Source organism: Chromatium okenii, assembly GCF_002958735.1.
Classification (GTDB): domain Bacteria; phylum Pseudomonadota; class Gammaproteobacteria; order Chromatiales; family Chromatiaceae; genus Chromatium; species Chromatium okenii_A.
The window spans coordinates 492041-697721 of sequence record NZ_PPGH01000035.1; the positions used below are offsets into that span (position 1 = coordinate 492041).

The 205681-nt window shown below is 51.1% G+C and carries 202 protein-coding genes, 4 tRNA genes and 20 pseudogenes (1 of these 226 only partly in view); 139 read left to right on the forward strand and 87 right to left on the reverse strand.

The window, feature by feature from the left end:
- Window positions 1-248, forward strand: partial view of a posphoenolpyruvate synthetase regulatory kinase/phosphorylase PpsR gene (gene ppsR, locus CXB77_RS10635; protein WP_105073862.1) — the end only. 598 nt of this gene lie to the left of the window's left edge; 248 of the gene's 846 nt are visible here — the last part of the coding sequence; its start codon lies beyond the left edge, outside the window; its stop codon occupies window positions 246-248.
- Here ppsR and CXB77_RS10640 read toward each other — a convergent pair.
- Window positions 159-1364: an AI-2E family transporter gene (locus tag CXB77_RS10640; RefSeq protein ID WP_105073863.1), complete on the reverse strand. Its 1206-nt coding sequence runs from the start codon at window positions 1362-1364 to the stop codon at window positions 159-161. The genes ppsR and CXB77_RS10640 overlap by 90 nt on opposite strands.
- A gap of 334 nt (window positions 1365-1698) precedes the next feature.
- Here CXB77_RS10640 and CXB77_RS10645 point away from each other — a divergent pair, with 334 nt between their 5' ends.
- The gene (locus CXB77_RS10645; protein WP_172452634.1) at window positions 1699-2325 is read left to right on the forward strand and encodes a ProQ/FinO family protein; all 627 of its coding nucleotides are present in this window, start codon (window positions 1699-1701) and stop codon (window positions 2323-2325) included.
- A gap of 464 nt (window positions 2326-2789) precedes the next feature.
- Here CXB77_RS10645 and CXB77_RS10650 read toward each other — a convergent pair.
- The 10 genes from CXB77_RS10650 to CXB77_RS10695 all read right to left on the reverse strand — a co-directional run bounded on the left by CXB77_RS10650 (window position 2790) and on the right by CXB77_RS10695 (window position 10535).
- Window positions 2790-2866, reverse strand: a tRNA-Pro gene (locus CXB77_RS10650).
- Between the two features lie 37 nt (window positions 2867-2903).
- Window positions 2904-3278, reverse strand: a complete 375-nt coding sequence (locus CXB77_RS10655) for a MerR family transcriptional regulator (RefSeq protein WP_105073865.1) — start codon at window positions 3276-3278, stop codon at window positions 2904-2906.
- Window positions 3256-3558: an integration host factor subunit alpha gene (gene ihfA / locus CXB77_RS10660; protein WP_105073866.1), complete on the reverse strand. Its 303-nt coding sequence runs from the start codon at window positions 3556-3558 to the stop codon at window positions 3256-3258. The genes CXB77_RS10655 and ihfA overlap by 23 nt, the downstream gene beginning before the upstream one ends.
- 4 nt (window positions 3559-3562) lie before the next feature.
- The gene (gene pheT, locus CXB77_RS10665; protein WP_105073867.1) at window positions 3563-5944 is read right to left on the reverse strand and encodes a phenylalanine--tRNA ligase subunit beta; all 2382 of its coding nucleotides are present in this window, start codon (window positions 5942-5944) and stop codon (window positions 3563-3565) included.
- A 76-nt stretch (window positions 5945-6020) separates the two neighbouring features.
- On the reverse strand, window positions 6021-7070 hold the full coding sequence (gene pheS / locus CXB77_RS10670; RefSeq protein ID WP_105073868.1) for a phenylalanine--tRNA ligase subunit alpha: 1050 nt from the start codon (window positions 7068-7070) through the stop codon (window positions 6021-6023).
- A gap of 96 nt (window positions 7071-7166) precedes the next feature.
- Window positions 7167-7523 (reverse strand): 50S ribosomal protein L20, encoded by a 357-nt coding sequence (rplT, locus tag CXB77_RS10675; RefSeq protein WP_105073869.1) that lies wholly within the window; start codon window positions 7521-7523, stop codon window positions 7167-7169.
- Between the two features lie 28 nt (window positions 7524-7551).
- Window positions 7552-7749: a 50S ribosomal protein L35 gene (rpmI, locus tag CXB77_RS10680; RefSeq protein ID WP_105073870.1), complete on the reverse strand. Its 198-nt coding sequence runs from the start codon at window positions 7747-7749 to the stop codon at window positions 7552-7554.
- Between the two features lie 29 nt (window positions 7750-7778).
- Window positions 7779-8312, reverse strand: a complete 534-nt coding sequence (gene infC / locus CXB77_RS10685) for a translation initiation factor IF-3 (protein ID WP_105074045.1) — start codon at window positions 8310-8312, stop codon at window positions 7779-7781.
- Between the two features lie 60 nt (window positions 8313-8372).
- Window positions 8373-10292 carry a threonine--tRNA ligase gene (gene thrS, locus CXB77_RS10690; protein ID WP_105073871.1) on the reverse strand — a complete coding sequence of 640 codons (1920 nt, stop codon included), beginning with the start codon at window positions 10290-10292 and terminating at the stop codon, window positions 8373-8375.
- Window positions 10293-10458: 166 nt separating this feature from the next.
- A tRNA-Val gene (locus CXB77_RS10695) sits at window positions 10459-10535 on the reverse strand.
- Window positions 10536-10780: 245 nt separating this feature from the next.
- Between CXB77_RS10695 and crp the strand changes: the two genes are divergently transcribed.
- Entirely contained in the window at window positions 10781-11446 is a 666-nt protein-coding gene (crp, locus tag CXB77_RS10700; RefSeq protein ID WP_105073872.1) for a cAMP-activated global transcriptional regulator CRP, read from the forward strand.
- Between the two features lie 8 nt (window positions 11447-11454).
- On the opposite strand, the gene CXB77_RS10705 is transcribed toward crp, so the two are convergent.
- Window positions 11455-12387, reverse strand: coding sequence for a histone deacetylase family protein (locus CXB77_RS10705; RefSeq protein ID WP_105073873.1), 933 nt, complete (start codon window positions 12385-12387; stop codon window positions 11455-11457).
- A gap of 177 nt (window positions 12388-12564) precedes the next feature.
- Between CXB77_RS10705 and coaBC the strand changes: the two genes are divergently transcribed.
- Both coaBC and dut read left to right on the forward strand, forming a co-directional pair.
- Window positions 12565-13776 carry a bifunctional phosphopantothenoylcysteine decarboxylase/phosphopantothenate--cysteine ligase CoaBC gene (coaBC, locus tag CXB77_RS10710; RefSeq protein ID WP_105073874.1) on the forward strand — a complete coding sequence of 404 codons (1212 nt, stop codon included), beginning with the start codon at window positions 12565-12567 and terminating at the stop codon, window positions 13774-13776.
- A complete protein-coding gene (gene dut, locus CXB77_RS10715) occupies window positions 13760-14218 on the forward strand; it encodes a dUTP diphosphatase (RefSeq protein WP_105073875.1) in 459 nt (152 codons plus the stop codon). Before coaBC ends, dut begins: the two co-directional genes overlap by 17 nt.
- Window positions 14219-14288: 70 nt before the next feature.
- Here the strand turns inward: dut and CXB77_RS10720 are convergent.
- Window positions 14289-14375 (reverse strand) — tRNA-Leu (locus CXB77_RS10720).
- A gap of 120 nt (window positions 14376-14495) precedes the next feature.
- On the opposite strand from CXB77_RS10720, the gene rnr reads away from it, so the two are divergent.
- The 6 genes and pseudogenes from rnr (at window position 14496) to CXB77_RS10750 (ending at window position 22192) form a co-directional block, all read left to right on the forward strand.
- Window positions 14496-16895, forward strand: a complete 2400-nt coding sequence (gene rnr, locus CXB77_RS10725) for a ribonuclease R (RefSeq protein ID WP_105073876.1) — start codon at window positions 14496-14498, stop codon at window positions 16893-16895.
- Window positions 16892-17638 (forward strand): 23S rRNA (guanosine(2251)-2'-O)-methyltransferase RlmB, encoded by a 747-nt coding sequence (gene rlmB / locus CXB77_RS10730; RefSeq protein WP_105073877.1) that lies wholly within the window; start codon window positions 16892-16894, stop codon window positions 17636-17638. Before rnr ends, rlmB begins: the two co-directional genes overlap by 4 nt.
- Window positions 17639-17655: 17 nt before the next feature.
- The gene (gene bchO / locus CXB77_RS10735; protein ID WP_105073878.1) at window positions 17656-18561 is read left to right on the forward strand and encodes an alpha/beta fold hydrolase BchO; all 906 of its coding nucleotides are present in this window, start codon (window positions 17656-17658) and stop codon (window positions 18559-18561) included.
- 102 nt (window positions 18562-18663) lie between these two features.
- The gene (locus tag CXB77_RS10740; protein WP_105074046.1) at window positions 18664-20163 is read left to right on the forward strand and encodes a phytoene desaturase; all 1500 of its coding nucleotides are present in this window, start codon (window positions 18664-18666) and stop codon (window positions 20161-20163) included.
- Complete coding sequence (locus tag CXB77_RS10745; protein ID WP_105073879.1) at window positions 20144-21226, forward strand: phytoene/squalene synthase family protein; 1083 nt, start codon at window positions 20144-20146, stop codon at window positions 21224-21226. Before CXB77_RS10740 ends, CXB77_RS10745 begins: the two co-directional genes overlap by 20 nt.
- A gap of 102 nt (window positions 21227-21328) precedes the next feature.
- Window positions 21329-22192: pseudogene (locus CXB77_RS10750) on the forward strand (polyprenyl synthetase family protein).
- A gap of 77 nt (window positions 22193-22269) precedes the next feature.
- On the opposite strand, the gene pufA (CXB77_RS10755) reads toward CXB77_RS10750, so the two are convergent.
- The 10 genes and pseudogenes from pufA (CXB77_RS10755) to CXB77_RS21860 all read right to left on the reverse strand — a co-directional run bounded on the left by pufA (CXB77_RS10755) (window position 22270) and on the right by CXB77_RS21860 (window position 28352).
- Complete coding sequence (gene pufA / locus CXB77_RS10755; RefSeq protein WP_105073880.1) at window positions 22270-22404, reverse strand: light-harvesting antenna LH1, alpha subunit; 135 nt, start codon at window positions 22402-22404, stop codon at window positions 22270-22272.
- A gap of 85 nt (window positions 22405-22489) precedes the next feature.
- A complete protein-coding gene (gene pufB, locus CXB77_RS10760) occupies window positions 22490-22633 on the reverse strand; it encodes a light-harvesting antenna LH1, beta subunit (protein ID WP_105073881.1) in 144 nt (47 codons plus the stop codon).
- Between the two features lie 93 nt (window positions 22634-22726).
- Window positions 22727-22870 (reverse strand): light-harvesting antenna LH1, beta subunit, encoded by a 144-nt coding sequence (gene pufB, locus CXB77_RS10765; protein ID WP_105073882.1) that lies wholly within the window; start codon window positions 22868-22870, stop codon window positions 22727-22729.
- Between the two features lie 289 nt (window positions 22871-23159).
- A pseudogene (locus tag CXB77_RS24635) lies at window positions 23160-24291 on the reverse strand (methyltransferase).
- A gap of 213 nt (window positions 24292-24504) precedes the next feature.
- Complete coding sequence (pufA, locus tag CXB77_RS10775) at window positions 24505-24759, reverse strand: light-harvesting antenna LH1, alpha subunit (RefSeq protein ID WP_105073883.1); 255 nt, start codon at window positions 24757-24759, stop codon at window positions 24505-24507.
- A 58-nt stretch (window positions 24760-24817) separates the two neighbouring features.
- Complete coding sequence (gene pufB, locus CXB77_RS10780) at window positions 24818-24967, reverse strand: light-harvesting antenna LH1, beta subunit (RefSeq protein ID WP_105074047.1); 150 nt, start codon at window positions 24965-24967, stop codon at window positions 24818-24820.
- A gap of 137 nt (window positions 24968-25104) precedes the next feature.
- Window positions 25105-26914 (reverse strand): annotated as a pseudogene (locus CXB77_RS10785) (SulP family inorganic anion transporter).
- 155 nt (window positions 26915-27069) lie between these two features.
- Window positions 27070-27216, reverse strand: a complete 147-nt coding sequence (locus CXB77_RS10790) for a helix-turn-helix domain-containing protein (protein ID WP_105073884.1) — start codon at window positions 27214-27216, stop codon at window positions 27070-27072.
- Window positions 27194-27835 (reverse strand): IS607 family transposase, encoded by a 642-nt coding sequence (locus CXB77_RS10795; protein ID WP_105073885.1) that lies wholly within the window; start codon window positions 27833-27835, stop codon window positions 27194-27196. The genes CXB77_RS10790 and CXB77_RS10795 overlap by 23 nt, the downstream gene beginning before the upstream one ends.
- Window positions 27807-28352: a sirohydrochlorin chelatase gene (locus CXB77_RS21860; protein ID WP_242445630.1), complete on the reverse strand. Its 546-nt coding sequence runs from the start codon at window positions 28350-28352 to the stop codon at window positions 27807-27809. Before CXB77_RS21860 ends, CXB77_RS10795 begins: the two co-directional genes overlap by 29 nt.
- A 114-nt stretch (window positions 28353-28466) precedes the next feature.
- Between CXB77_RS21860 and CXB77_RS21865 the strand changes: the two genes are divergently transcribed.
- On the forward strand, window positions 28467-28769 hold the full coding sequence (locus CXB77_RS21865) for a hypothetical protein (RefSeq protein WP_242445631.1): 303 nt from the start codon (window positions 28467-28469) through the stop codon (window positions 28767-28769).
- Here CXB77_RS21865 and CXB77_RS10805 read toward each other — a convergent pair.
- Window positions 28750-29646 (reverse strand): diguanylate cyclase domain-containing protein, encoded by an 897-nt coding sequence (locus tag CXB77_RS10805; protein WP_277949389.1) that lies wholly within the window; start codon window positions 29644-29646, stop codon window positions 28750-28752. The two genes, CXB77_RS21865 and CXB77_RS10805, sit on opposite strands and share 20 nt — an antisense overlap.
- Before the next feature lie 122 nt (window positions 29647-29768).
- On the opposite strand from CXB77_RS10805, the gene CXB77_RS10810 reads away from it, so the two are divergent.
- The 6 genes and pseudogenes from CXB77_RS10810 (at window position 29769) to CXB77_RS10835 (ending at window position 41296) form a co-directional block, all read left to right on the forward strand.
- Window positions 29769-30854: an ABC transporter substrate-binding protein gene (locus CXB77_RS10810; RefSeq protein ID WP_242445632.1), complete on the forward strand. Its 1086-nt coding sequence runs from the start codon at window positions 29769-29771 to the stop codon at window positions 30852-30854.
- Complete coding sequence (locus tag CXB77_RS10815) at window positions 30851-33718, forward strand: hybrid sensor histidine kinase/response regulator (RefSeq protein ID WP_105073886.1); 2868 nt, start codon at window positions 30851-30853, stop codon at window positions 33716-33718. The genes CXB77_RS10810 and CXB77_RS10815 overlap by 4 nt, the downstream gene beginning before the upstream one ends.
- A gap of 111 nt (window positions 33719-33829) precedes the next feature.
- Window positions 33830-36333: pseudogene (locus tag CXB77_RS10820) on the forward strand (glycogen/starch/alpha-glucan phosphorylase).
- A 6-nt stretch (window positions 36334-36339) separates the two neighbouring features.
- Window positions 36340-37716, forward strand: coding sequence for a diguanylate cyclase (locus CXB77_RS10825; protein ID WP_242445633.1), 1377 nt, complete (start codon window positions 36340-36342; stop codon window positions 37714-37716).
- 230 nt (window positions 37717-37946) lie between these two features.
- Complete coding sequence (locus tag CXB77_RS10830) at window positions 37947-38558, forward strand: hypothetical protein (RefSeq protein WP_105073887.1); 612 nt, start codon at window positions 37947-37949, stop codon at window positions 38556-38558.
- 341 nt (window positions 38559-38899) lie between these two features.
- Window positions 38900-41296 (forward strand): S8 family serine peptidase, encoded by a 2397-nt coding sequence (locus CXB77_RS10835; protein WP_172452635.1) that lies wholly within the window; start codon window positions 38900-38902, stop codon window positions 41294-41296.
- A 160-nt stretch (window positions 41297-41456) separates the two neighbouring features.
- Here CXB77_RS10835 and CXB77_RS10840 read toward each other — a convergent pair whose 3' ends face one another.
- The 4 genes from CXB77_RS10840 to CXB77_RS10855 form a co-directional block, all read right to left on the reverse strand.
- On the reverse strand, window positions 41457-43043 hold the full coding sequence (locus CXB77_RS10840) for a GAF domain-containing protein (RefSeq protein ID WP_105073889.1): 1587 nt from the start codon (window positions 43041-43043) through the stop codon (window positions 41457-41459).
- A 98-nt stretch (window positions 43044-43141) separates the two neighbouring features.
- Window positions 43142-44194 carry an efflux RND transporter periplasmic adaptor subunit gene (locus CXB77_RS10845; RefSeq protein ID WP_105073890.1) on the reverse strand — a complete coding sequence of 351 codons (1053 nt, stop codon included), beginning with the start codon at window positions 44192-44194 and terminating at the stop codon, window positions 43142-43144.
- The gene (locus tag CXB77_RS10850) at window positions 44191-44763 is read right to left on the reverse strand and encodes a DinB family protein (RefSeq protein ID WP_105074051.1); all 573 of its coding nucleotides are present in this window, start codon (window positions 44761-44763) and stop codon (window positions 44191-44193) included. Before CXB77_RS10850 ends, CXB77_RS10845 begins: the two co-directional genes overlap by 4 nt.
- Entirely contained in the window at window positions 44760-46583 is a 1824-nt protein-coding gene (locus CXB77_RS10855; RefSeq protein ID WP_105073891.1) for a glutamine--tRNA ligase/YqeY domain fusion protein, read from the reverse strand. The genes CXB77_RS10850 and CXB77_RS10855 overlap by 4 nt, the downstream gene beginning before the upstream one ends.
- Before the next feature lie 142 nt (window positions 46584-46725).
- Between CXB77_RS10855 and CXB77_RS10860 the strand changes: the two genes are divergently transcribed.
- The 3 genes from CXB77_RS10860 to gspE are packed head-to-tail and all read left to right on the forward strand — an operon-like array spanning window position 46726 to window position 49320.
- Window positions 46726-47046: a DUF1840 domain-containing protein gene (locus CXB77_RS10860; protein WP_105074052.1), complete on the forward strand. Its 321-nt coding sequence runs from the start codon at window positions 46726-46728 to the stop codon at window positions 47044-47046.
- Window positions 47043-47570, forward strand: a complete 528-nt coding sequence (gene mobB, locus CXB77_RS10865) for a molybdopterin-guanine dinucleotide biosynthesis protein B (protein WP_105073892.1) — start codon at window positions 47043-47045, stop codon at window positions 47568-47570. The genes CXB77_RS10860 and mobB overlap by 4 nt, the downstream gene beginning before the upstream one ends.
- A gap of 22 nt (window positions 47571-47592) precedes the next feature.
- The gene (gene gspE, locus CXB77_RS10870) at window positions 47593-49320 is read left to right on the forward strand and encodes a type II secretion system ATPase GspE (RefSeq protein WP_105073893.1); all 1728 of its coding nucleotides are present in this window, start codon (window positions 47593-47595) and stop codon (window positions 49318-49320) included.
- Window positions 49321-49407: 87 nt separating this feature from the next.
- Here the strand turns inward: gspE and pufA (CXB77_RS10875) are convergent, their stop codons facing one another.
- Complete coding sequence (gene pufA, locus CXB77_RS10875) at window positions 49408-49650, reverse strand: light-harvesting antenna LH1, alpha subunit (RefSeq protein WP_105073894.1); 243 nt, start codon at window positions 49648-49650, stop codon at window positions 49408-49410.
- Window positions 49651-49683: 33 nt separating this feature from the next.
- Window positions 49684-49818 (reverse strand): light-harvesting antenna LH1, beta subunit, encoded by a 135-nt coding sequence (gene pufB, locus CXB77_RS10880; protein ID WP_105073895.1) that lies wholly within the window; start codon window positions 49816-49818, stop codon window positions 49684-49686.
- Between the two features lie 203 nt (window positions 49819-50021).
- On the opposite strand from pufB (CXB77_RS10880), the gene thiD reads away from it, so the two are divergent.
- Genes thiD through hemL form a run of 3 tightly spaced genes read left to right on the forward strand, consistent with a single transcriptional unit; the run spans window position 50022 to window position 52740 of the window.
- Window positions 50022-50786: a bifunctional hydroxymethylpyrimidine kinase/phosphomethylpyrimidine kinase gene (gene thiD / locus CXB77_RS10885; protein ID WP_347338105.1), complete on the forward strand. Its 765-nt coding sequence runs from the start codon at window positions 50022-50024 to the stop codon at window positions 50784-50786.
- Window positions 50787-50817: 31 nt separating this feature from the next.
- A complete protein-coding gene (thiE, locus tag CXB77_RS10890) occupies window positions 50818-51453 on the forward strand; it encodes a thiamine phosphate synthase (RefSeq protein WP_105073896.1) in 636 nt (211 codons plus the stop codon).
- Window positions 51454-52740 carry a glutamate-1-semialdehyde 2,1-aminomutase gene (gene hemL, locus CXB77_RS10895; protein ID WP_105073897.1) on the forward strand — a complete coding sequence of 429 codons (1287 nt, stop codon included), beginning with the start codon at window positions 51454-51456 and terminating at the stop codon, window positions 52738-52740.
- Window positions 52741-52803: 63 nt separating this feature from the next.
- Here the strand turns inward: hemL and CXB77_RS10900 are convergent, their stop codons facing one another.
- The 6 genes from CXB77_RS10900 to CXB77_RS21885 are packed head-to-tail and all read right to left on the reverse strand — an operon-like array spanning window position 52804 to window position 56847.
- Window positions 52804-53451 (reverse strand): thiol:disulfide interchange protein DsbA/DsbL, encoded by a 648-nt coding sequence (locus tag CXB77_RS10900; RefSeq protein ID WP_105073898.1) that lies wholly within the window; start codon window positions 53449-53451, stop codon window positions 52804-52806.
- Between the two features lie 39 nt (window positions 53452-53490).
- The gene (locus CXB77_RS10905; RefSeq protein WP_105073899.1) at window positions 53491-55575 is read right to left on the reverse strand and encodes a class I SAM-dependent methyltransferase; all 2085 of its coding nucleotides are present in this window, start codon (window positions 55573-55575) and stop codon (window positions 53491-53493) included.
- 9 nt (window positions 55576-55584) lie between these two features.
- Window positions 55585-56142, reverse strand: a complete 558-nt coding sequence (locus CXB77_RS10910; RefSeq protein WP_197711038.1) for a hypothetical protein — start codon at window positions 56140-56142, stop codon at window positions 55585-55587.
- 36 nt (window positions 56143-56178) lie between these two features.
- A complete protein-coding gene (locus tag CXB77_RS21870) occupies window positions 56179-56415 on the reverse strand; it encodes a PhoU domain-containing protein (RefSeq protein ID WP_242445634.1) in 237 nt (78 codons plus the stop codon).
- On the reverse strand, window positions 56412-56594 hold the full coding sequence (locus CXB77_RS21875) for a hypothetical protein (protein ID WP_242445669.1): 183 nt from the start codon (window positions 56592-56594) through the stop codon (window positions 56412-56414). The genes CXB77_RS21870 and CXB77_RS21875 overlap by 4 nt, the downstream gene beginning before the upstream one ends.
- Before the next feature lie 52 nt (window positions 56595-56646).
- Complete coding sequence (locus tag CXB77_RS21885) at window positions 56647-56847, reverse strand: hypothetical protein (protein WP_242445635.1); 201 nt, start codon at window positions 56845-56847, stop codon at window positions 56647-56649.
- 310 nt (window positions 56848-57157) lie between these two features.
- On the opposite strand from CXB77_RS21885, the gene CXB77_RS23835 reads away from it, so the two are divergent.
- From CXB77_RS23835 to CXB77_RS10980, 15 genes are all read left to right on the forward strand, one after another.
- Window positions 57158-57472 carry a hypothetical protein gene (locus tag CXB77_RS23835; RefSeq protein ID WP_347338106.1) on the forward strand — a complete coding sequence of 105 codons (315 nt, stop codon included), beginning with the start codon at window positions 57158-57160 and terminating at the stop codon, window positions 57470-57472.
- A 64-nt stretch (window positions 57473-57536) separates the two neighbouring features.
- Window positions 57537-57704 (forward strand): hypothetical protein, encoded by a 168-nt coding sequence (locus CXB77_RS23840; RefSeq protein ID WP_347338107.1) that lies wholly within the window; start codon window positions 57537-57539, stop codon window positions 57702-57704.
- Window positions 57701-57886: a hypothetical protein gene (locus CXB77_RS23845; protein WP_347338108.1), complete on the forward strand. Its 186-nt coding sequence runs from the start codon at window positions 57701-57703 to the stop codon at window positions 57884-57886. The genes CXB77_RS23840 and CXB77_RS23845 overlap by 4 nt, the downstream gene beginning before the upstream one ends.
- Window positions 57887-57934: 48 nt before the next feature.
- Complete coding sequence (locus CXB77_RS19730) at window positions 57935-58699, forward strand: hypothetical protein (RefSeq protein ID WP_172452636.1); 765 nt, start codon at window positions 57935-57937, stop codon at window positions 58697-58699.
- 417 nt (window positions 58700-59116) lie between these two features.
- Window positions 59117-59614 carry a ribosome maturation factor RimP gene (rimP, locus tag CXB77_RS10930; RefSeq protein WP_105074053.1) on the forward strand — a complete coding sequence of 166 codons (498 nt, stop codon included), beginning with the start codon at window positions 59117-59119 and terminating at the stop codon, window positions 59612-59614.
- 33 nt (window positions 59615-59647) lie between these two features.
- Complete coding sequence (gene nusA / locus CXB77_RS10935; RefSeq protein ID WP_105074054.1) at window positions 59648-61150, forward strand: transcription termination factor NusA; 1503 nt, start codon at window positions 59648-59650, stop codon at window positions 61148-61150.
- A gap of 18 nt (window positions 61151-61168) precedes the next feature.
- Window positions 61169-64060 (forward strand): translation initiation factor IF-2, encoded by a 2892-nt coding sequence (gene infB, locus CXB77_RS10940; protein ID WP_105073901.1) that lies wholly within the window; start codon window positions 61169-61171, stop codon window positions 64058-64060.
- A 2-nt stretch (window positions 64061-64062) separates the two neighbouring features.
- Window positions 64063-64518, forward strand: coding sequence for a ribosome-binding factor A (locus CXB77_RS10945; RefSeq protein ID WP_105073902.1), 456 nt, complete (start codon window positions 64063-64065; stop codon window positions 64516-64518).
- 7 nt (window positions 64519-64525) lie between these two features.
- Complete coding sequence (truB, locus tag CXB77_RS10950) at window positions 64526-65443, forward strand: tRNA pseudouridine(55) synthase TruB (protein ID WP_105073903.1); 918 nt, start codon at window positions 64526-64528, stop codon at window positions 65441-65443.
- Between the two features lie 26 nt (window positions 65444-65469).
- Window positions 65470-65667: a hypothetical protein gene (locus CXB77_RS10955; protein WP_105073904.1), complete on the forward strand. Its 198-nt coding sequence runs from the start codon at window positions 65470-65472 to the stop codon at window positions 65665-65667.
- On the forward strand, window positions 65664-65927 hold the full coding sequence (locus tag CXB77_RS10960; RefSeq protein WP_105073905.1) for a hypothetical protein: 264 nt from the start codon (window positions 65664-65666) through the stop codon (window positions 65925-65927). Before CXB77_RS10955 ends, CXB77_RS10960 begins: the two co-directional genes overlap by 4 nt.
- Window positions 65928-66037: 110 nt before the next feature.
- Entirely contained in the window at window positions 66038-66307 is a 270-nt protein-coding gene (gene rpsO, locus CXB77_RS10965) for a 30S ribosomal protein S15 (RefSeq protein WP_105073906.1), read from the forward strand.
- Window positions 66308-66418: 111 nt separating this feature from the next.
- Complete coding sequence (gene pnp / locus CXB77_RS10970) at window positions 66419-68515, forward strand: polyribonucleotide nucleotidyltransferase (protein ID WP_105073907.1); 2097 nt, start codon at window positions 66419-66421, stop codon at window positions 68513-68515.
- A gap of 63 nt (window positions 68516-68578) precedes the next feature.
- Window positions 68579-69346, forward strand: coding sequence for an SDR family NAD(P)-dependent oxidoreductase (locus CXB77_RS10975; RefSeq protein ID WP_105074055.1), 768 nt, complete (start codon window positions 68579-68581; stop codon window positions 69344-69346).
- Window positions 69347-69528: 182 nt separating this feature from the next.
- Window positions 69529-69948 carry an SCP2 sterol-binding domain-containing protein gene (locus CXB77_RS10980; protein WP_105073908.1) on the forward strand — a complete coding sequence of 140 codons (420 nt, stop codon included), beginning with the start codon at window positions 69529-69531 and terminating at the stop codon, window positions 69946-69948.
- A 69-nt stretch (window positions 69949-70017) separates the two neighbouring features.
- On the opposite strand, the gene pdxH is transcribed toward CXB77_RS10980, so the two are convergent.
- Genes pdxH through pncC form a run of 3 tightly spaced genes read right to left on the reverse strand, consistent with a single transcriptional unit; the run spans window position 70018 to window position 71213 of the window.
- Window positions 70018-70461 carry a pyridoxamine 5'-phosphate oxidase gene (gene pdxH, locus CXB77_RS10985; protein ID WP_347338109.1) on the reverse strand — a complete coding sequence of 148 codons (444 nt, stop codon included), beginning with the start codon at window positions 70459-70461 and terminating at the stop codon, window positions 70018-70020.
- A 45-nt stretch (window positions 70462-70506) separates the two neighbouring features.
- Window positions 70507-70665: a hypothetical protein gene (locus CXB77_RS23095; protein ID WP_277949390.1), complete on the reverse strand. Its 159-nt coding sequence runs from the start codon at window positions 70663-70665 to the stop codon at window positions 70507-70509.
- A gap of 44 nt (window positions 70666-70709) precedes the next feature.
- Entirely contained in the window at window positions 70710-71213 is a 504-nt protein-coding gene (gene pncC, locus CXB77_RS10990; RefSeq protein WP_105073909.1) for a nicotinamide-nucleotide amidase, read from the reverse strand.
- Between the two features lie 104 nt (window positions 71214-71317).
- Between pncC and CXB77_RS10995 the strand changes: the two genes are divergently transcribed.
- From CXB77_RS10995 to CXB77_RS11030, 9 genes and pseudogenes are all read left to right on the forward strand, one after another.
- Window positions 71318-71911, forward strand: a complete 594-nt coding sequence (locus tag CXB77_RS10995; RefSeq protein WP_105073910.1) for an anthranilate synthase component II — start codon at window positions 71318-71320, stop codon at window positions 71909-71911.
- A pseudogene (gene trpD / locus CXB77_RS11000) lies at window positions 71901-72925 on the forward strand (anthranilate phosphoribosyltransferase). The gene CXB77_RS10995 and the pseudogene trpD overlap by 11 nt, the downstream one beginning before the upstream one ends.
- Window positions 72926-73025: 100 nt before the next feature.
- Window positions 73026-73741 (forward strand): annotated as a pseudogene (trpC, locus tag CXB77_RS11005) (indole-3-glycerol phosphate synthase TrpC).
- 7 nt (window positions 73742-73748) lie between these two features.
- Entirely contained in the window at window positions 73749-74021 is a 273-nt protein-coding gene (locus CXB77_RS11010) for a BrnT family toxin (RefSeq protein WP_105074056.1), read from the forward strand.
- Between the two features lie 27 nt (window positions 74022-74048).
- Entirely contained in the window at window positions 74049-74270 is a 222-nt protein-coding gene (locus tag CXB77_RS11015) for a BrnA antitoxin family protein (RefSeq protein WP_105073911.1), read from the forward strand.
- Window positions 74243-74413: a hypothetical protein gene (locus CXB77_RS19735; protein ID WP_172452637.1), complete on the forward strand. Its 171-nt coding sequence runs from the start codon at window positions 74243-74245 to the stop codon at window positions 74411-74413. Before CXB77_RS11015 ends, CXB77_RS19735 begins: the two co-directional genes overlap by 28 nt.
- Before the next feature lie 85 nt (window positions 74414-74498).
- Window positions 74499-75020: pseudogene (locus tag CXB77_RS11020) on the forward strand (RnfABCDGE type electron transport complex subunit B).
- 14 nt (window positions 75021-75034) lie between these two features.
- Window positions 75035-76508, forward strand: a pseudogene (gene rsxC / locus CXB77_RS11025) (electron transport complex subunit RsxC).
- A gap of 18 nt (window positions 76509-76526) precedes the next feature.
- A pseudogene (locus CXB77_RS11030) lies at window positions 76527-76804 on the forward strand (RnfH family protein).
- Window positions 76805-76813: 9 nt separating this feature from the next.
- Here CXB77_RS11030 and CXB77_RS11035 read toward each other — a convergent pair.
- A complete protein-coding gene (locus CXB77_RS11035) occupies window positions 76814-77764 on the reverse strand; it encodes a protochlorophyllide oxidoreductase (protein WP_105073912.1) in 951 nt (316 codons plus the stop codon).
- A gap of 166 nt (window positions 77765-77930) precedes the next feature.
- On the opposite strand from CXB77_RS11035, the gene CXB77_RS11040 reads away from it, so the two are divergent.
- From CXB77_RS11040 to CXB77_RS11060, 7 genes are all read left to right on the forward strand, one after another.
- Window positions 77931-78779: a PA4780 family RIO1-like protein kinase gene (locus CXB77_RS11040; protein ID WP_105073913.1), complete on the forward strand. Its 849-nt coding sequence runs from the start codon at window positions 77931-77933 to the stop codon at window positions 78777-78779.
- Between the two features lie 89 nt (window positions 78780-78868).
- Window positions 78869-79969: an HD domain-containing phosphohydrolase gene (locus CXB77_RS11045; RefSeq protein ID WP_242445636.1), complete on the forward strand. Its 1101-nt coding sequence runs from the start codon at window positions 78869-78871 to the stop codon at window positions 79967-79969.
- A 69-nt stretch (window positions 79970-80038) separates the two neighbouring features.
- A complete protein-coding gene (locus CXB77_RS21890) occupies window positions 80039-81910 on the forward strand; it encodes a PAS domain S-box protein (protein ID WP_242445637.1) in 1872 nt (623 codons plus the stop codon).
- The gene (locus tag CXB77_RS21895) at window positions 81844-84114 is read left to right on the forward strand and encodes a hybrid sensor histidine kinase/response regulator (RefSeq protein WP_242445638.1); all 2271 of its coding nucleotides are present in this window, start codon (window positions 81844-81846) and stop codon (window positions 84112-84114) included. Before CXB77_RS21890 ends, CXB77_RS21895 begins: the two co-directional genes overlap by 67 nt.
- 12 nt (window positions 84115-84126) lie before the next feature.
- A complete protein-coding gene (locus CXB77_RS21900) occupies window positions 84127-85281 on the forward strand; it encodes a PP2C family protein-serine/threonine phosphatase (protein WP_242445639.1) in 1155 nt (384 codons plus the stop codon).
- Complete coding sequence (locus tag CXB77_RS21905; RefSeq protein ID WP_242445640.1) at window positions 85272-85883, forward strand: ATP-binding protein; 612 nt, start codon at window positions 85272-85274, stop codon at window positions 85881-85883. The genes CXB77_RS21900 and CXB77_RS21905 overlap by 10 nt, the downstream gene beginning before the upstream one ends.
- A complete protein-coding gene (locus tag CXB77_RS11060; protein ID WP_105073915.1) occupies window positions 85877-87598 on the forward strand; it encodes an ATP-binding SpoIIE family protein phosphatase in 1722 nt (573 codons plus the stop codon). The genes CXB77_RS21905 and CXB77_RS11060 overlap by 7 nt, the downstream gene beginning before the upstream one ends.
- Window positions 87599-87607: 9 nt before the next feature.
- Here CXB77_RS11060 and CXB77_RS11065 read toward each other — a convergent pair whose 3' ends face one another.
- Both CXB77_RS11065 and hemC read right to left on the reverse strand, forming a co-directional pair.
- Window positions 87608-88363 carry a uroporphyrinogen-III synthase gene (locus CXB77_RS11065; protein ID WP_105073916.1) on the reverse strand — a complete coding sequence of 252 codons (756 nt, stop codon included), beginning with the start codon at window positions 88361-88363 and terminating at the stop codon, window positions 87608-87610.
- Window positions 88364-89293, reverse strand: a complete 930-nt coding sequence (gene hemC, locus CXB77_RS11070) for a hydroxymethylbilane synthase (protein ID WP_105074057.1) — start codon at window positions 89291-89293, stop codon at window positions 88364-88366.
- Window positions 89294-89388: 95 nt separating this feature from the next.
- Between hemC and CXB77_RS11075 the strand changes: the two genes are divergently transcribed.
- Genes CXB77_RS11075 through CXB77_RS11105 form a run of 7 tightly spaced genes read left to right on the forward strand, consistent with a single transcriptional unit; the run spans window position 89389 to window position 95272 of the window.
- Window positions 89389-90900 carry an amino acid permease gene (locus tag CXB77_RS11075; RefSeq protein WP_242445641.1) on the forward strand — a complete coding sequence of 504 codons (1512 nt, stop codon included), beginning with the start codon at window positions 89389-89391 and terminating at the stop codon, window positions 90898-90900.
- 4 nt (window positions 90901-90904) lie between these two features.
- Window positions 90905-91513, forward strand: coding sequence for a DedA family protein (locus tag CXB77_RS11080; protein WP_105073917.1), 609 nt, complete (start codon window positions 90905-90907; stop codon window positions 91511-91513).
- Window positions 91510-92967 carry a M48 family metalloprotease gene (locus CXB77_RS11085; RefSeq protein ID WP_105073918.1) on the forward strand — a complete coding sequence of 486 codons (1458 nt, stop codon included), beginning with the start codon at window positions 91510-91512 and terminating at the stop codon, window positions 92965-92967. Before CXB77_RS11080 ends, CXB77_RS11085 begins: the two co-directional genes overlap by 4 nt.
- Complete coding sequence (locus CXB77_RS11090; RefSeq protein ID WP_105073919.1) at window positions 92964-93584, forward strand: response regulator transcription factor; 621 nt, start codon at window positions 92964-92966, stop codon at window positions 93582-93584. The genes CXB77_RS11085 and CXB77_RS11090 overlap by 4 nt, the downstream gene beginning before the upstream one ends.
- A gap of 19 nt (window positions 93585-93603) precedes the next feature.
- Window positions 93604-93930 carry a DUF190 domain-containing protein gene (locus tag CXB77_RS11095; protein WP_105073920.1) on the forward strand — a complete coding sequence of 109 codons (327 nt, stop codon included), beginning with the start codon at window positions 93604-93606 and terminating at the stop codon, window positions 93928-93930.
- Complete coding sequence (locus tag CXB77_RS11100; RefSeq protein ID WP_105073921.1) at window positions 93930-94433, forward strand: disulfide bond formation protein B; 504 nt, start codon at window positions 93930-93932, stop codon at window positions 94431-94433. Before CXB77_RS11095 ends, CXB77_RS11100 begins: the two co-directional genes overlap by 1 nt.
- 29 nt (window positions 94434-94462) lie before the next feature.
- On the forward strand, window positions 94463-95272 hold the full coding sequence (locus tag CXB77_RS11105; protein ID WP_105073922.1) for a TOBE domain-containing protein: 810 nt from the start codon (window positions 94463-94465) through the stop codon (window positions 95270-95272).
- 45 nt (window positions 95273-95317) lie between these two features.
- Here CXB77_RS11105 and CXB77_RS23850 read toward each other — a convergent pair whose 3' ends face one another.
- From CXB77_RS23850 to CXB77_RS11155, 13 genes and pseudogenes are all read right to left on the reverse strand, one after another.
- Window positions 95318-95701 (reverse strand): hypothetical protein, encoded by a 384-nt coding sequence (locus CXB77_RS23850; RefSeq protein WP_197711039.1) that lies wholly within the window; start codon window positions 95699-95701, stop codon window positions 95318-95320.
- Window positions 95702-95718: 17 nt separating this feature from the next.
- Window positions 95719-96084 carry a hypothetical protein gene (locus CXB77_RS23855; protein ID WP_197711040.1) on the reverse strand — a complete coding sequence of 122 codons (366 nt, stop codon included), beginning with the start codon at window positions 96082-96084 and terminating at the stop codon, window positions 95719-95721.
- The gene (gene aat / locus CXB77_RS11115; protein ID WP_105073923.1) at window positions 96081-96779 is read right to left on the reverse strand and encodes a leucyl/phenylalanyl-tRNA--protein transferase; all 699 of its coding nucleotides are present in this window, start codon (window positions 96777-96779) and stop codon (window positions 96081-96083) included. Before aat ends, CXB77_RS23855 begins: the two co-directional genes overlap by 4 nt.
- A 19-nt stretch (window positions 96780-96798) precedes the next feature.
- Entirely contained in the window at window positions 96799-97797 is a 999-nt protein-coding gene (trxB, locus tag CXB77_RS11120; RefSeq protein WP_105073924.1) for a thioredoxin-disulfide reductase, read from the reverse strand.
- A 59-nt stretch (window positions 97798-97856) separates the two neighbouring features.
- Window positions 97857-99328 (reverse strand): annotated as a pseudogene (locus CXB77_RS11125) (hydrogenase 4 subunit F).
- A complete protein-coding gene (locus CXB77_RS11130) occupies window positions 99325-100032 on the reverse strand; it encodes a formate hydrogenlyase (protein WP_105073925.1) in 708 nt (235 codons plus the stop codon). Before CXB77_RS11130 ends, CXB77_RS11125 begins: the two are co-directional and overlap by 4 nt.
- Window positions 100029-100982, reverse strand: a complete 954-nt coding sequence (locus CXB77_RS11135; RefSeq protein WP_105073926.1) for a respiratory chain complex I subunit 1 family protein — start codon at window positions 100980-100982, stop codon at window positions 100029-100031. Before CXB77_RS11135 ends, CXB77_RS11130 begins: the two co-directional genes overlap by 4 nt.
- Window positions 100979-102751 (reverse strand): glutamate--cysteine ligase, encoded by a 1773-nt coding sequence (gene gshA / locus CXB77_RS11140; RefSeq protein ID WP_242445642.1) that lies wholly within the window; start codon window positions 102749-102751, stop codon window positions 100979-100981. The genes CXB77_RS11135 and gshA overlap by 4 nt, the downstream gene beginning before the upstream one ends.
- Window positions 102751-103290, reverse strand: coding sequence for a carboxy terminal-processing peptidase (locus CXB77_RS23860; RefSeq protein WP_431520723.1), 540 nt, complete (start codon window positions 103288-103290; stop codon window positions 102751-102753). Before CXB77_RS23860 ends, gshA begins: the two co-directional genes overlap by 1 nt.
- A pseudogene (locus CXB77_RS23865) lies at window positions 103285-103946 on the reverse strand (S41 family peptidase); the annotation flags it as partial. The pseudogene CXB77_RS23865 and the gene CXB77_RS23860, both read right to left, overlap by 6 nt.
- A complete protein-coding gene (locus tag CXB77_RS23870; RefSeq protein ID WP_347338112.1) occupies window positions 103829-104851 on the reverse strand; it encodes a hypothetical protein in 1023 nt (340 codons plus the stop codon). The gene CXB77_RS23870 and the pseudogene CXB77_RS23865, both read right to left, overlap by 118 nt.
- A gap of 38 nt (window positions 104852-104889) precedes the next feature.
- Window positions 104890-105440 (reverse strand): annotated as a pseudogene (gene def, locus CXB77_RS11150) (peptide deformylase).
- Between the two features lie 3 nt (window positions 105441-105443).
- Complete coding sequence (locus tag CXB77_RS11155) at window positions 105444-105935, reverse strand: glycine cleavage system protein R (protein ID WP_242445666.1); 492 nt, start codon at window positions 105933-105935, stop codon at window positions 105444-105446.
- A 155-nt stretch (window positions 105936-106090) separates the two neighbouring features.
- On the opposite strand from CXB77_RS11155, the gene CXB77_RS11160 reads away from it, so the two are divergent.
- Complete coding sequence (locus tag CXB77_RS11160) at window positions 106091-106318, forward strand: hypothetical protein (protein ID WP_105073928.1); 228 nt, start codon at window positions 106091-106093, stop codon at window positions 106316-106318.
- A gap of 5 nt (window positions 106319-106323) precedes the next feature.
- A complete protein-coding gene (locus CXB77_RS11165) occupies window positions 106324-106803 on the forward strand; it encodes a MerR family transcriptional regulator (RefSeq protein ID WP_105073929.1) in 480 nt (159 codons plus the stop codon).
- Here the strand turns inward: CXB77_RS11165 and pgeF are convergent.
- Both pgeF and rluD read right to left on the reverse strand, forming a co-directional pair.
- Window positions 106796-107551: a peptidoglycan editing factor PgeF gene (gene pgeF, locus CXB77_RS11170; protein WP_105073930.1), complete on the reverse strand. Its 756-nt coding sequence runs from the start codon at window positions 107549-107551 to the stop codon at window positions 106796-106798. The genes CXB77_RS11165 and pgeF overlap by 8 nt on opposite strands.
- Entirely contained in the window at window positions 107532-108512 is a 981-nt protein-coding gene (gene rluD / locus CXB77_RS11175; protein ID WP_105073931.1) for a 23S rRNA pseudouridine(1911/1915/1917) synthase RluD, read from the reverse strand. The genes pgeF and rluD overlap by 20 nt, the downstream gene beginning before the upstream one ends.
- A 72-nt stretch (window positions 108513-108584) precedes the next feature.
- Between rluD and CXB77_RS11180 the strand changes: the two genes are divergently transcribed.
- Complete coding sequence (locus CXB77_RS11180; RefSeq protein WP_105073932.1) at window positions 108585-109412, forward strand: outer membrane protein assembly factor BamD; 828 nt, start codon at window positions 108585-108587, stop codon at window positions 109410-109412.
- 13 nt (window positions 109413-109425) lie between these two features.
- Here CXB77_RS11180 and CXB77_RS11185 read toward each other — a convergent pair whose 3' ends face one another.
- From CXB77_RS11185 to CXB77_RS11195, 3 genes and pseudogenes are all read right to left on the reverse strand, one after another.
- Window positions 109426-109764: a P-II family nitrogen regulator gene (locus CXB77_RS11185; protein WP_105074060.1), complete on the reverse strand. Its 339-nt coding sequence runs from the start codon at window positions 109762-109764 to the stop codon at window positions 109426-109428.
- A 94-nt stretch (window positions 109765-109858) separates the two neighbouring features.
- Window positions 109859-111519: pseudogene (locus CXB77_RS11190) on the reverse strand (NAD+ synthase).
- 81 nt (window positions 111520-111600) lie between these two features.
- Window positions 111601-112548, reverse strand: a complete 948-nt coding sequence (locus tag CXB77_RS11195; RefSeq protein ID WP_105073933.1) for a GIY-YIG nuclease family protein — start codon at window positions 112546-112548, stop codon at window positions 111601-111603.
- A gap of 409 nt (window positions 112549-112957) precedes the next feature.
- Here CXB77_RS11195 and hrcA point away from each other — a divergent pair, with 409 nt between their 5' ends.
- The 4 genes and pseudogenes from hrcA to dnaJ all read left to right on the forward strand — a co-directional run bounded on the left by hrcA (window position 112958) and on the right by dnaJ (window position 117994).
- Window positions 112958-114028, forward strand: a complete 1071-nt coding sequence (hrcA, locus tag CXB77_RS11200; RefSeq protein ID WP_431520724.1) for a heat-inducible transcriptional repressor HrcA — start codon at window positions 112958-112960, stop codon at window positions 114026-114028.
- Window positions 114029-114106: 78 nt separating this feature from the next.
- Window positions 114107-114724, forward strand: a complete 618-nt coding sequence (grpE, locus tag CXB77_RS11205; RefSeq protein WP_105073934.1) for a nucleotide exchange factor GrpE — start codon at window positions 114107-114109, stop codon at window positions 114722-114724.
- 97 nt (window positions 114725-114821) lie between these two features.
- Window positions 114822-116731 (forward strand): annotated as a pseudogene (gene dnaK, locus CXB77_RS11210) (molecular chaperone DnaK).
- A gap of 124 nt (window positions 116732-116855) precedes the next feature.
- A pseudogene (gene dnaJ / locus CXB77_RS11215) lies at window positions 116856-117994 on the forward strand (molecular chaperone DnaJ).
- Between the two features lie 41 nt (window positions 117995-118035).
- Here dnaJ and CXB77_RS11220 read toward each other — a convergent pair.
- The 3 genes from CXB77_RS11220 to CXB77_RS23100 are packed head-to-tail and all read right to left on the reverse strand — an operon-like array spanning window position 118036 to window position 119745.
- Window positions 118036-118449, reverse strand: a complete 414-nt coding sequence (locus CXB77_RS11220) for an SseB family protein (RefSeq protein WP_105073935.1) — start codon at window positions 118447-118449, stop codon at window positions 118036-118038.
- A gap of 57 nt (window positions 118450-118506) precedes the next feature.
- On the reverse strand, window positions 118507-119565 hold the full coding sequence (locus tag CXB77_RS11225) for a 3-deoxy-7-phosphoheptulonate synthase (RefSeq protein ID WP_105073936.1): 1059 nt from the start codon (window positions 119563-119565) through the stop codon (window positions 118507-118509).
- Window positions 119566-119610: 45 nt separating this feature from the next.
- Entirely contained in the window at window positions 119611-119745 is a 135-nt protein-coding gene (locus CXB77_RS23100; RefSeq protein WP_277949391.1) for a hypothetical protein, read from the reverse strand.
- A gap of 51 nt (window positions 119746-119796) precedes the next feature.
- On the opposite strand from CXB77_RS23100, the gene CXB77_RS11230 reads away from it, so the two are divergent.
- The 3 genes from CXB77_RS11230 to CXB77_RS11240 are packed head-to-tail and all read left to right on the forward strand — an operon-like array spanning window position 119797 to window position 123121.
- Window positions 119797-121272 (forward strand): circularly permuted type 2 ATP-grasp protein, encoded by a 1476-nt coding sequence (locus CXB77_RS11230; protein WP_105073937.1) that lies wholly within the window; start codon window positions 119797-119799, stop codon window positions 121270-121272.
- On the forward strand, window positions 121272-122234 hold the full coding sequence (locus CXB77_RS11235) for an alpha-E domain-containing protein (RefSeq protein WP_105074062.1): 963 nt from the start codon (window positions 121272-121274) through the stop codon (window positions 122232-122234). Before CXB77_RS11230 ends, CXB77_RS11235 begins: the two co-directional genes overlap by 1 nt.
- Window positions 122231-123121 carry a transglutaminase family protein gene (locus CXB77_RS11240; RefSeq protein WP_105073938.1) on the forward strand — a complete coding sequence of 297 codons (891 nt, stop codon included), beginning with the start codon at window positions 122231-122233 and terminating at the stop codon, window positions 123119-123121. Before CXB77_RS11235 ends, CXB77_RS11240 begins: the two co-directional genes overlap by 4 nt.
- On the opposite strand, the gene CXB77_RS11245 is transcribed toward CXB77_RS11240, so the two are convergent.
- A complete protein-coding gene (locus CXB77_RS11245) occupies window positions 123099-123602 on the reverse strand; it encodes a CreA family protein (RefSeq protein ID WP_105073939.1) in 504 nt (167 codons plus the stop codon). The genes CXB77_RS11240 and CXB77_RS11245 overlap by 23 nt on opposite strands.
- A gap of 123 nt (window positions 123603-123725) precedes the next feature.
- Here CXB77_RS11245 and CXB77_RS11250 point away from each other — a divergent pair, with 123 nt between their 5' ends.
- From CXB77_RS11250 to CXB77_RS11270, 5 genes are all read left to right on the forward strand, one after another.
- Window positions 123726-124712, forward strand: coding sequence for an IS5 family transposase (locus CXB77_RS11250; protein WP_105073789.1), 987 nt, complete (start codon window positions 123726-123728; stop codon window positions 124710-124712).
- Window positions 124713-124949: 237 nt separating this feature from the next.
- Window positions 124950-125288, forward strand: coding sequence for a hypothetical protein (locus CXB77_RS11255; RefSeq protein ID WP_105073940.1), 339 nt, complete (start codon window positions 124950-124952; stop codon window positions 125286-125288).
- Window positions 125289-125440: 152 nt separating this feature from the next.
- Window positions 125441-127045, forward strand: coding sequence for a phosphoenolpyruvate carboxykinase (locus CXB77_RS11260; protein WP_105073941.1), 1605 nt, complete (start codon window positions 125441-125443; stop codon window positions 127043-127045).
- Window positions 127046-127108: 63 nt separating this feature from the next.
- A complete protein-coding gene (pyrC, locus tag CXB77_RS11265) occupies window positions 127109-128152 on the forward strand; it encodes a dihydroorotase (RefSeq protein WP_105073942.1) in 1044 nt (347 codons plus the stop codon).
- A 40-nt stretch (window positions 128153-128192) separates the two neighbouring features.
- A complete protein-coding gene (locus CXB77_RS11270) occupies window positions 128193-128747 on the forward strand; it encodes a hypothetical protein (RefSeq protein WP_105073943.1) in 555 nt (184 codons plus the stop codon).
- 21 nt (window positions 128748-128768) lie between these two features.
- On the opposite strand, the gene CXB77_RS11275 is transcribed toward CXB77_RS11270, so the two are convergent.
- Entirely contained in the window at window positions 128769-129137 is a 369-nt protein-coding gene (locus CXB77_RS11275) for an acyl-CoA thioesterase (protein WP_105073944.1), read from the reverse strand.
- Window positions 129138-129276: 139 nt separating this feature from the next.
- Between CXB77_RS11275 and CXB77_RS11280 the strand changes: the two genes are divergently transcribed.
- The 3 genes from CXB77_RS11280 to CXB77_RS11290 all read left to right on the forward strand — a co-directional run bounded on the left by CXB77_RS11280 (window position 129277) and on the right by CXB77_RS11290 (window position 131537).
- Window positions 129277-129456, forward strand: a complete 180-nt coding sequence (locus CXB77_RS11280; RefSeq protein WP_105073945.1) for a hypothetical protein — start codon at window positions 129277-129279, stop codon at window positions 129454-129456.
- Entirely contained in the window at window positions 129429-130004 is a 576-nt protein-coding gene (locus CXB77_RS11285; RefSeq protein WP_172452639.1) for a PEP-CTERM/exosortase system-associated acyltransferase, read from the forward strand. The genes CXB77_RS11280 and CXB77_RS11285 overlap by 28 nt, the downstream gene beginning before the upstream one ends.
- A 537-nt stretch (window positions 130005-130541) precedes the next feature.
- Window positions 130542-131537 carry a PEP-CTERM sorting domain-containing protein gene (locus CXB77_RS11290; RefSeq protein ID WP_105073947.1) on the forward strand — a complete coding sequence of 332 codons (996 nt, stop codon included), beginning with the start codon at window positions 130542-130544 and terminating at the stop codon, window positions 131535-131537.
- A gap of 73 nt (window positions 131538-131610) precedes the next feature.
- Here CXB77_RS11290 and CXB77_RS11295 read toward each other — a convergent pair whose 3' ends face one another.
- Window positions 131611-132474: a ThiF family adenylyltransferase gene (locus tag CXB77_RS11295; RefSeq protein WP_105073948.1), complete on the reverse strand. Its 864-nt coding sequence runs from the start codon at window positions 132472-132474 to the stop codon at window positions 131611-131613.
- A gap of 177 nt (window positions 132475-132651) precedes the next feature.
- Here CXB77_RS11295 and CXB77_RS11300 point away from each other — a divergent pair, with 177 nt between their 5' ends.
- Window positions 132652-133464: a S1 family peptidase gene (locus CXB77_RS11300; RefSeq protein WP_242445643.1), complete on the forward strand. Its 813-nt coding sequence runs from the start codon at window positions 132652-132654 to the stop codon at window positions 133462-133464.
- Between the two features lie 18 nt (window positions 133465-133482).
- Here CXB77_RS11300 and CXB77_RS11305 read toward each other — a convergent pair whose 3' ends face one another.
- The 6 genes from CXB77_RS11305 to CXB77_RS11325 all read right to left on the reverse strand — a co-directional run bounded on the left by CXB77_RS11305 (window position 133483) and on the right by CXB77_RS11325 (window position 138017).
- Window positions 133483-134868, reverse strand: coding sequence for a TIGR03013 family XrtA/PEP-CTERM system glycosyltransferase (locus CXB77_RS11305; RefSeq protein WP_105073950.1), 1386 nt, complete (start codon window positions 134866-134868; stop codon window positions 133483-133485).
- Between the two features lie 87 nt (window positions 134869-134955).
- Window positions 134956-135141, reverse strand: a complete 186-nt coding sequence (locus tag CXB77_RS19255) for a hypothetical protein (protein ID WP_146108794.1) — start codon at window positions 135139-135141, stop codon at window positions 134956-134958.
- Window positions 135142-135184: 43 nt separating this feature from the next.
- Complete coding sequence (locus CXB77_RS11310) at window positions 135185-136351, reverse strand: nucleotidyltransferase domain-containing protein (RefSeq protein ID WP_242445644.1); 1167 nt, start codon at window positions 136349-136351, stop codon at window positions 135185-135187.
- Window positions 136323-137258 (reverse strand): HprK-related kinase A, encoded by a 936-nt coding sequence (locus CXB77_RS11315; protein WP_347338113.1) that lies wholly within the window; start codon window positions 137256-137258, stop codon window positions 136323-136325. Before CXB77_RS11315 ends, CXB77_RS11310 begins: the two co-directional genes overlap by 29 nt.
- Window positions 137228-137524 (reverse strand): HPr-rel-A system PqqD family peptide chaperone, encoded by a 297-nt coding sequence (locus CXB77_RS11320; RefSeq protein WP_105073952.1) that lies wholly within the window; start codon window positions 137522-137524, stop codon window positions 137228-137230. The genes CXB77_RS11315 and CXB77_RS11320 overlap by 31 nt, the downstream gene beginning before the upstream one ends.
- A gap of 40 nt (window positions 137525-137564) precedes the next feature.
- Window positions 137565-138017, reverse strand: a complete 453-nt coding sequence (locus tag CXB77_RS11325; RefSeq protein ID WP_105073953.1) for a hypothetical protein — start codon at window positions 138015-138017, stop codon at window positions 137565-137567.
- A 170-nt stretch (window positions 138018-138187) separates the two neighbouring features.
- On the opposite strand from CXB77_RS11325, the gene CXB77_RS11330 reads away from it, so the two are divergent.
- The 32 genes and pseudogenes from CXB77_RS11330 (at window position 138188) to CXB77_RS23120 (ending at window position 156872) form a co-directional block, all read left to right on the forward strand.
- Window positions 138188-140200, forward strand: a complete 2013-nt coding sequence (locus CXB77_RS11330) for a UvrD-helicase domain-containing protein (protein WP_105073954.1) — start codon at window positions 138188-138190, stop codon at window positions 140198-140200.
- A gap of 54 nt (window positions 140201-140254) precedes the next feature.
- Window positions 140255-140331 (forward strand) — tRNA-Arg (locus CXB77_RS11335).
- Between the two features lie 487 nt (window positions 140332-140818).
- The gene (locus CXB77_RS21915; protein WP_242445645.1) at window positions 140819-141241 is read left to right on the forward strand and encodes a Mur ligase domain-containing protein; all 423 of its coding nucleotides are present in this window, start codon (window positions 140819-140821) and stop codon (window positions 141239-141241) included.
- On the forward strand, window positions 141160-141519 hold the full coding sequence (locus CXB77_RS21920) for a Mur ligase family protein (protein ID WP_242445646.1): 360 nt from the start codon (window positions 141160-141162) through the stop codon (window positions 141517-141519). Before CXB77_RS21915 ends, CXB77_RS21920 begins: the two co-directional genes overlap by 82 nt.
- A gap of 12 nt (window positions 141520-141531) precedes the next feature.
- Window positions 141532-141741, forward strand: coding sequence for a hypothetical protein (locus CXB77_RS21925; RefSeq protein WP_242445647.1), 210 nt, complete (start codon window positions 141532-141534; stop codon window positions 141739-141741).
- A gap of 48 nt (window positions 141742-141789) precedes the next feature.
- Window positions 141790-142059, forward strand: a complete 270-nt coding sequence (locus CXB77_RS21930) for a hypothetical protein (protein WP_242445648.1) — start codon at window positions 141790-141792, stop codon at window positions 142057-142059.
- A 98-nt stretch (window positions 142060-142157) separates the two neighbouring features.
- The gene (mraY, locus tag CXB77_RS11345) at window positions 142158-143234 is read left to right on the forward strand and encodes a phospho-N-acetylmuramoyl-pentapeptide-transferase (protein WP_431520720.1); all 1077 of its coding nucleotides are present in this window, start codon (window positions 142158-142160) and stop codon (window positions 143232-143234) included.
- The gene (locus CXB77_RS23875) at window positions 143231-143926 is read left to right on the forward strand and encodes a Mur ligase family protein (RefSeq protein WP_347338114.1); all 696 of its coding nucleotides are present in this window, start codon (window positions 143231-143233) and stop codon (window positions 143924-143926) included. Before mraY ends, CXB77_RS23875 begins: the two co-directional genes overlap by 4 nt.
- A 130-nt stretch (window positions 143927-144056) precedes the next feature.
- Window positions 144057-144350 (forward strand): hypothetical protein, encoded by a 294-nt coding sequence (locus CXB77_RS24640; RefSeq protein WP_431520721.1) that lies wholly within the window; start codon window positions 144057-144059, stop codon window positions 144348-144350.
- 19 nt (window positions 144351-144369) lie between these two features.
- Window positions 144370-144699 (forward strand): glutamate ligase domain-containing protein, encoded by a 330-nt coding sequence (locus CXB77_RS23890; RefSeq protein WP_347338115.1) that lies wholly within the window; start codon window positions 144370-144372, stop codon window positions 144697-144699.
- 104 nt (window positions 144700-144803) lie between these two features.
- Entirely contained in the window at window positions 144804-145685 is an 882-nt protein-coding gene (locus CXB77_RS11365; protein WP_105073956.1) for a GTPase, read from the forward strand.
- 43 nt (window positions 145686-145728) lie between these two features.
- Complete coding sequence (locus tag CXB77_RS24645) at window positions 145729-146004, forward strand: YkgJ family cysteine cluster protein (protein WP_146108795.1); 276 nt, start codon at window positions 145729-145731, stop codon at window positions 146002-146004.
- 12 nt (window positions 146005-146016) lie between these two features.
- Window positions 146017-146463, forward strand: a complete 447-nt coding sequence (locus CXB77_RS11375) for a hypothetical protein (RefSeq protein WP_105073958.1) — start codon at window positions 146017-146019, stop codon at window positions 146461-146463.
- Window positions 146464-146501: 38 nt separating this feature from the next.
- Entirely contained in the window at window positions 146502-146930 is a 429-nt protein-coding gene (locus CXB77_RS11380) for a hypothetical protein (RefSeq protein WP_105073959.1), read from the forward strand.
- On the forward strand, window positions 146930-147061 hold the full coding sequence (locus CXB77_RS23105; protein WP_277949392.1) for a hypothetical protein: 132 nt from the start codon (window positions 146930-146932) through the stop codon (window positions 147059-147061). Before CXB77_RS11380 ends, CXB77_RS23105 begins: the two co-directional genes overlap by 1 nt.
- 119 nt (window positions 147062-147180) lie before the next feature.
- Window positions 147181-147363 (forward strand): hypothetical protein, encoded by a 183-nt coding sequence (locus CXB77_RS11385; protein WP_105073960.1) that lies wholly within the window; start codon window positions 147181-147183, stop codon window positions 147361-147363.
- Window positions 147360-147980 (forward strand): dynamin family protein, encoded by a 621-nt coding sequence (locus CXB77_RS11390; RefSeq protein ID WP_172452640.1) that lies wholly within the window; start codon window positions 147360-147362, stop codon window positions 147978-147980. The genes CXB77_RS11385 and CXB77_RS11390 overlap by 4 nt, the downstream gene beginning before the upstream one ends.
- Before the next feature lie 11 nt (window positions 147981-147991).
- Entirely contained in the window at window positions 147992-148189 is a 198-nt protein-coding gene (locus tag CXB77_RS11395; protein WP_105073962.1) for a hypothetical protein, read from the forward strand.
- A 255-nt stretch (window positions 148190-148444) separates the two neighbouring features.
- Complete coding sequence (locus CXB77_RS19265; RefSeq protein ID WP_172452641.1) at window positions 148445-148948, forward strand: GTPase; 504 nt, start codon at window positions 148445-148447, stop codon at window positions 148946-148948.
- A complete protein-coding gene (locus CXB77_RS23110) occupies window positions 148945-149067 on the forward strand; it encodes a hypothetical protein (protein WP_277949393.1) in 123 nt (40 codons plus the stop codon). Before CXB77_RS19265 ends, CXB77_RS23110 begins: the two co-directional genes overlap by 4 nt.
- 195 nt (window positions 149068-149262) lie before the next feature.
- The gene (locus tag CXB77_RS11410) at window positions 149263-149451 is read left to right on the forward strand and encodes a hypothetical protein (RefSeq protein ID WP_105073964.1); all 189 of its coding nucleotides are present in this window, start codon (window positions 149263-149265) and stop codon (window positions 149449-149451) included.
- Window positions 149452-149598: 147 nt separating this feature from the next.
- Window positions 149599-149751 (forward strand): hypothetical protein, encoded by a 153-nt coding sequence (locus tag CXB77_RS19740; protein ID WP_172452642.1) that lies wholly within the window; start codon window positions 149599-149601, stop codon window positions 149749-149751.
- Entirely contained in the window at window positions 149748-149948 is a 201-nt protein-coding gene (locus CXB77_RS11415) for a hypothetical protein (protein ID WP_146108797.1), read from the forward strand. The genes CXB77_RS19740 and CXB77_RS11415 overlap by 4 nt, the downstream gene beginning before the upstream one ends.
- 13 nt (window positions 149949-149961) lie before the next feature.
- Window positions 149962-150246, forward strand: a complete 285-nt coding sequence (locus CXB77_RS11420) for a hypothetical protein (protein ID WP_105073966.1) — start codon at window positions 149962-149964, stop codon at window positions 150244-150246.
- A gap of 167 nt (window positions 150247-150413) precedes the next feature.
- Complete coding sequence (locus CXB77_RS19745; RefSeq protein ID WP_172452643.1) at window positions 150414-150572, forward strand: hypothetical protein; 159 nt, start codon at window positions 150414-150416, stop codon at window positions 150570-150572.
- On the forward strand, window positions 150544-151677 hold the full coding sequence (locus tag CXB77_RS11425; RefSeq protein WP_105073967.1) for a dynamin family protein: 1134 nt from the start codon (window positions 150544-150546) through the stop codon (window positions 151675-151677). Before CXB77_RS19745 ends, CXB77_RS11425 begins: the two co-directional genes overlap by 29 nt.
- Window positions 151677-152159, forward strand: coding sequence for a hypothetical protein (locus CXB77_RS11430; RefSeq protein ID WP_105073968.1), 483 nt, complete (start codon window positions 151677-151679; stop codon window positions 152157-152159). The genes CXB77_RS11425 and CXB77_RS11430 overlap by 1 nt, the downstream gene beginning before the upstream one ends.
- On the forward strand, window positions 152156-153778 hold the full coding sequence (locus CXB77_RS11435; protein ID WP_105073969.1) for a GTPase: 1623 nt from the start codon (window positions 152156-152158) through the stop codon (window positions 153776-153778). Before CXB77_RS11430 ends, CXB77_RS11435 begins: the two co-directional genes overlap by 4 nt.
- Window positions 153779-153914: 136 nt before the next feature.
- The gene (locus CXB77_RS19270) at window positions 153915-154148 is read left to right on the forward strand and encodes a hypothetical protein (protein WP_146108798.1); all 234 of its coding nucleotides are present in this window, start codon (window positions 153915-153917) and stop codon (window positions 154146-154148) included.
- A 182-nt stretch (window positions 154149-154330) separates the two neighbouring features.
- Entirely contained in the window at window positions 154331-154783 is a 453-nt protein-coding gene (locus tag CXB77_RS11440) for a DUF1631 family protein (RefSeq protein WP_105074064.1), read from the forward strand.
- Window positions 154686-155393 (forward strand): DUF1631 family protein, encoded by a 708-nt coding sequence (locus CXB77_RS23115; RefSeq protein ID WP_172452644.1) that lies wholly within the window; start codon window positions 154686-154688, stop codon window positions 155391-155393. The genes CXB77_RS11440 and CXB77_RS23115 overlap by 98 nt, the downstream gene beginning before the upstream one ends.
- Window positions 155394-155407: 14 nt before the next feature.
- A pseudogene (locus CXB77_RS23120) lies at window positions 155408-156872 on the forward strand (DUF1631 family protein).
- An 84-nt stretch (window positions 156873-156956) separates the two neighbouring features.
- On the opposite strand, the gene CXB77_RS11460 reads toward CXB77_RS23120, so the two are convergent.
- The 3 genes from CXB77_RS11460 to CXB77_RS11470 all read right to left on the reverse strand — a co-directional run bounded on the left by CXB77_RS11460 (window position 156957) and on the right by CXB77_RS11470 (window position 158803).
- A complete protein-coding gene (locus CXB77_RS11460) occupies window positions 156957-157622 on the reverse strand; it encodes a PEP-CTERM sorting domain-containing protein (RefSeq protein ID WP_105073971.1) in 666 nt (221 codons plus the stop codon).
- Between the two features lie 132 nt (window positions 157623-157754).
- A complete protein-coding gene (locus CXB77_RS11465; protein ID WP_105073972.1) occupies window positions 157755-158477 on the reverse strand; it encodes a PEP-CTERM sorting domain-containing protein in 723 nt (240 codons plus the stop codon).
- A 122-nt stretch (window positions 158478-158599) separates the two neighbouring features.
- A complete protein-coding gene (locus CXB77_RS11470; RefSeq protein ID WP_105073973.1) occupies window positions 158600-158803 on the reverse strand; it encodes a hypothetical protein in 204 nt (67 codons plus the stop codon).
- 108 nt (window positions 158804-158911) lie between these two features.
- Here CXB77_RS11470 and hemE point away from each other — a divergent pair.
- Window positions 158912-159977: pseudogene (gene hemE / locus CXB77_RS11475) on the forward strand (uroporphyrinogen decarboxylase).
- 171 nt (window positions 159978-160148) lie between these two features.
- Window positions 160149-161203, forward strand: a pseudogene (gene tatC / locus CXB77_RS11480) (twin-arginine translocase subunit TatC).
- Window positions 161204-161248: 45 nt separating this feature from the next.
- Here tatC and CXB77_RS11485 read toward each other — a convergent pair.
- Window positions 161249-162445 (reverse strand): glycosyltransferase, encoded by a 1197-nt coding sequence (locus tag CXB77_RS11485; protein WP_347338120.1) that lies wholly within the window; start codon window positions 162443-162445, stop codon window positions 161249-161251.
- Window positions 162446-162664: 219 nt separating this feature from the next.
- On the opposite strand from CXB77_RS11485, the pseudogene CXB77_RS24650 reads away from it, so the two are divergent.
- Together CXB77_RS24650 and CXB77_RS11495 are read left to right on the forward strand one after the other, a co-directional pair.
- Window positions 162665-165659 (forward strand): annotated as a pseudogene (locus CXB77_RS24650) (chemotaxis protein CheB).
- A 41-nt stretch (window positions 165660-165700) separates the two neighbouring features.
- Window positions 165701-169180: an EAL domain-containing protein gene (locus CXB77_RS11495; RefSeq protein WP_105073974.1), complete on the forward strand. Its 3480-nt coding sequence runs from the start codon at window positions 165701-165703 to the stop codon at window positions 169178-169180.
- Here the strand turns inward: CXB77_RS11495 and CXB77_RS11500 are convergent.
- The 6 genes from CXB77_RS11500 to CXB77_RS11525 form a co-directional block, all read right to left on the reverse strand.
- Window positions 169122-171830 carry a PAS domain S-box protein gene (locus CXB77_RS11500; RefSeq protein ID WP_347338121.1) on the reverse strand — a complete coding sequence of 903 codons (2709 nt, stop codon included), beginning with the start codon at window positions 171828-171830 and terminating at the stop codon, window positions 169122-169124. The genes CXB77_RS11495 and CXB77_RS11500 overlap by 59 nt on opposite strands.
- The gene (locus tag CXB77_RS11505; RefSeq protein WP_105073976.1) at window positions 171719-173989 is read right to left on the reverse strand and encodes a PAS domain S-box protein; all 2271 of its coding nucleotides are present in this window, start codon (window positions 173987-173989) and stop codon (window positions 171719-171721) included. Before CXB77_RS11505 ends, CXB77_RS11500 begins: the two co-directional genes overlap by 112 nt.
- Window positions 173982-174437, reverse strand: coding sequence for a response regulator (locus tag CXB77_RS11510; RefSeq protein ID WP_242445653.1), 456 nt, complete (start codon window positions 174435-174437; stop codon window positions 173982-173984). Before CXB77_RS11510 ends, CXB77_RS11505 begins: the two co-directional genes overlap by 8 nt.
- A 190-nt stretch (window positions 174438-174627) precedes the next feature.
- Window positions 174628-175320 carry a sensor histidine kinase gene (locus CXB77_RS11515; protein ID WP_105073978.1) on the reverse strand — a complete coding sequence of 231 codons (693 nt, stop codon included), beginning with the start codon at window positions 175318-175320 and terminating at the stop codon, window positions 174628-174630.
- Window positions 175296-175772, reverse strand: a complete 477-nt coding sequence (locus CXB77_RS11520) for a HAMP domain-containing protein (RefSeq protein WP_105073979.1) — start codon at window positions 175770-175772, stop codon at window positions 175296-175298. The genes CXB77_RS11515 and CXB77_RS11520 overlap by 25 nt, the downstream gene beginning before the upstream one ends.
- Window positions 175773-175839: 67 nt before the next feature.
- Window positions 175840-176061 (reverse strand): hypothetical protein, encoded by a 222-nt coding sequence (locus CXB77_RS11525; protein ID WP_105073980.1) that lies wholly within the window; start codon window positions 176059-176061, stop codon window positions 175840-175842.
- Window positions 176062-176161: 100 nt separating this feature from the next.
- Between CXB77_RS11525 and CXB77_RS11530 the strand changes: the two genes are divergently transcribed.
- The 9 genes and pseudogenes from CXB77_RS11530 to CXB77_RS11565 all read left to right on the forward strand — a co-directional run bounded on the left by CXB77_RS11530 (window position 176162) and on the right by CXB77_RS11565 (window position 183963).
- The gene (locus CXB77_RS11530; protein ID WP_105073981.1) at window positions 176162-176623 is read left to right on the forward strand and encodes an OsmC family protein; all 462 of its coding nucleotides are present in this window, start codon (window positions 176162-176164) and stop codon (window positions 176621-176623) included.
- A 166-nt stretch (window positions 176624-176789) separates the two neighbouring features.
- A pseudogene (gene nadB / locus CXB77_RS11535) lies at window positions 176790-178417 on the forward strand (L-aspartate oxidase).
- Between the two features lie 52 nt (window positions 178418-178469).
- Window positions 178470-178910 carry a hypothetical protein gene (locus CXB77_RS19750; protein ID WP_172452646.1) on the forward strand — a complete coding sequence of 147 codons (441 nt, stop codon included), beginning with the start codon at window positions 178470-178472 and terminating at the stop codon, window positions 178908-178910.
- On the forward strand, window positions 178861-179883 hold the full coding sequence (locus CXB77_RS11540; RefSeq protein WP_172452647.1) for a sensor histidine kinase: 1023 nt from the start codon (window positions 178861-178863) through the stop codon (window positions 179881-179883). Before CXB77_RS19750 ends, CXB77_RS11540 begins: the two co-directional genes overlap by 50 nt.
- Window positions 179876-180556, forward strand: coding sequence for a response regulator transcription factor (locus CXB77_RS11545; protein ID WP_105073983.1), 681 nt, complete (start codon window positions 179876-179878; stop codon window positions 180554-180556). The genes CXB77_RS11540 and CXB77_RS11545 overlap by 8 nt, the downstream gene beginning before the upstream one ends.
- Window positions 180557-180648: 92 nt before the next feature.
- A complete protein-coding gene (locus CXB77_RS11550) occupies window positions 180649-180930 on the forward strand; it encodes a type II toxin-antitoxin system RelE/ParE family toxin (RefSeq protein WP_105073984.1) in 282 nt (93 codons plus the stop codon).
- 9 nt (window positions 180931-180939) lie between these two features.
- Window positions 180940-181281 (forward strand): HigA family addiction module antitoxin, encoded by a 342-nt coding sequence (locus tag CXB77_RS11555; RefSeq protein ID WP_105073985.1) that lies wholly within the window; start codon window positions 180940-180942, stop codon window positions 181279-181281.
- Window positions 181282-181438: 157 nt separating this feature from the next.
- Complete coding sequence (locus CXB77_RS11560) at window positions 181439-183199, forward strand: hypothetical protein (RefSeq protein ID WP_146108801.1); 1761 nt, start codon at window positions 181439-181441, stop codon at window positions 183197-183199.
- Between the two features lie 80 nt (window positions 183200-183279).
- Window positions 183280-183963 carry a hypothetical protein gene (locus CXB77_RS11565; RefSeq protein ID WP_105073987.1) on the forward strand — a complete coding sequence of 228 codons (684 nt, stop codon included), beginning with the start codon at window positions 183280-183282 and terminating at the stop codon, window positions 183961-183963.
- 191 nt (window positions 183964-184154) lie between these two features.
- Here the strand turns inward: CXB77_RS11565 and CXB77_RS11570 are convergent, their stop codons facing one another.
- The 3 genes from CXB77_RS11570 to CXB77_RS11580 all read right to left on the reverse strand — a co-directional run bounded on the left by CXB77_RS11570 (window position 184155) and on the right by CXB77_RS11580 (window position 189377).
- Complete coding sequence (locus CXB77_RS11570) at window positions 184155-186053, reverse strand: PAS domain-containing hybrid sensor histidine kinase/response regulator (protein WP_105073988.1); 1899 nt, start codon at window positions 186051-186053, stop codon at window positions 184155-184157.
- A 93-nt stretch (window positions 186054-186146) separates the two neighbouring features.
- The gene (locus CXB77_RS11575) at window positions 186147-188741 is read right to left on the reverse strand and encodes an EAL domain-containing protein (RefSeq protein ID WP_105073989.1); all 2595 of its coding nucleotides are present in this window, start codon (window positions 188739-188741) and stop codon (window positions 186147-186149) included.
- A gap of 141 nt (window positions 188742-188882) precedes the next feature.
- Window positions 188883-189377: a low molecular weight protein-tyrosine-phosphatase gene (locus CXB77_RS11580; RefSeq protein WP_105073990.1), complete on the reverse strand. Its 495-nt coding sequence runs from the start codon at window positions 189375-189377 to the stop codon at window positions 188883-188885.
- Window positions 189378-189587: 210 nt separating this feature from the next.
- On the opposite strand from CXB77_RS11580, the gene hypF reads away from it, so the two are divergent.
- From hypF to CXB77_RS11610, 8 genes are all read left to right on the forward strand, one after another.
- Window positions 189588-191897 (forward strand): carbamoyltransferase HypF, encoded by a 2310-nt coding sequence (gene hypF, locus CXB77_RS11585; protein WP_347338122.1) that lies wholly within the window; start codon window positions 189588-189590, stop codon window positions 191895-191897.
- Window positions 191898-191942: 45 nt separating this feature from the next.
- Window positions 191943-192419 (forward strand): rhodanese-like domain-containing protein, encoded by a 477-nt coding sequence (locus CXB77_RS11590; protein ID WP_105073992.1) that lies wholly within the window; start codon window positions 191943-191945, stop codon window positions 192417-192419.
- A gap of 73 nt (window positions 192420-192492) precedes the next feature.
- Window positions 192493-195972, forward strand: a complete 3480-nt coding sequence (locus tag CXB77_RS11595) for an Eco57I restriction-modification methylase domain-containing protein (RefSeq protein ID WP_105073993.1) — start codon at window positions 192493-192495, stop codon at window positions 195970-195972.
- Between the two features lie 28 nt (window positions 195973-196000).
- Entirely contained in the window at window positions 196001-196276 is a 276-nt protein-coding gene (locus CXB77_RS20355; protein ID WP_197711041.1) for a hypothetical protein, read from the forward strand.
- On the forward strand, window positions 196258-196578 hold the full coding sequence (locus CXB77_RS20360) for a phospholipase D-like domain-containing protein (protein ID WP_277949400.1): 321 nt from the start codon (window positions 196258-196260) through the stop codon (window positions 196576-196578). The genes CXB77_RS20355 and CXB77_RS20360 overlap by 19 nt, the downstream gene beginning before the upstream one ends.
- A complete protein-coding gene (locus CXB77_RS11600; RefSeq protein ID WP_197711043.1) occupies window positions 196563-199262 on the forward strand; it encodes a DEAD/DEAH box helicase in 2700 nt (899 codons plus the stop codon). The genes CXB77_RS20360 and CXB77_RS11600 overlap by 16 nt, the downstream gene beginning before the upstream one ends.
- Window positions 199263-199328: 66 nt before the next feature.
- The gene (locus tag CXB77_RS11605; RefSeq protein ID WP_105073994.1) at window positions 199329-199577 is read left to right on the forward strand and encodes a type II toxin-antitoxin system HicB family antitoxin; all 249 of its coding nucleotides are present in this window, start codon (window positions 199329-199331) and stop codon (window positions 199575-199577) included.
- A 64-nt stretch (window positions 199578-199641) separates the two neighbouring features.
- Window positions 199642-199833 carry a hypothetical protein gene (locus CXB77_RS11610; RefSeq protein ID WP_105073995.1) on the forward strand — a complete coding sequence of 64 codons (192 nt, stop codon included), beginning with the start codon at window positions 199642-199644 and terminating at the stop codon, window positions 199831-199833.
- Between the two features lie 4 nt (window positions 199834-199837).
- Here CXB77_RS11610 and CXB77_RS11615 read toward each other — a convergent pair whose 3' ends face one another.
- Both CXB77_RS11615 and CXB77_RS11620 read right to left on the reverse strand, forming a co-directional pair.
- Window positions 199838-200104, reverse strand: a complete 267-nt coding sequence (locus tag CXB77_RS11615) for a type II toxin-antitoxin system HicB family antitoxin (protein WP_105073996.1) — start codon at window positions 200102-200104, stop codon at window positions 199838-199840.
- Window positions 200101-200355, reverse strand: a complete 255-nt coding sequence (locus CXB77_RS11620; protein ID WP_105073997.1) for a type II toxin-antitoxin system HicA family toxin — start codon at window positions 200353-200355, stop codon at window positions 200101-200103. The genes CXB77_RS11615 and CXB77_RS11620 overlap by 4 nt, the downstream gene beginning before the upstream one ends.
- 70 nt (window positions 200356-200425) lie before the next feature.
- Between CXB77_RS11620 and CXB77_RS11625 the strand changes: the two genes are divergently transcribed.
- From CXB77_RS11625 to CXB77_RS11645, 5 genes are all read left to right on the forward strand, one after another.
- Window positions 200426-202498, forward strand: a complete 2073-nt coding sequence (locus CXB77_RS11625) for an SAM-dependent DNA methyltransferase (RefSeq protein WP_105073998.1) — start codon at window positions 200426-200428, stop codon at window positions 202496-202498.
- Window positions 202477-203592 (forward strand): Eco57I restriction-modification methylase domain-containing protein, encoded by a 1116-nt coding sequence (locus CXB77_RS11630; RefSeq protein WP_105073999.1) that lies wholly within the window; start codon window positions 202477-202479, stop codon window positions 203590-203592. The genes CXB77_RS11625 and CXB77_RS11630 overlap by 22 nt, the downstream gene beginning before the upstream one ends.
- A 125-nt stretch (window positions 203593-203717) precedes the next feature.
- Window positions 203718-204329: a TaqI-like C-terminal specificity domain-containing protein gene (locus CXB77_RS11635; RefSeq protein WP_105074066.1), complete on the forward strand. Its 612-nt coding sequence runs from the start codon at window positions 203718-203720 to the stop codon at window positions 204327-204329.
- A 62-nt stretch (window positions 204330-204391) separates the two neighbouring features.
- Complete coding sequence (locus tag CXB77_RS11640) at window positions 204392-204784, forward strand: type II toxin-antitoxin system HicB family antitoxin (RefSeq protein WP_105074000.1); 393 nt, start codon at window positions 204392-204394, stop codon at window positions 204782-204784.
- Window positions 204785-204792: 8 nt separating this feature from the next.
- Window positions 204793-205681 (forward strand): hypothetical protein (locus CXB77_RS11645; RefSeq protein WP_146108802.1); only part of this gene is annotated, 889 nt, incomplete at its 3' end.

Here is a 205681-nt window from a genome sequence, read left to right on the forward strand (position 1 = left end):
TCGCACTCATCATTGATCCGCAGCGCTTACAACTTATTCGAGAAGAACGTCGCCCAAACAGCCCCTACGCATCACTAGCCCGATGTCAGGATGACATCCGTCAAGCTCAACAGATTTATAAGCGGCTGCAAGTACCAGTACTTAATACGACCACCCAATCAATTGAAGAAATTTCTTCGCAAATTATGAAGATGCTGAAAGATAATCTGGATAATGGTATTGAACCATTGACTGGAAAAACGCCTTAATGGTGAATCTATGGATGCCGCTTGCTCACACGGCGGCATATTATTTTCATCTTCAAGGCTATGTACTGCTGGCAGGAAATCCGCAAATTCAATGCTATACAGTTCCCAAATCGAAATAAATAACGAGGCAATCACTGGACCGATAAAAATTCCCGGTAATCCAAACATCACAATGCCGCCTAAACTGCTTAAAAAAATTAGTAGCTCATGCATTCGCGTATCCTTGCCAACTAAAATTGGGCGTAGAACATTGTCAAGACTACCGACGATCAAGCCACAAAATAATGCCAACCCAATTCCTATGGCAATTTTACCTTGTGTCAACAAAATAACTACCGCTGGAATCCATACTAAAGCCGCACCGATATTGGGAATTGCAGCCAATATCGCCATTAGTGAACCCCAGAACACTGCATTTGGAATACCAGCAACAGCAAAGGCTATTCCTGCTAATGCACCCTGCAATAAACCAATTAGCAAAGAACCTTTTAGTGTGGCACGAGTGACGGAAGTAAATTTATCTAGCATCATTCGTTCTTCAGCCGTTTTAAGCGGTAAATAATACAAGAATTTTTCAATGAGGCGTATTCCATCCATTTGTAAAAAATACATGCTATAAAAAAAGACAAACGCCATAAAAATGAAATTAGCAGTACCAAGTGTAACTGAGGAAACCCATTCGACTAATAACCGACTTAAAAAGGTTGCTAAAGTGCCTGCTTGTTGGGCAATTTGGGCTTGATTAAGCTGCAGTTGATCGTAAAAAGGAATCTGTCGTATGTACGCATCGAGCACCTCTGGATAGCTCACTATTTCTCGAAACCGCAGCGTAATCATCTGACTGACATCAAGCGCCTGTCCAATTAAAATCATAATTAATAAAGTTAAGGGGATTAGAATCACTACCGCAATAAACAGCATGGTTAATAATGAAGCAAGCCGACGTCTACCTTTGAGTAACTTTTGAAATCTTAAAAACAATGGACGCGCTAACGCACTGAACAATCCTGCTAAAAATAGAGCCATTAAAAACTGTTGAATCATGGTAAAAAATAACGCCGATATTCCCAGCGCCATAAGCAATACAACGGACTTATTGATAGCGTCTTGAGTCATGGTAATTTGAACCTAGTTTAGTAACGCACTGACTAAATGGCACTTTTACTTGCCACTGTAAAAATTAGAGGGCTGGCAGCTAATTCTGTGTGTTAATAATGTTTAACCTGTAAAAATACTGGATAACGATTTGCTGATATTGACGGCTGCATCAGTTCCCAGTTAGCCTTTTGCTATCGACGATATTACATTTATTTTCAGAGTTGGTAATCTGAACTGAGAATAAAATATAATCGTCGTTTTAGCGGCATTGTAGCGATGAATTTATTAATAACTGTTGTCACCAGTTTTTTAATAAAAATCGCAAAATTCAATTTTAATTTGGAGCATGACAATGACTAAAAAATCCCCTGTGCGACGTGCTCGTCAACGTAAAGCAACGGAAGCATTACAAGCGGCTTTTCCACTTGCGTTTCCTGTTGATGAAGCGGACATTCGTCCATTGGCAATTGGCATCCGCGATGATCTTATTGCATGGTATGCAACGCAGAAGCTGAATATCACACTCAACTATATTATTGGCGCTTTACGTCATCACTGCTGGCGCACTGCCTATCGTCAAAAGTTGATTGCGGGTGCAATGCGGATCAATTTGAAAGGCGAACCAGTTTCTCCAGTGACTGAAGAAGCAGCGGCATTGGCAGTGGAGCAGATTAAAGAAGCGGAGACTGCTCGCCTTAATCGACCTGATGAACAGACTAGAAAGTTGTTACGTCGTCAGGCTGCACAAGCGAAACGGCAGGCAGAGGCAGCTGCAAAGCAGGCAGAGGCAGCAGCGAAGAAAGCCGCAAAAGTGGCTGCGTCTAAACCTGCTTCGGAACCAAAACCTAAGCAAAAACCGAAGCCTGCGACCAAGCCACAACCAGCACCGGCGGCGGCACTCACTAAACCAGCGGTCGCCAAACCTGCGGCAACAGTGATTGTGAAGAAAAAACGCACGATTGTGATTCCACCTGCTTAATCACATTTTTATTCAAGAAACGCTGGTTAATGCTTTATTTGTTTAATCAGCGTTTCTTGAAATCTCAACTGTACAATGCGAACCGCTTTTGCCCAGTATTTTTCAATCTGGTTTAAGTCAGCTAAATATGCTGGTAAGTATTCTAATATAAAAAGTAGCATTATCCATGACAAGAACACAGTTGGCTGATAGTTTTGGCAACAAATCCTCAGTTATCCACGATAGAAAAACTTAAGATTTAATTGAATCAGTAAATAAAGTCGCTATCACTAAATTAAAGTCAGTTATTGCTTTAAGAACCAACTCCCAACCTGTGGGCAGTTTCAGTATAAATAAGGTTAAATTTTTATTTCTAATGCTCGACGACGGAAATCAACAGAGTAAGTTGTTTGCTTTTCATTTCATATTGGAATAACTATAACAAAAAAGCGGTTAGCTAATTTCTTAGCTAACCGCTTATTGTTTGGTCGGGGCGAGAGGATTTGAACCTCCGACCACCTGAACCCCATTCAGGTGCGCTACCAGGCTGCGCTACGCCCCGGAAAGATCGCACATATTAGGGCTTTAAGCCGGTGCGGTCAATGTCGCAGTAATTTCAAAATGTCTTCAAGCTCAATACGAATTTGGTGCAACACGAGAAGCGTCTGACTGGAATCATGTTTGATCGCTTCACCGCTCAATTGCAAACGCGCTCCGCCAATCGTAAAGCCTTGATCATATAAAAGATTACGAATTTTGCGCACCATCAGCACATCGTGGCGCTGGTAATAGCGTCGATTGCCACGACGCTTTACCGGTTTGAGCTGCGTAAATTCCTGCTCCCAATAACGCAGGACATGTGGCTTAACGCCGCAAAGCTCACTCACCTCACCAATGGTGAAATAACGTTTGCTGGGAATCGGTAGCAGCTCGCATTCCTCCTGCGCGTCATTACTCGTCTTCGGTTCCAGCATAGGCTTCTACCCGTGACTTGAGCTTCTGCCCGGGTCGGAAGGTGACAACCCGCCGCGCGGTAATCGGAATCTCCTCACCTGTTTTCGGGTTACGACCCGGACGCTCATTTTTTTCGCGGAGGTCAAAGTTGCCGAAACCAGACAGCTTGACCTGTTCGCCACGTTCTAAGGCAGCACGAATTTCCTCAAAAAACATCTCCACGATGTCTTTTGCCTCGCGTTTGTTCAGACCCAATTCATTGAACAAATGTTCAGCCATATCGGCTTTGGTCAACGCCATATCCTCAATCCCTCAATCGTGCGCCAAGTTCAGAAGTGAGGCGATTCACAATCTGCCCCACCGCACCCTCAATAAAATCGTCAGTCAGTGTCTGAGAATAAGACTGTAAAATCAAGCCTAAAGCAAGGCTTTTTCGAGAAGAATCGACATTCTGACCCGTGTACACATCGAACACCATCACCTCGCGCAGCGTCTCGTCTGCGCCAGCGCGAACACAGTTCACCACCGCGTCGTGACTAATCGTCCGCTCCAGCGCGATGGCCAAATCACGGCGAATGCTGGGGAACCGCGAGATCGGCGCATAACGCGGCAGAATGCCCAGCGCCAGCGGTGCAACATCCAGCTCAAATACAAACACATCGCCCTTCAGATCAAGCCGCGCAGCCAGCGCCGGATGCACCATCCCCATCATGCCAACCGGCAAGCCGTCGCGTTCAATCCGCGCCGTCTGTCCCGGATGCAGCGCCGGATGTTCACCCGCCACAAAGCGGAATTGCCCCGCAGCACCAGTCAGCGCCAGCACCGCCTCCACATCCGCCTTGAGATCGTAAAAATCCACCGCCCGCGCCGTAACGCCCCACTGCTCCGGCAAGGCGCTGCCGCTCACCAAACCCGCCAAACCGAGCGGCTGCTGCAACTGTCCCGCTGCATCGTGGCGAAACCGCAGCCCCGACTCAAAAATTCGCACCCGCTCACTCTGCCGCGTTTGGTTATAACGCGCCGTGTGCAGCAGCCCCGCCCACAGACTGCTGCGCATCACCGACAACTCCGCGCTGATCGGATTTGCCAACCGCAGCGGCTGCGCCTCCGGCTCAATCAACGCCTGCAATTCCGGGCTGATAAAGCTGTAAGTGATGACCTCGTGAAAACCGCGATCCACCAGCGCCAGCCGCGCCCGCTCCAATTCAAACCCCGCTTCTGACGGCGCAGTCGTCACCGTCGCTGCGCTGGCATAACTGACCGGAATCTGGTCATAACCGTGAATGCGCCCGATGTCGGCGATCAAGTCCACCTCGTGTACCAAATCAAACCGCGCACTCGGCGGTGTCACCAGCCAGCCATCGGCGACCGTCTCCAGCGTCATCCCCAGCCGTTCCAGTACTTCGACGCTGGTGGCAGCGGGCAATGCCAAACCGAGAATCTGGGCAATTCGCGCCTCGCGCAGATGCAGCACCGGCGGCTGCGGCAAATGCTCCTCCGCCGTCACGACCACCACCGACCCCGCCTCACCGCCGACGATGTCCAGCAATAACTGCGTCGCCCGTTCAATGGCGCGAACCTGAAGCTGCGGATCGACGCCGCGCTCAAACCGGTGCGATGAATCGGTGTGCAGTCCATAGCTGCGAGCCTTGCCGCTGATGGCGAGCGGCGCAAAAAAGGCGCTTTCCAATAAAATATCGCGGGTGTCGACACTGACCGCCGTCGCTGCGCCGCCCATGATGCCCGCCAGCGCCACTGCTCGACTGGCATCGGCGATGACCAGCGTGTCCGAGCGCAGCGTCACCGTCTCGCCATTGAGCAGCGCCAGCGTCTCGCCGTCGTGCGCCAGCCGCACCGCAATTCCGCCGTTTAATTTAGCGAGATCAAAGCCGTGCAGCGGTTGCCCGAGTTCGAGCAAGACGTAATTGGTGACATCGACCACCGGACTGATTGACCGCAAGCCGCTGCGCCGCAGCCGTTCCTGCATCCAGATCGGCGTGGTGGCGGCCGGATCAAGGTTGCGCAGCACGCGGCAGGCATAACGTGGACAGGCGGCTGGCGCTGCGAGTTGCACCGCCAATTGGTCATCGCTGGTCGGCGTGACCGGCGCAATCGCTGGCGCAGTGAGCGTGACGCGATTGATGACCGCCACTTCGCGGGCAAGTCCAGCAACGCTCAGGCAATCGCCGCGATCTGGCGTCAAATCGACTTCGATGCAGTGATCGTCAAGCGTCAGCCACTGGCGCACATCCACGCCCACCGGCGCATCTGCCGGCAATTCCCAGATGCCGTTGGAGGTCTCCGCCAGCCCCAATTCGACGACTGAGCAGATCATGCCGAACGATTCGACGCCGCGCAGTTTCGCCTTTTTGATTTTGAAATCGTTGGGCAACACCGCGCCGATGGTGGCGACCGGCACGCGCATTCCCGCCGCGACATTGGCTGCGCCGCAGATGATTTGCAGCGGCGCGTCACCGCCGACCTCCACCGTGCAAATGCGCAGTTTGGCGGCATCTGGGTGCGGCACAATTTCCTGCACCAGACCGATGGTGACGCCACAAAATGCTGGCGCTGCTGGGGCGACGGCGTCCACTTCCAGCCCCGCCATGCTGAGTTGATCGGCTAATTGCTGGGTATCCACCGGCGGATTCACCCATTCGCGCAGCCACGCCTCACTGAATCGCATGTTCCGCTGTCCTGTATTCAGTTTTCAATACTGATTGTTGTATTGAAAAAGCAATTAAAAAGTGATTGAAAAAGCATCAAGCGAATTGGCGCAAATAGCGCAAATCATTATCAAAATTGAGCCGAATATCATCAATGCCATAGCGCAGCATTGCCAGCCGTTCCACGCCCATGCCGAAGGCATAACCGCGATACCGTTCTGGATCAATGCCAACTTGTTGAAACACTGCCGGATAGACCATGCCGCAGCCGAGCACTTCCAGCCAGCCGGTCTGTTTGCACACGCGACAGCCGCTGCCGCCGCACATCACGCACTGAATATCGACCTCGGCGGACGGTTCGGTGAACGGAAAATAGGACGGGCGAAAGCGCAGTTGCAGCTCGCGCTCGAAAAAATTGCGCAGAAAATCGTAAAGCACACCCTTGAGATCAGCAAAACTGACCTGCTCATCGACCAGCAGCCCTTCGACCTGATGAAACATCGGCGTGTGCGTCAAATCGGAATCGCAGCGATACACGCGCCCGGGCGCGATGATTTTGAGCGGCGGCGCTTGGCTAGCCATGACGCGAATCTGCACCGGCGAGGTGTGCGTCCGCAGCAGGCGCTCGGCGTCAAAATAAAAGGTGTCGTGCATTGCCCGCGCTGGATGATGTTCGGGAATGTTGAGCGCGGTGAAATTGTGATAACTATCCTCAACTTCTGGCCCTTCCGCGACCGCAAAACCGGCGTTACCCAGCAGCCGTTCAATCCGCCGCAGCGCCCGCGTCACCGGATGCAAACTGCCCGGCGTCTGCCCGCGCCCCGGCAAGGTGATGTCAATCCGCTCGGCAGCCAGCCGCGCCGATAACGCGGTTTGTTCCAACGCGGTTTTCCGGTCGTCAAGCGCAGTTTGGAGCGCGACCTTGATTTGATTGATGGCGTTGCCGGCTGCCGGACGCTCGGCAGCAGACAAGGTGCCGAGCTGTTTGAGCAGCGCCGTTAATGCGCCATTTTTGCCAAGATAATGCACCCGCGTTTGATCCAGCGTTGCCAGATCGGGTGCAGCAGCGACCGCTGCCAGCGCGGCATCTTGCAACGCGGCGAGCGTGGTATCCGCCAGACTGTTGAGTGAAATTGGTTCGACCATGACGTTGAATTGACAACTGAAATGCGAAAAAAGTGACCGACAAAAAAGGGAAAGACTCATAAGCCTTTCCCTCAATGTCTACGGCGGATGCAACTGTTAAACCAAAGCCGCTTTGGCCTGCTCTGCCAGTGCTGCAAATGCCACGCTGTCGTGGAAAGCAATATCAGCCAACACTTTGCGATCCACTTCAATGCCAGCCAGTTTCAAGCCGTGAATTAACAGGCTGTACGACAAGCCATTCTCACGCGCAGCGGCGTTGATACGCGCAATCCACAGCGCCCGGAATTGGCGCTTCTTCTGGCGGCGGTCGCGGTACGCATATTGACCGGCTTTGATAACCGCCTGTTTTGCAACGCGATAAACCTTACTGCGAGCGCCGTAATAACCTTTGGCTTCGTCGAGCAGCTTCTTGTGGCGGGCGTGGGCGGTGACGCCACGTTTCACTCTAGACATTCTAATTCTCCGGTAACGTCAAGTGCGATCAGCAGTAAGGAATCATCCGCAGCGCGGCACGAACATCTGACTTGTGCAACCGCTTCGGCGCACGTAACTGGCGCTTCCGCTTGGTGCTTTTCTTGGTCAGGATGTGACGGCGGTGGGAGGAATGGCACTTCACGTCGCCGGAGGGGGTGCGCTTGAAACGCTTGGCCGCTCCGCGATTGGTCTTAATTTTAGGCATGTTCTCAACTTCGCTATTGATTAAATGGGTTATTTCTTCTTGGGACCGAGCACCATCACCATCTGCCGCCCTTCCATGAGTGGCTGCTGTTCAACGATGCTCAACGGCGCCAGGTCAGTCTCAATCCGCTTGAGGAGTTCCAAACCGAGTTCGCGGTGAGCATGTTCGCGCCCACGAAACCGCATGGTGACCTTGGCTTTATCCCCTTCTTGTAGGAAACGGATCAGGTTGCGTAGTTTGACCTGATAATCTCCTTCGTCCGTACCTGGACGAAACTTCACTTCCTTAATCTGGACTTGCTTCTGCTTCTTCTTGGCTTCGTTTTTCTTCTTCTTTTGATCGAAGAGAAACCGCCCAAAATCCATCAACCGGCAGACCGGCGGGTCTTCCGTCGGCACGATTTCAACCAGGTCCATGCTCGCAGTGACAGCCATTTCCAAGGCCTCACGGGTATTGACCACTCCGACCTGCTGTCCATCCGCGCCGATCAGCCGAACTTCCGGGACGTTGATCTCTTTATTGACGCGGTTTCTCTTTGGTGCAGCGATAGCAGATTCCTCCAACAATACAAATAAAAACGACCGGATGACCGCACTTGCCGTCGTTCCAATCGCACCGAACCGTTAATGGATACGGTTTGCTACTTCCTCGTGCAAACGCGCAATGAAAGCATCAAGTTCGAGAATACCGAGGTCTTCACCCTGACGATTGCGCACTGCCAGCGTGCGAGTTTCGACTTCACGATCACCAATCACCAGCAAATAGGGTACGCGTTGCAGGGTGTGCTCGCGGATTTTAAAGCCGATTTTCTCATTTCTCAAATCAGTATCCGCACGAAAACCGTTGTGACGCAAGGTTTTAGCAACTTCTTTAACAAACTCAGCTTGCCGGTCGGTGATGTTGAGCACGACCACTTGCACCGGCGCGAGCCACAGCGGAAACAACCCAGCGTAATGCTCAATCAGAATGCCGATGAACCGCTCAATCGAACCGAGAATGGCGCGATGAATCATCACCGGCGTTTGTTTGCTGTTGTCCTCAGCGATGTAGTGCGCACCGAGACGACCGGGCATTGAGAAATCGACTTGAATCGTGCCGCACTGCCACGCCCGACCGATGCTGTCATGCAGCGTGAATTCGATCTTCGGGCCGTAAAACGCGCCCTCGCCGGGTTGAACGCGAAAGTTTAAGCCTTTGTCTTGCAAAGACTGTTCAAGCGCCAGCTCCGCTTTATCCCAAAGTTCATCCGCACCGACGCGCTTGTCTGGGCGCAGCGACAGTGCCAAATCAATCTCGGTGAAACCAAAATCACGGTAGGTCTCAAACACCATGTCAATCAGCGTCGCTACTTCGGATTGCAACTGCGACTCGGTGCAAAACACATGCGCGTCATCCTGCGTAAAACGCCGCGCCCGCATCAATCCGTGCAACGTTCCAGAGGGTTCATTGCGGTGCACCACGCCGAATTCAGCGAGGCGCAACGGCAGTTCGCGGTAACTTTTAAGACCTTGATTGTAAAGCTGAATGTGACCGGGGCAATTCATTGGTTTGATGGCGAAATCACGCTCGTCAAGCTGAGTCGTAAACATGCCGCCAGCGAATTTATCCCAGTGACCGGAACGTTCCCACAGTGAGCGATCGAGCACCTGCGGCGTCTCAACTTCTTGATAACCATACTCATCGAGCTTTTCGCGCATGTAGGCTTCAGCGAGCCGGTAAATGATGCGCCCTTTGGCGTGCCAAAACGCCATCCCCGGCGCTTCATCCTGAAAATGAAACAAATCAAGCTGTTTGCCGAGTTTGCGGTGATCGCGCTTTTCCGCTTCTTCCAGCCGCGTGAGATAGGCAGTCAATTCTTTTTTATCGCGCCATGCCGTGCCATAAATCCGCTGCAACACCGCATTTTTCGCATCACCGCGCCAGTACGCGCCAGCCACTTTGGTCAATTTAAAACCGTTGCCGAGTTTGCCGGTGCTGGGCAAATGCGGGCCGCGACAGACATCAAACCACTCGCCTTGCCGGTAAATCGTCACGGTTTCGCCAGCGGGAATGATGTCGGTGATGATTTCAACTTTGTAGTGCTCGCCGCGCTCGGCAAACAGCCGCTGCGCATCTTCGCGTTCCCAAACTTCACGGGTGATCGGTAGATCGCGCTTCACGATCTCGTGCATCCGCGCTTCGATCTGCGTCAAATCATCGGGCGTAAAGGGTTCGGCGCGAGCAAAATCGTAATAAAAACCGTTCTCAATCGCGGGTCCAATCGTCACCTGCGTTTCGGGATACAGCTCCTGCACTGCCTGCGCCATGACATGTGCGGCATCGTGACGGAACAATTCGAGCGCAGTTTCTTCGTCTTTGCTGGTGATAATAGCAAGCGTTGCATCGCACTCAATTAGGAACGAAGCATCAACTAAAACGCCATTAACGCGTCCAGCCAGCGCCGCTTTAGCGAGACCTGCGCCAATTGATGCAGCCACGCCGTGCACCGTAACGGATTGATCGAATGAACGCTGCGAGCCATCAGGAAGGGTAATCAGGGGCATGTTAAATCCTAGAAATCAGCGGTGATCGATACGAGAGATCACATGAATCAAACATGAGCGCCCAAAAATGGGCAACAAAAAAGCTGTCTGCTTTTAGCATTTAACTCTCAGCATTGAGTTCCTTGCTGAAAGCGGATTGCTGAAAGTAGACAGCCTAAGAATGCGTTGGTAGGCGCGATTGGACTCGAACCAACGACCCCCACCATGTCAAGGTGGTGCTCTAACCAACTGAGCTACGCGCCTGTCGTTAAGAGTCGCTATCTTAGCGAGAACGTGGCAAACATTGCAAGCAAATTTCTAAAAATGGGTTACAACTGGATTTTGTTATCGTCACCTTATCCAAAGCATGACGGAAACATTTTAATTGCGGTAGTCTTCATTCAAGCAATGGTTAATATCTGGGTGCATTTTGCTTAAAAGCCTATTATTTGCCATCACGCTCGTTCATTCACTTTATAACACAAAATTAAATCGGTAAAAACTAGGCTATGAATATTATTAAAAAACCACAAAAAAACCCATCTTGGCTGGAGCCTTTTTTAACGCATTGCCATACTAAAGTATACGATAAAAATATTGATTTAATTCACCAAGGACAGACTGCGGAAACGCTTTACTATTTAATTGAAGGCGCTGTTTCTGCATTGATTGAAGACTCTGATGATCGTCGTGAATTGTTACTTGCTTATATTAACAAAGGCGAATTCATTGGCGAAATGGGATTATTTGTTCCGCAAACCACGCGCAGCGTCATCATTCGCACGAGAACTCGATGTAAGGTTGCAGAAATTACCTATCAGCGTTTACATCGCTTATTAAATGATGAATTAAAAGAAGTTGCTAAAGATTTTTTATTCAGCGTCGGTTTTCAACTCTCGCAACGTTTATTAACGACGAGCCGTAAAGTCGGTGATCTTGCTTTTCTCGATGTCACTGGGCGCGTCGCCGGAATACTGCTTGATCTTTGCCAACAACCTGATGCGATGACACATCCAGATGGAATGCAAATTCGTGTGACTCGCCAAGAGCTTGGGCGTATTGCTGGTTGTTCACGCGAAATGGCTGGGCGCGTCTTAAAAACCTTGGAAGAACAAGGTATCGTTAGGGTAAAGGGTAAAACGATGGTCGTATTAAATGTGCGACCACTGAGTTGAATTGAATTTCATAAATGACCAATCAATTCATCAATATGTGTACTGACGCAGCGTCCCAACGCTGATAACGCATAACCGCCTTCAAGACAGGAGACGACGCGTTCTTGGCAATGTTTCCGCGCCAGCGCGTGAATTTCACGAGTGATCCAACCAAAATCTGCGGTATGCAAATTAAAATGCGCCATATCGTCTTCAATATGACCATCGAAACCGGCAGAAATAAAGATCAATTGCGGCGCAAACGCATCAATCCGCGGCAGCCAAGTTTGACGAATTGCTGACTTAAATGCTGCGCCATCGGTTAAGCGCGGCAGCGGTAAATTAATGACATTCGGCGCAATACTGTCTGCGCCACAGCCGGGATAAAATGGATGCTGAAAACTGGAACAAAATAATACCCGCGATTCGCCGGTGAAAATGTCTTCAGTACCATCGCCATGATGCACATCAAAATCAATAACTAGAATGCGTTCTAAACCGTATTCTGCCAGCGCATGAGCAACACCAACTGCGAGATTATTAAAGATACAAAAACCGCCGCTGCTGCGCCGTCCTGCGTGATGACCCGGTGGGCGCACACAACAAAATGCGGTGTGGTGACGATCACTCATTACCAAATCAACGGCTAAAATTGCGGCGCCCGCTGCGTGAAATGCTGCTGTTAACGAGTGCTCATTCAGCGCCGTATCGCCATCCACCCAATTAAGCGCCCCAGTTTCAGTCGGCGCAGTGTCAATAATTGTTTGAATATAATCACGATCATGCACACGGGCGAGTTGGTCAATATGCGCGGCTGGCGCGTCATAATGCGTGACCAGCATCTCCATTCCCGATGCGACTAAACGGTCCTGAATGGCGTACAGACGCTCTGGGCATTCAGGATGATGTGCGCCCATGCGATGCGCTTGACAGGATGGATGCGAAATAAAAGCGAGGTTCATCCGGTGGTGCCGCTGCGATTTGGAATACTGGCAGTTTAGCGAGCTGTCACAAATTGTCATCGAATTTTAATGGTCAAGCGACAGCACCGTTTGCGCCACTGAATAACGCGGTCAATTACCCAGCAAACCCGCTAGACTTTCAGAATTCATTGTTAACGAAACAGGATAAGTACGCACATGGATCAACATCAGAATTCACGGTTGTTGTTGGGAATCGGCGGCGGCATTTCGGCTTATAAATCCGTCGATTTGGTGCGGCGATTGAAAGAGCGCGGATTTGATGTGCGCGTCGTGATGACGCAGGCAGCGACAACACTGGTCACGCCGCTGACTTTTCAAGCCGTGTCTGGACATCCGGTGCGCACCACACTGCTTGATCCCAGCGCCGAAGCTGGCATGAATCATATCGAGCTGGCGCGATGGGCAGATTGGTTACTGATTGCGCCAGCCACTGCCGATTTAATGGCGCGACTGGCCGCTGGCATCGCCGATGATTTACTCACCACGCTGGCGCTGGCAACGCAAGCCCCGTTATATCTCGCACCTGCGATGAATCAGTACATGTGGCGACATCCAGCGACACAGGAAAATCTGCAAATTCTGCGTGAACGCGGGGCACGCATTCTCGGCCCAGCCGAAGGTGAGCAAGCCTGTGGCGATGTGGGACCGGGACGAATGCTGGAGCCGTTGGAAATTGCCGAGGCGCTGCGTCCACAAGCCGAACGGTTACTCATGGGAGCGCGAGTATTACTGACGGCCGGTCCCACGCGAGAACCGCTTGATCCAGTGCGTTATCTCGGCAATCGCAGCTCCGGGCGCATGGGTTACGCGCTGGCTTCAGCACTGGTCAATCTGGGAGCGCAGGTCGTGCTGGTCACTGGACCAACAGTGTCACCACTGCCGCGAGTAAGCAAAGTTATTCAAGTAGAAACTGCATTGGAAATGCACCGCGCAGTGATGAATGAAGTTGGCGAATGCGCTATTTTCGTCGCAACGGCAGCCGTTGCAGATTATCGACCAATGGAGATTGCGACCCATAAAATTAAAAAAGATGCAGCAGAATTAACGCTGCATTTAATTCGCAACCCCGACATTCTTGCTGACGTTGCCGCATTAAAAGCGCCACCATTTACGGTTGGTTTTGCCGCAGAGACAGAAAATTTAGAGCAACATGCTCGCGCTAAATTAACTGCGAAAAAACTGAATATGATCGCGGCAAATCAGGTCGGCGGAGAACGCGGCGGATTTGAACACGATGAAAATGCGTTAACCGTGTTTTGGCGTGACGGTCAATGCGGATTACCCATGATGAGTAAAACGCAGCTGGCGCGAGAATTGGCAGATTTAATTGCAGAGCATTATCGGGGACATCATGCAACACCGGCTTGAAATCAAGATACTCGACAATCGTTTAGGCTGCGATTTTCCGCTGCCGCAATACGCAACACAGGGATCAGCAGGACTGGATTTACGCGCAATGCTCGAAACGCCGCTGGAATTGCTGCCAAATGAATGCGAATTAGTGCCAACAGGAATGGCAATTCATATTGCGGAACCGGGTATTGCGGGAATGATTTTGCCGCGCTCTGGTTTGGGGCATCGCTACGGCATTGTGCTGGGCAATTTAATCGGGTTAATTGATTCCGATTATCAAGGGCAATTATTAGTGTCTTGTTGGAATCGCAGCGACACACCATTTCGAATTGAAATCGGTGAACGCATTGCACAATTGATATTGGTTCCGGTATTGCAGGCAGAATTGATTGTGGTGGATGAGTTTATGGAATCTACTCGCGGTGCTAGTGGGTTTGGTCATAGCGGAAAGCACTAAATAACACCCAACAGCAGACACAAAAAAACCACCGGCGATGGTGGTTTGATTGATTTCGTGCAATTTGAAATGGTGCCGAGAAGAGGACTCGAACCTCCACAAGCTTTCGCTTACATGGACCTGAACCATGCGCGTCTACCAATTCCGCCACCTCGGCTTATCGCTAAGTGTGCAATCCAACAAGTAATTACGACACCAAGCGAGGCGCAGATATTAGTGAGGCGCACTGGGCTTGTCAACGCTACACTAATTCCTTTTTGCAAATTCACGAGATCACGTGGCAAAACGTCGACCATTTAACCCTACGAAAGAGACCGATCCGCATCATTTGCGCGAGGCGAATAAATACGCCAACCCCATTCCCAGCCGCGAGTTTATCCTCGACATTCTCACCAAAAACCGCGCTCCGCTCTCCCTTGCCGAGCTGGCAACCGACCTCGCTTTAACCACCGAAATTGATTTGATTGCGCTGGAGCGTCGCCTCACCGCGATGGTGCGCGACGGTCAACTATTGCGCAATCGCAACGAAGCATTTTGTTTAGTAAATCAATCGGATTTGATCGCCGGGCGCGTGATCAGTCATCCCGAAGGCTTTGGTTTTGTGCATCCCGATGAAGGCGGCGACGATCTGTATCTCTACGCCAAAGAAATGCGCACGGTGTTTCATGGCGATCGCGTGGTCGTGCGCGTGAACGGACGTGATCGGCGCGGACGCTTGGAAGGCGCAGTCGTCGAAATTCTGGAGCGCAACACACACTCCGTCGTCGGGCGCATTTATCAGGAAGGCGGCGTCGGTTTCGTGATGCCCGACAGCAAACGCCTGACCCACGACATCGTGATTCCCAGCGACCGCCTGAAAGGTGCGCAACACGGGCAAATCGTGGTCGCGGAAATCACCGATCAACCGACTTCGCGCACGCCGCCAATCGGACGCATTTTAGAAGTGCTCGGCGATCACATGGCCGCTGGCATGGAAACCGACATTGCCATTCGCACCCACGAGCTGCCGATTGAATGGCCAGCCGAAGTGCTGGCGGAAGTCGCTGGGTTGACCGCTGAAGTGCCGGAAGCAGCGAAAGCTGGGCGTACCGATTTGCGCCAGCTCGCGCTGGTGACGATTGACGGCGCGGATGCACGGGATTTTGACGACGCGGTGTACTGCGAAAAGAAGCCGAAAGGCTGGAAATTATTGGTGTGCATTGCCGATGTGTCCGCTTATGTCGTCCCCGGCACGGCGCTGGATGCCGAAGCCCAATCACGCGGCAACTCGGTGTATTTTCCAGATCGCGTGATTCCGATGCTGCCGGAGATTCTTTCCAACGGACTGTGCTCGCTCAATCCGCAAGTCGATCGGCTGTGTATGACCGCCGAGCTGTATGTCAACGCGGAAGGCAAGGTCACGCGCACCCGCTTTTTTGAGAGCGTGATGCGTTCGCAAGCGCGGCTGACTTACGATCAAGTCGCGGCGATGGTGGTCGATGGCGACGCCGAACTCTGCACCCAGTTCGCCAATTTGCTGCCGCAATTGCACGAACTTTATCAACTGTATCAAGTGCTTCATGCAGCGCGAGTGGAACGCGGCGCGATTGATTTCGATACCGTCGAAACCAAGTTTGAATTTACCGAGCAGGGGCGCATTGAAGCGATCGTGCCGGTCATTCGCAACGACGCGCATCGGCTGATTGAAGAGTGCATGTTGGCGGCTAATGTCGCGGCAGCGCGGCTGTTTGAGCGCAAACGCATTCCCGCGTTGTATCGCATTCACGACACGCCGCGAGACGATAAGTTAGCGGATTTGCGCGAGTTTCTCGGTCAATTGGCGCTCACGCTGCCCGGTGGTATCAAGCCGACTGCTGCCGATTACGCGCAGTTACTGGAGCAAGTGAAAGATCGCCCAGATCGGCGGTTGATCCAAACCGTGCTGTTGCGCTCGATGCAGCAGGCGATGTATAGCGCGGATAACGTTGGACATTTTGGGTTGGCGTTTGATGCGTATACCCATTTCACTTCGCCGATTCGCCGTTATCCCGATTTGATCGTTCATCGCATCATCAAGCACCTGCTCGCGGGTGGAACGGCAGCGACGCTGGCGTATTCCAAAATCGACCTGCATCACATTGGCGAGCAGTGTTCTGGCACCGAGCGCCGCGCTGATGAAGCGACCCGCGATGCGCAGGACTGGCTGAAATGCGAATTCATGCAGGACAAGCTCGGCGAAAAGTTCGACGGAACCATCACCAGCGTGAATTCGTTCGGTCTGTTTGTGGAACTTGACGCGGTGCACGTGGATGGTTTGGTGCACATCACCACACTCGACAACGATTACTATCACTTTGATCCGATTGGTTATCGGCTGCATGGCGAGCGCACCGGCACGGTGTATCGGCTCGGTGATCGGCTGCGGGTGCAGGTTGCAGCAGTCAATTTGGATGATCGTAAAATTGATTTTGTGCCCGTTGCAGCGCCCGGCGCAGTCAAACGGAAATCCGCGCCACCAGCGGCTCCGGTAAAAGGTCAAGCGCCGCAACAACAGGGTCGCCGCAAACCTGCCGCACATAAACCCGCCAAACCAGAAGCAGCAAAAGAAACTGCGCCAGCGCCAGCCAGCAAAAAGAAATCCCGCTCGCGTCGCCGTAAACGCAAACCTTCTAGCGCACCGCCAGCGAATTCAGAATGAAAAATTTATCTCCTGTCAGTGGCATTCACAGCGTCCGCGCTGCGCTCAAATTTGGCAGCGAAGGCGTCACCGAACTTTGGTTAGAACGCAGTCGCCACGACCGGCGTTTGGCAGAAGTGACGGCGCTGGCGCGTCAAGCTGGCGTCAACATTCGGCAAATGGAACGCGCTGAATTGGACACTGCCGCAGCGGGCACAAATCATCAGGGTGTGCTCGCGTGGGTGCGCGTGCCGGCAGCGCGGTCGGAAGCGGAGTTGACTGCGCTGCTGGATCGGCTGGAGCAACCGCCGTTTTTGCTGCTGCTGGATGAAATCACCGACCCGCATAATTTAGGCGCTTGCCTGCGCACTGCTGAGGCGGTGGGCGTTCAAGCCGTCATCGCGCCGCGTGACAATGCCGTTGGTTTGACGCCAGTCGTGTGTAAAGTCGCCAGCGGCGCAGCCGAAACGCTGCCGTATTTTCAAGTCACCAATCTGGTGCGCGTGATGGAAGACCTGAAAGCGCGGGGCATCTGGCTGACCGGAACCGCTGGCGAAGCAGAATCTGAGCTGTATCAAGTTGATTTTACGGGCGCAATCGGCTTGGTGATGGGCAGCGAAGGCAGCGGTTTACGGCGCTTGACCCGCGATCATTGTGACCGGCTCGTGCGGCTGCCGATGTGCGGTCAAGTTGAAAGTTTGAACGTGTCGGTCGCCGCCGGAGTCTGTTTGTACGAAGCCCTGCGCCAGCGCCGCGCTCATTGATTACAGAGGAAAAAATCATGTCGAAGTCGCTGTTTCAACATGATCGCCCCAATTGGGAACGCGATGGTCAAGGCTGGCCGAATCGGGCATTCAGCCAATTCGTGACGGCGGGCGGTTTGCGCTGGCATGTGCAGCAAATGGGCACAGGTCCGGTGTTGTTGCTGCTGCACGGCACGGGCGCGGCAACCCATTCATGGCGCGATTTAATGCCGTTGCTGGCGCAGCAGTTCACGGTAATTGCGCCGGATTTGCCCGGTCATGGATTCACCACCGCGCCAGCCTACGCACAGATGTCCTTGCCCGGAATGGCAACGGCAGTCGCGGCGCTGCTCACCACGCTGGGCGTAAAGCCGGAGCTGGCGCTGGGACATTCGGCGGGCGCAGCGATTCTGATTCGCCTGTGTTTGGAAGGTGACATCGCGCCGAACGGCATCATCAGTATTAACGGGGCGCTGTTGCCGTGGCGCGGATTGCCAGCGCACATTTTTTCACCCGCAGCCAAATTGCTCGCCGGCAATTCTCTGATGTCACGACTGCTGGCGTGGCGGGCGAGCAATGGGCGCGAGGTCGAGCGGCTGGTTGCCAATACCGGCTCCACGCTCGAACCAGCGGGCGTCGAATTGTATCGGCGGTTGATTCGCTATCCGTCACACGTCCGCGCTGCGTTGTCGATGATGGCGAACTGGAATCTCGATCTGATTGAACAAGCGCTGCCGCAATTGCACACACCGTTGTTTTTACTGGTCGGTGAAGGCGATTTGACGGTGTCGCCGCGTGAAGCGCAGCGCGTGCGCGAGCTGCTGCCCAGCGCCGAATTGATCACGTTGCCTGATCTCGGTCATCTCGCGCACGAGGAACAACCGGCGCAGGTCGCGGCGCTGGTGTGCCAAATTGCCGAGCGGCTGGCGCAGGCGCGAGCCTAATCCACGAATAGCGGCAGCAAGGTTCCTGCTATACTGTCAACCTGTATTGACATAGAATCAGGTCACGCAGACTTGACACTCGCGGCTTCTGACATCCCCAACATGAATTCCAACTCAAAAAAACCACACGCAATTGTCATCGGTAGCGGTTTCGGCGGCCTCGCTGCCGCAGTGCGTTTAGGCGCTCGCGGCTACCAAGTGACCGTTCTTGAACGTCTCGATGCGCCCGGCGGACGTGCTTACGTCCATCAGCAAGACGGCTTCACCTTCGACGCTGGTCCCACCATCATCACCGCTCCGTTTTTGCTGGATGAACTCTGGGCGTTGTGCGGGCGCGTGTTTGCGGACGAAATTGAACTGAAATTGATGAATCCGTTTTATCGGATTCGTTTCGATGACGGCAAAGTCTTTGATTACAACGGCGATCCTGATGCAGTGAAAGCACAGATCGCGCAATTTGCGCCCGCTGATGTAGACGGCTACGACCGTTTTATGAAGATGAGCGAGGAAGTGTGCAAAGTTGGTTTTGAGCAACTGGGGCACATTCCATTCACGTCTTGGACGGATATGGCCAAGATCGTGCCGAATATGGTGTGGCTGGAAAGCTATCGCACTGTTTATGGCATGGTCTCGAAATACATTAAAGACCCGTACATTCGGCAGGTGCTGTCGTTTCATCCGCTGTTGATCGGCGGTAATCCGTTTACCGTCACCGCCATTTATGTGCTGATTTCCTTTTTGGAACGCAAATGGGGTGTGCATTCGGCGATGGGCGGCACGGGTGCGCTGATTAAAGGATTGGTCAGTCTGATTGAAGGGCAGGGCGGTACACTGCGCTATAAATCAGAAGTAGCTGAAATTACAGTGGAAAATGGAAAAGCAAGCGGAGTGCGCCTCACTTCTGGCGAGATGCTAACTGCGCCGGTGATTGTCTCCAATGCAGATGCTGCAACGACCTACAACAAGCTGCTGGCGACCACCAAACGCAAGCGGTGGACGGATAAACGGCTGGCGCGTTCGCGGTATTCCTGCGGGTTATTTGTCTGGTATTTCGGCACCAAGCGTCAATATCCTGATGTCAAACATCACACCATTTTGCTCGGTCCGCGCTATCAAGAATTGATTACCGACATCTTTACCAACAAGGTGTTAGCGAAAGATTTCAGCCTTTATCTGCATCGCCCAACCGCGACTGATCCAAGTCTAGCGCCTGACGGCTGCGATACGTTTTATGCACTTGCGCCCGTGCCGAACCTTGCCAGTGGCACCGATTGGGCGACGGTTGCCGAATCCTATCGCGCCAAAATTGCTCGCTATCTCAGCGAGACGGTTTTGCCCGATTTAGAAGACAACATTGTGACTTCGCTGGTGACGACTCCCCAAGATTTTCAGGACAGGCTGCTGTCCTATCACGGGGCCGGTTTTAGTCTTGAGCCCATCCTTTTGCAGAGTGCGTGGTTTCGACCACACAACAAAAGCGAAGAGGTGGACAGTCTTTACTTGGTCGGTGCGGGAACCCATCCGGGGGCTGGCGTCCCTGGTGTTCTGTCGTCGGCCCGCGTCCTCGATACGGTGGTCCCTCATGCCTCAACTTATCGTTAAATCAAACACTTCAACTCGTCATCACGCGGCTGCAGACTTGAATGTCTGCCGTGATCTGCTGCGCGACGGCTCGCGTTCGTTCTACGCTGCATCCTTTCTGCTGCCTCAAAAATTTCGCGATCCCGCGATTGCGCTCTATGCGTTTTGTCGCATCGCCGATGACGCCATTGATTGCGTCGATGGCGATCCGGTGGCGCAGGCTGCTGCACTCACCATGCTTCACAATCGGCTCGACCGCATTTATGACGGTTGCCCGATTGATGATCCCGTGGATCGGGCGCTGACGAGTGTCGTGGTGCAGTGCGCGATGCCCAAGCGTCTACTCGAAGCCCTGTTAGAAGGCTTTGAATGGGATGCGCAAGGGCGTTGTTATGACGATTTATCTGGCGTTTATGACTACTCAGCGCGGGTCGCTGGCACGGTTGGCGCGATGATGGCCGTGTTGATGGGCGCACGTTCGGCGGAATTAGTTGCTCGCGCCTGCGATCTTGGCGTGGCAATGCAGCTCACCAACATCTGCCGTGATGTCGGCGAAGATGCGCGAAATGGACGGCTATATTTGCCGAAACAGTGGCTGCGCGAGGCGGGCATTGATCCTGATGAATGGTTGAAACAGCCGGTATTTAGCGAGGCGCTGGCTTCGGTGGTGCAACGGTTACTGGATGCAGCCGATGCGTTATATCAACGTTCCGATGCCGGAATTGCCGGTTTATCAATTGGTTGTCGCGCTGGCATCAATGCGGCGCGGTATCTGTACGCCGAAATTGGGCGGCAGGTCGAACGCCAAGGTCTGGATTCAATTTCACGCCGCGCTGTAGTGCCAGCACCACGCAAACTGGGATTGCTCGCGCCAATTCTCGGCAAGGCGATTGTCACTTCGCCGCAGATTTCAGCTCCGGCGCTGATGGAAACGCGGTTTTTGGTGGATGCGGTGGTTGAGGCAACACCCAAGTCATCAGCCCCTTCAGCACAGCGCGGCGGGATGTTGCGAGTGTTGGAATTGCTGGCGCTGCTGGAAGAACGTGAACGCGCTTTAGGTGTGCGTTGTGGCGATCTGAATTGACACTAAACAACCGCTGCGCCGCCTTTCGTGGTTTCAGCGGCTTGTTGTACACTGACAATCATCAATTTCAAAATATCACTGAGCAGTGACTGAGGGACGCGCATGGGAGCCACAACACGAATCGAGCAGGCCTTGGCCGATGCCATAGATCATGTGGCGATTGCGGGTTGTCCCCCGCGTTTGGTTGAAGCCGTTCGTCATGCGGTCTTTCCGGGCGGGGCGCGAGTGCGTCCAAAGTTATGCCTCGCGGTCGCAGCGGCTTGTGGCTACAAATTGATACTGCCGCTGAAGCAGTGGCAGCGTCGATTGAACTGCTCCATTGCGCTCTCTCGTTCACGATGATTTACCCTGCTTTGATGATTCCCCGATGCGCCGTGGCATTCCATCGGTGCATCGTGCGTTTGGCGAACCGCTGGCAGTTTTGGGGTGACGCTTGATTATTCTCGCTTTTGAAAATTTGGCACGCTGTCTCGTTGATACACCTGAGCGCCTCGCACCGTTGCTGTTGACGGTGAGTCGTTCAGTCGGATTGCCTTATGGCATCACTGCCGGTCAAGCGTGGGAGTGCGAACCGCGTGTTACGGTTGAGGAATACCATCGCACAAAACCGGCTCACTGTTTGCCGCTGCTACTGCTGCTGGCGCACAGATTGCCGGCGCAGATGCGGATTTGTGGCGCATCGTTGGCGACCGCATTGGCGAGGCGTATCAGGTTGCTGATGATTTGCGTGATGTCGCAGCAACAGCGCAAGAAGTGGGTAAACCGGTCGGACGAGATGCAGTGTTAAACCGTCCGAGCGCAGCAGGTGAACTCGGTATTGATGGTGCAATTGAGCGGTTACAGCAATTGGTCAAAGGCGCAATTGATGCGATTCCACCTTGTCCAGGATCAGCGCAATTGGCTGAAGTATTAAAAGCAGAATCACGCCACATTATGCCAAAGAATCTCGCACAATACGCTGCTTGATTTTTTCATAACACAGCAATAAAAAGGCAGCTCAGGCTGCCTTTTTATTGCTGTGTTGTTTTGCTTTGCCAGACCAATTAAATGCCAGCAAGCCAATTAAATTCAGCAGTGCTCAATAAAATGAAATGAATCGTAAACCCTAACACGAAAAGAAACCCAGTCAACGCCATTAAGACGAGAGCGGGACTAAACATCTGCCAGATTTTGTGCATGTATTACTCCAGAAACTTGAAGCGGGACGACACCAGTAAGGCATACATCCCGCCAAAATAAAGCGTTCTATGGTCTATCAGTCGATTAGAGCCAAGGACGCCAGAACCATGCCAGCAAGTGAGCAAATACAGCAACACCAATAAATGAAGACATACCCTGCATGAAGAATTCATTGAATTCTTTAGCTTCTTGATCTGTCAAACCAGCGCCGCTTTTTACATCAGCCATTGAATTAACCTCAGATTTCACACGATGATCGTTAATTGATTCAGTGGTGACAGCATCAATACTCGTAAGAGATTGTCTGTCAACGCTTAAATCTTACAGCCAAGGACGCCAGAACCAAGCCAGTAGATGAGCAAAAACTGCAACGCCAACGAACGTTGACATGCCTTGCGTAAAAAAGTCATTGAATTCTTTTGCTTCTGCGTCAGTCAATCCAGTCAAGCTCTTTTCGTTAGCCATTTGGTGTTGCCTCTTTAAGTGTTATGTCGAGTCTTTCACACGCCGGATGTTAATTAACCCGGCGCAGACTGAGTGATTGCTCACTCGGTTCGAGCTAGTAAACAACGGAAAACTTAACATTCAAGACTCCCGCCGCACCAGCATACTGGTTGGCGCATTTGCCTTGTTTATCAAAGGCATATCGTAACACGCCTACCTAACCAGTAGTATAGTGTCAGTCTAGCTTAACGAATATAGATGTCAATCTAAATTTACATCTACATCCACAGTTTGATGACACGCAATTTTGCTACACCGCTCGCGCCGCAATCAATCGCGTTTGTAACGGACGACGCGTCCGGACTAAACGAATTTGATCGAATCCCGCTTCGGTTAACATCGTTTTTAATTCTCGCGGAGGACGAGTGCGCCCGCTCCCCATTGCCAATAAATATAGCCCAAAATAGGCGTCTCCAACCGGTTCGGCACCTGGCGTTTCTGACATGGGCTCAATGACCAACAACGTTCCGCCCGGCGGCAATGCAGCTCGTACCGCACGAAGAATGTGCATCGCGCCATCATCATTGTGATCGAGAATTACTCGCACCAATGAAATGACGTCTGCGCCCTTCGGTAACGCATCGGCTTTAAGATTACCGCCGTGCACTTGAATCCGTTCCGCCAACCCGATGGTTGCAAAATGCGTTGCCGCTCGCTCAACCACTGCGGGTAAGTCAAACAATTTCAATTTAAGGTCTGGCCAGCGTTTGGCAACTGCAATAAAAAGCGCCCTCACCGCCACCAACATCCATTAAACATTGGTGCGCAGATAATGGATAAGCATCCAGCGCATCTTCTGCTACAAAACCGCTCGATGCTGACATCAGAGTGCTGTATTCCGCTACGCGCTGGTCGCCATCCGCTGCGGGATTCACTGAACACGCATAAGACCAATAACGACTTAATTCGGTTTCGCCGAGTTCGCCACGAAATAATGCCAATGGATCGTCAATGTCGTGATAGAGCATTCGATGGTGTTTCACCATTGCCGCAATACCGGGATTACCGGGCATGGCAATGCCCAACCGACCTAATCCATAACGGTTTTCACTGCGGCGTTCCAATAAATCAATGGCTACTGCAGCGCGTAATAACCGATCAGCGGCAATTGGTGACATGCCCATGTGTATTGAAAGATCAGCAGCAGTCTGCGGACCATCAGCAAGCCGATTAAATAAATCAAGCTCCACACAGGCATAAAGGATTTGGGAATAGACGAAACCAGCGGTGATGTCGAATAGCCCACGCGCACGACGCGAGGCTTCCCAGCGCGTGAGTGGAAAATCAGCCGCCCAGCGTTGAAACTGTGGACTCGCTAATTTGCGGTCGCGCCAAATGCGCCAACGTTCGAGAATTGAAAACTGCACTGCAATGAATCCCACCTAAATGACGGCGTTATGAAATCCATCGGTTTCAGGCAAGCGTTTGGAGGGGTACGTCGCAGATACCGACGGGAAGGAATACATAAGCAAAAACAAACCGCCTTAACACCTCGAGTTGAATGAATACACAGTCAAGTCAGGAGAATGTTAAGACGGTTAATGCAGCACCCATCAATAATAACAAGTGGGTCACTGCTTAAAATGCAAGCAAACTTACTGCGCTTGGGTTGCAGCAACTGGAGCAGGTGCAACAACAGCAGCAGGAGCATTCACACGAACGGAATCTTTAAAGCCATAGCCTGGCAAAGATAATGCGTAGCCATGAACCAGCCACATCTGTACAAACAAGATGCCGAAGAAAGGAACCATCCAAGTGGCTGGATTGATAACGGTCCAGATTTTCCAATCTTCTTCAGGATGATTAGGAGCGGCAATGGATGGATCAGCCAACATAACTGGAACTTGCATGGAAAATCTCCTAAAAAATTAAAATTTCAAAAACCAAAGTCTTCAAACCAAAACGGTCTTAGAACCAAGGTTGATAGACCCAAGTGACAACGTGAACGACACACGCAATCATCACCCAGCTCCAAGTGCCATGCTTCCAATGTTCATGGAATTCTTTTGCTTGTTCGTCAGTCAAACCAGACAGATTTGCTACTTTTACGTCAGCCATAGATGCCTCCAGAAAAAAAGTTTTGACCATGCGGTCAGTATGGAATCGCTAATTGTTTTGTTGTACGAACCACTTGGATTCAACACTTCGCGACGCCTTGAGTGTTAGTTTAGTCTGACACCCATCAGTGTCAAGGTTTATTTACACTCTTTGAAAATCCGTTTATCGCAGGTCGCACACTGCGTTTTATCGAGTTTCTGATAGATCCCGCGAATCGCCGCAGTTTTCGCTTGAAACACATTGCGTGCATCGGTGTCATCCAACAACCGCAGCGTTCCATCTCTTCCCACAATCCCTGTTTGACGTTAATCAGATACATGCCGCCGCCGCTGGCAAATCGCCGTGCACTTTCCCGCGCCAGCGTCTGTCCGCCCTGCAAATCCACGAAATTGATGCCGTTCGCAATCAACGCTAGATGCTTTTGTTGCGGATGTTCGGCACGCAGCCGATCAAAGAACTGCTCAATATGCGCGACCGAGCCGAAAAACAGCGAACCATCAATGCGTAAAAACCGCAATTGCGGACACTGCGGCACATCCGGCGAGCTGGAAAACGCATGATTCGGCGCTCGCGGATCAGGCGCTAAACTGACGATGCGCGGTTTTGAAGTTCGATCCAAATAGAGCACCAGCGACAGTAATACGCCGGAAAAATGGCAAATTCCAATTCCAAAAAGATCGCCGAAAAAAATGTCACTGCCAATACGCTGGTTTCGCGTTTTGAGGAATGCAAAATATGACGAATTTCTTTGAAATCAATTAGATTCCAAGCGACTAAGAATAGAATCCCTGCCATTGCTGCTTTGGGCAAATAACTGGCGTAAGGTGCAACCAATAACACAATTGCCATCAGCATGAACGCAGCGAAAATCGAAGCTAAAGGTGTACGCGCACCAGCTTCGTAATTCACTCCACTGCGATTAAATGAGCCAGTTGCCACATAACCGGAAAAGAATGACCCCGCGATATTTGATAGCCCTTGTCCGATAAATTCCTGATTGCCATCAATGCGATAACCACCGCGAGCTGCCAGCGCCCGCCCAATTGATACTGCTTCGGTCAATGCAAATAACGTGACTGCTAATGCCGATGGTGCGAGTTGCCGAATGTGCTCCAGTGTCAACGATGGCGCGGATAACGGTGGCAACGTCGCCGGCAACGCGCCGACCGTGGCAATGCCGGTTTGTGCTGCGCCCAGCCAGTCCGTCAAACCCAGCGCCAGCACACTGCCGGCAACCATCGCCACGATCATGTAAGGAATCTTTGGAAACCAGTATCTGCAAGCGATTCCCACGCCGAGCGTGATCACTGCCACCAACGTTGCTGCCGGATTGATCTCCAGCACATGACCCATGAATTGCCACACAATTTCATGCAGATTGCCGCCGCTGTCCATTTCAACGCCGAAAAAGTGTTTCAACTGTTTCGCCGCAATCAGCACTGCTGCGCCAGCGGTAAAGCCCACCACCACGGAATGCGAAATAAAGTTGACCAATGCGCCCATGCGGGCAAATCCCAGCACCAACTCCATCACGCCGACCATGAACGTCAAGGTCAGCGCCAGCACCACATAATCCGGTGAACCCGGCAGCGCCATCACCGATAACGCGGAAAACAGCACCACTGATGCAGCGGTGGTCGGTCCAGACACCAGATGCCGCGATGAACCGAACCAAGCAGCAATCATCGCGGGCACCATGCCTGCGTAAAGACCATATTCCGGCGGCATTCCTGCGATGGTGGCGAACGCCACGCCCTGCGGCAGCACCACAATTGCGCCAGTCAATGCGGCGACGGTATCTGCTTTCACGTCCTCAGCACGAACTTGAGGCAGCCAGTTTTTATACGGTGTCGTCCATGACCAATCGAGTGACCGCAGCGCCTGAGCAGAAGCAGCTCCTATCTGTCGCGCCGTGTCGGTGAAGTTGAACGAAGGAGAAGTTTTCATATCTTTTGATGTGTGATCCGATCCATTGATGTCTTAAACCGTAGGCATATCAGCGCGATCACTCGCGTTTTCGGCATCTTGCCGCTACTAAATATCTAACAAAATCTATACAAAAGCGGGTAGTGGTCTCATCAATAGGGTTGATTTACAATAGATTAAGAAATTCTCAACCCTATTAACAGGATCACTACCAAATGCGCGAGCAATTGATTAAAGCAATGGCGTTTTGAGCCACAGGCTTTATCTAAGTACACTGTTTGCGCAGGTGTGAGACGCAATTCAATTTTGTGTGCCAGTAACATTTTCGTCGGTCAATTCAGTAACGGCTTCGTTGAGTTTGTCTAAAAATTGTTTGTTTTTGTGGCTTCGTGAGCCATAAAGTCTCGCGCTAAAAATGGTAATAATTTCTAACACATCTTTTGCGAGTTCTTCTTCAAAGCGGGGTTGTTCGCCTTTATGAATAATAATGATTTCAATGCTTTGTGCTTCACATAAGGCAAATACCAATTCTGCACCAAAACGCAATAATCGGTCTTTATGCGTAATCACCAGCCGTTTAATGCTTTTTTTTAAAATCATTTCCAGCAATTTGTTCAGGCCTTTTTTGCGGTAATTCATACCTGAACCTAAATCCGCTATCACTTCGGTTCGCCAACCTTTTGCCGCGCAATACGCTTCGAGCATATCTTGTTGTCGTTGCAAATCTTCTTTTTGGTCGTGACTTGAAACGCGAGCGTAACACACCGTCGGGGCATCGATTTCACCTACGCTCATCAATTCGGCAACGCTGTAGTAACGTGTTCCACCTTGCGTTTTTCGCGTTGGGACTAATTCGCCCGACGCTTCCCATCGACGCAATGTATTGACACACGTTCCCAACATTTTTGCCGCTTCACCTATTTTTACTAGTTTCTTTTCCATAAGTATAGACTTTAGTAGATATGTATAGATTATTGCAAGCTATTACTTGCCCATTCACCCGCGCCTGCAAAATCTCAACCAATGCCGGATGACTCCCGACCAACGGCGTCGGATGTACGTCAAATCCGGGATAATCTGCCCGCACTCGAGCGATGATCGCTGCAATATCGCCTGCCGCTCCCGCATGGCGACCGGCAGCGATAAACAACATGGCGAGAATCACGGGCGTTGCACGATCCGTCGCCGCTAATCCCCGCAACACTTCTTCCAATAACGCGCCGTTGAAATCGTAAGCCGCTTCCGCTCGCCGCTCCATCACCGCTTGCGTCACCTGCATCGTCGCGCCCAAGCGTTCGCCCAGCTGCGCACTCAACCAATCGCGCACTGCCGTCACTGCGGGCAGCGGTGAACCGTGATCGACGACCACCACGCGCTGCGCCGAATGACGCAACTGCGCTGCCGTTTGCAGCACATGGTCAACCACAATATCCACTAAACGCGGTTCACCGTTCGGCAACGGACACAATTCTGGTGCGATCTGAAACTGAAATGCACCGCACTCACGAGCGACGCAGCAGCGGTTTCTGGCACAAATTCAGTCAAGGCACGACTGCGACCGAAAAACAGCGGAATGAACGCAATTCCCGCTGCCCTTCGCCCAGCAGCCGGCGCAACGCTGGCGCGAGCGTTTCGGCAGCGCGTCCGTCAATTCGCCGCCGGAATCCTATCGGAATGCAGCAACGACACTGGATGCACCGACTCACCAATCCGCTCGCCGAGTGCTGCCGCAAGTCGGCGCAAATTGCGCGTGGAATCAGCGCGACGCGAGCCGTTATCAATCAGTAGCAGTGTGCGCATTCTTATTCAGCGTGATGAAGTCATTCGCGGCGTTCTCGTCGTGACATTGGCAGAATTTAGAGCAGTGCGAGACTAACGCGATTGCGACCGAGATGCTTGGCCGTAAACAGTTGGGCATCAGCGTGCGCCATCAGATCAAATGCGGAGGTGTCCAAACTCGGCTGACAGAACGCAGCGCCGATGCTAATCGTGACATAGCGTGCAACGGATGAAGTGCTATGCGGAATCTGTTGCACGGCAATACTCACCCGCAGTTGTTCGGTCATCGTCACCAAACCTGCTTGATTGATTCCACTGAATAAACAGACAAATTCTTCGCCACCGTAGCGAGCGACAAAATCGCTGCCGCGCTGCATCTGTTTCGCCAGTGCTCCAGCAACGCGACGCAGACAGTCATCACCAGCAAGATGACCGTAGGTATCGTTGTATTGCTTGAAATAATCAATGTCGATCATCGCCACCACGAGGTTGTCATGGGCGCGGCAAGCGCGTTTCCATTCCTGCACCAGCCGCTCGTCGAAAGCACGGCGATTGGGAATACTGGTTAGGCCATCAAAATGTGAAAGGCGACTGAGAATGTCGCGCTGGCGCTTAAGTTCCAAATGCGTCCGCACGCGCAGCCGCACGATCATCTCGTTGAAAGGTTTAACAATATAATCGACTGCGCCCAGCTCCAGCCCGCGAGCTTCTTCATCAGCATCATTCAGCCCAGTAATGAAAATCACCGGAATGTTTTGGAATTGCGGATTAGCTTTGAGCGTTGCGCAAACTTGATAACCATCCATGCCGGGCATCATCACATCGAGCAAAATTAAATCTGGTTCGCAACTTTCTACTAAGCGGAGTGCGGCTGATCCAGTTGTTGCAGCGGACACCTGATGTCCTTCAGCCGCCAAGATTCGACTCAACATTCGTACATTATCTGGCACATCATCAACAACGAGTACGCGCACAATCCAATCCTCTTTTGAATAAGGTTATTCTATTTATTAACGCGCCATTCCGGCGTTATCTCACGCGAGCACATTTGAATACATCAGCAAATTAACGCACAACTTATTGATTCTGGATGATTATGAAAAAGAGCTTGTTACTGCTGGCGCTATTAATGATTGGCGGTGGCTTCACTTGGTGGCAACTGCGCCCAGCGCCACCGATTCAAGTTGGAATGATCGCGTGGATCGCGTCTGGAGCAGTCATCGGTTCGAGCGAAATCCATGAAAGCGATTTATTCTTAGAAGAACATCCACATAGCCGCATTCGCGTGATTCCGATAGATGACGAATGGCAACCTGAACAAACGGCAGCGATCGTTCAAGCCGCGCTGGCGCAGGGCATTCGCTTTTTTGTCTCGACGCATCCATCGAATTGCGCGGTGGAAAGTGTGCACCTGTTCGCCGATGCGCAGGCGCTATTGATTAGCACTGCGTCAACCACGCCGGTGCTGACCGGGCGCGATGACGGGATTTTGCGCATTGTTCCTGATGTCATTCAAGAGCAACGCGCCATTGCGGATTATGTCAACACGCTGCCGGGCAAGCGGCTGTTGGTGTTGCAGGACACCGGAAATCTGGCTTATTCCGCGCCGGGGTTCGCTGCCTTTGCCGCTAAATTGAGCACCGTTAACCACTGGCAGCTTGACCATCACGCCATGTTGATGTCGGCATTTAATCCCGAACAAGAGCGCCAGCTAATGGCGCAACCCTTTGATGCGCTTTATATTCTTGGCGGCAGTTTTCAAAGCGACATCGGCAACATCGCCCAGCTTTTTCATCATTTCCACCCTGACGCGCCGATTGTGCTCACGCCTTGGGCGCGTTCTCCCGCCATTCTGGAAACCGCTGGCGACGCCATTGACCACATCATTTTGGCAAGCACCTATCCGCCGCGTGAAGTAAACACGGAAATTGATCACTACTTCAATCGCTTCGCCGCTCGCTTTGGCTATAAACCGCACGCGATGACGATTGAAGTGCGGCAGGCGCTGGAGCTGCTCGATCAAGCATTTGCGCTGGGATACGACACGCCGGAAGCGGTTAAACGCTATTTGCTGGGAACGCCAACGCATCACACGAGTTTAGGCATCATCAGTTTTGACCGCTTTGGCGATGTGACGCGACCCTATTATTTCATTCGAGATTTACGGAACGAATTGAAATGACACTGCCGCACCGCCTCGCCTTTGGACGCTACAACCTGCTGCTAGAAGCAGTGGCGCTGCTACTGACTTCGATCATTTTGTTTCTCGCCGTGTGGTTCACCTTGACCAAACTGAACCAGAAATATCTGGATTTGCGGTTGGCCGAAGCCTCGAGAGTGCATCTGTTTTTGAAACAACACCTTAACGACTCACAGGCGGCGCTGGCATCTTTCATCAAACTGCCGGATGCGGAACGCACGCCAAAGGTGATTGCACTGTTTTCTACTTTTTCAGAGATTTATCGGATAGATCAAGACCTGCGCATTGCCCAAATTTACAAAGCCGGTTCACAGATCAGAACCTTTGTCGGCTTTTCTTTTGCGACCAGCAAACTGAGTCGCTATCTCGCAGCTAACGGCGAACGCGGCAATTTTTCTGAAATCATGCGCGGCTATGAGGATGATTTGCCAAGCATTTATCTCAACATTGCGGCAGGCGATCATCTGTATCTCGGACGCCTTAATCTCGATTATGTCCAGAACTTTCTGACGCAATTTTCCGGTTACTCCGGCACTCCGGTGCTGCTCGTCGCGCAAGATGGTTTCGTCATGCTCGCCAGCGATCCCACGCTGCGCATTCTCGCCCTTGATCTCAAACACTGGACACAACCGCCCTCGCCGTATCGAACCTTGACTGCGGGCGGACGGCACTGGATTCCCGTGATTTCTGCGCCCGGCGTACTGGGAGCGCGGATCGTGACTCTGATTCCCACCGAAGTGCTCGACACCCAGCGCAATGCACTGTTGTTCTTTTTGGTCACGTTTATCGGCGTGTCATTGTTGGTGCGGGTGTTCAAAAATATGCACTTAAATCGCCTGTTTACGCGCCCCATCGCCACTTTTGCCGCCAAGATGCGTGATTTAGAGCACGGCAACGCCATCGGCGACAGCGTCAACATCAACTATCGTTTCAAAGAGTTGGCGGATATTGATGTTCATTTTCGCGCCATGGCTGCCGCCATCGCCCAGCGCGAGCAATCCCTGCGCGAGAGCGAGCAGAAATATCGCGTTCTGACCGAGAACATCAAAGACGTGGTGTGGACGCTTGATGTCGCAACCATGCGTTTTCTGTATGTCAGTCCGGCAGTTGAGGCGCTGCGTGGTTTCACAGCGGATGAAATCATGGCCGCGCCGGTGGATGCAGCACTGATGCCGGAAATGGGCGAACAATTGAAGGCGCTCGTCCGCCAACGGGCAGCGGCGCTGCTTGTTGGGAAAATGCCTGCCGAGCATTTTTATTGCGATGAGATCGAGCAGCCGCGCAAAGATGGCACGACCGTTTGGACCGAAGTCGTTACCAGTTATTGGCACAATGAACTGGCTGATCGCGTGGAGCTGCATGGCGTGACCCGCGACATCAGCGAGCGCAAACGGGCGGAAGCGGCGCTGATTGTGGCGAAACAGCAAGCCGAAGCTGCCAACTGCGCCAAATCAATGTTTCTCGCCAATATGAGCCACGAGATTCGCACTCCGCTGAATGCAATTTTAGGTTTTGCGCAGGTGCTGGCGCGAGATAACAGTTTGAATGCAATACAAAACAAGAGTTTAAATACCATTTTGCGCAGCGGCGAACATCTGCTGTCGCTGATTAACGACATTTTGGACATGGCAAAAATTGAAGCTGGGCGGGTGCATTTGCGCAACGCGCCGTTCGATTTGAGCGGATTGCTCGCGGAGATTGAAGGGCTGTTTTGGCAGCGCACCCGTGAACACAATTTGACGTTGAGCGTGGAGACAGCGGGATTGCCGCCGCAGGTGTTGGGCGATGCGCTGCGGTTGCGGCAGGTGCTCATCAATTTGGTCGGAAATGCCGTGAAGTTCACGTTGGTTGGCATCGTGAAGTTGCGAGTAGAAGCCGTTGCAGAAGGATTTGCGTTTGCAATCAGTGATACCGGCGTTGGAATCGACACGAGCGAGCTGGCGCAAATTTTTGAGCCGTTTACCCAGACAACCAGCGGTCAAAAAATGCTAGGCGGCACTGGGCTGGGTTTAGCGTTGAGTCACCAACTGGTGCGCTTGATGGGCGGACAGCTCATCGCAGAAAGTATTCCAAACGTAGGCAGTTGTTTTTCTTTTACTTTGCCATTGACCGCCATTGCTGCGCCGCGCCAGCCTGCGCCTGCAACGTTGCATCCAGTGATCGGGCTGCAACCGCAGCAGCCGCGCTGCCGCGTGTTAATCGTTGATGATTTTGCCGATAACCGTGAACCGCTGCGGGCGCTGCTGGAGTCGCTCAATCCGCAGCCGCCAGTGTTGGAATTCCGCGAGGCAAGTAACGGACAGGAAGCGATTGCGCTGTGGGAAGTGTGGCAACCGCAGGTAATTTTCATGGATATGCGAATGCCAGTGCTGTCGGGCGAAGAGGCGACGCGCCACATCAAAATGTGCATGGCGGCGCGACCAGAAACAGTGCGTTCGGTGATTGTGGCGTTGACTGCCAGCGCCTTAGAAGATGATCGTCAGCACATTTTGAGCTGCGGATGCGATGAATTTGCGCGCAAACCTTTTCGTGCCGAGGAGCTGTTTGGCATTTTAGAGCGCCTCACGTCGCTGCAATTTATTCGCGCCGAAACGCTGCCGTCTGCGCCAATGTTGCTGGCAACAGAAGAAGTCATCGCACGATTTGAGAAGTGTGCAGTCACTTGGCGCGATGCGTTGCAACAGGCAGTGGAAGTGGGTGATTTTGATCAAATTCAAGAGCGACTTAAATCGCTGGCAGACAGCGATCCTGTGCTGTATGACACGCTGGCGCATTGGGCGGATCGTTATGATTTGGATGTGCTGATGGGTTTGTGGGCTGCCGACGCAGTGACGGATCAATCTTGATCTGCGCCATTTTTAGCAATCACCGACATGATCTCAGCGGTTCGCGCCCTGTATCAGCAACAGCTACTATAGAACGCTTCTATACATGATCTATTTAGGAACCTACGGCGCATGTCTCCTTTGACCGACCTCATTCAGAACCACCCAAACGCGCAAATTTTTGATTTACCGCCTTTGCCATTAGATGCCGAAGGGCTAGCGGAGGATTTTCGGCGTTATTACACCCACACCCTTGGGCGGGATCGTGACGCGCAAACCATTTATTACGCTTATAAGGCGATCTCACTGACGTTGCGTGATCGTTTGGTGGAACGCTGGCGGCTGACTCGTCAAGCCTATGACGAAGCGGATTGCAAACGCACTTATTACTTGTCGCTGGAGTTTTTGATGGGACGGGCGCTGTCAAATGCGATGCTTAATCTCGGCATCAATAACGCAGCAGAACAGGGGCTTTATGGCATGGGGCTGGCGCTGGAAGAAATCGCCAGCAACGAACCCGATGCCGGTCTCGGCAACGGCGGTTTGGGACGACTCGCCGCCTGTTTTCTGGATTCCTGCGCCACGTTGCAACTGCCGGTACGCGGTTATGGACTGCGTTATGAATACGGCATGTTTCGTCAGTTGATTGAAAACAATGAACAATTGGAAGAGCCGGATCATTGGCTGCGCGACGGCAATCCGTGGGAAATGGAACGCCCAGAATTTACCCAGCGCATTCCTTTTGGTGGACGCACCGAAACCAGCACCGACCGATTTGGACGGAAAACCGTGCGCTGGGTGGATACCAATGATGTGCTCGCCGTGCCTTACGATGTGCCCGTGCCCGGTTATCGCAACGACACCGTGAACACGCTGCGGTTGTGGAAATCGGCAGCGACGGATGAATTCAATCTCGACGAATTCAACGCGGGCAGCTATCCCGAATCAGTGGCGCAGAAGAATGAAGCCGAGCACATCACGATGGTGCTCTATCCGAATGACGCCAGCGAATGCGGTAAAGAATTGCGCTTGCGCCAGCAGTTTTTCCTCGCCAGCGCCAGCATCAAAGATGTGTTGCGCGATTGGATTCGTTTGCATGGCAATGATTTCACCCGCTTTGCGGAACTGAACTGCTTCCAACTCAACGACACCCATCCCGCAGTTTCGGTCGCCGAACTGATGCGCCAGCTCATGGACGAGCACGATTTAGATTGGGATACCGCGTGGCCGATCGTGCGGCAAACGATGGCGTACACCAATCACACGCTGCTGCCGGAAGCGTTGGAACGCTGGCCAGTGCGTCTGTTCCGCAACTTGCTGCCGCGCATTCTGGAAATTATCTTTGAAATCAACGCCCGCTTTTTGGCAGAAGTGGCGACCCGCTGGCCGGGCGACAACGAGCGCCAGCGCCGAATGTCCTTGATTGAAGAAGGTTATGACCCGCAGGTGCGGATGGCCTATCTCGCCATTGTCGGCAGCTTCTCGGTCAACGGCGTTGCGGCGCTGCATTCGGAATTGTTGATCGACGGACTATTCCGCGATTTCCATGATTTATGGCCGAAGAAATTTAATAACAAAACCAATGGCGTCACCAGCGGCGCTGGCTGGCGATGTGCAATCCCGGACTGCGCGATCTGCTCAACGAAACGATTGGCACGGATTGGGTGCGCGATCTCAGCCAGCTCAAACAATTGGAACCCTACGCTGATGATCCGGCGTTCCGCGCCCGCTGGCACGACATCAAACAGGACAATAAGCGCCGTCTCGCCGAGCACGTCGCGCAGCTCTGTCGCGTGGATTTCCCGTTGAACGGCATTTTTGATGTGCAGGTCAAGCGCATTCACGAATACAAGCGCCAGCTCCTCAACGTTCTCCACGTCGTGCATCTGTACAACCGCATCAAACGCGGCGACACGTCTAATTGGACGCCGCGCTGCGTGTTGATTGGTGGCAAGGCAGCGCCCGGTTACGTGATGGCCAAGCAAATTATCAAGCTGATCAATCACGTTGCCCGTTCGATCAACAACGATCCGATGACCAACGGTTTGCTGCGCGTGGCATTTATGCCGGATTACCGCGTCTCGCTGATGGAGGTTATCGCGCCCGGTACGGATTTATCTGAACAGATTTCGACTGCGGGCAAGGAAGCGTCTGGCACCGGCAACATGAAATTCATGATGAACGGCGCAATCACCATCGGCACGCTGGATGGCGCGAATATCGAAATCCGCGAGCAGGTCGGTGAAGACAATTTCTTCCTGTTTGGCATGACCGCTGCGGGCGTGGAAGCGCGCCGCCATCATTATGATCCCAACGGCATCATCGCCAGCGATCCGGCGTTGCTGGAGGTGATGAATTTGCTGGAATCTGGACATTTCAATCAGTTCGCGCCCGGCGTGTTCGATCAGGTCATTTTGTCCATTCGCAACCCGCATGATCCGTGGATGACGGCAGCAGATTTCCGCAGCTATATCGACATGCAGGAGCAAGCTGCGGCAGCGTATCGGAATCGAGAACGCTGGCTGCGGATGAGCATTTTGAATACTGCTCGCAGCGGTCATTTTTCATCAGACCGCACCATTGCCGAATACAGCCGTGACATCTGGCATCTCGACGCAATTCCGCCCAAAGACTAACGATTGTTGATTGCGGCGCATCTGGCAGCAGATGCGCCACGCACTTGGCAAGCGGCAGCCGCTATACCGCAACAGGCATTCGCTTTAATGACACAACCATTTGATAATAATAAAAATAACGCTGAAACTACTGCAACCGGTACGGTATTGATCGTCGAAGACAGTCGCGCCATGCGCAGCCTGTTATCCGCTTATCTCGATGATGTTCATCACTTAAACACCGTAGAAACCGGATCATTTGCGGAAGCCGAGCGCGAACTTAAACAGGATGCGACGCGGTTTTTTACTGCGGTGTTGGATTTGCATTTGCCTGACGCGCCACACGGTGAAGTCGTCGATTTGCTGCGGCGTTACCACATTCCGGTCATCGTGTTGACTGGCTCGCTGGACATGAAGCAGCGCGAAATGATGTTGTCGAAGCAGGTCGTTGATTACTTCATCAAGCACAATCGCAATGAAATTGAGCAAGTGGCACAAACACTTAATCGACTGTGGCACAACCGCCAAGTCAAGGTGCTGGTGGTTGATGATTCGCCCAGTTTTCGCAGTTATTTGCAAAGTTTGCTCAACAGTTATCGCTATCAAACGCTGGCGGCTTGCAATGGTCGTGAGGCGCTCGAATTGCTGGCGCAGTACCCGGACATCAGCTTGATTATTACTGATGTCAATATGCCAGAAATGAATGGGTTAGAGCTGATTGAGACCATTCGCCAAGAGCATCGCCGCGAGGATTTAGCCATCATTGGCATGTCAGATGCGTCACGTCCCGGACTTCCGGCGCTGCTGCTGAAAACTGGCGCGAACGACTTCATCGCTAAACCATTTCAAGCCGAAGAGTTTTTCTGCCGCGTCAGTCAAAACACCAACATGATTGATTACGTTCGGCAACTGCGCGAAGCCGCCACCCGTGATTTTTTAACTGGAATTTCCAATCGCCGTCACGCACTGGAGCTGGCGGAATCGCTCCACGCCAACGCGCTGCGCGGTCATTTTAAGATTGCGCTCGGCATGATCGATGTCGATCACTTCAAACGGGTCAACGACAATTTTGGTCATTTGGCTGGCGACGAGGCACTCAAAATCATCGCAGCAATGCTACAAAAAACACTGCGTGCCTCGGACATCGTTGGGCGTTATGGCGGTGAAGAGTTCATCTGCGTCGTCGTGCTTAAACGCAATGACGATGCAAAGTTGGTGTTTGAACGCATTCGCGCCACCATTGCCGGACTTCATTTTCAAACCGCTGGAATGGCGGTTCCATTAGCGGTGAGCGTGGGCTTTACCACTGAATTAGAAGGAAGTTTGCTACAAATGATTGCCCGTGCCGATAGCGCGGTGTATCAAGCGAAAGATGCAGGACGCAATCGCGTTATTCGTCATTAAACGCTGCATTTTTTGGAATTCACGCAAGCTGACGACTTCAGGGTGTCAGCTTTTTTTACACCTTGGCGTCATATATTCAAGCCATGTTTTTAACTGAATGATTTGTATCAAATTAAAATTTGGTACTTTTTTTGCATTTTTATTTGTGCGATTACCAAATAAGAATTTGGTAACACATTAAGTCACACTTTGATTGATCGTTATTTTTAAGTGAATAGGAGTTCGTTTTTATGAATATCAACCAAATGATACCCATAACTGTATTGCTGTTTGCGCTTTCGACACCAGCAGCCGCCAGTCTGGTTTTTAACATTGATTTTGGTCGAGATAACGATGACAGCATTTTTAATCTTGGCTTTAATGAAACAACGTGGGCAGATATTTATGTCTCTGGAGTTGAAGCTCCGGGCTTGATCAGCATGGGTTTTGAACTTGCTTATGACAGCAGCGCCTTAGAAATTCTCAGTGCAAATGCAGATGGCTGGAATTTTTCTAATATCTCATTTGGTCATTCACCTTTAACGGCAAGTGCAGGAATGTTATTCGATACGTTTATCAGAGATAACATTCTGTTGGCGAGTGTGCAATTCAAGGGAATTGCCGCTACAGCAACGACAACGGCATTAACGCTGTTTGGTAATAACTTCGTTTTAGAAAACGGAGTGAGTTTAGATTCTCAGTTGCCGACGAGTGGCGTTGAATTAACACAGGTTGCTGTTGCAGGTAATCCCGCGTCAGGAACGGTCATTCCCCAACCCGGTTTACTGTGGTTATTAGCCTCTGGTTTATTAGGGCTGCTGCTCGCAAAAAACCGTCTTGAACTGCGCACCAAGGAGCAATAACCATGCGTCATTTTCACTTCCCTCATATTAAGGGTTATACCCTGTGTGCCGCTGCTTTAATTGGCATGTTGCCCACGATGAACTCGTATTCAGCCAGCAGCACCGATCTATTATTAACGCCGACAGTGATGACCTTAAAACAAGATGGTTCTGCTCCTGTATTGAATCATCCCGCAGCGCCAATGAACCGCTCACAACTCGTTCCCAATAACGTGACACCCAATGCCCAAGGTGATCGCTTATTAACGGTTCCTGAGCCGACTCAGCCATCTTCTAAAGATGGTACTGCCACCACATCAACTCCAAAAAAGCCGCATTATAAAGACGGCGAAGTATTGGTATTGTTTAAGAAAGGCGTTACAAAAACCGTTGCAAATAGCGCACTCGGTGCGAAAGCAGCAACAGTGGTCAAGGGTTTTGATCAATTGACGGCGCGAACTGGACAAGTTTTCGCATTAGTGCGCGGTGGTAAAGGCGTGAGTAGTGCGCAATTGATGAAGAGTCTCAGCAAGGATTATCGTGTTCAGGCCACTTCGTTGAATTATGGAAAACGCCCATCGGTGATTAGCGACACATCTCCAAATGATCCTGGTTTTGGTTATCAATGGTCATTGAATAATAGCGGACAAACGGGAGGAACTTCCGGTGCTGATATTCAAGCTATTGATGCTTGGGATCAGCACACCAACTCTGAAAATGTGGTGATTGCTGTTATTGATACCGGCGTTGATTATCGGCATCCAGATTTGAAAAATAATATGTGGATAAATCCGGGAGAAATCGCGGGCGACGGCGTTGATAATGATAAAAACGGTTACACTGATGATATTTACGGGATTGATACGGGAACGGGTGATAGTGACCCATATCCGACCGCTGCACATGGTACCCATGTTGCCGGCATCATTGCTGCTGAAGGAAATAATGGTAAAGGTGTTACCGGAATCAATTGGCGCGGACGCATCATGGCGGTACAAGGTTTTTCACCTGATGGCTATATGTATGACGATGCAGAATTAGCCGCCTTGCAATACATTCTCACCATGAAAAATAAGGGCACAAATATCGTGGCAGTCAATGCGTCTTATGGATGTGCTGGTTGCTACAATGACGTCATGGAAGCTGCAATTAAAAACTTAGGAGATGTCGGTATTGTCTTCGTTGCTGCTGCTGGCAATGAAGAAAATGATAATGATAGCGACCCCACTTATCCGGCTGGTTATGATTTACCCAATGTGATTAGCGTCGCGGCAACTGATGATACTGATTCGCTGGCTTGGTATTCTAATTACGGTGCAACTTCAGTGGATTTAGGAGCGCCCGGCAGCTCAATTCTAAGCACCTATTGGTCAACAACTTATGCGCCTAAAGAAGGTGATGTGTTCTTTGATAATGTTGAATCGGGGGCAAATGGTTGGGAGTTTGATTTACCCGCACCTTGGGCAATCACTGCTACAACTGAAACAAACCATGCTTGGACGGATAGCCCAAATGGAGACTATGCTAATAGTCAATCCACTGCGCTTATCAGCCGACCAATTAACTTGGTTGGAAAAACTGGTTTATCATTCGGGTTTAATGCTAAATACGACTTGGAAAGTGATTATGATTTTCTGGATGTTTACTATGTGATTCCCAGTGTTTGGAAAATCACTACCGAACAAAAACGTACTGGAACCAAGGCGTGGTCTGATAGCCTTAGTGGTAATTATTTCAATAATACATATTCTGGAATCATTAGCCCTGAGATAAATCTTTCTGATGCAGCGTCAGGCACTGCCAGCATCAGCTTTTATCTGAAAGGCGCAGTTGAACCAGATTATGATATGTTGGGAGTATATTGTGGTAGTAGCGAATATGGCATTTATCATTACGTCGGTTATGTGAGTGCTGTATTAAAGGATTGGACGCAGATCACAGCATCGCTACCAGATGACTGTTTAGTCGATAAAGCGCAAATCTCTTTTGTGCTCTGGTCTGATGAAATGATCACTTACGATGGTTATTATCTCGATGACATCAGTGTTGCAGTTAATGGTACAACTGTATTCAGTGATAGCATGGAAGGAACAAATCACTGGCTTACTTTTGGTGAGCGGTATCAATATGTAGGTGGTCTTACTGGTAGCAGTGATGGTGAATGGATTAACTATAATATTTCACTGTCTGATCCAGCGTTATATGCCGCTAACTTCCGTGTCGCACTTGTTTTAAATACCGATGGGTCTGTTGTGGATGATGGCGTTTATTTGGATGACATCGGTATTGGTCAGGAAATACCTACACATAATTACGCTTGGATGAGTGGCACTTCAATGGCAACGCCACACGTCACCGGTGCAGTTGGTTTCTTGGCAAGTCTGTATAAAGAACCAATGGAAAATCGAATTAACCGGATTTTAAATAATACCGATTCAATTCCTGCGCTGAGAGGAAAGACCGCACACGGGCGACTTAATTTGGGCAAGGCAGTAAATTCAATTGGTTTGACTGCATCTACTATTTGTATCGGCAATTTTGATAATGATGGTGATGTTGATGACAGTGATAAAACTGTCTTTGGAAATACCTTTGGCTTGCACAGTGGTCAAGAATGTTACGATAGTGCTGATTCATTACTCCTTGGTAAAGGGTGTTACGATAGCAGAGCGGATTTTGATCACGATGGCGATGTAGACGGCACTGATCTCGTGACTTTCCGCGCAGATTACGGACGCACGAATTGCCTAGCACGTTAAATCAAGTCTAATTCGTTCTTATCTCAAACAAAAAGGGCGATGTGTTGATTCACATCGCCCTTTTTATCTGTCTCACTGCTGTAGTGTTTTGGTTAATTCAGGCATCAACAGTGTCGAAAAATTTGACACTTTGCATTCGCGGCGCAGCGTTAGCTTATTCTCACTGCAACACCTCGGCATTCACGGCGCGTAATACCAAATTGCGAAATTTCTTTGCCCGCAGCAAATCGCTATCGCTCCACGGTTCGGAATGGCGAGAACTGGTTTCAATCCAACGTTCAAATGACGAACGCGGCGTTAAATGTTGCATTTCTGCATCGAAAGACACGACATCTTTGCGTGGATCGCCAGCCCAGTACACGGTGCGCGGCTGTTCCGGTCGCCACCATAAAAAGGTGCGTTCGCTTTGTGCGCCGACGTGAGTAAATCTCCCCACGCGCACTGCCAGCAAACCACTGGCGCGATCCGCATATTCCACTGCTGGCGGAAACAAGGTGGATAACGCATCGGTGGCAAATACTTGATCAACCAAGTTGCTCTGCAACCACGCCAGTTGCTCCCGAATCTGCACATGATCAAGAGCAACACCAAAAGTGATGATGTGTTTATCGTCCACCAGCGCCGCGCCTTCTGCGCTCACCAACGATAACAATGCCCGTCCCAAGGTTTGGCTGGGCGTGGTGGATGCGCGTTTGAGATGTCGATTAGTAGACGTGGAACTGACTTCGGCATCTTGGAGCGCATTGAGCAAATTGACGATTTCGTGATCGCTGCCATTCACTTCCATCAACCGCCGGTGATTTTGGTATCCGCCAATCGCCAGCGTGAATACCTGCGCCATTTCTGCGCAGCGTTCGCGCACTGCCAGCGGCAAGTTGCGCGGTGCGTGATGATGACAAGCAATCAGTCCCCACAGTCGTCCGTAAAGTGTTAGCGAAAATGATAATGAAGCTGTAACGCCCATGTTTTTCAAATACGTCAGATGCACTGGCGACACTGCGCGTAAATCCGACAACGTAAGATCAACTTGCGCGTCATCGTGGCTGTGAATCGCCACTGGTGACGCAGCAACATTAGCAATTTGGCGGTGACGATTACGCAGATAGAGCGTGCGGGCAATTTGTGGAATATCAGAAGCGGGATAACGCAGTCCCAAATAGGGCGATAAATTGCTCAGTAGACTTTCGGTAATCACTTCGCCGCAGCCGTCCTCGCGGAAACGGTAAATCATCACCCGATCAAAGCCAGTGGCAGCGCGTAATTCATCCGCCAGCGCTTGGCCTTGCTGCCTCCAATCTGGCTCGGTGTACGGCATTCGATACAGATGATGCGGCACTGGACGATAGGCTTCGTGCTGTTGTGCAGCGGGAAGTGACGGTTCCAGCTCCAATAACCACGAGTGTTCATTGCACGACAGCAATCCGTCCAAACTGCCGAATGCGCCATCAAACAGATGACGAAACAGGCGTTTTTCGGTCGAAGAGTGCATCCAATTTTCAGCATTCACCGTGCTCGTCGTGCCGGGCATAGGTGGCGGAAAATTTGGCAATAACGCCGTTAACGGTTGTCCGAGCACTTCTTCCCATGCAATTCCGATCCAGTCGGCAAGATTGGCGCTGGCAAAACGAATATGCGGATCACCTTCCACGCCGCCCAACAGTGCGCCGTCGGGTTGAATCGCCTGTACTCGGTGCAATTGTTCGCGTTCACACTCGACTAGAAATCCTTGCAGAGACAGTTCGCTCATCAGTTTCTCCTACGAAAATCTCGCTATTTAGAGTGAGTTAGCGTAACAGTTTTAATTCTAAGCGTTATGCAAAACAGCTTGTCCATTGTCAGCACGGTTTAGCGCATCCGCACTGCTTGACCGGGTTGCAACCGATTCACGCCCAGCGCCACCACTGGCGTTCCCAGCGGCAAGGTGGTTTGAATCTCAGCAAATTCATCATCCACCGCCAGCACCGTCACCGATTCTGGTTGCACTCGCCCATCAACCACGCGCCACACCATCGCGCCTTCTGCCTGTTCCAACACCGCACCGAGCGGAACGCGCAACCGCTGCGTGGTCGTTTCGGCAGCAAAGCGCAGCGTGATCGTCGTTCCCAGCGCCGGCGCTGCCGCCGGATCATCGAACTGATACCGCGCCGCCCAAGTGCGCATCACTGGGTCAGCCGTTTCTGCCACTTCGCGCAGTGTCACCGGCAGCGGTTTTGCTTGTCCTAAAACCAGCGCCAGCGCCGTTAACGGCACTTTGGTGCGCCGCGTTTCCGGCACAGCAACTTCGATTTCCCGAGCGCCAGCTTCTGCCACCGTCGCCACGATTTGACCGGCAGCAATCACCTGTCCTTGTTGTCCGCTTACTGCGACCATCACGCCGGCGGCTGGCGCAGTTAACGTTGCATATTCAATGGCATAACGCGCTTGCTGCAACACCGCTTGCGCCGCAGTCAACTGCCCACTGGCAGCGCGAGCCGCAGTCGCAGCGCGGTCGTAATCCTGTTGACTGACCAGTTTTTTCCGCAGCATATCCGCCAACCGCTCGCGTTCACGCTGGGCGTTTTCGGTTTCAGCACGAGCACTGGCGACCGTCGCTTCTGCGGCAATCCGCTGTTCAATCACGTCACGCGGATCGAGTTGAAACAGCACCTGCCCAGCGGTCACGGCAGCGCCAACATCGACGCGGCGCTCGCGGATTTCGCCGTTGATCCGAAATGCCAGCGGAATCTCGTGACGGGCGCACACGCTGCCGATCAGGTGCCAATCGGTCGCAATGGCAATTTCCAGCGGAACGGTGAGCACCCACGGCGGCGGTGCGTTGGGATCAGCAAGAGCCAGCGGTAATGGCGCGAACAGCATCAGGGCAATCAATGATGATTGTGGTGTGATCTGGCATTTCATGGGTTTAAGCGCCGCACAATTTTTTCGATTTGAATGCGATGGGTGCGGTTATGAATCGCTGCCAGCGCGTGCCAATGCCGAGCCGTCAGTGCACCAAACCACGGATGCGGATAACGTGTCCGCGACCGCAACGGACCGAGGCGCTCAATCAACCGCGAATACCGTTCGACGACGGCGCTCAGAGCATGAATGCGATCTGCGCCAGCGTCTTCATGCGGCCACACATCCGCCAGTTCGATCTCCACGTCGTGATCCGAATCGACGCAAATCGCGTGAATCAACGCGGTAATCGCCGTATTGACCATCACCAAATGATCGAGCGTCATGTACACCGACCAGTGACAACTTTCGTTTTCGATCCCCGGAAAGCGCGGAATGGACACGCGCTCCAAACCTTGCGCCCGGGTTAAACGGCGACTCATCGCCAGCGTGTGGGCGGCTTCCGTCCGAAACAGCCGCAAAATTGCTGCTGGCGATGCGACCGAGGCGTAAGCACGCACCCCAAAATCAGCAATTTGGCGTTCGTGCGCTGGGAGCAAAGCTATCGGTGGCGGCAAGCGACTGTTCATGTTCGATTTTTGCCCCAAATATCGCGCAGTCCGACGGTCAAATTGAATACGGGACGCGCTGGCGCGGTGTCGGGATCGGCGACGAAATAACCCTCGCGTTCAAACTGAAACCGCTCGCCGCTACGCACGTCCGCCAGCGCGGGTTCCACCATGCAATCGGTGAGCACTTGCAGCGAATTCGGATTCAAATCAGCGCGATAATCGTTACCGCCAGCGCCCGGCGTGGGGACGCGAAACAGTCGGTCATACAGCCGAATTTCCGCCGGAATTGCGGTTGCTGCGGCAACCCAGTGAATCACGCCCTTGACTTTGCGCCCTTCAGGATTTTTGCCCAGCGTGGCGAAATCGACGCTGGCGCGGAGTTCAGTCACTGCGCCAGCTGCGTCTTTAATCACTTCATCGCAGCGAATGACATACGCGCCGCGCAGTCGCACCTCGCCGCCCGGAATCAGCCGCTTGAAATCTTTCGGCGGTTGTTCTGCAAAATCGTTGTGGTCAATCCACAGTTCCGCGCCAAACGGCAGCTCGCGGCTGCCCATGCTGGCGTCTTTCGGATGATTGGGAAGCGTGACGGAAAATCCCTCCAACTGCTTGGTTTGATCAAATCCCCCCAACCCCCCTTTTTCAAAGGGGGGCTTTTCTTCTTCCTCCCCCTTTAGCAAAGGGGGCTGGGGGGATTTATCAACGGGCGGCTTTTCTTCTCCCCCCTTGGTAAAAGGGGGGGCGGGGGGGATTTCTTCCAAGTAATTGGTCAACACCACTTTGAGCGGACGCAACACCGCCATCCGACGCGGTGCGCTGGCGTCCAAATCGTCACGGATCGCACTTTCCAACAGCGCCATTTCCACCAGATTGTCGGATTTGGTCACGCCAACCCGCTCGCAAAATTCGCGGATCGCTGCAGGGGTGTAACCGCGTCGCCGCAATCCAGCGAGCGTCGGCATTCGCGGATCATCCCAGCCATTGACCAATTGCTCGCTGACCAATTCAGTCAGACGCCGTTTGCTCATCACCGTGTATTCCAAATTCAGCCGACTGAATTCGATTTGGCGCGGCTTGCTGGGCACCGAAACGTGGTCGATGCACCAGTCGTACAGCGGGCGATGATCTTCAAATTCCAAAGTGCACAGCGAATGGGTGATGCCTTCGAGCGCATCGGACAGCGGATGGGTGTAGTCGTAAGTCGGATACAAACACCACGCGCTGCCGGTTTGATGGTGAATCACGCCATGTTTGAGGCGATACAGCACTGGGTCGCGCAGGTTGATATTGGGCGAACGCATGTCGATGCGGGCGCGGAGCGTGCGGCTGCCGTCGGCAAATTCTCCGCTGCGCATTCGGGCGAACAGATCGAGATTCTCCGCCACTGAACGCTCGCGGTACGGACTATCGCGCCCCGGCTCGGTCAGGGTTCCGCGATAAGTGCGCGTGTCTTCGGCGCTGAGATCGCAGACGTAAGCCAAATTCTGTTCAATCAATTCAATGGCGAATTGATACAGCTGCTCGAAATAATCAGAAGCGAAAAACCGCCGCTCGCCCCAATCAAAACCCAGCCAGCGCACATCCGCTTGAATCGAATCGACAAATTCAACGTCTTCTTTTAATGGATTGGTGTCATCAAAACGCAGATTGCAAGTACCGTGATAATCCAGCGCCAGCCCGAAATTCAGTGCAATGGATTTGGCGTGACCAATGTGCAAATAACCATTTGGTTCGGGCGGAAAACGGGTGGCGATGTGGTCATGTTTGCCAGCAGCCAAATCCGCGTCGATGATCTGGCGGATAAAATTGGTGCGGGGCGGATCAACGGCGTCGGTCATGGATGGCTCAAATAATCGGAATAAAAGGAGATACGCCGCATTCTAGCGCCTACCACGCGGATTGAAAGAATCGCAGCACTGGCGCTTGCGCTATGCTGTTTTGCATTGCCGTCGCTATCAACAAGCCCAAATCGAGACGTTCATGCTCATTAAATTCCAAACTCCAGCCTACGCGACCATCACCATGTTCGGGGATGTTGCTATCACGCTGATTAAATTGATGGGACACAGCGGGCGCGTTCCCGGCGCACTGCTCGCAGCCGATATTCCGTCTGCGCTCGCCTGTTTAGAAGCTGCTGTGTCCGAGTATCCCGATCTGCCGCTTGATCCCACCACGACGAATGCTGCACCAGCGGGCGACGCCGGGCAGCACGTCAGTCTCGCACACCGCGCCATGCCGTTGATTGCCCTGCTGAAAGCGGCTGGCGCAGACGGTGAAACGGTCATGTGGGAACGAGTGTGATTTTCGCAATTCCCGTGATCGGCGTGGTTGCGCCCAGCGGCAGCGGCAAAACCACGCTGCTGCGGCAACTGGTCGCGCTGCTGCATGACCGAGGAGTGCGCGTGGGTTATCTCAAACACGCCCATCACAGCTTTGATCTCGACGTGCCCGGAAAAGACAGTTTTGAAATTCGGGCAGCGGGCGCAGCACAAACGCTGCTGGCATCGCGGGAACGCTGGGCGCTGCAAGTTGAAGAACCTGCGCCAGCGGTTGATCCCGATCTCGACGCAATGCTGACGCGGTTTGAAACAGCGCGGCTCGATCTGATTCTGGTGGAAGGTTTCAAACACGCCCGTTATCCGAAAATCGAGGTGTATCGCGCCGCGCTCGGTCACGCGCCGCTGTATCCGACCGATGCCGACATCATCGCCGTCGCAACCGCCGATCCGCTGCCGATTACGCCGCATCCGCTGCAGTTGCCGCTGAATGACGCGCCAGCGATTGCTGATTTTATTCTTGGCAAACTTGCTGGCGCTGCTGGTTAACCCGTTGCATTGGAATTGATTCATGCTCGCCAAACTAACTCCATCGCTTCACGACACGGACATCGAGCTGCCGACCACGCCGGAGCAGCAGATCGTGGCGGCGCTGCTGGCGCAGAGCAAATTGACGCCCGGCGATTTAGCGCGAGCGCGGCGACTCGCAGATGACGGCGGTGACGAATTGCTGCCGATGTTGCTGCGCCTTGGGTTGATTGCCGAGCGCGATATGGCGCGGCAAATGGCCGAGGTGCTGGCGCTGCCGTTGGTGGAAGCAGCAGCATTTCCGACCGAACCGGTGCGCGAGGAGCAGTTAACGCTGCGTTTTCTGAAAGATTCCAAAGTGTTACCGCTGGTGCTCACCGATAATGCGCTGACACTGGCGCTGGCCAATCCGCTGGACAATTTCGTGCTGGCGGCAGTGGCGATGGCGACGGAAAAAACAGTGCACGCCGCAGTTGGGTTGCCGTCAGAAATTGAGGCAGCAATTGCGCGTTTGTACGAAGCGCCAGCCGCTGCGCCCGCGCATTCCGAGGCGGATTTCGGCGATTTCGATGAAGAAGATATTGAGCATTTGAAGGATTTGGCCAGCGAAGCGCCGGTCATTCGCATGGTTAACCAATTGATTCAAAAGGCGGTGGAATCGCGGGCGTCGGATATTCACATCGAACCATTTGCGGATGTGTTGAAAGTGCGTTATCGCGTGGACGGCATTCTGAAAGAAGTGGACGCGCCCCCAGCGCGTTCGACGGCCGCGATCATTTCGCGCATCAAAATCATGGCCAAACTCAACATTGCCGAGCGTCGGCTGCCGCAGGATGGGCGGATTCCGATTCGCATTCAGGGGCGCGAGCTGGATTTGCGGGTGTCCACCGTGCCGACGATGTTCGGTGAAAGCGTGGTGTTGCGGCTGCTCGATAAAGAAAGTGTGCGGTTTGATCTGGACGCGCTGGGTTTTGACGGTGCGCCGCGTGAACGGTTGCACCGCATTTTGGAGCAGCCGTATGGAATTTTGCTGGTGACTGGGCCGACCGGCTCGGGCAAAAGTACGACGCTGTATACCGCGCTCAGTCGCCTCAACACTGAGGGACGCAAAATCATCACGGTGGAAGACCCAGTCGAATATCAGTTGCCGGGGATTAATCAGATTCAGGTCAAGGCCGCGATTGGCATGACGTTTTCTGGGGCGCTGCGGGCGATTGTGCGGCAAGACCCAGACATCATCATGGTCGGCGAAATGCGCGATGTGGAAACGGCGCGAATTGCGGTGCAGTCGGCGCTGACCGGTCACGTCGTGTTATCGACGTTGCATACCAACGACGCTGCCAGCGGCGTGACGCGGTTGCTGGATATGGGTGTTGAAGATTATTTGCTGACTTCAACCATCAACGGAATTTTGGCGCAGCGATTGGTGCGGCGGTTGTGTCCGCAGTGTCGGCAGGCATATCGGGCGCTGCCGGAACTAGCGGAACGTTTCGCACACATGGCGGGCGTGAGCGGCGCAGTCGATTTGCATCGCGCCAGCGGCTGTGAAGCCTGTAATGACAGCGGCTATCGCGGGCGCTTGGTTATTACTGAAGTATTATTGATGACCGATCAGATTCGTAAAGCGGTGCTGGCACATGCGACCGCTACCGAAATTCGCCGGATTGCAGTTAGTGAAGGAATGGAAACCATGTATCAGGACGGACTGCGCAAGGCGCTGGATGGGCGCACGACGATTGAGGAAGTGATGCGCGTGGCTGAAGATAATTGATGAAATACGCATAAAAAAACCCGTCATGTGACGGGTTTTTTATTCGCAAGTGCCTAATTATAAACTAGGCACTTTTGAAAAGACTGCTTACTGAGCCTGAGTTGCAGGTGCAACAACAGCAGCAGGTGCAGCAACGCGAACGGAATCTTTGAAGCCGTAGCCTGGCAGAGCCAGTGCATAGCTATGAATCATCCACATCTGAACGAACAGAATGCCGAAGAAAGGAACCATCCAAGTGGCTGGATTGATAACAGTCCAGATTTTCCAATCTTCTTCAGGATGGTTAGGTGCAGCAATAGACGGATCGGCTAACATAACTGGAACTTGCATTGAATATCTCCTTAAATCAAAAAAAAGGGGTTCTTAGAACCAGGGTTGATAAACCCAAGTGACCGCGTGAACAACACACGCAATCATCACCCAGCTCCAAGTACCATGCTTCCAATGCTCATGAAATTCTTTTGCTTGCGCGTCGGTCAAACCTGACAGATTAGCCATGAAGATGTCTCCAACGAAGAGTGAGTAGCCTTAGTTCGGCTTGTGTAGGCCCGCTAACAACTTTTCGTTACGTTGTCTGCGATACCGTGAGTGTTAGTTTAGCCTGACACAGACCAGTGTCAAGGTTTATTTACACCACAATTGCAGAAATTGTTTGAACCACGTCCACTGCACGTTTTGTCAACGCTTACAACTTGAATTCTATGAATAATCAGGACAACTTAACGCGCCCGCTGGTGCTCTGTCTCGGCGGTCACGATCCCAGTGGCGGGGCGGGAATCCTCGCTGATGCCGAAGCCGTCGCTGCTGCCGGAGCATTTGCCGTCACAGTGATTACCGCATTGACCGAGCAGAACACCTGCGGACTGCGCCAGCTCCATCCGCAACCTCCCGCGCAGATCGCCGCACATTGTCGAACTCTGATGGCGGATCAAGCGCCAGCCGTGCTCAAAATTGGCTTGATTGGCAGCGCGTTGATCGCCGAAACCATTGGCGAACTGTGCGCCGCGCATCCGACGCTGCCGGTGATTCTCGATCCAGTGCTGGCGACTGGCGCAGGACAAACAGTCGCAGATGCAGCGTTGTTGCAGCAGTTGCGCGAGCGACTGATTCCGCGCTGCCTGCTCATCACGCCCAATCTACCGGAAGCGCAAATGCTGACTGGTGCGCAACTGCCGGATGATTGTGCCGCGCAACTGCTGGCGCTGGGGACGCGCTGGGTACTCATTACTGGAACGCACGACGACACGGCGCAAGTCACCAATCGGCTGTACGGCGCAGATGGAACGCGCCAGCACTGGGATTGGCCGCGTTTGCCCGGTGAATATCACGGTTCCGGTTGCACCCTGACTAGCGCGATTGCTGGGCGCTTGGCAATGGAATGCCGCTGCTTGATGCAGTGGCGCAGGCGCAGCAGTTCACTTGGCACAGTTTGCGGCGAGCATTTCGCACCGGGCGCTGTCAATTGACACCGAACCGTTCACCACTGGAATTTTCGCAATGACCGCACCGCTTACCGGTTTATATGCTATCATTTCGGATGCAGCGCCCAACGTCGCCGCACTGGTTGCCCAAGTCGCGGCTGCCATCGACGGCGGAGCGCGGTTGATTCAATACCGCGATAAATGCGCCAGCACGGTTGAACGCCACGCTCGCGCTATAGCACTGTTAGCGCACTGTCGAGCGGCGAACATTCCGTTAATTATCAACGATGATGTGGCGCTGGCGCTCGCCATTGGCGCAGACGGCGTTCACCTCGGACGCGATGACGCTGATTTGCAGCTGGCGCGAGCACAACTCGGCAGCACTGCGATCATCGGCGTGTCTTGTTACAACGATTTCGCGCTGGCGGAAACGGCGACGGCAGCGGGCGCGAGCTACGTCGCGTTTGGCAGCTTTTTCCCCTCGACAACCAAACCTCACGCGGTGCGAGCCGATCCAGCGTTACTCACGGCAGCGCGGCGCCAGCTTGCCGTGCCCTGCGTTGCGATTGGTGGAATCACGCCGCAAAATGGCAGCACATTGATTGCAGCGGGAGCGCAGATGCTCGCGGTCGTGACTGGCGTATTTGATCAGCCCGATATTGCTGCCGCTGCCCGTTCCTATTCCCATTTGTTTATCAAGGAGTTGATCTGAATGAGCCGTTCCCATGACCTGTTCACCGCCGCCCAACGTCACATTCCCGGCGGCGTTAATTCGCCGGTGCGGGCGTTTCGCGGCGTCGGTGGCGACCCAGTATTTTTTGAACGCGCTGCCGGAGCCTATGCCTTTGATGCGGACGGCAAGCGTTATGTCGATTATGTCGGTTCGTGGGGACCGATGATTCTCGGTCACGCCCATCCCGAAGTGCTCGCTGCCGTGCGCAATCAGCTTGATAAAGGACTGTCATTTGGTGCGCCGACCGAGCAAGAAACCACGATGGCCGACAAGGTCTGTGCGCTGGTTCCGAGCATGGATTTGGTGCGCATGGTCAGTTCCGGCACTGAGGCGACGATGAGCGCGTTGCGGCTGGCGCGGGGCTACACCGGACGCGACAAGATCGTCAAATTCGAGGGCTGTTATCACGGTCACGCCGATTCGCTGCTGGTGAAAGCCGGTTCGGGCGCGTTGACGCTGGGCGAACCCAGTTCACCGGGCGTTCCCGCTGCGCTGGCTGAATTGACGATTACTTTGCGTTACAACGATTTAGCGCAGGTGCGCGAGACTTTTGCCGCCATCGGTTCCGAAATCGCCTGCATCATCGTCGAACCGGTCGCCGGCAACATGAATTGCATTCCACCCGTGCCGGGCTTTTTGGAAGGGTTGCGCGAAGTCTGCGATCAATCCGGCGCAGTGCTGATTTTTGACGAAGTGATGACGGGGTTTCGCGTGGCGCTGGGCTGTGCGCAGGGGCATTACGGCATCACGCCCGATCTGACGGCGCTCGGCAAGGTCATCGGCGGCGGAATGCCGGTCGGCGCGTTCGGCGGCAAGCGCGAAATTATGTCGAAAATTTCGCCACTTGGGCCGGTGTATCAAGCTGGCACGTTGTCGGGAAATCCGATTGCGATGGCCGCTGGGTTGAAAACGTTGGAATTGATTTCTGCGCCGGGCTTTTATGACCAATTGACTGCAACCACGACCGCGCTGCTCGCTGGTCTGCAAGTTCGCGCTGATGCAGCCGGCATTCCGTTCAGCACCAATCAGGTCGGCGGCATGTTTGGATTGTTTTTCACCAGCGAAAAAGTGACGAATTACGAGCAGGCAACCGCTTGCAATCAAGAGCAATTTAAGGCGTTTTTCCACGGAATGCTGGAGCGCGGCGTGTATTTGGCGCCCTCGGCATTTGAAGCGGGATTTGTGTCGATCATGCACGGCGAGGCTGAAATTCAGACCACACTCGATGCAGCAGCGGCGACCTTTGCGGCAATGACTGCGGGTTAATAATAAATCGGTGATTGAATAAAACCGCCGCATTTCACAATAAAATGCGGCGGCTTTTTATTGCTATTTAATGCCATCCAGCCGCGCTTTGGCAATTAAACCATCGGCAATAGTTAATAAATCTGCCTGCGTTTTTGCGTCATTTCCCAACACGAAATAACGTCCCGCCACCACCAGCGTTGGCACTGCATCAATTTGATAACGACTCACCAACTGCTCGCTGCGACTCAGTTTGGTTTGAATATCAAAAGACTCAAACGCTGCGGTAAAAGCGTCAACATCTAAACCCTGTTTACCGACCCATTCGCTAATGGCATCAGTCGTGAATAATTTCAACCGTTGTTTATGCAGCGCATCGAATACGGCTTGATCGAAGCGTTCCAAATCGCTGCTACTTTCCAACGTGAAATAAAGTTTAGATAAACCTGCCCAAGCTGCGCGTCCAAACGTCACGGGAATGCGCCGAAATGCCACATCAGCCGGCAATTGTTTTGCCCAAGGCGTAATCAATTGATTGAGATCGCTACAATGCGGACAAGCATACGCAAAGAATTCCAGTACTTCAATTTTTCCAAATGTATCCGTCGGTTGCGGTGGTTCAATCCGCCGCCAATCGCGTCCCTCGATTAAATCAGCAAATGCTGGCGTAAATAGCGACGCACCTAAAAAACCCAACATCATTTGATTGAAATGGCGCCGGCTGATAAACATTCAAAACCTCCACAAATTAAGTATTAAAATAAACCGTGATTATGATGCTTTTTGCATCCAAAATTGGTACATGTTCGCAAAAGTACTTGGATGTTCTTGCTCAAATTGATCCCAGTATTCAAGATTAGTTGCGGTTGGATCATCGGGAAAACAGTTGCAATAATCGTTAATCACTGCATGATCGATGATAAAACCTAAAAAATTGAGTTTAAGTTCGCGTAACAATTCGGCAATTTGCGGTAAAGTAAAATGATGTTCATTGACATGAAATAATAGGTCACGACAACCACTTAAACTGTGAAAATCGCGCCCTGAAATTAAATGCTGATATTCTGGAATATCGGTTTGCTTTATTAAGGCTTGTCGGCAACGACGAATATCATCGGCAGTCGCTTGATAGCCTTGTGCAGCAATAAACTCTTGCGCTTTAACCACCGAACGCCGAGCGCATTGACTATACAGACCAAGAGACATGAATCCGCCCGGGCGCAAATGCTCAAGTAAGATTTTCCAACCTAAAACTGGGTCTTCTAAATGATGTAAAACTCCCGCAGATTCGATGAGATCAAACTGCAAATCTAGTGTATTAAACTGCAAAATATCTGCCTGTGCATAGCGCAGATTAGTAATTCCTAATTCAGCGGTTTTGCGTTGCGCATAACTTAAACTGGCGAGTGAAAAATCAATGGCTAAGACCTGTGAATCAGTGAAGCGTAATGCGGTATCAATTGAATGTAAACCTGTGCCGCAACCTGCAATTAAAATATCAGCATTAGTCTGTTTTCGTAACGGATAAAATTGAACCAATGGAAACTGTTGACGTATAAACGCATCAATCGTTAATGATTGTGTCACCGCAGCAGTTTTTACCCAACGCGGATAGGGATTTTCTTCGTATTGATTTTTAACCAGCGCCGAGATTCCTGATTCAATTGGCGTAAGCTGCGGCATGTGTCGGCGGTATTCGGCTTGCTGCTGTGGTTCGCGGAGATGTTGAATTAAAATTGCGGTGAGTGATGTCAATGATGGACGCTCAAATAAGGTCATTGCCGTAGGTAAACAATCAAGAGGATAGTAGGCTGCCAGTGTCACCACTTGTAATGCAGAAATTGGCAATTGTTGCTCAATTGCAGTGATTAAATTTTGTTTTAATTCAGCAAGGTGTGCAGTTTCGTCATCGGTAACAGCAAATACGTATTCATTGAGATAACATTGAATGGCGATCAATTGTAATAATTGCAACTGCGCTGGCGTTGCCGCGTTTGTTGTTAATGTTTGTAGCAACATCGAATAACGCAATAAGGTTAACAGTTGCTCTAGTTCGACATCACAAATGGCTATCGTTTCCATCACCTGAACGAACAAAGTGTCATTCAGAATTGCGTCAATTTCTGTTGTTTCTAATAATTGTTGAAGAGATGATTGTGCTGACCAAGTGTGTTGACTGCGCTGAATTGCATCACGGATGATTGGGTTGAATTTTATAAAATCGTTACAGATATTTGTCAATTCATCAGGACGACACCAGCCTTCTGTGATCGCCTGTAAAAGCAACTGCCGAACCGATGGATCGTCGTATTGAAAATGGAGTCGTTTTAAGCAATTAACGTAGTTGATTTTGGCGCCATTAAAATCCGCTTTCAATTCAATAGCGCGGCGATGATGCGCCAGCGCCCGTACATAACCAGTCAGTGCCTCAGTAGGACGATGCAGTGCTTTCAAAATGTTTGCTTGATCGTTGATGACAATCGCAGAATCGGGGCGCAACGCCAATGCCTGATTGAAGCAGTCTAGCGCCTCTTCAACTTGATTCAGGTCTTGCAGCGTTTTGCCTAAACTATTAATAGATTCAGCATCATAAGGTGCAAGTTCTACTGCACGTTTGAGCACTGGCAGGGCTTCGCGTTGCCGATCACCAGCCAGCAGCAACGTTCCCAATGCTTTCCAGCTAAAGGCTGCATCGGGATAACGTTGGGTCAATTGCCGCGCCAGCGTTTCGCCTTCTGCAAATCGTCCGGCTGTGAACAGTGCGACCAGTGCCTCCTGCTCGGCAAGTGCGGGTGTTGCGGCTGTTTGTGGTGAGCGTGAACGCGCCAAAGGTTTGATATGCTTAGTTTTGTGCATGACGTTATCCTATGGTGTAACCGTCGGCGCATCCTTAACTGGCACGTAATACAGCCACGCATCTTGATCGACTTTGAGGTCAATTAAACTGGCATTGATGACATCCAAATGGACATGAATTGGCGTCCCTGCTGGAATGATGATGCCGTAGCCAGCGGGAAAACTCATGTTCGTTGTGGTGATGTTAGAGCCGATGTAAGTACTGCCGGATGTGGCGCTGTAATCGAATAGCCCCGGTCCGGCGTATTTCATGCGAAAGATGCAGCCTTGCGCGTTGCCACCGTGACATTGATACATTTCGGTGCGGGTACTGACTTCCAAATCGGTATACAAATCAATGTCTGCTTGTTCGGCAACCACCACGCCGAGAATCGCTACCGCAGTGTCTGGAATCCACGTTCCGGCGCGATCAACGTGACAGGTTTGACCACGATGACACAGTCCAGTGGTGGCTTTGATGACTGCGGTTTGCAGCGGCTGAATGTCGGCAGCGTGACTGGTGACGACACCAGCGACACCGAGCGCCAGCGCCATCAATGAACGGACAGAAGCGGTAACTTGCGACATGGCGTGCATGAAAAATCCTAATTTTAAGCAATGAAATCAATCAGCAAGATTGAGGTTTGGGGTGTGACCGGCAGCGACATAAATCGCACGCTCTGCCACCGTCGTAGCGCGGTCAGCGACGCGCTCATAGTTATGCACGATCCACAGCAAATAAGTACCCACCAGCGCAAAACTGGCGTCTATTTGCATCTGATCCAGTACCCGTTTGACTAATGCAGCTTCATCGCGGTCAACCTGCGCTTCACGAATGACTGCCGCGCGCCGTAGTTTCATCGCTTAGAAATAAACGCTTCCAGTGCTGCTGCGAGCATCGTCATCGCGTTATCGGCAACATCGAGAATTGCTATAACTGGTTCTGGTGGTAACGGTACTTCACCAATTTTAAGCATGACGCTGGCGACATCTGCGCGTAATCGCCAATGCGTTCCAATTCCGAAACCAATTCCATACACGAACCGAGCGCCCGCAAATCTTCTCCCGCTGGTTTATACGCAGCAAGCGTCACTAAACACTGTTGTTCAAGTGCTCGGCGCTGTTGGTTAATTCGGCGTCAGCGGCAATGATCTGTGCTGCGAGAGCGAGATCATGTGTTTTAAGACAAATGACCGATTGCTGTAATGCGTGGATCACTCGCGTACCGAGATCGCCAATCGCGGACTGAAGCTGGGCACGCTTTTTTTGTACCAGATTGATGCTATCGGTCATTGGAATGTCCTCATTCACAAGGGTTAAAAAAGTCGAACACCGAGAATAAATAGATGACAATTTAACGCCGTTATTTTCTAAAAATTAGCAGTTATCAATCATTGATATTTTGACTGCGTAACGCCTAATAAAAACTGCCAATTGCTAGCCATTTTAACTGCGTCATTCTTACTATTTAATGTTGATCTGCATCAGTTATCTCGTAGCAAATAATAGCGCATATTGCATACTGATCGTTTAAGTTAACCATTTGGTTTCCGAAACGCTCTCCGGTAAACTGCTGCGCATTCGCCATACTGGAATAATGATAATGTCATCTTTAGCGATTATCGGTGGTTCAGGTTTTTCAAAACTTTCCGCTCTCGTGGTGCAAGACGCTTATTCTGTGGAAACACCATACGGCGCTACTTCTGCTCCAGTCACTCGCGGCACACTCAACGGACACGAATATTTTTTCTTCCGCGTCACGGTGCTGGGCATCATTTACCACCGCATCTTGTTAACTATCGCGCCAATTTATGGGCGCTGCGCAAGTGTGGTGCGAAGCGCGTGGTGGATTGCGGCAGTCGGTGGGATTACGCCGCGTTTTGCGCCAGCGTGTTGGCAATTCCTGATCAATTATTGATTATACCCACGGCCGTGAGCATACCCTTTACGATGGTACGAGCGACGGTGTTGAGCATGTTGATATGACTCGCCGTACTGTGAAGAACTGCGTGGTACTGCTTAATGCCTGCACCCGCGCTAAACAGCCCGTTGTTTCAGGTGGAACTTATGGCGCAACACAGGGTCCGCGTTTAGAAACTGCAGCGGAGATTCGACGTTGTGAACGCGACAGGTGCGATCTGGTGGTATGACCGGAATGCCGGAAGCGAGTTTGGCGCGAGAGTTGGGGCTGTGTTATGCCAGTTTCGCATTTGTGGTGAATTGGGCCGCTGGCAAAACTGACGGCATCATTACGATGCAAAACATTGAGGATAATGTTGCAGTTTGCGCGGAGCGCGTCATGGCAGTGTTAACTGAACTAGCAACGTGTTAAAAAGCAACAGTTTTTAATTCATTTCATCTTTGAATAGAGGCACAAAAAATGGCTGACGCAGAAAAAACTAAAACCAAGGCAAAACCACGTTCAACATTTGGTTGGTTTCCGAAACTCATTCTATGGGGCGTCGTGATTACTTTCGGTTATTTGTATCTCAGCTCGCTCGACCAGCAAGACGGTGAACTGTCGGCATCTTTGCTGGCGAAGATCAATGAAATCAGCCCGATTCCGATCAGCGCATTGCCCGGCATGGGCGAAAAATCACCAGCAGCCGAATCTCGTACAGTCGCACCTGCGCCAGCAGCTGAAACTTTCAGTCACAAAACCGTAGAACCGACCAAACCTGCTGCTGCGCCAGCGCCAGTTGTTCATCCAGTGAATACTGCGGAATCCACTCCATCTACAAATACATCGGTAAATCAGGCAGCTGCGCCAGCTCAACCGGTCACACCAGCGGCAGTGCCAGCACCAGTCGCTGCTGCACCACAACCAGCTCCTGCGGCAATGACTCCGCCACCAGCACCGGTTGCTGCGCCCGCACCGCCAGCAACCACCGCGCAACAGGCAGCTCCAGCCCCAGCAAATCAAATGCCGCCAGCACCAGCAGCTCCAGCCTACAATTGGGAAGCAATGGCGCGGCATCAGGCAATGATGCAGGCGCAATACGCTGCGATGCAGCGCGAAGCAGATGCGCGGATGCGTGAATACTGGGAGCGGATGCAGTCAGCTCCTGCGCCAGCAAACGTTCCTTACGGTTATCCGGGCTATCCGGCGGGTTATTTGCCCGGCGCACCGAATCCACAACGTTAAACCAAGTCGTTGTTAGTGGACACGCGCTGTAGTGCGTGTCCCATTCGTTGTTGGATGATTGAAAGCCTTGCGCTTCATAAATAGAACCGTTAGCATTCCGCCACTTAAAGACAGCTTACGTTTTGATCTGCGCTGTTCATAAAGCCCCGTTAGGGGTTTTTTTATCTGGTTGAGCCGTAAGGTCTTGCCGTTCAAGGTTCGTAACTATTGACTAAAATCTGTGCTCTTCTCAGAAAACCTACCTTCAAACAATGGCAGGGACGGCGTAAACAGATTTTTGAGATTTTCATCGGTTTTTAGTAGCGGCGCGAAAGATTTCAATGCTTGCAAACGAATGTCAGGGTTGGCGCAAGTGCGCACTGTGACGCGGTAAAAGGTTGGGCCAATGGCCCAATTTTTGTTTCTGAAGGACGGATTATGCAGTCGGCTGACAGCAGTCTCACTATTCTGGCGCGGCGAGTTGTGGAACCAATGGGATTTGAACTCGTTGGCGTGGATTTTTTTCAACATGGTTCCAGCGCAACGCTACGGGTTTACATTGACCACGCACAAGGCATCACCTTGGATGATTGCAGTGCAGTGAGTCATCAATTGAGCGGCGTATTGGACGTTGAAGACCCGTTACCTGGTCATTACGATTTGGAAGTATCTTCTCCCGGAATTGATCGACCATTAGTTTTTCCTGAACATTTTGAACGCTTTGTTGGACAGCAGGTAAGAATTCGGCTGGCAGAAAAATTGGACGGTCGCCGCAAACTAGAAGGTCAATTGCGTGGTTATGCAGCGGGCGTGATTACCGTTGCAGAAGCGGATGGTCGGTTATGGGACATTGCGCTTCATCACCTTGAATCTGCGCGGTTAGTGGCAGATTTTCGTCTCCGCGCCGAACCGATACCTGCCGATAATTTGGATTGATGGGTCAAACGCTCAGAGTTGGATATAGATCGCATGAGTAAAGAGATTCTGCTGGTCGTTGAAGCCGTTTCCAATGAAAAGGACGTGCCCGCAACGGTGATCTTCGAGGCGATTGAAGCCGCGCTTGCCTCTGCGACCCGTAAAAAACACGGTGGCGATGTTGATGTGCGGGTTGCCATTGATCGCAAAACTGGTGAACACAGCACCTTTCGCCGCTGGGAAATTGTGCCTGATCCGGCGCAAGGTGTGCTCGATGCGCCAGCACGTCAGATGACGCAATCGGCTGCTGCCATTCTGGAGCCAATGCTCGGTCTCGGAGATTTCATTGAAGAAGAAATCGAATCCGTCTCATTTGGACGCATCGCTGCGCAAACCGCAAAACAGGTCATCGTGCAAAAGGTGCGCGATGCCGAACGTGCCAAGGTGGTCGCCAGCTTTACCGAGCGCAAAGGTCAATTGGTTACAGGCATTGTTAAAAAAGCTGAACGCGGTTCCATTTTGCTTGATCTCGGCAACAACGCCGAAGCCTTGATTCCCCGCGAGCATCTGATTCCGCGTGAATCAGTGCGTTCCGGTGATCGAATGCGCGGTTATCTGTACGAAGTGAATGCTGAAGCGAAAGGTCCGCAGCTGTTCGTGAGCCGTACTGCACCGGAATTGTTGATCGAACTGTTCAAACTGGAAGTGCCGGAAGTCGGCGAGGGCTTGATTCAGATTCTTGGCGCAGCGCGTGATCCCGGCTCGCGGGCAAAAATCGCAGTGCGCACGACTGATCCGCGCATTGATCCCGTTGGCGCCTGTGTCGGAATGCGCGGCGCACGAGTGCAAGCAGTTTCCAATGAACTCAACGGCGAGCGCGTAGACATCATTTTGTGGGATGACAACCCGGCGCAGTTTGTGATTAACGCCATGTCGCCAGCGGATGTTGTGTCGATTGTCATCGACGAAGACGCTCGCAGCATGGATGTTGCAGTCAAAGAGGAAAATCTCGCGCAGGCCATCGGTCGCTTCGGTCAAAACGTGCGACTTGCGACCCAGTTAAGCGGCTGGGAACTCAACGTCATGAATGAAAAGGACGCCGAGGCGAAAAGTGCGCAGGAAGCGCAACGCTTGGTGCAGAATTTTGTGACCCAGCTCAGTATCGACGAACATGTCGCCGCAGTGCTGGTTGAAGAAGGTTTTACGAGCGTGGACGAAGTAGCGTATGTGCCACTTGATGAGATGCAAGCAATTGACGAATTTGATGATGATACGATCAATATGCTGCGTGAACGCGCTAAAGATGCGCTATTAACCCGCGCTATTGCATCTGAAGAAGATGGCACTCCAGAAAGCAACGATGAACTCCGCTCACTTGATGATATGGATCAATCGCTTGCAGAAGCATTAGCGGCGCGAGGCGTCGTTACCCTAGAAGATCTCGCCGAACAGTCCGTTGACGAACTCATGGATATTGCAGGCATGGATGCGGAGCGGGCAGGCCGCTTGATTATGAAGGCTCGCGCACCCTGGTTTGCGGATGCCCCAGAGGAATAGAGGTTTAAAGATCAATCCATGAGTGAAGTCACGGTCAAGCAACTCGCGTTAACGGTCGGTATTCCGGTCGAGCGACTCCTAACCCAATTAAGTGAAGCCGGCATTAGCGCCAATGGCGCTGATGCAACGTTGACTGAGCAGGAAAAGCTGAAACTTCTCAGCTACCTGCGACGCAGTCACGGCAAAGATGATGATGACAGTGGCGCTGCGCCCAGTCAGGTCACGATTAAACGTAAGTCAGTCAGCGAACTGCGCCAAACTCCAGCCGCCGCACCGCGCAGCACTGCCGGAGTGCGACCTGCGCCACCGGCGCGTGGCGGTAAAACCGTCAGTGTCGAAGTGCGACGTAAACGCACCTATGTCAAGCGCGAAGGTGATGCCACGTCGCAGCCAGCCGCTGCGACACCCACTGCACCACCATCAACCCGCCGCCAAGTTGAACGGCCGCCGCGTCGTGAACGTGCACCTGCTGCGCCGGTGTATGACGAAGTGCGTCGCCGGACGGAATTGCAGGCGTTACGCGCCGAACAGGAAGCACGTCGTCTCGCCGATCAAGAAGATGAAGAATTGCGTTCCCGCGAGGAGGCAGTGCGTCGTCGTGTCACTGATGAAGCACGAAAAATAGAAGACGAAGCTCGCCGTCAAGCTGAAGAAGCAGCGCGAATTGAAGCTGAACGGTTGGCAGTGATTGCGCAAGCCGAGGCTGAAGCCGCTGCCGCTCAACAGGCGTTAATTGACGCTGCGACTCCTGCTATTGCTGACGAACCGGTAGAAACGCTAGCGGTTGAGATCATTCCGCCAGTGGTTGCACCTAGACCGAAAACGCCATCGACTGCGCCAGCACGTCGTCCTCCTGCCGCTGGCGCTCCAGCAGGCGCTACGCCAGCCCGTCGCGCCGAAGCAGCGAAACCTGCGAAAAAGGGCGTGAAAAAGACGGCGGAAGTAGAGGAAAAAGAAAAGGATCGCGCTGCGAAAAAGGCTCCGCGTAAAGACTCAATTCGCGTGCGTGAGCTGATTGTGACTCCTCGCGCTGCCGATTATGAAGAAGTTGAATCTGGCGTTGGCAACAATCGCGGACTGCGTCGTCGCAAAAAGACTAAGCCGGAACTTCAGGATAAGCATGTTTTCCAGAAGCCTACTGCGCCAGTGGTGCGCGAGGTGGAGATTCCAGAACTGATTTCGGTCGGTGAATTGGCCAATCGAATGTCGATCAAGGTGTCGGTGGTCATCAAAGAACTGTTTAAGCAGGGCATGATGGTCACGATCAATCAGGCTTTGGATCGAGATACGGCCACGTTGGTAGTTGAAGAACTTGGTCACACGGCAGTACTCACTGACCTGCGCGATGCTGAAGGCACCTTGTTAGACGAAGTGCAAGAACAGGAAGATCAAGCCGAGGCTGTGCCGCGTCCGCCAGTGGTTACGATCATGGGTCACGTTGATCACGGCAAAACGTCACTGCTGGATTACATTCGCCGCACTCGCGTTGCTTCCGGTGAAGCTGGCGGGATCACGCAACACATCGGCGCATATCACGTCGAAACGGCGAAGGGCACGGTGTCGTTTTTGGATACGCCCGGTCACGCAGCGTTTTCGGCGATGCGGGCGCGTGGTGCGAAAGTCACGGACATCGTGATTTTAGTGGTCGCTGCCGACGATGGCGTGATGCCGCAGACGATTGAAGCCATTCAACACGCCCACGCAGCCAAAGCGCCGTTGATCGTCGCGCTCAACAAGATGGACAAGCCGAACGTCAATCCTGACAAGGTGATGCAGGAACTCAGTCAGCACAATGTGTTGGTCGAGGAATGGGGCGGCGATACGATGCTGGTGCGGGTGTCAGCGAAAAGTGGCTTGGGCATTGATGATCTGCTCGATGCGATTTTGTTGCAGGCCGAAGTGCTTGAATTAAAAGCACCAGTCGCAGGTCCAGCGCGGGGTGCCATTGTCGAATCCAGTTTGGACAAAGGACGCGGTCCAGTGGCGACGGTGTTGGTGCAAACCGGTACGTTGCGGCGCGGTGACATCATCGTCAGTGGCGGCGAATACGGGCGCGTTCGTGCCATGTTCAATGAAGCTGGCGCTCCGGTGGAATCTGCGGGTCCGTCAATTCCAGTGCAGGTGCTTGGTTTGTCCGGTGCGCCCAAAGCTGGCGATGACGTGATGACCGTCAGCGACGAGCGTCGAGCGCGTGAAGTAGCGGAATTCCGCTCGGCACGGTCGCGGCAAAATCGTTTTGATGAGCAGCGCGGCGTCAGTCTGGATCAACTGTTTTCGCAGCTCAAAGACGGCGAACAAAAAAGCGTCAATCTCATTTTGAAAGCGGACGTGCAAGGCAGTTTGGAGGCGTTGAAAGACAGCCTGCTCAAGCTGGCGAATGATGAAGTGAAGCTGTCGATCGTCGCTTCTGGCGTAGGTGGTCTCACCGAATCCGATGCCAATCTTGCCGTGACCTCCAGCGCAATTTTACTGGGTTTCAATGTTCGCGCCGATGCAGCTGCGCGGCGCGTGATTGAGGAAAAAGGTCTCGATCTGCGTTACTACAGCATCATTTATGAATTGATTGATGACGTGAAAAAGGCAATTTCGGGCTTGCTCAGTCCGATTGTCACCGAGGACATCATCGGGCTGGCGCAGGTGCGTGATGTATTCCGTTCTTCAAAATACGGCGCGATTGCGGGCTGTTTGGTGACGGAAGGCGCGATTCGCCGCAACAGTCCGATTCGTGTATTACGCAACAATGTCGTGATTTATGAGGGCGTGTTGGAATCGCTGCGGCGTCTCAAAGACGATGTCGGCGAAGTCAAAGCTGGCATTGAATGCGGCATTGGCGTCAAGAATTACAACGATGTGCAGCCCGGCGATCAAATTGAAGTGTTTGAGCGCACTGAACGGGCGCGGGTGCTGTAGGCGTGAAGGCGTTTTCCCGCACTGATCGGATTGGAACGGAATTGCGCCGCGAGTTGGCGCAATTGCTGCGCGATCAAGTCCGCGATCCGCGTCTCGCCAATATCACGGTACACGAGGTGCGGGTGACGCGAGATTTGGCGCACGCCAAAGTCTTTTTCACCTGCTTTCCTAGTGCTGAACCTGTGGAAAAATCCCCCCCCGCCCCCCTTTTTCAAAGGGGGGAGAAAGAGAAGCCCCCCTTAGAAAAAGGGGGGTTGGGGGGATTTAATGCACAAGCACAAGAACGTCTCCTCAACGGTCGCTTGGCGGGTTTTCTCCGCCACGCGCTGGCGCAAACGGTGCAACTGCGCACCATCCCGCAACTGCATTTTGTCTTTGATACGTCGATTGGTTACGGCGAACGACTGTCGGTGTTGATCGACCAAGCAGTTGCCACCGAATCTACCGAGCAGGAGTGATTTAGGAATGGGTCGCCGCCGCAATTCAGGTCGGAATATCACCGGCATTCTGCTGCTTGACAAACCTCTGCATCTCAGCTCGAACGATGCGCTGCAACGGGTCAAGCGGATTTATCGCGCCGCCAAAGCCGGTCACACCGGCAGTCTTGATCCGCTGGCGACGGGTTTGTTGCCGTGCTGTTTGGGCGATGCCACCAAGTTTTCCGCGTTTTTGTTGGATGCCGATAAGTGGTATCGGGTGCGGGTGCGGCTGGGTGTGACCACGACGACGGCTGATGCCGAAGGCGAAATCGTGGCGACGCTGCCGGTGGAAAACGTTGACGCAGCGCGGATTGAAACGGTGCTGCGCGGATTTCGCGGCAGCATTCAGCAGATGCCGCCGATGCACTCCGCGCTCAAACACAACGGGCAGCGGCTGTACAAACTGGCGCGGCAAGGCATTGAAGTTGAACGTCAACCGCGTCCGATTGAGATTTTTGCGTTGGAGCTTCTCAGCGTTGACTTGCCGGAAATTGAGCTGAATGTGCATTGTTCCAAAGGGACTTATGTCCGCACGTTGGCCGAGGATATTGGGCGCGAACTCGGTTGCGGCGGGCACGTCAGCCAACTGCGGCGCACCGGCGTGGGTCCGTATCTGGAAGCGGAAATGCCTTTTGTGACGCTGGATGAGATTGCAGCGATGGCAGATGACGAAACGCCGCAGCGATTGGATGCGTTGCTGCTTGCGCTGGATTCGGCGCTCGGACACTGGCCGGCGGTGAAATTATCTGCAAATTCAGCGTTTTATTTGGGTCAGGGTCAAGCGGTGGTCATTCCACAAGCGCCAACTTCGGGCTTGGTTCGGCTTTATGATCCATCGCAGAAGTTTATCGGCGTCGGAACTATTGCTGACGATGGCAAAGTACAGCCTAAACGCTTGATTTAATCCAATACAACAAGGATTGAAATGTCGTGCAAATAGAACTCTTGGAACAACAGATTGCAGAATTAGATGATGTTTCATTTTCCAAGCTGCGCGATTGGCTATTTGCATTTGATCAAGCGCGTTGGGATAAACAACTCGAAACTGATTCAAATAGTGGCAAACTTGATTTTCTTATCAATGCCGCATTGCTTGAATATGAAGCAGGAACGACGAGAGACCTTTGAAAAATAAAACAACTTCTGGTTTTTGGACTTGCTATGAACGCCTTCCAGCAGAAGTTCGTGAGTTAGCAGACAAGAATTTTCACTTGCTGCAAAAAAACACATCTCATCCATCATTACAGTTTAAAAAATGTGGCAAAGTTTGGTCTGTGCGCGTGAGTTCTCAATATCGGGCAATTGCTACCTCTATTGAAGGTGGTTTTCTGTGGGTATGGATTGGCACTCATGCAGAATATGAACGATTGCTGGCTTCTCAAAATTAAAATAAACAACACCCTCCAACCCTATTTCCCTGATGTCATTGTTGGGGAAATTGTATTGAATCATTTGATTAAATACGGGTTTTTACCACTCTCATTTATGGAGAATTGCAATGACAATGACCGCAGCAGATAAGAAAAAAGTCGTCGATGAATATGCGCGTGGCGCTGGCGATACGGGTTCCCCGGAAGTGCAGGTTGCATTATTGACCGCTCGCATTTTGCAATTGACCGGGCATTTCAAAGAACACAAACATGACCATCATTCGCGGCGTGGTTTGGTACACATGGTGAATGCTCGCCGTAAATTGCTCGATTACCTCAAGCGCAAAGACATCGACCGTTACCGCAATTTGATTGCACGTTTGGGTCTGCGTCGCTGATCTGATTCGAGACCGGAGACCAGCGCGAGGGGCAAGGTGACACCTGGTTCGCCTTGCCCTTTTTTGCTTGTCCTTTGAATTTCTGTTTTATCTTGCTCCGAGGAGACATCGGTGATTCCCAGCCCCATCGTCAAAGAATTCCAGTTCGGCACCCACCGCGTCCGGCTCGAAACCGGCGAAATCGCCCGTCAAGCCGACGGCGCAGTCTTGGTCAACATGGATGACACCGTGGTTTTTGTGACGGTCGTCGTGGATAAACGCTCCAACGTTGAGCGCGATTTCTTGCCATTAACCGTTGATTATCAAGAAAAAACTTATGCCGCTGGGCGCATCCCCGGCGGCTTTTTTCGGCGTGAAGGGCGTCCCAGCGAAGGCGAAATCCTCACCGCTCGCTTGATTGATCGTCCGGTGCGCCCGCTGTTTGCGGAAGGGTTCTGCAAAGAAGTTCAGGTCATCGCCACCGTTAAATCGTTGAATCCGGCGGTGAATCCAGAAATTCCGGCGTTGATCGGCGCATCTGCGGCGCTGTCGATTGCGGGGCTGCCGTTTAACGGACCGATTGGTGCAGCGCGAGTCGGCTATAAAAACGGCGAGTACATTTTGAATCCCGCCATGATTGGATTGGGGCCGGATTCCGATCTTGATTTGATCGTTGCTGGCACGGATCAAGCCGTGTTGATGGTCGAATCGGAAGCGCGGGGTTTGTCGGAAGAAGTGATGCTGGGCGCGGTGCTGTTTGGGCATCAGCAGTTCCAGTGCGTGATTCAGGCAATCCGCGAACTCGCCGCCGAGGTGAATAAACCTGCGTTCGCGTGGACGCCACCGCCGCCGAATGCCGAACTCACCGCTGCCGTTGCTGCTGCCTGTGGTGAGCAAATCGCTGCTGCGTATCAAATCCGTGAAAAGCAGTTACGTTACAGTGCGTTAGATGTAGCGCGGGCTGGCGCAGTCGCTGCGTTGACTGGCGGTGAGGCGGCGCAGTGGTCGGAAATGCAGGTGAAAACGGCAATCGAACATCTCGAAAGCCAGACCGTGCGCGGCTCCATTCTCGCTGGCAATCCGCGCATCGACGGACGCGACCGCCACACGGTGCGCCCCATCGCCATTCGCACCAGCGTTCTGCCGCGCACGCACGGTTCGGCGCTGTTCACTCGCGGCGAAACCCAAGCGATGGTCATCACCACGCTCGGTACTGAACGCGATTCGCAGATCATTGACGCGCTGGACGGCGAACGCCGTGAGCATTTCATGCTGCATTACAACTTCCCACCGTTCTGCGTCGGCGAGATTGGGCGCGTTGGCAGCCCGAAACGCCGCGAAATCGGGCACGGTCGGCTGGCCAAACGCGGCATCTTGGCGGTCATGCCCAGCATCGAAGAGTTCCCGTATTCGGTGCGCGTGGTTTCGGAAATCACCGAATCCAACGGCTCCAGTTCGATGGCGAGCGTGTGCGGCACCAGTTTGGCGTTGATGGACGCGGGTGTGCCGATTAAAGCGCCGGTCGCGGGCGTGGCGATGGGTTTGATTAAGGAAGGCGCGGAGTTTGCCGTCCTGACCGACATCATGGGCGACGAGGATCATCTCGGCGATATGGATTTCAAGGTCGCCGGCACCGCTGACGGCATCAACGCGCTGCAAATGGACATCAAAATTGAAGGCATCACGCCGGAGATTATGGAGACCGCGCTGGCGCAGGCTAAAGCTGGGCGGCTGCACATTCTCGGCGAGATGAGCAAGGTCATCACCTCGCATCGCACCGAGATGTCAGAACACGCGCCGCGCATCATCGAGTTCAAAATTCACCCCGAAAAAATCCGCGATGTCATCGGCAAGGGCGGCGCAGTCATCCGCTCGATCACCGAGGAAACCGGCGCGACCATCGACATCAACGATGAAGGCGTGGTGAAGATTTTCTCGGTGGAGAAATCCGCTGGTGAAGAGGCGATGCGACGCATTCGTTTGATTACCGCTGATGTCGAAGTCGGCAAGATTTACGAAGGTAAAGTGGCACGACTGATGGATTTCGGCGCATTCGTGACGATTCTGCCGGGGCGCGATGGCTTGGTGCATATCTCGCAGATTTGCGAGGAGCGGGTGCAATCGGTCAGCGATAAGCTGAAAGAAGGCGATCAGGTGCGCGTGAAAGTATTGGAAGTGGACAAGCAGGGACGGATTCGCTTGAGCATGAAAGCCATTGAACTTGAATAGGTCATAATGCTAAGAAAACGCTGAATAATTCAGCGTTTTCTAATGAACTTAAAATTACATAAAATGAATAACATCACTGAATTTTCCCGCGTCGTTTGTATTAGCGGCGGCAGCTCTGGAATTGGCGCTGAATTAGTCGCACAATTTTTAGCCGCTGGCGATCAGGTTTACACCTGCGGACGCGATCCAGCGAAAATAGCGCAATTAGCCAACCGATGGGAAAAAGCCACTGCGAATGGTCAACTCATTACACAAATTGGTGATGTGACTGATGCAGATTTTCGTGCGCATTTCATCGCGACAATTGCCGAACAATCTGGGCGTTTAGATGTATTAGTGAACAACGCAGGCGTTATTCTCGCTTCTGGTGATTTAGAAGAAAGCATTGCCGACTGGCGCATGACTTTAGAAACCAATCTCATTGCACCATTTGCATTGATTCAAGCCAGCATTCAATTATTAGAAAAAAGCGCAGCGCCAGTGGTGATTAACCTGTCATCAGCCTGCGCACAACAGCCATTTAGCACCTGCACTTCAACCAGTTATTCAGTGAGTAAAGCTGGATTAGATATGCTTACGCAGCGTTTAGCACGGGCGCTGGGGCAACGCGGCATTCGTGTGAATGGCATAGCGCCGGGCGTGGTTAATTCTGAAATGTGGAATGGAGCGCAGGCATTAATGACAGAAACAGTTGCTCGCCGTCATGTCTTAAAACAGCACATTGTGACAGTGACTGATGTTGCCAATGCCGTGTTATTTATCGCTTCTGCGCAAGCACAATTAATTACTGGAGTGACACTTAATGTTGATGCTGGTTATACGCTGGGTTAAATTAAATTTGGTTTAATTGCGCATTCATCAACGCATTGCATCGCTCGCACTCCCGCGCTCAACGCCACGCCAGCACCGTGACGATCTAGTATTTTTTACGAATAATCCTGATAGAATCTAGCGCGGCGCACACCACTGCGTCCAAAGTCTTGTTTTTATAACTACACTGGAGGCTTAAAACGATGGCTGCAATTTTCTCTGCTGACTGGATGAATCAACTCAAGGATGCGTGGAACGCAGAACCCGAAGTTCGGGAGAAGCTCGCCGAGATCGGTTTTAACTCAGTGATTTACTGCGGTTTTAAAGACGAAGAAAACCCGCGTGGTCTGTTCGTGGTTGAAAATGGTGTCTGTGTTCGCGCTGGTGACTGGGTCGACAGCGATCCGCCAGCCAACTGGGACATGCGGGCTGATCTGAAAGATTGGCTCAAATGGGTGGAGAATGGCATCGGCATGATGGGCATGGGCACTGCGTTTGCGACCGGCAAGCTCAAATTTAAAGTCGGTGATTACAAAGCCATGTTGAAAGACCCGCGCATGGCCAATCCATTTGTTAAGAGTTTCGGTTTAATGCAGCAAATTGACACCGATGAATTGAAATAAACCGTTGATGGTATTTCGGTTTAATGAATGAAAAAGCCCGCAGCGATGCGGGCTTTTTTAATGCGTGATTTAAGGCGCAAGGCGGTCTATTTCCCAGCAATCAGGATTGGTTGAATTGCGGCGATAACAAAAACGGTCATGCAAACGACTGTCGCGTCCTTGCCAGAATTCAATACGTTCAGGAATGACGCGATAACCGCCCCAAAACTCCGGCAATGGCACTTCTCCCTGCGCAAATTTCTGAGCAATTTCAGCAACTTTTGCTTCTAAAATACTGCGCGACCGAATGACTTGACTTTGCGGTGATGACCACGCACCCAATTGGCTACCACGCGGTCGCGTTATAAAGTATTTCAGTGACTCCGCAGTAGAAATGCGTTCAGCACAACCATTGATTTGTACCTGCCGCGCCAGCGCCACCCACGGAAATAACAACGCCACCTGTGAATTCTGTTCAATCTCTGTGCTTTGCGGCTGTGGTAATTGGTAAAAAAACAAATCCCCGTGCATCATAGAGTTTTAATAATACAGTGCGCACTGATGGTTGATGCTGTGCATTCACGGTGCACAGCTCATTGCATTCGGTTCTGGTAATTCAGTATTGATTGCCAATTCATACCATTGCTGAAATTGTAAGATTGGATCGTTATTGAGTTCTGCTCGCGTCAAACCGTGCGCCATTAATTCATTTCGCACCTGTTCTGGATTGACATTCATTGCGTTATTTCCTGTGATTTTCAATTTCACTGCGCTAAACCAATTCATTGTCGTTGTAATAGCGCCAGCAATTCATTTAATGCGGTCGTCACTGCTTGATAACGCACTGCATCACGGTCGCCGTCATAGCAAAAATGACGGCTAATAATGTTTCCGTCGGGCAAGCCCCAGCCGATCCACACCGTGCCGACGGGTTTGGACGCTGTGCCGCCGCTGGGTCCGGCAATACCACTGATTGCAAGGGCAATTTCCGCCGAACTGTGCGCCAGTGCTCCAGCAACCATTGCCCGCACCACTGCTTCACTGACTGCGCCATGCGCTGCGAGCAGTGCCGGAGCAACGCCGAGCATGTCCTGTTTAGCTGCGTTGCTGTAGGTCACAAATCCGCGTTCAAACCATGCACTGCTGCCGGCGAGGTCGGTGATGATTTTCGCCACCCAGCCGCCGGTGCAGGATTCCGCCGTCACCAAGCGCCAGCCGCGTTGTTGTAATAATTCGCCGAGCTGGGCGGCGCAGCAGGCGGGATCATCAAAAGGCAGTTGCTTCATTGGGGAGTGGTTTATGGTGATTTTCGTTGGTCTACTAAATTGAGGCGCTGCGTTACCATTCAATCATCAAGTCATGCCGACTAAAACACAGGATAAATTGCACCATGCTTTTAATGATCGACAATTACGATTCCTTTACTTACAACCTCGTGCAGTATTTCGGCGAGCTGGGCGCGGCGGTGCGCGTGGTGCGCAATGATGAAATGACGGTGGAACAGGTGGCGGCGCTGCAACCAGAGCGAATCGTGATTTCGCCCGGTCCGTGCACTCCAAACGAGGCAGGAATTTCGGTGGCGCTGATTCAGGCAATGGCGGGGCGTGTACCGATTTTAGGTGTCTGTCTCGGTCATCAAGCGATCGGTCAAGCGTTCGGTGGCGTAATCATTAAAGCGCCGACCGTGATGCACGGCAAAACTTCGCAAGTGCATCACCGCAATTGCGGCGTGTTTCATGGATTAAAAAGTCCTTTTGAAGCAACCCGTTATCATTCGCTCGTTATCGAACAAGCCAGTCTGCCGGATTGTCTCGAAGTGACTGCATGGACGCAGACTCAAGACGGCGAGCGCGAGGCCATCATGGGTGTGCGACATCGAACGCTGCCGATTCAAGGCGTGCAATTTCATCCCGAATCTATCCTGACCGAGCACGGTCACGACCTGCTGCTTAATTTCATCATGGGAGCGACCGATGAACATTAAAGATGCCATTGCCCGCTGTTTGGAGCGCCAAGACCTCGCGAAGACGACATGAGTGCCGTCATGCGGGCAGTGATGACCGGCGGCGCGACCTCGGCGCAAATCGCTGGTTTTTTAATTGCGCTGCGCATGAAAGGCGAAACCGTCACTGAAATCACCGCCGCAGCCAGCGTCATGCGCGAATTGGCGACCGGTGTTGATCTCACTGGGCTGGCGCACACGTGGACATCGTCGGCACTGGCGGCGATGCGTCCGGCACTTTCAACGTCTCCACCGCCAGCATGTTCGTGGCTGCAGCAGCGGGTTGTCTGGTTGCAAAACATGGAAATCGTTCAGTTTCTAGCAAATCCGGTGCGGCGGATGTGTTGGAAATTGCGGCGTTAATTTGGCTTAACGCCCGCGCAGGTGGTGCGCTGCGTCCGTGAAATCGGCGTTGGTTTTATGTTCGCGCCCGGTCATCACGGCGCGATGAAACACGCCATCGGACCACGCCGCGAGCTGGGTGTACGCACCATTTTCAACGTGTTAGGTCCGCTCACCAATCCGGCGCGAGTGCCGAATCAGGTGCTCGGCGTGTTCAGTGCGGCGTTATTAGAACCGCTGGCGCTGGTGTTGCAACGCCTCGGCAGTCGGCATGTGCTGGTCGTCCACGCCCGCGACGGTTTGGATGAAATCAGCATTGCCGCGCCCACCGACATCGCCGAATTGAAAGACGGCGTGATTCATCGCTACAGCATCCAGCCGGAAGATTTCGGTCTGACTCGCGCCAATCTCGCCGACATTCGCGTCAACGATCCAGCGGAAAGTTTGGAAATGTTGCGCGGCGTACTTGCTGGTCAACCCGGCGCAGCGCGTGACATCGTGCAACTCAACGCGGGCGCGGCGATTTACGCAGCGGGCTGCGCTGACAGCCTCGCCGCAGGCATTGCGCTGGCGGAAACTGCGCTCACCAACGGCGCAGCAGCGCAGCGTTTTGAACAATTGATCGCGCTCACCGCCAGCTTTGCTGCCAACTGACCACTGAAAACTGCCAATAACTCAAATGACTGATACACCTGATATTTTGAAAAAAATCCTGCGCCGCAAAGTGGACGAAATCCGCGATCGCGTCGCGCAGATGCCGCTGACGGAACTGCAAGCACGAGTCGCAGACGCTGATCCGCCACGCGGTTTTGCTGATGCGCTGGCGGCGAAAATTGCTGCCGGTCAATCGGCAGTCATCGCCGAAATCAAAAAAGCCAGCCCCAGCAAAGGCGTGATTCGTGCTGATTTTCATCCCGCTGCCATTGCTGCCAGTTATGCGCAAGCTGGCGCAGCTGTTTATCGGTATTAACTGATATTGATTTTTTTCAAGGCAGCGATGCGTATTTGCAAGCAGCGCGAGCAGCCTGCGCATTACCGGTCATTCGCAAAGATTTCATTATTGATCCGTATCAGGTTTATGAAGCGCGGGTGCTGGGTGCGGATTGCATTTTGTTAATTGCGGCTGGGCTTGATGATGCGCGATTAACAGAATTAAACGCGCTGGCGCAGAATTGAACATGGACGTATTAGTTGAAGTGCATGATGCAGCGGAATTGGCGCGAGCATTAGCGATTCCCGGACGGTTAATTGGAATTAACAACCGCGATTTGCGCACCTTTGAAATGAATCTGAACACGACATTGGAATTACGCGCAGCCATTCCGCGGAACGCTGCTGGTGACGGAAAGCGGAATTCTATTGCCGGAAGATGTTGCATTAATGCGAGCGCACGGCGTGAATGCGTTTTTAGTCGGTGAAGCCTTTATGCGAGCTGCTGATCCAGGCGCAGCATTGGCGGCACTGTTTTGAATTGGCGATGATCACTTATGATGAAGCCAAGCGCATCGCCAATCTAAAAAAGCACGGTCTTGATTTTGTTGGCTGTGAAACGATCTTCGATGAATTCATGTTAGTTTTTAAAGATGATCGTGAAGCCTATGGTGAAGAACGTTATCTTGCTTTAGGTCTCAAGTCAGGGCGTGTTGTTGCAGTGGTTTATACCGAACGCAACGATAACATTCGTATTATTTCCCTTCGTAAGGCAACCAGCAATGAACACAAACGCTATTTTGAAGCACGCGGAGACTGATTTAACCATTGGGAACGCATTGACGCGATGAGCGACGCTGAGATTGATCAATCTGATCATCCTGAATGGACAGATGCAGAGTTTTCTAAAGCGCAGCGACGAGAGCCAAATCGCTTTCCAATCAAGGAAAAAGTCACGATTGATTACAGTCCTGAAGTGTTGGCTGCATTTCGTTCAACGGGGCATGATTGGCAGACGCGCATGGATGAGGCGTTAAAAGATTGGCTCAAAACGCATTCGCCAGCCTGACAGCGCCATCTGCCGTTGCTTGTCAGTTTTCTCACATTCCGCACGAATTCATCCCGCAACCAGCACTGGCGCAATCCCCCTGCGCCAGCGCCGTAACTCTTTATTTTTTAATGGATTACGGCATTCACAAAACGCAGCGTTAACGCTTGGCACTTGGTTTGCTTTTGCTCATGACATCGCAATTATTCAGCCCTGTTGCATCGGGGAAGACACACGAGCATCGCCATCATGTTGTCCGCCATCACCAGTCTTTTCATTCTCGGCCTTACTCTCGGCGGATTGCTCGGCCTCGCCGCTCGCTATCTAAAAGTCGAGGGCAATCCTTTGACCGAGCAGCTCGCTGCCTTATTGCCCGGCTCGCAATGCGGACAATGCGGTTATCCCGGCTGCGGCCCGCAGCAGAGGCGATTGCTTCCGGTGCAGCGCGAGTCACCATTTGTCGCCCCGGCGGTCGCGCGTCGCAGAAGATTTAGCGGCAGTGTTGGGCGTGTCGGTGGATATGGCGGGTGTCGAAGAGAAACCGCCGTTGATCGCTCACATTCACGAACAGCTCTGCATCGGCTGCACCAAATGCTTCAAACGCTGCCCCACCGACGCAATTATGGGCGCTAACAATATGATTCATAGCGTGTTTGCGGATGCCTGCATCGGTTGCGAAAAGTGTTTTGAGGCTTGCCCCACCGAATGTATCGAAATGCGCCACTGACGGCGACGCTGCAAACTTGGTATTGGCCCAAACCTTGGCACTGATGGCTGGATAAATCATGCAACTGTTCAACATTCGCGGCGGCGTTCATCCCGACGATTGCAAGCAATTGTCGGCAAATCAACCGATTGAAACGCTGCCGCTGCCTGCGCTGCTGCACATTCCGTTGCAGCAGCACATTGGAGCGCCAGCAAGTCCGGCAGTCCGGCGTGGGCAGCGCGTGCCAAAGGCGATTTGATTGCCAACGGACAGGGCGTGATTTCTGCGCCCGTTCACGCACCAACTTCAGGGCGCATCGTCGGTGTCGGCAGTTATCCCGCGCATCACGCTTCGGGTTTGTCCGTGCCGACCGTGACGCTGCAACCCGACGGCGAAGATCGCTGGGCAGATTCGATCAAGGGTGTCGCCGATCCGTTCGCGCTTGATCCCGACGACATCGCAGCGCGAGTCGGCGCAGCGGGCATTGTCGGGCTGGGCGGCGCAACCTTTCCGGCAGCAGTCAAACTCAATTTGCGCAAAAAATACCGACTGCACACGCTGGTGATTAACGGCGCGGAATGCGAGCCATATCTCACTTGCGACGACCGGTTGATGCGCGAACAGGCTGATGCAGTGCTCGATGGCATTCGCATCATGGCGCACGCGCTCGTGTGACACGAATCATTATTGCCATTGAAAACAACAAGCCCGAAGCGCAAGCGGCGATGACTGTTGCTGCATCCCAGCATTCCAATATCCAGATCGCGCATTTGCCGACCCGTTATCCGATGGGTTCGGAGAAGCATCTGGTGCAGGCGTTGACCGGACAGGAAACTCCGGCGCGTGGTTTGACGCGATATTGGTGTCGTCGTGCACAACCCAGCGACTGCGTTTGCGGTGCATGAGGCGCTGCGTTTTGGTTATCCGCTGGTGTCGCGGGTGGTCACAGTCAGCGGCGGCGCGATTCAACAGCCGCGCAATGTGCGCGTGCTGCTGGGAACGCGAGTGCAGGATTTACTGGATTATTGCGGTGGTTTCACTGTCGAACCCACGCGCTTTCTGAGTGGCGGGCCGATGATGGGACAACCGCTGCCGAGTGCGCGAGTGCCGATGGTGAAAGGCAGTAACGGTGTGCTGGCGCTGACGGCAGCGAAGTGAATGCGCAGCCGCCGATGCCCTGTATTCGCTGCGGCAGCTGCATTCAATCCTGCCCGTGTGGGCTGGTGCCGTTGGATTTGGCGGCACACACCCGCGCTGGCGAATTGGAAGGCGCAGTCAAATTGGGTTTACTGGATTGCATCGGCTGCGGCTCCTGCGCGTATGTTTGCCCGTCGCATTTGCCGCTGGTGCAATTTTTCAATTATGCGAAAGGCGAAATGGCAGCTCGCGGTCGCGCCAAGCAGAAACAGGTTGAAACCAAGCGGTTGATTGAACAGCGCACGGCGCGAATGGAAGCCATTCAACAGGCTAAACGCGAAGCAATGGCAGCGCGGAAACGTGAAGCTGATGCGAAAAAGAAAGCTGCTGCTGCCGCCGCGCCAGCTTCAATCTAAAATATCGGGACATCCAACATGCAAATCGGCGTTGCTTACGCAGACAAATTCAAAAAGACTTGGTGAAACTGGATGTGCCCAGCGGCAGCACCGTCGCTGAGGCGATTGAGCGTTCTGGGTTGCTGGCGCAGTTTCCAGACATTGATTTGACCGTAAATAAAGTCGGCATCTTCGGAAAAATCACTGCGCTTGATGCGGAGATTAGCGACGGTCAGCGCATCGAAATTTATCGCCCGATTACCGCTGATCCGAAAACTGCCGTTCGCCGTGATCGCGGGTCAGACGCCGACGATTGATGCCGCAGCTTATAACTCCATGCCGCTGCGATATTTTTTCTCGCAGCGCAACACCAGTTCCAGCGTTACCACAGTGATTTCTTCTTTGACTGCCTCTTTTTCGATGATGCGCCGAATGATCGGACGTAAAAATGCTGGCGCTTCATGTATGCGTTCCTGCGCATCGGCGTTCCAACTGACGCCCAATTTTTTATTGATCCAACTGCCCGGCACGGGCAGCGGTTCTACTGCCTCGGCAATCGTCACTCCGGGATTGCCGCCAAACGCGGCTTCAGCAAACACGTCTGACATGCTCTGACCAAAAGCGCGGGTAAACACCGGAAATGCTGGATCGTTACGCAACAACACTCGTTTGAGTTCCACAATCGCGGCACTGCGCCGTTGCACTGCCGCTGCATTCGTGTCGCGTTGCGCCGGTTCAATGTAGGCCGAGCGCCACGTCTCAATCGTTGCGGTGAAAGTTGCGAAAAACTGCTCAGGTTCCAATGGTTTAAGTGGACAATATAAAAGGTGCGGCGAGGTGACAGACTGCAACCATTCGACCTGCGTCTCCGGCAGTCCCAGCACAGCTCGCTGCTGCGCCGCCACCGTTTGAAAAGGCGTCATATCGAGCGCAGGATCAATCGGTGCTAAATCCAAAATCAACAGCGTTCGCGCTGGTGGCATTCCGCCGATATGTAATAAAAAACAGGGAATTGCGTACTCGACACGCGGATAACCGAAAATCACCAGACCGCTGCGCCCAGCTTTCAGGCTGTATTGATGCACCATCACGCGATCGAGTTTTTCGCCCTGATACAGCCGCGACCGAGCGCGAATGTGCGTGTCTGCGTTGTGGCGAAAACTCTGGTATTCGGTGAAATCGTCGCCATTCATACAGTCCTGCAAGTGTTCTAAAAACCATGCTTCACAACGGTTCCAAAGTGTCACATACGGGTCAGGCGTGTTGTTTTTAATCATCGGTCTTGATTTTTGCACTTGAATCGCGGGGATTATGGCGATAGGCAGAGGGCTTGGCAAAATCGCTATCTTGGTCACAAATACGGTGGAAACTCGGTCATTTGGCGGGTTTCATGGCATTCTTTGACATCAGCAGCGCCAGTCGGTTATTTAGAAATAGACAACAATGAAAATCCCCAAACGTCTCGAACCACTATTACAAGATGGTCTAATAGACGAAGTTATTCGTCCATTAAAAAGCGGTAAAGAAGCTGCGGTTTATGTCGTGCAATCAGAGGGCTTCATTCGCTGCGCTAAAGTGTATAAAGATGCAAATCAACGCGGCTTTCATAAACAAGCGTTATATCGAGAAGGACGCAAAGTGCGTAATAGTCGACAAGCTCGTGCGATGGAAAAAGGCACACGCTATGGTCGCAAAGAACAAGAAGATGTCTGGCAAAATACTGAAGTTGACGCACTGTATCGTTTAGCTGCCTTTGGTGTCCGCGTTCCGCAGCCTTATCATTTCATTGATGGCGTATTATTGATGGAGCTTATCACCGATGCAGATGGAGTTGCAGCACCACGCTTAAATGATCTTGAATTAACGCCAGAACAGGCGATTAATTACCATGATCGCTTAATTGCCGAAGTCGTTAAAATGCTCTGCGGTGGTTTGGTACATGGCGATCTATCGGAATTCAATATCCTAATTGACGCACAAGGACCAGTGATTATTGATTTACCGCAGGCAGTCGATGCCGCTGCGAATAATCATGCACCGCGAATGCTGGAGCGTGATGTGAATAATTTAGCGGCATATTTTGGACAATTTGCCCCAGAATTACTCACCACCAGTTATGGTAAAGAAATCTGGCATCTGTACGAAAGCGGCAATTTAACGCCGGAAATTAAACTGACTGGACATTTCAAAGGTCAGCACAAAACCGTTGATCTTGACAGCGTTTTGCGTGAAATCAACGATGCTCGTGAAGATGCAATGCGACGAATACAGGCACAAACGCAAGAAGATTAAAACCAGCGTTTGACCAATTCGTAATCAGTTTTAAAACCCATGAGTGACGTATGTTTAGCCCCAGCACAATCAACCATACAACACGCGGAATGGCACGCATTCTTGTCGTCGATGATGAACGCACCAGCCTTATTTTAATGAAACGCCTGTTGCAAGCGTCTGGTTATTCCGACATCGTGTTAATTCAAGATTCCTGCGAGGTGATGGCTGCATATCAAGCAGCGCCAACAGATTTAATTCTATTGGATATTCAAATGCCGCATCTCACTGGTTTTGATGTGATTGAACAACTCTCTGCATTGCAAGACCCGCTCATGCCACCAATTCTGGTACTAACAGCACGGCATGGGCGCGGCGAAATGTTGCGGGCATTAGAATCTGGTGCACATGACGTTATTCGTAAACCCTTTGATCAAGCTGAAGTTGCTGCACGAGTGCGCAATATGCTTGATGTGCGTTTAGCACATAAAATGCTTTATGATCAAAAAGATGTATTAGAACGCATTGTACAAGAACGCACCCATCAAATTCGAGAAACACGTTTACAAGTGGTGCAGCGATTAGGTCGCGCAGCGGAATACCGCGATAATGAAACGGGTCAACATATTTTACGCATGAGTCACAGTTCTGCATTATTAGCGCGACATCTTGGTTGGAATAATGATCAATGTGAAATCATGCTTCATGCCAGCCCGATGCACGATGTTGGCAAAATTGGTATTCCCGATCGCATTCTATTAAAGCCCGGCAAATTAACGCCTGAAGAATGGCTAATTATGCAAAAGCACGCCAGTATTGGTGGTGATATTCTCAGTGGCGATGATTCTGAATTACTGCAAATGGCACGAGAAATTGCGCTAACCCATCACGAAAAATGGGATGGCAGCGGTTATCCACTGGGTTTAGCGGAAAACGCCATTCCAATTTCGGGGCGAATTGTGGCGCTCGCCGATGTATTTGATGCGCTCACTTCAGAGCGTCCCTATAAAAAAGCGTGGGAAGTTGATGCAGCACTTGATTTAATTCGAGAACAAAGCGGTAAACATTTTGATCCCAGTATAGTTGCGGTTTTTCTACAATTAGTTTCTGAAATTCTTAACATTCGCAACCGCTTTTCTGATGCCGCACATTCACGCCATGCAGTGATTAAACTTGACAGTGCGGGCAATCAACAAGCATCGACAAATTAGCATTTAATTTGTGCTTAATACGCTTAGAATTTAAATTTCAATCACAACTTAGCAACGGCGGCTAAACCCTTGAGCAACTCTAGCGAAGATGATATTCAAGCGCGGGCTCGGCAGGCGCTCGAGCGAGGCACTTTTGATTGGATTGGAAAAGGTATCACACAGGGTGATATAGACCTTGTTGAACTCAATGAAAATCTGCGCATCTATCAAGCCGAACTTGAATTGCAAAATGCCGAATTGCGTGTGACGCAAGCGGCAGCGGAGCGCACTGCAAATCGCTATACCGTGTTGTTTTCGGCAATTCCACAACCGGTATTGGTGGTTGAGCGCGGCGGATTAATTTTAATGACCAATGAAGCTGCCAATCGGTTATTTGGTTTGCAGCATCATCATTTGCGTAAACACTATTTACCACGTTTAGTCAGTAAATCTTCTGATGAACAGTTGGATAATATGCTGCGTCACGCATGGGCAAATAATGTTAATGAACCTATTCTTATTCATTTCTTAACCACTGATGGAGGGAGCTTTCAAGGTGAACTCCGCGTGGCGCGTTTACCGGCTGAAAATGATGGTGCGGATCATTTAATTTGCACGGTGACAGATTTAACAGAGCGATTGCGTCAAGAACAGGATTTACGCAGTACCTATGCGCGATTGCGCGAGAGTGAAACCCGCTATCGAATGCTGGCGGATTATTCCACTGATTGGGATTATTGGCGCGATCCTGAAGGGCGTTATCTTTATGTCTCGCCAGCCTGTGAAGCGGTGTGTGGTCATCCACCAGAAGCCTTTGTTGCTAATAATAAGTTGATGGATGATCTTATTCATCCTGATGATTTAGCGCAGTGGCAAGCGCATATTCAAGAAGTCTTTAGTCATAGTGAACAAGCAACCACGCTAAAACCGGAGCGGTTGATTTTACGGCTGTTTCGACCGGATGGCGAAATGCGTTGGATTGAGCATTTATGTCGCCCGGTGTATGACATTGATGAAACCTATCAAGGGCGACGTGGCGTCAATCGTGATATTACGGTGCGCCAGCAAGCCGAAATCTTAATGGATTTGCAAAAGCGCCGTTCCGAATCATTGCTTGAATTACATCTGGCAGCAGATGAATTAAATGAAATATCATTGATTCGTTATGGTTTGGAATTGGCAGCAGTATTAACTGCCAGTGACCTCGGCTTTGTACAACTCATTCACGATCATCAACACAATGACGCAGAAATTGTCACGTGGTCGCGGGCGACTTTGGCGCGAGGACGGCGGCTGCCAGCGGCGGAACTGCATTCACTCGTGACCAGTTGTAATCTCTGGGATGCAGCGATGTTGCAGCGCCAGCCCTTTGTTTGTAATGACTATTCAACCTACGATACCAAACTGGAATTGCCGCCACATCACCTGCCGTTGACCCGTTTTGTCACCATTCCGGTGATGGATGGCGGACGGGTGCAGATGCTTGCGGGGCTGGGCAATAAAGCGAGCGATTACGTTGATCTTGATCTCGAAACAATTCAGCTCATTGCCAACGCCATTTGGCGGATCGTGTGCCAGCGTCGCGTAGAACAGGCGTTGCGCGTGAGCGAGCAGCGGTTTCGGCGGTTGTCGATGCTGATGTCGGACATCGCTTATTCCTGCATCGAAGTTGGTTCGAATCGCTATCGACTGGATTGGGTGAATGGTGCGGTGGAGGCAATCACCGGTCATTCCGCTGCGGCGATTGTGGCGATGGGAACATGGCGGCGTTTGGTGGTGCTGGAAGATCGCGCATTGTTTGATCTTCATGCGCTGAATCTGTTGGATGCCGACGCAGAAACCAACGCCATTTCCACCTGCCAACTGCGCTTGCGCCGCCGCGATGGTGGCACTGCGTGGGTCGAAATCACCAATCAGCGTGCTCCAAAGAAGGCGGACATTGGCACATTTATGGTGGCGTGAAAGACATCGGCGAACGCAAACGTTCCGAACAAAAGATGCAGCATTACGCCCGACAAATGGAACGCCAAAATCGAGAATTGGATCAGGCGCTGGTGCGAGCGGAAGCCTCCACGCAGGCGAAAAGTCAGTTTCTCGCCAACATGAGCCACGAAATCCGCACACCAATGAACGGCGTCATCGGCATTATCGGCTTGCTGCTCGATACCGAATTGACCCACGAGCAGCGGCGTTTGGCCGAGATCGTGCGTGATAGTGGTGAAAATTTGCTGGTGTTGATTAACGACATTCTCGATTTTTCCAAAATCGAAGCTGGCAAACTCGAACTTGAAATGCTCGATTTTGATCCACGGGTCGCGCTGGAAGATGTGCTGGAAATGCTGGCATTTAACGCGCAGAAAAAGAATCTGGAATTGACTTATCAGATTGATCCAGCAGTGCCGCAGCTGCTGCGCGGCGATCCGCGTTATCTGCGCCAGATCATCATCAATCTGATGGGAAATGCCATTAAATTCACCAGCTTTGGTGAAGTCGGAATTCGTGTGGCGCTGATGCAGAAAAGTGCACAGCGGGCACTGGTGCGCTTTGAAGTGCACGATTCCGGCATCGGCATTGCTGCCGATCAGCGCGGCAATTTATTCAAAGCGTTCAATCAATTAGACAGCTCCACCACCCGGCGCTTTGGCGGTACGGGCTTGGGTTTAGCGATTGCCAAGCAGTTGGTTGAATTGATGAATGGGCAAATCGGCGTGGACAGCACCATCGGCGAGGGATCGCAATTTTGGTTTACTGCCGAATTTGAATGTCCGCCGCTGTCGGCAGAGGCGACTGAGGAACAACATACCGACATCTTAAAAGGGTTGCCGGTGCTGCTGGTGGACGATCACGCCACCAATCGGCTGCTGCTGGCGACGTTGCTCCGCGCTTGGGGTTGCGTCACGACCGAAGCTGCGCAGGCGGAAGATGCGTTGCGGTTAATGCGCCAAGCTGCGTCGGAACAAGCGCCGTTCGCAGTGGCGCTGCTCGACATCAAAATGCCGACGCTTGACGGCTTGCAACTGGGACAGATGATTAAATCTGAAACAACTCTGCGTCATACTCGCTTGATTTTGTTGACTTCGCTGCTACAGCGCGGTGACGATGCCGAGCGCATGACGCAAGCCGGATTTGCTGCGCATCTCACCAAGCCGGTGCGTAAACAGCGGTTGTATGAATGTTTGGTGCAAGTGCTGGGTGTCGCGCCAGAGCCAGACGCTGCGCCAGCACTGTTGAGTCACCAAATTTTGACGCAAGCTGCTGAAATCTCAGCGGTGAATGCGTTCACTTCGGCAATTCGCATTTTGTTAGTCGATGACAATCTCACCAATCAAATTGTGGCGCGGGGCATTTTGCAAAAACTCGGTTATCGCCACATCGACACTGCCAGCAACGGCTGGGAAGCGTTGGAGCGCCTGAGCCACACGCATTACGATTTGATGCTGCTTGACGGACAGATGCCTGAATTGGATGGATTTGAAGTAGCGCGACGGCTGCGTCGTGGCGATGTGGGACCGCTCAATCAACAGATGCCGATTATTGCGATGACCGCCTTGGCGATGCTGGGTGATGAGCAGCGTTGTTTGGATGCAGGAATGAATGCGTATCTGTCCAAACCAGTGCAACCTGTTGAATTGGCAAGCACGATTGCTGCGCAGCTGGAGAAAATTAAATCCCCCGCAGCCCCACTTTTGCAAAGAGGGAAGGAAGATGAAACGCCCATCAACAAAGCCTCCCAGCCCCCTTTGCTCAAGGAAGAGGAAAAGCCCCCCTCAGCAACAGACTCTGAAAAGCCCCCCTTTGCAAAAGGGGGGTTGGGGGGATTTCAACGCCCCATTTTCGACATCACCGATTTTTTAGGGCGCGTGATGAATGACCCAGAAATTGCGCGGGAAGTCATCGACCAATTTTTGTTGGACACGCCAGTACGCATCGCAGAACTGCGCACGGCAGTGGAACATAACCTTTTAGCTGAGGCGAGCTTAAAATCCCATGCAATTAAAGGGTTAGCTGCAAATATCTCAGCGTGTCAGCTTGAGGATTCCGCTGGAAATCTGGAAATCTACAGCGATACCGGCACTGATGTAGCGGAATATCAACGGATGACGCAGCTCATTGAGCAAGATTTTCAACAACTTAAAATTCAGCTTCAGGCTTGGCTGAACAGTTAACACGATACTCAGATGTTTATGGCGCTCTCAATTCCCGCTCATCCATTAGAAGCACCACATTCTGAACGTTGGCTCGGTGCGCCACCGCCTGCGTCTCCACCTTGCCGTGGATCGGCGCTCGTTGTCGATGATTCGCCTTCAGATCGACTCCTGTTGACGACGATGCTTAGGCACGAAGGTTTTCACATCCGCGAAGCAGCGGATGGGGCGGCTGCGCTAGTCAGCTTCATCGCTGATCCGCCCGACATCGTGTTTATGGACATCCTCATGGCAGGCATGGATGGCTGCGAAGCAACTAAACAAATCAAGTCTTTATCAAATGTTAGCTTTGTTCCGATCATCATTTTGACTGCCTTGATTAACAAAAACGCTTTGATGCGTTGCACCGAAGCAGGCGCCGATGATTTTCTGACCAAGCCATTTAATCCGCAGGTGCTGCGGGCGCGGATTGTGGCGGTGGAACGAATGCGCGATTTGCAACGCACCATCACTACGCGTCGTTATGCACTGGCGGAATTGCTGGAACGCCGCCGCGAGGAACAGATTTTGGCGGAGCGGGTATGGAATCGCGCAGTCACCAATCGCAATGTGTCGATGGAGCAACTCAGCTTGGCGCAACGTCCCGCAACTGTGTTTAACGGTGATTTGGTATTAACCCAGCATTTGCCCGATGGCGGACTGCGCATTTTGCTCGGCGATTTCACCGGTCACGGATTAGCCGCTGCGATTGGCGCATTGCCGGTTGCTGATGCGTTTCATGCCACAGCACGCAAAGGCGTTGATGACACGCGAGTGTTGGCAGAAATCAACCACAAGCTGCATCAAATCCTGCCGCCAGATCGGTTTCTCGCTGCCTGTTTGATTTCTATCAGCGGCAACGGCGAAGAGTTGCGCTGGTGGAATGGCGGAATGCCCAGCGTGTGGCTGCGTAACGCGAGCGGTTTACACGAGCTGGCATCACACGCGCTGCCACTCGGCATTCTGGCGGAATTGGCGACGCGGGAAATACCGCAGCGCATTCGGATTCAGCGCGAAGATCGGCTGTTAGTGATGAGTGACGGCTTGCTGGAGGCGTGCAATGCCCAAGGGCAAATGTTTGAAGATGCAGGATTCCGCAAGATTCTCGACGCTGGGCGTATGGCGAGCCAATTCTGCCAGTGTTGTTAACTGCGTTGGATGCGCACAGTGCCGGCAGCACACAAGCAGATGACATTGCTATTCTGGAAATTCCTTTGAATGACAAGCTGTTCGCAACCTTAGATCAGGAATCCAATCCCACCAGCGGCAGCAGTTGGCAGTGGTCATTGACACTTGAAGACGACCGCCTCGCCAATCAGCCCTCGTTAATTACGGCATTGCGTCCGCTGGGGCTGTTGGAAAGTATTGAAATGCACGCGGGCGTGTTGGAAACCATCGTCACCGAACTTTATTCCAACGCGCTGGAACACGGCATTTTGGGATTGGATTCAGCGTTGAAAGCGACTCCTGAAGGTTTTGATAGCTATTACCGCGAGCGCGAGCGCCGATTGACAACGGCTGGCGATGGACGTTTAACGTTGACTTTGACTTATGACGCGGAAGCGCCGGGGCATTGTGTGCGGATTCGCGTCACCGACAGCGGGCGCGGTTTTTGTGACGCCGAAGTATTCGCTTTGCCGCAGGATGCGATGCGTCCGTGGGGGCGCGGCATTGCGATGGTGCGTGATCTGTGCGAAAGCCTAACCTATACCAATTACGGCACTGAGGTTGAGGCAGTCTATCGATGGTAAAGAACGCATCAGTAGAAAAACCAATGGGCTGGCGCGGTTGCGCTCTAGTGGTTGATGACGATCCGATCAGTCGTCATCTGCTGGCGAGGATGTTACAGCACGAAGGTTTTCGTACTGAGAGCGCTCGTGATGGTAAAGAAGCGGTGGTGCAATTTGCTGCTCTGCATCCACAGATTGACCTCGTGTTTATGGACGCGCTGATGCCGTGCATGGACGGTTTTGAGGCAACGCGCCAGATTAAAGCCTTGACCAAATTGAATTTTGTGCCGGTAATTTTTCAATCGGCGCTGCAAGATGAAGATTCCCTGTTGCGCGGAATTGAAGCTGGCGGTGATGATTTCCTGACTAAACCATACAACCACGGACTGCTGCGGGCGCGGATTTTTGCGATGGAGCGAATGCGCGACCTACAGCGCCATGTTGCAGCAGAGCATTTGCCGTTGCTGGAATTATTGGAGCGTGAAGATGAAGAGCAGGCGCTGGCAGAGCGGATTTTTAGTCGAGCGATTAAAAACCGCAACGTCGCCACCGATCAATTGGGATTGTTGCTGCGTCCGGCAGCAATGTTCAGCGGCGATTTGGTGTTGACCCAGCATCTGCCCGATGGCGGACTGCGCGTGTTGCTCGGTGATTTCACCGGTCACGGATTAGCGGCAGCAGTGGCGGCGCTACCGGTTGCCGATGCGTTTCATGCGATGACGCGCAAAGGTGTTGAAGATGCAGAAATCCTCGCCGAACTGAATCGCAAACTCTATCAATTGCTGCCGATTGAGCGGTTTATGGCTGCCTGTTTGGTGTCGATTCCCGGTGACGGGCAAATACTGCACTGGTGGAATGGCGGTTTGCCGAGTGCATGGTTGCGTACTCAAGACGGATTGCACGAATTGACCTCTCACGCGCTGCCGCTCGGCATTTTGCCGGAATTGCCTGACAGCGCCGGATTGCGCCAGCACGCCCTTCAAGCTGGCGACAGTTTATTGATGTTTAGTGATGGTTTACTGGAAGCGCAAAATCGTGACGGCATTCCCTTTGAAAATGCTGGATTTCGTCCCACGATAAACGCTTGGCAACATGCAGACACGGTGTTTTCTAAGATGATTGAAGCACTTGATACTCATTGCCTGAATACCGAGCAAGCCGATGACATCGCAGTCGTGGAAATTCCGCTCAATTGCAGTCTGTTCACTGCGCCACAAGCAACGGTGCAGCGGGCGGTCAATGGCGGATGGAATTGGGCGATTGAACTGCGCGATGAACATCTCGGCAATCTGCGCTCGGTCGATGCAATGTTGCGTCCATTGGGATTGCTCGACGGTCTCGACGCGCATCTCGTCGCGCTAGAAACCATCGTTGCTGAACTCTATTCCAATGCGCTGGAGCACGGCATTCTCAAACTGCCTTCCAGTCTCAAATCCGCACCTGACGGATTTGAGGTGTACTACGAACGGCGGGCGGATTCACTCAGTGCCGGTTGTTTGGGCTGTATTCGTTTAGAAATCAACTACAAACCCAATGCCGTGGGCGGTCATATTCACATTCGTTTCCGCGACAGTGGCACGGGTTTTGATGTCACCGATTGGCAACTCAGCGATCCGAACATTGCGCTGGCAGCGGCGCGTCCGTGGGGACGCGGCATCGCGCTGGTGCGCCAACTGTGCGAATCACTGACGTATCACGATCAAGGGCGCGTGGTGGAAGCGGTTTATCGTTGGTAAACCAACGGTTTAGAGCAATTCACACACTGCTTGCACGATCGCTGCATCTTCTGCCCGCGCTGCAACTTTCACCACCTTAAATCCTAGCTTCTGCGCCGTCAGCGCGGTGCGTTCGGCAATCACCACCAGCGGCGTTCGCAACAACTGCGCCTTTCCTGCTGCGCCGAGCATCGCTGCCAAATTCAGCAACACCTCGTCGCTGGTCGCCATCACCACCGCCACGTCATCCGCCCACCGCGCCAGCAACGGCGCGGAATCAACGTCCGGTTGAACGCGGCGATACACCTCCGCAAAGTGCACCGTCGCGCCGCGAGCAGTGAGCGTGTCAGCAAACAACGCCCGTCCGCCTTCGCCGCGCACGATCAACACCCGCTGCCCGCGCATGTCCGCCAGCTCCGGCATGGCCAACAGCGCCTCGCTTTCGTAGCGGTCATTCGGCACTAAATCCGGCGCACGACCGGCAGCAGTGAGCACTCGCGCCGTGCCGCGCCCAACTGCTGCAACGTGTTTCACCTGCGCCCAGCGTCCGTCGGGAACCTGCGCCAGCGCCTGTTCCACTGCGTTGGGACTGACGAAATACAGCACATCCCACGTTTCCGCCAACAGTGCGGCGGTTTGCGGCGTCGCCACTGGTGCAATCGCAATGGTCGGAAACCGAATCGCCCGTCCACCAGCCGCTGTGATTAACTGACACAGCGGTTCAGCTTGCGCAGCGGGGCGCGTGACCAACACGCCGCGTCCACTCAGATCACAGGGCGCACTCATTTAGTGCTGCTCCGCCAAGGCGCTCAAAATCTCGCCCGCGCCCTGCGCCAGCAGCGCGTCAGCAACCTGCGTTCCAATTGCCACTGCATCGCTGCGCAATCCGGCACTTTCCGCCCGAAGAATGCGGGTGCCGTCCGGCGTTCCCACCAAACCGCGCAGCAGCAACTGGTCGCCATCAATCACGGCATGACCGGCAATTGGCACTTGGCAACCGCCGTGCAACCGCAGATTCATTGCCCGTTCCGCCAGCACGCGGTCGGCGGTTTCGGGATGATGCAGCGGCGCAATTAACGCTTCGATGCGCGGATCGTTGCAGCGACATTCAATGCCGATCGCGCCCTGACCGATAGCGGGCAAACTGACGGCTGGCGCGATGTGCGCCCGAATGCGCTCTTCAAAACCCAAACGAATCAATCCGGCAGCGGCGAGAATGATCGCGTCGTAATCGCCAGCGTCGAGTTTTGCTAGCCGCGTGTTGACGTTGCCGCGCAGCGGTTCGATGCGCAAATCTGGACGTAAATCAGCAAGTTGACATTGGCGGCGCAGACTGGACGTGCCGACGCAAGCGCCGTGCGGCAGCGCAGCAAAATCGGCATATTGATTCGATACAAAAGCGTCGTGCGGATTTTCGCGCTCCATCACCACCGCCAAATACAGCCCATCGGGAAATTCCACCGGCACATCTTTGAGCGAATGCACCGCGATGTCCGCCTCGCCCGCCAGCATTCCCTGCTCTAACTCTTTCACAAACAACCCTTTACCGCCTACTTTTGCCAGCGGCGCGTCGAGAATGCGGTCGCCTTTGGTGCTCATGCCGATGATTTCAATCGCCAGTTCGGGATGCAGCGTTTTAAGCAGCGCGGCGACGTGCTCGGCCTGCCACAGCGCCAGCGGAGATTTGCGGGTTGCGATACGAATACTGTTAACCATGTTGATTCCTAAAAATAACTCGGTGAAAACCGGCGAGATGCGCACCACTGTTAGCGCGTGGAAGCGATTGTGGCATAGCGCGGTCGGAAAAAAAGTTGGCAATTGTCAGGAAAAAAGCGGGTTACTGCCAACTGAATCACCCGGATCGCACCGACGCGCCGTCAATGGCAGAATGTTTGAACACCTTGATTCTCAATCGCCCGGAGTTTTCGTTGATGCACCCCTCCGAATTACTGCGCACCAAAGTCATTAACGCCGATCACGTTCTGTCTAACCACGGCTTGCGGCGCGTGCTCGGCCCGTTTGATCTCACCTTGCTGGGTATCGGCGCGATCATCGGCGCGGGCATTTTCGTTTTAACCGGCGTTGCCGCAGCGACCCAAGCCGGTCCCGCCATCATTTTGTCTTACGTCATCGCCGGAATTGCTTGTGCTTTCAGCGCGTTGGCTTATGCAGAATTGGCAGCATCCGTCGGCGGCTGCGGCAGTGCTTATGGCTACAGCTACGCCGGTTTGGGCGAAATCATCGCGTGGATCATCGGCTGGGATTTAATTTTGGAATACGGCGTTGCAGTGTCCGCCGTCGCAATTGGCTGGTCAGCCTATGTCAACAACGCGCTGGCTGCCGTCGGGCTGGCGCTGCCAGAAGTGCTGGTGAAAGGCCCGCTAGAAGGCGGTTGGCTGAATCTGCCCGCCACGCTGATCGTGTTGATTTTGGCGGGATTATTAAGTTTAGGTGTGCGCGAAAGTGTGCGCGTCAACGCCGTAATGGTGTTCGTCAAACTGGTGGCTATTACCATTTTTATCGCCGTCGCTGCATCTCACGTCGAACCCGCACACTGGACGCCATTTATGCCGTTCGGCTGGAGCGGCGTCATGGGCGGCGCAGCGTTGATTTTCTTCGCGTATGTCGGCTTTGATGCAGTCTCCACTGCTGCCGAAGAAGCCCACAATCCGCAGCGTGATTTGCCAATTGGCATTTTGGCTTCATTAGTCATTTGCACCTTAATTTATATTATTGTTGCCGGATTACTGACGGCAGTAGTCGCTTATCCAACATTGAATGTCGGTTCACCAGTTGCGGATGTCATGTTGCGATTAGGTTATCCGTGGGCAGCGGGCGTCATTGCCGCTGGCGCAATTGCCGGATTAACAACAGTGATGCTGGTGCTGTATTACGGATTAACCCGAGTATTTCTCGCCATGTCCCGCGATGGTTTATTACCGCCACTATTCGCACAAGTGAATCCGCGCACCCATACGCCAACGCGAGTGATTATGGTCAGTGGGCTATTGATGGCAACTATCGCCGGATTAACACCGATTGGCGATGTAGCTGAATTAGTGAATATCGGCACTTTAGCCGCATTCTTTTTAGTGTGTATTGGCGTGGTCAGTTTGCGTTACACCCATCCTGATTTACCGCGTCCATTCAAAACGCCGTGGTCGCCAATCGTGCCATTAATGGGCGCAACATCCTGTTTTATATTGATGTTGAATTTGCCGCTCATTACTTGGTTGCGTTTTTTAATTTGGCTACTGCTGGGATTAGCGATTTATTTTCTCTATTCGCGCCAGCACAGCCTATTAGCCACCGCGAGCGAATAAGCCCATGCACACATTGATTGATTGGTTATTGGTCACGGTTAACGGTTGGGGCTACGCTGGTATTTTCATTTTAATGGCGTTGGAATCGACCGTGTTACCGGTTCCCAGCGAATTGGTGTTAATTCCGGCCGGTTATCTCGCGTATCAGGGACAAATGAATCTGATGCTCATCATACTGGCATCAACGTTCGGCAGCCTTGCCGGAGCGTTTATTAATTACGGGTTTGCGCTCTGGGTGGGGCGACCATTTCTGGAACGTTATGGGCGTTATTTTTTTGTGCGCCCAGCATTATTGAATAAAACCGACGTTTTTTTTGCACGGCACGGCGCGATTTCTACTTTCACTGGGCGATTGATTCCCGGCATTCGCCATTTGATTTCATTGCCCGCCGGATTGTGCCGAATGCCGGTCGCCACCTTCGCGGGTTATACCAGTTTGGGTGCAGGGATTTGGTCGGTGGTACTGACGCTGCTGGGTTATGTCATCGGCGATAACGCCGCATTATTACAGGCAAATTTGCCGCTGGTGACAGTTGCCGTGCTGATCTTTGTCGTGCTCACGCTGGCGGTTTATGTGCGCTGGCAACGCCGCGCAGCGGATATGCCCAGATGATGCGCCAGCAGTTGTTCATCGGCAGCGTGTTGGCGCTGTGCTGGCTCGGTCAACCGCCCGCGCAAACGCTCAATCTTCCCGATCTCGGCAATTCCGCTGACCGCCTGCTGTCCACTGGCGCAGAAACGCGGCTCGGTCAAGCGTTTATGCGCAGCGTCCGCACTGCGCTGCCGGTGTTGGATGATCCGCTGCTGGTCAGTTATCTCGAAATGCTCGGCAATACGCTGGTGGCAGCCGATCAGCAAGCCAGCGCTGGGTTCACGTTTTTCCTGATTGATGCGCCGGTGGTCAACGCCTTCGCTGGGCCCGGCGGTTATATCGGCGTTTACAGCGGGTTGATTCTCGCCGCAGAAACCGAGAGCGAGCTGGCGGGCGTCATCGCCCACGAAATCGCGCACGTCACCCAGCGCCATCTGATGCGCGGTTTTGAAGATCAAAGCCAATTTTCGATTCCCGCGACGGCGCTGTTGGTAGCCGCCGCGATTCTCGGTGCGCAGGTCTCGCCCGATGCGGGCATGGCAGCCATTGCCGGAATTCAGGCTGCAACCGTGCAACGGCAAATTAACTTCACCCGCGATAACGAAAATGAAGCAGATCGCCTCGGCATCACCACGCTCGCCCACGCGGGCTACGATCCACACGCGATGGCGGGATTTTTCGGGCGGCTGGCGCAATCGGGGCGGCTGTATGACAACCACGCGCCGGAGTTTCTGCGCACCCATCCCGTCACCAGTAATCGCATCGCCGATGCGCTCAGTCGTGCGGATGAATTTGGCGCACATCAGCGCCCAGACAGTTTGCGGTTTCAACTGGTGCGGGCGCGACTGCGCGAACGCAGTTACCGCCGCTCGGAACTGGCAGTGACGTATTTTCGAGACAGTTTGCGCGAGGGACGGTATCGCAGCGAAATTGCGGAACGTTACGGTTATGCGCTGGCGCTGCTGCGGGCGCACCAGTTCGCCGAGGCGCAGACGGAAATCAGCAAATTGCTGGCAGCGTCTCCGCAGCAAGCGGAATTCATCATTCTCGCAGCGCGGTTGCAGTTGGCGCAGCAACACCCGGCAGCGGCGCTGGCACAATTGAAACAGGCACTTGCGCACACGCCTGATGTCTGGCCGCTGCGGGTGGCTTATGCGGAGGCATTGCTGGCCAATAACCAACCGCAGTTGGCATTGGACGAACTCACTGCCGTCGAGCGCCAGCGCCCCGGTCTCGCGGTGCTTTACGATTTGCTGGAACAGGCGGCGATGAAGACCGGGAATCAAGCCGCAACGCATCGGTTTCGGGCCGAAAAGCATTATGCCGAGGGCGATGTAAAGGCAGCGATTCGCCAGCTTGAGATTGCCTTGCGCCAGCCAAAATTGCCGTATCACGATGCAGCGCGAATTCAGGCACGTTTGGAAACATGGCAAGAGGAACGGCAAATGCAGAAAAAACGGGATAAAAATCAATGACAACGGATGCAACCGTGTTTGTGGTCGATGACGATCAAGCCATGCGCACTTCGCTACAGTGGCTGATTGAATCGACGGGTCTTACCGTACAAACGTTTGAATCAGCAGATGTTTTTCTGGCTGATTATGCGCCGGGGCGAGCAGGCTGTTTATTGCTGGATGTGCGTATGCCGGGCATGACAGGTTTGGAATTGCAGAGTTATCTCACGCGTCAGGGCTATCGGCTGCCGGTGATTCTGATTACTGGTCATGGCGATGTAGCGATGGCGGTAAAAGCGATGAAAGCTGGCGCGTTGGATTTTATTGAAAAGCCGTTTCACGATGAGGATTTGCTCCGCAGCATTCATCAAGCCTTAGATTTTGATCAAAAAAATCGCGCCAGCCATGTCGTTCGCGCTGAGATTGCCATGCGGTTGGCGGAATTGACGCCGCGTGAGCACGAGGTGATGACGATGGTGACTGATGGATTGTCAAACCGCGAAATTGCCGCTGCGCTCGGTGTCAGTGCCAAAACAGTGGAAGCGCATCGAGCGCGAGTGATGGAAAAAATGCGGGCGGAATCGCTGGCGGAATTGGTGCGGATGGCGCTGCTGGTCGCACCAGAAACGGCGCTGTAAACGCTGAGGATTTAAGTGAATGAACGGATGTTTTCTCAAATTTTACGTCGCCGAAAATCGCCGCCATCGGCATCGGTTGGTGTACGAATGGCTGCTCGAAGAAGCGCAGAGTTTCGGTTTACACGGCGGTTCGGCATTTCGGGCGCTGGCGGGTTTCGGTCGTCACGGGCGGTTGCACGAAGAGCATTTTTTTGAATTGGCTGGCGATGTGCCAGTTGAAGTGGGTTTTGTCATTACGGATGATGAAGCAGATCGTTTCTTGACGCATCTCGCGGCGCAGCAGTTGAATCTGTTTTATCTGCGCGTTCCCGTCACGGCGGGATTTACTGCGGAGCTGCTGCCGTGATGCGCCGAATCTCAACACGAGCACTCTGGCTGCTGCTGGCAGTCATCACGGCTACGGTCGCAGCAGCGAGCATTATTTTAACGCCGTGGTTCGATCTTGATCCTTGTTATCTCTGCATTTTTCAACGATTACTGTTCATGGTGCTGGCGCTGCTGGCCATCCTCACCGCCAGCGGAATAGCGCAGTTAACGACGTTTGCCGGACTACTCTTCATCGTCGTGTCTGCCAGCGGCGCAAGCGTTGCGGCATATCAAAGCTGGCTGCAATGGCAACCCGCAGACACCGTATCCTGCGTGGGCGGACAGCCGAATCTTCTCGAACAACTGATTGAATGGCTTGGTGAAAAAGTGCCAGCACTCTTTTTAGCCAGCGGTTTTTGCGAAGATCGTGGGCTGGTGATCTTCGGATTATCACTGGCAAATCTGGCTGGGCTGGTGTTCAGCGGAGCACTGGCGCTGGCGCTGTGGGCGTGGTGGCAAAGTAAAACGCGCCACTTGGTTTGAAATCAACGTTGCTGAATCGGTCAACTGCTATGCCTAAATCAACGCCGCTCCACATTGGTGGGCAATTCTGGTTCAACATCAGCGAAGGCGGACTTCTCGGTAAAGAACGCATCGCGTTATTGGAGCAAATCGCCGAGCGTGGTTCGATTACCCAAGCCGCAAAATCCTTAAAAATCAGTTACAAAGCAGCGTGGGATGCAGTGGATACAATGAATAACATCGCGCCTGCGCCGGTGGTAGAAACTGCCACTGGTGGACGCGGTGGCGGCGGAACGCGACTGACCGAAGAAGGTCGGCAGTTAATCACCGTTTATCATGCCATTGCCGCTGAATACGCTCGTTTTCTCGACGGGATTAACGCCACGCTTGGCGATTCTGCGGCGGCGCTGGCGCTGCTACAGCGGCTGGCAATGCGCACCAGTGCGCGTAACCAACTGATTGGAAAAGTGATTGCCGTCACCATGCGCACGGTTGATGCTGAAGTTGTGCTGGAAATTCAAGGCGGAATGCAGATTAGCGTCGGCGTCACCAATGAGAGCGTGGAATTGCTGCGTCTGTATCCCAATCGTCAAGTGTGGGCGTTGATTAAAGCAGTGGCAGTGAGTATTCATCGTGCACCAAATCCAGAATTGCCAAGCACAATCAATCAATTATGTGGCGTTGTGCAGCGCATTATTTGCGGCGAAGAATCGACTGAAGTGGTGATTGCATTGCCGTCTGGCGTGACGATTCGCGGGTTGATGACGACTGCGCAACTCAATCAACAGCACATTTGCGATGGTGATGCTGCCTGCGCTTGTTTTCCGGCTTCGGCAGTGATTATCGGCGTGGATAATTAAATCTTCTCAACTACCTGTTTTGATAAATCCCCCCAACCCCCTTTTTCAAAGGGGGCTTTGCGGAGGTTCTTTTTTCAAAGGGGGCTTTTTTTGGTGGAGCAAAATTTGCCAATCCAGACCGTTCCACGCTTCGATCGGCTGAAACCGCGTTTTGTAAGCCATTTTTTGGCAATCTCGAATCCAATAACCGAGATACAGATAAGGCAGCGCCAGCCGCCGTGCCAGTTCAATTTGCGTGAGAATGGCAAACACGCCGGGCGCTCGCTCGGCAATTTCAGGATCAAAAAAGGTGTAAACCGCCGATAGTCCGTATTCCAATTGATCGGTAACAGCGACGCCAATCAGTTGATCTGCCAACCAAAATTCAATAAAGCGGGTGACTCCACCCCAAGGCTCACCAAAAAATTCGATAATTTTCGGCGCTGGCATCTTCCGCCATATCTCCGTCAGGATGACGCGCTGCGAGATAACGGCAATACAAATCGAAATGCGCGAATTGAACACGCTGGCGTATCGACACTGGTGATTGCGGCGACGTTGCGCTGCCAATTGCGGCGTTGTGAACGGTTCGGCTGAAACGCTGCAACGGGAATACGCACCGGAACGCAGGCGTTGCAATGGTCACAATGTGGACGATAAACGTGTGCGCCGCTGCGTCGAAATCCTTTGTTAATCAACGCTTGATAGCTAAAACCATCCATAAGCGCGTGCGGATCAACGAATAAGGTGCGGCTCAACTGGTCTGTGAGATAGACGCAGGAATGTGCCTCGGTGAGATACAGCGCAAAGTGACGAGCCGTGTCTTGATTCATCGCACTGATTCACCATTCCAACGCGTCAATCGTCCCGGCAGCGGAGAAAACTGGTCGAGCAGTGTCAAAAAAGTCGCTCGTGGCACTGTGACTGCGCCCATGCGCTGCAAATGCGCAGTCTGCATCTGGCAATCAATCACGCCAAATTCCCACTCCGCCAGTTGTTGACACAGATGCACCAGCGCAATTTTTGACGCATCGCTCACGCGGCTGAACATTGATTCACCGAAAAAAACGCGCCCAATTGCCACGCCATACAACCCGCCAACTAATTGCTCGCCGCGCCAGACTTCAACCGAATGCGCGAGATGGTGCTGATGCAGATTTTCATACGCAGCAATCATTTCCGGCACCAGCCAGGTTCCGCCATCTTCATCACGCGGCGCAGCGCAACTGCGAATCACTCGCGCAAACGCAACATCAAAACTGAGGGTAAACCGTTGTTGTCGCAAACGTTTTGCCAGACTGCGTGAAATATGCACTTGATCGGGAAATAGCACCAAACGCGGATCGGGCGACCACCACAACAGCGGATCGCCGGGACTGAACCACGGAAAAATGCCGTGTCGATAGGCGTGATGTAGGCGAGTCACGCTGAGATCGCCGCCTACCGCGAGCAAACCGTTGGGTTCGCGCAGCGCCTGATCGGGATGCGGAAATGCAGTCGGATCGTGAGGATCGAGGAGCGCCAGCATTTGCTTTGAAATGAAAACGTTAGACCGCTTTTGCTTCTTTTAACGCTACAAGCTGGGATTGTTCCAGCGCCAGCATTTCCAGATATTTCTCCGCATCGAGCGCCGCCATGCAGCCGCTGCCCGCTGAGGTAATCGCCTGACGATAGACCTGATCCATCACATCGCCAGCCGCAAACACGCCGGGCACTGAAGTCGCAGTCGCGTTGCCCTGAGCGCCACCTTGCACACTCAGATAACCGTTGACCATCGCCAATTGCCCGGTGAACAACTGCGTATTCGGATGATGACCAATCGCAATAAACACGCCTTGCAAATCAATATCTTGGGTGGAGCCATCCAGCGTGCTTTTAATGCGCATACCGGTCACACCAGTTGCATCGCCGAGGATTTCGTCCAGCGTGTGATGCCACGCCAGCCGGATATTGCCGGTCGCAGCTTTTTCGAGAATCTGCTGCTGCAAAATCTTTTCCGCCCGCAGCGCATCGCGGCGATGCACCAAAATCACTTCCGAGGCAATGTTGGATAAATACAACGCTTCTTCGACTGCCGTATTGCCGCCGCCGATCACAGCAACCTTTTGATTACGATAAAAGAAACCGTCGCAGGTCGCGCAGGCTGATACGCCGCGCCCGCGAAATTCCTGCTCTGAAGGTAAACCGAGATATTGCGCACTCGCGCCGGTCGCAATGATGAGCGCGTCGCAGGTGTAAACCGCCGAATCGCCAGTCAAACGAAACGGACGATGCGCCAAATCTGCGGCGTTGATGTGATCAAAAATGATTTCTGTATCAAAGCGTTCGGCGTGACGGCGCATCCGCTCCATCAGCTCGGAGCCGTGCACACCGTCAGGATCGCCGGGCCAATTATCGACCTCGGTGGTGGTCATCAATTGACCGCCTTGTTCCAATCCCGTCACCAGCACCGGCTTGAGATTGGCACGGGCAGCGTAAACCGCTGCGGTATATCCCGCCGGGCCGGAGCCAAGAATGAGCAATTGGCAATGTTTGGTTTCAGTCATGGCAATGAGGATTCCTGTTAGCAGTTGAGAAGTTGGCAGTTTTCAGTTGACAGGCAGTGTTACAGCAACCGCACTCCAGTAATCAACTCGGTCGCCCGATCCAACCAAGCTGCGAGAAAATCTGGAATGGATAAACCCAGCCACAACACCAGCCCTAAATGCAGCAACACCGGCAACATGTTGGCAGCGACGGGTTGCTGACCTTCGGGCGCTGCGCCGTACACCATCGGATGCAGGTGGCGAAACAGCCCAGCAAAGGCAATCGCCAATCCACTCACCAGCGCGACGGTAAACCACGGCTGCGTTTGCATCGTCGCCGTTAACAATAAGAATTCGCTGGTAAATACGCCAAACGGCGGAAAGCCCGCAATCGCCACCACGCCGAACAGCAGCGACCAGCCCACTGCCGGTTGGGTGCGAATTAACCCACGAATGCGCTCAATGGCTTGCGTTCCTGCAATGTGCGTGGCGTGACCAACGGTGATGAAAATCGCTGATTTGGTTAAGGAATGCACCAGCATGTGCAGCAGTGCGCCGAAGGTGGCGAGCGGTCCGCCCAGCCCAAACGCAAAGGTCATCAGTCCCATGTGTTCAATCGACGAATAACTGAACATGCGTTTGATGTCGCGTTGACGATGCAGAAATAGTCCGGCGACGGTAAACGACACGAGACCAAAACCCATCAGCAGCGATCCCGCCAAATGCGGCGTTGCCGTTGTCGCCAGCGAGCCGTCCACCAACATTTTCAGTCGCACCACTGCGTACAACGCGACATTGAGCAGCAGCCCGGATAACACGGCGGACATTGGCGTTGGGCCTTCGGAATGGCATCGGGCAGCCACTGGTGCATCGGAACCAAGCCCACTTTCGTGCCGTAACCGACTAATAAAAATACAAAAGCAATGCGCATCACGGTTGGATCGAGTTCGTGAGCGCGTTCGTACAACAGGCTCCACGTTAATCCGGCGCTGGGATCGGTGACGACGTGCTGGGCTGCGAAGTAGGTCAACACCGTTCCGAACAGCGCCAACGCGATGCCAACTCCGCATAAAATAAAGTATTTCCATGCTGCTTCGACTGCTTCGGGAGTGCGATACAGCGAGACTAAAAGCACCGTCGCCAGCGTTGCGCCCTCAATTGCCACCCATAAAACGCCGAGGTTGTCAGTCGTCAACGCCACCAGCATGGTGAGCATGAACGCCTGATACATGCTGTGATAAACCCGCAAACTGCCTGCGCTGATTTTGCCGCTGGCGCAGACATGGCGCATGTAAGGTCTTGAAAAAATTGAAGTCGTAACGCCGACAAAGGCAGTTAACACCACGAGATAAACGTTAAACGCATCGACGCGAAAATGCGCTCCAGCAATCACTCCATCGGTTGCCACCTGCCACGCCAGCCACACTGCCGCGCCGAGCGTCGTAATTGACACTGCCAGATTGAACCAACCTGCCCACGCTGGCGGACGAATCAGCGCCAGCAGCAAACCACCAAGCAGTGGCGTCAGTAGCATCAACAGCAGCGCGGTCATAAATTCCCCCCTTTGGAAAAGGGTGGTTGGGGGGGATTTTCCACCTCAGTCAACCGATTCAAGCGATCGACATTCAGCGAATCAATGCTCTCGCGGATTTGAAAAAAGAACACGCCAAACAGCACCATCGCCACCAATACGTCAAATGCGACGCCCAGTTCCACCACCAGCGGCATTCCCGCCGTGGCCGAGACTGCGGCGAGAAACAGCCCATTTTCCATGGACATAAAGCCCAGCACCTGCGCGACTGCCTGCTGCCGAAACACCATCATCAGTAAGCCAATCAGCACCACTGCCAAACTCACGGCGATGATATTGCGGGTAAATGCCAGCTCCTGCGCCACCATCGGTTCCACCAGCCAGTAGCTGAAAATCACCAGCAGCACCGCCGCCATAATCACCAACGCTGGGTGAGACAGCAGTTCGGTATGCCGCGACAATTCCAGTCGCCGCGCCAGCCGATGCAGCATCCACGGAATCAGCAAGCCTTTGAGCGCCAGCGTTAATCCCGCCGAAAAATAAAGGTGATGGGCGCTGCCAGCTAAACCGACGACCAGCGTCACGGCAGCGACCAACACGCCTTGCCATGCGAAAGCGTGAATGGCAGCGACCAATCGCGCCTGCGCCAGCAATACGAAGGATAAAAACAGCGCCAGCGCGGCGAGCAGGAGGATGATTTGTTGCAGCAGTGATAATTGCGTCACGCGCCCAGCTCCAAAATGACATGGCTTAACAAGCCCAATAGCGCCAGCAGCAATGCCAAATTGAGAAATGCTGGGACGCGAAACAGTCGCATTTTTGCCAATCCAGTTTCCGCGACTGCCAGCACTGCGCCCAGCACCATCAGCTTGATGACCACTGCGCCCAGTCCGAGCAGCAGCGTCAACGGTGCGAAATCCTGACCCACGCCCCACGGAAAAAATACGTTGGTAATCAACACGCCGTACAGCAGCAATTTGAGCTGCGCGGCCCATTCCATCAGCGCCAAATGTCGCCCGCTGTATTCCAACAGCATCGCCTCGTGCACCATCGTCAATTCCAAATGCGTGGTTGGATTGTCAACCGGAATCCGTCCGCATTCCGCCAGCGCCACCAGCAGCAATGCGCCGAGTGCGAATAAATACGATGGGCGCAACAGAAACCCGTCGGCCAAATGATGCGCCATCACGCTGACCAAACTGGTGCTGTGCGCGGTCATCGCCAGCGTGAACACCGCCATCAGCATCGCCGGTTCCGCCAGCGCCGAAATCAGCATTTCCCGCGATGCGCCCATGCCGCCAAATGCCGTGCCTACGTCCATTCCCGCCAGTGCCAGAAAAAACCGCGCCAGCGCCAATAATCCAACCAAAACAATAATATCGGCAATCTGCGCAATCGGCAGATCGAGCGTCACCAGCGGCACGGTCGCCGCCGCCAGCCACGTCGCCACAAACACGATATACGGCGCAGCGCGAAACAGCAGCGACGCGGTGTGCGGCACTCTAATCTCTTTAATCAATAACTTGCGCAGGTCGAAATAGGCTTGCAGCAGCGGCGCACCGCGTCGGTTTTGCAGCCGCGCTTTGACTTTGCGCACCCAGCCAATCAGCAGCGGCGCGAGTGCGACGTAAAGCACGGCTTGCAACAGCGCAATTAGCCAAGTGACAACGGTCATGCGGGTTCTCCATCGTCTCGCTCCACCCTTGGGAAAAGGGGGGCTGGGGGGGATTGTTCTCCGGCGAAATAAGCCGTTAAAAAATCATCGAAATTCAGATCGTCCGCTGCTTCAATCGCCCGCTGTTTGGCGTGTGATTTCGCTGCCAATTGCACAAATTCAGCTTGACGTTCTGCTGCCAGCGCCGTTGCCTGCAACTGTTGACGATGCTGTTCCGACCAGCGCAGCGCGAATTCTGCAAAGCTCTCACCGTGCTGGCGCAGCGCGTCGAGAATCTGCGCCGAGGGCGTCAATTCAGGATCGGCGATTTTTTCGCGCTGGCGCCGCAAATTACGTGACCGCATTCCGCCCGCTGCGCCGTCGAGCAATTCGGCGACTGCGCACATTTCGGTCAGCATTTCCGTTGCCCAGTGTTGCAGCGAAACGGCGCGACGGTCGCGCTGTAATGCCAAACCCGGCTCGCGACCACGATGCGCGACAACGACTTGATTATCATCAATATCACGCCGTTCGCGGGCGTTGATGCGCGGACTGGGTTGCAGCAAACAGGTCAACATCAGCGTGTCGAGAAACAGCAGTTGCTCGCTACCGACGCCGACCGGCTCAAAAATGTTCACATCCAGCGAGCGCAGTTCGACATAGCGAATGCCGCGTCGCCGCAGCGCCAGCGTTGGTTTTTCCAACCAATGCGGCGGCTGCTTCGGACGCACCGTGCTGTAGTACTCGTTTTCGATTTGCAGCACGTTGGCGTTGAGCTGTTCATAACGCTCGCCAATTTTGATGCCGATGTCCTCATAACGCGGACAAGGCGTTTCAATCGCCCAAGTCAGGCTGCGCACATACGCATCGAGGCTGTCGTAATTGGCCTTGATGCCTGCGCCTTCTTCCTGTTTGTTTTGATAGCCGATGTCGCCCATGCGCAGCGAAGTGGCGAACGGATAACACAGCGTGTCGGCATCAAAACCTTGTAAATCAGTCGCTTGACCGGCGACAAAGCTGGCATCCACCACCGGCGATGCGCCAAATAAATACGGCACGAGCCAGCCAATCCGCTGCAAATTGCGAATCATGCCCATCTGCGCTTCGGCGCGAAATGCGGTCGCTGCATCAAGGGCAAGCGTTTGATCTTGATAAATATCCCAGAACGCATCGGCGAGGGAAAAGTTGAAATGCACTCCAGCGATGAGCTGCATCGTGCGTCCGTAGCGATTGCCCAGCCCGCGCCGATACGCGGTTTTCATGGTCGCGGCGTTGGAGCTGCCGTAACGCGCCAGCGGAATATGTTCGGCGTGGCGCAACCGACACGGCATACTGGTTGCCCACAGCCGTTCATCGCCAAGCTGTTGATAAACAAACTGATGAATCTCAGTCAGTGCCGCGAGTGCCGCGCCAGCATCGGCGAGCGGCGGCGTGATGAGTTCGATGAGCGCCTCAGAAAAATCGGTGGTGATCTGCGGATGGGTAAACGCTGCGCCGAGGGTGAACGGGTGCGGCGTGGTGGCGAAGTGCCCGTCTGCCGTCACCCGCAACGCTTCTTTTTCCAAGCCGATGCGATTGCCGCGCAACGCTGCCGTGCCACCGGCAGCAATTAACTGCGTTGAAATCCCCCCTAACCCCCCTTTTACAAAGGGGGGAACAGGAGAAAGTTCACCTGTCGCAAAGGGGGGAACAGCAGCAAGCCCCTCTTTTGCAACGGTGGACGCAGCGGAAAGCCCCCCTTTGAAAAAGGGGGGTTGGGGGGATTTCATCAAAGTGAGATCGTTGTTCATCACCGCATCACGGCTTGTTGCGGCGCTGGCGCTCCGCGTTCCAGCAAAATGCTATCAATCACGATCCGCGCTGCCTCTTCAATTTCAATCCGCGCAATCGCTTTGCGCTCCACTTCCAGCGCGTCTTCATCAATTTGCTCGGCATTTTCATCGACTGGTGTAATGCCGCGCACCCGCAGATAACGCTCCCGATCGGTCTTAAACGCCTGTTCACGCTGTTGATTTTCTGCCCGACGCTGGCTTTCCCGCAGCGAAACTTCGGTTTCGGTGTCGATGTCATGCAGCATCTTGCTGCGTTCGGTCAGCATTTTGAATCCAGAGTCTTGGGCAATCCGCGCCGCAGATTGACGGCGTAATTGGTCAAGATTGATTAATTTGCTGGCGTGGTAATCAGCGGGTTTGATCTGCGTCCACGGCAGCGCGTGGTCGAGTGACCGTTCGCCGTGTTCATTGAGATTGCTGGCGCTGGGAAATTCAATATCTGGCGTGACGCCGTGAAGTTGCGTGCTGCCGCCGTTGATGCGGAAAAACTCCGCCATCGTCAAACGCAGTCGTCCCAAATCGCCGTGTTCACCGGGAACGTAGCGGTTGAGATCAATGAGCGTTTGCACCGTGCCTTTCCCGAACGTCGGTTCGCCATAATCAAACCGCGTCCGTGATCTTGAATTGCGGCAGCGAAAATCTCCGACGCTGAGGCACTGTCCCGATCGACGACGACCGCCAACGGTCCGGTGTACGCCGCACCCGGATCGGTATCGGCTTCGACTTCAATTTTGCCGAACGCATCCTTGACCTGAACGACTGGTCCGGTGTCGATAAACAAGCCGGTAAGCGAAGTCGCTTCCGCCAGCGAACCACCGCCGTTGCCGCGCAGATCAATCACGATTCCCGACACGCCCTGCGCCCGCAGCTCCATGATCAATTGCCGCACGTCGCGGGTGGTGCTGCGGAAATTTTGATTGCCAGCATTTTCGCCCTCGAAATCTCGATAAAACGCTGGAATTTCAATGACGCCGATTTTGGTATCGGGCGCATTTGCCAGTTGATCGACGACGAAACTTTTAGCGGCTTGATCTTCTAATTTGATTTCGTTGCGCACCAACGTGATTTCGCGGGTGCGGTTCGACGTGCCGGGCGCTTTGGACAGCAATTGCAAGCGCACCACGGAACCTTTGGGACCACGAATTTTGTCCACCACATCTTCCAAGCGCCAGCCGACGACATCTTCCATTGCGCCATCCAGTCCTTGTCCCACGCCAACATTTGATCGCCGGAATGAATTTGCCCAGATTCCCGCGCTGGCCCTCCGGCGACGGTGCTTTGTACGACGGTGTATTCGTTATCGCCGCGCAACACTGCGCCGATGCCTTCCAACGACAATTTCATACTGATGTCGAAATTAACCGAGGTATCTGGCGACATAAAACTGGTGTGCGGTTCCAGCGTCTGCGTGTAAGCGTTGATAAAGGTTTGAAAAATATCATCGCCTTTGAATTGGTGAATGCGCCGCGCCAGCCCGTCGTAGCGTTTTTGCAACCGCTCGCGGATTTCAGCATCCGGCTTGCTGGCCAGCCGCAATGTGAGAAAGTCGTTCATCACCCGCTTGCGCCACAGTTCGTTCAGCTCTGCTTCGCTGTCAAGCCATTTTTTATGTTTAGGATCAACTTCATAAAACAATGTTCGATTGAAATCGAATTGCCCTTTTAACAGTTGCAGCGCGTGAGCAACCCGTTCATCAACGCGCATTCGATAGACGCGAAACACATCAAATGCAATTGCCAAATCGCCGCTGCGCAACTGCTCGGCGAGTCGGCGGCTGCCGGTTTCAAAACGTTCGATATCATGCGCTTGAAAAAATGCGCGGCTGGGATCAAGTGCTTCCAGATATTTTTCAAACACTTGCTGCGCAAATTCATCATCCAGATTGACTTTGCGGTAGTGATACCGCTCCAGCACCTTGTTGATAACGACCACTGATTTAGTTTGCCCCGCTCCCGGAAACAGTTCCGATAACGGCACCGGGCGCGGCGTCGCCCAGCTCGTCGTCGTTGCTACCAGCAGCGCTGCAAAAAAGAAAACGCGGTTAAAACTTTGTTTCATAATAAATTCTCAAATTTTTAGTTGTCAGTTGGCAGTGGTCATTCACAACACCAATCACTGATAACGATTAACCGCCAACGCAAACCATCAGTTTTAGCTTGTTTGCGCCGATACAAATCAGTGCGGCGACTCACGACGCGATCCACAAATAGTAACCCGTCAAGGTGATCCATTTCGTGTTGGACGGCGCGGCTTCATAGCCTTCCATTTCAAATTCATGCACTTGACCGTCGCCGTCCTGCGCTCGCAGCCGAATTGCCGTTGCTCGAATCACGTTGCCAGTGTAATCCGGCACCGATAAACAACCTTCGCGCCCGACTGCGTGACCTTCCCAGTGCACGATTTCAGGATTGACCAGCACGAGATAACCGTGATTTGGTGTTTTCGGTCGCCCCGACACGTCCACAATCACAATCCGCTGAAAATAATCGACCTGCGGCGCAGCAATGCCAACTGCCGACGGTCCAGCTTGGCGCGTGGCTTCTAAATCAGCGATGAAGTCGTGCAACGCAGCATCAAATTGCGTCACCGGTTCCGACATCTGTTTGAGACGTGGATCGGGAAGTTTCAAAATCTCCAGAATTGCCATGACTTAACCAATCATCAGTTCAAGCGGCGCCACCGTCACCGCCACGCCCTGCGCGATCAACGGCGCGAGTGCCGTCTCCAGTGCCTCGAGCGGTGCGGCGCAAAATCCTTGGATATTCATCAGATAGAGCGGCTGCGCCAAATCGCCAGCGACATCCGAATCCAGTTCTAAAATGTTAAACCCCTGTGTCGCCAAAATCGCCGTCACTTCGGCGACGATCCCCGCCCGATCCGCGCCGTTGACGCGCACCTGAAAATTTGGCACCTGATGCTGGTGTAATTCGCCGTGCACCGGATCGACGTGTACCCGCAAACCCAGCGCCGTGCTGACTGGCGCGAGCGCCGCCAACATCGCTTCGGTAGAAAGATCGCCGCTCACCATCAACATGATGGTGAAATTGCCGCCGAGCCGAATCATCGACGCCTCGCCGAGATTGCCGCCGAGTTGATACAGCGTGTGCGTCACCTGCGCCACGATGCGGGCGGTCGACACCACCAAGTCAACATATTCCAAGCCGCCATCAGTTATTTCTCCGGTTAATTCTGTTGGTTATGCTAAAAATAGCGTTGTAGGGAATGCTGTGTTGACAATCTAACCTTAGCGTCATATAAAGATTGTGGTTCCAACAATTCGTCTATCGAGGCTATTTTATGAATATCAGCGACATTTTAATTCACATTACCGACAATCTAAATGCGCAACAGTGCGCGGAGTTAGAACAGGCACTGCGGCAAATTGACGGCGTCATTGCCCCGCGTTTTACTCCAGAGAAAGCGCATTTATTGACCATCGCATTCAATCCTGATTTAACGAACAGCGCAACGCTATGTGCACAAGTTCAATCCTTTGGCTATACCGCGCAATTGATCGGTATTTAAGCACAATGAAAACCGGTGCATTTAAAAAAATTGGTGAAGTGGTTGAATTACTTGGCACAACGCCACGAACACTGCGGTTTTATGAAGCAGAAGGATTAATTTCTAGTCGGCGCACGGCGGGCGGAACTCGTTATTATTCTGATGCGGATATTGCGCGGTTTAGTGCCATTTTACGGTTGGCAAATGCGGGAATTCCGCTGCATTTAGTCAAAACCATTGCGACCACACGAGAACACTATGCAACCGGCGCAGAAAGCAGCCATGCCATTCATACGCTATTAACGACATTGCATGAACAGGTCAATGCACAAATGGCGTTATTAACGCAGTTGACAGCAGATTTATCATTTGCTGCAACCACTTTGGAATCCTGTTTTCACTGCGGGAATGCGCCAACGCGCAGCGGTTGCCCAGAGTGTTTGGTGAATCAACGGCTCGATGCTTCTGAATTGCTGAATCTCATTTGGGAACAAGAGCTTAATTAACTTGCTGCGCCAGCCAAATGACACTCGCCATGCGCCCAGTGATTCCGTCACGGCGATAAGAAAAAAAGCGGTCTGGCTGTGAAAAAGTGCAGTTACCGCCGCCATAAATCCGCTCAATTCCCAACCGCTGCAAACGCTGCCGCGCCAGCAGAAATAAATCCGCCTGCCAGCGCGGCAGCGTCACCGTGCTGTTGGGGCTTGGCTGAAATGCACCCGCCGCCGCTGCATCGTTGGTCACAAACCGCTCGCGCACTTCATCGCCAACGATAAACGCCGTAGCGCCAATTGCTGGGCCAAGCCACACCAGCATTTGCTCTGGCGGCAGCGCCAGCGTTGCCACTGCCATTTCAATCACGCCATCCGCCAGCCCGCGCCAGCCGGCATGAACCGCTGCGACGCTCGTGCCGAGTTCATCACAAAACAGCAGCGGCAAACAGTCGGCAGTCATTACTGCGCACACCGCGCCCGATTCCCGCGCCAGCGATCCATCTGCTTCACAGTTTTGCTGCGCTGGGCTGGCGGTGACGATGGTGCAACCGTGCACTTGGTGCAGCCAGCACGGTTCGGCGGGCAACTCCAATTCAGTACGCAGACGGGCGCGATTGGTGGCAACGTCGGCTGGCGCGTCGCCGACGTGATCGGCCAGATTCAAGCTGGCAAACTCGCCGCTACTGACACCGCCGCTGCGCGTGGTGGAAAACGCGCGCACTCGTGACGGTGCTGGCCAATCAGGTTGGATCAGTTCCACGCGCTGCCTCCTGTTGCAATAGTTCCAACAGCGCGGTGATGTCGGTCGCTTGCGGAATTTCCCACTGCATCGGCTCGCCGCTGGTCGGATGGATTAAGCCCAACCGGATCGCGTGAAGTGCCTGACGCGGAAAGGTTTGCAGCGCGGTCGTCAGAGCTGGCGCACAGCCTTTGGGTGGACGCGGGCGGCTGCCGTAAACGTGATCGCCAACCAGCGGAAAATGCAGATGGGTGAGATGAACGCGGATTTGATGGGTGCGCCCAGTTTCCAGTTCCACCGCCAGCAGCGTGTGTCCGGGGAGCCGCGCCAGCACCCGATAGTGCGTCACCGCTGGTCGCCCGTGCGCGACAACTGCCATCCGCAGCCGCTGCGTGGGATGACGACCGACTGACGCCTCAATCCGTCCACCAGCGACGACTTCGCCAATCACCAGCGCCCGATATTCGCGGTGCACTTCTCGCGCCTGCAACTGTTCGACCAGCGAGCGATGCGCGGCGAGCGTTTTGGCGATAACCAATAAACCGCTGGTGTCTTTGTCCAATCGGTGAACGATGCCAGCGCGGGGAATGGTCGCCAACGCTGGCGCGTAATGCAGCAGCGCATTTTGCAACGTGCCGTCGGGATTGCCCGCTGCCGGATGCACCACCAAACCGGCAGGTTTATTGATGACCAACAACGCGGCGTCTTCATAAACGACATTAAGCGCGATGTCCTGCGCGATGCAGGTGTCACTGACTGCGAGCTGGGCATCAACGCGGATCGCATCGCCGCACCAGACTTTGTCGCGGCAACGGCGCGGTGCATCGTTGACCAGCACTTGCCCGGCGTCGATCCACTGCTGCAAGCGGCTGCGGGAAAATTCCGGCAGCAATGCGGCCACTGCTTGATCGAGCCGAGCGCCCGCCAGTGTGGCGTCAACCGCAACGTGACGTTGCACAATTTCCACAACGTTGGCGCTCATGCCGACACCGCACGGGAATGAATGCCTTTGGTTATACTGCACATAATTTCAAACCGGTATCCTTTGGTTGTTATGCCACAAACGTTAATACGACTATCCATGCTGTTACTCGCTATCGCGCTCGCTGGCTGCGGAGTGTTTGGCAAGGAAATCGACCCCACCGAGGGCTGGAGTGCAGCCAAACTCTACGCCGAAGCAGCGGCTGAATTGGATTCCGGTAATTACGCCAAAGCGGTCGAACTTTACGAAAAGTTGGAAGCGCGTTATCCGTTCGGTCGTCACGCGATGCAGGCGCAGCTTGATGTTGCTTATGTGCACTATCGCGCCGAGGAGCCGGAAGAAGCGATTGCCGCAGCGGATCGCTTCATCAAACTCTATCCGCAAAACCCGTTTGTTGACTACGCCTACTATCTCAAGGGCATCGTCAACTACAACCGCAGCGTGGGTTTTCTCGACCGCTACATTCCGATGGATGCTTCCCAGCGCGATCCCGGTTCGGCGCTCGATGCGTTCAACGACTTTTCCGCACTGGTGGAAAAATTTCCCAACAGCAAATATGCCGAGGATGCGCGGCAGAGGATGCTGTATTTGCGCAACAATTTGGCACAGCACGAGGTCAACGTGGCGCAGTATTACATGCGACGCGACGCCTATTTGGCAGCAGCAAATCGGGCGAATTATGTGATTGAGCACTTTCAACGCACCAGTGCAGTGGAAGCGGCGCTTGAAGTGCTGATTGAGGCGTATCGCGCCCTCGACAAGCCGGAACTTGCCGCTGACGCCAAGCGCGTGTTGGAACTGAATCGCCAAGCCGGACGCTTGACGGCAGCGCAACCCAAACCAGAAAAGGTCGATCTTGCTCGCAAACTGTGGGAGTACTTCAGTCTCGACGAGAACTAAACGCCGCCAGCGGTTAAATCGCCGCTTCGTCTTCCTCGCCGGTGCGAATCCGCACCACCCGCGTGACTTCTGAGACAAAAATCTTGCCATCACCAATTTTGCCGGTTCGCGCCGCAGTGGTAATGGCATTGATGCAGTCTTCTACTTGATCGTCCGCCAACACCAGTTCGATCTTCACCTTCGGCAGAAAATCCACCACATATTCCGCACCGCGATACAGCTCGGTGTGACCTTTTTGCCGCCCAAAGCCCTTCACTTCAATTGCGGTCATGCCGGTGATACCAGCGGCAGACAGCGCCTCGCGCACATCATCCAACTTGAACGGTTTAATGACAGCTTCAACTTTTTTCATCAGATTGTGCTCCGTTGTGATTCGTGACGACTGCAAGCCGGAAAGTATAGCGATTTGACCGCATGATAAATAACGCCAATCCGCAACGCTGCCGTTAAAAACCGCTGGTGATGGGATAACGGCGATCACGCCCAAATGCTCGGGTTGAAATCCGCACGCCGGGTGGAGATTGCCGCCGTTTGTATTCGTTGCGATCCACCAAGCGCGTCACGCGCCGCACGATTTCTTCGGGATAACCCAGCGCGACAATGCTGTCAACACTTTGATCTTCTTCGATATAACGCTGCAAAATCACGTCCAACACGTCATACGGCGGCAGACTGTCTTGATCGGTTTGATCGGGGCGCAATTCCGCCGACGGTGGGCGCGTCAATACTCGCTCAGGAATGACGACTGCTGGCGTGTTGCGATACCGCGCCAGCCGATACACCAGCATTTTGGGCACATCTTTGAGCGGCGCAAATCCGCCCGCCATGTCGCCGTACAGCGTGGCATAACCAACCGCCATTTCGCTTTTATTGCCGGTGGTTAACAGAATGCGTCCGGTTTTATTGCTGATCGCCATCAGAATCACCCCGCGACAACGGGCTTGGATATTTTCCTCGGTGACATCAATCGGTTGCCCGGCAAAACTCGGTGCGAGTAGCGTCAAAAAGGCCTGAAATGCTGGCTCAATCGGAATCGTCTGGGTTTTCACGTCCTGCAACTGCGCCTGTTCTAACGCATCAACGTTGCTCATGTCGGCGGTGTAGCGCGAGGGCATCAGCACTGCTTCCACCCGCTCTGCACCCAGCGCATCCACCGCAATTGCCAGCGTCAATGCGGAATCCACGCCGCCAGATAATCCGAGCACTGCGCCGCTAAACCCGTTTTTGTAAACGTAATCGCGGACTCCGAGCACCAGCGCGGCGTAGATCGTCGCTAATTCATCAAATCCAAATCCCCCCAACCCCCCTTTGCTAAAGGGGGGCTTTTCTTTCTCCCCACTTTGAAAAAGGGGGGCGGGGGGGATTTCTCAATCAAGCCGTTATCCGCGACCTCAACTGTCAGTGTTGTTTCCACGAAACCGGCAGCCCGCGCCACGATTTGCCCGCTGCGATCCACCACGAATGATGCGCCATCAAACACCAATTCATCTTGTCCACCGACCAAATTGGCGTACACAATCGCCACACCGTGATCAATGGCGCGTTGCGCGACCATCGCTTCACGTTCAGCGATTTTGCCAGCATGAAACGGCGACGCATTGAGATTCAAAATAATTTGCGCACCAGCCGCTGCTGCTTGGCGCGTCGGCGCATCCTGCCAAATGTCCTCACACACACTCAGCCCGAATTTAATGCCGCAATGTGTAAACACGGTCGCCGTCGTGCCCGGCTGAAAATAGCGTTTTTCGTCGAACACGCTGTAATTGGGCAACTGTTGTTTGGCATATTCGGCAATCACGACGCCATCGCGCAGCACTCCAGCGACATTGAACAATCCGGTGGCGGTGCGCAGCGGATAACCCAGCACCAGCGTGATGCCATTGATTGCATTGCGAATTTGTGTCAGCGCGGTTTCCACGCGCTGCATGAATTCTGGGCGCAACAGCAAATCCTCTGGCGGGTAGCCGGTGAGCGCAAGTTCGGGAAACAGCAGCAAATCTGCACCAGCTTCCTGCGCTTGGGCAGCAGCAGCAATGATGCGCGTAGCGTTGGCAGCGACTGCGCCAACCACGGGATTAAATTGGGCGATTTGAATACGACAAGTCACGCGGATGCTCCGAATTAAATGGGCTTTAATGTGGTAAAACTTAGATTTTATTAAATGTTGAATTTACTAATCAGAACGTGATTATTCGCCAAATAAATCAGCATTTCCTTGGGTCGGTTGTTGGGTTTCAGTGTGGCGAGATTTCTCTGCCATATTGATTCCTATCACTCGCATTTGTACGTTTCTTTCCCTTAATGATGTGCCCCTAAATAGACACATACGCTCTCTGGAGTCAAGACGTAGTTGAGCTTTAGATAGCATTAAGCCGTTGCGGTTTAACTCCTTCTTGAACCAGATTATATCAATATTGTGTTCCGCGCAGATGTCCTTGAAACCCTTTAGGGTAATGATAAACCAATCTTCTTTCAGACTATGACGCGCAATCGGCGCGGTTTTGAACATGCCATCTACAAATAATGTGTTTTCTCTACTCGTATACCAAAACATGTTGTTATCGGTGACGACTGTGCGCCCCTCACACGCCAACAACACTTTATTTAAAGCATCAATAAACGCAGAGCGATTTTGTTCAGTTTTATTAATAACATATTCAACGGGAGTAGTGCTCCAATTCTTAGGATCACTCTGGCATTTATCATTTTTATTCAATATATTAAGAGAATGCTGTTCTGCAAATCGGGGCACTGCCGGAGTAATTTTTTTGCTCACATGAGGAGGATCAAATTCTTTTAACTCTAGTGTTGTGTTCTCCGAAGATTCGCTTGCTTTACAAGGATAGTTTTCAAGATGAATCGTTTTATTTTCGCAGGCTTTTTTAATCGCCCTCACTGCGACAGAAACATCACATCGAAACCACTCTTTACCCTCGTTTAGAAAAGATAAAATGCTGTGTGCTGTTTTTTCGATCTTGTTCGGGTCTTCAACCAAAATTTCGTACTGGACTTGATACGGATATGGCGCACCAGTGCCAAGTTCTTTTGCACGTTCGGCTGGGTCTTTTGTGGAGTAGCCAACTTTAATAAAGTCCGGCATTGCTTCATTGGAAATAATGTAAACCCAGCCTTTCATTTATCAGTCCTTTAGAACCAGCTTAATTAATTTCCACCCGTTCCGCATTAAGAATGAGGAGTTTTCTTATTGGCATTAAATCTTAATTTGTCACAATGTGAGTTGCGTACTGGAATCGGCGATTTGCCCCACCATTCAAATCATCAATTCAGAATGCAACCGACTTTGCTGCGTTATCGTGACCATGCTTTCCGCTTAACAACTCACAAATCGCTCCGCAGACAGCCTAAATGTTGCGTTGACGCGCTGAAAGTAGCACTGCGCATGAATTGTGCACGATTGACGCGAGCTGAGTCTTGACAGCCTCGATCACGATCCCTAAATTGCGTGTTAGCACTCTTTAACGGTGAGTGCTAACACCACCAGCCACCGCTGGCATATCTCAGGTCAACCTTTTCAAACCACTGTTATCACTGGTAAAACAACCTTGACGACCGAGACCTCACGCATTGAAACACCGGTGAGTGACCGCGCTTTGCACTTTTTGAAAGTGCTGGTGGAGCGGTATATCCGCGAAGGTCAGCCGATTGGCTCGCGCACGCTGGCAAAAGACACCGGTTTGGATTTGAGTCCAGCAACCGTGCGCAATGTGATGGCTGATTTGGAAGAAATGGGACTGGTGGTGTCGCCGCATACGTCCGCCGGGCGTGTGCCGACGGTTGCCGGTTATCGGCTGTTCGTGAATTCGTTGTTGACTTGGCACCAACCGTCGGCAGATGACATCGCCGCACTGCGCCACCGTTTTGATGTGCGTACCGATGCGAAATCACTGATTGAAACGGCATCAACGCTGTTATCGGGGGTGACGCATCTTGCCGGCGTGGTGATGATGCCACGCCATAACAGCAACGTTTTTCGGCAGATTGAACTGCTGCCGCTGTCGGGAACGCGGGTGTTGGTGATTTTGGTCACGAACGAAGGCGAGGTGCACAACCGCGTCATCGGCACGGCGCGTCCGTTTACGCCGTCGCAGTTGGAGCAAACCTCGAATTATCTGAATCAGATGTTCACCGGGCAGGACATCGGCGAAGTGCGGCGGCGGTTGGTGGAAGAGTTGAAAAACACTCATGCCGACATGGATCAGCAAATGTTGCAGGCAGCGGCGCTGGCGCAGGACGTGGTGGCAGCCGCCGAACAACGCGACGACTGCTTTATCGCTGGGCAAACAAACCTGATGGAATTCGGTGAGTTAGCCAGCATGGAGCGCATCAAACAGCTCTTTGATGTGTTCAATCAAAAGCGCGAGATTTTGCACATTTTGGATCGCTGCATCGCTGCCGACGGTGTGCAGATTTTCATCGGCGAGGAATCTGGTTACGCGCTGTTGGGCGATTGCAGTCTGGTTACGGCGAATTATCAGGTGAATGATCGCATCGTCGGAGTGCTGGGCGTCATCGGTCCAACCCGCATGGATTATCAACGAGTGATTCCCATCGTTGATGTCACCGCCCGGCTGCTGACTGCGGCGCTGCGGCAATAAACGAGTTGTCAGTTTTCAGTGCGCAAACTGCGAATCCACTGTCTACTGAAAACTGCCAACTAAACACTGGAATAAAATATGAAATCAAACCCTTATAAAGATGCGCAGGCAGCGCAAACGCTCACTCCTGACCCGATCATTGATAACACTGATGAAGTGATCTTGGTTGCCGATCCCAGCGCGGAAGTCGCACTGGAAAACCCAGCGGAACCGGTTGTAACTGCGGAAGAACTCGCCGCTGCGCTCGTCGCTGCCCGTACTGATGCCGAAGCGCAGCGCGAGCAGGTGTTACGGGTTCGCGCTGAGTTGGAAAACATTCGCCGTCGCCATGTGAATGAATTGGAAAAGGCGCACAAATTCGCGCTGGAAGGTTTCGCCCGCGAATTGTTGCAAGTCCGCGACAGTTTGGAACTCGGTCATCAAGCTGCGCTTGATGCGACGGCCAATGTCGAGAAACTGCGCGAAGGAACTGAATTAACTTTGAAATTGCTCGGCGATGTGATGGAGAAATTCGGCGTGACGGCGGTTGATCCGTTGGAGCAGCCGTTTGATCCGGCATTTCATCAAGCGATTTCGATGCAGCCCCGCGCCGATGTCGCCCCCAATACGGTGGTTGCGGTGGTGCAGAAGGGTTATGTGCTTAACGGTCGCCTAGTGCGCCCGGCGATGGTGCTGGTGTCGTCCGCGCCTTCCTGAGCAATCCGCTTGAATTAACGGGGATTTTTCCCCATTTGACATCTTGACTGGGCGCTGCGGCGCTCTCCCTAAACATCTTTTTGGAGCGTGAAGTTTTATGGGCAAAATTATCGGTATTGACCTTGGCACCACCAATTCCTGCGTCGCGGTGATGGAAGGTGACACGGTGAAGGTGATTGAGAACGTCGAAGGCGACCGCACCACGCCGTCCATCATCGCCTACACCAATGACGGCGAAGTGCTGGTGGGACAGTCGGCGAAACGCCAGTCCGTCACCAATCCCGCCAACACGTTGTTTGCGATTAAACGCTTGATTGGACGGCGGTTTGAGGATCAGGTTGTCGCCAAAGATAAGGACATGGTGCCTTACAAAATCGTCAAGGCGGACAACGGCGATGCGTGGGTGGAGATCAACGGCAAGAAAATGGCACCGCCGGAAATCTCCGCCAAGGTGTTGCAGAAGATGAAAAAGACCGCCGAGGATTATCTCGGTCACGCGGTCACTGAGGCGGTGATCACCGTTCCGGCCTATTTCAACGATTCGCAGCGGCAGGCGACGAAAGATGCTGGGCGCATCGCTGGTTTGGAGGTCAAGCGCATCATCAATGAGCCAACGGCAGCGGCGCTGGCGTATGGCATGGATAAGCGGCGCGGCGATCAAAAAATCGCGGTTTACGATCTCGGCGGCGGCACCTTTGACGTGTCGATTATTGAGATCGCGGAAATCGAGGGCGAGCATCAGTTTGAAGTGCTTTCCACCAACGGCGATACCTTCCTCGGTGGCGAAGATTTTGATATGCGGATCATTGATTTCCTCGTGGAGGATTTCAAAAAGAGCCAAGGCTTTGATTTGCGCAACGATCCGCTGGCGCTGCAACGGCTGAAAGAGGCGGCGGAAAAAGCCAAGATCGAACTTTCCACCAGTCAGCAGACCGACATCAATCTGCCGTATATCACCGCCGATCAAAACGGCCCGAAGCATCTCAACGTCAAGCTGACTCGCGCCAAGCTGGAGTCGCTGGTGGATGAGCTGGTGGATCGCACCATCGACCCGTGCCGCATCGCGCTGAAAGATGCGGGACTGGCTGCCGGACAAATCGACGAGGTGATTTGGTCGGCGGGCAGACGCGGATGCCGAAGGTGCAGGCCAAAGTTGAGGAATTCTTTGGCAAAACCCGCGCAAAGATGTCAATCCCGATGAAGCTGTGGCGATTGGCGCGGCGATTCAGGGCGGCGTGCTCGGCGGCGAAGTCAAGGACGTGCTGTTGCTGGATGTGACGCCGTTGTCGCTCGGCATCGAAACGCTCGGCGGGTGATGACCAAGCTGATTGAGAAAAACACCACGATTCCGACCTCGGCGCAGCAGGTGTTTTCGACCGCTGAGGATAATCAAACCGCCGTCACCGTCCATGTGTTGCAGGGCGAGCGCGAACGCGCAGTCAGCAATAAATCGCTGGGGCGGTTTGATTTGAGCGATATTCCGCCCGCGCCGCGTGGGTGCCGCAGGTGGAGGTGAAGTTTGACATCGACGCCAACGGCATTTTGAACGTGTCGGCGAAAGACAAGGCGACCAACAAGCAGCAGTCAATCATCATCAAGGCTTCATCTGGTTTGTCGGAAGGCGAAATCGCCAAGATGGTCAAGGATGCCGAGGCTCATGCTGAGGAAGATCGCCATTTCCACGCGCTGGTTGCTGCTCGCAATCAGGCCGATTCGATGATTCACGCCACCCGCAAGTCGATGGAGCAGCTCGGCGACAAAATTGAGAGCGGCGAGAAATCATCCATCGAATCGGCGATCACTGCACTGGAAGCAGCGATGAAGACCGAAGATAAAGAGCGCATTGAATCCCTGACCAAGGAACTTGGCGAAGTTTCCGGCAAAATGGCAGAGCGGTTGTATGCCAATCCGGGCGAGGCTGGCGCTGCATCTGAAGAAGCGCCAGCCAAACCGAAGGATGACGTGGTTGATGCGGAATTCGAGGAAGTGAAGGACAACAAAAAATAAGCTCAAGGGCCGCCCGCCGGTCTTTGCTTGATCGCTTGAAAGCGCACCGGTGTCATCTTCGCCGCTGCGCTTTTTGCCTTTGAGGGCAGCGGGTTAGCGGATGTTTGTGACTGGAATCAACACTATGGCAAAACGCGATTATTACGAAGTTTTAGGCGTTCCGCGCAACGCCAGCGAAGCCGATTTGAAGAAAGCCTTTCGGCGTTTGGCAATGAAATATCATCCCGACCGCAACCCCGGCGATGCCGAAGCTGAGGGCAAATTTAAGGAAGCAAAACAAGCACATGATGTTTTAAATGATCCAAAAAAACGCTCCGCTTACGATCAATTTGGTCATGCGGGAGTGGACGCTGGCGCGGGCGGATTTGGTGGCGGCGGTGGACGCGCTGGCGCAAGTTCGTTTTCCGATATTTTTGGTCAGATATTTTCGGGGATATTTTTGGCGGTCGCGCCGGTGGTCGCCGTACCCAGCGCGGCAATGATCTGCGCTACGACTTGACGCTCTCACTGGAAGACGCAGTCAACGGCAAAGAGGTCAAAATTCGCCTACCGGTGCAGGTTGATTGCCAGTTCTGCAACGGCACTGGTGCAAAACCCGGTACGCAGCCCAAAGCCTGTCCGACTTGCGGCGGCGCGGGTCAAGTGCGAATGCAGCAGGGCTTTTTCTCGATTCAGCAAACCTGCCCCGAATGTCGCGGAGCGGGCACGGTGATTGAGGAACCCTGCCCGCATTGCCGAGGACGTGGGCGGTTGCAGGAAGAGAAAACGCTGTCGGTGAAAGTGCCGCCTGGCGTGGATAACGGCGACCGCATTCGGCTGGCGAACGAGGGTGAACGCGGCGAACAGGGTGGACCGAACGGCGATCTTTACGTCCAAATTCAGGTGCAGCAGCATCCGATTTTCACCCGTGAAGACAACAACTTATATTGTCAAGTGCCGATTAGTTTTGTCACTGCGGCGCTTGGCGGAGAATTGGAAGTGCCGACGCTGGACGGCAAGGTGATGTTGAAAATCCCCGGCGGAACCCAGACCAGCCAACTGTTTCGGATTCGCAACAAGGGCGTGAAACCAGTGCGCGGCGGGGCGCTCGGCGATCTGATTTGTCGCGTGACGGTAGAAACGCCGGTCAATCTCACCGAACGGCAGAAAGAGTTGTTACAAGAATTCGAGTCCAGCGTTCAGGAAGGCGGTTCGCATCACAATCCGCAGTCGCATTCGTGGCTTGATGGCGTTAAGAATTTCTTTGAAAAGATGGGGTTGTAGTGTGTAGCGCGTCACGCCGGCAGCGGTGTGACGCATTGCATTCATTCCGCTGACAGCGCAGCAAGTTGCGCCACATCCTGCGCTTCAAAATCCATTCCCACCTCCAAACTCGGATTGAGCGTAATCGCATAACCGACGCCGAGTTTTTCTAAAATCCACCGAAATTCAGTCACTAATCCGCCGCCGTACCCCGGAAAATCTGCGACAAATACCTTTGCGCGTTCGGGACTGCTAAACAACACCAGCACTGCATCGCCCGTTTCGGTCGTCAATTTCAGCGGTTGCGCCGTTGAAGTCGTGGTTTGCAAACCACCGATTTGCTGCGACTCGTATACCGGCATAAACACTTCAGAATTAAGCAGCGTCATTAACAACTGTTCTGGTGGCAATTCGCCATTTTGTGCAGCAATCAATTGACGTTCCAGATCATTTTGCGCAATGAAGGATGCAGACATAAACAGCGACTCCCAATAATAGCGCCGTATTTAACGGCGCAGCGTTGATGAATACAATCAGCGACAACTTTGCTGCCGCTGTACTCGCGCTTCGGCGAGTTCATACAGCATTGGCACGGTGTCATTCCAACTCACGCAAGCATCGGTCACGCTTTGACCAAAAATTAATTCTTTTTGAGCATCAAGATTTTGCCGCCCAGCAACTAAATGACTTTCAATCATTGCGCCCATGATACGCCGATCACCGCGTCCGATTTGCCCAGCAACATCCTGACAGATGCGCAATTGTTTTTCTGGACGCTTGGCGCTATTGGCGTGACTGAAATCAATCATCACTTTTGGAATTAAGCCCGCTTCGATAATCTGCTCGGCAGCGATATTAACGCTTTCCGTATCGTAATTCGGACGTTGACCGCCGCGCAAAATAATGTGCGTATCGCTATTGCCAGTGGTACTAAAAATTGCCGATTGCCCGTCTTTTGTGACTGACATGAATACGTGTGGACGTGCAGCGGCATGAATGGCATCAATGGCAACGCGCACATCTCCATTGGTCGCATTTTTAAAACCAATGGGACAGGATAGCCCGGAAGCTAATTCTCGATGACCTTGGCTTTCCGTGGTTCGTGCACCAATCGCGCCCCAGCTCACTTGATCGGCGATGTATTGCGGGCTAATTAAATCGAGAAATTCAGTGCCCGCTGGGATGCCCATTTCATTCACATCTAATAGCAGTTTACGAGCGATTCCCAGTCCTTTGTTAATCTCGAAACTGCCGTCAAGATCGGGATCGTTAATTAAACCTTTCCAACCTACTGTGGTGCGCGGTTTTTCAAAATATACCCGCATAATCAATAGCAAATGTTCATTCAATTCACGGCACAGCGGCTGAAGGTGCTGCGCGTATTCCAACGCTGCCAGCGGATCGTGCACTGAACAGGGACCGACCACGACTAATAACCGATCATCGTGACCGTTAAGAATGTTTTGAATCGCATGGCGAGCGGAATAAACCGTCAATGCCGCCGCTTCAGATAGCGGATATTCATCGTGCAGAGCACGCGGCGAGCGAACTTGAGTGATGTCGCGGATGCGCAGATCGTCAGTTTGGTGCATGGTTTTAAGCGCGAAGTGAGCGAAAGCGCGAGTATAAACCAGAGGTCAGAAGGCGCTGATCTCGATGCGTTGTCCGCACTTCAATAGTGCGTTTTCCGCGCCAGCTCCACCTTTTGGTTCAAATACCGTGACCAACCATCGCACGGCATTTGGTGGGCACGGCAACGCAATAAATGGCATGATTTTTGTCTGATTTCTAAAAACAAGCGCGGTTGCAGGAGTCCACAGCCCATGCTTACACAGTTCCAATCCAGCACTGCGGGACCATTACGGAATCGCCATGAAGGGCCACTTACGGCTTTTCACGAGTTTTATCAAGATGATTTTCGCCCGCGTGGTCATTATTTGCCGATGTGGGAACACATCCAAATCACTGGCCAGCAAATGCTCGGCGCTAAAGCCCATGATGCGCATCTCGCATTGCACAATGAAGGCGTCACTTTTACTGTTTATTCCGATTCCGATGAAGGCATTGAGCGGGTGTGGCCGTTCGATATTTTGCCACGCATTATTCCGGCAGCGGAATGGCGACAAATTGAAGCAGGCATTAAACAGCGTATTCGGGCGCTGAATCTGTTTTTGAAAGACCTTTATCACGGTCAACGGATTTTGAAAGATGGCGTTATTCCGCCAGAGTTAATTTATCGCGGTAAAGATTTTCGCCGTGAAATCATGGACATTGATCCGCCGCACGATATTTACACACACATCAGCGGCGTCGATTTAATTCGGGATGAAGCCGGTCAGTATTTGGTATTAGAAGACAATCTGCGCACTCCGTCTGGCGTGTCGTACATGATTGAAAATCGCATTATTGAACGGCGCATTTTACCGGAATTTTTCGCCCGTTATCGAGTACGGCGCGTTGAACATTATCCTGAGTTGTTATTACAAGCATTGCGTCATCTTTCGCCGCGTGGTGAAGATTCAGCAGTAATTGTCGTATTAACGCCGGGGATTTTTAATTCCGCGTATTTCGAGCACACCTTTTTAGCTAAAGAAATGGGTGTGGAATTGGCCGAAGGGCGCGATTTGGTCTGCAAAAACAATAAGGTTTATCTCAAAACCACGCAGGGATTGCGCCAAGTTGATGTGATTTATCGCCGCGTCGATGACGATTTTCTGGATCCGCTGGTGTTTCGACCGGATTCGATGCTCGGCGTCGCTGGCGTCATCAATGCGTGGCGAGCCGGACAAGTCGCCATCGTCAATGCGCCGGGTGCGGGCATTGCGGATGATAAAGCGGTTTATGCGTATGTGCCTGACATCATTCGGTATTATCTTGGCGAATCGCCCATTTTAGCCAGCGTCCCGACTTATCAAATGACCAACGCGCAGGATTTGGCGTATGTACTGGACAACATGCAGACGATGGTGATTAAAGCCGTGGCGGAATCCGGCGGTTATGGAATGCTGATGGGACCGTCGTCAACTGCCGTACAACGTGCGGATTTTGCCCGCAAAATTGTTGAAAATCCGCGTAATTACATCGCCCAGCCGGTGGTGCAGATTTCGCGGCATCTGTGTTATTTGGACGGCGAACTCGAATCGCGTCATCTGGATTTACGTCCTTTTGCCATTTATGGGCGCGATATTGAAGTAGTTCCGGGCGGTTTGACCCGGGTGGCGATGACCAAAGGTTCGCTGGTCGTCAACTCCTCGCAAGGCGGGGGCAGCAAAGATACTTGGGTGCTGGCCGACTCATGATGCTCAGTCGAATTGCAGAATCACTGTATTGGATGGCACGCCATTTGGAACGGGTCGATAACACCGCTCGCGTGCTGGATATTAACGTCGTACACATGCTGGAGGCGGATGAAAACGCGACCGAAGAGATGCAGTGGAAACCGCTGCTGGCCATCGTCAACGCGGAAGACTGTTACGCTCGCGCTTATCCCGACGGGCGAATTACCGTGCAGCGCGTCATTCATCTGTTAACGCAGGATCGCAGCAATCCCGGCTGTCTTTTCAACAGCTTAAAACTCGCTCGTGAAAATGCTCGCGTGGTGCGCGACCGCATTTCTAACGCGATGTGGGAAACGCTCAACCAATTTTGGCTGGCGACCGACAAACATCTGGCGACCACGCTGCCGCCGTGGCGAGCCGCAGAGTTTTACGCTTTCGTGCATCGGGAAGTGGCGACCTTTTTCGGTTTGAGCCAGAGCACCATGATGCGCGGTCAGGCGTATGGATTTACGGCGCTGGGCAGTTTGCAGGAACGGGCAGATATGACGGCGCGGATTCTGGACGTGCGTTATCACCTGCTGCTGCCGGATTTAAGTCGCGTCGGTTCACCGTTGGATTATTACCAATGGGGCGCGTTGCTCAAATCATTGTCGTGTTTTGAAACCTATCGGCGGCAATATCAAGGCGGAATCAATCCGCTAGAAGTAGTCGAATTCGTGGTGCTTAATCCGAATTACCCGCGTTCATTAACCTATTGTGTGAATGGTATTGCGCAAGCGTTGGAGCGAATTGGTCATTCGCCAAATGGCGCAGTGACCGAGCAATTGCTGGCGCTGCGAGCGCATTTATCCGGCATCACTGCCGCGCATATTCTCGATCAAGGGCTGCATGAATATCTCGATGAATTTCTGGCGCGATTGGCCGCATTTAGCGATGCGCTGCAAGTCGATTATTTCGACGCTTATTTGGGAGACGCGCCGTGAAATATCATCTTGAACAAGCCTTTCGCATTCAATTTGCTGCTGCCGTCCGCGAGCATCATGTCCAAATTCGCCTCGCGCCGTGGAACGACGAGAGCCAAAGTTTATTATCGCTGGCGCTGCAAGTTGAACCGAGCGCCACGCCCAGCGCGTTTTACGACGGCTTTGGCAATCTCGCGCATCATTTCACGGTGCTGGGTGCGCATCAGACGCTGGAGTTTTCGCTCATTGCCGAGGTTGAAACGCACCGTGAAAATCCGTTTGATTTTCTGGCAGTTGTGCCGGAGCGGGAATTGGAATGGATTGCCGACAGTTTGCGACAAGCGCCGCGATTATGGGATTTCGTGCTCAGTCACAGCGCCTTGACGCCCGCGTTACTGCCGCAGATTGAAGCGCATGTGATTCCAGTTTGGCGCGATGGAGTGCCGATATTGCAACAGGTGCGCGACGCGAGTGATTGGATCGCGGAAATTGCCGAGTTTGATCCGACGATTGAAACCCCCGTTGCCGCGTTATCCGAACTGTTTACAACGCAGCGCGGCACGGCAGCCGATCTCGCACATTTATTGATTGCGGTGATTCGGCAATGGCGCATTCCCGCCCGTTTCGTGTCGGGTTATCTCGATGCGTCCTATTTTGATCCAGACGATGAAGACCCGCCGGACACACCGCCGCGTCCGCAAACGCTGCATCACTGGGTCGAAGTGTTGACTCCGGGCGGGGGCTGGCGCGGCATTGATCCGGCGCTGCGGCTGCTTGCCGATGCAACCTATTTGCGGGTGGCAGTGGGGCGCGATGCGCGTGATACTCAGATGTTGCGCCAAACCTGTAAAGGTGAGAGCGAACATCCTGAATTAACGCAACTTCTCAACGTTTCAGTGGTTCAGTAGCAGTCGATGGTGCGGCGGTTGCCCAAGGCGCAATCGCCACTGCCGTCACACTGTTTTTCGGCGAGCCTTCAATGATTTTGTCGCTATAACTTAAATAAACCAAGGTGTTACGCGGCGCGTCATAAAAACGCACTACTTGCAGGGTTTTGAATAACAGCGAGGTGCGTTTCTTAAACACATCCTCGCCATTGCGCTGCCCCGAACGCACATCATCCGGCAGGTTAATCGGGCCAACTTGGTTGCATTCCAGTGACGCATCCGAAGTGTCTTCCGCCAATCCCACCGCACCGGATACGCCGCCGGTTTTAGCGCGACTGAGATAACAGGCCACGCCGGGAATGGCGTCGTCTTGAAAAACCTCAATAACAACCTTGTCGTTTGGTCCCATCAGTTTGAATTTAGTGGAAACGCTGCCGATTTCATCTGCGCCAACGTTAGTGACGCAGGTGATGAACATGAGTGGAATGAGCCATTTGTGCATGATTTGAGTTAACCTATTTGTGCCCGGTGCTGGAGCGATAAGGAAACACTGATTAAATAGCCAGCATCGTTGCGATCTAAATGATAAAATAGGCATCAGTCGTAATGTAAATATGATACCAGCATGAAACAATTTTCTTTTGCACAATCAGAATTTTTAGCAAAAAAGAAAACGACGCGCCGTGAACGTTTTCTCAATGATATGGAAAAAATTGTTCCATGGTCAACTTTGGTTAAAGCATTGACACCTTATTACTACCCTGATAGTCAAGGTAAGCGTGGTCGTCCGCCAATAGGATTAGAGCGGATGTTAAGGATGTACTTTGTACAGCAATGGTATCATCTTGCTGATGAGGCACTGGAAGATGCAATTTACGATAGTCAATCATTACTGCAATTCATAGGTATTGATTTGAGTGTTGAAGCGGTACCAGATGCAACAACACTGTTGAAATTTCGCCATTTACTCGAACGTCATGCACTGACTACAGTGATTTTTTCTACAATCAATGCGCAGTTACGCGAGAAAGGATTGTTGTTAAATCAAGGGACAATCGTTGATGCGACCATTATCAATGCCCCTTCTTCAACAAAAAACGAAGCAAAAGAACGCGATCCAGAAATGCATTCTACTCGCAAGGGAAATCAATGGTATTTCGGAATGAAAGCACACATTGGTGTTGACGTTAATTCTGGGTTAGTGCATACCGTGGTTGGCACGGCGGCAAATGAGCATGATGTCACTCAAGTTGAAAACATTTTACATGGTCAAGAACAAAAAGTTTTTGGTGATGCTGGCTACACTGGTGCAGATAAACGCGAAAAAGTTAAAAACAAATTTAATGAAAAAGTAGTCAGTTGGAATATCGCTGAAAAACGTTCTAAAGTTGAAAAAATGGATGATGGTTTGTTGAAAAATCTCACGCAACAGATTGAAAAAATTAAGGCGCAAATACGCGCGCGTGTTGAACATCCATTTCACATTATTAAAAATCTATTTATGCACCGTAAGGTACGTTATAAAGGGCTTGCGAAAAACACTGCGCAACTACAAACTTTGTTTGCTCTGGCTAATCTCTTAATAGCAAAAAAGGCGCTGTTAAAAGCCTAATATAGAGTTCACAGCATAAGAGTACCTTAATTTTACCTAATAAAGAGGTTGACTATTTTGAATCACTAAAGCAAAAACTATTTATTTAATATCCCCTCTATAAAAATATGCTTTTAAAAAGGCAACGTGGAGAACATTAAATAGATCAGCGGTTCCATAAATACTGATGGCGACGCCATTACTTGTCATGCTTTTTCGTGTAGAAAGCGAAGTTTACCTTGATTGAGGAAATAGCCCATGCAGAAATCACTTGTTTTATTCCCAGTTCGTATCGCCTTATTGTCTGCTGCCGCATTTACGGCATTCGCGTGGCAACCCGCCAGTGCTGCGGATTCAGTGTGTAAAGGATTAGCGCAAGCAGATTGTGAAGGCAATGCACAATGTCGCTGGCAAGCGGCGCTGACCCGCAAAGACGGTGTTCAGGTGAGCGCCCACTGCCGCAAGGGTACAAAAAGAATGCGCCTGCTGCTGATGCAGTTGCGCCAGTTGCTGCGCCAACGGATGCACCAGTTGCGCCAGCCGTTGCAGCACCAGTGCGCTGCTGCCCTCGTCGCCGCAGCAGCTTCCGATGACTGAGAAAAAGACTGCGCCATAATCATTTTAATGAACGGGCGCATTGCCGTCCGTTCAGTCGCATCTGATAATCGTGTAGTCTCAACTGCATCGACTGACAGCCGTTAGCGATACTTTTCATGTTCACTCCTCTATATCCCCGACGGAACCACACGATGACTATGACCGGACGCCCGAATAGCGAACACTCGCTTGATCATCACGGCCTGTATAACCTCAACACTGTGCACTGGAATTTGCCCACGCCTGCGCTGTATGAACAGGCATTACGGGCACACGAAGGCGTGTTATCCCACATGGGCCCGCTGGTGGTGCGCACGGGTCATCACACCGGACGCTCGGCAAATGACAAATTTGTCGTCGAAGAAGAGACCAGCAAATCGCATATCTGGTGGGGCGAAATCAACCGCCCGATTGATGAAGCGCACTTTGATTTGGTGCATCACCGGCTCGCGTCCTATCTCCAGATGAAAGACGTTTATGTGCAGGATTGTTATGTTGGCGCTGATCCGGCATATCGAATGCCGGTGCGAATCGTCTCCGAATACGCTTGGCACAGCCTATTTGCCCGCAATCTGTTTATTCAACCCAGCAGCAGTGAACTCGCCAGCCTGATTCCTGAATTCACGGTGATTGACGCGCCGCGTTTTCATGCCATTCCGTCGCTGGATAACACCCGCAGCGAAACCTTCATCATGGTCAATTTCGCCAAGAAACTGATTTTGATTGGCGGCACCAGCTACGCTGGTGAAATCAAGAAGTCATTGTTTACCGTGATGAATTACATGATGCCGTTCCGCGATGTGCTGCCGATGCACTGCTCGGCAAATATCGGCGCAGATGGAAAAACTGCGCTGTTTTTTGGTCTGAGTGGAACGGGCAAAACCACGCTGTCGGCAGATGCGTCACGCACTTTGATTGGTGACGACGAGCACGGCTGGAGCAATGAAGGCGTGTTTAATTTTGAGGGCGGCTGTTACGCCAAAATGATTCGGTTGTCGCCGACTGCCGAGCCAGAAATCTACGCGACCACGATGCGCTTCGGCACGGTGCTGGAGAACGTGACGGTTGAAGCAGAAGATCGTCGGTTGAATTTGGACGACGAATCGCTGACCGAAAACACTCGCGGCGGCTATCACATCAGCGCCATTCCCAACGCCAGCGAAACCGGCATGGGCGGTCATCCCAGCGCGATTCTGTTTTTAACCTGCGATGCGTTTGGCGTGTTGCCGCCAGTGTCGCGGTTGACGCCAGAACAGGCGATGTATCACTTCATTTCTGGTTATACCGCTCGCGTCGCTGGGACGGAAAAAGGCGTGACCGAACCCGCACCAGTGTTCAGCGCCTGCTACGGCGCACCGTTTATGCCGCTGCATCCACAAAAATACGCCGCACTGCTCGGCAAACGTTTGACTGATCACAACACCACGGTGTGGCTGATTAACACTGGTTGGAGTGGCGGCGCTTACGGCGTGGGCGACCGGATTAAAATTCCGCACACTCGCGCCATGGTCAACGCAGTGCTCGACGGCAAATTGGACGACGTGGCAACGCGGATTGATCCAATTTTCGGTCTGCAAATTCCTGAATCCTGCCCTGATGTACCGGAGGGCATTCTCGATCCGCGCAGCACCTGGCCGGATGGTGCGGCTTACGACACGCAGGCGCGTAAATTAGCCGGCATGTTCCAAGCCAATTTCACCAAATTCGCCGATCAGGTGGATGAGCGGATTAAGGCTGCCGGACCGCTGGCAGGTTAAATCACGCCAGCTCCCTTTGAAAAAAAGGGAGCTGGGTGAATTCAAACAAAGCCATTTTCGCAGATGAATCAATTCGATAGCCTCACAATCACCCGTCCTGATGACTGGCATCTGCACGTCCGCGATGACGCAGCGATGGCGGATGTCATCGGTCACACCGCTCGCCAATTTGCGCGGGCAATCATCATGCCCAACCTGAAACCGCCGATTGTCACCACCGCGCAAGCAGCTGATTATCAAGCACGAATTATTGCTGCATTGCCTGCTGGCAGTGATTTTCAACCGCTGATGACGCTCTATCTCACCGATGACACTGCGCCAGCGGAAATCATCACGGCAAAAGCCAGCGGCGCAGTGTTCGCCTGCAAGTTGTATCCGGCTGGCGCAACCACCAATTCAGACAATGGTGTCACCGCGTTGGAGCGCATTTATCCCGTTTTGGAGGCGATGCAGCAGGTTGGGCTGCCGTTGCTGGTACATGGTGAAGTGACTGCATCGGAAGTGGATATTTTTGATCGTGAACAACGGTTTATCGACGATCAGCTTGCGCCATTAACCCAAACATTTCCGGCATTAAAAGTGGTGTTTGAACACGTTACGACGGCAGAAGCAGTGGCATTTGTTCGTGCTGGCACTGAAACGCTGGCAGCGACGATTACGCCACATCATCTGTTGTATAACCGCAACGCGATTCTCGCTGGCGGTATTCATCCGCATCTTTATTGCCTGCCGGTGTTGAAACGCGAACGTCATCGGCTGGCGCTATTGGATGCTGCGACGAGCGGCGAACCGCGTTTTTTTCTCGGCACTGACAGCGCACCGCACGCAGTTGGCGCAAAAGAAACGCACTGTGGTTGTGCGGGAATTTACAGCGCCCACGCCGCGCTGGAACTTTACGCCGAAGCGTTTGCACAGGCGGGCGCATTGGAGCGATTAGAAGGATTCGCCAGTCATTTTGGCGCAGATTTTTACACTCTGCCGCGCAATGCGGGAACAGTTACGCTGCGGCGTGAATCATGGCAAGTGCCTGATTATTATCGCTTTGGTTCAGAGCAAATTGTGCCTTTGCGGGCTGGTGAAGTATTGAATTGGCGTGTGGATTATTGATGCGTTTATTCATCATCCTGACGTTTAAGCGGAATTCAGAATGCGTAACATTATGTTAATTGAGTTTCTGCTCATTTCCGGTTTAATGATTAGCGGTTGCGCCAATCAACCCGAACGTATTGATTACCGTCGTGTCACGAGGGTGATTGCACCAATCGAATATGCGCAGATTCAATGCAGTAGTATTCCAATTATAGAACGTCATACCTGTTTAACTGCGGTGATTGAACATTATGAAAACGTCCATCAGCAGCAATCCACTTCACCAACGCCAATGAATAAACCGTTTTTACTGGTATTTGATGATGGAGCAGAATATCGCGGACGTTATTTATCCAATGCTTTTGCTGCCTACTTCAAAGTCGATCACCAGAAAAAACAGTGCATTGGTCAATACAACGCTTTTGCTGGTGATGCCAGTTCAATTTTTAACATTCGTTGTAATAACGGTATTACCGGTCATGCCGATATTATTCTCGATCACGGCGGTAAAAATGGAATTGGTGAATTCCAAATGAGCAATAACAAACATGGTCATATTGTTTTTGGTGAAGCAGCGGTCATTCCGATTAGCGAGCAGAGCAAAATGAAATAGGACTGACGAATTAAGGTGGGTTTAAACGATGGTTGCATTGGGTAACGGAATTTTGCACCCTGTTTCATCGAGACGAACAAAAGTGATACAAGTGGAAAAGATGGCTTCTTCTGCACCAGTATTGAGATCATCGGCAAAAACGCGGATAACGTAGGTGATTGAAGTGCATCCGCGTGACTGCTCGCTAGCATCGAAACGCAGTACTGCGCCTTGATGAACACCGCGATGAAAGGCGACGCGATCCATGCCGATGGTGACAAATCTACAGCCGGGGTTATCGCGGCTGGCAGCGATCCATGCAATTTCATCGACCCATTTTAGCAAGCAGCCACCAAATAAATGACCATATTGATTGAGGTGTTCAGGGCGAACGACGGTGTAGCTTTCCATGTTAAAAGGTCTCGATTGAGGTGGTGCTTTGCTTTACAGAATTGCGGCTGAAATTTATTTGTTTTACAAATGCAGATTAAGCCCAATTTTGTTACTTAACCTTCACTTTTTAGTGAATTTTCTGTGAGGTAAAATTCTAATGAGTACGTCACAATTAAGTGATCATTTCCACAATTATTTTGAAATTATTCCAGCGCGAACACCAGATTTATTAGAACGTATTTTTCGCATTCGCCATGATGTGTATTGTCGTGAATTTGGTTATTTAGAAGGTGAGGCCTGTGCGGGGGGTTGGAACATGATGATTATGATGCTTTAGCACAACATTGTTTGATTGTTCATCGTGCAACTGGTGTAGGAGCTGGCTGTGTTCGTATGGTGATGGCAAACAATGAACCAGACTTTTTATTACCGCTGGAACGTTTTTGTGGTGAAAGTTTAACCGATCCAGTTTTGCATCCTGCGCATTTACCGCGTTTGAATGTTGCAGAAGGTTCACGGTTAGCGGTGCATACCCAGTTTCGGAGAAGGGTTGGTGAGACGGAATCACCAGTAGGGATTGCATTGAATAGTGATCCTTCACCTAACGAACAACGGACATTTCCTTTACTCAGTCTTGCATTATTTTACGCAAGTGCCGCCATGATGACCTTCGTACAGCGTCAGCATGTATTTGTAATGATTGAACCACGATTAGCACGGCGGGCAATTACCTTAAAATTACCATTTGTACAGACGGGAAATGTCGTTGATTATCATGGACAAAGAGCGCCTTATTATGTATCCGTGCAACAGGTTATAGATAACGTCCCTGAAGATATGCAGGGTTTGTATAAGTTCGTCCATGATAGCTTAAATAAGACCTAGTTAGAATAATGATAATGTAATTTTTAATTTAAAAAAGTGGATTTATTCAGTCGGTAGCCATGCTTACAGCCAGCAAAATCAATGCTTTCATACAAATAAAAATCTATTTGTAGTGTTCCCTTAATGTTGTTCTCGAAGAAGCATCCGCTCACCATCATCTGATCGGGCTTTCGTTCTCAATTTGAAGTTACAGCACTGGAGTGCGTATGTCGGAAAATTTTACGCACAGCCATCAAACCAGCGAATCGTGCATATTCATCTTTAACTACATGATTTTATTGAAACTTACCTTGCTATAATAGGAAATCAGCTTCTTACAAAACTTAACAGTGTGCGTTTTTAACGGTGTAACTCCTGACTAGCTAAAATATGACGACACTCAAAGTGTCAGATAATTTTACACATGCGGGATAAAGTAAAAACATAAAAAACTAACTCATTGATATTCATATTTTTTTTATTTGGCGTAATTTTTGCTGCCTTTCTATACAGAATGTTTTAAGTTCACGGTTTAATTGCTTCCTTTCGGAGTAACTCATGAAAACATCCATATCAATCGTGCTGGCAATGACTGCCACTCTGACTGCTGGAACAGCTTCGGCAAATCAAATGTATTTGAATCTTGGCAGCAATAGCTACGATGATGATCGTGAAATTGTTGTTTTTGGAACAGTCATACCCGGTGTCAACACAGCTCGAGATACTAATTTCACTACTGCATCATTTATATCATTTGGCTTCAATGACATTTTAGCAACTTCCATTTACGACATGACAGATGGAAGTGTTTATGGGAATTTTATTGATACGAATAACTTATCTGTATTAAACAGCTACGGCATTCCTGAGACTGGTACTTCGCTTGCTGGAAACACAACTGTTAATCTAAAGCAACCAAACTGTGTTGGTGGTCAGTGTGACCTTAATACGTTAAATCCAATCCAATATGGAGATGACGAAGGGTTTATGCAGAGTTGGGATCTTCAAGTAAACTACAGGTTTGAGGGAATTCTCACTACATCTGGCATTTCTTTCACGTCAGGTTATTTAGAGATTTCTTTCAACGATCTTTCTAATGATACCTTTTCTGGAGGGATACGAACTGCTATCAATACTGGCAATCCAAATGAAAAAACGCTTTTACATGCAGATTTGACTGGATCATCTATCAACGCGGCAAATTTGGATCTCTTTTTCGATGTTACATCTGCTGTAGACGATTTTTTCTGGATTGATAACGGTCGTGGAACTTATCTTGATCCGCACGACACGGCATTAACTGGCGAATATGCGACAATACGACTCGATACAAACATTGATCCGCCAATTCCGACGGCTGATAATTTGTTACTGCTCCCAGCCAACTTTCCTTTCACAACAGGTACACCTTACGCAGTAGCCGCAATTCGCCAAACTGAGCTTGATGGTTCGATCAGAATGGCGATTCCTGAGCCGGCAACGCTGGCATTATTAGGAATTGGATTGCTAGGTATTGGCGCTGTTGGTCGGCGCGGTAAATTATTTGGAATCTGAATGATAAAAACGTTAGCTGGAGTGTGTCATTTTGCACTTCAGTTATCGTGCTTTAATTAAATACTCTGCTTTTTTATAAATGTTGTCCAAGCTGGCGTCGTGCTATCCACAGCCCAAGCCATTGTAAAGGATTTTTATTTCCACCAGGTCTCCAAGTGACTGCTAACTTATTGCGATAGGCATCAAAATGTAATCCCCATGGCGCTGCGAATACTTTGCCACGCTTCAATAGTATTTTAAGTGCCTGTGTTGCTGCTATTCCCGCACACAATTCGCACGCCATTGGTGTTGATGGTCCGCGATGATTTGGTAAATCGACTCGCGTTGCATCTACTAGGTAATTCATTTGCAACATTGCAGGCGATAATCCAAGTAGAAAACGCAATAATTGTTCTGCTTCGGGCTGTCCTTCCAAACAAAAGTATTCCTCGAAACTCATTCGTCCGGGCAAAAAATTGAGTAGTGCTGATCCCATTCCAAGAGGCGCAGCGGTTATAGCTGGAATGCCTCGTTGCGCACAGCCAGCAAATACTTGTCGCCGTGCCTCTACTGCAAAAAAGTCTAATCCATCACAAACATCAACGCCTTCCAGAAAATCGTTCAAATTTTCGGCAGTTACACCTGTAGAAAAACGACGGATTTCCAACTCTGGATTGATGTCCAGCGCCATCTCTGCCATCACGTCAACCTTTGGTTGTCCCACATGACGTAAACTCGCACCCGCCTGACGATTGAAGTTTGCCAACTCAAACACGTCAAAATCTGCGATGTTAAATTTTCCGACACCCAGCCGCGTTAACGTCAATAAATGGCTGCCGCCCACGCCTCCCATGCCAGCAATCGCAATGCGCCGGGTACGCAAAAAAGCCTGCTCAGTTTCAGTTACCCAACCGATATTCCGTGAAAAAGCAAGGTCATAATCAAAAAAAGCGGTCATTTTTGGTCGCCCTTAAAATGGGTTGAAGACTTTCAGGACTGCTACCATGCAAGTTAAAACGCAATCTCAGCAGGATCATTTTTTATGTCAGGATTTTTTACACACTTTCAACGCCTGCTTTCAACATTGGTTTCAGCGGTACTACTAATCTCAACACATGCAAACGCAGCAACACTCGTGAATTGCTATGACCAAAAACGCGAAATGGTCACACGCACACATCCCGATAATTGTCAAGGTCAAACAGTGGGTGACGACGAAGCCAATGCAATTCGTGATCGACGTCGCGCCTATGTTCAACAATCTATTGATGCAGATAAAAATCCAATTATTGTTGGAAAGCGATTGATGAGCATCGGCGCAGGTTTTTTTGTGAATACCGAAGGAACACTACTTACCAATGCGCATGTCGTCAAAAACTGTGAAACTCTGATTGTTTCTCGTGCGGGTGGCGAATTGTTACCAGCACATTTAATCGCTATTGAGCCAAAAATCGATCTTGCCTTAATTGGGACTGATTTTCATCCTAAACAAAGTGCTGTTTTTGCGCCACCCGACGCGCCACTACCAACATCAGTTGCCATTATTGGCTATCCTAATCAGGGTTTACCGCCAATACGCCCATTATTAACCCAAGGTATTATCATGCCATCAAAATTAGAATTGACTTCATCTACACCAAGCCCGATTTCAATTCAAGCAGATGTTCGCCCTGGCAATAGCGGTGGACCAGTACTTGACGAATTTGGGCGAGTCATTGGTGTTATTTTTGCGGCGGTTGATACACCAGCGGTCTATAAGAATACAGGGCGCATTGTGCGTGATATTGGTATTGCAATTCCAAATCGTTTTTCGTTGGTGTTTTTAGAGCGCAATGCTATTACACCAACAATTTCTAAAAAAATTACAACGGAAACCTCGAAGCAAGATCGAATTCTCGACGAAGCTGGTTTATTCGTTGCTCGCGTAGAATGTTGGCGCACAAATTAAACTAAACGCGATGTACAATTAAACCGCACCCTTTCCAAACAACACCACTTCAACTGTTTCCACCAAAATTAATAGATCAAGAAAGATACTATGATTTTTAATGTAATAAAGATCATATTCGAGCTTACGCAGTGCGTCTTCTTCAGTGCTCCCATAAGGATAAGAAATCTGCGCCCAGCCCGTTAAACCGGGCTTTAACCGATGACGTGTCGCATAGTGTTCATATTTGCGCGTTAAATCAGCAACGAATTCGGGACGTTCTGGGCGTGGACCAACAAAACTCATTTCGCCTTTCAGCACATTAAAAATTTGCGGTAATTCATCAATTCGCGTCTTACGAATAAAGCGCCCAACGCGTGTAATGCGCGGATCATTTGTGACTGCCCACCGTGCACGCCCATCTGCTTCAGCATCAATGCGCATACTCCGAAATTTAATCACTTCAAAGGGTTCGCCGTTTTCACCAACGCGGAGTTGACGATATAAAACTGAATGACGAAATCCGCTTTCAATAAAAATAATTGCCGCCGTTAGCAACATTATTGGCCAAAGTAATGTAATAAAAATCAAAGATATTAAAACATCAAAAAAGCGTTTAATCAGCATAGTCATTAAACCATGCTCAAATCCATCTGAATGAATTAACCAACTTGGCGTTAGCAGCTCCAATTTAAGAACGCCCAACTCACGTTCAAAAAAACTTTGTTGCTCAAGCACTTGAATTCCACTCATACGACATTCGAGTAATTCTTCAATAGGTAATTTTCCGCGCCTGTCTTCAATTGCTAACACAATTTCATCAGCCTGTACTTCAATTGCAATTTGTATTAACGGCTTGTTGTGTTCAATCACTTTAATTTGGTTATTAACACGTTGTTCAGATATCGGAATAAACCCAACAATATCTAAGCGTTTTTGACTGGCAATCATCACTTGATTAGCAAGCTGAGAATCGCCAAAAACTAAAATACGGCGCTTAAAAATGCTGGGGTTAAAATAAAAGAAAATTAGCCTTAATGTAACTACTAAAATAAAAGAAAAAATTACTGTAAAAAATAAAATACTTCGCCATAAACCCAGCAATGGAAAGAAGAAAGATAAAGCAGCCAACACGAGCGAACCAAGCAGCAATGATAGTGTAATTCTAATAAGTGAGCCGGTTAATCCTTCCCGTAAACTAGCTTCATAAAGACCGGTCGCCCCCATTGTTAGCACAAAAATAAGTGAAATAACAATTGAGTAAATGAATAAACCAGTAGGTTCGCTTGTAGATTCAATATCAATAAACCACCAACGCAAATGAACACTAAGTTGAAAGGCAACTACAAAGATAATTGCCTCAATTCCTGCAAGCAGAATAAGCGGTACTCGCATGTAATGGCGAAAAATTCGAACCGAGTGCATATAGAATCTTCCGTTTACAGTTGAATAGTAATCTCTAATCTTGCCTATCATCAAATACGATGTATTGATGATAGGCATCATCTAAAATTATTTACTTTCAAATTTCGCCAAACAGCCAGTCGCAATCATTGCGATTCCAACTGTAAATAATGTCATTGTTTCGTAATCAAAAAGGTGATATGAACCGACCAGTTTCATTATCCCTGAAACGAAACAAATCAGTACTCCAAGCCAGCCAATAATAGAACCTACTATCGATAAAACGTTTTTCATTGTCATCTCCTAAATGGATTATTTGAATAAACTCAGGTTAACTTCAAAGCTGTTGCAAATCTTGCGGTTTAATTTCAACATGTCGCTGTGTTCCACGCATTCTTAACCAACTTTTGTAAGTTAAATGCCGCACCAATAATAAAAACGGCATTCGTAGCCAATGCGCCCGCAAATAAAGTAACCATCGTGCAAACACCGCTATTCGTTGCGGGTAATCAGGATGTTCCGGTAAAAGCGCCAGTGGCATTAACCAATCCATGAGCCAGCGTATAGGAAGTTTTGGTGCTGACTGTGTTAGAGATTGTAATACCGAGTTTGGGATTTGCACTGCAAGCAACCGTTGCGAATAACGCAAACCATAATACAGTATTCGCTCAAGCTGGAATTGTTGCGCACGTAGTACAAGACCTTTCCAAAATTTAGGCGTTGATCCGAAATGACAGAGTAAATCAGCAACATCAATTAAATCACGGAGTCGCAACCCCTCATTTGGATCTCCTTCCAATAATAAATGTACAAGTGCGTGTAATACCATGTCTTGTGCGCCAAGCACTCGTACTTGCGAATTTTTAATTGAATAAGATTCACTGAAAAGCATCATTGTATCGAGTTTCGTACCATAACGACTAGTGCGCGGTAATAGTGCATGATGAATATCAATTTCGCTCTCACGTTCACGGTGACGTAATGGCGGAATTTCGTGCATCCATAGTCGATAATAACGATCATCATAAGGACTTAACTGCGTTTTTAACCATCCGCGTTTAGTGAGTTTTTGCTCAACCTCAGCAATTCGTGAAATTGGTACTAAAATATCTAAATCAGCAAAAAAACGACCGGCAGAATTTGGCAATTTAGCAATGATATAAGCTGTGCCTTTAAGCGCAATAATGGGCACTTTTATTTCGTTTAATGCCCAAAGAATACGATCCAGTTCCCAAGTTAACACGGTATGGCGATGACGAACTAAATTATGTGCTGCTTGCAGTTGTGCAGCGGCAGCAGTTGGAATTGATTCGAGTAATTCTAATCGACTAAGATCAGCGTGTAAGCGACCAAGCAATCGTTTAGAACGAGCAATTCGTAATAGCAAATCCCAATCAGTAAGCGTAAGTTGTGGTAGCGTTTCTGGAAAGCGTACTGCATTGATTAGCAATGTACGCGCATTATGTGCTGGCGATTTAATCATGTGCATTGTGAGCCAATTCATCAATCGCCTGAACTGCTTGCGTTAAATCAGAATAAACCAATGAGTAACTGTCACAGTTTTGCACAATTTTTGCGACAGCATTAAAAGCTAACTCACCCAGAACTTCATAATTAAATGCGTTGGTTGCTAAGAGCATAAATGCACGATCTTTTGGTATTGATTCAAGATTTAAAAGTGCGCCAGATTGCCAACGTGGAAAGATAATCAAACTTGGCTTAACGGGTTCATTCATGCGCACAACACTATTCAATGGCGGGCGAACATGTGCCACAGTTCCCTTGTGAGTACCATAAAATAAAGGCCCGAAATGTGCGTTCGGTGCAAAAGCACGAATGACATCAATTGATTGATTTTTAAGTGAAATCAAACGCGGAAGCGGAATAAGCATAGCGTCTTCTGGGCGCACCAATCCAAACTCATCGGAAAATAAACGCCAATTAGAATGTGTTAATGCTGCGCATAATGTTGATTTTCCATGACCGGGTAATGCTGGGAGAATTAATCCGCACCCATTGCGTTCAACTACCGCAGCGTGAAGCATTAGAAAATGATGTGCACGAGTCGCAATACACCAATTGGTTCCCCATTCCAACGTTGGTAATGCCCGCGATACTGGAACATCAGTAAAAGGTGCGGGACCGTCTGCTGTGAAGCGCACTATTGGACGAACCCACCGGCGCGACCAAGATGCCCAATCTAATTTAACGCGGTAATCGTCAATGCCCAGTTCAGAATAAACTGGGTAGTGAGCGTAAAGATCGTGCAATAGCTCGGCGATTGGAGTACGAAGCCGAATACGGAACGGACCGCAGCCAAAACATAAGCCAGCAGTTGTTAGTCGCTGGCGCAATTCGACCAATGTCAGTTCGCTGACGTTCATGCTATTACATCTTCGTTGTGTTGGCATTGAACTAAACCAAGTTCATCAAAGCGCATCAATGAAGCAGCAACTTGATTGCGTAAATTGTCATCAATTGGGCAGTCAAATTCTGTTGCAACGCGCTCGCAAAGTTGATCTAGATTACTAGAATTGGCTTCAAGCTGCATCAGAATAACAACACCAAGCGGATTGAGAAAATGAGTTTCACCAGAATCCACTTGATAAAGTGCAGATTGCTCACTCCAGTGTTTCCAATGGAGAGATTGTTTAGAGTGAATACGCCAGATGTGCACAGCAGCTTAATTTAATTTGATAATTTAAATCATTATCTAATCAGATTATTGTTAGAGATGTCCACGCGGCGGAACTGAGAATGATGCTGTAGGTGTATCCACTCCCATCTGGCGGAGCCGGACAAGTGTATGTGTTATCGTCACCAGTAATGTAGCCATCAGCATTTGTATCATCTAAAGTAGCCGGAGTGCCATTGCCAATGCTTTCGCTATTTACTTTTCGGCCAGCACCGCCGTCACAAGTTTTAATGAGTTGAACGCAGTAATCGCCTCTCTCAGGTAAACTATCAGCGACATATCCTTTGATCCCTGTATTACAAGAAGCAGCCGCCATTAACGCGCCACTCCGCAAAGTCAAAATCACTGGCGCACCAAATGCTGCGCCTTTAAGTAAACGCCGCCGTGTCATTTTGCTGTTCAATTCATCCGCCTGAGTTTCCAATGCAATTGGTGCTTGCTCAGAATCATTACTGTTCAATGTGTCTTTATTCATATCAATATCTCAATGTCGAGAAATAAATGAAAAAGCAGTGGGTGATTACAATCAATTGACCGCCACTGCATCCAATCTCATAACCCTAATATAGCCTATTAACACGACCTTCGCGCAGCAATTCAGCCATAATTCGCCGCTTTTGTGCGAACTTGCCGCTGAGGACATGAATGAGCCGACTGAATCCCCGTCAAATCGACGCTGTGCGTTACACCGCCGGGCCGCTGTTGGTGCTGGCTGGCGCTGGCTCCGGCAAAACGCGAGTGATTACTCAGAAAATTGCCCACTTGATCGGCGAAATGGGAATGCAGGCGCGGCACATTCGCGCCGTCACCTTTACCAATAAAGCTGCTCGTGAAATGCGCGAACGCGTCAGCCAATCGGTCAAAGGACTGAATACTCGCGGACTGAATATCTCGACTTTTCATCGGCTTGGGCTTGATATTCTGCGCCATCACGCCGAACGCGCTGGCTTGCGCAGTGGATTCTCGCTGCTCGACGCTCAAGATGCCGAAGGGCTGATTAAAGAACATCTGCGCAGTATTCCCGCTGCGGAAAATATCAGTTTGTCTGCGGTGCAACAGCGTATCTCCAAGTGGAAAAACGATTTTGTCGATCCCGATCAAGCATTAAGCAGCGCTGAAGATGCGTTTGAAACGCGGCTGGCAGAACTTTATGCCGATTATGAACGCAGCTTAAACGCTTATAACGCAGTCGATTTCGATGATCTTATTTTGCGCCCAGCACGATTGTTTGCAACCCAGCGCGATGTATTGGAACGCTGGCAAATGCGCATTCGTTATCTATTAGTTGATGAATATCAAGATACTAACAGTGCGCAATATGAATTGGTTCGGCAACTGGCTGGCGCTCGCGGCGCGTTTACGGTGGTTGGCGATGATGACCAATCAATCTATTCGTGGCGCGGGGCGCGACCAGAAAATCTAGCGCGGCTTAAAGAAGATTATCCCATTCTGAAGGTCATCATGCTGGAGCAAAACTACCGTTCCAGTGCGCGTATTCTGGGCTTGGCCAATGCGTTAATTGCGCACAATCCACACGTGTTTGAAAAGCAATTATGGAGCGAACTTGACTCTGGCGAGCGTCCACGAGTGCTGCGCTGTCGAGATGAAACGCATGAAGCAGAACGGGTCGCCTCAGAGATGTTACGCTTGAAATTCAATGGAACAGCACTCGGCGACATTGCAATTTTATATCGCGGCAATCATCAGGCGCGACCATTCGAGCAGGTGCTGCGCCAGCACAATCTCCCGTATTTTCTGAGCGGTGGCACATCCTTTTTTACTCGCGCCGAAGTGAAAGACAACATGGCATATCTGCGGCTATTGGCGAATCCAGAAGATGACGCAGCTTTTTTGCGGATTGTGAACACGCCACGCCGCGAAATTGGTCCAACGACTTTAGAGCAATTGGCGGGATATGCCCGCGAGCGTGGCGGCGGATTGCTCGCTTTTTGTATTGCGCTCGATACTGAATTGATGCTTTCCGAGCAATTCACTGATCGCCAGCGTGAGCAGTTAATTCATTTTGCACGTTTAATTAAACATCATGCAGCTCGTGCAATCACTGACCCAATTGAAGCAATGAATGCGCTGATTCATAAGATTGATTATAAACTGTGGCTGCGTGAAATTGCTTCTACTCAAAAAGTCGCTGATCGGCGTTTTGAGAACGTCAATGATTTATTGAGCTGGCTTAAAAAATTGCACGATGGCGAATACAAAAATAAGACGCTGGCGGAAATGGTTGCGCATTTAATGCTGTTGGATGCGCTAGATCGTCAAGATGACGCTGATGCCGGAGATCGTATTCATTTAATGACGCTTCACGCTGCGAAAGGGCTGGAGTTTCCACACGTTTTTTTGGTCGGCATGGAAGAAGATTTATTGCCGCATCGCGTGAGTATCGACGATGACAGTATTGAAGAAGAGCGCCGCCTTGCTTATGTCGGCATTACTCGCGCCCGTCGCGCACTCACGTTCACTTTTGCCCGCAAACGCAAACGCTATGGCAAATGGGAACCCAGCACTCCGAGCCGCTTTCTGACTGAATTGCCGCGAGAGCAACTGGAATGGGATGGCGACTGCGCTCGTAGTCCAGAACAAAGTCGGACGCTGGCGCTGAGTCATTTGCGGAATTTGCGGGAAATGTTGAGTGACTGAATGCAGTAAATGATTTTTGACGTTATCGTGCGTAATCCGCATAATGTGCGGCTTGCGCCCGTAGCTCAGATGGATAGAGTACAGCCCTCCGAAGGCTGGGGTCACAGGTTCGAATCCTGTCGGGCGCGCCAAAATTTTGATGATTTAACTCAGGGCACATTGATAATGTGCCCTTTTTTTATGCTAAACAAATTCTAAAACCATTGGAAAGCATGAAAAAACGACCTCGCTGGTGCGCTGACAGTGCAATTCAATCACAGTGATGCCGACGTAAGTTGTTGGGTTGCTACGGCTACTGGCGAATAATTGGAAGCGTGGGAAGATATTGATGTCGGGATTGTGGTCGGCAGTTCGTATTAAACCTCGCCAAAAGTGAGACATAAATAAAGCATTGATTAGTCGTTTGCTTTTAGAGCGCGTTTCCTTTTCAACAATTGAATTGTACGCTTTAGCAGCGCATCTTTATCGGTCAATCATTTTTCAATAACTTCAATCAATACGACGATTAAATACGGTCATTACTGAGCGACAAGCTCGCTATTGCCAGAAATTAAGAACCAAAAAGCTGCTATTAAGTTGGTATAGTTTACGCATTTTTTAGAATAGAGAATCATAACAATGTGGATTTTAAGCGCAGCCGTCGCAACAGTCGGTGGACAATTACTGGGCGCAGATCAAGCCTTTACCGAAGTGAGCAGCGATTCCCGCGTGGATTGCAGCGGACATTTATTCATCGCGCTGCGCGGCGAACATTTCGACGGTCACGATCACGTTGCTGCCGCGCAAGCGGCTGGCGCAGTCGCCGCGATGGTCGATCATCCGCTGCCGGTGGACATTCCGCAGTGGGTGGTTGCGGATACGCGGCTGGGTTTGGGGCAACTGGCGCAGCGTGGCGGCAACGTTTCACTGGGCGCGTCATTGCGATCACCGGCAGCAACGGCAAAACCACGGTCAAGGAAATGCTCGCGGCAATCTTGGCGCAAGTCGGCTGGGTGCTGGCGACTCGCGGCAATCTCAACAACGACATCGGAATGCCGCTGACGCTGCTCTCGGTGCGGACTGAAGAATTCCTCGTGCTCGAAATGGGCGCGAATCATCCGGGCGAAATCGGTTATCTCAGCCGGATTGCCCAGCCGGATGTGGCGCTGATTACCAACGCTGGGCACGCGCATTTGGAGGGCTTCGGCTCGCTCGACGGTGTAGCAGCAGCGAAGGGCGAAATTGCGCAGGGTTTAAGTGAAACCGGCGTGTTGGTCGTGCCCGGCGATGCGCCTTATCTCGATTGTGGCGGGAATTGGCAGCGGGACGGCAAGTGCTGACGTTTGCTGTTGATGCGCCAGCCACGTGTCTACAACAACGGATTCGCTGCGAAGCCTTGGGATAAAGCGGGTTTTCGCACCGAATTTGTCGCCCGCAGCGGCGAGCGCCAGCTTTCGTTACTGCTCCATTTAGCCGGAGCACACAACGTCCGCAATGCGTTGGCAGCAACGCTGCGGCGCTGGCGCTCGGCATTGATGACACCGCGATTTATGACGGTTTAGCCACGCTGCAGCCGGTGAAAGGGCGGTTGTGTCCGCGCAAGGTCAAACGTGCGCGTGATTGACGACACCTACAATGCCAATCCCGATTCCATCGCAGCAGCCGTGCAGTGCTGGCGCAGTTGGACGGGCGGCGCTGGCTGGTGTGGCGATTTGCGGAATTGGGCGAAATGCAGCGCATTGCACGAGGAAATCGGGCATGTGACTCGCGCTGCCGGTATTGAACATTTGATAACGGTCGGACGCTCAGTGCTCGCGCCAGCTGCGTTTGGAGAGGCGGGCGGCATTTTGTCGATCAAGCACAATTGCTGGCGTGGTTAGTGCCGCAACTCCACGCGGCAGATCGGGTTTTAGTAAGGGTTCGCGCTCGCGCGGATGGAACATTGTTAACGCGCTGTGCGCTGGGATGGAAATTTAGAATGTTGCTGTATTTAACTGAATGGTGGCCGATTTTTATAGCGGCTTCAATGTGTTCCGCTACTCACGCTGCGGGCAATTTTGGGCGTGATGACGGCGTGATGATCGCGCTGGTGGTTGGACGACCGATGATTCGTCATCTGCGCAATTTCAATATCGGGCAAATGGTGCGCGACGACGGCCCGCAAAGTCATTTATCCAAATCCGGTACGCCGACGATGGGCGGCGCGTTGATTCTGGTTGCAGTGGCGATTAGCACGTTGCTGTGGGCGGATTTGAGCAACCGTTACGTGTGGATCGTGCTGCTGACCACGCTGGCATTTGGCGCGATTGGCTGGGTGGATGATTACAAAAAATTAGTGGAGCGCGATCCGCGTGGATTGATCGCCCGCTGGAAATACTTTTGGCAAACGCTCGCCGGACTCGCCGCTGCGATTGCGCTGTATGTCACGGCGCAGTCACCGGCGGAGACGGCACTGCTGATTCCGTATGCGAAAAACCTAACGTTGCAGCTCGGCCCGTGGTTCATCGTCCTGACCTATTTCGTCATCGTCGGCTCCAGCAATGCCGTGAACTTAACTGACGGTTTGGACGGGCTGGCGATCATGCCGACGGTATTGGTTGCCGGAGCGCTGGCGGTGTTGGTTTACGCGGCGGGCAATGCGCAAATTGCCAATTATTTATTGATTCCGCATTTGCCCGAAGTCGGTGAATTAATTGTGTTTTGCGCGGCATTAGTCGGCGCGGGCTTGGGCTTTTTATGGTTCAACGCTTATCCGGCGCAGGTATTCATGGGCGATGTTGGCGCATTGGCATTAGGCGCAGCGTTGGGCGTGGTCGCAGTCGCCGCCGGCAGAATTGGTGCTATTCGTCATGGGCGGCGTATTTGTATGGAAACTGTTTCCGTAATGATGCAGGTGATTTCATTCAAATTAACCGGTAAACGCATTTTTCGGATGGCACCGCTGCATCATCATTTTGAATTGAAAGGTTGGCCAGAACCGCGAGTGATTGTGCGGTTTTGGATTATCACGGTGGTATTGGTGTTAATTGGGCTGGCGAGTTTGAAAATCCGATGAATAACTTGATTGAAGCAATTGAAAATCCCCCCTGCCCCCCTTTTCCAAAGGGGGGAGAATTCACGTTAATTGTCGGGTTGGGTAAAACTGGATTGTCATGTGCGCGGTATTTAGCGCGGCATTCAAATCACGGGATTTTGGCAATAACAGATTCGCGTCCAAATCCGCCGGGTTTAGATGCGCTGCGCAATGAATTGCCGGAGTTAAAAATCGCCGTCGGTGGTTTTGAGCCGGCGTTGTTTACGGCAGCGACGCGCTTAATTGTTAGCCCCGGCGTGCCCATTAGCGAGCCGTTAATTCAACAGGCGTTGGCGCGAGGCGCGACGGTGCTCGGCGATGTGGAATTGTTTATTCAAATTGCGACTGCGCCGATTTGCGCGATCACCGGCAGCAACGGCAAAAGTACGGTTACGACGTTGGTGGGTTTGATGGTGGAGGCGGTTGGGCTGCGCGTGGCGGTCGGCGGCAATCTCGGCGAGCCGGTGTTGGAGCTGCTCGCGCCTGATGTTGATTTATATGTGCTTGAATTATCGAGCTTTCAATTGGAAACCACGCCCAGCTTGTGCGCGGAAGCGGCGGTGGTGCTCAACATCGCTGCGGATCATTTGGATCGGTATCCCGATCTGGCGGCGTATGCGGCAACCAAGCGCAGATTTATCGCAATGCACGGTGGCTGTGGTGAATCGGGATGATGCGGCGGTGGTGGCGATGCGGGAAATCCCCCCCGCCCCCCTTTTCCAAAGGGGGAGAAGAAAAGCCCCCTTAGGTTGGGGGATTTGAAATCGGCTTCACCCTCAACGCGCCAGCCGCCAGCGATTTCGGGTGCGCACGCTTGACGGCGCAACTTGGCTGTGTCGCGGCGAGCTGGCGCTGGTGCCTGCGTCCGAGGTGCGGATTCCCGGTCGCCACAATCTCGCCAATACGTTGGCGGCGCTGGCGCTGTTGACCGCCTGCGCACCTGATGCCGATCTCGCGCCAGCAGTGGACGTGTTGCGCCAATTCCCCGGTTGCCGCACCGCAGCGAATTGGTCGCTGAATTCAATAACGTGCGCTGGTTTAACGATTCCAAAGGCACGAATCCGGGCGCAACGATTGCGGCGTTGGAAGGTTTGGTGACGCCAGAATCGCGGCACGAGTGGTGTTAATTGCGGGTGGCGACGGCAAGGGCGCGGAATTTGCGCCGTTGGTGCCGGCAGTGGCGCAAGCTGCGCGGGCGGTCGTTTTAATTGGACGCGATGCGCCATTGATTGCGCGAGAACTTGCCGCCGATCCATCAACGCAGGCAATTCCGCGAGTGACGGCGATTGATATGGCTGATGCAGTAAAACAAGCGGCGCAATTAGCACAAGCGGGCGATTGCGTATTGCTGTCACCGGCTTGCGCCAGCTTCGATATGTTTAATGATTACACCCATCGCGGACGGGTTTTTATTGAAAAAGTACGGGAGTTGGTGCAAAGTGGGTGAAGTCACAATCCATGCGCTTTTTTAAGCGAAGGTGTGGTTTTGATGTCTTGATTGAGCGAAACGTATCTTAAACCGAGCTTACTTTTAATCCACAGGAACATTAAATGAAAACTGTATTCGATCCCTCAGTTGAAAAAACCTTTGAGAGATTTTTACCAAACACAAGAGATTCCCGCGAAACACTCACTGCTGCGCTCCAGATGAAAGAACAGCCAATTAAGGTGATTGCTTGCGGGATGCTTAACGCGGGCAAGAGTTCATTACTCAATGCGTTGACCGATCAACTTGAGAACGAGGTTTTTGCAACTGGTTCAGTTCGGACTACCACCAAAAAAGCAGAGCTGTCACATCATCAGTTTATTTTTACTGACACGCCGGGGCTTGATGCAACAGAAGCGGATGATAAGGAAGCATGGGAAGTAATACGAATTGCTGACGTATTGCTATTTGTACACAATCCTGCAAACGGCGAATTAGATGAACTGGAGATCAAATTTTTGCAACAACTCGCTAAATTGCCGTGCGCAACGCAGGGATTAGAACAGCGGTTTTTGTTAGTTCTGAGTCATCTTGATAGCCATGCGCAAGATATAGAGAACACAGCAGAGACCATTCGTGGTCAGATTAAGAAGTATTTGGAATTTGAACCGCAAACGTTTTTCGTGTCATACACAACTTATCGCAAGGGCTATTTAGAGAATAAACCACCATTGACAGAACATAGCCGCATTCCGATCTTGAGGGATCATTTGCTCGGTCAATTTAATCATTTGAAAGCAACTGCACTGAAATTGCGTCAGGATCGCATTACAGAGATTAAAGCTGAGTTATCCAGTGCATTAGACCAACAGATCAAGACTCGCAGTGAACGAATTAAGTGGATGAATGAGAGAACTGCTAAAGCAAACTCGGCGCTTAAAACCGCTTTTGAGCAATTTGCGCAGCGGACTCAGAAACGATTGACGGATTATGATAAAGAGTATTGAATGAATTGCGGCTATAAATCTGTGTCTTAACGTCATTGTGCAAATGCAAAAAACACAGTTTGAGTGCTCTCGCTGCGGTGTGTGCTGTCAGCATCTTGAGCGCAATGCGCTTTACGCTGCATTGCATCGCGGCGACGGCATTTGCCAACATTTCAATGCTGAACAGCGAGAGTGTTCAATTTATGAAAACCGACCGTTATTGTGCAGAATTGATGAAGCATACACCGCATTTTTTGTTGAATTATTTTCAATAGCAGAATATCATCAGCTCATGCGAGAAAGTTGTGCATTTTTACAATCACTACCACCGAAGAAATAGAGGAGAAACATCATGCCCATTCCGTTATTGATTTGGGGAGCCGTTGCGGGCGCAACAGCTCTAGCGGCAGCTTTTGCAGTAAAAAAAATTAACGAGGATAGTGAAAGTAGTTCCAGCAGCTCCGACGAGGAATGCAGAAGGCTGGAGCGTCAAGCAAAAGAAGAACGCGCTCAAAAAGAACGTGATTTAATAATTCTGCCTCAGGTGAATAAAGAACTGACTGGTCTGTACGAAGAACATATCTCAGGAACCAATCCAATACAGGTTTCCAGTTTTGATAAACTACGAGAGGCGTTTAAGACCAATCCGCAGAACAATCCGATTTTACGCCAACTGCAACAACAGATGAATGAATCAAAAGATGCAATTAAAGGCCGTCAGGAAATCTTGCTTTTGGAACAAGAGTTAAACGCATTGCGTATGGCGCGGCAAGCAGTAGCCGGCTTGACTGCGGATTAAATCTGCTCATAGCAACTATACTGAAAATAAGGTGATTTATGGGCTGGAAAGGATTGATTATTGGTGGGCCTATTGGGTGGTTGATAGAAGAAGCCTTAAGCGGAAGCAGCTCAAGCTCCAGCAGCTCCGATGAGGAGCGTAGACGATTGGAGCGTCAGGCGAAAGAAGAACGCGCTCAAAAAGAACGCGATTTCATTCTATCTTGTGTGAAGACAGAACTGACTGGTCTGTGCGAAGAGCATGTATCAGGAGCCAATTCAATACAGGTTTCCAGTTTTGATAAACTACGAGAGGCGTTTAAGACCAATCCGCAGAACAATCCGATTTTGCGCCAACTGCAACAACAGATGAACGAATCACAAGACGCAATCAAGGGACGGCTAGAAATTTTACGTTTGGAACAAGAGTTAAACGCATTGCGTCTGGCAAAACAAGCATTGAGTGAATTAGACTTGGAGTCATTTTGATGGCGACTGATACACGCTGTGAACGGCGAGATTTCCTTGCTGCATTGGCTCAATTGCGCAGCGATTTTAACGCGGCGAAGGTTGATATAAAAACTCGTGAGGAGACATTAGAACGTGCTCTTGTGAATTAGTAGGTTCGGTATCAATTGCTTCAAATAATTCGGATTAAAAAAGGATAACAGCTCGCTCGGCAAGCAGTTGACAACACCAACAAAAAAATACTGCCAGTTTAGAAAACTGGCGTAAAGATGTGAATCGCTATCAACGCAATACTGAATTTCGAGAGAATTTTGGTGATTCGCTACTGGTTTATGTCTATGGCAAGGTTAAGGCGGGAAAGAGTTCTATTGGGAATTATGTTGCCTATGGACATGGCGATCCGCACCGCTCAATTATTGATGCGGCTGAACCGACACCTGAATTCTTTTTTTGAGGAAGCAAAGAGAATGCAGAAAAAACAGAGCGGCTGCATTAGATGCAAAACGTAATTTAGCCGAACAACGCAAGTTTGCCGTTGGCGCTTGTGAAACAACTGCATCTATTCAAGGGTTTAAACTGTCTGGTCTCACTTGGATTGATTCACCGGGATTGCATTCCAAAACCGGAGAAAATGGCGGACTGGCACAGGATTATGTTGACGCTGCTGATTTGATTTTATACCCAATGAGTTCGAGTCAACCCGGACGTAAAACCGATTTAGAGGAAATTGCTGATTTGCTGCAAAAAGGCAAGCGCGTTGAAGTGGTTATTACTCGCTGCGATATGACCGATGTGGATGTAAATGATGCTGGAGAACTGGTTTCTCAACTTGTCATGAAATCGGAGGAGGATCGTAAAGAGCAGAGCGATCATGTTTATAAGGAGATCGTTAAACAAAAACAGCGCGATGATCAATTAGAGGTGTTGACGGTTTCTGTCCGTTATGCTGAAGAACATGACGATAATTCTGCTGAACTTGAAAAGAGCGGTATGAACGCGCTGTTTCGCAAGCTCACAAAATTAACGCAATCTGAAGGTGTGCGATTGAAAGAAAAAACGCCTGGCAAATAACTTACGAGCGTTTGTCAATTATTCACACTGGTAGTTTATCGGTTGAAAAACTGCGCAGTGAGCTTGAGCCATTGGAAAAAAGCATTGCAAACACGCGTCAATTGAAGCAAAAGCAAACCATCGTTATTGGGCCAGTGCTGACTGAACTTAACCCATTGATTGAGACGCTGTACAGAAAGAGAAAAACGGCGCGATATAAAGGCGCTTGAAAAAACCTGCACAGAGCATCTTCAGCGCATTGTTTCAAATCATGTTGATATGGCGCTCCGCGAAATTTTTAATGAAACGCAGAGCGTAATAGATAACGCAGTGCGTTTTCAGGAGCTTAAACAGCTACCCGAATTTCGTGATAATTTTAAGGATTTCAGATTCATACCAATAAAAACAGTGGTTTTTGGACTTGGGATTGCTGCATTAGCCGGAGGAGTGTGTTTTTTTTAGGCGGTCCACCGGTGCAGCATTAGGTGCTTCGCTTGCTGGCGACTTGGTGGTGCAGCAGGCTCGGCGCTTACGGAACAAAAACCGAACGTGTCAATCTCGGCAATAACATGCAAGATGTTTTGGCTGAAACAATGAACATTTTTAGTGAAGCGGCTCATAAAACTGTTGATACTGCTTTTGCAGAAATGGACAACAATTTCCTCAAACCCATTGAGCAGCAAGCGCAGACAGTCAACGCGGCACTTGATCATTTTGTGAACATTTTAGAAAAAGAGGTTTATCCCCCGATGAAAACAGCAATTAACACAGTGCAAGAAATTTTGCATGAAGGTGAGCCAATTTTAAGCACTTATCTTGATGCAGCAATGATCAAGATCGTTACTGATGACGTTCAAAAAAAAGCGATTGATGCAACACCAGTGGTTATGGTGTTTGGTGTTTACAACGCGGGAAAAAGTACGCTGCTCAATGCCATGCTGGGTGAAGAACGCGCCTCAATGGCAGATAAACCAGAGACAGATAAGTGACGCCTTATGAATGGCGCGGCTTCACGATTTTAGATACACCGGGAATTGATGCGCCAATTGAACATGAGAAGTTTCACGCGAGCAATTGGAACGTAGCGATGTGGTGCTGTTTGTGTTGAGTAATGATGGCACTTTTGAAGAACAAAAAATTACGATGAAATGTGCGACATTCTGGCAGCAAAAAAACCGCTGCTGGTGATTGTCAATAATAAAAGCGGGCAATCTGAAGCCGATCCTGATTATCGTCATCTATACGATACTGTTGCTAACAAATCTGAACGCAGCAGCCAAAACAACGTGAGCTGTCTCAAAAAGTGTCAATTTTTCTCATCAATGCAAAAACTGCGTTGAAAGGACGATTGGAGAATAAAGAACAACTCGTTATACATAGCAATCTGCCAGCACTTGAAAATGCGGTTGAGAACTGCTTAAAAAACTGTGATGCGAATAAACTTGCCAGCGTGCTGGGCGAGCGCGTGAAGTCATTGATTGATGAGCACTGAAAAAACTGGATCAACAAGAAAAATCTCCAGAATCTCAGTTATTGGCTGGTTTGCAAGAATCGGTGCAGGGTGAAAAATTACGCACGAGAGCAGCAATCACGTTGGCAATTCGTAGCGTAGTCAAATCATTTTCGCCAGAGTTATCGCGTGGCGGCTGAATCTGGTGATGAAAGTCGCGCTAAGGCTGCATTTGAAAATGCGATTTCTGGGGCTACTCATGCAATAGAAAAAGAACTGGGAATAGCGAACGATAACCTGATTGCATTGGGTGAAAGACTCACGGCTGCTGCGTGGCAGTGAATACCGATTCAACGAGCTTATCATTACCGACAAGCAACAACGAACTCGTCGGTCAAAGTGATTCAAAGCCGTTATTTCCAGTTGAAGATGTCATGCGTGGTTTAACGTCTAAACTGACGCAGGAAGGTGTCAGCAAGCGACTAAAACAGCAGTTCATGCAACTCTTACGCTTGCTAAAGATTGGCTTCCCAGTTTAATGACATTGAAAAAATGGCAGAAGGTTCAACTTCTGGCAACCTGCGATTAGTATTAGTGGTATTCGTGATTATTATAAAGCGCAGGAAGAAACAGGCACAAATTCGGCAGATGGAAGCACAGGCACGCGCAATTCAAGACGCGGTTGAACAACAGGCAACTCGTTTAGAAAGAGAGTTTGAAGATGGTTATTTAGCAGCAATTAAACAAGCATTTGCGCCAATTGAAACGGCTTTTATTGAACAATCCCGTGCTTTAGATCAGAAATCACAAGCATTGACTTCAGATCGCGCGCATTGAATCAATCAAATATCGGCTGTCTTCTATTTAAGTTGTCATCAGTATTGCACGATGCCAATTCCTCCCGCTCCAATTCGCTATACCTGCCCTAATTGCGGTTGGTCAAAAACCGTAACGCCTAAAAGTGATGTGTTATTTGCGGGTGAGTTCTTTAGAGCTTGCCCGCGTTGTCACCACACGCCATTAGACACTCGTCAATTGTCAACATCATCCATCCAGCATTTAATCCAGCAGATCAAAAGCGTTTTACGCTAACCGATCAGCTTAATACCGCATTTTATACACAAGAAGGTCACAATGGCTATCAAAAAGAATATAAAGTTTGATTTACCTATCGGTGGCATTCGTGCAAAAAACATGCAGGAAATAAGAGAGCATTTTACGCTTGAGATTTTAGAATATGCGCGTAATGGTACTTTAGTAAAATGGTTGCGATCGCGTAAGTTAGAAGATGAACTGACAGCAGTTCAAGCGTTATTAGAATTAGATGATGATGCGCTGTTTTCAGGGTTATGTACCGTGTTTTCCGTTTCACCACGACAAAACTTACTGACTGCCTTGGCTCAATTGCGTGGTGAGTTTAATGCAGCAAAGGTTGATGTTTCACCACGACAAAACTTACTGACTGCCTTGGCTCAATTGCGTGGCGAGTTTAATGCAGCAAAGGTTGGTATAAAACCTCGTGAGAAAACATTAGAGCGTGCGCTTAGTGAATTGGCACGCTCGGTATCAATTGCTTCAAATAATTCGGGATTAAAAGAGGATAACTTCCTCACTCAAGCAGTTGCCAACACCAACGAAAAAATAACTGCCAGTTTAGCAAAATGGCGAGCAGATGTGAGTCGCCAGCAACGGAACACTGAATTTCGAGAGCAGTTTGGTGATTCACTACTGGTTTATGTCTGTGGCAAGGTCAAGGCCGGAAAGAGTTCGATTGGGAATTATGTTGCCTACGGACATGGCGATCCAAACCGCTCAATTATTGATGCGGCTGAACCGACACCTGAATTCTTTTGTGAAGCAATCGCAGAAGATGCAAAAAAACCAGAAGCGGAATTAACAGCGGCTGAATTAGAAGAAAAACGTAAATTAGCCGCACAACGTAATTTAGCCGAACAACGCAAGTTTGCTGTTGGCGCTTGTGAAAGAACTGCATCTATTCAAGGGTTTAAACTGTCTGGTCTCACTTGGATTGATTCCCCTGGATTGCATTCCAGAACCGAACCAAAAGGTGAATTGGCACAGGGTTATGTTGATGCTGCTGATTTGATTTTATACTCAATGAGTTCGAGTCAACCCGGACGTAAAACCGATTTAGAGGAAATTGCTGATTTGCTGCAAAAAGGCAAGCGCGTTGAAGTGGTTATTACTCGCTGCGATATGACCGATGTGGATGAAATGATGCTGGAGAACTGGTTTCTCAAATCTTAATGAAATCGGAGGAGGATCGTAAAGAGCAGAGCGATTATGTTTATAAGAATATTGTTCAGCTTGAACAAAAACAGCGCGATGATGAATTAGAGGTGCTGACAGTTTCAGTCCGCTATGCCGAAGAACATGACAATAATGCTGATGAACTTGAAAAGAGCGGTATGAATGCGCTGTTTCGCAAGCTCACAGCATTAACGCAATCTGAAGGTGTGCGATTGAAAAAAGAAACGCCGCTCAATAATTTACGAGCGGTTGTCAATCATATTCTCACTGGTGATTTATCAGTTAAAGAACTGCGCGATGATCTTACTCTGCTGGAGACAGCTATTGAAAAGTCTGATTTCAAACTTTCACGAAAAACCATTGCTTTTGAACAAATGAATGAGAATTTTCTCAAATCCATTGAACAGCAAGTGCAGACAGTCAATGCGGCACTTGATCGTTTTGTGAACATTTTAGAAAAAGAGGTTGATCCGCGATGAAAACAGCAATTAACACAGTGCAAGAACTTTTGCATGAAGGTGAGCCAATTTTAAGCACTTATCTTGATGCAGAAATGATTAAAACCGTTACTGATGACGTTCAAAAAAAAGCGATTGATGCAACACCAGTGGTTATGGTGTTTGGTGTTTACAACGCGGGAAAAAGTACGCTGCTCAATGCCATGCTGGGTGAAGAACGCGCCTCAATGGCAGACAAACCAGAGACAGATAAGGTGACGCCTTATGAATGGCACGGCTTCACGATTTTAGATACACCGGGAATTGATGCGCCAATTGAACATGAGAAGGTTTCACGCGAGCAATTGGAACGTAGCGATGTGGTGCTGTTTGTGTTGAGTAATGATGGCACTTTTGAAGAACAAAAAACTTACGATGAAATGTGCGACATTCTGGCAGCAAAAAAACCGCTGTTGGTGATTGTCAATAATAAAAGCGGGCAATCTGAAGCCGATGCTGATTATCGTCATCTATACGATACTGTTGCTAACAATCTGAACGCAGCAGCAGAACAACGTAAGCTGTCTCAAAAAGCGCCAATTTTTCTCATCAATGCAAAAACTGCGCTGAAAGGACGATTGGAGAATAAAGAACAACTCGTTATACATAGCAATCTGCCAGCACTTGAAAATGCGGTTGAGAACCGCTTAAAAGACTGTGATGCGAGTGAAATTGCCAGCGTGCTGGGCGAGCGCGTGAAGTCACTGATTGATGAGGCATTGAAAAAACTGGATCAGCGAGAAAAATCTCCAGAATCTCAGTTATTGGCTGGTTTGCAAGAATCAGTGCAGGGTGAAAAATTACGCACGAGAGCAGCAATCACGTTGGCAATTCGTAGCGTAGTCAATCATTTTCGCCAGAGTTATCGGGTGGCGGCTGAATCTGGTGATGAAAGTCGCGCTAAGGCTGCATTTGAAAATGCGATTTCTGGGGCTACTCATGCGATAGAAAAAGAACTGGGAATAGCGAACGATAACCTGATTGCATTGGGTGAAAGACTCACGGCTGCTGCGCTGGCAGTGAATACCGATTCAACGAGCTTATCATTACCGACAAGCAACAATGCACTCACTGATCAAGGTGATTCAAAGCCGTTATTTCCAGTTGAAGATGTCATGCGTGGCTTAACGTCTAAACTGACGCAGGAAGGTGTTCAGCAAGCGACTAAAACAGCAGTTCATGCAACTCTTACGCTTGCTAAAGATTGGCTTCCCAGTTTAATGAAGGGAGTTGGTGTTAAAACCATTGAAAAAATGGCAGAAGGAGCTGGTCAACTTCTAGGCAAAGCAGTTCCTTTTATTGGACCTGCGATTAGTATTATCAGTGGTATTCGTGATTATTATAAAGCGCAGGAAGAAGAGCAGGCACAAATTCGGCAGATGGAAGCACAGGCACGCGCAATTCAAGACGCAGTTGAACAACAGGCAACTCGTTTAGAAAGAGAGTTTGAAGATGGTTATTTAGCTGCGATTAAACAGGCATTTGCGCCAATTGAAACGGCTTTTATTGAACAATCCCGTGCTTTAGATCAGAAATCACAAGCATTGACTTCGGATCGCGCTGCATTGGAATCAATCAAATATCGGCTGTCTTCTATTTAAGTTGTCATCAGTATTGCACGATGCCAATTCCTCCCGCTCCAATTCGCTATACCTGCCCCAATTGCGGTTGGTCAAAAACCGTAACGCCTAAAAGTGATGTGTTATTTGCGGGTGAGTTCTTTAGAGCTTGCCCGCGTTGTCACCACACGCCATTAGACACTCGTCAATTGTCAACATCATCCATCCAGCATTTAATACAGCAGATCAAAAGCGTTTTACGCTAACCGATCAACTCAGTCGCGGCAGTGATGACGAAAAAACCTATTCTCTATATCTATACGACGTAGCGACCGGTGGCGCAGGTTATGTCAGTCAAATGCCTTCTTCAGAGTGCCGGACAAGACAACCAATCGCCATCTTTTTGATTTAGTGTGTCAAAAACACCAGATTGAACATCACCTGATTCCCGGTGTAAGCATTGAACAACTATAAGCGTTGAACAACTGGCAGCAGAAAGAACCCGAATGCTTCAAAAAACAGGTCTACAATCTTTTGGTTCTGACAGTCCTGCCGATCGGTAGATTGCCACTTAATTTTAGTTATGGTGCAGCGATGTCCGAAGCCATCATTCTTCTTTCCAATTGTCGTGATCGCCTTGCGCAAGGCGTGATGACTGCCTTTGTTCAGCACGTCGGACGCGCCAGCGATGAATTTCTCAATCTGGCGGATCGGGCGACCACGCAAGAACAGCAGCAAATCTATTTTGCAGCGATGAGTTTTCTCAGCCATCGCACGCAAACTTTAATTGATCAATTTCAACGCAGTTACGCCACTCATTTTGACGCCACCGCGAACCAGTTGCGTTCGGTCGCGCCAGCGCCAACCGATTTTGCGCTGCCTGACGAATTAACGTTGATTGATCCTGATGATTTTGAACGTGATTTAGCCATCAGCAAAATTGCCACTCGTGCTGCGTTTAATTGTTCACAGCAGCTCGTCGCGTTGGATCGACGAATGGCGGTTGCGTTCGGTCGCGCCAGCGCCAACCGATTTTGCGCTGCCTGACGAATTAACGTTGATTGATCCTGATGATTTTGAACGTGATTTAGCCATCAGCAAAATTGCCACTCGTGCTGCGTTTAATTGTTCACAGCAGCTCGTCGCGTTGGATCGACGAATGGCGGTATTGCTGCAAGTGCAGCGTCTGAGCCAAGACGATAACCCGTTGTATCCCGGCGCTTTATTTAATGCGCTGGTGCACGCGCTCGGCGAATTGGGCGTAGAACGCGGATTAACGCTGGCGCTGCTGCAAGCATTTGAACGGCACACCGCCGCAGCATTGCCCGGCTTATACGCTGATCTCAACCGTTATCTCGCAGAAGCAGGTGTGCTGCCGACCATTCCCGTGACTGCGCCAGCAACACCAAACATCGCCGGTCAATTCAGCGGTGGCGCGGCAGCAGGCGGTTATGCGCCACGAATGGTCGCGCCAGCCGCTGCTTCGGCATACAACGTTGGCGGCGATGGCGCACCGCTCGTTAATGAAGACGTTTTTAGTCAATTATTACAAGCCATTCAAACCGTTAATCGCGCTGCGCCAATGCAGGAAAATTGGTCAACCGCGCGTTACCAATGCCACCCGCAGCGATGCACACCAGTGCTGCGCCAGCGGTGAGCATTCATCAATTGATGGACGCGCTGGGCAATTTGCAGCACGGTCAACTTGATCCGCGCACCATGCCCGGCGTGGGCATGGTGCAAATGGCATCGCCGTCGCAGCAGGACAATTTGCTGCGGCAGATTCGCGCCACACCAATGGCGAGTCGGTCGCATCCGATGGACGCGATGACGATTGACATCGTGTCGATGCTGTTTGACGCGATTTTTAATGATCCTGATTTGTCGGCGACGCTGCGGGCAGAAATTGCCAAATTGCAAATTCCAGTGCTGAAAGTCGCGTTGATTGATAAGACTTTTTTCTCTGATCGTAAACATCCGACGCGGCGCTTGCTCGATACCATCGCCAATTCCGGCATCGGACGCGGCGAGCAGGATGAATCGCGGTTGACGGCAGAGATTTGCGCGATTGTCGATAGCGTCGTGAGCGAGTTTGACTCTGATACGCAAATCTTCAGTGCGCAGGTGCAGCGACTGGAGGCGTTTCTCAAAGAGGAAGAAGGACGCGCCCGCGATAACGCCGAGCAGATGGTCAATCAATTGGCGTCGGTGGAGCGCAAGAAGTTGCGTTGCTTCGTGCTAATTCCGCCGTGCAATCGCGCCGTGAACGACCGATGCCGCCGTTGATTAGCGATTTTCTGGAGCGGCATTGGCGGCTGGTGTTGGTGGATATTGATTTGCGCAATACGGACAACAGCGCCGATTGGCAGGAAGCAGTCACGCTGATGGATGATTTGATCTGGAGCGTGGAATTAAAAACCAGTGCGGCGGAGCGTGAGCGGTTGCTGGCGCTGCTGCCGAATTTGCTCAAACGCTTGCGGCAAAATCTGGAGCAATTGAAGCTGGATGAAGCCTGGGATGCGTTTTTTCGGGAATTAATTCGGTTGCACATGGCGGCATTGCGGGCTGATCCGACGCCGGTTGCGCCGGTTCCTCCCGTGATGCCGGTTGCAGTGACACCCACGCCAGCGCCAGCGGTTGCTCCACCGCCAATTGCGCCCAAAACCAACATTGCACCGCCGCCAGTTGCAGCGCCGCCACCGGTGATTTCGCTGTCAAAACAAGATGTTGCTCCGATAGTTTCGCCGGTGATTCCCATCGCGCCAGCTTCACCGATTCCACCGCTGGCTGCCGTGCCGGTGACGCCGCCATTGCCGATAACGCCAACCGCTGCGCCGCTCGCTGAAATGCCGCAAGACCCGCATTTACGATTGGTGCAGGCGTTGGAAGTGGGCGCGTGGATTGAATTTCAGAGTCTGCGCGGAACCCGCAACACGCTGCGGCTCAATTGGGTGAGCGATTTAAAACGGGTGTATTTATTCACGAATCGGCAGGCGAAAATGCGATGACGCTGGCGGCGACCAGTCTTGCCGATCATTTGCGCAAGGGTACGGCGCGGTTGCTCAGTCAAAATCCGTTGACGGATCGTGCAGTGGCGCAGGTATTGGAAAAGTTTAGAACTGCGACGCCAGCGTGATAAGGCAGTGGAATTTTGGATGAGTTTTAGACACAAAAAAATGACACCAAAAGATGCTGTGGTGTCATTTCATGTCATTGCAGATTACGCAGCTTTGCGGCGACGGCTGGCAGCAAAACCTAATAAACCAATTCCGAATAAGCCGAGGGTTGCTGGCTCAGGAATTCTGCCACCAATGGCGAATTCATTAAAAAGTGGGTCATTAGGATTTCTGAGATGATTTTCAATGGCAGTATTAAAATCAAATAAGAAAGCTGAAGTCAGAGTAATGGTTCGGTATTTACCAGTATCATCCGTGGAATACCAACGTTGACCATAGACATCACCGCTGCCGAGATCATTAAAGGCTGCAACGCCGCCGGTTCCAGCCTGTAAAAGATCAAGTGACGTTGTGACATCAAAGAGTTTGTAATCTTCCCACCCTGAAACATCATAACTATAGAGGGTCAGCGTGGCGGAAGAGAAAGTGACTGGAATAGTAAACGTGGAAATGTCGAATAGGAACCAGTTGTGCGGCCCATACGGATCATCATCAACCATGTAATTAGTATTATCTGGATTATGGTATCCAGTCCAATAATACCAGCCACTATCAGTAGCCCCAAGCGAAGTATTACCATCAAGCGTTAGCACTACATCTCCTGGATTCAAACTACTCGATCCGAAAATAAAAGCACTGGCGGGTTGAACTGAACCAAGCGACAACAAAAGAACTGCGGCAACAAACGAAATCAATTTGATCTTGTTCATGGTCTAAACCCCCTCATAAAGGAATTAAACTTAATTTCACCTTTTCAATTGATTAAAACGATTGCTTGTAATGCGGAGTGCGGGGAAACGCATGACACCACAAGATGTTGTGGTGTCAATGGTGATTGCAGATTACGCAGCTTTGCGGCGACGGCTGGCAGCAAAACCTAACAGACCAATTCCGAGTAAGCCGAGGGTTTCTGGCTCAGGAATGGTTTTTTCACTATACGTATAAACAACACGAGCACCTGCCGCAGCTTCAAGATCGACGCTCACTGAGCCTTGACCACTTAAGCTAATAGTTTGGGAGCCAACAGCTAATGCACTGAGTAAAAAGGTTCCGCTACCCAGAAATTGTTGAGCTGAAGAACCAGTATAGGTAACAAGAGCATCATCATAAACCCCCGAACCCGATAAACCACCGCCAACATCAATGTTAAGTGCTGGTGAGCCAGGCATAACGAGACCCGTTCCAACATTCGCCATAGCAATTGGGTTCAGTGAGATGTTAATACTACCTACAGTAGATGACATTAAAAGGGAACCTGATACAACATCACTTGGCGTACCATAAATCAAAGGAGTAGTGCCCGTATTGGTAATGGTTGTCAAACCGCGTGCCCAAGCCTCACCATATACTTCCACTTTCTCGAGAACCCGAGTGCCACCTAAATCATCGAATAAATTAAGAAGTAAATTGCCACCCGCCGTAGGAACTCCAAAGGTGAGTCCTGTTGTATCCCAGTTTGTATCAGAGAAACCAATGCCAGTTGCTGTACTTGTAATTGTGGCGGCATAAGAACTCGCAGCAAACAGGCTGGCGGATAAAGCGAGAACGCCTAGTGTTTTGTTCATAATAAACCTCGTCGTTAAATAGAAAGTTGATTCAGTGCAGTTGCAAATCTAGTTCAAGTGCAAACTGTGGAGCCACTTTTCTTAAAGCACAGCGTATGCCAATTTATAAATAACCTTTTATTTCAATCTGTTAATTTTTTGACTTCTGCCAATCTACGGCTCCAGCAGGGCAAAGTGTATAAAAAATCGACACGTTGACGCGCCAGAATCACCACAAATCCACTCAATACCGCGCTATCAAAACCTTTCCGCCAATTTACACCTGTAAAGAAAATCGACACCTGCATCCTGCCGCTTGGTGCGCAAACCACGCCGCCCTCAATCACAGTGTAGAATGCGCCGCCGAATCATACGGTCAGCGCCCCCGCTGTGACGCAGCGACGCGACGCCGACATCCATCATTTTTCATCCAACTTTGCGCGGGCACTGCGTTTATGACCGACCTAACCAACGACACTTTCCTTCGTGCACTTTTGCGCCAACCTGTTGATTACACGCCAGTATGGATGATGCGCCAAGCTGGGCGCTATTTGCCGGAATACCGCGCCACTCGCGCCAAAGCCGGCAGCTTTATGGAATTGTGTAAAAATTCTGAACTCGCCTGCGAAGTCACGCTGCAACCGCTGGAGCGTTTTCCGCTCGACGCGGCGATTTTGTTTTCCGACATTCTCACCGTGCCGGATGCGATGGGACTGGGGCTGTATTTTGCGGAAGGTGAAGGCCCGCATTTTGAGCGCCCAGTACGCACGCAGCGGATGTAGCGCGAATCGCCGTGCCCGACCCAGAAGGCGAATTGAAATATGTGATGGACGCCGTTTCGACCATTCGCCGCGAGCTCAACGGGCGCGTGCCGTTGATTGGTTTTTCCGGCAGCCCGTGGACGCTGGCGACCTACATGGTTGAAGGCAGCGGCAGCAAAAACTTTTCTCAAATCAAAGGCATGATGTTTGATCGCCCGGATTTGCTCCACAGCCTGCTCGATAAAACCGCGCAATCGTCACGAGCTATCTCAACGCACAGGTTGCTCGCGGCGCACAAGCTGTAATGATTTTCGACACTTGGGGCGGCGTGTTGGCTCCGGCGAATTATCGGGAATTTTCGCTGGCTTACATGCAGCAAGTGATCGAAGGCTTAACCCGCGAAGCCGAAGGGCGCAAAGTTCCAGTGATTCTGTTCACCAAAAACGGCGGGCAATGGCTCGGCGACATGGCGAAAACCGGCTGCGACGCGCTGGGCGTTGATTGGACGACCGATCTGGCTGATGCGCGGCGCATGGTCGAAGATCGCGTCGCGCTGCAAGGCAATCTCGACCCGTGCTCGCTGTACGCCTCGCCTGAATACATCCGCGACGCAGTCGCCAAAGTGCTCGCCAGCTACGGACACGGCACGGGGCATGTCTTCAATCTCGGCCACGGCATCACGCCCGATGTAAATCCCGAACACGCTGGCGCAATGGTTGCCGCAGTACACGAATTAAGCCGCGCATATCATTTGGCTTAAATCCTAAATTCTAAATCCCCCCAACCCCCCTTTTGCAAAGGGGGGCTTTTTATCCCCCTTTAATAGAAGTGATAATTAATTTTCAAAGCGGGCTTTTCTCCCCCTTTGAAAAAGGGGGCAGGGGGGATTTAAAATTCCAATCACTTGTTATTATTTCGTTGAGCAGCACTGATGTCTCTTGCAAAACTCCCCAATAATTCCGGCGCTGAACAATCATTTATTTCGCATCTGATTGAATTGCGCGATCGCATGATTAAGATGCTGATTGCAATTGGCATCGTGGTATTACTACTTTTTCCCTTTGCCAATGATCTTTACACTTTTGTTGCCGAGCCGCTGATTGCACAATTGCCCAGCGGCAGCACCATGATTGCCACGCAAGTTATTTCACCTCTTATCACACCACTTAAGCTGATGCTGGTGGGAGCAATTTTTCTCGCAATGCCTTATTTACTTTATCAATTTTGGGCATTCATTGCGCCCGGACTCTATCAACACGAAAAGCGGTTTGCAGTGCCATGGTGTCCAGTATTGCCTTGTTTTATCTTGGAGTAGCGTTTGACTATTATCTAGTTTTCCGATCCTCTTCAGCTTTATGGCAGCAACCACCCGCTGAGTGATGATGACCGATATCGCTGCTTATTTAGATTTTGCTTAACTATTCTTTGCTTTTGGCTTGGCATTTGAGATTCCGGTCGCCACCGTATTATTGGTGATGATCGGCATCGTCACTCCCGACGGATTAGTGGAAAAGCGCCCTTATGTTATTGTGGGCGCATTCGTGATTGGCATGTTTTTAACTCCGCCGGATGTGTTTTCACAAACCATGTTAGCCGTGCCAATGTGGTTATTATTTGAATTGGGCGTGTGGTTTTCACGATTGATGTTGCGCCAGCGTGATAGCGAAACTGAATTGGTTAAATCTATTCAACCACCAGTTGATCAATCCCCCCAACCCCCTTTGCTAAAGGGGGCTTGCTGCGCCCTTTGATAAAGGTGCGCCAGTTGTTACTGCGCCACCGCAAACACCAGCACCTGCTTCTCGTGTAGAAACGAGCGATCATCCGATCAATTCGGTGGAAGCCAAACTGTTACGCGCTAATCGTTTGCGCGAATTGAATAATCCATTCGCGGTGCGACAAATTCTGTATGAAGTGTTGGAAGAAGGCGATGCCGAGCAACGTGCAGTTGCTCGTAATATCTTGGCGCAATTAGATGACGATTGAATGTTGCGCCGCTGCTCGCGTTGATAGAATTGAATTAACGCAGATTCAAGACGCCGCCAATTGCGCCACCCAGCGCAATTGTTCCGGTAAACACACCGTCTGCAAATCGTAATGCGCTATTGCAGCGGCGCGAGCACGAGCACCAAGACGTTCTCGCGCTGGCGCGTCATCAAGCAAATTACAAATCGCCGCTGTTAATTCATTCACATCGAAAAAATCCACCAATTGCCCGTTGTCATCGTGAATGATCGCCTCGCGCAACGGCGCAGTATTGCTGGCAACAATTGCGCAGCCAATGCTCATTGCTTCTAATAAACTCCAGCTCAATACAAATGGATACGTTAAATAAACGTGCACTCGTGATAATTGCAGCAAGGTCACAAAATGTTGATACGAAATGCTGCCGAGAAAATGCACCCGCTGCCAATCTTCTGCGCTGATGTGCTCGCGCACTTCTTGAATGAAAATCTCTTTCCACGTTAATTCACCACTGGGTTTTGCGCCGTAACTCACGCCATCATTGCCGACAATTAACACGCGCAATTGTGGACGACGTTTCAATAATTCCGGCAGCGCCCGCATGAATATGTGATAACCGCGATAAGGTTCGAGATTGCGATTCACAAACGTAATGATTTCATCAGCACGACTGAGTTGCAGCGAATTATTGAGCGTCAAGCTGGCGTTCGGATTCGGCGTCAACGCAGCAGTATCAATGCCGTCGTGAATAACGCTGATGCGTTCCCGAAACGGCAATGGAAAGGTGCTGGCTTGCCAATGGGTCGGCGCTAATCCGGCAGTAGCTGTCTCGAAATGCAGCAGATTATTGAGGTTTTTCAAACGCAAACGACAGACATCGCCGACTTCAGACGGCGGAAATTCAGGATCAAAACCGACATCTGCGCCCGTCGAGTGATAGAAAAATTCGCAATACATTCCGAGTCGCGCCAGCGGCCAAATCTCTTTCAAAAACAGACTTTCGCCCCAGCCGGGGTGCGCGATGATGACCTCCGGCTGAAAACCTTCGTCGCGCAGTTGCAACGCAGCCCGAAAACAAGCCTCGCCGCGAATGGTTTTTGTTTCAAAATCACTGACCCACGGGTGAATGCGGGCGTGGTGCCGCGAGTGGTGGAATAGGGCAATAAACGCACACCTTGCCAGTGTGAAACAGTGGTTTTCTGCATCGTCATTGCCAGCACGTTGTGACCCTGCGCGGCGAGTGCGGGCGCTAAAAATTTGAATTGACCGGGAAAATTTTGGTGAATAAACAGGATGTTCATAAGTCTCACGAAGTTAAATGTGCTGGCAGTATTGTCGGCGAATAACGATAGAAGTGGTCAGCAAGATCGCAGTGATCCGAGTAAACTTGAGATGCACACCAACTGCTATTTCCGCCAATTTTGAATTGAATAGAGCGCCTTTCAGATGACAAACGATGAGACTGACAACCAAACGCCTGGCATGTCCAGTGATCTGGATGTCGCGCACAATCAGCGGCTGACCACGACCGGTAATCGCTTTAAGGGTTATGTCGTGGCCGTCGGTGCTTCGGCGGGTGGTCTCGATGCGTTGGAGCGGTTTTTTCAAGGACTGCCAGCGAGTACTGGTGCGGCTTACGTCGTGATTCAGCATCTATCACCCGATCATAAAAGCATGATGGCCAATCTGCTCTCGCGCCATACCGCCATGCCGGTGGTGACGGTCGAGCACGATATGAAGATCGAAGCAGATCGCGTGCACCTGATTCCGCCCGCCAGCATGATGAGCGTGTCCGGCGATGTGCTGCGCCTCAGTCCGAAAAATCCGCGTGGTCTCACGCTGCCAGTCGATCATTTTTTCAGTTCGCTGGCAAAAGAGTATGGCAATCGCGGCATTGGCGTCATTTTGTCGGGCACCGGTTCCGACGGCACTCGCGGTTCAGTGGTCATCAACGACGCTGGCGGTTTTTTGCTGGCGCAGGACCCGGAATCAGCGAAATTCGACGGAATGCCGCGCAGCGTGATTGCGACCGGTTAGTCGACGCAATTCTGCCGCCAGAAGAACTCGGCCCGCGTTTGCTCGAACATATTCATCAATTACCACACGTTAAAATTCGAATGCCGGTGCTTGCGACGGAAATTGACCAAGACAACGCCCATGAAGAAGTGATGCACCTGTTGCAACATTCGGGCGGAATCAACTTTCGAGAATACAAACCAGCGACAGTGATGCGCCGCATGGAACGGCGAATGCAGGTGCGCCAAACGCCGGATTTGCTCAATTATGTGCGTCTGCTCAGTGCGGATCGCGGCGAGCTGGCGACGCTGCGCCGCGAGCTGCTGATTCCCGTCACGAGCTTTTTCCGCGATCCAGAAGCCTTTGAAATTCTTTCTGAAACTGCGGTAAAAACCATCGTTGCCGAGCGTCCCGATAATCAACCAATTCGCGTCTGGGCACCCGGCATTGCCACTGGTGAAGAAGCCTATTCGCTGGCGATTCTCTTCGCTGAAGCATTCGACCGCGCTCGCCGCTGGCCGAATTTCAAACTGTTTGCGACCGATGTCGAATCGCAAAACGTCGAAGTCGGTGGCGCAGGCGTGTTTTCCGAGGCAATCACCGCCGAGATTTCGCCCGAGCGGTTGGAGAAATTCTTTCTGCGGCGCGGCAATCATTTCGTGGTGAAAACCGAGATTCGCCAAAGCATCGTGTTTGCGCGGCACAATTTGCTGGAAGACCCGCCGTTTACGCGCATGGATTTGGTGTCATGCCGCAACCTATTGATTTATTTCCGTTCTGAAGCACAGGAACGGGCGCTGCGGCGGTTGCAATACGCGATGGCGCCCGGCGGATTTATGTTTCTCGGTCCCAGCGAAACGCTCGCCAATCTGCAATCCGATTTCACGGCGGTCAGTTCTAAACACAAGATTTATCGAATTTTGCGCCACGTCGCGCTGCCACTCGATACCGCAATTGCGTCGCTTTCGCGCAGTTCAGTGACGGGAGCGCGTCCGCGTCCGGGTGTGCGCACGCAAGGCGTCGCCAGCGATGCTGCGGCGATTGATGCGGCGCAAAATCTGTTGCTGCGCAGCTACGCGCCAACCAGTTTGTTGCTCAATCAACGCCATGATTTGCTGCACGTTTTTGGGGATGTCAGTCATTACCTGCGCATTGGCGAAGGCGCAGTCACACTGGATTTAGCCAAATTGCTGCCCAGTTCGCTGGTCGCCATTGCCAAAGCCTTGCTTTACAAAGCAGCGCGAGATCGTGCGCCGCTGCGTTCCGACGTGCTGGGATTATCGCTGGATGAAAAGCGCACCGAGCGGCTGCGTTTGGTTGCTCGTCCGCTGGAGCCACCGCACGGCGAACCGCATTTGCTGCTGTCGTTTGAAACCGAGCCGCATCTGGTCGTGTGCACTGAAGGCGACGGTGTGAACGGTGGGCTGGCGGCAGCGCCAACGCTGTCACCACGCAAATTGAAACGCTCAGTCTTGACCGCGAAACCGCGCAGCGTTTGGAAACGTTGGAGCGCGAATTGGCGGCGACGCGTGAAAGTTTGCAGGCGACAATTGAAGAATTGGAAACTGCGAATGAAGAATTGCAAGCGACGAATGAAGAATTAATGGCATCGAATGAAGAACTGCAAAGTTCAAACGAAGAATTGCAATCGGTGAATGAAGAACTCTACACCGTTAATGCCGAAAATCAGGAAAAGATTGAAATCCTAAATCGGTTGAATGCTGATTTAGATGGCATGGCAAAAGCAGCATCAATTGCCACCGTGTTTGTTGATTCGCAATTGCGGTTAACGCGCTTCACGCCAGAAGCCACTGCGTTATTCAAAATCCGCGATGGCGATTTGGGTCGTCCTATTGATGATTTTACGAACCTGTTGCAATACCCAGAGTTTTTACCCGAATTGCATCGCACCATTGCCAGCGGTGAAATGCTTCAACATGAAATTGATGCAGCAAATGGGCGACATTATTTAGCGCGAGTGCTGCCGTATGCAGTGCGCTCTGGTGAAGCACGCGGCGCAGTGGCAACCTTTGTGGATATTACGACGCTGCGCGATGTAGAGCGATTACAAGCGGTATTGGATTCATTGCCAGAACACGTTGCAGTGCTTGATGCGAATGGCGTGATTACGATGGTGAATCGTTCTTGGGGAGATTTTGCGAGTGAAAATAGTTATTTGTCACTGCAAAACTCCGGGCTTGGTACCAATTATCTCGATGTATGCGATTTACGCCAGATTGCTGATGAAGCGACATTAAGAGAAGCGATGATTGGTATTCGCCGCGTTTTAGAAGGTAAAGCCACTGCCTTTTCAATTGAATATCCGCGCCACACTGTTGATGAGCAGCGTTGGTATGTCATGCACGTTGCGCCAATTGAACATCCAGGCGGCGGTGTGATTATTAGTCATATCAATATCAGCCAATGGTCTTCAGGTAAACACAGCCAACTTGAATCCTGAATTTTTCTCCATGCACTCGGGGTTTTCTCACGGAAAAACGGATGAGTAGACAGCAAAAAGGGGGTCAGGATGACTCTGCTCGTATTAACGAATTGATTCATATTTCTCCCGAAGAATTGCGGGAACGTGCGCTGCTGGCGCTACAGCAAGGGCGTTTTGATCTTGCAGATGAAGTGCTCGCCAATAGCGATTTGAAAGTTGCGGCACTGGTTGAAAACCTGCGTATCTATCAAGCTGAACTCGAAATTCAGAATGAAGAATTGTTGCGTAGCCAGCGCCAAAGCCAAGACGCTTTGAATCGCTTTACCTCGTTTTTTAATAGCTTACCGGTAGCGGAATTGGTCATTGATCGCACTGGTTTAGTTAAAGAAAGCAATTTAGCGGCACAGCGATTATTTAATCTAAAAGATGCGCATTTTCATCAACATTTTTTTGCACGTTTAATTGACGAAGTAGATCGCAGCACGGTGGTTGGCGCGTGGTCAAAACTATCGGGCAATCAAACGCTTGAACTTCAGGAAATTCATTTTCGCGGCGGTAATCTCGGCTCCTTTATCGGTGATCTACATTTTGCGCCGCTGCCGACTATTGAGGATGCGCCGCCGCAATTTGTGTGCGCGGTGATTGATCGCAGCGATGCAGTGCGCCAGCGCCAAGATTTATTTGAAACCACCGAGCGGTTGCGTTGCAGCGAAGTCAATCTTAAAGAACGCTTGAAAGAGTTGGCGTGTTTACACGACGTGCTGGCAGCAACGCATCGAGTGGAAACGCCAGTTGAAGTGGCGTTGCGGCAAATCGTGGAGCGGCTTCCGGCGGCATGGCAGTTTGCGGAGCTGGCAGAGGCGCGAATTCGCTTGCCGGATGCGTGTTTTGAGACCGCCAATTTTGTCGTCACTGAATGGATGCTCACGGCGCGGATTTTTCTGGCGAAGGGTTGTCAGGGCGATATTTCAGTGATTTACCGCACTCCACCGGATAACGCAGAACGGGTGCATTTTCTGCCGGAAGAGCAATCGCTGTTAATGGCTGTAGCCACGCACGTCGCCGGCTTTTTAGATCGCCATGCCGATGAAGAACATCTGCGCGAAAGCCGCGAGCGTTATCGGGTGCTCGCGCAATACAGCCCGGATTGGGAATACTGGCTCGGTCCTGATGGCGTCTATCGTTATGTTTCTCCAGCTTGTTTCAAACTCACTGGTTATCCAGCCGAAGCCTTTATTGATGACCCGGAGCTGTTCGCGCATCTCATTCATCCAGCGGATCGGGCGCAGTGGCTCAAACACATTCAAACCTTAACGTCGATTGTCGATCCCAATGCCAGTGAAGTTGACAGTTTGGAATTGCGTATTTTCGCCCGCGACGGCGAGGAGCGTTGGATCGAACACATTTGTAATCCAGTGATTGCTGAAGATGGACGCTGTCTCGGTCGGCGTGGTGTCAATCGCAATATCACTGCGCGTAAACGTTTTGAAGAAGCATTGAAACGCAGCGAGGATTTTCTGAATGCCACCGGGCGAATGGCGAAAGTGGGCGGCTGGGAACTTGATCCCGTGACGAACACCATGCGCTGGACACCAGTGACGTATGACATTTTTGAGCTGGCGCTGACCGAAACGCCGTCATTCAAAGGTGGTCTGCAATTTTTTCATCCGAATGATCGCCCGAAATTAGAAAAAATGATGGATTTGGCGATCTCGCTAGGTCAGCCATTTGACACGCAGGCGCGAATTATCACGGCTCGCAATCGCTCAATTTGGGTGCAAGTGGCCTGTGAACCGCTGCTGGAGCACGGCGTCGCAGTCAAGTTATTGGGCACGATTCAGGACGTCAGTACGCGCATGGAAGCCGATAAATCTCTGCGGCAGGCAGCGCGAGTATTTGAAAACACTGCGGAAGGCGTGGTGATCACTGATCCTGAAGAACGGATTTTGGCGGTCAATCGCGCCTTCGTGGAAATCACCGGTTATACCGAGGAAGAAGTGCTCGGTGCGACACCGCGTTTGCTCAACTCTGGGCGACACAACGCCGAGTTCTACCATGATATGTGGGCAGAATTAAGCCGCGCTGGGCAATGGCGCGGCGAGCTGTGGAACCGTCATAAAAATGGGCAGATTTACCCGGAACTGATGACCATCAGCGCAGTGGTTGATGGCTGCGGTGAGTTAACGCATTACGTCGGCGTGTTCCGTGACATCACGCATCTCAAGCGGTCGGAAGAAAAACTGACCTATCTCGCGCATCACGATTCACTGACTGGGCTGCCGAATCGCACACTGTTTCAAGCGCGATTAGAACAATGTTTACAACGCGCTGCGCGTCGTCACCATCAAGTTGGGCTGCTGTTTTTAGATTTGGATCGCTTCAAAATCGTCAACGACACGCTGGGACATCCGGTCGGCGATGCGCTGCTTAAACAGGTAGCGAACGTACTTTCCAAACAGGTGCGCGAATCCGACACCATCGCCCGCCTCGGCGGTGACGAGTTCGTCATCATTCTCGACGACATTCCGGCAGCGCGGTTTGCTGCCAATTTTGCCGAGCGGCTGATGTCCGCATTCAGCCAGCCGTTCATCGTGGAAGAACACGAATTATTTGTGACCGCCAGCATGGGCGTGAGTTTGTATCCGCAAGACGGCGTGGACATCGACGCGCTGGTGCGTCATGCCGACATCGCCATGTATCAGACTAAAAACGGCGGGCGCAACGGTTTCTGTTTCTTTGACTCGGCGATGACCGAGGGCGCAACCGAGCGGCTGCGGTTGGAGCACGACCTGCACGGCGCACTGACGCGCCAAGAATTTTTTCTGCATTATCAACCGCAAATTGATCTGAGCAGCCAGCAATTGCGCGGCGTGGAAGCCTTGTGTCGCTGGCAACATCCACTTCTCGGCATGATTTCGCCGAACCAATTTATTCCAATTGTCGAAGACATTGGACTGATTGATCGCCTTGGCGCGTGGGTGCTGGAGGAAAGCTGTCAACAGATCATTCGCTGGGATCAAGCGGGTTTTCTCGTGCCGCGTCTGGCGGTCAATCTGTCGGTGCGAGAGCTGGAACGTAAAAGTTTAGTGACTGAAATTAAAGATATTCTGGAACGCACTGGCGTTGCGCCAGAACGTCTTGAATTGGAAGTCACCGAGTCGATGATTATGCGCAACCCGGAAAGCGGCATTCAAACGTTGGCGGCATTGCGCGAGCTGGGCGTGACGCTGGCGGTGGACGATTTCGGCACGGGCTATTCGTCGCTGGCGTATCTCAAACGGCTGCCACTTAACCGCTTGAAAATTGACCGTTCTTTTGTGGAAAAGTTAACGCAAGACACCAATGACGATGCGATTGTGCGAGCGATTCTCGCGTTGGGTCGCAGTCTGGGTTTGGAAACGCTCGCTGAGGGCATTGAAACGTCAGCGCAGGTCGCATTTTTGCTAGAAGAAAACTGTGTCGAAGGGCAGGGTTATTTATTCAGTCATCCGATGATGCCGGAGGAATTGGCGAGAACGTGGCGAACTCCCGTGTTTTGAAAGTGCGTAACGTATTCAACGCTGCTTGATAATCAAAACGCTCAATTTGACGATTCAATTGACGCGCCTGTTCGCCAAATGTCCGCAATAACAGTGCTTCGTTTTCCTCAAAAAGCGTATTGACTGCCGTGTCATCAATCATAAGCAGTGCTTCTAATTGATCAATTAACGCTGCAATCACCTTTGATTCAATGTCAATCACAACCGATGGATTGATGGTCGGCGGAGTCAAAACGACTAAACGATCGGTGATGTCGCGCAGCAATGTCTCTAATAGATTTGCCAATTGAAAGGCCTGACGTGTTGCTTCTGGCAATTCAGCGCGAGCGTTGTATTCGGTGCTGGCAGCCAAGGTTTGTAAACGTTTTGCAAATAGATTGCCTGCCGTTCCTTTCAACGTGTGCGCGAGAAAAGCCAAGCGCGTCATCTCACCGCGGCTGGCGGCGTGGCGCAAATCATCGGGATAGGTCACGCATCCGACCAGCACCGATTCCAACAACTTCGGCAAAAACGCTGGGCGGGTTTGATAACGCAGCGCCAGCGCCGTCCAATCCATCAGCGGTGCGTCATGGTATTGCTCATCTGTTGGCGATTCCGGCAGCAGCGGCGGCACATCAGCGGCAGTCGTTGCGGTTAGCGATAAGGTGGCGCATTTCAAAATCACCTCGACCAGCGTTTCCAATTCCACTGGTTTAGCGACGTGATCGATCATGCCCGCGTTCAAACATTGCCGCCGTTCCGACGGCAGCGCGTGGGCAGTCAAACCCACAATCGGCAATGTTGGTCGATATGCGTGAATCAGTCGCGCTGCTTCAAAGCCGTCCATCACCGGCATTTGCACATCCATCAACACCAGATCAAACGCAGGTGTCGTGTTACTCGTGACCTGCTCCACGGCTTGCAACCCGTTTTCCACCTGCACCAGCCGACAGCCTTCGTCCCGCAACAATTCTTTGAGCACCAAACGGTTCACTGAATTATCTTCGGCAACCAAAATCACCAACCCGTGCAAACGTTGCCGCACATCGAGTAACGGCGGTGCAAACGGAACCTTGGCATCGGTAATCACGCCTTTGGCATTGCACAACGGAATCTGCACGGCAAAGCAAGTGCCCTGACCAAGCTGACTGGTTGCCGTGATCGTGCCGCCCATCATGTCAACCAAGCGTTTACTGATTGCCAGCCCCAGCCCAGTGCCACCAAAACGGCGCGTAATCGAACCATCTGCCTGTTCAAACGGACGAAAGAGCCGCGACACCTGCTGCTCGGTCATGCCGATGCCGCTGTCAGTGACGGTAAACAGCAGGCAGTTGTCAGTCGGTGGGCAATGCTCAGTGATCAGTTGACAGTGGTCTGGTTTCAGTGGGCAGTTTTCAATCATTGACTGGCTGACGCTGCGTTTATCGGCGTTGAGTGGTTGATTGCCAGTTGACTGACAATTTTCCATCAACCGGCAACTTTCCACCGCCAGCCGCACGCTGCCGTGTTCGGTGAACTTGATCGCATTGGACAGCAGATTGCCGAGCACCTGCGTCAGCCGCAGCGCGTCACCTTGGCAAGTCGCGGGCAAGTTTGGAGAAATTTCAACCCGCAGTTCTAAACCCTTATCTAGCGCCCGTTCGCGCAATTGATCCGCTGCGTGTTCGATCACCTCGCGCACGTCCAACGAACCCTGTTCGAGGTTAAGTTTGCCGGCTTCCATTTTGGAGAAATCCAAAATGTCGTTCACAACGCCCAGCAGCAATTGCCCAGAATCGAGAATACGTCTAAAGAAATCCTGAGATTTACGTCCTTCGCTTTGGCGCACACCAATTTGGGCAAATCCCAGCACGGCATTGAGCGGAGTGCGGATTTCATGGCTCATGTTGGCGAGAAATTCACTTTTTAACCGCGCCAGCCGCTCGGCTTCTGCCAATGCCGCTTCTCGCGCTGCTTCCGTTTGTTTTTGCACGGAAATATCAAAAAAGCTCACGACTGCGCCGATCAGTTCGCCGTTGCGATACATCGGATGCGACGAATAAGACACGGGAAACGAATGTCCGTCGGCGTGCCAAAACACGTCTTCATCTTGTCGCAGCACTTCGCCGTGCAATAACGCCCGTTGAATCGGACAGTCTTCTTTGGAATATGGCGAACCGTCGGCGTGGCGGTGGTGAATCAAATCGTGCATACATTGACCCAGTACCTGCTCGGCGGTGTAACCGATCATGGCGCAGGCAGCCGGGTTGATGAAGGTGGCAACACCATTGACATCTTCGCCATACAGCCCGTCAGCACTGGATTCGAGAATCAGGCGACTGCGTTCCTCGGTACTTTTGAGTTCGGCGGTGCGGGTTTCCACCAGCTCTTCCAAATGCAGACGGTAATGTTTCAGCTCTTCTTCAACCTGCTTATGACTGGTGATGTCTTCTTTGACTGCGAGGTAATGGGTGATTTGACCATCCGGCTGGCGCACCGGCGAAATGATCGCCAATTCCACATATTCGCTGCCGTCTTTGCGCCGATTGTGAAATTCACCGCGCCATACCTCGCCAGCTTTCAATGTCGCCCAGAGTTCGTCATACACCCAGCGCGGCGTGTTCCCGGATTGGAGAATGCGCGGATTTTGATGATTCGCTTCTTCGAGCGTGTAACCAGAAACCGCGTAAATGCTGGATTGGCGTATTCAATTTGCGCATTGAGATCAGTAATCACGATGCTGGTGGGGCTTTGCTCCACTGCCAAAGACAGCTTGCGTAATTCTTCATCAACCCGTTTACGCGCACTGATGTCCAGATGCGTTCCCGCCATGCGCAGCGGCTGTCCGTTTTCATCGCGGACGACGACCTTGCCGCGATCCAGAACCCACAGCCAATGCCCGTCCTTGTGGCGCAAACGCAATTCACATTCGTAATGCGAAGTGAGTCCTTGAAAATGCTCATCTAATTTTTTATTAACGAGTTCAAGATCATCGGCATGACACCGATCAAGCCAAGTTTGGAGGGTGGTCGGCTGCAACTCAGCGAGCGTATAGCCGAGCATTTCAGCCCAGCGTTCATTGAACTGGGTTTTGCCGGTTTGCACCTGCCAATCCCACATGCCCATGTCCGAACCTTCGAGCGCCAGCGTCAGCCGTTCCCGACTTTCCTCCAGCGCCCGCTCCAACGCTTTTCGTTCGGTGACATCTGCGTACACCGTCACCAGTTCTCCATGTGGCAGCCGATAGATGAAGTTCTCGCGCCAGCCGGAAATCCGTTCATCTTGATAGAACGTCGGCGGCATATCTTCCGATTGACCGGTGCGCCACACCCGCTGCCACACCGCTAACAAACCGCTGGCAGCAATCCCCGGAAACACTTCGGTCACGGGTTTGCCGAGCATTGCGGAGCGTGTCAACTGTTCAATGCGTTCAACGGCGTGGTTAGCATCGCGGAAATAAAACTCTAATCCGTCATCGCTAGCGTCATACACGCAGACGCCGTTGCGCATATTTTCAAACAGGGCATGAAATCGCTCTTCACTCTCTCGCAACGCCTGTTCAGCGCGGCGCTGGCGCACGATCCGCCAAATCTCATTGGCGATGAGCTGCACACTTTCCACGTCTAACTCGGTGTAGAGACTGTCTTTATTGCCCACGCCCGCAATCATGCGCACCCGATCGCCTTCCATCACCGGCACACTAATCAAGCGGGTCAATTCCGCGTGACCTTCGGGCAGACCGTGTTTGTACGACGCAGTGGCGTAATCGTTAAACACCACCGGCATTCGGTTGCGCAGCGCATCTGCCCAAATGCCAGCCTGACTAATTGGATAATGCCGATCAAAAGCAGCTTGGCAATAACTCTCCAAAGTGCGCCGCGACCAAGTCACCAGCTCGATGGTTTCTTGATCGTCATTAACGAAATGAATAAAGGCGATGCGACTTTCGGTCAGTTCTTCCGCCAGCTCCTGCCCCACCTGCATGAATTCCGCTTCATCAAGTCGTTCGGCAGCGCGGGGCAATTCGAGTAAGGCGCTGGCGCGACGCGCCTGCAACTGCAACATCGCCACTTGCCGTTTGCGTTCAGTGATTTCGCGGTCGATCCCGCGATAACCAAGCAGTTGACCATCGGCACTAAAAATCGGAATGCCGCTGGTTTCCATTTCAATTAGCGTCCCATCGCGGTGTACACAGGTGTTTTCCAACAATGAAAACGATTCTCGTTTGGCAGTGATCTCAGCAAACCGGGCAGCAATGCGCACTGCTTCTGCGGGCAGCATGAATGCGGTCAAATGTTGACCGAGCATTTCTTCTGGCGCGTAGCCGAGCAGCCGTTGTGACGCAGGACTGACGTAGGTGTAGCAACCAGCAACGTCTACTTCCCAAATCCAATCGAGCGTGGTTTCCACAATGGCGCGGAAACGCTCTTCGCTGTCACGCAGGGATTGTTCAGTGCGATGCAAGGCTTTTTGACGACGCGCTGTTTCTAGCGCCCGCTCCAATGCCATTGGTAAACGCGTAAGCAAATGCTTGAGTACATAATCATTCGCCCCATTACATAACAGTTCTACTGCGCCTTCTTCGCCGAGTGCACCAGTGACAAAAATAAAAGGTAAATCGGGATCGCGTTCACGCACTAAATTGAGCGCCTGCACACCGTCAAAATGCGGCAGGCTGTAATCGGCAAGAATAGCGTCTGGACAAAAATCGTTGAGTGCGTTGACAAAAGAATCGTGTTGATCGACGCGCAGAGTGATTAAGTTCAATCCAGACTTTTTCAAAAAACGTGCGATCAACTCGGCATCGGTCGGGTGATCTTCTAAAAGCAAAATGCGTAGCGGTTCAGTCATTGCGAATATCAGGGGGAACACGGTTAACGAGCACCCAATACATACCTAAGTCAGCGACAGTACGGGCAAATTCATCAAAAGCGACGGGTTTAGGGACAAAGCTATTCACGCCGAGTTGATAGGTTGCCACTAAATCCTGTTCTTCTTTTGATGATGTAAGAATGACAACGGGCAAATCGCGGGTATCGGCATTGGCGCGAATCTGTGCGAGTACTTCTAAACCATCTAATTTGGGTAGTCGTAAATCTAGTAATACCACGCGGGGAAGCGTTGCTGAACGCCCAGCATATTCACCGCGCTGAAAGAGAAAATCCAAGGCAGCAACGCCATCTTTTACCCATTCTAAATGATTAGCAAGATGATGTTTTTTTAAGGCACGAATCGCTAATTCTGCATCATTGGGGTTGTCTTCCACCAATAAAATGTCAACGACTAATTCTCTTTCCATTACATCCATCCCGTTTATTAAAATATGCTGAAATCAAGAGGTCGTCGCAATCAGCCCAACTTAATAATCGCTGCCGCATGAAAAACTGCCTTGATGTTCTGATAACGGTTTAATTCAATCTTGGTGATGGATGACTGTGGTGCAAATTGTGTTGAGTTGCCAACTACGGCAACCCAACCTACGATTAAAATCAGGTCATTGGTAAAGTAAAACAAAAGGTTGCGCCTTTACCAACTTCACCGATACCAGTCACTTCACCATGATGTTTTTGAATAAAACGTTTGACAATTGCCAGCCCCACGCCAGTGCCTTCAAATTCGTCCATGCCGTGCAACCGCAAAAATAACCCAAATAATTTGTCGCGGTAAGCCGGATCGAAACCTGCGCCATTGTCCGTCACGCAATAACGGATCATATTGCCTTCGCGCTGGGCAGTGACGGCAATTCGCGCTGGGTTGCATCCAGCTGAAAATTTCAGCGCATTGCCGAGCAGATTTTGCCAAACCTGCCGCAGTGCGCGTGCATCGCCATAAATAGCCGGCAGCGGCGCACATTCAAACACAATTGGGCGTTCATGTTGTTGTTCAATCAGCGCATCCCACACTTCGAACACCAACGCCGTCATCTCAATTTGCGTCGGCTCCAATTCCAATCGCCCGGCGCGAGATAACGCCAAAATATCGTTAATAAGTTGCTCCATTTTTTTAGCATTGGTGCTAACAACTGCAAATAAGCGCAAGCCTTCAGCATCCAATAGTGGCGCATATTCTTCCATTAAAATAGCGACAAAACCGTCAATTGCTCGCAGCGGAGCGCGTAAATCGTGCGATACTGAATAACTGAAGTTTTCCAAATCCTTCACTGCGTTTTCCAATTCCGCCATGTGAATTCCCGCGACTGTTCTGCTTGCGCTAACCGCTGCGACATGAGATTAAACTCTCGCGCCAACTGACTAAACTCATCGTTTCCATTGATGCGCAGCGGCGGTGGAATACCATTTAAGCTCTGCGTCTGCGCACCAAGATTGAGAAGATGCAGCGCCGTAGCAATACGATAAAGCACCGGAATCATCAGAAGTAAAACCAATATAGCGGTGGTAATAATGAGAATAAATTCAATTTTCCATAATTCATTGCTGTAATCGACGACATGATGATGACTGAGTAGTCGTAACTGATGCAGAATTGGTTGAATACGACTGATTTCAATCTGAAACCGCCGCGCTAATTGCTGCGTTTGCACGACATCTGCGGCAGTGAGCATGGGTAAATACAGCGCATCTAATTCCATCACGAGCCAATGCGTATGGGTAATGCTGCGACGTAATTCACTCACCAGTGTTGGTGCGGCAGGGTATTCAAAACGTTGTCCACGACATAGGCTTGAATTTCTAACGAATCAATCAGTAAATACGCTTGTTTCGATAGTGGCTGGCGCGAGTTTCCAGAAAGCGTTGCACCGTCGCTTGCAGTTGCTCTACTTGATCGAGCATTCCGTCAGCAACTGCGGTGAGATCGCGCAATTCACTGAGGTTTGCGTGACCACGATAAGCCGTGATCCCAAACGTGATTGCCATCAGCAGCGGCAAAATCCCAATGAGTTTTAATTTGGTCTTGATCCCCATGATAATCACCGATGAATTGGCGGCTCAGGCCGCACTGAGGTCAAGAAGCTGAAATAACTCAATTTTTGTTAATATCAACATTATTTTAGGAACACACGACATGTCAGAAGAAGGGCGTTTTACCATTCGTCTTGAACAGCAAGAGGGTTTCCAAATTAACGTGGGTTTTGATTGGAAACGTGCACCTGATCTCATCATGGACGAGCCGCCGCCACTTGGCGAACAATCTGGTCCGAATGCGTCGCGGCTATTGGCAGCCGCAGCGGCTAATTGTTTAAGCGCGAGTTTGCTGTATTGCGTGTTCAAAGAAGAACCGCCAGACAATTGTTTACGCGCTGAAGCAACCTGCATCATGGTTCGCAATGCGCAGAAACGCCAACGGATTGGCGGTTTGGAAGTCACGCTGATTGTGAATGAATTAGTCACTGCGTCGCCGCGTTTTGCTCGCTGTAAAACACTGTTTGAAGATTTTTGTGTGGTGTCGGCGAGTATTCGTCAAGGCATTCCGCTGCGTGTGACGGTGCAGAATGAACAGGGCGTTATTTTGCATCAGTCCGAATAAAATGTATTGAATGTAAAAAGTTGTCGGTTGTCAGTAGGAAACGCAATGACGATTACCAATTGATAACTGACAACGCTAATCATTCCTTGAATGATTAAATGCGTCACCATGAATACAAATACCCTGCAATTTCATTAAAAACATCAAGCGAGTGAGCTAAAAAACTATGCCCCAAATTCCGGTGCGTCATGACGTTTTAATTCTCGGTAGCGGCGCAGCAGGGTTGAGTCTCGCGCTGCGCTTGCGGGACGATATTTCCGTTGCTGTGATTTCTAAACGTGATTTGCGCGAAGGCAGCACGTTATATGCACAGGGCGGAATTTCTGCCGTGCTTGATGCGCAGGATTCAGTGGCATCGCATGTTGCCGATACGCTCGAAGCGGGCGCTGGTTTGTGTGAACCCGCAGTTGTGCAACACATCGTAGAACGCGGTCCAGATAATATCGGTTGGCTATTCAATCAAGGCGTTGCGTTCACCCGCGATGCGCAATACACCTCCGCTGGCGGTTATCACCTCACCCGCGAAGGTGGGCACACCTATCGCCGCGTCGTTCATGCCGCAGATGCCACTGGTCACGCAGTGGAAACCACGCTGGAGGCGCAAATTCGCACTCGCGCCAATGTCAGCCTGTATGAACAGCACATCGCTGTCGATCTCATTACCGCCCGTCATCATCTCCGCGATGCGCAGGAACATCGCTGTCTCGGTGCTTACATTTTGAACCGTGAGACTGGACAAGTAGAAACCTTTTTAGCGCGTTTTGTCGTACTCGCGACTGGCGGCGCGAATAAAGTTTATCTCTACACCAGCAATCCCGATGTTTCCACTGGTGACGGTATTGCGATGGCATGGCGTGCTGGGTGTCGCGTTGCCAATATGGAATTCATGCAATTCCATCCTACCTGTTTATATCATCCGCAAGCACGCACTTATTTAATTAGTGAAGCACTGCGCGGCGAGGGTGCACATTTATTGTTACCGGATGGCGAACGTTTCATGCTGCGCTTTGATCGTCGTGCCGAATTAGCCCCGCGTGACATCGTCGCTCGTGCTATTGACCACGAAATGAAACGGCTCGGCGCAGAATGCGTTTATCTCGATATTTCACATCAATCGGCTGATTTTATCACTACGCATTTCCCGACTATTTACGGGCGTTGTTTAGAATTGGGCATTGACATTACCCGCGAACCAATTCCGGTTGTTCCGGCTGCGCATTACACCTGCGGCGGCGTGATGGTCGATCAATATGCGCGAACTGATGTGCCCGGTTTATATGCCACTGGTGAAACTGCGTACACGGGTTTACACGGCGCAAATCGATGGCGAGTAATTCATTATTAGAATGCTTGGTTTATTCAGAATCCGCAGTAGCAGATATTGAACGACAAATTATCAATTGCCCATTTCCGCCAGAAGTGCCGAATTGGGATGACAGCCGCGTCACCGAGCCGGATGAAGAAGTTGTGGTCACGCATAATTGGGATGAATTGCGGCGCTTTATGTGGGATTACGTCGGCATTGTGCGGACGAATAAGCGGTTGCGCCGGGCGAAACGACGAGTGGATTTGCTGGCGCAGGAAGTGATTGAATACTACAGTCATTTTCGCGTGAATAACGATTTAATTGAGCTGCGCAATCTCATTGACGTTGCTGATTTAATTGTGCAATCGGCGCTGCGCCGCCGTGAAAGTCGCGGACTGCATTACACGCTGGACTTTCCCAATTTGGATGCGACGCAATGTCGCCCAACCATTTTAATTCCAGATAGTTATCAACCGCGTCAGGATTGAATAACACAGAATAATTAAAGCGCATACGCTAACTCATCAGGATATTAAAATCATGCTATTTGATGCCCGCACAGGGTTTGTTTATATGAGCGCGATGAGCGTCGTCATGGCACTCGCCATTTGGATCGTGTTGCGCGGTCAACGCACATCATCGGTGTGGTATTGGTGCGGCGGTGGTCTCGCCGTCGCTGCCGGCTCCATGCTCATGGCACTGCGCGATGTGCTGCCGCCAATTGCGTATGAACTGGGCAATTTATGTATCTTCGTGGCGTTTGCCGCCAAAGTGCAATCTTTGCGCTTGGAAGCCGGTCAATCCGCATCTTGGCATCGGTTTGGTGGGCGAATCGCTGCTGTTTCTCGTCTATTCACTTTCTGTTGCGTGTTACCACCAGACGTCGCTCAATTTCCTGTTCGGAATTGCCAGTTTCACCCTGATGAATGTCTTGCTGACCAAGTGGGCGTGGCGACTCTGGCGCGAGCAACAGATTTTTAGCGCCTTCTGGATTGGACTCGGTTATGCCGTGATGACGCTGATGTTTAGTTTTCGCTTCATCGTCGTCGCCTCAGGCTATTTTCATCCCACGATTCTTACCCAAGGCGCAGATGCGTTGGTGTTGGCGCTCGCGTCCGTCGTCGTCGCCATCATCAGCAACATGGGTTATCTGGGTATTCATCTTGAACGCTCCACCAGCGCCAAAATGACTGCGGCCGCCGCGCAAGCACGGGCAGAAGAAAATCAGCGCCTGAGTGAACAGCTCACCCAACTGGATCGCCAGCGGTGTCTGGGCGCGATGTCGGTATCGCTGGGGCACGAGTTGAATCAGCCACTGGCTGCGATCTTGACCAATGCGCAAATCGTGCAACGCGGTTTGCAACAGGCTGCCACCAGCGATGCGGCTCATGCCGCGCCCATCGGCGAGTTTTTAGAGCGCATCGTGTCCAATACCCAACGCGCCAGCCAAATCATCGAGCGCATTCGTGGCTTTATTCGTCCGCGCCCAACGCAGTGCGAACTGCTGGCGTTGCAGCAGTTGGTGCCGGAGGTCGTCAAACTGATTGCTGCCGAAGCACGAGCGCAGCGGGTGACGATCACGCTTGACCCGGACATGCCGCCGTTGCGGATCAACGCTGACTCGGTGCAACTGTCGCAAATCCTCATCAATGTCCTGCGCAACGCGATTGAGGCGCTGGCTGGTGCCGAACGCCGTGAGATTCACATCAGTTTGAGCGAGGAGACGGGGATGGCAGTGCTGCGCATGTGTGACACGGGAGCGGGGTTGAGCGCCGAGGCGCTGGCGCGAGTTGGCGAACCGTTTTTTAGTACTAAAACCAGTGGGTTGGGGATGGGAATCACGATTTCGCAAACCATCGCGGCGCAGCACGGTGGTGATTTAACTCTGACCAATGCACCGAGCGGCGGCGCAGTGGCGACACTGACCTTGCCGCTTGCGTTCGGCAATGGCTGACGATGCGCCACGCCGTCGCCCCGTGACCGTCGCTGATCAAGAACGGGCAGCGCGCTGTGCGCGGGGGCGGGTGGTGTTGATTGATGATGATGCCGAGATTTGTTTTATCTACGCCGTTTTGATCGAGTTGGAAGGTTATGCCTGCGAGACGTTCGCGTCAGCGACGGCGTTTTTAACCACGCTGCGAGAGAAGCAGCCGCGCTTCCCCGGTCCATGCTGTGTGCTGTGCGATGTGAGTATGCCGGACATTGATGGGCTGGAATTGCAGCGCCAGTTGGCGTTGTACCGCGACGCACCGCTGATTTTTATCAGTGGGAGCAGCGGCATTGATGAGGCGATTACAGGATTTCGAGCGGGTGCGGTGGATTTTCTGATTAAACCGGTTGATGCCGACGTGCTGCTGGCTGCGGTGGCGAAGGCGCTGGCGCTGAGTACCGAGCGCCAGTTGGCGAGGGAACGGCGGACGGTCGTGATTGCACGGATGGCGTTGCTCACCGAGCGCGAGCGTGAGGTGATTCAGCGGGTGGCACAAGGTCAGACGAATGCTGAGATTGGCGCGGCGCTCGGCATTGTTGAGCGCACCGTTAAGTTTCATCGCCAAAACGCGATGGAAAAACTCGCGGTTGAAAGCGTGATTGAACTGGTGCGCTTGGTGGATGAGATGCAGTTGTAGTGGTCGGAAACAGCATGGACACGATCAGGAATATTCACCGTTACTTACCCTTATCGCTTGGTAATAGTATCGTTGAGCGATAACATCAATCTATGATTATTTCATTCCACACTGATGCGACAGAAACCGTCTGGCAAGGTCGCTTTACCAAGAAGCTACCGAGTCAGATTCAGGAGATCGCACGTCGGAAACTGCGCATGATCAATGCCGCACAGCGCCTAGACGATTTGCGTATCCCGCCCGCCAATCGTCTGGAAGCACTCTCAGGAGATCGCGCCGGACAGCACAGCATCCGAATTAACGATCAGTGGCGCATTTGTTTCGTGTGGAACAGCGGTCACGCCGAGCGCGTGGAAATTTGCGACTATCACTGAGGAAACAGCATGGACACGATCAAAAATATTCACCCCGGCGAGGTGCTGCGCGAGGAGTTTTTGGAACCAATGGGCATCAGCCAATACCGGCTCGCCAAGCAGATTGGTGTGCCGGCGATGCGCATTAGCGAAATTTGCTCCGGCAAGCGCGGCGTTACGGCGGATACGGCGTTGCGGTTATCCCGCGCTTTTGGCACAACGCCGGGATTTTGGCTGACTTTACAGACCGACTACGACACGGAAGAAGTGCTGCGCACACATGGCGAGGAATTGACGCGGATTCAACCGCTGGCGGCGTGGCTTGCCCGACCGAGGCGGGCGCTGCTGAGTATTAGCAAAAATACCACATAAAAATTTGACGAACCTGCCCTAAAGGACAGGTGTATGAATTTTTATTCTCGTTAATCTGAAACCGGCGGGCAGGCGCACGATGTCTTTTAGTGCGTTTGCTAGTGGCATTCCGAGCGAATACCAGTTGGTTTTTCAAATAGTGACGAGGATTGATTTTATGTTTCGCATTTTGACCCGATGGTCGTGGGTTGCGTTGGCAGCCGCCATATCATTCGCACCCGCTGCGCAGGCAGCACGGGTGTCGCTGGAGGATTTACAAACCTCTATCAATACGTTGAGCAACACTGTTTCAACGCTTCAAACGAAAGTGACTCAGTTAGAAACCGAAAACGCGAATTTGAAAGCGCAGGTCGCGGCTTTACCAGCAGCACCCGATTTGTCGGATTATGTGAAAACCGACGATCTACCGGCAGACATTTCCACGCTATCAACCAGCGTGACTACCCTGAATAACAAACTGGCTTGCGTGAGCAGTACCAGCAACGCCAACGAGTTACTGTTATCTGGTTGTAACGTGCGCGTGGTCAATGGTGTTGGCGTCACCGAGTCGAAAAATGGCAAGGGCAATTTGATTATGGGTTACAACGAGTCGGATTCTTCTAGCCGTGACCGCACCGGCTCACATAACCTGATCGTTGGGCCGCTGCACAGCTATTCGGCGGTTAGCGGTTTGATCGCCGGTTATCACAATACTGTTAGCGGCAATTACGCCAGCGTCACCGGCGGTTTGTACAACACCGCCACTGGGATTTCAGCCAGTGTTCAGGGTGGTCAAGCGAACATTGCATCTGGCTATCGCTCTGCTGTCAGCGGTGGCGTCGAGAACAAAGCCGAGGGCCAAACGTCGGTTATCAGTGGTGGACGTTACAACGTCGTGACGGGTGATTACGCCAGCGTAACAGCGGGGGCGCGTAATCAGGCATCGGCTGCTTATGCCAGCGTCAGCGGGGGCGAGGACAATATCGCTTCAGCGCAAGCTGCGACCGTCACCGGCGGCAAAGCGATCACTGTGGCAACACAGTACGGCGTTCCGCCCGTCAGCTCGGTTGATCTAACCGGCTATGTGACAACAACGGCACTTGATACCAAGTTGATGCCCTACGCCAAAACCGCTGAACTGCCAGCGTTCCCCGATCTCACCACATTCCTCACTGCGGCTGATCTCGCGCCCTACGCCCAAAAAACTGATCTGCCCAGTCTATCGGGCTATGTCACAACTGGGGCACTCGGTACCACGCTGTCTGGCTACGCCCAAAAAACTGACCTGCCCAATCTATCAAGTTACGTCACAACAGCGGCGCTCGATAACGCGCTGTCGGGTTACACAACCAGCATCGCTGCTCTGGAAGACGACCTCGCTTGTATTAGCACAGACAGCGACAGTGAAAATCTTTATTTCACTGGTTGCAACGTCCATGTACGCAACAATACAGGGTCTACCAAATCGAAAAATGGCAAGGGCAATTTAATTCTTGGCTATAACGAAGAGCCGACTGATTGGGATATTTCAGGCGGTTGGATGACAGCGGTTGAGCGGACTGGTTCTCATAACTTGGTCGTCGGAATAAAACACAGTTACACGGCAACCGGCGGTTTTCTAGCGGGTTATCACAATTCCGTGACCGCAGATTTTGGCAGCGTGTCTGGCGGTAGTGACAATTTAGCTTCAGGTGAGGTTGCCAGCGTCAGCGGTGGTGAACACAACATTGCTTCGAGTTATCGCTCCAGCGTCAGCGGCGGGAATAACAACACCGCCTCGGGTACTTTCTCCAGCGTCAGCGGCGGCAAAGAGAACGTCGCCTCGGGTCCTATCTCCAGCGTCAGCGGTGGTGAAGACAACATTGCTTCGGGTTCTCGCTCCAGCATTAGCGGTGGGCAATCTCAAACAACTCCAGATTCCTACTCTTATGCACCCTAATCCTTAGCTAGACGTAAAACCGCCACCGGGCGTTATGCGTTCGGTGGCAATTCGCCTAACAACTATTCGGAGTAACCACGATGTCACGTCTTCTATTTATTGCGGCGCTGGCGCTAGTCAGTGCGACTGCCCAATCCGCGCCAATTGCTTATACCAACCGCGTCGAATTTTTAACGGCGCTGTCGGGTTTAACCACCCACACTCTGGATTTTGATTTAACAGATGCGGGTTCGCTGATCGGCAACGGTAATGCGTTGGACGGCATTACTTTTCATTACGATGAACTCGCCTCGTATAGTGTATCAATGCAGGTGCGTAATGATAATCTCACCACTTCGGGAACGAATTATCTCGGCACTACCGATTACGGCGTGTTTATGGACGGCGACGACTTTGATTTGAGTTTTGCCAACAGTTTCGCCATTGGCATGACCTTCATCACTGCTGGCGAGATGTTGAATGGCGACATCACCCTGACAGCAGGCAATACGAGCGTCGGTTTAGTCGCCGCTGCGGGTGTGCCGCTTGATGATGATAGCGTGTATTTTCTTGGCATCATTGATACCGCCGCTGCCTTCACGACGGCGAGCGTGACCGCATTTGGTGGCGCTGGCGGTCCATGGTTTGTCTATAACGTCGATGACATCGTGACTGCCAATTTGTACGCATCGCCCAATCCGGCTCCTGTTCCCGCTTCGCTGGCGCTCATTCTGGCTGGACTCAGCCCGCTCGGTTGGCAATTGCGGCATCGGCGGCACACTTAATCGCCCATAATCCTGCTAAACAAAGGGCGCAGCGAGCGCCCTTTTTATTTGTGCTAGAAATAACACAATTAAAAAATCATCCTTCGCATTGTAATCATTTCACGGAGATTTATCGGTGAGTACACAGTTTTTTAATGGCGCTGGTTTTTTGTATTGCGATTTATACTGGCGTGACGCAATTTGCAACCATGTCAATAGACTGAATTCATTAGCGCCAGCGCACCAAGATAATCAAAGCGTTCAATTAAATGCTGCAATTCTTCATTCAGATCGCCAAATGCAGCACGAAACAGCGGCGCTTCCGTGTGTATTAATTCATTCGCTGCCATATCACCTTCTTCTAACATGCGTTTAAACCGCATGACAAACACAGTAATCGTTGCTGCATCTATTTCCGCAGCAACCGGTAATGTGAATGATGCTTCTTTATTCATCACTGAAAACGTGGTGGCATGTGCATTCGTTGAAAGCCATTTTAAGAGCATGTTGTAAAGCTGATTGGCATCAATTGGTTTGGTGAGAAAGTCATTCATGCCTGCGGCTAAACAGGCCTGTCGATCTTCTTCAAACGCATTCGCCGTCAAAGCAATAATCGGGCGCACTTCCCAGCCGGGTAACATGCGAATTTGCTGCGTCGCTGCCAGCCCATCCAAACGCGGCATTCGTATATCCATCAATAGAACATCGGGGCGACACATCTTCGCCCGCTCCACTGCCTCCAGCCCGTCATTCACGGTATCGACCACCATTCCGACGCGCTGCAACAGTTCCATTGCCACTTCACGATTCACCGGATCATCTTCAACCAGCAACACCTGTCGTCCCAATCGGCGCTCGCACAACTGCGTCTCGGCATCTTTAATGTTCATTTGCAACGGCAACACGCCGGTTCCGCGTTTTAGCCATGCCGTCAACCAAAAGGTACTGCCTTGACCGGGAACACTTTCTACGCCGGTATCGCCGCCCATCAGCCGCGCTAAATGGCGCGTGATCGCCAAGCCCAAACCCGTGCCACCGAAACGGCGCGTGGTCGTTTCATCCGCCTGTTCAAACGCATTGAATAGCCGCGCCACTGCTTCAGGCGCGATGCCAATGCCGCTGTCGGTCACAGCAAATCGCACCAGTAATCGCCCGTCGCGTTCTTCTAACACTTTGGCGGATAACAGAATCGTGCCGCGCTCGCTGAATTTGAGCGCATTGCCAGCGTAATTGAGCAACGCTTGCCGCAACCGCGTGGGATCGCCGCGCAGCCAATTCGGTACGTGATCGCTGTCTACGGCGATCACCAAACCCCTCGCGCTGGCGCTGATGTCAATCAACGAACGTACTGAATCCAGCACATCCGCCAGCGCAAAATCCGTTTCTTCAAGCTGCATTCGTCCCGCTTCGATTTTCGATAAATCCAATACGCCATTGATAATGTTGAGCAAATGCTGCGCTGCGGTTTCGATTTTAGCGAGACGGCGAGTTTGCGCACTTTCGGTTAATTCGCGGCGCAGCAACTGCGTTAAGCCAATAATTGCATTCATTGGCGTGCGGATTTCGTGGCTCATATTGGCTAAAAACGTGCTTTTGGCGCGATTAGCGGTTTCTGCCCGTGCCGCAAATTCCTGTGCTTCAGCGTTCGCAATTTTCAGAGCGGCGTTGCTTGCCTGTAGTTGTTCCTCAGCATTGCGGCGAGCGGTGATGTCTACAGAAATGTTGCCAGTGGCAATCAATTGTCCGTCTACATCGTAGATTGGATATTTTTTTGTTAAGTAATACAACGTTCTTCCATCTGCGGCGAGCACCGGTTCCTCGCGGATAATCGCCTCGCCGGGCGCGAGCTGCTGCGCTTGCAGATCATCGGTCATGTAGGTGTGCACCGGCTCGCTGTCGGGTGACACGCCGAAGATTTCCGCATCGGTTTTACCGATCAATTCCGCATCGGAAGCATAGCCCGCAGCTCTGGCATAAGCGGGATTGGTCGCAATTACCCGCCGATTTAAATCCTTCACCACGATGATTGAATCACTGTGACGCACGACTGCGGCGAGCGCCGCCATGGTTTGTCGTTCTTGCCAATCGCTGGCGCGAGAATCTGTAGTCATCTGGCATCTCGCTGTATTTAAGCGTTACGCGGTTGGAATAAGTTGTCAGTTTTTAGTAACCATCGTGTTTTTACTGCTAACGAAATCCATTATTTAACTGCGTGATGACGGCAGACGACTTTTCCGTTCTTCAACGACGCGAAATGCCTCGCGCACTGCCTCACGCAATTCAGCGGTTTTCCATGGTTTGGTGAGAAAGCGGAAGATTTCGCCTTGATTGACTGAGCGGGTAATCAACAGGGGATCAAGTGTGCCGGAAAGCAAAATACGCAAGGTTTGCGGATACATGGAGCTGATCCGCCGCAGCAATTCGGCACCATCCATTTCGGGCATATCGCCATCGGAAATCACCACATCAACGTCATGCAGCGCCAGCAATTCCAGTGCATTGGTTCCGCGCCCCGCAACCAGCACTCGATAACCTTCATAGCTGAAGAGGCGATCCAAGATCAAACGAATCTGCGGGTCATCATCCACCAGCAACAATGTGCGCTGCGGCGCGAGCGTTTCATTGGGAAATACCAGCAACCGCTCGCTGCGCAATAACACTTCAAAATCAGAAGCAGCCAGCGGACGACTGAAATAATAACCCTGCATTTCGTCGCAATCGTGACTGCGCAAAAACTGCAACTGCGCTTCGGTTTCCACGCCTTCCGCAATCGCTGCCAAATTGAGACCATGCGCTAAGTTAATGATTGCGGTGATAATTGCGGCACTGCTGGGATCGTGCACGATGTCACGGACGAACGATTGATCAATTTTCAGGCGGTCGATATGAAACTGGCGCAGATAACTGAGCGACGAAAAACCCGTACCAAAATCGTCAATCGACAGCGACACCGATAATCCTTTCAGCCGCTGCGTCGCAGTGATAAATGCCGGCATGTCGCTCATCGCTGCGCTTTCGGTGATTTCCAATTCCAGATATTCCGGCGCTAAACCCGTTTCGCGCAGAGTTTTGGCGGTCAATTCCACGACATCACCAGCAGTAAATTGCAGCGCCGAAAGATTCACCGCCACCGTAATCGGCGGCAAACCCAATTGCTGCCATTCCTTATTTTGACGGCAGGATTCACGCAGCACCCACGCGCCGAGCGCCCAAATTAAACCGCATTCTTCCGCCAGCGGAATGAAATCACCCGGCGAAATCCACCCGCGTCGCGGATGCGGCCATCGCGCCAGTGCTTCTGCGCCGATGATTTGTCCATTGCGCAGATCAATCTGCGGTTGGTAATGCAGCGCCAGCCCGCCATTTTTGATGGCATCGCGTAAATCTGCTTCTAAATCAAGTCGCTCCAATGCACGAGCGTTCATTTCCGGCGCATAAAACCGAAAACCCTGACCGCCACTGACTTTAATTTTGGTCATCGCTGCGGTGGCATTGCGCAACAGCAGCTCGGCATTGCAGCCGTCTTTGGGAAAAGTGGCAATGCCGATACTGGCTGACAGCACGATTTCATGCGCATCAATCCACAGCGGCGCGTGCACAGCATCGAGCATCGGCTGGGCGTAATAGGCAATGATTTCTCGCTCATCAGCTTTGGTCACCAAAATGAACTCATCACCTTCCACTCGCGCCAGCGTGTCCGTCGCCGTGAGCAACCGTGCCAGCCGCTCCGTCACCACGCGCAGCGCCTGATCGCCCGCGCCCCGTCCCAAATTGGCATTGATACTTTTAAACCGATCAAGACTCAGCGTTAATATCGTCAACGGCTGGTGTTCTAAACGACTGCGTTCCAATGCTTGCATTAAACGGTCATAGAGTAAATTGCGATTAGGCAATCCAGTTAATTCATCAAAATTCGACTTCCGTTCAATCTGTTCCAAATAATGATTACGCTCGCTGACATCACGCCAAGCAATCACTGCGCCCTGTAGTTTACCGTTTTCAAATAACGGCATACAGGAATACTCCACTGGCATTCGCATTCTATTTTTGCAATAGAAATGATCGGCATAATTTTCAAGCACTCCGCCGCTTCTCACTGCGGAAAGCAGATGACAATCGTGATCAACGCCGCATTCACGTTGATCATTTTGATTGTGATGAATCGTGCGATGAAAATCTTTTCCCAATAATTCTTCTGGTCGATAACCGAGCATCATCGCCGCTGCGGGATTCACAAAGTCGATCTTTCCATTCAAATCTAAACCCTGAATACCTTCGCCAGTCGAATTGAGAATCATTTCCATGCGGTGATTGAGATGCGCCTGAGCGCGATCACTCGCATCCTGTACTGCCTGCACTTCCGTAATCCGCCGCGCTACTTCGCTTTCTAAAAAAGCGTTTTGATCCAGCAACCAACTGCGCACCTGTTTTAATTCCAATTGATTACTCACTCGCGCCAGCACCACCGAGGCAATCAGCGGTTTAGAAATGAAATCAGCTGCGCCCTGTTCTAAACACAGCGTTTCAGTTTCCGAGCTGTCCATTGCTGTAACGTAAATCACTGGAATATCGGCGGTTTGTGGATTTTCTCGCAGGCGCAATAGCACCTCATGCCCATCCATTTCCGGCATCATCAAATCGAGCAGAATTAAATCTGGCGGCGGCGCGAGCAGCGCGTATTTTAATGCGGTGATACCGGAATTTGCTGCCCGTACTCGATAACCCGCATTGCGCAGCAATTCGCCGAGAATGGTGAGATTTTCTGGAACATCATCGACGATCAATAGGGTTGCTGACATGTGAGTATTTTTCCTTGTAGAGATTTATTTTTATTATAAGTAGTCGTAGGTTGGGTTGCCGCTATTGGCAACCCAACAATTTACATCAATATCACGGTAATTGAGTTGCACCGTCATTGCCTAAATTATGCTGTGCTACTTTTAATCGCTGAGATGCGCATTGAGTTCAGCGAATAATCCCTGCGCTGCCGCAGTGACCAAATCAAATACCCGCTCAAATCCACGTTGTCCGCCGTAATACGGATCAGGCACATCGCGCACCTGTTGCTCTGGCGCAAAGTCCATGAATAACTTTATTTTTTCCGTCATATTTGGTGGACAAAGATCACGCAGATTGGCAGCGTTGTCCTCGTCCATTGCCAGAATGTAATCAAATCGCTCGAAATCCTCAGCGGTCACACGCCGAGCGCGTAAATCACGAATCTCAACTCCTCGTGCGCGGGCTGTTTCGCAAGCGCGTTGATCGGGGCGTTCGCCAAGATGATAAGCATGAGTTCCAGCGGAATCGACGCCAATGAGATGCTCTACATCATGGTCTTTTAATAGTTTGCGAAAAACACCTTCCGCAGTGGGCGAGCGGCAGATATTGCCCATGCACACGAATAGGACATTTAAACGCTGTTCTGGATATTTCATTGGAAAATCTCGTTAAATGAAAAAAGTTGTCAATTGTCGGTAACAACGCGGTTTTTACTGACAACCGACAATTGACAACTTTTTTAACTGCCTAACCGCTAAGACTATCGAATTTTAGATGAAAAAATACATGATTACTCTTTCAAAATTCGCTCCAACGTCTCTGGTTTAAAGACGGAATTAATTGAAAAAACCCGATTTACTGAACACATTCGCGTTTATGGTTTGGTGCAAGGCGTCGGATTTCGTCCCACCGTGTGGCGAGTCGCGCACGACTGCGGCATTACTGGCGAAGTGCGCAATGACGGCGCTGGCGTGTTGATTATGGCGCAAGCCGCAACACTTGCGGCATTGGAACAATTTTGTGCGCAGTTAATCACCGAATGTCCACCATTGGCGCGGATTGAACGGATTGAACGCACTGCGCAATCCACTGTATTGATTGCTGCGGAATTTGTCATTGCGTCCAGCGCCAGCACCGCGATTCGCACCAGCATCGTGCCTGACGCTGCGCCTTGCGCCGCCTGTCTCGCGGACATCCGCACCGCAGCCAATCGCCGTTACCGTTACGCCTTCACTAATTGCACCCATTGCGGCCCGCGTTTGAGCATCGTGCATCGCCTTCCTTACGACCGCGCTAATACCAGCATGGCAGCATTTGCGCTCTGTCCACACTGCGCAGCGGAATATGCCAATCCCGCTGATCGGCGTTTTCATGCCCAGCCGATTGCTTGCGCGAACTGCGGACCGCGAGTGTGGCTGGTGGATCGCGCTGGGCAAGTGCTTGATCCCGCTGATGATCCCATGCAGAGCGCCAGCCGTCTGCTCGCCGCTGGGCAAATTGTGGCGATTAAAGGTGTCGGCGGTTTTCAACTGGCTTGCGCAGCAACCAATGATGCTGCGGTTGCTGAATTGCGCCGCCGCAAACGTCGCCCAGAAAAACCGCTGGCGCTGATGGCACGCGATTTGGCAGTCATCGGTCGTTATTGCCAACTCAATGCTGAGGAATGCGCCGCGCTCACCAGTTCTGCTGCGCCGATCCTGTTGCTCCAACTGCGTCCCGATGCCGCACCGCTCGCTGCCGCACTCGCGCCAGAACAAACCACGCTCGGCATGATGCTGCCGTCGAGTCCACTTCATCACCTGCTGCTGGCGGACTGGGCGCAACCGCTCGTGATGACCAGCGGCAATCTCAATGACGAACCGCCGTGTTTGCGCAATGCTGAGGCGTTGAACCGTTTGGTAACGGTCGCCGACGCGCTGTTGCTGCATGATCGGGAAATCGTGCATCGCGCCGACGATTCACTGCTGCGCGTGGTGGCCGGAGCGCCACGATTGCTGCGGCGAGCGCGAGGTTTTGCACCAGCGCCGTTGCCATTACCGGCAGGATTTGCCGACGCGCCAGCCGTGCTCGCGTTTGGCAGCGAATTGAAAAACACCTTTTGTCTCACCCGTGACGGGCAAGCAATTTTATCGCCACATCTTGGCGATCTCGGCGACGCGGGCACTGCGCGGGCTTATCGCCAGCAGATCACGGAAATGCTGGCGCTGGTGCAGCATCAGCCGGAAGTATTAGCGATTGATTTACATCCTGATTATCACGCCAGCCACTTTGGGCGCGAGTGGGCGAGCAACGCCGAATTGCCGTTGATTAACGTGCAACATCATCACGCGCATCTGGCTGCCGTGCTCGCTGACCACGGCAGACCGCGCACGGCTGGCGCAGTGCTCGGCATTCTGTTGGATGGTTTGGGTTACGGAACGGACGGAACGCTGTGGGGCGGAGAATTTTTAATTGGCGATTATCAATCGTATCAGCGGGTTGCACATCTCAAACCGGTTGCGCTGCCCGGCGGAGTGCAGGCAATCCGCGAGCCGTGGCGTCACTTATACGCGCAATTGGTAAGCGCCGGACTCTGGGAAACGCTCCGCGCCCGTCATCCGCAATTGCCGATTGTGCGCGGGTTGCTGGCGCAACCGCTTGATTTATTAACGCAAATGCTGGCGCGAGGCATCAACGCACCGCGCACCAGTTCGGCTGGGCGACTGTGCGATGCCGTCGCTGCGGCGCTCGGCGCAGGCAATGAGCGCGTCAATTACGAAGGTCAGGCCGCAATTGCCCTCGAAACCTTGGCGACGAATGCGCTATCAACGGCTGGCGCGGGTTATTTGCTGGCGCAGGTGACGACGCCGAGCGCGATTCAACTTGATCCCGCGCCATTATGGACGGCGCTATTGAATGATCTCGCGCATGGCGTCGCCCGCGAGCACATTGCGGCGCGTTTTCATATTGGATTTAGCAATAGCATCATTGCATTATCCTGCGATTTAACTGCCCAACATCATTTGGATACAGTCGCACTTTCCGGCGGCGTATGGCAAAACCGCATCCTATTAGAAACTGTCAGCACTGCGCTAATGAAAACTGGCTTGCAAGTATTATTGCATCGACAAATTCCCGCTAATGATGGCGGGTTATCACTGGGTCAGGCCTGTATTGCCGCTGCGCAATTTACCTGACCTTTTTTATTGACCATGACTGAATGAAGACAACGGAAAAAACCAATGAAAAACTTTCTGGAATTGATGAAAAGCTGCTTGAGCGATATTCAAGAAATCATGCCGTGGGATTTAGAAGAACGTCTCGCTCAGAATCCTGAGTTATTACTGCTTGATGTGCGCGAACCGGATGAATTTGCTGCGATGCACCTTGCCGGATCATTGAATGTGCCACGTGGCATTTTAGAATCTGCGTGTGAATGGGATTATGAAGAAACTTTGCCAGAATTGGTGAAAGCGCGAGCGCGTGAAATCGTCGTGATTTGCCGCTCCGGTTATCGCAGCGTATTAGCAGCGCATTCGCTTACCGTGCTGGGTTATCAGCATGTCGCTTCATTAAAAACCGGATTGCGCGGCTGGAAAGATTACGATCAAGCCTTAGTCAATGGCGATGGTGAACCTGTTGATCTTGATGACGCTGATGTGTATTTCACTCCGCAATTGCGCCCTGATCAATTACGCCCAGCAGACTGGACAGAATAAATAACAGCAGCTTAATTGTGGGTTGGATTGACGGTGTCAACCCAACCTACGACTTAAAACAGATCACCAATCCATGTCAGAACCCCGTTTTGAACGTCGCAAAGCAATTAAAACTGCACTGTTATCTTTTACGCAGCAACCGCTCAAAATCGCTGCAATTAAGCTATTAAATACGCTCGGTTATCACAGCGATAAAACCGCTGATTTTGGTAATAGCGCCGATGACTTTCTCACCTATATCGAACAGCAAGCTCCAAACTATCCGCCTTTTAATCGCGCTCAATTGGCTGCCGATCAGTGGTTGTCTTGTGCGTTTTTATTTCAATTAACCGATGATGAAATTCAAACGAATAACAGGCTGCAATTCCCGCTTAAACAAATTGAATCTTTTGTTTTTTTAGCAGTTGATTTGAGCGGGGAAACGTGGTCACGAACGCAATTTGCATCTATCACGCGAGAACTCAATTGCCGCTTTCCCATGCCCGCAATCGTGCTGTTTCGTCATGGTCAATTCCTATCTTTGGCGGTCATTGATCGGCGTGATTCCAATCGTGAGGTAATTCACAGCCGCATCACGGTCATTAAAGATGTGTGTTGCTCGACACCACATCGCGCTCATCTCGATATTTTATCTGAATTGACGTTTAGCAACTTAATTGGTGAACGCAAACAGCGCCCGGCAAATTTCCGCGATCTTTATGATGCGTGGATTGCCGTGTTGTCGATTCAAAAACTCAATCAGCGGTTTTATACGGAATTGTCGTATTGGTATTTTTGGACATTAAAACAAGTGCAATTTCCGTCCGGCGGTGGTGCAAATGTTGAGCAGCGCAATGCAGTTGCGGTGATTCGCTTATTAACGCGCCTGATTTTTGTGTGGTTTATTAAAGAAAAGAAGTTAGTTCCAGCGGAGTTATTTGATCCGGCGGCGCTAAAAACGCTCTTGAAAACTGATCCCGCCGCTGCTGGTGACGCGGGCAATTATTATTGTGCAATTCTACAAAATCTCTTTTTTGCGACTTTGACTGTCAAACGCGGCGCATTGCGGAAATGGGCAACAACCGGCAGCGGCATGAATGGTTATCGTTATAAAAACTTATTTTGCGACGCACCAGCGGCATTAGATTTATTTGCGCGTATTCCTTTTTTAAATAGCGGTTTATTTGAGTGTTTGGATATGGAATCGACAACACACGATTTAGAAAATAATTTTGCGTTGCAAGCAATTTTTCCGAATCGCGTATTTTTTAACGGCGCGGGAGATGCAGATTTGAATGCCGATCTCGGCACTAAAAATAAACGTTACAACGTAAACGGCTTATTTGACATCTTTGCGCGTTATCAATTCACGGTTGAGGAAAATATGCCGCTGGAGGAAGAAGTCGCGCTTGATCCAGAAATGCTCGGTAAAGTATTTGAAAACTTATTAGCAAGTTATAACGCAGAAACCCAAACCACAGCGCGGAAACAATCCGGTTCTTTTTATACGCCGCGTGAAGTGGTGGATTATATGGTCGATGAAGCGTTGCTGCTTTATTTTGCACAAGCGGTCACGGTTGACGATCAAGCTGCATTCAAACAGCAATTGCGCGAGTTATTGGCTTATACCAGTGACGGCAATCCGTTTGCGCCGGAAATCACTGCGGCGCTCATTGCGGCAATTGAGGCGCTGCGCATTCTTGATCCCGCTTGCGGTTCGGGCGCATTTCCAATGGGTGTTTTAAATAAATTGGTGCAGGTATTGCGCAAACTTGATCCGAATAATGCGCAGTGGCGAGCGGATTACACTCGCAAACGCTATCTTATCAATCATTGCATTTACGGAATTGATTTACAGCCAATTGCAGTACAAATCACCAAGCTGCGCTTTTTTATGGCATTGCTTGTGAATCAACAGGTTGATTTGACAGCCGACAATTTTGGTATTACGGCGCTGCCGAATTTGGAAACGAAATTGATCGCCACCGATAGTTTAATGCCAATTGCGGCATTGCAAATAAAGTTACGCGATAAATTGGTGCAGTTATTACAATCCGATCAATTTGCGGCAGCGGAAACGGTCAAGCAGTGGATGTTCCAAATAAATAGCGGTTTTGACATCGTGATCGGCAATCCGCCGTATGTGCGTCAAGAAGCGATTAAACATCTAAAAGAATCATTTAAGAAAAACTACGCTTGTTTTACCGGCACAGCAGATTTATACGTTTATTTCTTTGAACGGGCGGTGACGTTATTAAAACCAAATGGCGTGTTGTCGTTTATTACTTCCAATAAATGGTATCGCGCCAAATATGGAACAAAATTGCGCCAATGGTTGAATCTGCACACACGCTTACAACAATTGCTTGATTTCGGTGATGAAGCGGTGTTTACCGCTATTGCGTATCCAACCATCGTGATTGCAACGCGCCGTCCGGAAGAAGTGATAAAACCCGCTGCCGATGAACAAATACGGATGTTGAATTGGGCGCAGCAATCGCCAATTGAAACATTTCCGGCAGTGTTTGCGGCTGAGAGTTTTGAGGTCGCGCAAGCAGAATTGAAAGATGAAGGCTGGCAATTAGAACCGCCATTGCAACGGCAATTATTAGCGCGAATTCAACAAGCCGGAACGCCGCTCGGTCAAACTGTGCGCGGGCGTTTTTATTATGGCATTAAAACCGGATTGAATGAGGCATTTGTGATTGATGGCGCAACGCGGGCGCGTTTAATTGCGGCTGATCCCAATTCGGCAGAAGTGATTAAACCATTATTGCGCGGGCGCGATGTAAAACGTTGGCAAGTGGTGTCGCCGGATTTATGGCTGATTTTTACGCGGCGACCTTTTCCAATAGAAAATTATCCAGCAATTGCTGCGCATTTGGAACAATTTAAGGCGCAGTTAATGCCAAAACCAGCGGATTGGGATGGCGATTGGTTTGGACGGGCAGCGGGTCATTATGAATGGTTTGAACTGCAAACCAGTACTGCATATTGGGAAGAATTTGCGCAACCAAAAATCATCGTGCCTGCAATTACAAATACTGTGAATTATGCAGCCGATCTTAACGGTTTTTATAGCAACGATAAAACTAGCATTATTGTTGCAACCGATTGGCGTTATTTACTGGCGGTGTTAAATTCTCGTCTGTCGTGGTGGTGGATTCAGCGATTATGTGCCAGTAAAGCGAACGGATTTTTTGAATTCAAGCCCATGTATATCAGCCAGTTTCCTATTCCTGCGGCATCAGATCAGCAAAAGTTAGTTTTAGAAACACTCGTAACCACAATTTTGAATGCTGCCGAATTGCGGTTTGAGCAACTGATTAACGCGCTCGTTTATGAACTCTATTTTCCTGCTGAATTACATCACGCCAACATTCACATCTTTGCTATGTGTGAAAATGCGCAGATCACGCAACTTGCGGCAATGGATAATGTCGCTATCAGTCAATTCGTAAATCGCATTTTTGCTGCGACTCATCCGATTGCTAAATTGTTATTAGAAGTGCAACAATTGCCGGTGGTGCAATTAATTGAAAGTCATAACGCGGCAATCAACAGTGCTTGTTAATAATTGGATCAATCAGGAATTCTCAATCATGTCGAAACAGCCATCTTCAGCACCCACATTGCACGGCATTCGTGATAATCATCAGCGCGGAAAAGTCATTGATTTTTTATCGCAGCATGTGACCGCTAACAGTCAATTAGCCATCGTTTCCGCCTATTTTACCATTTACGCTTATGACGCGCTGGCGACGGAATTAGATCAAATCCAACATTTGCGTTTTTTTTTGGTGAGCCCAGTTTTATTACCGCGCTTGATCCGAATAAAAATGATAAAAAGTATTTCAACATTGCAGATGAAGGTTTAGATTTAGCCAATCGCTTACGCCAACGCGATGTGGCACGGCGCTGTGCTGATTGGATACGAGAAAAGGTTGAAATTCGTTCTATGCGGCACGCGAATTTATTACATGGCAAACTGTATCATATTCATGATGGACATCGGGAACATGCGTTATTGGGCAGTTCTAATTTTACGCAGCGTGGTTTGGGTTTATCTGCTACGCCAAACATTGAATTAAACTTAATTGTTGATGGCGACCGCGATCGCGCCGATTTAAAACGTGGTTTGATGAACTTTGGAAAAATCAACAATTGGTTGTTGATGTGAAAGATGCCGTGCTGCGTTATTTAGAACAGCTTTATGTCAATCATAACGCTGAGTTTATTTATTACAAAACACTATATCATGTCTTTGAACGGTTTTTAATCAGTCAAGAACGCGATGCTGCTTTATTTGAACAAACCGCGCTGGTTGATTCCGCGATTTGGCAAGTATTATTTGATTTTCAACGCGATGGTGTCAAAGGTGCATTGCGCAAAATTAATGCACACAATGGCTGTATTTTGGCGGATAGCGTGGGTTTAGGTAAAACCTATACTGCGCTGGCGGTGATTAAATACCATGAATTGCGCAATCAACGGGTGCTGGTGCTTTGCCCGAAACGTTTGCGAGAGAATTGGACTGTTTATCTGGCACAAAATAACAGTGAATTAAACCCTTTTTTGCGAGATCGTTTTGCATATACGGTTTTATCGCATACCGATTTGTCGCGTTCCGGTGGCAAAGTGGATGGCGTCGATTTAGCGACATTTAACTGGAATCAATTTGATTTGATTGTGATTGATGAATCACATCATTTTCGGAATGCTCTGCGCAGCAAACGTGATGATAGCGGTCGCATCATGCGTAAAAGCCGTTATGAACGGTTATTGGAAGACATCGTCAAATCTGGCATCAAAACGCGGGTGCTGTTGTTATCGGCAACACCAGTAAATAATGATTTAAACGATTTAAGAAACCAGATTTATCTCATTACTGAAGGGCGCGATGATGCTTTTGCCAAAGCGTTTGGCATTCGCAGTATTAAAGAAACTTTGGCAGTTGCACAAAAAGCGTTTATAGAATGGGCGCAGCCCAAACGCAGCGATAATCAAAATGCCAATGACAGTGGTAATGAAAAAAATGCCAATGCGTTAATGGCTAAGTTATCTGTAGGATTTTTTACGCTTTTAGATGAATTAACGATTGCCCGTTCACGCCAGCATTTGCACAAGCATTATCAGGCATCAATTGCTCAAATTGGACAATTTCCACAGCGCAAAAAACCGGATTCTATTTTTCCTGAGATTGATTTGCAGCGGCAGTTTCCGTCGTATCAAAAACTGAGTGAAGATATTAGTGGTTACAAATTGTCGCTGTTTAATCCCGCGTATTATGTATTGCCAGATTCTGAAAAACATTATGCCCCGTATAAGCAATTAAACTTTACGCAGAAAACCCGTGAAACTTTTTTAATTGGCATGATGAAAGTTAATTTTCTGAAACGTTTAGAAAGTTCGGTGTTTTCTTTTGCGATTACGATGCAGCGTACTGTTGAAAAAATTGAACAACTTGAACAGCGTTTGCTGCAATTTCAAGCGCAGGATCAGCAAGCAGAAATATCAGTACAAATTGATGAACTTGACGAAGAAGACGATGAACTTGCAGAAGCCTTTCAGGTTGGCGGCAAACTCAAGTTTCAGATGGCGCATTTAGATATTGCGGCATGGTTAAGTGATTTAGCCGCTGATAAACAGCAGTTATCGTCATTAGCCAATACTGCGCAGGCAGTCACAATTGAACGCGATGAAAAGTTAGCGAAACTGAAAGAGATCATTTTAGAAAAAGTGACGCATCCAACCACAAATCGCAACGGAGAAAAAAATCGCAAAGTGTTAATTTTTTGCGCCTTTGCTGATACCGCTAGTTATCTTTATGATGCGCTGGAAACATGGGTTAAGAATTCGCTTAAAGTGCATATTGCATTGGTTTCTGGTGGTTCTAAACCAAATCGTACAACCTTGGGTAATCCAGATTTTACACAAATTTTAATTCACTTTGCGCCACGTGCAAAACGACGCGAACAATTCACCACGCTATCGCAAGATGAAGAAATAGATATTTTAATTGCAACCGATTGTATTTCTGAAGGGCAGAATCTACAAGATTGTGGTTTGTTAGTGAATTACGATATTCATTGGAATCCAGTACGAATTATTCAACGCTTTGGGCGCATTGATCGCATCGGCAGTTTGAATACTGAAATTCAGTTAACCAATTTTTGGCCAACACATGATTTGAATCAATATATTAATCTGAAAAATCGTGTGGAAGCGCGAATGGCATTGGTCGATATTGCCGCAACAACAGAAGATAATATCTTGCTTCCAGAAGATTTACGCAAATTAGCGAAAGATGATTTAAATTATCGTGATAAACAATTAAAGCGCCTGAAAGATGAAGTATTAGATTTGGAGGATTTTAACGAATCTGTGACGCTCACTGCATTTACACTGGATGATTTTCGGATGGAATTAAATAGTTATATTCAGGCTAATTTAGTTCTATTACAAGATGCGCCGCTAGGTTTATATGCAGTGGTTCCAGTGTGCGCCGATTATCCGTCAATTCAACCCGGTGTGATCTTTTGTTTGCGGCAGCGATTGGCTGGAGATGATGCGAATGCAGTCAATCCATTACATCCTTATTTTTTAGTTTATGTTCATGACAATGGCAAGGTGGGCTATAACTTCATCAAACCAAAACAGATATTGGAGATTTGGCGGGCGCTGAGTGTGGGAGGTCAAACAAAACCCTATGCTCAATTGTGTGATTTGTTTGATGCTGAAACGCAGCATGGTCAAGAGATGTCAAAATATAACGCGCTGTTGATTAAAGCAGTGGCGGCAATGCAAAACAGTTTAATGAAAAAAATTCTGGTAATCTGTTTGCAAGTCGGGGTGGTCAGTTAATCGCTGCCGCCACTGATTTTGACCTCGTGACGTGGTTGGTGGTTAAATAGTATTTGGTGAGATGTGATGCTCAATCTGAAATACAAGCTAGTTATTGAAGCAACAGAAGACCCTGAGTTTTTTTCTTTTTATTCTCCCGATCTTCAGGGGTTTACCGGCGTTGGATGCTCTATTGAAAATTGCATCACACAAGCAATTTCTGAAATAGATGAACATCTTTTAGTGTTAAAAGAAAACGATTTGCCAATTCCAATGAGTAATCCTGATCCAACGGTAACGATTAAAAACTCGCGGCGCATTGCTGAAGCAGCTTAATTGTAGGTTGGGTTGACGCTGTCAACCCAACTCTGTTGCCGTACTATTAGCATGAGGAAAGCGAATGAGCGCGAAATTGAATGTTACGGAATCTTGGGTTGATCCCGATGATGCGCCAGAATTAACTGATGATTTTTTTGAAACCGGTATATGGAAAATTGGAGAGCGCGATGTTTCTCGTGCGGAAGGTGAGGCGATGATGCGTCAAACATATTGCACGGAAATCAATCCGCTGAATGATATTTTGCGTGATTGATTACTCATTTTGCTAATTCGCATACTGTTTTGCGACATGGTTCTATTACTGTTATTTGATGCTCAACGCCTTTTTGCGGTGTTTTGCCAATTTTTTGACAGGTTTCTAAATAATCATCGACGGCTTCAATGAATGCAAAACGTAAATCAGCAACGGTATCAGCATGAAAGCTCACAATATCAGTCAGTCCAACTAAGTGACCAATTAGAAGGTCATCGCGTTCATCAAACTCAATGCGGGCGCTGTAGCCTTTATATGTCCAGCGATTCATGGTGTAATTCCTATGAGTGTTAAAAAAGTACAAGCTGCTTCAACTTGGTATGCTTTAGCTTCTTTTGCGGGATGCGGTCGGTGAAAAGTGCCCACATGGTTGCCGTATACAAAGCGCACCCGTGAGCCGCGTCCTTCAATCAATTGGCAACCAATGGCAATAAATAGCATTTCAATCCGCGCCCATTCTAGGTTAGCACTCGTTGGCTTGGCGAAAATGGCTTCTAACGTTTTGCGGTGTTTGCTGTTCATGGATAAATTATAGCAAATAAATATCAAAGTTTTGCAAGTTAAACAGATTCAGTCAACAGGATAACCACCCATGTCAGAACCTCGGTTTGAACGTCGCCAAGCATTGCAAACGGCACTATTGGCGTTTACGCAGCAACCGCTAAAAAACGCCGCCATCGCGTTATTCAATACGCTCGGTTATCACAGCGATAAAACTGCTGATTTTGGTAATAGCGCCGAGGAATTTCTCGGTAATATCGAACGACTATCTCCAGATAATCTGTCGTTTAAGCGCAGTCACCTTTATGCCGAGAAGTGGTTGTCTTGTGCGTTTTTGTTTCAATTAACCGATGATGAAATTCCGGTGCTGGCTACGCCACCAAACTTATTCAATGAAGCGCAGCAACTGATGCCCAGCGAGATTGAATCCTTTGTTTTTTTAGCGATTAAATTGGATGGTGAAACGTGGTCGCGGACGCAATTTGCATCTATCACGCGGGAACTCAATCGCCGCTTTCCAATGCCTGCAATTGTGCTATTTCGTCATGGGCAATTGTTGTCTTTGGCGGTGATTGATCGGCGCGTTAATTTGCGCGATTCCAGTCGTGATGTGATTCATAGCCGCATCACGGTTATTAAAGATGTGTGTTGCTCGGCACCACATCGCGCTCATCTGGATATTTTATCTGAGTTGACGTTTAGCGCCTTAATTGGTGAACGTAAACAACGCCCGAAAAACTTCCGCGATCTTTATGATGCGTGGATTGCGGTGTTGTCGATTCAAAAACTCAATCAGCGGTTTTATACGGAATTGTCGTGTTGGTATTTTTGGACAGTTAAACAAGTGCAATTTCCACGCGGTGGCGGTGGCGAGGTTGCGCAGCGTAACGCAGTTGCAGTGATTCGGTTATTAACGCGCCTGATTTTTGTGTGGTTTATTAAAGAAAAGAAGTTAATTCCAGCGGAGTTATTTGATCCAACGGCGCTAAAAATGCTCTTGAAAACTGATCCCGCCGCTGCTGGTGACGCTGGTAATTATTATTGTGCAATTCTGCAAAATCTCTTTTTTGCAACTTTGAATGTTGAGCGCGGCGCATTGCGAAAATGGGCGACAACCGGCAGCGGTATGAAAAATGATCGTTTGATTCATTCAGTATATCGGTATAAAGATTTATTTTGCGATGCGCAGGCAGCGTTAGATTTATTTGCGCAGATTCCTTTTTTGAATGGTGGTTTATTTGATTGTTTGGATCGGGAAGTGACGGAACGCGATTTAGAACGGCATCCAGAATTGAAGGCAATCGCTAATCAAGAAGGCAACGGTTTGGTATTGCGGATTGATGGTTTTTCACGTCGCGCCGAAGCGCAGGCAATGGTTCCAAATCGGGTATTTTTTAACGGCGCAGCAGATGTCGATTTGAACACTGATCTCGGCACTAAAAATAAACGTTATCAAGTAAACGGGTTATTTGACATCTTTGCGCGTTATCAATTCACGGTGGAAGAAAATATGCCGCTGGAGGAAGAAGTCGCGCTTGATCCAGAATTGCTCGGCAAGGTGTTTGAAAACTTATTAGCTAGTTATAACGCGGAAACCCAAACCACAGCGCGGAAACAATCCGGTTCTTTTTATACGCCGCGTGAAGTGGTTGATTATATGGTGGATGAAGCGTTGCTGCTTTATTTTGCGCAAGCGGTCGCAGTTGACGATCAAGCTGCATTCAAACAGCAATTGCGCGAGTTATTGGCTTATACCAGTGACGGCAATCCGTTTGCGCCGGAAATCACTGCGGGGCTCATTGCCGCAATTGAGGCGTTGCGTATTCTTGATCCCGCTTGCGGTTCGGGCGCATTTCCAATGGGGGTCTTAAATAAATTGGTGCAGGTGTTGCGCAAACTTGATCCGAATAATGCGCAGTGGCGGGCGCAAAATCGGGCGCATTTAGAGGCAAATTATCACAGTCTTAAAACCATTCCTGATCTGGTATTGCGCGATGAAAAAATGCAGCACGCGGAAGAAGAATTAGCGCAGTTTGATCGCACGTTTTCTCATCATCACGCGGATTACACCCGCAAACTCTATCTTATCAATCATTGCATTCACGGGATTGATTTACAGCCAATTGCGGTGCAAATCGCTAAATGCGCTTTTTTATTGCATTGATTGTGAGTCAACAGGTTGATTTAGCAGCCGATAATTTTGGCATCACTGCACTGCCGAATTTGGAAACAAAATTGATCGCCGCCGATAGTTTGACGCCAATTGCCGCGCTGCAAATGGAATTACGCGATCCGCGCATTGATGAGACAGAACAAGCGTTGACGCAAGCCAATGAACACTATTTTTCAGCTCGCACCAGTAAAACCAAACGCAAATGGCGCGACCGCATTGGCGATTTACGCGATGAATTGGCGCAGTTATTACAAGCCGATCAATTTGTGGCGGCGGAAACGGTCGCGCAGTTGGTGCATTGGAATCCGTTTGATCAAAACACTGCCGCTGGTTTTTTTGATGCGCAGTGGATGTTTCAGATGAACGGCGGTTTTGACATCGTAATCGGCAATCCGCCGTATGTGCGTCAAGAAGCCATTAAACATCTGAAAGACGCATTTAAGAAAAACTACGATTGTTTTACCGGCACGGCGGATTTATACGTTTATTTCTTTGAACGCGCAGTGACGTTATTAAAACCAGATGGCGTGTTGTCTTTTATCACTTCCAATAAATGGTATCGCGCCAAATATGGAACAAATTTGCGCAAATGGCTCAATCAACATACGCGCTTGCAACAAGTGCTTGATTTCGGTGATGAAGCGGTGTTTACCGCTATTGCGTATCCAACCATCGTGATTGCAACGCGCCGTCCGGCAGAAGTGATAAAACCCGCTGCCGATGAACAAATACGGGTGTTGAATTGGGCGCAGCAAGCGCCAATTGAAACATTTCCAGCAGTGTTTGCGGCTGAGAGTTTTGAGGTCGCGCAAGCTGAATTGAAAGATGAAGGCTGGCAATTAGAACCGCCGTTGCAACGACAATTGTTGGCGCGAATCCGGCAAGCCGGAACGCCGCTCGGTCAATATGTACACGGGCGTTTTTATCGTGGCATTCTTACGGGATTGAATGAGGCATTTGTGATTGATGGCGCAACGCGGGCGCGTTTGATTGCGGCTGATCCCAATTCGGCAGAAGTGATTAAACCGTTTTTGCGTGGGCGCGATGTGAAACGCTGGCAAGTGCATTTCTTGATCAATACTTAATTAAAATACCGTCATCAGAAAATGTGACGCATAACTGGAGCAATCAATCAGAATCTGAAGCGGAAAAGTTATTTGCTCAATGTTATCCGGCAATACATGCACATTTTCAGCGTTACCGACAAGCAATGATTAACCGTTCTGATCAAGGAAAGTATTTCTGGGAGTTGCGCAGTTGCGCCTATTGGCAAGAATTTGAGCAGCCCAAGATTATTTATCCAAACATTTGCTCAAGCAATCAATTTGCTTGGGACGAAACAAGATTTTATGCGAATCAAAAGACTTTTATTATTCCGTGCGGATCAAAATTTTTGCTGGGCTATCTCAACTCATCAACTGTAATGTGGTTATTTATGCAACTGCTGCCGAAATTACAAAATGAGTTTTTTGAACCAAGCGCAGCATTTATGCGGCAGTTTCCTATCCCCGAAGCAACGGCGAAGCAACAGGAAACGCTGGAAACACTTGTCACTGCAATTTTGAATGCTGCCGAGCTGCGTTTTGAGCAACTAATTAACGCGCTCGTGTATGAACTCTATTTTGCTGCCGATTTGCATAACGCCAACATTCAGTTATTCGCTGCGTGTGAAGCAGCGCAGATCACGCAACTTGCGGCAATGGATAATGCCGCTATTCTTAAATATGCAGATTGCATCTTTGCTGCCGATCATGCAATTGCCAAGCTGTTGGTTGCAGTGCAGAATTTGCCGGTGGTACAATTGATTAAAGGTAGAGAATGAATAGTCAAACACTATAAAAAGCAATCATCACAACATGCCCGAATAAGTCAGAGGAAAAAGCGATGAGATTCTTGATTGCAATTGAACCGAGTACTACAACAACTGCTTTCGGAGTTGTTGTACCAGATTTGCCCGGTTGCTTTTCGGCAGGTGATACGATTGATGAAGCATTGGATTCTGTATTAGAAGCAATAGATTTACATCTGGAAGGTATTATTGAAGACGGCGGCGAGATTCCATTGTCGAAACCAATTGCCGAACATCTCGCAAATCCTGATTTTGCAGGATGGATTTGGGCAATAGTAACAGTGGATATTTCGCGGTTTGAAAAGCAGGAAGAAATCAATATCAGTTTACCCAATGATTTACTGATTAAACTTGATGATTACGTTCGGGCGCATGGAACAACGCGCTCTAGTTTTTTTGCGGATGCAGTGCGAATTGCGATGCGTTGAAATAACCCATGCTTGCGCATCAAAAAATCATCGCTTTGCTGTTATTCAGCGCCAGCACCGCCGTTATTGCGGCAACTGCGCCGTTTGATTTCAGCGGCAAAGTGAGCGGCGGTTACGATTCCAATCCAGCACAAACCAATGTAAATCAAGGCTTTGCGTTTGTGCACACCGATTTAGATGCGGCTTATCACGCCAGCGATGCGTTGACGGTCGGAATCAATGGTTGGAACCGCGATTTCACTGCAAATAACCTGATGTCGCGCCTCACGCTCTACAGCGATTGGGCGCATGACATTGCACAAGGTCTTGGTTTATTAACAGTTTCACTCGCTGCTGCGGCTTACCGTGACCGTATCGTTCCCGCAGATGAACGCGACGAAATGGCGTTGATGCTGCGCTACGATCACATTCTCGACGCTCGCAACAACCTGAGCATTAGCGGCGAATTGCGCCAGCTCGCCTATCAACAAGCCGCGCTGCCGTGGGCGGGTCGTCCCGGTTCTGATCCGCGTGAACACGAAATGCGCGAACGCAACCCCATCAAACCATTGGAAATTATGCAAAATGGCGCTGATGCCAGCGGACGCACCGATTGGCAAACTGCCACCCGTCTTGATCTGACGCACTACTGGTCGCCGACGCGCTCCAGCGTGTTGACCGTCAGCATTGATCGCTGCGCTTCGCCAATTGCGACCGAGGCTTTTATGCGACACAACATCGGCGGAGTGCTGCGCTGGGAACCGAGGCCAAAATGGTCACTGGAATTCAACTTTGATTGGTCGCGTCTGCGTTACGACGCTGCGCCGCAACAGCATGAACGTATTGATTTACAACGTGGATTGGGAATTGAACTGCGCCGGCGCATTGACCTTAACAGCGCGTGGTTTTGTCGCAGTG

Bases quoted from the DNA above. Each gene is read 5' to 3' on its own strand.
- CXB77_RS11565 (WP_105073987.1), top strand. From the start codon at position 183,280: ATGTCACGTCTTCTATTTATTGCGGCGCTGGCGCTAGTCAGTGCGACT.
- CXB77_RS10745 (WP_105073879.1), top strand. From the start codon at position 20,144: ATGCCTCAACTTATCGTTAAATCAAACACTTCAACTCGTCATCACGCG.
- CXB77_RS10975 (WP_105074055.1), top strand. From the start codon at position 68,579: ATGAATAACATCACTGAATTTTCCCGCGTCGTTTGTATTAGCGGCGGC.
- rlmB (WP_105073877.1), top strand. From the start codon at position 16,892: ATGAAAAATTTATCTCCTGTCAGTGGCATTCACAGCGTCCGCGCTGCG.
- pufB (WP_105073881.1), bottom strand. From the start codon at position 22,633: ATGGCTGATGTAAAAAGCGGCGCTGGTTTGACAGATCAAGAAGCTAAA.
- CXB77_RS10645 (WP_172452634.1), top strand. From the start codon at position 1,699: ATGACTAAAAAATCCCCTGTGCGACGTGCTCGTCAACGTAAAGCAACG.
- CXB77_RS11315 (WP_347338113.1), bottom strand. From the start codon at position 137,258: ATGCCAACACAACGAAGATGTAATAGCATGAACGTCAGCGAACTGACA.
- pufB (WP_105073895.1), bottom strand. From the start codon at position 49,818: ATGGCTAATCTGTCAGGTTTGACCGACGCGCAAGCAAAAGAATTTCAT.
- hemC (WP_105074057.1), bottom strand. From the start codon at position 89,293: ATGGTTAACAGTATTCGTATCGCAACCCGCAAATCTCCGCTGGCGCTG.
- bchO (WP_105073878.1), top strand. From the start codon at position 17,656: ATGTCGAAGTCGCTGTTTCAACATGATCGCCCCAATTGGGAACGCGAT.
- CXB77_RS23875 (WP_347338114.1), top strand. From the start codon at position 143,231: ATGAATAACTTGATTGAAGCAATTGAAAATCCCCCCTGCCCCCCTTTT.
- pncC (WP_105073909.1), bottom strand. From the start codon at position 71,213: ATGAAGCAACTGCCTTTTGATGATCCCGCCTGCTGCGCCGCCCAGCTC.
- nusA (WP_105074054.1), top strand. From the start codon at position 59,648: ATGAGTAAAGAGATTCTGCTGGTCGTTGAAGCCGTTTCCAATGAAAAG.
- CXB77_RS10815 (WP_105073886.1), top strand. From the start codon at position 30,851: ATGACACTGCCGCACCGCCTCGCCTTTGGACGCTACAACCTGCTGCTA.
- ihfA (WP_105073866.1), bottom strand. From the start codon at position 3,558: ATGGCGTTGACCAAAGCCGATATGGCTGAACATTTGTTCAATGAATTG.
- CXB77_RS11525 (WP_105073980.1), bottom strand. From the start codon at position 176,061: ATGGGGATCAAGACCAAATTAAAACTCATTGGGATTTTGCCGCTGCTG.
- CXB77_RS11610 (WP_105073995.1), top strand. From the start codon at position 199,642: ATGAGCGCGAAATTGAATGTTACGGAATCTTGGGTTGATCCCGATGAT.
- CXB77_RS21915 (WP_242445645.1), top strand. From the start codon at position 140,819: ATGTGGATTTTAAGCGCAGCCGTCGCAACAGTCGGTGGACAATTACTG.
- CXB77_RS10795 (WP_105073885.1), bottom strand. From the start codon at position 27,835: ATGGAAAAGAAACTAGTAAAAATAGGTGAAGCGGCAAAAATGTTGGGA.
- CXB77_RS11510 (WP_242445653.1), bottom strand. From the start codon at position 174,437: ATGGAAAGAGAATTAGTCGTTGACATTTTATTGGTGGAAGACAACCCC.
- pyrC (WP_105073942.1), top strand. From the start codon at position 127,109: ATGAATCAATTCGATAGCCTCACAATCACCCGTCCTGATGACTGGCAT.
- CXB77_RS11255 (WP_105073940.1), top strand. From the start codon at position 124,950: ATGCAGAAATCACTTGTTTTATTCCCAGTTCGTATCGCCTTATTGTCT.
- CXB77_RS23835 (WP_347338106.1), top strand. From the start codon at position 57,158: ATGTCATCTTTAGCGATTATCGGTGGTTCAGGTTTTTCAAAACTTTCC.
- CXB77_RS11640 (WP_105074000.1), top strand. From the start codon at position 204,392: ATGAGATTCTTGATTGCAATTGAACCGAGTACTACAACAACTGCTTTC.
- rimP (WP_105074053.1), top strand. From the start codon at position 59,117: ATGCAGTCGGCTGACAGCAGTCTCACTATTCTGGCGCGGCGAGTTGTG.
- CXB77_RS11615 (WP_105073996.1), bottom strand. From the start codon at position 200,104: ATGAATCGCTGGACATATAAAGGCTACAGCGCCCGCATTGAGTTTGAT.
- coaBC (WP_105073874.1), top strand. From the start codon at position 12,565: ATGGATCAACATCAGAATTCACGGTTGTTGTTGGGAATCGGCGGCGGC.
- CXB77_RS11590 (WP_105073992.1), top strand. From the start codon at position 191,943: ATGAAAAACTTTCTGGAATTGATGAAAAGCTGCTTGAGCGATATTCAA.
- CXB77_RS11570 (WP_105073988.1), bottom strand. From the start codon at position 186,053: ATGACTACAGATTCTCGCGCCAGCGATTGGCAAGAACGACAAACCATG.
- dut (WP_105073875.1), top strand. From the start codon at position 13,760: ATGCAACACCGGCTTGAAATCAAGATACTCGACAATCGTTTAGGCTGC.
- CXB77_RS11435 (WP_105073969.1), top strand. From the start codon at position 152,156: ATGAAAACAGCAATTAACACAGTGCAAGAACTTTTGCATGAAGGTGAG.
- thiD (WP_347338105.1), top strand. From the start codon at position 50,022: ATGAATAATCAGGACAACTTAACGCGCCCGCTGGTGCTCTGTCTCGGC.
- CXB77_RS11065 (WP_105073916.1), bottom strand. From the start codon at position 88,363: ATGAGTGCGCCCTGTGATCTGAGTGGACGCGGCGTGTTGGTCACGCGC.
- CXB77_RS11425 (WP_105073967.1), top strand. From the start codon at position 150,544: ATGGCTATCAAAAAGAATATAAAGTTTGATTTACCTATCGGTGGCATT.
- rluD (WP_105073931.1), bottom strand. From the start codon at position 108,512: ATGAGCGCCAACGTTGTGGAAATTGTGCAACGTCACGTTGCGGTTGAC.
- CXB77_RS21865 (WP_242445631.1), top strand. From the start codon at position 28,467: ATGAACGCAATTCCCGCTGCCCTTCGCCCAGCAGCCGGCGCAACGCTG.
- aat (WP_105073923.1), bottom strand. From the start codon at position 96,779: ATGCTGGCGCTCCTCGATCCTCACGATCCGACTGCATTTCCGCATCCC.
- CXB77_RS11245 (WP_105073939.1), bottom strand. From the start codon at position 123,602: ATGCACAAATGGCTCATTCCACTCATGTTCATCACCTGCGTCACTAAC.
- CXB77_RS21870 (WP_242445634.1), bottom strand. From the start codon at position 56,415: ATGAAACTACGGCGCGCGGCAGTCATTCGTGAAGCGCAGGTTGACCGC.
- CXB77_RS11085 (WP_105073918.1), top strand. From the start codon at position 91,510: ATGATGCGCCAGCAGTTGTTCATCGGCAGCGTGTTGGCGCTGTGCTGG.
- CXB77_RS23870 (WP_347338112.1), bottom strand. From the start codon at position 104,851: ATGAAACAAAGTTTTAACCGCGTTTTCTTTTTTGCAGCGCTGCTGGTA.
- gshA (WP_242445642.1), bottom strand. From the start codon at position 102,751: ATGAACAACGATCTCACTTTGATGAAATCCCCCCAACCCCCCTTTTTC.
- CXB77_RS11100 (WP_105073921.1), top strand. From the start codon at position 93,930: ATGCGCCGAATCTCAACACGAGCACTCTGGCTGCTGCTGGCAGTCATC.
- CXB77_RS11195 (WP_105073933.1), bottom strand. From the start codon at position 112,548: ATGAAAGGCTGGGTTTACATTATTTCCAATGAAGCAATGCCGGACTTT.
- CXB77_RS11560 (WP_146108801.1), top strand. From the start codon at position 181,439: ATGTTTCGCATTTTGACCCGATGGTCGTGGGTTGCGTTGGCAGCCGCC.
- CXB77_RS10740 (WP_105074046.1), top strand. From the start codon at position 18,664: ATGAATTCCAACTCAAAAAAACCACACGCAATTGTCATCGGTAGCGGT.
- CXB77_RS11095 (WP_105073920.1), top strand. From the start codon at position 93,604: ATGAACGGATGTTTTCTCAAATTTTACGTCGCCGAAAATCGCCGCCAT.
- CXB77_RS11620 (WP_105073997.1), bottom strand. From the start codon at position 200,355: ATGAACAGCAAACACCGCAAAACGTTAGAAGCCATTTTCGCCAAGCCA.
- CXB77_RS11270 (WP_105073943.1), top strand. From the start codon at position 128,193: ATGCGTAACATTATGTTAATTGAGTTTCTGCTCATTTCCGGTTTAATG.
- CXB77_RS11230 (WP_105073937.1), top strand. From the start codon at position 119,797: ATGCTTACACAGTTCCAATCCAGCACTGCGGGACCATTACGGAATCGC.
- CXB77_RS11575 (WP_105073989.1), bottom strand. From the start codon at position 188,741: ATGTCAGCAACCCTATTGATCGTCGATGATGTTCCAGAAAATCTCACC.
- mraY (WP_431520720.1), top strand. From the start codon at position 142,158: ATGTTGCTGTATTTAACTGAATGGTGGCCGATTTTTATAGCGGCTTCA.
- CXB77_RS10840 (WP_105073889.1), bottom strand. From the start codon at position 43,043: ATGAGCGAACTGTCTCTGCAAGGATTTCTAGTCGAGTGTGAACGCGAA.
- CXB77_RS11035 (WP_105073912.1), bottom strand. From the start codon at position 77,764: ATGATTAAAAACAACACGCCTGACCCGTATGTGACACTTTGGAACCGT.
- CXB77_RS10855 (WP_105073891.1), bottom strand. From the start codon at position 46,583: ATGACCGACGCCGTTGATCCGCCCCGCACCAATTTTATCCGCCAGATC.
- CXB77_RS11015 (WP_105073911.1), top strand. From the start codon at position 74,049: ATGAGCGACGCTGAGATTGATCAATCTGATCATCCTGAATGGACAGAT.
- grpE (WP_105073934.1), top strand. From the start codon at position 114,107: ATGAAATCAAACCCTTATAAAGATGCGCAGGCAGCGCAAACGCTCACT.
- CXB77_RS10705 (WP_105073873.1), bottom strand. From the start codon at position 12,387: ATGAACCTCGCTTTTATTTCGCATCCATCCTGTCAAGCGCATCGCATG.
- CXB77_RS24645 (WP_146108795.1), top strand. From the start codon at position 145,729: ATGCAAAAAACACAGTTTGAGTGCTCTCGCTGCGGTGTGTGCTGTCAG.
- CXB77_RS11185 (WP_105074060.1), bottom strand. From the start codon at position 109,764: ATGAAAAAAGTTGAAGCTGTCATTAAACCGTTCAAGTTGGATGATGTG.
- CXB77_RS10860 (WP_105074052.1), top strand. From the start codon at position 46,726: ATGCTCATTAAATTCCAAACTCCAGCCTACGCGACCATCACCATGTTC.
- thrS (WP_105073871.1), bottom strand. From the start codon at position 10,292: ATGCCCCTGATTACCCTTCCTGATGGCTCGCAGCGTTCATTCGATCAA.
- CXB77_RS11605 (WP_105073994.1), top strand. From the start codon at position 199,329: ATGCTCAATCTGAAATACAAGCTAGTTATTGAAGCAACAGAAGACCCT.
- CXB77_RS11330 (WP_105073954.1), top strand. From the start codon at position 138,188: ATGAGCCGACTGAATCCCCGTCAAATCGACGCTGTGCGTTACACCGCC.
- pufA (WP_105073880.1), bottom strand. From the start codon at position 22,404: ATGCACAAAATCTGGCAGATGTTTAGTCCCGCTCTCGTCTTAATGGCG.
- CXB77_RS11225 (WP_105073936.1), bottom strand. From the start codon at position 119,565: ATGCACCAAACTGACGATCTGCGCATCCGCGACATCACTCAAGTTCGC.
- CXB77_RS10810 (WP_242445632.1), top strand. From the start codon at position 29,769: ATGAAAAAGAGCTTGTTACTGCTGGCGCTATTAATGATTGGCGGTGGC.
- CXB77_RS11420 (WP_105073966.1), top strand. From the start codon at position 149,962: ATGGCAGAAGGTTCAACTTCTGGCAACCTGCGATTAGTATTAGTGGTA.
- CXB77_RS11580 (WP_105073990.1), bottom strand. From the start codon at position 189,377: ATGAAATATCCAGAACAGCGTTTAAATGTCCTATTCGTGTGCATGGGC.
- thiE (WP_105073896.1), top strand. From the start codon at position 50,818: ATGACCGCACCGCTTACCGGTTTATATGCTATCATTTCGGATGCAGCG.
- CXB77_RS23840 (WP_347338107.1), top strand. From the start codon at position 57,537: ATGACTCGCCGTACTGTGAAGAACTGCGTGGTACTGCTTAATGCCTGC.
- CXB77_RS11545 (WP_105073983.1), top strand. From the start codon at position 179,876: ATGGCTGACGATGCGCCACGCCGTCGCCCCGTGACCGTCGCTGATCAA.
- CXB77_RS11430 (WP_105073968.1), top strand. From the start codon at position 151,677: ATGAAATCGGAGGAGGATCGTAAAGAGCAGAGCGATTATGTTTATAAG.
- CXB77_RS21920 (WP_242445646.1), top strand. From the start codon at position 141,160: ATGCTCGCGGCAATCTTGGCGCAAGTCGGCTGGGTGCTGGCGACTCGC.
- CXB77_RS11080 (WP_105073917.1), top strand. From the start codon at position 90,905: ATGCACACATTGATTGATTGGTTATTGGTCACGGTTAACGGTTGGGGC.
- CXB77_RS21885 (WP_242445635.1), bottom strand. From the start codon at position 56,847: ATGACCGATAGCATCAATCTGGTACAAAAAAAGCGTGCCCAGCTTCAG.
- CXB77_RS10995 (WP_105073910.1), top strand. From the start codon at position 71,318: ATGCTTTTAATGATCGACAATTACGATTCCTTTACTTACAACCTCGTG.
- CXB77_RS11515 (WP_105073978.1), bottom strand. From the start codon at position 175,320: ATGGCGGAATTGGAAAACGCAGTGAAGGATTTGGAAAACTTCAGTTAT.
- CXB77_RS11010 (WP_105074056.1), top strand. From the start codon at position 73,749: ATGATCACTTATGATGAAGCCAAGCGCATCGCCAATCTAAAAAAGCAC.
- CXB77_RS11495 (WP_105073974.1), top strand. From the start codon at position 165,701: ATGAGTAGACAGCAAAAAGGGGGTCAGGATGACTCTGCTCGTATTAAC.
- CXB77_RS19255 (WP_146108794.1), bottom strand. From the start codon at position 135,141: ATGAAAAACGTTTTATCGATAGTAGGTTCTATTATTGGCTGGCTTGGA.
- CXB77_RS11275 (WP_105073944.1), bottom strand. From the start codon at position 129,137: ATGGAAAGCTACACCGTCGTTCGCCCTGAACACCTCAATCAATATGGT.
- CXB77_RS10845 (WP_105073890.1), bottom strand. From the start codon at position 44,194: ATGAAATGCCAGATCACACCACAATCATCATTGATTGCCCTGATGCTG.
- CXB77_RS11305 (WP_105073950.1), bottom strand. From the start codon at position 134,868: ATGCACTCGGTTCGAATTTTTCGCCATTACATGCGAGTACCGCTTATT.
- hemL (WP_105073897.1), top strand. From the start codon at position 51,454: ATGAGCCGTTCCCATGACCTGTTCACCGCCGCCCAACGTCACATTCCC.
- CXB77_RS11160 (WP_105073928.1), top strand. From the start codon at position 106,091: ATGAATATCAGCGACATTTTAATTCACATTACCGACAATCTAAATGCG.
- CXB77_RS10905 (WP_105073899.1), bottom strand. From the start codon at position 55,575: ATGCACAAAACTAAGCATATCAAACCTTTGGCGCGTTCACGCTCACCA.
- CXB77_RS10910 (WP_197711038.1), bottom strand. From the start codon at position 56,142: ATGTCGCAAGTTACCGCTTCTGTCCGTTCATTGATGGCGCTGGCGCTC.
- CXB77_RS23095 (WP_277949390.1), bottom strand. From the start codon at position 70,665: ATGAATGTCAATCCAGAACAGGTGCGAAATGAATTAATGGCGCACGGT.
- CXB77_RS11440 (WP_105074064.1), top strand. From the start codon at position 154,331: ATGTCCGAAGCCATCATTCTTCTTTCCAATTGTCGTGATCGCCTTGCG.
- CXB77_RS11375 (WP_105073958.1), top strand. From the start codon at position 146,017: ATGCCCATTCCGTTATTGATTTGGGGAGCCGTTGCGGGCGCAACAGCT.
- pheS (WP_105073868.1), bottom strand. From the start codon at position 7,070: ATGGTCGAACCAATTTCACTCAACAGTCTGGCGGATACCACGCTCGCC.
- CXB77_RS23100 (WP_277949391.1), bottom strand. From the start codon at position 119,745: ATGCCATTTATTGCGTTGCCGTGCCCACCAAATGCCGTGCGATGGTTG.
- CXB77_RS11460 (WP_105073971.1), bottom strand. From the start codon at position 157,622: ATGAACAAGATCAAATTGATTTCGTTTGTTGCCGCAGTTCTTTTGTTG.
- CXB77_RS11595 (WP_105073993.1), top strand. From the start codon at position 192,493: ATGTCAGAACCCCGTTTTGAACGTCGCAAAGCAATTAAAACTGCACTG.
- CXB77_RS21925 (WP_242445647.1), top strand. From the start codon at position 141,532: ATGCGCCAGCCACGTGTCTACAACAACGGATTCGCTGCGAAGCCTTGG.
- CXB77_RS11290 (WP_105073947.1), top strand. From the start codon at position 130,542: ATGAAAACATCCATATCAATCGTGCTGGCAATGACTGCCACTCTGACT.
- CXB77_RS11555 (WP_105073985.1), top strand. From the start codon at position 180,940: ATGGACACGATCAAAAATATTCACCCCGGCGAGGTGCTGCGCGAGGAG.
- rpmI (WP_105073870.1), bottom strand. From the start codon at position 7,749: ATGCCTAAAATTAAGACCAATCGCGGAGCGGCCAAGCGTTTCAAGCGC.
- CXB77_RS10830 (WP_105073887.1), top strand. From the start codon at position 37,947: ATGAATATCAACCAAATGATACCCATAACTGTATTGCTGTTTGCGCTT.
- rpsO (WP_105073906.1), top strand. From the start codon at position 66,038: ATGACAATGACCGCAGCAGATAAGAAAAAAGTCGTCGATGAATATGCG.
- pdxH (WP_347338109.1), bottom strand. From the start codon at position 70,461: ATGATGCACGGGGATTTGTTTTTTTACCAATTACCACAGCCGCAAAGC.
- CXB77_RS11380 (WP_105073959.1), top strand. From the start codon at position 146,502: ATGGGCTGGAAAGGATTGATTATTGGTGGGCCTATTGGGTGGTTGATA.
- rplT (WP_105073869.1), bottom strand. From the start codon at position 7,523: ATGTCTAGAGTGAAACGTGGCGTCACCGCCCACGCCCGCCACAAGAAG.
- CXB77_RS10640 (WP_105073863.1), bottom strand. From the start codon at position 1,364: ATGACTCAAGACGCTATCAATAAGTCCGTTGTATTGCTTATGGCGCTG.
- pufB (WP_105073882.1), bottom strand. From the start codon at position 22,870: ATGGCTAACGAAAAGAGCTTGACTGGATTGACTGACGCAGAAGCAAAA.
- CXB77_RS23850 (WP_197711039.1), bottom strand. From the start codon at position 95,701: ATGCCAGCGCCGAAAATTATCGAATTTTTTGGTGAGCCTTGGGGTGGA.
- CXB77_RS11630 (WP_105073999.1), top strand. From the start codon at position 202,477: ATGCGCTTTTTTATTGCATTGATTGTGAGTCAACAGGTTGATTTAGCA.
- CXB77_RS11235 (WP_105074062.1), top strand. From the start codon at position 121,272: ATGCTCAGTCGAATTGCAGAATCACTGTATTGGATGGCACGCCATTTG.
- CXB77_RS10980 (WP_105073908.1), top strand. From the start codon at position 69,529: ATGGCTGCAATTTTCTCTGCTGACTGGATGAATCAACTCAAGGATGCG.
- pheT (WP_105073867.1), bottom strand. From the start codon at position 5,944: ATGCGATTCAGTGAGGCGTGGCTGCGCGAATGGGTGAATCCGCCGGTG.
- CXB77_RS11040 (WP_105073913.1), top strand. From the start codon at position 77,931: ATGAAAATCCCCAAACGTCTCGAACCACTATTACAAGATGGTCTAATA.
- CXB77_RS11220 (WP_105073935.1), bottom strand. From the start codon at position 118,449: ATGTCTGCATCCTTCATTGCGCAAAATGATCTGGAACGTCAATTGATT.
- CXB77_RS23860 (WP_431520723.1), bottom strand. From the start codon at position 103,290: ATGGCGGAGTTTTTCCGCATCAACGGCGGCAGCACGCAACTTCACGGC.
- CXB77_RS11365 (WP_105073956.1), top strand. From the start codon at position 144,804: ATGAAAACTGTATTCGATCCCTCAGTTGAAAAAACCTTTGAGAGATTT.
- crp (WP_105073872.1), top strand. From the start codon at position 10,781: ATGAATATTATTAAAAAACCACAAAAAAACCCATCTTGGCTGGAGCCT.
- CXB77_RS11250 (WP_105073789.1), top strand. From the start codon at position 123,726: ATGAAACAATTTTCTTTTGCACAATCAGAATTTTTAGCAAAAAAGAAA.
- CXB77_RS11310 (WP_242445644.1), bottom strand. From the start codon at position 136,351: ATGAATTGGCTCACAATGCACATGATTAAATCGCCAGCACATAATGCG.
- CXB77_RS11530 (WP_105073981.1), top strand. From the start codon at position 176,162: ATGTCAGAAGAAGGGCGTTTTACCATTCGTCTTGAACAGCAAGAGGGT.
- CXB77_RS11295 (WP_105073948.1), bottom strand. From the start codon at position 132,474: ATGACCGCTTTTTTTGATTATGACCTTGCTTTTTCACGGAATATCGGT.
- CXB77_RS11060 (WP_105073915.1), top strand. From the start codon at position 85,877: ATGGTAAAGAACGCATCAGTAGAAAAACCAATGGGCTGGCGCGGTTGC.
- CXB77_RS11625 (WP_105073998.1), top strand. From the start codon at position 200,426: ATGTCAGAACCTCGGTTTGAACGTCGCCAAGCATTGCAAACGGCACTA.
- CXB77_RS11505 (WP_105073976.1), bottom strand. From the start codon at position 173,989: ATGACTGAACCGCTACGCATTTTGCTTTTAGAAGATCACCCGACCGAT.
- CXB77_RS11090 (WP_105073919.1), top strand. From the start codon at position 92,964: ATGACAACGGATGCAACCGTGTTTGTGGTCGATGACGATCAAGCCATG.
- CXB77_RS23845 (WP_347338108.1), top strand. From the start codon at position 57,701: ATGACCGGAATGCCGGAAGCGAGTTTGGCGCGAGAGTTGGGGCTGTGT.
- CXB77_RS11105 (WP_105073922.1), top strand. From the start codon at position 94,463: ATGCCTAAATCAACGCCGCTCCACATTGGTGGGCAATTCTGGTTCAAC.
- CXB77_RS21900 (WP_242445639.1), top strand. From the start codon at position 84,127: ATGTTTATGGCGCTCTCAATTCCCGCTCATCCATTAGAAGCACCACAT.
- CXB77_RS11260 (WP_105073941.1), top strand. From the start codon at position 125,441: ATGACTATGACCGGACGCCCGAATAGCGAACACTCGCTTGATCATCAC.
- CXB77_RS23855 (WP_197711040.1), bottom strand. From the start codon at position 96,084: ATGAATCAAGACACGGCTCGTCACTTTGCGCTGTATCTCACCGAGGCA.
- CXB77_RS10900 (WP_105073898.1), bottom strand. From the start codon at position 53,451: ATGTTTATCAGCCGGCGCCATTTCAATCAAATGATGTTGGGTTTTTTA.
- CXB77_RS10790 (WP_105073884.1), bottom strand. From the start codon at position 27,216: ATGTTACTGGCACACAAAATTGAATTGCGTCTCACACCTGCGCAAACA.
- trxB (WP_105073924.1), bottom strand. From the start codon at position 97,797: ATGACTGAAACCAAACATTGCCAATTGCTCATTCTTGGCTCCGGCCCG.
- infB (WP_105073901.1), top strand. From the start codon at position 61,169: ATGAGTGAAGTCACGGTCAAGCAACTCGCGTTAACGGTCGGTATTCCG.
- CXB77_RS19730 (WP_172452636.1), top strand. From the start codon at position 57,935: ATGGCTGACGCAGAAAAAACTAAAACCAAGGCAAAACCACGTTCAACA.
- truB (WP_105073903.1), top strand. From the start codon at position 64,526: ATGGGTCGCCGCCGCAATTCAGGTCGGAATATCACCGGCATTCTGCTG.
- CXB77_RS11180 (WP_105073932.1), top strand. From the start codon at position 108,585: ATGCCACAAACGTTAATACGACTATCCATGCTGTTACTCGCTATCGCG.
- CXB77_RS11165 (WP_105073929.1), top strand. From the start codon at position 106,324: ATGAAAACCGGTGCATTTAAAAAAATTGGTGAAGTGGTTGAATTACTT.
- pufB (WP_105074047.1), bottom strand. From the start codon at position 24,967: ATGGCTGACGTAAAAGTAGCAAATCTGTCTGGTTTGACTGACGAACAA.
- CXB77_RS10850 (WP_105074051.1), bottom strand. From the start codon at position 44,763: ATGAACAGTCGCTTGCCGCCACCGATAGCTTTGCTCCCAGCGCACGAA.
- CXB77_RS11465 (WP_105073972.1), bottom strand. From the start codon at position 158,477: ATGAACAAAACACTAGGCGTTCTCGCTTTATCCGCCAGCCTGTTTGCT.
- CXB77_RS10655 (WP_105073865.1), bottom strand. From the start codon at position 3,278: ATGCTGGAACCGAAGACGAGTAATGACGCGCAGGAGGAATGCGAGCTG.
- pufA (WP_105073883.1), bottom strand. From the start codon at position 24,759: ATGCAAGTTCCAGTTATGTTGGCTGATCCATCCATTGCCGCTCCTAAT.
- CXB77_RS11325 (WP_105073953.1), bottom strand. From the start codon at position 138,017: ATGAATAAAGACACATTGAACAGTAATGATTCTGAGCAAGCACCAATT.
- CXB77_RS11635 (WP_105074066.1), top strand. From the start codon at position 203,718: ATGATTAACCGTTCTGATCAAGGAAAGTATTTCTGGGAGTTGCGCAGT.
- CXB77_RS20355 (WP_197711041.1), top strand. From the start codon at position 196,001: ATGTCGAAACAGCCATCTTCAGCACCCACATTGCACGGCATTCGTGAT.
- CXB77_RS11045 (WP_242445636.1), top strand. From the start codon at position 78,869: ATGGCACGCATTCTTGTCGTCGATGATGAACGCACCAGCCTTATTTTA.
- CXB77_RS19750 (WP_172452646.1), top strand. From the start codon at position 178,470: ATGCTATTTGATGCCCGCACAGGGTTTGTTTATATGAGCGCGATGAGC.
- CXB77_RS11135 (WP_105073926.1), bottom strand. From the start codon at position 100,982: ATGACCGTTGTCACTTGGCTAATTGCGCTGTTGCAAGCCGTGCTTTAC.
- CXB77_RS23105 (WP_277949392.1), top strand. From the start codon at position 146,930: ATGGCGACTGATACACGCTGTGAACGGCGAGATTTCCTTGCTGCATTG.
- pufA (WP_105073894.1), bottom strand. From the start codon at position 49,650: ATGCAAGTTCCAGTTATGTTAGCCGATCCGTCTATTGCTGCACCTAAC.
- CXB77_RS11280 (WP_105073945.1), top strand. From the start codon at position 129,277: ATGAGTACGTCACAATTAAGTGATCATTTCCACAATTATTTTGAAATT.
- CXB77_RS11550 (WP_105073984.1), top strand. From the start codon at position 180,649: ATGATTATTTCATTCCACACTGATGCGACAGAAACCGTCTGGCAAGGT.
- gspE (WP_105073893.1), top strand. From the start codon at position 47,593: ATGCTCGCCAAACTAACTCCATCGCTTCACGACACGGACATCGAGCTG.